General features: G+C 73.4%; 224 protein-coding genes and 2 pseudogenes (1 of these 226 only partly in view). 110 read left to right on the top strand and 116 right to left on the bottom strand.

The features are described from left to right. The 7 genes from ACWEVP_RS27810 to ACWEVP_RS27780 all read left to right on the top strand — a co-directional run. Positions 1-72: the 3' portion of a hypothetical protein gene (locus ACWEVP_RS27810; RefSeq protein WP_452065499.1), read on the top strand. 225 nt of this gene lie to the left of the window's left edge; only the last 72 of its 297 coding nucleotides appear in the window; its start codon lies beyond the left edge, outside the window; the stop codon is at positions 70-72. Positions 73-166: 94 nt separating this feature from the next. Further along, on the top strand, positions 167-538 hold the full coding sequence (locus ACWEVP_RS27805; protein ID WP_452065498.1) for an STAS domain-containing protein: 372 nt from the start codon (positions 167-169) through the stop codon (positions 536-538). 283 nt (positions 539-821) lie between these two features. Then, the gene (locus ACWEVP_RS27800; RefSeq protein ID WP_452065497.1) at positions 822-1,331 is read left to right on the top strand and encodes a hypothetical protein; all 510 of its coding nucleotides are present in this window, start codon (positions 822-824) and stop codon (positions 1,329-1,331) included. A gap of 9 nt (positions 1,332-1,340) precedes the next feature. Beyond that, positions 1,341-2,279 carry a GNAT family N-acetyltransferase gene (locus tag ACWEVP_RS27795; RefSeq protein WP_452065496.1) on the top strand — a complete coding sequence of 313 codons (939 nt, stop codon included), beginning with the start codon at positions 1,341-1,343 and terminating at the stop codon, positions 2,277-2,279. 84 nt (positions 2,280-2,363) lie between these two features. After that, the gene (locus tag ACWEVP_RS27790; protein WP_452065495.1) at positions 2,364-3,803 is read left to right on the top strand and encodes an FAD-dependent oxidoreductase; all 1,440 of its coding nucleotides are present in this window, start codon (positions 2,364-2,366) and stop codon (positions 3,801-3,803) included. Continuing rightward, positions 3,800-4,834, top strand: coding sequence for a hypothetical protein (locus ACWEVP_RS27785; protein ID WP_452065494.1), 1,035 nt, complete (start codon positions 3,800-3,802; stop codon positions 4,832-4,834). The genes ACWEVP_RS27790 and ACWEVP_RS27785 overlap by 4 nt, the downstream gene beginning before the upstream one ends. A gap of 28 nt (positions 4,835-4,862) precedes the next feature. Continuing rightward, on the top strand, positions 4,863-5,462 hold the full coding sequence (locus ACWEVP_RS27780) for a TetR/AcrR family transcriptional regulator (RefSeq protein ID WP_452065493.1): 600 nt from the start codon (positions 4,863-4,865) through the stop codon (positions 5,460-5,462). Between the two features lie 3 nt (positions 5,463-5,465). Here ACWEVP_RS27780 and ACWEVP_RS27775 read toward each other — a convergent pair whose 3' ends face one another. Next, positions 5,466-6,380: an SDR family oxidoreductase gene (locus tag ACWEVP_RS27775; RefSeq protein WP_452065492.1), complete on the bottom strand. Its 915-nt coding sequence runs from the start codon at positions 6,378-6,380 to the stop codon at positions 5,466-5,468. A 96-nt stretch (positions 6,381-6,476) separates the two neighbouring features. Between ACWEVP_RS27775 and ACWEVP_RS27770 the strand changes: the two genes are divergently transcribed. Then, a complete protein-coding gene (locus ACWEVP_RS27770; protein WP_452065491.1) occupies positions 6,477-7,157 on the top strand; it encodes a TetR/AcrR family transcriptional regulator in 681 nt (226 codons plus the stop codon). Between the two features lie 13 nt (positions 7,158-7,170). On the opposite strand, the gene ACWEVP_RS27765 is transcribed toward ACWEVP_RS27770, so the two are convergent. After that, positions 7,171-7,620, bottom strand: a complete 450-nt coding sequence (locus ACWEVP_RS27765; protein ID WP_452065490.1) for a winged helix-turn-helix transcriptional regulator — start codon at positions 7,618-7,620, stop codon at positions 7,171-7,173. A gap of 69 nt (positions 7,621-7,689) precedes the next feature. Between ACWEVP_RS27765 and ACWEVP_RS27760 the strand changes: the two genes are divergently transcribed. Further along, positions 7,690-8,874, top strand: coding sequence for an MFS transporter (locus ACWEVP_RS27760; RefSeq protein ID WP_452065489.1), 1,185 nt, complete (start codon positions 7,690-7,692; stop codon positions 8,872-8,874). On the opposite strand, the gene ACWEVP_RS27755 is transcribed toward ACWEVP_RS27760, so the two are convergent. After that, entirely contained in the window at positions 8,847-9,866 is a 1,020-nt protein-coding gene (locus tag ACWEVP_RS27755) for an NAD(P)-dependent alcohol dehydrogenase (RefSeq protein WP_452065488.1), read from the bottom strand. The two genes, ACWEVP_RS27760 and ACWEVP_RS27755, sit on opposite strands and share 28 nt — an antisense overlap. 93 nt (positions 9,867-9,959) lie before the next feature. Between ACWEVP_RS27755 and ACWEVP_RS27750 the strand changes: the two genes are divergently transcribed. After that, entirely contained in the window at positions 9,960-10,538 is a 579-nt protein-coding gene (locus tag ACWEVP_RS27750; protein WP_452065487.1) for a TetR/AcrR family transcriptional regulator, read from the top strand. 22 nt (positions 10,539-10,560) lie between these two features. Here ACWEVP_RS27750 and ACWEVP_RS27745 read toward each other — a convergent pair whose 3' ends face one another. Next, complete coding sequence (locus ACWEVP_RS27745; RefSeq protein WP_452065486.1) at positions 10,561-11,187, bottom strand: HD domain-containing protein; 627 nt, start codon at positions 11,185-11,187, stop codon at positions 10,561-10,563. 71 nt (positions 11,188-11,258) lie between these two features. Between ACWEVP_RS27745 and ACWEVP_RS27740 the strand changes: the two genes are divergently transcribed. Next, positions 11,259-12,206, top strand: coding sequence for a GlxA family transcriptional regulator (locus ACWEVP_RS27740; protein ID WP_452065485.1), 948 nt, complete (start codon positions 11,259-11,261; stop codon positions 12,204-12,206). Between the two features lie 56 nt (positions 12,207-12,262). Here ACWEVP_RS27740 and ACWEVP_RS27735 read toward each other — a convergent pair whose 3' ends face one another. Further along, positions 12,263-12,424, bottom strand: coding sequence for a hypothetical protein (locus tag ACWEVP_RS27735; protein WP_452065484.1), 162 nt, complete (start codon positions 12,422-12,424; stop codon positions 12,263-12,265). A gap of 133 nt (positions 12,425-12,557) precedes the next feature. Here ACWEVP_RS27735 and ACWEVP_RS27730 point away from each other — a divergent pair, with 133 nt between their 5' ends. Beyond that, positions 12,558-13,136, top strand: a complete 579-nt coding sequence (locus ACWEVP_RS27730; RefSeq protein ID WP_452065483.1) for an ArsR/SmtB family transcription factor — start codon at positions 12,558-12,560, stop codon at positions 13,134-13,136. Between the two features lie 156 nt (positions 13,137-13,292). On the opposite strand, the gene ACWEVP_RS27725 is transcribed toward ACWEVP_RS27730, so the two are convergent. Further along, positions 13,293-14,321 carry an epoxide hydrolase family protein gene (locus ACWEVP_RS27725; protein WP_452065482.1) on the bottom strand — a complete coding sequence of 343 codons (1,029 nt, stop codon included), beginning with the start codon at positions 14,319-14,321 and terminating at the stop codon, positions 13,293-13,295. A 37-nt stretch (positions 14,322-14,358) separates the two neighbouring features. Between ACWEVP_RS27725 and ACWEVP_RS27720 the strand changes: the two genes are divergently transcribed. Both ACWEVP_RS27720 and ACWEVP_RS27715 read left to right on the top strand, forming a co-directional pair. Beyond that, on the top strand, positions 14,359-14,919 hold the full coding sequence (locus tag ACWEVP_RS27720) for a TetR/AcrR family transcriptional regulator (RefSeq protein ID WP_452065481.1): 561 nt from the start codon (positions 14,359-14,361) through the stop codon (positions 14,917-14,919). 34 nt (positions 14,920-14,953) lie between these two features. Further along, positions 14,954-15,124: a hypothetical protein gene (locus tag ACWEVP_RS27715; RefSeq protein WP_452065480.1), complete on the top strand. Its 171-nt coding sequence runs from the start codon at positions 14,954-14,956 to the stop codon at positions 15,122-15,124. A gap of 13 nt (positions 15,125-15,137) precedes the next feature. On the opposite strand, the gene ACWEVP_RS27710 is transcribed toward ACWEVP_RS27715, so the two are convergent. From ACWEVP_RS27710 to ACWEVP_RS27700, 3 genes are all read right to left on the bottom strand, one after another. Beyond that, positions 15,138-15,950 (bottom strand): SigB/SigF/SigG family RNA polymerase sigma factor, encoded by an 813-nt coding sequence (locus ACWEVP_RS27710; RefSeq protein WP_452065479.1) that lies wholly within the window; start codon positions 15,948-15,950, stop codon positions 15,138-15,140. A 76-nt stretch (positions 15,951-16,026) separates the two neighbouring features. Next, positions 16,027-16,998 carry an esterase-like activity of phytase family protein gene (locus ACWEVP_RS27705; protein ID WP_452065478.1) on the bottom strand — a complete coding sequence of 324 codons (972 nt, stop codon included), beginning with the start codon at positions 16,996-16,998 and terminating at the stop codon, positions 16,027-16,029. Between the two features lie 146 nt (positions 16,999-17,144). Next, complete coding sequence (locus tag ACWEVP_RS27700) at positions 17,145-17,930, bottom strand: SDR family oxidoreductase (RefSeq protein WP_452065477.1); 786 nt, start codon at positions 17,928-17,930, stop codon at positions 17,145-17,147. 160 nt (positions 17,931-18,090) lie between these two features. Here ACWEVP_RS27700 and ACWEVP_RS27695 point away from each other — a divergent pair, with 160 nt between their 5' ends. The 5 genes from ACWEVP_RS27695 to ACWEVP_RS27675 all read left to right on the top strand — a co-directional run bounded on the left by ACWEVP_RS27695 (position 18,091) and on the right by ACWEVP_RS27675 (position 26,442). Next, entirely contained in the window at positions 18,091-20,361 is a 2,271-nt protein-coding gene (locus ACWEVP_RS27695; RefSeq protein WP_452065476.1) for a cellulase family glycosylhydrolase, read from the top strand. 28 nt (positions 20,362-20,389) lie between these two features. Beyond that, positions 20,390-22,195 (top strand): rhamnogalacturonan lyase, encoded by a 1,806-nt coding sequence (locus ACWEVP_RS27690; protein ID WP_452065475.1) that lies wholly within the window; start codon positions 20,390-20,392, stop codon positions 22,193-22,195. A 62-nt stretch (positions 22,196-22,257) separates the two neighbouring features. Continuing rightward, positions 22,258-23,469 carry a PucR family transcriptional regulator gene (locus tag ACWEVP_RS27685; RefSeq protein WP_452065474.1) on the top strand — a complete coding sequence of 404 codons (1,212 nt, stop codon included), beginning with the start codon at positions 22,258-22,260 and terminating at the stop codon, positions 23,467-23,469. A gap of 153 nt (positions 23,470-23,622) precedes the next feature. Next, a complete protein-coding gene (locus ACWEVP_RS27680) occupies positions 23,623-25,956 on the top strand; it encodes a molybdopterin cofactor-binding domain-containing protein (protein ID WP_452065473.1) in 2,334 nt (777 codons plus the stop codon). Between the two features lie 9 nt (positions 25,957-25,965). After that, a complete protein-coding gene (locus ACWEVP_RS27675) occupies positions 25,966-26,442 on the top strand; it encodes a (2Fe-2S)-binding protein (protein ID WP_452065472.1) in 477 nt (158 codons plus the stop codon). Between the two features lie 10 nt (positions 26,443-26,452). Here ACWEVP_RS27675 and ACWEVP_RS27670 read toward each other — a convergent pair whose 3' ends face one another. Beyond that, positions 26,453-27,334 carry a LysR family transcriptional regulator gene (locus tag ACWEVP_RS27670; RefSeq protein ID WP_452065471.1) on the bottom strand — a complete coding sequence of 294 codons (882 nt, stop codon included), beginning with the start codon at positions 27,332-27,334 and terminating at the stop codon, positions 26,453-26,455. Between the two features lie 78 nt (positions 27,335-27,412). On the opposite strand from ACWEVP_RS27670, the gene ACWEVP_RS27665 reads away from it, so the two are divergent. Further along, complete coding sequence (locus ACWEVP_RS27665) at positions 27,413-28,321, top strand: EamA family transporter (RefSeq protein ID WP_452065470.1); 909 nt, start codon at positions 27,413-27,415, stop codon at positions 28,319-28,321. Between the two features lie 273 nt (positions 28,322-28,594). Here the strand turns inward: ACWEVP_RS27665 and ACWEVP_RS27660 are convergent, their stop codons facing one another. Beyond that, the gene (locus ACWEVP_RS27660; protein WP_452065469.1) at positions 28,595-29,038 is read right to left on the bottom strand and encodes a hypothetical protein; all 444 of its coding nucleotides are present in this window, start codon (positions 29,036-29,038) and stop codon (positions 28,595-28,597) included. Positions 29,039-29,113: 75 nt separating this feature from the next. After that, positions 29,114-29,689, bottom strand: coding sequence for a dihydrofolate reductase family protein (locus tag ACWEVP_RS27655; RefSeq protein WP_452065468.1), 576 nt, complete (start codon positions 29,687-29,689; stop codon positions 29,114-29,116). Between the two features lie 103 nt (positions 29,690-29,792). On the opposite strand from ACWEVP_RS27655, the gene ACWEVP_RS27650 reads away from it, so the two are divergent. The 7 genes from ACWEVP_RS27650 to ACWEVP_RS27620 all read left to right on the top strand — a co-directional run bounded on the left by ACWEVP_RS27650 (position 29,793) and on the right by ACWEVP_RS27620 (position 34,461). Further along, positions 29,793-30,497 (top strand): RNA polymerase subunit sigma-70, encoded by a 705-nt coding sequence (locus ACWEVP_RS27650; RefSeq protein WP_452065467.1) that lies wholly within the window; start codon positions 29,793-29,795, stop codon positions 30,495-30,497. Then, on the top strand, positions 30,458-30,808 hold the full coding sequence (locus tag ACWEVP_RS27645) for a hypothetical protein (protein WP_452065466.1): 351 nt from the start codon (positions 30,458-30,460) through the stop codon (positions 30,806-30,808). The genes ACWEVP_RS27650 and ACWEVP_RS27645 overlap by 40 nt, the downstream gene beginning before the upstream one ends. A gap of 358 nt (positions 30,809-31,166) precedes the next feature. Further along, complete coding sequence (locus tag ACWEVP_RS27640; protein ID WP_372662148.1) at positions 31,167-31,535, top strand: roadblock/LC7 domain-containing protein; 369 nt, start codon at positions 31,167-31,169, stop codon at positions 31,533-31,535. Positions 31,536-31,573: 38 nt separating this feature from the next. After that, positions 31,574-31,939: a hypothetical protein gene (locus ACWEVP_RS27635; protein ID WP_452065603.1), complete on the top strand. Its 366-nt coding sequence runs from the start codon at positions 31,574-31,576 to the stop codon at positions 31,937-31,939. A 20-nt stretch (positions 31,940-31,959) separates the two neighbouring features. Beyond that, positions 31,960-32,628: a hypothetical protein gene (locus ACWEVP_RS27630; protein WP_452065465.1), complete on the top strand. Its 669-nt coding sequence runs from the start codon at positions 31,960-31,962 to the stop codon at positions 32,626-32,628. 27 nt (positions 32,629-32,655) lie between these two features. Continuing rightward, a complete protein-coding gene (locus ACWEVP_RS27625; RefSeq protein ID WP_452065464.1) occupies positions 32,656-33,111 on the top strand; it encodes a mycothiol transferase in 456 nt (151 codons plus the stop codon). Between the two features lie 387 nt (positions 33,112-33,498). Continuing rightward, positions 33,499-34,461, top strand: a complete 963-nt coding sequence (locus ACWEVP_RS27620) for an anti-sigma factor RsbA family regulatory protein (RefSeq protein WP_452065463.1) — start codon at positions 33,499-33,501, stop codon at positions 34,459-34,461. A gap of 4 nt (positions 34,462-34,465) precedes the next feature. Here the strand turns inward: ACWEVP_RS27620 and ACWEVP_RS27615 are convergent, their stop codons facing one another. The 4 genes from ACWEVP_RS27615 to ACWEVP_RS27600 all read right to left on the bottom strand — a co-directional run bounded on the left by ACWEVP_RS27615 (position 34,466) and on the right by ACWEVP_RS27600 (position 37,907). Beyond that, positions 34,466-35,560 (bottom strand): ANTAR domain-containing protein, encoded by a 1,095-nt coding sequence (locus ACWEVP_RS27615; protein ID WP_452065462.1) that lies wholly within the window; start codon positions 35,558-35,560, stop codon positions 34,466-34,468. A 69-nt stretch (positions 35,561-35,629) separates the two neighbouring features. Then, positions 35,630-36,307 (bottom strand): signal peptidase II, encoded by a 678-nt coding sequence (locus tag ACWEVP_RS27610; RefSeq protein ID WP_452065461.1) that lies wholly within the window; start codon positions 36,305-36,307, stop codon positions 35,630-35,632. Positions 36,308-36,448: 141 nt separating this feature from the next. Further along, positions 36,449-37,396, bottom strand: coding sequence for a GNAT family N-acetyltransferase (locus ACWEVP_RS27605; protein ID WP_452065460.1), 948 nt, complete (start codon positions 37,394-37,396; stop codon positions 36,449-36,451). Between the two features lie 52 nt (positions 37,397-37,448). Continuing rightward, entirely contained in the window at positions 37,449-37,907 is a 459-nt protein-coding gene (locus ACWEVP_RS27600) for a glycogen operon protein GlgX (RefSeq protein ID WP_452065459.1), read from the bottom strand. 88 nt (positions 37,908-37,995) lie between these two features. On the opposite strand from ACWEVP_RS27600, the gene ACWEVP_RS27595 reads away from it, so the two are divergent. Together ACWEVP_RS27595 and ACWEVP_RS27590 are read left to right on the top strand one after the other, a co-directional pair. Beyond that, positions 37,996-38,718 (top strand): TetR family transcriptional regulator, encoded by a 723-nt coding sequence (locus tag ACWEVP_RS27595; RefSeq protein ID WP_452065458.1) that lies wholly within the window; start codon positions 37,996-37,998, stop codon positions 38,716-38,718. A gap of 47 nt (positions 38,719-38,765) precedes the next feature. After that, complete coding sequence (locus ACWEVP_RS27590; RefSeq protein WP_452065457.1) at positions 38,766-39,638, top strand: DUF3616 domain-containing protein; 873 nt, start codon at positions 38,766-38,768, stop codon at positions 39,636-39,638. On the opposite strand, the gene ACWEVP_RS27585 is transcribed toward ACWEVP_RS27590, so the two are convergent. Together ACWEVP_RS27585 and ACWEVP_RS27580 are read right to left on the bottom strand one after the other, a co-directional pair. Continuing rightward, on the bottom strand, positions 39,635-41,275 hold the full coding sequence (locus tag ACWEVP_RS27585) for a CotH kinase family protein (RefSeq protein WP_452065456.1): 1,641 nt from the start codon (positions 41,273-41,275) through the stop codon (positions 39,635-39,637). The two genes, ACWEVP_RS27590 and ACWEVP_RS27585, sit on opposite strands and share 4 nt — an antisense overlap. An 88-nt stretch (positions 41,276-41,363) precedes the next feature. Continuing rightward, positions 41,364-42,047, bottom strand: coding sequence for a TetR/AcrR family transcriptional regulator (locus ACWEVP_RS27580; RefSeq protein WP_452065455.1), 684 nt, complete (start codon positions 42,045-42,047; stop codon positions 41,364-41,366). Positions 42,048-42,113: 66 nt separating this feature from the next. On the opposite strand from ACWEVP_RS27580, the gene ACWEVP_RS27575 reads away from it, so the two are divergent. Beyond that, positions 42,114-43,226 carry an FAD-dependent oxidoreductase gene (locus ACWEVP_RS27575; protein ID WP_452065454.1) on the top strand — a complete coding sequence of 371 codons (1,113 nt, stop codon included), beginning with the start codon at positions 42,114-42,116 and terminating at the stop codon, positions 43,224-43,226. A 295-nt stretch (positions 43,227-43,521) separates the two neighbouring features. Here the strand turns inward: ACWEVP_RS27575 and ACWEVP_RS27570 are convergent, their stop codons facing one another. Next, a complete protein-coding gene (locus ACWEVP_RS27570; RefSeq protein WP_452065453.1) occupies positions 43,522-43,941 on the bottom strand; it encodes a hypothetical protein in 420 nt (139 codons plus the stop codon). 47 nt (positions 43,942-43,988) lie between these two features. Between ACWEVP_RS27570 and ACWEVP_RS27565 the strand changes: the two genes are divergently transcribed. The 3 genes from ACWEVP_RS27565 to ACWEVP_RS27555 all read left to right on the top strand — a co-directional run bounded on the left by ACWEVP_RS27565 (position 43,989) and on the right by ACWEVP_RS27555 (position 46,410). Next, the gene (locus tag ACWEVP_RS27565; protein ID WP_452065452.1) at positions 43,989-44,507 is read left to right on the top strand and encodes a MarR family winged helix-turn-helix transcriptional regulator; all 519 of its coding nucleotides are present in this window, start codon (positions 43,989-43,991) and stop codon (positions 44,505-44,507) included. A gap of 42 nt (positions 44,508-44,549) precedes the next feature. Then, positions 44,550-45,008, top strand: a complete 459-nt coding sequence (locus tag ACWEVP_RS27560; protein ID WP_452065451.1) for a MarR family winged helix-turn-helix transcriptional regulator — start codon at positions 44,550-44,552, stop codon at positions 45,006-45,008. Between the two features lie 94 nt (positions 45,009-45,102). Further along, the gene (locus tag ACWEVP_RS27555) at positions 45,103-46,410 is read left to right on the top strand and encodes an alpha/beta hydrolase (protein WP_452065450.1); all 1,308 of its coding nucleotides are present in this window, start codon (positions 45,103-45,105) and stop codon (positions 46,408-46,410) included. A 2-nt stretch (positions 46,411-46,412) separates the two neighbouring features. On the opposite strand, the gene ACWEVP_RS27550 is transcribed toward ACWEVP_RS27555, so the two are convergent. Then, the gene (locus ACWEVP_RS27550; protein ID WP_452065449.1) at positions 46,413-47,669 is read right to left on the bottom strand and encodes a vanadium-dependent haloperoxidase; all 1,257 of its coding nucleotides are present in this window, start codon (positions 47,667-47,669) and stop codon (positions 46,413-46,415) included. 115 nt (positions 47,670-47,784) lie between these two features. Between ACWEVP_RS27550 and ACWEVP_RS27545 the strand changes: the two genes are divergently transcribed. Together ACWEVP_RS27545 and ACWEVP_RS27540 are read left to right on the top strand one after the other, a co-directional pair. Continuing rightward, positions 47,785-48,366, top strand: coding sequence for an RNA polymerase sigma factor (locus ACWEVP_RS27545; RefSeq protein ID WP_452065448.1), 582 nt, complete (start codon positions 47,785-47,787; stop codon positions 48,364-48,366). Continuing rightward, a complete protein-coding gene (locus ACWEVP_RS27540) occupies positions 48,363-49,025 on the top strand; it encodes a QcrA and Rieske domain-containing protein (RefSeq protein WP_452065447.1) in 663 nt (220 codons plus the stop codon). The genes ACWEVP_RS27545 and ACWEVP_RS27540 overlap by 4 nt, the downstream gene beginning before the upstream one ends. A gap of 1 nt (position 49,026) precedes the next feature. Here ACWEVP_RS27540 and ACWEVP_RS27535 read toward each other — a convergent pair whose 3' ends face one another. The 4 genes from ACWEVP_RS27535 to ACWEVP_RS27520 form a co-directional block, all read right to left on the bottom strand. Continuing rightward, on the bottom strand, positions 49,027-49,785 hold the full coding sequence (locus ACWEVP_RS27535) for an SDR family NAD(P)-dependent oxidoreductase (RefSeq protein ID WP_452065446.1): 759 nt from the start codon (positions 49,783-49,785) through the stop codon (positions 49,027-49,029). Beyond that, positions 49,782-50,525: a cupin domain-containing protein gene (locus ACWEVP_RS27530; protein WP_452065445.1), complete on the bottom strand. Its 744-nt coding sequence runs from the start codon at positions 50,523-50,525 to the stop codon at positions 49,782-49,784. Before ACWEVP_RS27530 ends, ACWEVP_RS27535 begins: the two co-directional genes overlap by 4 nt. Positions 50,526-50,535: 10 nt before the next feature. Beyond that, the gene (locus tag ACWEVP_RS27525) at positions 50,536-51,093 is read right to left on the bottom strand and encodes a TetR/AcrR family transcriptional regulator (protein ID WP_452065444.1); all 558 of its coding nucleotides are present in this window, start codon (positions 51,091-51,093) and stop codon (positions 50,536-50,538) included. A gap of 69 nt (positions 51,094-51,162) precedes the next feature. Then, entirely contained in the window at positions 51,163-51,678 is a 516-nt protein-coding gene (locus tag ACWEVP_RS27520; protein ID WP_452065443.1) for a winged helix-turn-helix transcriptional regulator, read from the bottom strand. A 95-nt stretch (positions 51,679-51,773) separates the two neighbouring features. Here ACWEVP_RS27520 and ACWEVP_RS27515 point away from each other — a divergent pair, with 95 nt between their 5' ends. After that, the gene (locus ACWEVP_RS27515; RefSeq protein ID WP_452065442.1) at positions 51,774-53,138 is read left to right on the top strand and encodes an MFS transporter; all 1,365 of its coding nucleotides are present in this window, start codon (positions 51,774-51,776) and stop codon (positions 53,136-53,138) included. On the opposite strand, the gene ACWEVP_RS27510 is transcribed toward ACWEVP_RS27515, so the two are convergent. Both ACWEVP_RS27510 and ACWEVP_RS27505 read right to left on the bottom strand, forming a co-directional pair. Beyond that, positions 53,119-53,751, bottom strand: a complete 633-nt coding sequence (locus tag ACWEVP_RS27510; RefSeq protein WP_452065441.1) for an NADPH-dependent F420 reductase — start codon at positions 53,749-53,751, stop codon at positions 53,119-53,121. The genes ACWEVP_RS27515 and ACWEVP_RS27510 overlap by 20 nt on opposite strands. Further along, positions 53,748-54,785 (bottom strand): LLM class flavin-dependent oxidoreductase, encoded by a 1,038-nt coding sequence (locus tag ACWEVP_RS27505; RefSeq protein ID WP_452065440.1) that lies wholly within the window; start codon positions 54,783-54,785, stop codon positions 53,748-53,750. Before ACWEVP_RS27505 ends, ACWEVP_RS27510 begins: the two co-directional genes overlap by 4 nt. A 67-nt stretch (positions 54,786-54,852) precedes the next feature. Here ACWEVP_RS27505 and ACWEVP_RS27500 point away from each other — a divergent pair, with 67 nt between their 5' ends. Beyond that, a complete protein-coding gene (locus ACWEVP_RS27500) occupies positions 54,853-55,320 on the top strand; it encodes a MarR family winged helix-turn-helix transcriptional regulator (protein ID WP_452065439.1) in 468 nt (155 codons plus the stop codon). A gap of 11 nt (positions 55,321-55,331) precedes the next feature. Here the strand turns inward: ACWEVP_RS27500 and ACWEVP_RS27495 are convergent, their stop codons facing one another. Both ACWEVP_RS27495 and ACWEVP_RS27490 read right to left on the bottom strand, forming a co-directional pair. After that, on the bottom strand, positions 55,332-55,691 hold the full coding sequence (locus ACWEVP_RS27495) for a bacteriophage spanin2 family protein (protein ID WP_452065438.1): 360 nt from the start codon (positions 55,689-55,691) through the stop codon (positions 55,332-55,334). Next, positions 55,688-56,614 (bottom strand): TerC family protein, encoded by a 927-nt coding sequence (locus ACWEVP_RS27490; RefSeq protein ID WP_452065437.1) that lies wholly within the window; start codon positions 56,612-56,614, stop codon positions 55,688-55,690. Before ACWEVP_RS27490 ends, ACWEVP_RS27495 begins: the two co-directional genes overlap by 4 nt. Before the next feature lie 185 nt (positions 56,615-56,799). Here ACWEVP_RS27490 and ACWEVP_RS27485 point away from each other — a divergent pair, with 185 nt between their 5' ends. After that, the gene (locus tag ACWEVP_RS27485; RefSeq protein WP_452065436.1) at positions 56,800-57,084 is read left to right on the top strand and encodes a helix-turn-helix transcriptional regulator; all 285 of its coding nucleotides are present in this window, start codon (positions 56,800-56,802) and stop codon (positions 57,082-57,084) included. 4 nt (positions 57,085-57,088) lie between these two features. Here ACWEVP_RS27485 and ACWEVP_RS27480 read toward each other — a convergent pair whose 3' ends face one another. From ACWEVP_RS27480 to ACWEVP_RS27455, 6 genes are all read right to left on the bottom strand, one after another. Next, positions 57,089-58,528 carry a sensor histidine kinase gene (locus tag ACWEVP_RS27480; protein ID WP_452065435.1) on the bottom strand — a complete coding sequence of 480 codons (1,440 nt, stop codon included), beginning with the start codon at positions 58,526-58,528 and terminating at the stop codon, positions 57,089-57,091. After that, positions 58,525-59,211, bottom strand: a complete 687-nt coding sequence (locus ACWEVP_RS27475; RefSeq protein ID WP_452065434.1) for a response regulator transcription factor — start codon at positions 59,209-59,211, stop codon at positions 58,525-58,527. The genes ACWEVP_RS27480 and ACWEVP_RS27475 overlap by 4 nt, the downstream gene beginning before the upstream one ends. Continuing rightward, entirely contained in the window at positions 59,199-60,353 is a 1,155-nt protein-coding gene (locus ACWEVP_RS27470) for a streptophobe family protein (protein WP_452065433.1), read from the bottom strand. The genes ACWEVP_RS27475 and ACWEVP_RS27470 overlap by 13 nt, the downstream gene beginning before the upstream one ends. Next, the gene (locus ACWEVP_RS27465) at positions 60,353-61,114 is read right to left on the bottom strand and encodes an ABC transporter permease (protein ID WP_452065432.1); all 762 of its coding nucleotides are present in this window, start codon (positions 61,112-61,114) and stop codon (positions 60,353-60,355) included. The genes ACWEVP_RS27470 and ACWEVP_RS27465 overlap by 1 nt, the downstream gene beginning before the upstream one ends. Continuing rightward, on the bottom strand, positions 61,111-62,016 hold the full coding sequence (locus ACWEVP_RS27460) for an ABC transporter ATP-binding protein (RefSeq protein WP_452065431.1): 906 nt from the start codon (positions 62,014-62,016) through the stop codon (positions 61,111-61,113). Before ACWEVP_RS27460 ends, ACWEVP_RS27465 begins: the two co-directional genes overlap by 4 nt. A 121-nt stretch (positions 62,017-62,137) precedes the next feature. Then, a complete protein-coding gene (locus ACWEVP_RS27455; RefSeq protein WP_452065430.1) occupies positions 62,138-62,722 on the bottom strand; it encodes a helix-turn-helix domain-containing protein in 585 nt (194 codons plus the stop codon). Between the two features lie 65 nt (positions 62,723-62,787). Here ACWEVP_RS27455 and ACWEVP_RS27450 point away from each other — a divergent pair, with 65 nt between their 5' ends. The 4 genes from ACWEVP_RS27450 (at position 62,788) to ACWEVP_RS27435 (ending at position 65,071) form a co-directional block, all read left to right on the top strand. Continuing rightward, entirely contained in the window at positions 62,788-63,393 is a 606-nt protein-coding gene (locus tag ACWEVP_RS27450; protein ID WP_452065429.1) for an SAM-dependent methyltransferase, read from the top strand. Between the two features lie 20 nt (positions 63,394-63,413). After that, positions 63,414-63,890: a DinB family protein gene (locus tag ACWEVP_RS27445; protein ID WP_452065428.1), complete on the top strand. Its 477-nt coding sequence runs from the start codon at positions 63,414-63,416 to the stop codon at positions 63,888-63,890. 36 nt (positions 63,891-63,926) lie between these two features. Beyond that, on the top strand, positions 63,927-64,220 hold the full coding sequence (locus ACWEVP_RS27440; RefSeq protein ID WP_452065427.1) for a hypothetical protein: 294 nt from the start codon (positions 63,927-63,929) through the stop codon (positions 64,218-64,220). Positions 64,221-64,318: 98 nt separating this feature from the next. After that, positions 64,319-65,071 (top strand): ZIP family metal transporter, encoded by a 753-nt coding sequence (locus ACWEVP_RS27435; protein WP_452065426.1) that lies wholly within the window; start codon positions 64,319-64,321, stop codon positions 65,069-65,071. Between the two features lie 36 nt (positions 65,072-65,107). Here the strand turns inward: ACWEVP_RS27435 and ACWEVP_RS27430 are convergent, their stop codons facing one another. The 4 genes from ACWEVP_RS27430 to ACWEVP_RS27415 all read right to left on the bottom strand — a co-directional run bounded on the left by ACWEVP_RS27430 (position 65,108) and on the right by ACWEVP_RS27415 (position 66,993). Beyond that, the gene (locus ACWEVP_RS27430) at positions 65,108-65,611 is read right to left on the bottom strand and encodes a hypothetical protein (RefSeq protein WP_452065425.1); all 504 of its coding nucleotides are present in this window, start codon (positions 65,609-65,611) and stop codon (positions 65,108-65,110) included. Between the two features lie 77 nt (positions 65,612-65,688). Next, positions 65,689-65,850 (bottom strand): hypothetical protein, encoded by a 162-nt coding sequence (locus ACWEVP_RS27425; protein WP_436391344.1) that lies wholly within the window; start codon positions 65,848-65,850, stop codon positions 65,689-65,691. A gap of 48 nt (positions 65,851-65,898) precedes the next feature. Continuing rightward, positions 65,899-66,396, bottom strand: a complete 498-nt coding sequence (locus ACWEVP_RS27420) for a hypothetical protein (RefSeq protein ID WP_452065424.1) — start codon at positions 66,394-66,396, stop codon at positions 65,899-65,901. 48 nt (positions 66,397-66,444) lie between these two features. Next, entirely contained in the window at positions 66,445-66,993 is a 549-nt protein-coding gene (locus tag ACWEVP_RS27415; RefSeq protein ID WP_452065423.1) for a MarR family winged helix-turn-helix transcriptional regulator, read from the bottom strand. Between the two features lie 54 nt (positions 66,994-67,047). Between ACWEVP_RS27415 and ACWEVP_RS27410 the strand changes: the two genes are divergently transcribed. Further along, on the top strand, positions 67,048-67,767 hold the full coding sequence (locus ACWEVP_RS27410; RefSeq protein ID WP_452065422.1) for an SDR family NAD(P)-dependent oxidoreductase: 720 nt from the start codon (positions 67,048-67,050) through the stop codon (positions 67,765-67,767). Between the two features lie 19 nt (positions 67,768-67,786). Here the strand turns inward: ACWEVP_RS27410 and ACWEVP_RS27405 are convergent, their stop codons facing one another. After that, on the bottom strand, positions 67,787-68,545 hold the full coding sequence (locus tag ACWEVP_RS27405) for an IclR family transcriptional regulator (protein WP_452065421.1): 759 nt from the start codon (positions 68,543-68,545) through the stop codon (positions 67,787-67,789). 101 nt (positions 68,546-68,646) lie between these two features. Here ACWEVP_RS27405 and ACWEVP_RS27400 point away from each other — a divergent pair, with 101 nt between their 5' ends. Continuing rightward, complete coding sequence (locus ACWEVP_RS27400; protein ID WP_452065420.1) at positions 68,647-69,756, top strand: mandelate racemase/muconate lactonizing enzyme family protein; 1,110 nt, start codon at positions 68,647-68,649, stop codon at positions 69,754-69,756. Further along, the gene (locus ACWEVP_RS27395) at positions 69,744-70,874 is read left to right on the top strand and encodes an iron-containing alcohol dehydrogenase family protein (RefSeq protein ID WP_452065419.1); all 1,131 of its coding nucleotides are present in this window, start codon (positions 69,744-69,746) and stop codon (positions 70,872-70,874) included. Before ACWEVP_RS27400 ends, ACWEVP_RS27395 begins: the two co-directional genes overlap by 13 nt. Before the next feature lie 4 nt (positions 70,875-70,878). Here the strand turns inward: ACWEVP_RS27395 and ACWEVP_RS27390 are convergent, their stop codons facing one another. The 3 genes from ACWEVP_RS27390 to ACWEVP_RS27380 form a co-directional block, all read right to left on the bottom strand. Continuing rightward, positions 70,879-71,484 carry an SGNH/GDSL hydrolase family protein gene (locus ACWEVP_RS27390; protein WP_452065418.1) on the bottom strand — a complete coding sequence of 202 codons (606 nt, stop codon included), beginning with the start codon at positions 71,482-71,484 and terminating at the stop codon, positions 70,879-70,881. A gap of 178 nt (positions 71,485-71,662) precedes the next feature. Beyond that, positions 71,663-74,383 (bottom strand): helix-turn-helix transcriptional regulator, encoded by a 2,721-nt coding sequence (locus ACWEVP_RS27385; protein ID WP_452065417.1) that lies wholly within the window; start codon positions 74,381-74,383, stop codon positions 71,663-71,665. Between the two features lie 257 nt (positions 74,384-74,640). Then, positions 74,641-75,837: an amidohydrolase family protein gene (locus ACWEVP_RS27380; RefSeq protein ID WP_452065416.1), complete on the bottom strand. Its 1,197-nt coding sequence runs from the start codon at positions 75,835-75,837 to the stop codon at positions 74,641-74,643. Positions 75,838-76,026: 189 nt separating this feature from the next. Here ACWEVP_RS27380 and ACWEVP_RS27375 point away from each other — a divergent pair, with 189 nt between their 5' ends. Then, positions 76,027-77,004 carry a patatin-like phospholipase family protein gene (locus tag ACWEVP_RS27375; RefSeq protein ID WP_452065415.1) on the top strand — a complete coding sequence of 326 codons (978 nt, stop codon included), beginning with the start codon at positions 76,027-76,029 and terminating at the stop codon, positions 77,002-77,004. Between the two features lie 13 nt (positions 77,005-77,017). Next, positions 77,018-77,233: a holin gene (locus tag ACWEVP_RS27370; RefSeq protein ID WP_452065414.1), complete on the top strand. Its 216-nt coding sequence runs from the start codon at positions 77,018-77,020 to the stop codon at positions 77,231-77,233. A 1-nt stretch (position 77,234) separates the two neighbouring features. Here the strand turns inward: ACWEVP_RS27370 and ACWEVP_RS27365 are convergent, their stop codons facing one another. From ACWEVP_RS27365 to ACWEVP_RS27355, 3 genes are read right to left on the bottom strand one after another with little or no spacing between them, the layout of a single operon-like run. After that, positions 77,235-77,684 carry a hypothetical protein gene (locus ACWEVP_RS27365; protein ID WP_452065413.1) on the bottom strand — a complete coding sequence of 150 codons (450 nt, stop codon included), beginning with the start codon at positions 77,682-77,684 and terminating at the stop codon, positions 77,235-77,237. 5 nt (positions 77,685-77,689) lie between these two features. Next, on the bottom strand, positions 77,690-78,259 hold the full coding sequence (locus tag ACWEVP_RS27360) for an RNA polymerase sigma factor (RefSeq protein WP_452065412.1): 570 nt from the start codon (positions 78,257-78,259) through the stop codon (positions 77,690-77,692). Positions 78,260-78,269: 10 nt separating this feature from the next. Continuing rightward, positions 78,270-79,538 (bottom strand): S8 family peptidase, encoded by a 1,269-nt coding sequence (locus tag ACWEVP_RS27355; RefSeq protein ID WP_452065411.1) that lies wholly within the window; start codon positions 79,536-79,538, stop codon positions 78,270-78,272. Between ACWEVP_RS27355 and ACWEVP_RS27350 the strand changes: the two genes are divergently transcribed. The 4 genes from ACWEVP_RS27350 (at position 79,537) to ACWEVP_RS27335 (ending at position 86,050) form a co-directional block, all read left to right on the top strand. Further along, a complete protein-coding gene (locus ACWEVP_RS27350; protein WP_452065410.1) occupies positions 79,537-82,158 on the top strand; it encodes a CHAT domain-containing protein in 2,622 nt (873 codons plus the stop codon). The two genes, ACWEVP_RS27355 and ACWEVP_RS27350, sit on opposite strands and share 2 nt — an antisense overlap. A 176-nt stretch (positions 82,159-82,334) precedes the next feature. Next, on the top strand, positions 82,335-83,789 hold the full coding sequence (locus ACWEVP_RS27345) for a LodA/GoxA family CTQ-dependent oxidase (protein WP_452065409.1): 1,455 nt from the start codon (positions 82,335-82,337) through the stop codon (positions 83,787-83,789). Further along, positions 83,786-84,874, top strand: a complete 1,089-nt coding sequence (locus tag ACWEVP_RS27340) for an NAD(P)/FAD-dependent oxidoreductase (protein WP_452065408.1) — start codon at positions 83,786-83,788, stop codon at positions 84,872-84,874. Before ACWEVP_RS27345 ends, ACWEVP_RS27340 begins: the two co-directional genes overlap by 4 nt. Before the next feature lie 36 nt (positions 84,875-84,910). Beyond that, on the top strand, positions 84,911-86,050 hold the full coding sequence (locus ACWEVP_RS27335; protein ID WP_452065407.1) for a hypothetical protein: 1,140 nt from the start codon (positions 84,911-84,913) through the stop codon (positions 86,048-86,050). A gap of 98 nt (positions 86,051-86,148) precedes the next feature. Here the strand turns inward: ACWEVP_RS27335 and ACWEVP_RS27330 are convergent, their stop codons facing one another. Continuing rightward, positions 86,149-87,810: an alpha/beta fold hydrolase gene (locus ACWEVP_RS27330; protein ID WP_452065406.1), complete on the bottom strand. Its 1,662-nt coding sequence runs from the start codon at positions 87,808-87,810 to the stop codon at positions 86,149-86,151. Between the two features lie 22 nt (positions 87,811-87,832). On the opposite strand from ACWEVP_RS27330, the gene ACWEVP_RS27325 reads away from it, so the two are divergent. After that, a complete protein-coding gene (locus ACWEVP_RS27325) occupies positions 87,833-88,528 on the top strand; it encodes an RDD family protein (protein WP_452065405.1) in 696 nt (231 codons plus the stop codon). On the opposite strand, the gene ACWEVP_RS27320 is transcribed toward ACWEVP_RS27325, so the two are convergent. Then, positions 88,409-89,053, bottom strand: a complete 645-nt coding sequence (locus tag ACWEVP_RS27320; protein WP_452065404.1) for a response regulator — start codon at positions 89,051-89,053, stop codon at positions 88,409-88,411. The genes ACWEVP_RS27325 and ACWEVP_RS27320 overlap by 120 nt on opposite strands. Before the next feature lie 23 nt (positions 89,054-89,076). Then, positions 89,077-90,246, bottom strand: coding sequence for a sensor histidine kinase (locus ACWEVP_RS27315; RefSeq protein WP_452065403.1), 1,170 nt, complete (start codon positions 90,244-90,246; stop codon positions 89,077-89,079). Between the two features lie 134 nt (positions 90,247-90,380). On the opposite strand from ACWEVP_RS27315, the gene ACWEVP_RS27310 reads away from it, so the two are divergent. Beyond that, positions 90,381-90,830, top strand: a complete 450-nt coding sequence (locus ACWEVP_RS27310; RefSeq protein ID WP_452065402.1) for a hypothetical protein — start codon at positions 90,381-90,383, stop codon at positions 90,828-90,830. Here the strand turns inward: ACWEVP_RS27310 and ACWEVP_RS27305 are convergent. Beyond that, complete coding sequence (locus ACWEVP_RS27305; protein ID WP_452065401.1) at positions 90,799-91,815, bottom strand: LacI family DNA-binding transcriptional regulator; 1,017 nt, start codon at positions 91,813-91,815, stop codon at positions 90,799-90,801. The genes ACWEVP_RS27310 and ACWEVP_RS27305 overlap by 32 nt on opposite strands. Before the next feature lie 82 nt (positions 91,816-91,897). Between ACWEVP_RS27305 and ACWEVP_RS27300 the strand changes: the two genes are divergently transcribed. Together ACWEVP_RS27300 and ACWEVP_RS27295 are read left to right on the top strand one after the other, a co-directional pair. Continuing rightward, on the top strand, positions 91,898-92,740 hold the full coding sequence (locus tag ACWEVP_RS27300; RefSeq protein ID WP_452065400.1) for a phytanoyl-CoA dioxygenase family protein: 843 nt from the start codon (positions 91,898-91,900) through the stop codon (positions 92,738-92,740). Between the two features lie 40 nt (positions 92,741-92,780). After that, the gene (locus ACWEVP_RS27295) at positions 92,781-92,921 is read left to right on the top strand and encodes a hypothetical protein (protein WP_364454200.1); all 141 of its coding nucleotides are present in this window, start codon (positions 92,781-92,783) and stop codon (positions 92,919-92,921) included. A 3-nt stretch (positions 92,922-92,924) separates the two neighbouring features. Here ACWEVP_RS27295 and ACWEVP_RS27290 read toward each other — a convergent pair whose 3' ends face one another. From ACWEVP_RS27290 to ACWEVP_RS27270, 5 genes are all read right to left on the bottom strand, one after another. After that, positions 92,925-93,317 (bottom strand): hypothetical protein, encoded by a 393-nt coding sequence (locus tag ACWEVP_RS27290; RefSeq protein ID WP_452065399.1) that lies wholly within the window; start codon positions 93,315-93,317, stop codon positions 92,925-92,927. A 58-nt stretch (positions 93,318-93,375) separates the two neighbouring features. Beyond that, entirely contained in the window at positions 93,376-95,367 is a 1,992-nt protein-coding gene (ligA, locus tag ACWEVP_RS27285) for an NAD-dependent DNA ligase LigA (RefSeq protein WP_452065398.1), read from the bottom strand. A gap of 36 nt (positions 95,368-95,403) precedes the next feature. Beyond that, entirely contained in the window at positions 95,404-96,297 is an 894-nt protein-coding gene (locus ACWEVP_RS27280; RefSeq protein ID WP_452065397.1) for an isocitrate lyase/PEP mutase family protein, read from the bottom strand. A gap of 5 nt (positions 96,298-96,302) precedes the next feature. Continuing rightward, the gene (locus ACWEVP_RS27275) at positions 96,303-97,493 is read right to left on the bottom strand and encodes a sialidase family protein (protein WP_452065396.1); all 1,191 of its coding nucleotides are present in this window, start codon (positions 97,491-97,493) and stop codon (positions 96,303-96,305) included. A 240-nt stretch (positions 97,494-97,733) separates the two neighbouring features. Then, positions 97,734-98,180: a hypothetical protein gene (locus ACWEVP_RS27270; protein ID WP_452065395.1), complete on the bottom strand. Its 447-nt coding sequence runs from the start codon at positions 98,178-98,180 to the stop codon at positions 97,734-97,736. 96 nt (positions 98,181-98,276) lie between these two features. Here ACWEVP_RS27270 and ACWEVP_RS27265 point away from each other — a divergent pair, with 96 nt between their 5' ends. Continuing rightward, on the top strand, positions 98,277-99,059 hold the full coding sequence (locus ACWEVP_RS27265) for an FkbM family methyltransferase (RefSeq protein ID WP_452065602.1): 783 nt from the start codon (positions 98,277-98,279) through the stop codon (positions 99,057-99,059). 175 nt (positions 99,060-99,234) lie between these two features. On the opposite strand, the gene ACWEVP_RS27260 is transcribed toward ACWEVP_RS27265, so the two are convergent. Then, positions 99,235-99,474 (bottom strand): hypothetical protein, encoded by a 240-nt coding sequence (locus ACWEVP_RS27260; protein WP_452065394.1) that lies wholly within the window; start codon positions 99,472-99,474, stop codon positions 99,235-99,237. Positions 99,475-99,693: 219 nt separating this feature from the next. On the opposite strand from ACWEVP_RS27260, the gene ACWEVP_RS27255 reads away from it, so the two are divergent. Further along, positions 99,694-100,074, top strand: coding sequence for an ATP-binding protein (locus ACWEVP_RS27255; RefSeq protein ID WP_452065393.1), 381 nt, complete (start codon positions 99,694-99,696; stop codon positions 100,072-100,074). 9 nt (positions 100,075-100,083) lie between these two features. Here ACWEVP_RS27255 and ACWEVP_RS27250 read toward each other — a convergent pair whose 3' ends face one another. The 6 genes from ACWEVP_RS27250 to ACWEVP_RS27225 all read right to left on the bottom strand — a co-directional run bounded on the left by ACWEVP_RS27250 (position 100,084) and on the right by ACWEVP_RS27225 (position 104,489). After that, positions 100,084-101,268 carry a PP2C family protein-serine/threonine phosphatase gene (locus tag ACWEVP_RS27250; protein WP_452065392.1) on the bottom strand — a complete coding sequence of 395 codons (1,185 nt, stop codon included), beginning with the start codon at positions 101,266-101,268 and terminating at the stop codon, positions 100,084-100,086. Next, positions 101,268-102,257 carry an ATP-binding protein gene (locus tag ACWEVP_RS27245; RefSeq protein ID WP_452065391.1) on the bottom strand — a complete coding sequence of 330 codons (990 nt, stop codon included), beginning with the start codon at positions 102,255-102,257 and terminating at the stop codon, positions 101,268-101,270. Before ACWEVP_RS27245 ends, ACWEVP_RS27250 begins: the two co-directional genes overlap by 1 nt. Further along, entirely contained in the window at positions 102,254-102,679 is a 426-nt protein-coding gene (locus ACWEVP_RS27240) for an ATP-binding protein (protein WP_452065390.1), read from the bottom strand. The genes ACWEVP_RS27245 and ACWEVP_RS27240 overlap by 4 nt, the downstream gene beginning before the upstream one ends. Beyond that, on the bottom strand, positions 102,669-103,061 hold the full coding sequence (locus tag ACWEVP_RS27235; RefSeq protein ID WP_452065389.1) for an STAS domain-containing protein: 393 nt from the start codon (positions 103,059-103,061) through the stop codon (positions 102,669-102,671). Before ACWEVP_RS27235 ends, ACWEVP_RS27240 begins: the two co-directional genes overlap by 11 nt. After that, positions 103,058-103,921, bottom strand: a complete 864-nt coding sequence (locus ACWEVP_RS27230) for an STAS domain-containing protein (protein WP_452065388.1) — start codon at positions 103,919-103,921, stop codon at positions 103,058-103,060. Before ACWEVP_RS27230 ends, ACWEVP_RS27235 begins: the two co-directional genes overlap by 4 nt. Before the next feature lie 94 nt (positions 103,922-104,015). After that, entirely contained in the window at positions 104,016-104,489 is a 474-nt protein-coding gene (locus ACWEVP_RS27225; RefSeq protein WP_452065387.1) for a MarR family transcriptional regulator, read from the bottom strand. 132 nt (positions 104,490-104,621) lie between these two features. Here ACWEVP_RS27225 and ACWEVP_RS27220 point away from each other — a divergent pair, with 132 nt between their 5' ends. Next, positions 104,622-105,824 carry a PP2C family protein-serine/threonine phosphatase gene (locus tag ACWEVP_RS27220; protein ID WP_452065386.1) on the top strand — a complete coding sequence of 401 codons (1,203 nt, stop codon included), beginning with the start codon at positions 104,622-104,624 and terminating at the stop codon, positions 105,822-105,824. 2 nt (positions 105,825-105,826) lie between these two features. On the opposite strand, the gene ACWEVP_RS27215 is transcribed toward ACWEVP_RS27220, so the two are convergent. Further along, positions 105,827-106,147 carry a MerR family transcriptional regulator gene (locus ACWEVP_RS27215; RefSeq protein ID WP_452065385.1) on the bottom strand — a complete coding sequence of 107 codons (321 nt, stop codon included), beginning with the start codon at positions 106,145-106,147 and terminating at the stop codon, positions 105,827-105,829. Positions 106,148-106,262: 115 nt separating this feature from the next. On the opposite strand from ACWEVP_RS27215, the gene ACWEVP_RS27210 reads away from it, so the two are divergent. Continuing rightward, a complete protein-coding gene (locus ACWEVP_RS27210; RefSeq protein WP_452065384.1) occupies positions 106,263-106,523 on the top strand; it encodes a hypothetical protein in 261 nt (86 codons plus the stop codon). A gap of 238 nt (positions 106,524-106,761) precedes the next feature. Here ACWEVP_RS27210 and ACWEVP_RS27205 read toward each other — a convergent pair whose 3' ends face one another. The 4 genes from ACWEVP_RS27205 to ACWEVP_RS27190 form a co-directional block, all read right to left on the bottom strand. Beyond that, positions 106,762-107,640: a S1 family peptidase gene (locus ACWEVP_RS27205; protein ID WP_452065383.1), complete on the bottom strand. Its 879-nt coding sequence runs from the start codon at positions 107,638-107,640 to the stop codon at positions 106,762-106,764. A 45-nt stretch (positions 107,641-107,685) separates the two neighbouring features. Beyond that, positions 107,686-108,291, bottom strand: coding sequence for a TetR/AcrR family transcriptional regulator (locus ACWEVP_RS27200; RefSeq protein WP_452065382.1), 606 nt, complete (start codon positions 108,289-108,291; stop codon positions 107,686-107,688). 63 nt (positions 108,292-108,354) lie between these two features. Continuing rightward, positions 108,355-109,230 (bottom strand): CU044_5270 family protein, encoded by an 876-nt coding sequence (locus tag ACWEVP_RS27195; protein ID WP_452065381.1) that lies wholly within the window; start codon positions 109,228-109,230, stop codon positions 108,355-108,357. Next, on the bottom strand, positions 109,223-109,810 hold the full coding sequence (locus tag ACWEVP_RS27190; protein WP_452065380.1) for an RNA polymerase sigma factor: 588 nt from the start codon (positions 109,808-109,810) through the stop codon (positions 109,223-109,225). The genes ACWEVP_RS27195 and ACWEVP_RS27190 overlap by 8 nt, the downstream gene beginning before the upstream one ends. A 203-nt stretch (positions 109,811-110,013) precedes the next feature. Between ACWEVP_RS27190 and ACWEVP_RS27185 the strand changes: the two genes are divergently transcribed. Both ACWEVP_RS27185 and ACWEVP_RS27180 read left to right on the top strand, forming a co-directional pair. Then, complete coding sequence (locus ACWEVP_RS27185) at positions 110,014-111,303, top strand: NtaA/DmoA family FMN-dependent monooxygenase (protein ID WP_452065379.1); 1,290 nt, start codon at positions 110,014-110,016, stop codon at positions 111,301-111,303. A 75-nt stretch (positions 111,304-111,378) separates the two neighbouring features. Continuing rightward, positions 111,379-112,296 (top strand): ABC transporter substrate-binding protein, encoded by a 918-nt coding sequence (locus tag ACWEVP_RS27180; RefSeq protein WP_452065378.1) that lies wholly within the window; start codon positions 111,379-111,381, stop codon positions 112,294-112,296. A gap of 13 nt (positions 112,297-112,309) precedes the next feature. On the opposite strand, the gene ACWEVP_RS27175 is transcribed toward ACWEVP_RS27180, so the two are convergent. Next, the gene (locus tag ACWEVP_RS27175; protein ID WP_452065377.1) at positions 112,310-113,113 is read right to left on the bottom strand and encodes an SDR family NAD(P)-dependent oxidoreductase; all 804 of its coding nucleotides are present in this window, start codon (positions 113,111-113,113) and stop codon (positions 112,310-112,312) included. A 121-nt stretch (positions 113,114-113,234) separates the two neighbouring features. Here ACWEVP_RS27175 and ACWEVP_RS27170 point away from each other — a divergent pair, with 121 nt between their 5' ends. Next, positions 113,235-113,831 carry a TetR/AcrR family transcriptional regulator gene (locus ACWEVP_RS27170; protein WP_452065376.1) on the top strand — a complete coding sequence of 199 codons (597 nt, stop codon included), beginning with the start codon at positions 113,235-113,237 and terminating at the stop codon, positions 113,829-113,831. A 16-nt stretch (positions 113,832-113,847) separates the two neighbouring features. On the opposite strand, the gene ACWEVP_RS27165 is transcribed toward ACWEVP_RS27170, so the two are convergent. From ACWEVP_RS27165 to ACWEVP_RS27135, 7 genes are all read right to left on the bottom strand, one after another. Further along, the gene (locus tag ACWEVP_RS27165) at positions 113,848-114,627 is read right to left on the bottom strand and encodes an SDR family NAD(P)-dependent oxidoreductase (RefSeq protein ID WP_452065375.1); all 780 of its coding nucleotides are present in this window, start codon (positions 114,625-114,627) and stop codon (positions 113,848-113,850) included. Further along, the gene (locus ACWEVP_RS27160) at positions 114,624-115,469 is read right to left on the bottom strand and encodes a helix-turn-helix domain-containing protein (RefSeq protein ID WP_452065374.1); all 846 of its coding nucleotides are present in this window, start codon (positions 115,467-115,469) and stop codon (positions 114,624-114,626) included. Before ACWEVP_RS27160 ends, ACWEVP_RS27165 begins: the two co-directional genes overlap by 4 nt. 221 nt (positions 115,470-115,690) lie before the next feature. Then, entirely contained in the window at positions 115,691-116,158 is a 468-nt protein-coding gene (locus ACWEVP_RS27155) for a MarR family winged helix-turn-helix transcriptional regulator (RefSeq protein ID WP_452065373.1), read from the bottom strand. 186 nt (positions 116,159-116,344) lie between these two features. Further along, positions 116,345-116,683 carry a hypothetical protein gene (locus ACWEVP_RS27150; protein ID WP_364454109.1) on the bottom strand — a complete coding sequence of 113 codons (339 nt, stop codon included), beginning with the start codon at positions 116,681-116,683 and terminating at the stop codon, positions 116,345-116,347. A gap of 121 nt (positions 116,684-116,804) precedes the next feature. Continuing rightward, positions 116,805-119,936, bottom strand: coding sequence for a family 43 glycosylhydrolase (locus ACWEVP_RS27145; protein ID WP_452065372.1), 3,132 nt, complete (start codon positions 119,934-119,936; stop codon positions 116,805-116,807). A gap of 124 nt (positions 119,937-120,060) precedes the next feature. Beyond that, entirely contained in the window at positions 120,061-120,222 is a 162-nt protein-coding gene (locus ACWEVP_RS27140; RefSeq protein ID WP_452065371.1) for a hypothetical protein, read from the bottom strand. A 375-nt stretch (positions 120,223-120,597) separates the two neighbouring features. Then, complete coding sequence (locus tag ACWEVP_RS27135) at positions 120,598-121,179, bottom strand: TetR/AcrR family transcriptional regulator (protein WP_452065370.1); 582 nt, start codon at positions 121,177-121,179, stop codon at positions 120,598-120,600. Between the two features lie 106 nt (positions 121,180-121,285). Here ACWEVP_RS27135 and ACWEVP_RS27130 point away from each other — a divergent pair, with 106 nt between their 5' ends. Then, the gene (locus ACWEVP_RS27130; RefSeq protein WP_452065369.1) at positions 121,286-122,848 is read left to right on the top strand and encodes a GMC oxidoreductase; all 1,563 of its coding nucleotides are present in this window, start codon (positions 121,286-121,288) and stop codon (positions 122,846-122,848) included. Between the two features lie 13 nt (positions 122,849-122,861). On the opposite strand, the gene ACWEVP_RS27125 is transcribed toward ACWEVP_RS27130, so the two are convergent. Next, complete coding sequence (locus ACWEVP_RS27125; RefSeq protein WP_452065368.1) at positions 122,862-123,785, bottom strand: hypothetical protein; 924 nt, start codon at positions 123,783-123,785, stop codon at positions 122,862-122,864. 13 nt (positions 123,786-123,798) lie between these two features. Further along, positions 123,799-124,872: an alcohol dehydrogenase catalytic domain-containing protein gene (locus ACWEVP_RS27120; RefSeq protein WP_452065367.1), complete on the bottom strand. Its 1,074-nt coding sequence runs from the start codon at positions 124,870-124,872 to the stop codon at positions 123,799-123,801. Between the two features lie 79 nt (positions 124,873-124,951). Here ACWEVP_RS27120 and ACWEVP_RS27115 point away from each other — a divergent pair, with 79 nt between their 5' ends. Further along, positions 124,952-125,731, top strand: coding sequence for a helix-turn-helix transcriptional regulator (locus ACWEVP_RS27115; protein WP_452065366.1), 780 nt, complete (start codon positions 124,952-124,954; stop codon positions 125,729-125,731). Here ACWEVP_RS27115 and ACWEVP_RS27110 read toward each other — a convergent pair. Next, on the bottom strand, positions 125,707-126,285 hold the full coding sequence (locus tag ACWEVP_RS27110; protein ID WP_452065365.1) for a TetR/AcrR family transcriptional regulator: 579 nt from the start codon (positions 126,283-126,285) through the stop codon (positions 125,707-125,709). The genes ACWEVP_RS27115 and ACWEVP_RS27110 overlap by 25 nt on opposite strands. Positions 126,286-126,346: 61 nt before the next feature. On the opposite strand from ACWEVP_RS27110, the gene ACWEVP_RS27105 reads away from it, so the two are divergent. The 7 genes from ACWEVP_RS27105 (at position 126,347) to ACWEVP_RS27075 (ending at position 134,186) form a co-directional block, all read left to right on the top strand. Continuing rightward, a complete protein-coding gene (locus ACWEVP_RS27105; RefSeq protein WP_452065364.1) occupies positions 126,347-127,450 on the top strand; it encodes a hypothetical protein in 1,104 nt (367 codons plus the stop codon). Between the two features lie 103 nt (positions 127,451-127,553). Continuing rightward, on the top strand, positions 127,554-128,333 hold the full coding sequence (locus ACWEVP_RS27100) for a hypothetical protein (protein ID WP_452065363.1): 780 nt from the start codon (positions 127,554-127,556) through the stop codon (positions 128,331-128,333). Positions 128,334-128,369: 36 nt separating this feature from the next. Further along, a complete protein-coding gene (locus tag ACWEVP_RS27095) occupies positions 128,370-129,650 on the top strand; it encodes an alpha/beta hydrolase (protein WP_452065362.1) in 1,281 nt (426 codons plus the stop codon). A gap of 140 nt (positions 129,651-129,790) precedes the next feature. Continuing rightward, positions 129,791-130,927 (top strand): adenosylhomocysteinase, encoded by a 1,137-nt coding sequence (locus tag ACWEVP_RS27090; RefSeq protein ID WP_452065361.1) that lies wholly within the window; start codon positions 129,791-129,793, stop codon positions 130,925-130,927. 92 nt (positions 130,928-131,019) lie between these two features. Beyond that, positions 131,020-131,895, top strand: a complete 876-nt coding sequence (locus tag ACWEVP_RS27085; protein ID WP_452065360.1) for an LLM class F420-dependent oxidoreductase — start codon at positions 131,020-131,022, stop codon at positions 131,893-131,895. Between the two features lie 186 nt (positions 131,896-132,081). Continuing rightward, complete coding sequence (locus tag ACWEVP_RS27080) at positions 132,082-133,383, top strand: hypothetical protein (protein ID WP_452065359.1); 1,302 nt, start codon at positions 132,082-132,084, stop codon at positions 133,381-133,383. A gap of 155 nt (positions 133,384-133,538) precedes the next feature. After that, the gene (locus tag ACWEVP_RS27075; protein WP_452065358.1) at positions 133,539-134,186 is read left to right on the top strand and encodes a GTP pyrophosphokinase; all 648 of its coding nucleotides are present in this window, start codon (positions 133,539-133,541) and stop codon (positions 134,184-134,186) included. A gap of 1 nt (position 134,187) precedes the next feature. Here the strand turns inward: ACWEVP_RS27075 and ACWEVP_RS27070 are convergent, their stop codons facing one another. After that, positions 134,188-134,829, bottom strand: coding sequence for a TetR/AcrR family transcriptional regulator C-terminal domain-containing protein (locus ACWEVP_RS27070; RefSeq protein ID WP_452065357.1), 642 nt, complete (start codon positions 134,827-134,829; stop codon positions 134,188-134,190). Then, entirely contained in the window at positions 134,826-136,145 is a 1,320-nt protein-coding gene (locus ACWEVP_RS27065; protein ID WP_452065356.1) for a cytochrome P450, read from the bottom strand. The genes ACWEVP_RS27070 and ACWEVP_RS27065 overlap by 4 nt, the downstream gene beginning before the upstream one ends. A 60-nt stretch (positions 136,146-136,205) precedes the next feature. Between ACWEVP_RS27065 and ACWEVP_RS27060 the strand changes: the two are divergent. Continuing rightward, a pseudogene (locus ACWEVP_RS27060) lies at positions 136,206-136,571 on the top strand (ester cyclase); the annotation flags it as partial. 49 nt (positions 136,572-136,620) lie between these two features. Here the strand turns inward: ACWEVP_RS27060 and ACWEVP_RS27055 are convergent. Then, positions 136,621-137,580: an EamA family transporter gene (locus tag ACWEVP_RS27055; protein ID WP_452065355.1), complete on the bottom strand. Its 960-nt coding sequence runs from the start codon at positions 137,578-137,580 to the stop codon at positions 136,621-136,623. 69 nt (positions 137,581-137,649) lie between these two features. Between ACWEVP_RS27055 and ACWEVP_RS27050 the strand changes: the two genes are divergently transcribed. Further along, complete coding sequence (locus tag ACWEVP_RS27050; RefSeq protein WP_452065354.1) at positions 137,650-138,507, top strand: LysR family transcriptional regulator; 858 nt, start codon at positions 137,650-137,652, stop codon at positions 138,505-138,507. On the opposite strand, the gene ACWEVP_RS27045 is transcribed toward ACWEVP_RS27050, so the two are convergent. Next, positions 138,495-139,145 (bottom strand): DUF998 domain-containing protein, encoded by a 651-nt coding sequence (locus ACWEVP_RS27045; RefSeq protein ID WP_452065353.1) that lies wholly within the window; start codon positions 139,143-139,145, stop codon positions 138,495-138,497. The genes ACWEVP_RS27050 and ACWEVP_RS27045 overlap by 13 nt on opposite strands. 210 nt (positions 139,146-139,355) lie before the next feature. Here ACWEVP_RS27045 and ACWEVP_RS27040 point away from each other — a divergent pair, with 210 nt between their 5' ends. Continuing rightward, positions 139,356-141,815: a M14 family zinc carboxypeptidase gene (locus ACWEVP_RS27040; protein ID WP_452065352.1), complete on the top strand. Its 2,460-nt coding sequence runs from the start codon at positions 139,356-139,358 to the stop codon at positions 141,813-141,815. A gap of 46 nt (positions 141,816-141,861) precedes the next feature. Here the strand turns inward: ACWEVP_RS27040 and ACWEVP_RS27035 are convergent, their stop codons facing one another. The 6 genes from ACWEVP_RS27035 to ACWEVP_RS27010 all read right to left on the bottom strand — a co-directional run bounded on the left by ACWEVP_RS27035 (position 141,862) and on the right by ACWEVP_RS27010 (position 149,631). Then, positions 141,862-142,872 (bottom strand): LysE family transporter, encoded by a 1,011-nt coding sequence (locus ACWEVP_RS27035; protein ID WP_452065351.1) that lies wholly within the window; start codon positions 142,870-142,872, stop codon positions 141,862-141,864. 31 nt (positions 142,873-142,903) lie between these two features. Further along, positions 142,904-143,998 carry a J domain-containing protein gene (locus ACWEVP_RS27030; RefSeq protein WP_452065350.1) on the bottom strand — a complete coding sequence of 365 codons (1,095 nt, stop codon included), beginning with the start codon at positions 143,996-143,998 and terminating at the stop codon, positions 142,904-142,906. 421 nt (positions 143,999-144,419) lie between these two features. Beyond that, on the bottom strand, positions 144,420-146,012 hold the full coding sequence (locus ACWEVP_RS27025) for an AMP-binding protein (protein ID WP_452065349.1): 1,593 nt from the start codon (positions 146,010-146,012) through the stop codon (positions 144,420-144,422). Between the two features lie 109 nt (positions 146,013-146,121). Continuing rightward, positions 146,122-146,727: a hypothetical protein gene (locus tag ACWEVP_RS27020; protein ID WP_452065348.1), complete on the bottom strand. Its 606-nt coding sequence runs from the start codon at positions 146,725-146,727 to the stop codon at positions 146,122-146,124. Beyond that, on the bottom strand, positions 146,724-147,083 hold the full coding sequence (locus ACWEVP_RS27015; RefSeq protein WP_452065347.1) for a hypothetical protein: 360 nt from the start codon (positions 147,081-147,083) through the stop codon (positions 146,724-146,726). Before ACWEVP_RS27015 ends, ACWEVP_RS27020 begins: the two co-directional genes overlap by 4 nt. A 106-nt stretch (positions 147,084-147,189) precedes the next feature. Next, entirely contained in the window at positions 147,190-149,631 is a 2,442-nt protein-coding gene (locus tag ACWEVP_RS27010) for an ATP-binding protein (protein WP_452065346.1), read from the bottom strand. A gap of 92 nt (positions 149,632-149,723) precedes the next feature. Between ACWEVP_RS27010 and ACWEVP_RS27005 the strand changes: the two genes are divergently transcribed. Beyond that, positions 149,724-150,146: an ester cyclase gene (locus ACWEVP_RS27005; RefSeq protein ID WP_452065345.1), complete on the top strand. Its 423-nt coding sequence runs from the start codon at positions 149,724-149,726 to the stop codon at positions 150,144-150,146. A gap of 17 nt (positions 150,147-150,163) precedes the next feature. Here ACWEVP_RS27005 and ACWEVP_RS27000 read toward each other — a convergent pair whose 3' ends face one another. From ACWEVP_RS27000 to ACWEVP_RS26990, 3 genes are all read right to left on the bottom strand, one after another. Continuing rightward, a complete protein-coding gene (locus tag ACWEVP_RS27000) occupies positions 150,164-150,868 on the bottom strand; it encodes a transporter substrate-binding domain-containing protein (RefSeq protein ID WP_452065344.1) in 705 nt (234 codons plus the stop codon). A 49-nt stretch (positions 150,869-150,917) separates the two neighbouring features. Next, positions 150,918-151,949, bottom strand: a complete 1,032-nt coding sequence (locus ACWEVP_RS26995) for an aldose epimerase family protein (protein WP_452065343.1) — start codon at positions 151,947-151,949, stop codon at positions 150,918-150,920. A gap of 62 nt (positions 151,950-152,011) precedes the next feature. Next, the gene (locus tag ACWEVP_RS26990; RefSeq protein ID WP_452065342.1) at positions 152,012-153,247 is read right to left on the bottom strand and encodes a PucR family transcriptional regulator; all 1,236 of its coding nucleotides are present in this window, start codon (positions 153,245-153,247) and stop codon (positions 152,012-152,014) included. 255 nt (positions 153,248-153,502) lie between these two features. On the opposite strand from ACWEVP_RS26990, the gene ACWEVP_RS26985 reads away from it, so the two are divergent. The 7 genes from ACWEVP_RS26985 (at position 153,503) to ACWEVP_RS26955 (ending at position 168,694) form a co-directional block, all read left to right on the top strand. Continuing rightward, complete coding sequence (locus ACWEVP_RS26985) at positions 153,503-155,500, top strand: MMPL family transporter (RefSeq protein ID WP_452065341.1); 1,998 nt, start codon at positions 153,503-153,505, stop codon at positions 155,498-155,500. After that, a complete protein-coding gene (locus ACWEVP_RS26980; RefSeq protein ID WP_452065340.1) occupies positions 155,497-156,894 on the top strand; it encodes an MFS transporter in 1,398 nt (465 codons plus the stop codon). Before ACWEVP_RS26985 ends, ACWEVP_RS26980 begins: the two co-directional genes overlap by 4 nt. Before the next feature lie 92 nt (positions 156,895-156,986). Further along, complete coding sequence (locus ACWEVP_RS26975) at positions 156,987-158,705, top strand: fatty acyl-AMP ligase (RefSeq protein ID WP_452065339.1); 1,719 nt, start codon at positions 156,987-156,989, stop codon at positions 158,703-158,705. Beyond that, the gene (locus ACWEVP_RS26970; RefSeq protein ID WP_452065338.1) at positions 158,702-164,878 is read left to right on the top strand and encodes a beta-ketoacyl synthase N-terminal-like domain-containing protein; all 6,177 of its coding nucleotides are present in this window, start codon (positions 158,702-158,704) and stop codon (positions 164,876-164,878) included. The genes ACWEVP_RS26975 and ACWEVP_RS26970 overlap by 4 nt, the downstream gene beginning before the upstream one ends. Beyond that, a complete protein-coding gene (locus ACWEVP_RS26965) occupies positions 164,878-166,455 on the top strand; it encodes an acyl-CoA carboxylase subunit beta (protein WP_452065337.1) in 1,578 nt (525 codons plus the stop codon). The genes ACWEVP_RS26970 and ACWEVP_RS26965 overlap by 1 nt, the downstream gene beginning before the upstream one ends. 11 nt (positions 166,456-166,466) lie before the next feature. Continuing rightward, positions 166,467-167,435: an alpha/beta hydrolase gene (locus ACWEVP_RS26960; RefSeq protein WP_452065336.1), complete on the top strand. Its 969-nt coding sequence runs from the start codon at positions 166,467-166,469 to the stop codon at positions 167,433-167,435. 44 nt (positions 167,436-167,479) lie between these two features. Next, positions 167,480-168,694, top strand: coding sequence for a lipase family protein (locus ACWEVP_RS26955; RefSeq protein WP_452065335.1), 1,215 nt, complete (start codon positions 167,480-167,482; stop codon positions 168,692-168,694). Positions 168,695-168,697: 3 nt separating this feature from the next. On the opposite strand, the gene ACWEVP_RS26950 is transcribed toward ACWEVP_RS26955, so the two are convergent. Together ACWEVP_RS26950 and ACWEVP_RS26945 are read right to left on the bottom strand one after the other, a co-directional pair. Further along, complete coding sequence (locus tag ACWEVP_RS26950) at positions 168,698-169,342, bottom strand: cutinase family protein (RefSeq protein ID WP_452065334.1); 645 nt, start codon at positions 169,340-169,342, stop codon at positions 168,698-168,700. 130 nt (positions 169,343-169,472) lie between these two features. Next, positions 169,473-170,129, bottom strand: a complete 657-nt coding sequence (locus tag ACWEVP_RS26945; protein WP_452065333.1) for a TetR/AcrR family transcriptional regulator — start codon at positions 170,127-170,129, stop codon at positions 169,473-169,475. A gap of 69 nt (positions 170,130-170,198) precedes the next feature. Between ACWEVP_RS26945 and ACWEVP_RS26940 the strand changes: the two genes are divergently transcribed. After that, positions 170,199-171,365 (top strand): PucR family transcriptional regulator, encoded by a 1,167-nt coding sequence (locus ACWEVP_RS26940; RefSeq protein WP_452065332.1) that lies wholly within the window; start codon positions 170,199-170,201, stop codon positions 171,363-171,365. A gap of 37 nt (positions 171,366-171,402) precedes the next feature. Here the strand turns inward: ACWEVP_RS26940 and ACWEVP_RS26935 are convergent, their stop codons facing one another. Further along, positions 171,403-172,257 carry an SDR family oxidoreductase gene (locus tag ACWEVP_RS26935; RefSeq protein WP_452065331.1) on the bottom strand — a complete coding sequence of 285 codons (855 nt, stop codon included), beginning with the start codon at positions 172,255-172,257 and terminating at the stop codon, positions 171,403-171,405. A gap of 118 nt (positions 172,258-172,375) precedes the next feature. Here ACWEVP_RS26935 and ACWEVP_RS26930 point away from each other — a divergent pair, with 118 nt between their 5' ends. Next, the gene (locus ACWEVP_RS26930) at positions 172,376-172,780 is read left to right on the top strand and encodes a winged helix-turn-helix transcriptional regulator (RefSeq protein ID WP_452065330.1); all 405 of its coding nucleotides are present in this window, start codon (positions 172,376-172,378) and stop codon (positions 172,778-172,780) included. A gap of 15 nt (positions 172,781-172,795) precedes the next feature. Here ACWEVP_RS26930 and ACWEVP_RS26925 read toward each other — a convergent pair whose 3' ends face one another. Continuing rightward, entirely contained in the window at positions 172,796-173,383 is a 588-nt protein-coding gene (locus ACWEVP_RS26925; protein WP_452065329.1) for a hypothetical protein, read from the bottom strand. A gap of 65 nt (positions 173,384-173,448) precedes the next feature. Here ACWEVP_RS26925 and ACWEVP_RS26920 point away from each other — a divergent pair, with 65 nt between their 5' ends. Genes ACWEVP_RS26920 through fgd form a run of 7 tightly spaced genes read left to right on the top strand, consistent with a single transcriptional unit; the run spans position 173,449 to position 179,475 of the window. Next, positions 173,449-174,216: an SDR family oxidoreductase gene (locus ACWEVP_RS26920; protein ID WP_452065328.1), complete on the top strand. Its 768-nt coding sequence runs from the start codon at positions 173,449-173,451 to the stop codon at positions 174,214-174,216. Continuing rightward, positions 174,213-175,091, top strand: coding sequence for an SDR family oxidoreductase (locus ACWEVP_RS26915; RefSeq protein ID WP_452065327.1), 879 nt, complete (start codon positions 174,213-174,215; stop codon positions 175,089-175,091). Before ACWEVP_RS26920 ends, ACWEVP_RS26915 begins: the two co-directional genes overlap by 4 nt. Further along, on the top strand, positions 175,091-175,831 hold the full coding sequence (locus ACWEVP_RS26910; RefSeq protein WP_452065326.1) for an enoyl-CoA hydratase family protein: 741 nt from the start codon (positions 175,091-175,093) through the stop codon (positions 175,829-175,831). Before ACWEVP_RS26915 ends, ACWEVP_RS26910 begins: the two co-directional genes overlap by 1 nt. Beyond that, on the top strand, positions 175,821-176,684 hold the full coding sequence (locus ACWEVP_RS26905; protein ID WP_452065325.1) for a CoA transferase subunit A: 864 nt from the start codon (positions 175,821-175,823) through the stop codon (positions 176,682-176,684). Before ACWEVP_RS26910 ends, ACWEVP_RS26905 begins: the two co-directional genes overlap by 11 nt. Beyond that, a complete protein-coding gene (locus tag ACWEVP_RS26900; protein ID WP_452065324.1) occupies positions 176,681-177,412 on the top strand; it encodes a CoA-transferase subunit beta in 732 nt (243 codons plus the stop codon). Before ACWEVP_RS26905 ends, ACWEVP_RS26900 begins: the two co-directional genes overlap by 4 nt. Continuing rightward, positions 177,409-178,464, top strand: coding sequence for an NAD(P)H-dependent flavin oxidoreductase (locus ACWEVP_RS26895; protein ID WP_452065323.1), 1,056 nt, complete (start codon positions 177,409-177,411; stop codon positions 178,462-178,464). Before ACWEVP_RS26900 ends, ACWEVP_RS26895 begins: the two co-directional genes overlap by 4 nt. Before the next feature lie 6 nt (positions 178,465-178,470). Further along, a complete protein-coding gene (fgd, locus tag ACWEVP_RS26890) occupies positions 178,471-179,475 on the top strand; it encodes a glucose-6-phosphate dehydrogenase (coenzyme-F420) (RefSeq protein WP_452065601.1) in 1,005 nt (334 codons plus the stop codon). Here the strand turns inward: fgd and ACWEVP_RS26885 are convergent, their stop codons facing one another. Genes ACWEVP_RS26885 through ACWEVP_RS26875 form a run of 3 tightly spaced genes read right to left on the bottom strand, consistent with a single transcriptional unit; the run spans position 179,476 to position 182,548 of the window. Continuing rightward, positions 179,476-180,627: an acetyl-CoA C-acetyltransferase gene (locus ACWEVP_RS26885; protein WP_452065322.1), complete on the bottom strand. Its 1,152-nt coding sequence runs from the start codon at positions 180,625-180,627 to the stop codon at positions 179,476-179,478. 8 nt (positions 180,628-180,635) lie between these two features. Further along, entirely contained in the window at positions 180,636-181,406 is a 771-nt protein-coding gene (locus ACWEVP_RS26880; RefSeq protein ID WP_452065321.1) for an SDR family oxidoreductase, read from the bottom strand. After that, positions 181,403-182,548: an acyl-CoA dehydrogenase family protein gene (locus ACWEVP_RS26875; RefSeq protein WP_452065320.1), complete on the bottom strand. Its 1,146-nt coding sequence runs from the start codon at positions 182,546-182,548 to the stop codon at positions 181,403-181,405. Before ACWEVP_RS26875 ends, ACWEVP_RS26880 begins: the two co-directional genes overlap by 4 nt. An 82-nt stretch (positions 182,549-182,630) precedes the next feature. Here ACWEVP_RS26875 and ACWEVP_RS26870 point away from each other — a divergent pair, with 82 nt between their 5' ends. From ACWEVP_RS26870 to ACWEVP_RS26850, 5 genes are read left to right on the top strand one after another with little or no spacing between them, the layout of a single operon-like run. Further along, entirely contained in the window at positions 182,631-184,163 is a 1,533-nt protein-coding gene (locus tag ACWEVP_RS26870; RefSeq protein WP_452065319.1) for a FadD3 family acyl-CoA ligase, read from the top strand. After that, complete coding sequence (locus tag ACWEVP_RS26865) at positions 184,160-185,005, top strand: enoyl-CoA hydratase (protein ID WP_452065318.1); 846 nt, start codon at positions 184,160-184,162, stop codon at positions 185,003-185,005. Before ACWEVP_RS26870 ends, ACWEVP_RS26865 begins: the two co-directional genes overlap by 4 nt. Continuing rightward, complete coding sequence (locus ACWEVP_RS26860; RefSeq protein ID WP_452065317.1) at positions 185,005-186,135, top strand: acyl-CoA dehydrogenase family protein; 1,131 nt, start codon at positions 185,005-185,007, stop codon at positions 186,133-186,135. Before ACWEVP_RS26865 ends, ACWEVP_RS26860 begins: the two co-directional genes overlap by 1 nt. Continuing rightward, positions 186,132-187,046 carry an acyl-CoA dehydrogenase family protein gene (locus ACWEVP_RS26855; protein WP_452065316.1) on the top strand — a complete coding sequence of 305 codons (915 nt, stop codon included), beginning with the start codon at positions 186,132-186,134 and terminating at the stop codon, positions 187,044-187,046. Before ACWEVP_RS26860 ends, ACWEVP_RS26855 begins: the two co-directional genes overlap by 4 nt. Beyond that, a complete protein-coding gene (locus ACWEVP_RS26850; RefSeq protein WP_452065315.1) occupies positions 187,043-188,068 on the top strand; it encodes an acyl-CoA dehydrogenase family protein in 1,026 nt (341 codons plus the stop codon). Before ACWEVP_RS26855 ends, ACWEVP_RS26850 begins: the two co-directional genes overlap by 4 nt. Here ACWEVP_RS26850 and ACWEVP_RS26845 read toward each other — a convergent pair. After that, positions 188,061-188,855: a MerR family transcriptional regulator gene (locus tag ACWEVP_RS26845; protein ID WP_452065314.1), complete on the bottom strand. Its 795-nt coding sequence runs from the start codon at positions 188,853-188,855 to the stop codon at positions 188,061-188,063. The two genes, ACWEVP_RS26850 and ACWEVP_RS26845, sit on opposite strands and share 8 nt — an antisense overlap. A 78-nt stretch (positions 188,856-188,933) precedes the next feature. On the opposite strand from ACWEVP_RS26845, the gene ACWEVP_RS26840 reads away from it, so the two are divergent. Further along, the gene (locus tag ACWEVP_RS26840; protein ID WP_452065313.1) at positions 188,934-189,284 is read left to right on the top strand and encodes a nuclear transport factor 2 family protein; all 351 of its coding nucleotides are present in this window, start codon (positions 188,934-188,936) and stop codon (positions 189,282-189,284) included. Positions 189,285-189,313: 29 nt separating this feature from the next. Here the strand turns inward: ACWEVP_RS26840 and ACWEVP_RS26835 are convergent, their stop codons facing one another. The 3 genes from ACWEVP_RS26835 to ACWEVP_RS26825 all read right to left on the bottom strand — a co-directional run bounded on the left by ACWEVP_RS26835 (position 189,314) and on the right by ACWEVP_RS26825 (position 193,208). Continuing rightward, a complete protein-coding gene (locus ACWEVP_RS26835; RefSeq protein ID WP_452065312.1) occupies positions 189,314-191,128 on the bottom strand; it encodes a flavin-containing monooxygenase in 1,815 nt (604 codons plus the stop codon). A 90-nt stretch (positions 191,129-191,218) separates the two neighbouring features. Then, a complete protein-coding gene (locus ACWEVP_RS26830) occupies positions 191,219-192,391 on the bottom strand; it encodes a GAF domain-containing protein (protein WP_452065311.1) in 1,173 nt (390 codons plus the stop codon). A 79-nt stretch (positions 192,392-192,470) separates the two neighbouring features. After that, positions 192,471-193,208, bottom strand: coding sequence for a sigma-70 family RNA polymerase sigma factor (locus ACWEVP_RS26825; protein ID WP_452065310.1), 738 nt, complete (start codon positions 193,206-193,208; stop codon positions 192,471-192,473). A 155-nt stretch (positions 193,209-193,363) separates the two neighbouring features. On the opposite strand from ACWEVP_RS26825, the gene ACWEVP_RS26820 reads away from it, so the two are divergent. Beyond that, positions 193,364-194,353 carry a TerC/Alx family metal homeostasis membrane protein gene (locus tag ACWEVP_RS26820; protein WP_452065309.1) on the top strand — a complete coding sequence of 330 codons (990 nt, stop codon included), beginning with the start codon at positions 193,364-193,366 and terminating at the stop codon, positions 194,351-194,353. On the opposite strand, the gene ACWEVP_RS26815 is transcribed toward ACWEVP_RS26820, so the two are convergent. Continuing rightward, positions 194,333-194,749 (bottom strand): VOC family protein, encoded by a 417-nt coding sequence (locus ACWEVP_RS26815; protein ID WP_452065308.1) that lies wholly within the window; start codon positions 194,747-194,749, stop codon positions 194,333-194,335. The two genes, ACWEVP_RS26820 and ACWEVP_RS26815, sit on opposite strands and share 21 nt — an antisense overlap. Positions 194,750-194,771: 22 nt before the next feature. Here ACWEVP_RS26815 and ACWEVP_RS26810 point away from each other — a divergent pair, with 22 nt between their 5' ends. The 3 genes from ACWEVP_RS26810 (at position 194,772) to ACWEVP_RS26800 (ending at position 198,133) form a co-directional block, all read left to right on the top strand. Beyond that, positions 194,772-195,419 carry a GntR family transcriptional regulator gene (locus ACWEVP_RS26810; protein WP_452065307.1) on the top strand — a complete coding sequence of 216 codons (648 nt, stop codon included), beginning with the start codon at positions 194,772-194,774 and terminating at the stop codon, positions 195,417-195,419. A 324-nt stretch (positions 195,420-195,743) separates the two neighbouring features. Then, positions 195,744-197,282, top strand: a complete 1,539-nt coding sequence (locus ACWEVP_RS26805) for an FAD-dependent monooxygenase (protein ID WP_452065306.1) — start codon at positions 195,744-195,746, stop codon at positions 197,280-197,282. 32 nt (positions 197,283-197,314) lie between these two features. Beyond that, complete coding sequence (locus ACWEVP_RS26800; RefSeq protein ID WP_452065305.1) at positions 197,315-198,133, top strand: DUF427 domain-containing protein; 819 nt, start codon at positions 197,315-197,317, stop codon at positions 198,131-198,133. Here the strand turns inward: ACWEVP_RS26800 and ACWEVP_RS26795 are convergent. Continuing rightward, the gene (locus ACWEVP_RS26795; RefSeq protein ID WP_452065304.1) at positions 198,128-200,062 is read right to left on the bottom strand and encodes a DNA/RNA non-specific endonuclease; all 1,935 of its coding nucleotides are present in this window, start codon (positions 200,060-200,062) and stop codon (positions 198,128-198,130) included. The genes ACWEVP_RS26800 and ACWEVP_RS26795 overlap by 6 nt on opposite strands. Positions 200,063-200,304: 242 nt before the next feature. Between ACWEVP_RS26795 and ACWEVP_RS26790 the strand changes: the two genes are divergently transcribed. Beyond that, a complete protein-coding gene (locus ACWEVP_RS26790; protein WP_452065303.1) occupies positions 200,305-201,288 on the top strand; it encodes a zinc-dependent alcohol dehydrogenase in 984 nt (327 codons plus the stop codon). On the opposite strand, the gene ACWEVP_RS26785 is transcribed toward ACWEVP_RS26790, so the two are convergent. Then, complete coding sequence (locus ACWEVP_RS26785) at positions 201,285-202,829, bottom strand: adenylate/guanylate cyclase domain-containing protein (protein ID WP_452065600.1); 1,545 nt, start codon at positions 202,827-202,829, stop codon at positions 201,285-201,287. The genes ACWEVP_RS26790 and ACWEVP_RS26785 overlap by 4 nt on opposite strands. A gap of 115 nt (positions 202,830-202,944) precedes the next feature. On the opposite strand from ACWEVP_RS26785, the gene ACWEVP_RS26780 reads away from it, so the two are divergent. Then, the gene (locus ACWEVP_RS26780) at positions 202,945-203,862 is read left to right on the top strand and encodes an AurF N-oxygenase family protein (RefSeq protein ID WP_452065302.1); all 918 of its coding nucleotides are present in this window, start codon (positions 202,945-202,947) and stop codon (positions 203,860-203,862) included. A 1-nt stretch (position 203,863) separates the two neighbouring features. Further along, a complete protein-coding gene (locus ACWEVP_RS26775; RefSeq protein ID WP_452065301.1) occupies positions 203,864-205,324 on the top strand; it encodes an FAD-dependent oxidoreductase in 1,461 nt (486 codons plus the stop codon). Positions 205,325-205,328: 4 nt separating this feature from the next. Here ACWEVP_RS26775 and ACWEVP_RS26770 read toward each other — a convergent pair whose 3' ends face one another. From ACWEVP_RS26770 to ACWEVP_RS26730, 9 genes are all read right to left on the bottom strand, one after another. Continuing rightward, positions 205,329-205,862 (bottom strand): pyridoxamine 5'-phosphate oxidase family protein, encoded by a 534-nt coding sequence (locus ACWEVP_RS26770; protein ID WP_452065300.1) that lies wholly within the window; start codon positions 205,860-205,862, stop codon positions 205,329-205,331. Positions 205,863-205,884: 22 nt separating this feature from the next. Next, complete coding sequence (locus ACWEVP_RS26765; protein WP_452065299.1) at positions 205,885-207,024, bottom strand: M20 family metallopeptidase; 1,140 nt, start codon at positions 207,022-207,024, stop codon at positions 205,885-205,887. Beyond that, a complete protein-coding gene (locus tag ACWEVP_RS26760; protein WP_452065298.1) occupies positions 207,021-208,007 on the bottom strand; it encodes a ketopantoate reductase family protein in 987 nt (328 codons plus the stop codon). The genes ACWEVP_RS26765 and ACWEVP_RS26760 overlap by 4 nt, the downstream gene beginning before the upstream one ends. Next, positions 208,000-208,776: an SDR family NAD(P)-dependent oxidoreductase gene (locus ACWEVP_RS26755; RefSeq protein ID WP_452065297.1), complete on the bottom strand. Its 777-nt coding sequence runs from the start codon at positions 208,774-208,776 to the stop codon at positions 208,000-208,002. Before ACWEVP_RS26755 ends, ACWEVP_RS26760 begins: the two co-directional genes overlap by 8 nt. Beyond that, positions 208,776-210,059 carry an MFS transporter gene (locus ACWEVP_RS26750; protein ID WP_452065296.1) on the bottom strand — a complete coding sequence of 428 codons (1,284 nt, stop codon included), beginning with the start codon at positions 210,057-210,059 and terminating at the stop codon, positions 208,776-208,778. The genes ACWEVP_RS26755 and ACWEVP_RS26750 overlap by 1 nt, the downstream gene beginning before the upstream one ends. Beyond that, positions 210,056-210,943 (bottom strand): polysaccharide deacetylase family protein, encoded by an 888-nt coding sequence (locus ACWEVP_RS26745; protein ID WP_452065295.1) that lies wholly within the window; start codon positions 210,941-210,943, stop codon positions 210,056-210,058. The genes ACWEVP_RS26750 and ACWEVP_RS26745 overlap by 4 nt, the downstream gene beginning before the upstream one ends. Next, positions 210,940-211,947, bottom strand: a complete 1,008-nt coding sequence (locus ACWEVP_RS26740; protein WP_452065294.1) for an Lrp/AsnC family transcriptional regulator — start codon at positions 211,945-211,947, stop codon at positions 210,940-210,942. Before ACWEVP_RS26740 ends, ACWEVP_RS26745 begins: the two co-directional genes overlap by 4 nt. Before the next feature lie 191 nt (positions 211,948-212,138). After that, complete coding sequence (locus ACWEVP_RS26735) at positions 212,139-213,080, bottom strand: carbohydrate kinase family protein (protein ID WP_452065293.1); 942 nt, start codon at positions 213,078-213,080, stop codon at positions 212,139-212,141. Continuing rightward, a complete protein-coding gene (locus ACWEVP_RS26730) occupies positions 213,077-213,748 on the bottom strand; it encodes a class II aldolase/adducin family protein (RefSeq protein WP_452065292.1) in 672 nt (223 codons plus the stop codon). The genes ACWEVP_RS26735 and ACWEVP_RS26730 overlap by 4 nt, the downstream gene beginning before the upstream one ends. Positions 213,749-213,803: 55 nt before the next feature. Here ACWEVP_RS26730 and ACWEVP_RS26725 point away from each other — a divergent pair, with 55 nt between their 5' ends. The 3 genes from ACWEVP_RS26725 to ACWEVP_RS26715 are packed head-to-tail and all read left to right on the top strand — an operon-like array spanning position 213,804 to position 215,663. Then, positions 213,804-214,400: a TetR/AcrR family transcriptional regulator gene (locus ACWEVP_RS26725; RefSeq protein ID WP_452065291.1), complete on the top strand. Its 597-nt coding sequence runs from the start codon at positions 213,804-213,806 to the stop codon at positions 214,398-214,400. A 10-nt stretch (positions 214,401-214,410) separates the two neighbouring features. Further along, positions 214,411-215,208, top strand: a complete 798-nt coding sequence (locus ACWEVP_RS26720; RefSeq protein ID WP_452065290.1) for a thymidylate synthase — start codon at positions 214,411-214,413, stop codon at positions 215,206-215,208. Next, positions 215,205-215,663 (top strand): dihydrofolate reductase, encoded by a 459-nt coding sequence (locus tag ACWEVP_RS26715; RefSeq protein WP_452065289.1) that lies wholly within the window; start codon positions 215,205-215,207, stop codon positions 215,661-215,663. The genes ACWEVP_RS26720 and ACWEVP_RS26715 overlap by 4 nt, the downstream gene beginning before the upstream one ends. Positions 215,664-215,756: 93 nt before the next feature. On the opposite strand, the gene ACWEVP_RS26710 is transcribed toward ACWEVP_RS26715, so the two are convergent. Both ACWEVP_RS26710 and ACWEVP_RS26705 read right to left on the bottom strand, forming a co-directional pair. Beyond that, positions 215,757-216,815: a DmpA family aminopeptidase gene (locus ACWEVP_RS26710; RefSeq protein WP_452065288.1), complete on the bottom strand. Its 1,059-nt coding sequence runs from the start codon at positions 216,813-216,815 to the stop codon at positions 215,757-215,759. Beyond that, positions 216,812-217,414: a TetR/AcrR family transcriptional regulator gene (locus tag ACWEVP_RS26705; RefSeq protein WP_452065287.1), complete on the bottom strand. Its 603-nt coding sequence runs from the start codon at positions 217,412-217,414 to the stop codon at positions 216,812-216,814. The genes ACWEVP_RS26710 and ACWEVP_RS26705 overlap by 4 nt, the downstream gene beginning before the upstream one ends. 121 nt (positions 217,415-217,535) lie before the next feature. On the opposite strand from ACWEVP_RS26705, the gene ACWEVP_RS26700 reads away from it, so the two are divergent. Both ACWEVP_RS26700 and ACWEVP_RS26695 read left to right on the top strand, forming a co-directional pair. Then, positions 217,536-218,912: an APC family permease gene (locus ACWEVP_RS26700; RefSeq protein WP_452065286.1), complete on the top strand. Its 1,377-nt coding sequence runs from the start codon at positions 217,536-217,538 to the stop codon at positions 218,910-218,912. 130 nt (positions 218,913-219,042) lie between these two features. After that, on the top strand, positions 219,043-220,722 hold the full coding sequence (locus ACWEVP_RS26695) for an SIR2 family protein (protein ID WP_452065285.1): 1,680 nt from the start codon (positions 219,043-219,045) through the stop codon (positions 220,720-220,722). 3 nt (positions 220,723-220,725) lie between these two features. Here ACWEVP_RS26695 and ACWEVP_RS26690 read toward each other — a convergent pair whose 3' ends face one another. After that, positions 220,726-220,887, bottom strand: a complete 162-nt coding sequence (locus ACWEVP_RS26690; protein WP_452065284.1) for a hypothetical protein — start codon at positions 220,885-220,887, stop codon at positions 220,726-220,728. Between the two features lie 353 nt (positions 220,888-221,240). On the opposite strand from ACWEVP_RS26690, the pseudogene ACWEVP_RS26685 reads away from it, so the two are divergent. Further along, positions 221,241-221,334, top strand: a pseudogene (locus ACWEVP_RS26685) (glycoside hydrolase domain-containing protein); the annotation flags it as partial.

The following is a 221,334-nucleotide window of genomic DNA, read 5'->3' as shown; positions in this document are numbered from 1 at the left end:
GCGGTCGCCGGGGCGGCCGTGCGGGTCGTGCCGATGGCGGTGCCGAAGAAGGAAGCGTGCCCCGGCTGCTGACCGGGAGCGGCGTTTGAGCCGGTGCGGGAGTGGGTAGGCGGCTGGGGGACAGTCTCCGGCCCCGCCGCCGGAGGTCGAGCGACCGGAGGTGAAGGTGACCGCTGACGGAGGCCGGGTCCGGCCCCAGGACCTGCTGAACGTGACGGTGCACCGACCCGGCGGCGAGACCGAGGTGCTCGAGGTGGCCGGCGAGGTCGACCTGCTCAGCGTGGAGGTCCTGGACGACGCGCTCGCCGCGGCACTGGCCCGCCGCCCGGCGCTGCTCGTGATCGATTTGACCGCGGTGTCCTTCCTCGCCTCCGTCGGGATGACGGTCCTGCTCAAGGCCCACCGCGACGCCGGCGACGGCACGAAGCTGCGGGTCGTCACCCCTGGACGCAGCACCGTCGGCCGCGCGCTCGAGCTGACCGGCTTGACCGAAGCACTGGCGGTCGCCGCCACCCGCGCGGACGCGCTCTCCGCCTGACGCCGGCCCGCCGCGGCACCGTCACACCGCTTCTGCGGCCGTTTCCCGTCTTCGAGCGTGCGGACCGCGAACGGTTTCTTCCCGGACCAGCCGAGCCGAGTCTTCGCCGCGGGCACCTCGGCGGCGGGTGCGTTGCCGCACGTGTACCACCACGACCGCCGCGGTGGCACCCGTTCGTGGCGCAGGACTGGACCACCCCTTAGAGACCCCCGGGGCACCTCCGGATCCCCGGCGGCCAGAGGTACGATCTGCCGATTCGCACCATCGTTGAAGGGTTCCTCCGTTGACCGAATCACTAGCGCAGCGGGTGAAAACGATCCGCATCGTCAACGGCTTGCGTCACCCGCTGCTGGCCGTCGTGGCGCGGTGCTCGGCGGAGTTCCTGGTGCGCCCCGGCGGCGAGCTCGAAATCCGCGAGACCGCTCCGCGCGGCGGCTACGTGGAGCTCACCCTCGACAACGAGGAACAGACCGGACTGCGCATCGACACCGGCGAGACCGCGAAGATGGAGGTCCTCCTCGACGGGGAGCCCCAGCTGCTGCCGTCCGTCGTCCTGGACGGGCCGCGCGACTGGCCGGACGTCGAGGCCGCCTTCGGCAGCCTGCACGTCTTCGACACCCGGTCGGGGCCCCGGACCGTGCGCGTCGAAGAGAAGAACGGCACCACCACCCTGGTGGGTGCCGGTCGCGAGCCGATCCGGTTCGCCGGTGTCGGGGTGAACGACTGCCCGACCGAGCTGATCATCGAGGCGGACGGCCTGCGCATCCGCGGTTCCCACGGCTCGGCTCGCTAGCCTGGGGGAATGAGCGAACTGCCGGTCACCGCCGGGCGGGTGGTCGTGCGGCGGTTCGCCGCCGCGGACGTGGCCGCGTTCACCGCGTACCGCTCGGATCCCGCCGTGGCCCGGTACCAGGGGTGGGACGCACCGGTGCCGGAGGCCGACGCCCGGCGGCTCGTCGCCGAGTTCGCGGAAGCCGAGGAGGGCGCGCCCGGCTGGTTCCAGTACGCCGTCGAGGTCGACGGCGTACTGGTCGGGGACGTCGGCATCTGCCTGGCCGGCAACCGGATGCAGGCCGAGCTGGGGTTCACCATCGCCCGCGCGCACCAGCGGCGCGGCTACGCCACCGAGGCCGTGCGGTGCGTACTGGACCGCGTGTTCGCCGCGGGCGTGCGCCGCGTGTCGGCGGAGTGCGACGCGCGCAACACCGCGTCGGCGGGCCTGCTGGACCGGCTCGGGTTCGGCCGCGAAGGGTTTCGCCGCCGCCACACGTGGCTCAAGGGCGAGTGGACCGACGACCTCCTCTTCGGCCTGCTGGCCGAGGACTGGGACGGTGCCGCGCCCGGCCCCGCGATCTTCGCCTGCCGGCCCAACCTGCTGGTGGCCGACGTCGGCGTCAGCCTCGGTTTCTACGCGAACGAGCTGGGCTTCGCCGTCGGCTGGCGCTGGTCCGACCGCCAGGCCCGGTTCCTGCACGACGGCGAACCGCACGAACCGGGCACCGCGCTGGTCGGCCGCGACCACGTCCAGCTCATCCTGACCCAGCTCCCGGGTGCGCACACGACCCGCCTGCACCTCGACGTCCACACGGCCGAGCAGGTCGACCGGCTGGTCCGGGAGTGGCGCGAGCGCGGCGTCGACATCGCGGAGCCGCCGTTCGTGCGGCCGTGGGGGATGTACGAAATGCGCCTGCACGACCCGGACGGGAACGTCCTGCGGGTCAGCTCGCCGCCCAGGTCCTGACGAGCCGGGCCCCTTGACACCCGCGCCCACCCATTCATACATTCATCGTCACTTTGTATGATTCGACGTGGGGAGTTGGTCCGCATGCGGCTCGGCAAGACCGCCGTCGTGCTCGGGGGCAGTGCCGCCGGGTTGTGCTCCGCCGGCGCCCTCGCGCCGTACTTCGACCGCGTTCTCGTGCTGGAACGCGACGAGCTCCCCGCCGGGGCCGAGCACCGCCGCGGGGTGCCGCAGAGCAAGCACCCGCACTTCCTGCTGAACTCCGGCCGCCGCGCGATCGGGGCACTGTTCCCCGGCTTCGAAGCCGACCTCGTCGCCGCCGGCGGCCTGCACCTCATGCCGTCCATGGACGCCGCCTACCTCGACGGCGTCGGCTGGTCCGCCCGCAAGCGCAGCGCGATGACCATGGTCTACAGCTCGCGGATCCTCATCGAGCGCGTCCTGCGGGACAAGGTCCGCGAACTGCCGAACGTCGACATCCGCGAAGGCGTCGTGGTCACCGGCCTCACCACGCGCGACGGCGGGATCACCGGCGTCGGCACCGGCGACGGGCCCCTCGACGCCGACTTCGTCGTCGACGCCATGGGCCGCGGCTCTTCGGTCGGTTCCTGGCTCGTGGCGGCGGGCTGGCCCGAACCGGAGACCCGGACGCTCGACGCCAAGGTCACCTACACCTCGCGCTGGTACGACCTCCCCGTGCCGCGGCCGGCGTCCTGGTGGTGGCGGCACCTGGTGATCATGCCGACGCCGGACAAGGGCGAGCACCCCGACGAACACGACTACCTGGTCAACTTCTTCCCCGTCGAGGGCAACCGGGTCATCGCCTGCATGGGGTCGTGGGGCCTGCCGATGCCGCGGACCGCCGACGCGTTCGTCGAGACGGCCCGCCGGGTGCGGACACCGCTGTTCGCGGCCGCGATGGACCGGTGCGAGCCCACCTCGGAAGTCCACCTGACCCGCTCGACCGGCAACAAGTGGCGGCGCTACGACCGCCTGCGCACCCCGCCGAAGGGGCTGGCCTTCGTCGGTGACTCGATCTGCGCGTTCAACCCCTTCTACGCCCAGGGCATCAGCTCCGCCGCCGGTTCGGCGCTGCTGCTGCGCGAGCACCTCGCCCGCGCGGACCGCCTCGACCCGAAGTTCTCCGCGGGCTTCCTTGCCGCGCAACGCAAGCTGCTGAACGTGCCCTGGCGGCTGGCGATGGCCCGCGACCAGGGGTACGAGTGCGCGGAGGGCACCGAGAAGCCGCCGGAGTGGAAGCGCCGGATCCTCGCCGCCGTCTCGGCTCCGGCGTTCAGCCTCATCGTCGGGGCCGCCCGGGAGGACGAAGTCGTCGACGAGCACTTCGCCAAGGTGTTCAACCTCGACGAGTCACTGGGGGACATGCTGCGCAACCCGCGGGTGATCGCGGGAATCCTGCGCTACCGCGTCCGCGCGGCGCTCGGCAGGCACCGGGTGCCGTTCGGGTTCGACGCCCGGGCCGAGCCGCCCGCCACGGACTATTCGACGGCGACCGCGCGATGAGCCCGGCGTGCGGGCCCGACGCCGAAGCCGTCACCCGCGGCCTGGGCTTCGACTGCCACGACGTCTCGCCGGTCGTTTCGGTCCGCTTCCCGTGGGACCTGGCCCACTGGACGATGCCGCTGCTCGAACTGCTCGTCGTCGGCGGTGCGGTCTTCGCGCTGGTGCACGCGCTTCGCCGGTACCGCGCGGGGGATCCGGTCAACCTGGCGCTGTGGTGGGCTTCGCTGGTCTACCTGTTCGTCACCGAGCCGCCGCTGTACTTCCCGGAGTGGTTCGGCCTCGACCGGCTCTACGGCTTCATCTTCGCCCACAACGAGTTCACCGTGCAGTTCATGGCGGACCGGCTGCCGCTCTACATCGTGGCGTTCTACCCGGCCTTCAGCCAGCTCGCCTACGAGCTCGTGCGGGTGCTGGGGGTCTTCCGGACCCGGGGCCCGTTCGCCGGGTCGGTCGCGGTCGCCTTCGTCTGCCAGGTGTTCTACGAGGTCTTCGACCAGCTCGGCCCGCGGCTGGAGTGGTGGGCCTGGAATCCGGGCAACCGGATCGTCGGCCGGCCCGCGCTGGCGTCGGTGCCGATGACCAGCATGCTGCTGTTCGCCTCGGTTTCGTTCGGTGCCCTGACCTACCTGGTGGTGCGGCTGGCCGGCGGTCCGCGGCGCGGGTGGTCGCTGACCTGGCGGACGCTGGTGGCCGGCGTGCTCACCCCGCCGGCGATGGCGGTCGCCGGCCTCCCGTCGAGCCTCTTCGACGGCCACCCCGCCGCGCAGGCCTGGATCCTCGGCGCCGAGCTGGCCCTGGTCTGGATCGCGGGTGCCTGGATCCTCGGCACGAGCCGGGCGGACCGCCCGCCGTCGTCCGCCTTCGCGCGGGTCTACCCCGCTCTTTACCTGGGAGTGCTGGCGGTGTTCTGGCTCGCGGCGGTCGGCGGCGGCCCGGCCGGGAGCGTGCCTTACGCGCTCGCGTGCTTCGCCGCGGCCGGGCTCGTGCTGGTCGCGCTGTACCGGAACGAGCGGGCCCCTGCTCCCGGCTGATGTCGTCCGGTCGGGGAGGATGGGGCGCATGGGGCACCACGGCTGGCGGGGCAACCCACCCGGCACCGAAGACGAGGCACGCCGCCGGATCGTCGACGCGGCGACGGCGTGTATCGACCGCGTCGGCCTGGCCAAGACCAGCCTGTCCGACGTCGCCGCCGAGGCCGGGGTGACGCGGCAGACGGTCTACCGCTACTTCCCGAGCCTCAACGACATCCTGCGCGCGGTCGCCCTGGCCGGCGTCGAGGAGTTCGCCGGGCGGATGGAGCGCCACCTCGCCGCCTTCGCCACCGCCACCGAAGTCGCGGTGGAGTCGGTGGTGTTCGCGGTCCGGGCGCTGCCCGGCGAGCCCCACCTCGGCCTGCTCCTGCGGGCGGGCGAGGCCGACTTCTTCACGGTCGGCGTGATCTCGCCGCCGGCTTTTTCCCACGGCGCCACGATTCTCCGCAACGTCCCGGTCGACTGGCGGGCGGCCGGGGTCGTCACCGACGCGGACTTCGAGGGGCTGGCCGAGGTCCTGATGCGGCTGTTCCTGTCGTACCTGCAGTACCCGTCCACGCCGGCGCTGACCGACGACGGGATCCGGGCGCTGGTCCGGCGGTGGATCGGGCCCGCGCTGCGCGGGTGAAAGTCACGCGTGGGCGGGCAGGGAGACGCCGGTGAGGCGCTCGGACTCGGTCCACAGCCGCTCGGCCACCGCCTTGTCCAGCGCGCGGCGCGGCGGCTTGGCGGTCTTGACCGGGCCGACCAGCCCCCAGCGCGGGCCGTAGTAGCCGCCGGCCACCGCGTCCGGGCTCGTCGCCGCGTACAGCAGGGGTTCCGCGCCCTGCTCGACCCCCTGGGACGGCACGAGCTTGAACGCCAGTGAGCTGAGCGGGCCGGGGCCGCTCCCGTCAAGGCCCGGGCCCGCGGTCTGCAGGTTGGTGCGCGTGTAGCCGGGGTGCGCGCCGGTGGAGAGCAGCGGCCAGCCGCGTTCGGCCGCGATGTCGGCCAGCCGCAGCGTCAGCATCAGGTCGGCCAGCTTCGACTGGGCGTAGGCGCGGCTCGGGCTGTAGGCGCGTTCCCACTGCAGGTCGTCGAAACCGATCCGGCCGCCGTTGGCCATTCCGCTGCTCATCGTCGCCACGCGCGGGGCCGGCGCGGCGAGCAGCAGCGGCAGCAGGCGCAGGGTCAGCGCGAACGGGCCGAGGTAGTTGCTGCCGAACTGCAGCTCGAAGCCGTCGGCGGTGCCGACCCGCCGGGGTGGGGTCATCACGCCCGCGTTGTTGACGAGCAGGTCGAGCGGCCGGCCCTCGGCGAGCAGCCCGTCGGCGAACGCGCCGACCGAGGCCAGGTCGGCCAGGTCGATCCGCCGGACTTCGACCCGGGCGCCGGAGTGCGCGGCGAGGATTTCACGACGGGCCTGCTCGCCCTTTTCGGGAGTGCGGACGGCGAGGACCACGTCGGCGCCGGCCGCGGCCAGGCGCTTCGCCGTCTCCTTGCCGGTGCCGCTGTTGGCGCCGGTCACGACGGCGAGCTTCCCGTGCTGGTCAGGGACCTGGTACATGACACACCTCTCTAAGTACCGCTGGTACGTTACTGGCACCACGGTAACGTACCAGCGGTTCGTTGACAACGTACCGGGGGTACGTAAGATGGGGAGGTGAACTTCAAGCGCGCCCGCACCGACGAGCAGCGAGCCGAGCGGCGGCGCGCGATCCTGGCCACCGCGGACGCGATGCTGACCGAAATGCCGGTCGCCAAGCTGAGCTTCAACGAGCTGAGCCGCCGGGTGTGCCTGGCGAAGGCGAACATCGTGCGGTACGTCGAGTCGCGCGAAGCGGTGCTGCTGGAACTGCTGGACGGGCACGTGCGCGACTGGGTCGCCGAGCTGGCCGGCACGTCCCCGGCGGAGGGCACGGCGCGCGAGCGCGGCGACCGCCTGGCGGCCCTGCTGGCCGAGTCCCTCGCCCGGCGGCCGGTGCTGTGCGACCTGATCAGCTCGCAGGCCACGGTGCTGGAGCACAACGTCTCGGCCGAGGTGGCGCTGGAGCACAAGCGCGCGTTGCTGCGAGCGGTGGAGTCGCTGACAGCGGTGGTTCGCAATCACCTGCCCGAGTTCGACGACCGGGCGGCGTACGAGCTGGTGTCGACGGCGAGCCTGGTCACGGCGGCGGCGTGGCCGCACAGCCGTCCGTCCGAGGCGTTGAAGGCGGCTTACGCGCTCGACCCGGCGGTGGCGGCGACGCGGGTGGAGTTCACGGCGCTGGTGGGGCGGACGCTCGAGGTGACGATTTCGGGCTTGCTCGCCCGCGCGGGGGATCGGCCCGCGGTCGCCGGGTGAGGCCGGGGGAGCGCTACCCGCTCGCCTGAGTCGCCTTGCGCACCACGGTCGTGTCGCACGTCAACGGTGCGCCGTCCGGTGCGGTGGGGACGACGGGCGGGACGACCGCGCCGTGCTCGTCCACCAGGACCGAATGCGGCTCGCCGGCCTCGAAGGCGTGCCGCTCACCCCACTGGCGCAGCGTCACGATCACGGCGAACAGGTCCCGGCCCGGCTCCGTGAGCACGTACTGCCGCCGCTTGCCCGGGGGTGCCTCGACCTGGACGAGCAGCCCGTGCCCGGTCAGCTTGCGCAGCCGGTCGGTGAGGATGTTGCGGGCGATCCCCGTGCGCTGCCGGAAGTCGGTGAACGAGCGGGCGCCGTCCATCGCGTCGCGGATGATCAGCAGGCTCCAGCGGTCGCCGATCACGTCCGCCGCCCGCGCGACCGGGCAGGTCGGGTCCGTCCACATCGCGTCTCCCATGAGTTGCGTAATGAAACCATTCTCGCCTACGCTCCGAAGAGTTGCAAATCGCAACCAACTGGAGGTGTCGTGGGGCGCGGGTCGAGACTGCTCCTGGCCGTGGTGTGCGGGGTGGCGGTCGCCGGGGTGTACGCCGGGCAGCCGGTGCTGGGCCCGATGGGCGACGACCTCGGCGTGCCCCGCGGCTCCGTCGGCTGGTTCGTGGCCGCGGGACAGCTCGGCTACCTCGCCGGGCTGGTGCTGCTGGTGCCGCTCGGCGACCGGCTCGACCGGCGCCGCCTGATCGCCGCCCACCTGGGCCTGCTGGCGGCCGGCCTGGCCGGCACCGCGGCCGCGCCGCTCGCCTGGGTGGCGTTCGGCGGCCTCGCGGTCGCCGGGCTCTTCGCAGTGGTGGTGCAGACGGCGGTCGCCTACGCGGCATCGATCTCGCCGCCCGCCGAGCGCGGGCGCACCCTCGGCGTCGTCACCTCCGGCGTGGTGGCCGGCATCCTCGGCGCCCGGGTGCTCACCGGCGCACTGGCCGACCTCGGCGGCTGGCGCGGCGGCTACCTCGCGCCGGCGGCCCTCGCCGCCGTCCTCGCCCCGCTGTGCCTCGTGGCGTTGCCCGCGGATGCCCGGACCGGCTCCGTGCCCTCGCGGCCGTCGCCGGCCCGCCACCTCGCGCGGCCGCTGTTCCTCAGCCGGGGCTTGATCGCGTTCTTCCTCTTCGCGTCCTTCGGCACGGTGTGGAGCGGCATGGCGCTGCCGCTGGCCGGCGAACCGTGGCACCTGAGCGAAACGCAGATCGGGCTTTTCGGCATCGCCGGGCTCGCGGGGGCGCTGGGCGCGGCCCGGGCCGGCCGCTGGGCCGACGCGGGGCACGCCGGCCGCGTCACCGGGATCGCGCTGGTGCTGCTGCTCGTTTCGTGGCCGGCCATCGGCCTGCTGGAGTGGTCGTTGCCGCTGCTGGGTTTCGGCGTGCTGCTGCTCGACTTCGCCGTCCAGGTCGGGCACGTGGCCAACCAGCACCTGCTGACGAGCGCGTTCCCCGGCCGCACCAGCACGGTGATCGGCGGGTACATGGTGTTCTACTCACTCGGCTCGGCGGCCGGCGCCGCCGCGACGACGGCGGTCTACGCCGTCGCGGGCTGGCCGGGCTCGGCCGTTCTCGGCGCGGTGTTCGCCGGTGGCGCCTTGATCACCTGGGTGGCGGCTCGCGGTCCCGTGGTGCGGGACCGGTCGGCGGTTCACGTGAGCGAGACGACCGCGCGGTAACGCGCCTGTCCGCGGCGAACCACCTCGACCGCGGTGGTGATCTCCGCCACCGGGAACGTCTCCACCTGCGGTCCGATCCCGTGCCGGGCCGCGAAATCCAGCATCAGCCGGGTCTCGCCGGGTGACGCCGGCACGCCGCCGGAGATCGTCTTCTCCGCCGGGAGCAGCCGCATCGGGTGGACGGCGATCGCCTCGGGCGGCACGCCGACCACGCTCAGCCGTCCCTGGGGCACCAGCAGGTCGAGGTAGTCGTCCCACGGCAGGCTCGCGGACACTGTGGACAGGACGAAGTCGAACGATCCGGCCGCGGCCGCCAGCGCTCCTTCCTCACCCGTGGCGAGGAAGGACGTGGCGCCGAAGCGGCGGGCGTCGTCCTCTTTGGACCGGGACGTCGAGATCGCCGTGACGTCGCAGCCCCAGCGGGACAGGAACTGCAGGGCCAGGTGACCCAGCCCGCCGATCCCGACGACGGCCACCCGGTCGACCGGCCGGACGCCGTGGCGGAGCAGAGGCGCGAAGACCGTGACACCGGCGCACATCATCGGCGCCGCCTGCTCCGACGGGATCGCGTCGGGGATGGGGTAGGCGGTGCGCCAGTCCGAGACGCGCAGCAGTTCGGTGAAGGCGCCGCGGTCGCCGCGCATGACGGTGTCGTCGCGCCGCGGGCAGAGGTTGTGCCGGCCGCTCAGGCAGAAGGCGCAGCGGAAGCAGGCGCCGGCGATCGCGCCGACGCCCACCCGCGTGCCGACCGGCAGGAGATCGGTGTCCACGGCGCTGCCGACGGCTTCGACCACGCCGACGGCTTCGTGGCCGGCGACGCAGGGGTAGCGGGTGATGCCGTACTCGTCGTCGATCTGGCCGATGTCGCTGTGGCAGACGCCGCAGTGCGTCACGCGGACGTCGGCTTCCAGCGCGCCGAGGGGGCCGGGCTCGCGCTCGTACGGTTCGAGGCGGCTGCCCGCGGAGTGCGCCGCGTAGGAGGTGACGGTCATGGTGTCCCTTCCTGTCGAGGTCCTCATCGACCGTACAGTACGAAACTGTTTCGTACCGTTTGACGCTGTGAAGTGCACTGATAGGATCGGATCATGAGCCCGCTGGATCCCACCCGTGACGCCCGGATCCTCGACGCGGTGCTGGAGCTGCTCGCCGAGGCCGGCTACGTGTCGATGACGATCGACGCCGTCGCCGCGCGGTCGGGCACGTCGAAGGCGACCATCTACCGGCGGTGGCGCGGCAAACGCGAAATCACGCTCGCGGCCATGGCCCGCTACCACGGGAGCCGGACGTCGTGGTCGGTCGACACCGGGACGTTCCGCGGCGACCTGCTCGCGCACACGCGGCGCTTCGCCGAAGTGCTCGCCGGGTACGACGGCAGCCTGGCGGTCGGGCTGGTGCAGGCCCGGGCGTCCGACCCGGCCCTGATCGACGAGCTGGAGACCCGGTTCTCCAGCGGCGCGCGGCTCCCGGGGGAGGTGGTCGAGCGGGCCGTCGAACGCGGCGAGCTGCCCGGCCCGGTCGACGCCGCGCTGTTCGAGGAAGTCGTCGCGTCGGTGCTGTTCATGCGCTGGCTGTGGCGGCTGCCCTTGGACGCCGGGTTCCTCGACCACGTCGTCGATCGCCTGGCGCTGCCGGTGCTCACGGCCGGGGCTCGACCGCCGGGGTGAAGGTCCGGAACACCCGGCGCGGTCACTCCCAGGGCGTGCCTGCGCGTTCCAGGCCGGTGACCCCGGCTTCCCGCCGCTCGCGCAGGAGTTCACCGGCGATCGAATAGCGCGGTGCCGCCACAGCTTCCGCGCGGGCCGCGTGTTCGACGATCGCGTCGACCAGCGACGGGACCATGGACAGCCGCGGGTGCCGCTCGTGGATCCGCTCGTGCCGGCCGCTGACGACGTGGGCGTTGCGGCCGAAGTCGATGCCCACCCCTTCGCGGGTCAGGTAGGCCAGCAGGCCGCGGCGTTCGGCGATGCCGGGTGAGGTGTGCAGCGCGATCGCCTCCCACACGAGGTCCACCTGCGGCGCGCCGACGCCGTGCTCCGTCAGCAGCTCGGCGGCGAGATCCGCGCCCTCGACCTCGAAGCGGGACCGGCCGGGCGCCCGGGTGCCGAGGCCCAGGTCGTGCAGGACGGTGGCTGCGAACAGCAGCCCGGCGTCGTAGGCCGGGTCGTCCAGGCAGCCCTCGTGCTCGGCGAGCAGGCGGGCGAACAGGAAACTCCGGACGCTGTGGTTGGCCACCCCGGGGCTCTCGGTGTCCCGCGCGGTGGCGAGGATCGTGGCGGCGAGCGGTCCGGCGGGCAGGGCGAGGAAGTCGGTCACGCGCTCGACGCTAGAAGCCGGTGCCGGCCCGCGACAGTGGCCCGCAGGCCCATCACCGCTAGGATCGTGCCATGAAGCGGCACGGCGTCACGGTGCTGGCACTCCCCGGCGTGCTCGCCCTGGACATCGGGATCCCGGTGCAGGTCTTCGGCTCCGACCCGCACTACGAGCTGACGGTGTGCGCGGACCGGTGCCCGGTCCCGGTCGCCGGCGGCGGCCTGACGATCGCCGCGGACGCCGGGCTCGAAGCCCTGCCTGGTGCCGGGACCGTGATCGTCCCGGGCTACGACGACATCGGCACCCCGCCGGCCGCCGGGGTCCTGGCCGCGCTGCGGGCCGCCCACGCCCGCGGCGCGCGGATCGTCTCGATCTGCACCGGGGCCTTCGCGCTCGCCGAGGCCGGCCTGCTCGACGGGCGCCCCGCGACCACGCACTGGCGGTTCACCGCCGACCTGAGCACGCGCTTCCCGCGCGTGCGGGTGCTGCCCAACCGGCTCTACGTCGACGACGGCGACGTCCTGACCTCGGCCGGGGTGACCGCGGGGATCGACCTGTGCCTGCACCTGATCCGCGCCGACGAAGGCGCCGCGGCGGCCAACGCCAAGGCGCGCCAGCTCGTCGCCCCGCCGCAGCGCGCGGGCGGCCAGGCGCAGTACGTCGAGCGCCTGCGCCCGGAGGCGACGGGCGACCGGCTCGGCCCGCTGCGCGAGTGGCTGCTGGCCGACCTCACGCGCCAGGTGGACGTCGACGCGCTCGCCGCCCGCGTCCACCTGTCGCGGCGCACGTTCCTGCGCCGGTTCCGCGAGGAGACCGGGACGTCCCCGATGGCCTGGCTGACCGGCGCGCGCCTGGACCGGGCGCGGGAGCTGCTGGAGACGACGGACCTCCCGGTGGAGCACCTGGGCAGGCACACGGGCCTGGGCGGCACCGCGACCGTCCGGGCGGCGTTCCACCGGCACCTCGGCACGTCACCGCGGGAGTACCGGGCGCTGTTCCGCCACCGCCGCGGCCCGGGCTGAGCCGGCGCGACCCGAGCCGGTGCCCGCCACCGGCGCGCCCGGTGGCGGGCGGCGGGTCAGCTGTCCTCGGGGTGCAGGCTGATGGTGGTCCAGGTGCTGAGCGTGCCGAGGGTGTCCTTGCGGGCGTGGCGGCCCGCCAGCGCCTGGTTGCGGGCGGTGACCGGCGGTGCCTGGCCGAGCATCGGCGGGCCGATCGGGTCTTCGGTCGGGGTCTCCATGGCGGTCCTTTCCGGTGGGTGGTGCGGACGTTCCCTGCACGCCCGGACGCCCCGGCCGGTTGAGGCTCAGCGCGGTTTCGACCAATCGCAGAGGACTCTTTGCAAAGGGCTCTCTGTGGTCTACGGTGATGGCATGACCGAGGAAGAGCCGTCGCGGCCGTTGGACGCGCGGATGCTCCGCGCGCTGGCCCACCCGCTGCGGATGCGCCTGCTCGAACTGCTGCAGGCGGACGGCCCGGCGACCGCGACCGGGCTGGGCAAACGGGTCGGGGAGAGCTCCGGCACCACCAGCTGGCACCTGCGGCAGCTGGCCGAGGCGGGCCTGGTCGAAGAGGACAGCGAACGCGGGAACAAGCGCGAACGGTGGTGGCGGCCGGTCCAGAAGTCGACGCGGATGCGGGTCGTCGACTTCATGGGCGACCCGGATCTCGCCGCGCCGCTGGACACGTACCTGCGCTCGGTGATCGAGCACCGGTACGAGTCCGAGGCGCGGTTCGTCAGCGAGCTGCCGCGGTGGATCGACCGGTGGCACGACAAGGCGGTCTTCAGCGATGTGCGGCTGTCGCTGACACCCGAAGAAGCGGCGGCGATGAGCGCGGAGGTCGACGCCGTGATCCACCGCTACCGCCGGGACGCGCGACCGGGCGACGACGCCGTGATCACGCACTGGTCGGCGTTCCCGCGGCGGGCGCGGCCCGAAGAATCCGACTGAGGGGGAAATGATGGTGCACTTCTTGCTGGCCGAGGACCTGGTCCGCGCGCGGGAATCCGACCTGAGGCGGGCGGCGGTCCGCGTCTCGCGCGAGGGAACGCGACGGGAACGTCTCGGGTGGATCCTCGTGGAGACCGGTCTGCGGCTGGTGAACGCTCAAGCGCCGAGCCCGACCGCCCGGCGGACGTCGCCGGCGTAGGCCTCGGGCTGTTCCCACGCCGCGAAGTGGCCGCCCGCCGGGTGTTCCACGTACTCGCGGACGTTCAGGAACGCCTCGGCGTAGCTGCGCGGCTCGGGTTTGATGTCGCGGGGGAACACCGACAGCACGGTCGGGGTGCCGACCCGGCCGGGGAGGGCGACCGGTTCGGCGTAGGTGGTGAACGACGTGCCGATCGTGCCGGTGACCCAGTACGCGGTGACCCACGTGAGGAGCTCGTCCGCGGTGAAAGCCGAGGCGTCCGACCAGAAGTCGAGCTTCTCGGCGATCCACGCCGCGAGGCCGGCGGGTGAATCGCCGAGGGCGACGGCGAGGGTGTTCGGCCGCGTCGACTGTTCGGCGATGTAGCCGCCCTCGGTGCGGAACCACCGCGCCGCCCGGCCGAGGTAGGCCGCCGCGTCCGGGGCGAGCGCCGCGGGGTCGGCGGTGAGCGCGCGCTGCGGAGCGACGTTCGTCAGGTGCAGCGCCGTCACGCGGTCCGGGTGTTCGGCCGCGAGGAGCTCGGCGACGGTGCCGCCGATGTCGCCGCCGGACACCGTGTAGCGCGGGTAGCCGAGTTCGGCGAGGGCGACGGCGACGAGCCCGGCGATCCGGCCGGCCGACATGCCGGGCTCGGTGAGCGGGGCCGCGAACGGGAAGCCCGGCAGCGCGGGAACCACCACGTGCAGGTCGGTGAGCAGCGGCAGGACGCGTTCGAACCGCAACACTGAGTCGGGCCAGCCGTGCAGCAGCACGACGACGGGAGCGTCGCGGTCGGCCGACCGCTGATGGAGCAGGCGCAGGGTGCCCGCGGTCGTCCACGGGAGCGCGCGGATGCGGCGCTCGTGGACGTCCCAGTCGTAGCCGTTCGCCCAGTGGTCCAGGAGTTCGTCGAGGCGGGCGCGGGTGGTGCCGCGGGCCGGGTCGTCGCTCCACGGGGTGGTGATCCGCCGCGTGCGCCGGAGTCTTTCACGGAGGTCGTCGGTCATGTGTATCACCGTACACATGATGTGTATGCTCGTACACATGACTTCCCGCGACGCGGTGGCCACCCGGCAGCGGATCCTGGCGCACGCGAAACACCTGTTCGCCCGCCACGGCTACCGGGCGATCACGGTCAAGGGCGTGGCCGACGCGGCAGGCGTGTCGCCCAACCTCATCACGCGCTACTTCGGCGGCAAGGACGGGCTGTTCCTCGCGGCGACCCGGGTGGAGATCCCGGTCGCGGACTCGTTCGACGGCGACCGCGCCACGCTGGGGCCGCGTCTGGCGGCGAGCATCGTCCGCCGCTGGTTCGGCGAACCGGGGGAGGACCCCCTGCTGGCGCTGCAGCGCGCGGCCGGCGAACGCCCGGAGGCGGCGGAGGCGCTCGCGGCGTTCCTGGACACGAATTCCCTGGAGCCGTTGCGCCACTACCTGCGCGAGAGCGGTCTGGACGACGCGCGGGCACGCGGCCGGGCCGCGGCGATCGACGCGTTCGTGCTGGGCGTGTCGACCCGGCGCCGCGTCCTGCGCGCCGAACTCGGCGACCCGGCCGAACTCGAGGCGTGGCTGGGCGAGACGATCCAGCGGCTGGCCGACGGGTGAAGCCGCCGAGCGGCCGTACGAAGAACGGATCACGGTGTGGCGCGCGGACTCCCTCCGCGCGGCGATCGCCCGCGCCGAGGCGGAAGCCCGGGAATACGCGGAGAGCACCGGGGTCACCTACCTCGGACTCGCGCAGGGGTACGCGACCGGGCAAGCCGGACTGGCGCAGCAGCGAGGTTTTCTCGCTGCTGCGCGGCAGCGGTGACCGTGCGCGGGCGTCAGCCGGCGACCACGCGGTGGCGCAGCTGTTCCAGTGTCTTCGCCAGCAGCCGGGACACCTGCATCTGCGAGACGCCCACCCGCTCCGCGATCTGGCTCTGGGTCAGTTCCTCCACGAACCGCATCTCGATGATCGCGCGCTCGCGGGGCGGGAGGTCCGCCATCGCCGCCTCGAGGGTCAGGTGGTCGTCGGCCTTCGCGTACGGGGATTCGCGGTCGGCCAGCTGGTCGCCGATCGTGCCGGAGTCGCCGCTGCCGCGGGCCGGGGCGTCCAATGAGGCCGGTTTGTACGCCTCGGCCGCCAGCAGCCCTTCGCGGACCGTCTCGACGTCGATGTCCAGGTGCGCCGCGAGCTCGCTCGGGGTGGGGGAGCGGCCGAGGTCGTGGGCCAGCTCGCCGGTCGCCTTGACCAGGTTCTGCTGCAGCTCCTTCAACGCCCGCGGCACGCGCATCGACCACGCGCTGTCGCGGAAGTGGCGGCGGACCTCACCCATGATCGTCGGCACCGCGAAGGACAGGAAGTCCCGGCCGCGGCCCGGGTCGTAGCGGTCGACGGCGTGGATGAGGCCGGTCCGCGCGACCTGCACGAGGTCGTCGAACGACTCGCCGCGCCCGGCGAAGCGCTTGGCGATGTTCTCGGCCAGGGCGAGGTGCTCGGTGATCAGCCGGGCGCGCAGTTCGGCGTGCCGGGGGTCGCCGGGCGTGAGCTCGCGGCGCTCGTCGAACAGCGGAGCGCAGTGGGCGAACTGGTTGACCCGCCGCGGCGCGGGGGTGAGCGTCGCGGCGGGTCGCTCAGGGGCTCTGACAACCATGGACACCACTTACCCAAAGCAGTCACGATCCACACGAACCAGTGAGCCGTTGGTACATCCGGAGCAACGCACCGGATCAGCAGGTCAGCGTTCCCGCGCGCAGGGCGTGGCCGCCGTCGTTCGCGTCGTCGGACCACACGACCGTCCGGCGCCCCGACGAGCACGTCGGGGCGATGGCGAAGCCTTCGTTGTTGTAGTTCGGCATCTTCGACGGCCGCGCGTAGGTCGCCGACACCGCGAACGCGCCGTCGACGACCTTCAGCGTCGCCGTCTTGCCGTTGCACGTGTCGTCGCAGACCGTCCACAGGCGCCCGGCCGACGGCTCGAACTCCAGCTCCATCACCTTCGGGAACCCGGACGGAAAGGCCGCGACCCGGGTGAAACCACCACCCGACTGGGTGAGGGCGTAGGCGTAGACCATGCCTTCGTCTTCGAGACCGACGAAGTACAGGCCGCTGCCGTGGCCGGCGTAGGCCGCCGGGTCGTAGCGGGTCTTCGTGTGCTCGTCGCGGAAGCCGTTCGCGGTCAGGAACGAGTCCGGGACCCAGGTGATGCCCTCGAACCCGCCGTTGTCGTCGACGGCGGGCAGGTCGCCGGTGAGGTCCCACTCCGCCACCGCGCCGAGCGACCCGGCCGCCGACGCGGTGTCGAACCGCAGCACCTTCAGCAGGCTGCCGTCGCCGTCGTTGTCGCGCTCGGTCGCGGCGAAGACACCGTCGGGCGTGGCCACCACCCCTTCGGCGTCCGGGTCGCCGCTGCCGTCGCGGTAGTGCAGCTTCTTCCCGGACGGCCAGCCGGCCGCCGGGGTCCACTTGCCACCGTCGCGGACGAGCCGGTACAGCGTGCCGGGGCCGTTCTTGACCGCCCACAGCACATCGGGGCCGTCGAAGGCGAGCCCGCTCAGGTTGTCGCCGAAGACGCCGGCGGCATCGGCGACCGCGACGGCGGGATCGCCGGGCCACGCCGTCGCCGCGGCGTGGGCCGTGCCGGCGGGGATGGCGAGCACCGTGGTCAAGAGGGCTGCGGAGAACCGGGAGAGGATGCGCACGTCGTGCTCCTGGGGCCGGGGGGCGGGAGTGGGCAACGCGGCGTGGGTGAGAACGATCTTGACTGTACCGAGGCCGCGGGCCGGGAGCAATGGGCCGCGTTGCGCCATTCCGGCATGATCGCCGCGGCTGACTGTCCACATCGGACCTAAAGCACCCAGCGGCGGAACCCGCCCTCGGCGTTGACGACCTGGCCGGTGATCCACCGGCTCTCGTCGGACGCCAGCCAGCGGACCAGCCGGGCCACCTCGTCCGGGCGGCACCACCGCCCGGTGGGCAGGGCGCGCCCGACGCGCTCGGCGAGGTCCGGATCCGCCCAGCCGGTGTCGACCGGCCCCGGGTTGAGCGCGTTGACCGTGATCCCGCGGTCGGCCAGCGCGTCGGACAGGGTGAGCGTCATCTGGTGGATCGCGCCCTTGCTGATCGCGTACGGCAGCTCCTGGCTCATCGGCGCCAGGTGCTGCCCGGAGGTGAACAGGACGATCCGCCCGCCGGGGCGGGAGTCGTCGTGGGCGGCGGCGAACGCCTGCGCCAGCAGCACGCTCGCGCGGGCGTTGACCGCCCAGGTCAGATCCAGCTCGGCGGCGGTCACCCCGGCGAGGGTGTGGTTCGAGCTCCGGGCGTGGTTGGCGACCACCACGTCGACCGCGCCGAACGCCGCGACCGCGGCGGCCACCACCTTCCCGGGTGCCTGCGGGTCGGCGAAGTCGGCGGCGACGTGCCGCAGCCGGTCGCCCTCGCCGCCCAGCAGCTCCACGATTCCGGTGTCGCCGGCCGGATCGGCGCCCCACGGCTGTTCCGCGTCGTGCGGGGACCACGAATGCACCAGCACCGACGCGCCGGCCGCCAGCAGCTCGGCGGCCACCGCGAAGCCGATCCCGGTCCGGCGGCTGACCCCGGTCACGACGGCGACCCGGCCTTCCAGTGTCGTCATGCCGCCGACGGTAACCGGGGCGGCGCCGCACATCGACGGGGTTTTCGACGACGTGGTCGAATCGGCCGATGCTTTCGCTCCGGCCGGCGAAGCCGTTACACTGCCCGGCTGGGAGCGCTCCCACGTCGACTGTCCCTGTCGGTTACCTCAGGAGGTCGGTATGCCCCGGCGGTTTCTCCGGGCGGTCGTGGTCGGCGTGCTCTTCGCCGCCTGCGCGCTCGCCCCGACGCGAGCCCCAGCCACCGCGGCGCCCGCGGCGGCGCCCACGCGGATCATGGCGCTGGGCGACTCCATCACCGGCTCGCCCGGGTGCTGGCGCGCTTTGCTGTGGAAGCACTTGCAGGACACCGGGCACACCGACGTCGACTTCGTCGGCACGCTGCCCCCGCCAGGCTGCGGGTTCGCCTACGACGGCGAAAACGAAGGCCACGGCGGCTTCCTCGCCACCGGCATCGTGCGCGACAACCAGCTGCCCGGCTGGCTCTCGGCCACCCGGCCGGACGTCGTCCTCATGCACCTGGGCACCAACGACGTCTGGAACGCCGTCGCGGCGAGCGCGATCCTCGACGCCTTCACCACGTTGCTCGGCCAGATGCGGGCGAGCAACCCGGCGACCAAACTGATCGTCGCCAAGATCATCCCGATGAACCCGGCCGGCTGCACCGCCTGCGGGCAGCGGGTGGCCGACCTGAACACCGCCATCCCCGGCTGGGCGCAGGCGCACTCCACCGCGGCGTCGCCGATCACCGTCGTCGACCAGTGGACCGGCTTCGACACCGCCGCCGACACCACCGACGGCGTGCACCCGAACAGCACCACCGGCATCCAGAAGCTGGAAAGCCGCTGGTACCCGGCCGTCGTCGCGGCACTGCCCGGCGCGACGGCGGCGACCGGGCTGCACGTCAGCGGCACGCAGGTCGCCGAAGCGAACGGCGCGGCGTTCGTGATGCGCGGCGTCAACCACCCGTACGCCTGGTACCCGGCCCAGACGCGAGCGTTCGCCGACATCAAGTCCTTCGGCGCCAACACCGTCCGCGTCGTGCTCGGCAGCGGCCAGCGGTGGGGACCGACGTCGGCGGCCGAGGTCACCAGCGTCATCGCGCTGTGCAAGCAGAACCGGCTCATCTGCGTCCTGGAAGCCCACGACACCACCGGCTACGGCGAGGAAAGCGCGGCCGCGAGCCTCGACCAGGCCGCGAGCTACTGGATCAGCGTCGCGAGCGCGCTCGAGGGCCAGGAGAACTACGTCGTCATCAACCTGGGCAACGAGCCGTTCGGCAACAACCAGCAGGTGAGCGCTACCTGGGCGAGCGCGACGAGCGCCGCGATCACCCGGTTGCGCGGCGCGGGCCTGCAGCACCTGCTGATGGCCGACGCGCCGATGTGGGGCCAGGACTGGCAGAACATCATGCGGGACAACGCCGCTTCGGTGCTCGCCGCCGATCCGCAGCACAACACGGTGTTCTCCATCCACATGTACGGCGTCTACGACACCGCCGCCGAAATCACCGGGTACTTCGACGCGTTCCGCACCGCCGGGCTGCCGCTGGTGGTGGGGGAGTTCGGGAACCGGCACACCGACGGCGACCCCGACGAGGACACGATCATGGCCCAGGCGCAGGCCCGCGGCCTCGGCTACCTCGGCTGGTCGTGGAGCGGAAACAGCGGTGACGTCGCCTACCTGGACATGGTCACCTCGTTCGACCCCGCCGGCTTGACGGCTTGGGGAGAGCGCTTTCTCACCGGCGCGAACGGCGTCCGGCAGACCTCGAAGGAGGCCACGATCTACGGCGGGGGCACCACCGACACCCAGGCCCCGACCACACCGGGCACGCCGACCGCGTCGGCGGTGACGGCCACGGGCGCCACCCTGTCCTGGGCGGCCTCGGCCGACAACGTCGGCGTCACCGGCTACGACGTCCTCCGCGCGACCGGCAGCGGCACATTCACCCAGGTCGGCACGACCGGCACGACCACGTTCACCGACACCGGGCTGACGGCGTCGACGACCTACCGCTACCAGGTGCGCGCCCGCGACGCGGCGGGGAACACCTCGGCGAACTCCGCGGCCGTGAGCGTGACGACCGGTGCGGGCGGCGGCACGGGAACGTGCAAGGTCGGCTACTCCGCGCCGCCTTGGGGCGGTGGCAACGGGTTCACCGCCGGGGTGACCATCACCAACACCGGCACGAGCATTGTCACCGGCTGGACGCTCGCCTTCAGCTACCCCGCGGGCCAGCGGGTGATCCCGCCCGGCTGGGGCGCCACGGTCACGCAGACCGGTGCCGACGTCACCGCGACGAACCTGAGCTGGAACGGCACCCTCGCCCCGAACGCTTCGACCAGCATCGGCTTCAACGGAACCTTCACCGGCTCGAACCCCGCGCCGGCGTCGTTCACCCTCAACGGCAGCACGTGCGCGGCCGGCTGAACCGTCCACACCAGACAAGGAGAAGTGCATGCACGCGCTGAGTCGCACGCTGCTCGTGGGCGTCCTGGTGGCCGGGGCGCTGCCGGGCACCGCGGCGGGGGAGACCTCGCCGACGTTCGACAAGCTGAACCGCGGGGTGGTCAGCGTCCACACCCCGCAGGGAAACCGGGTCGGCTGGCGCCTGCTCGCCGACGACCCCGCCGGTGTCACGTTCGCCGTCTACCGCGACGGCACCCGCGTGACGCAGACCCCGGCCGGCGGGCCGACCGGCTTCCTGGACGCCGGTGCGCCCGCGGGAGCCGGGTACACCGTCCGGGCCGTCGTCGGCGGCGTCGAGCGGATGTCCGCCTTCGCCGCCGAGAAGTCGCTGACGCTCGACAGCACGGCCGCGGCGGGCACCCGGGACGTGCCGATCCAGCTCCCGGCCGGAGGCACCACGCCGTCGGGGGAGAGCTACACCTACGCCGCGAACGACGCGAGCGTCGGCGACCTCGACGGTGACGGCCAGTACGAGATCGTGCTGAAGTGGGATCCGAGCAACGCCAAGGACAACTCGCAGTCCGGCTACACCGGGAACGTCTACGTCGACGCCTACCGGCTGGACGGCACCCGGCTGTGGCGGATCGACCTGGGCCGCAACATCCGGGCCGGCGCGCACTACACGCAGTTCCAGGTCTTCGACTACGACGGCGACGGCCGGGCCGAGGTCGCGATGAAGACCGCCGACGGCACGCGCTCCGGCACCGGCCAGGTCATCGGCAGCGCAGGCGCCGACTACCGCAACTCCAGCGGGTACGTCCTGTCCGGCCCGGAGTACCTCACGATGTTCAACGGCCAGACCGGCGCGGCGATGTCGACGGTGAACTACGACCCGCCGCGCGGCACGGTGTCCTCGTGGGGCGACAGCTACGGCAACCGGGTGGACCGGTTCCTCGCCGGGACGGCCTACCTGGACGGCTCGCACCCGAGCCTGATCATGTCCCGCGGCTACTACACTCGCACGGTCATCGCCGCGTGGGACTTCCGCGGCGGCGCGCTGACCGAGCGGTGGAAGTTCGACTCGAACTCGGCCGGCTCGCAGTACACCGGGCAGGGAGACCACCAGCTGGCCATCGCCGACGCCGACGGCGACGGCCGCGACGAGATCGTCTTCGGCGCCATGGCGATCGACGACACCGGTGCTCCACTGTGGAACACCCGGCTCGGCCACGGCGACGCCATGCACGTCGGCGACCTGATCCCGGGCCGGGCCGGGCTGGAAGAGTTCAAAGTGGACGAAGACACGTCGAAGCCGGCCGCCTGGATGGCCGACGCGAAGACCGGGCAGATCATCTGGCAGAACCCGTCCTGCTCCTGCGACAACGGCCGCGGCGTCTCGGACGATGTCTACGCGGGCAGCCCGGGCGCGGAGTCCTGGTCGTCCGCGGTGTCCGGCCTGCTGAACACGAGCGGCCAGAACATCGGGCGCAAGCCGTCCTCGGCGAACTTCGTCGTCTGGTGGGACGGCGACGCCCAGCGCGAGCTGCTCGACGGCACCCACATCGACAAGTACGGCACCAGCGCCGACACCCGCCTGCTCGCCGCCTCCGGTGTGCACGCGAACAACGGCACCAAGAACACGCCGTCGCTGCAGGCGGACCTGTTCGGCGACTGGCGCGAGGAGGTCGTCTGGCCGACGTCGGACAACCGGGCGCTGCGGATCTACTCGACCACGGACGCGACGAGCATCTCGCACGTCTCGCTGATGCAGGACCGGCAGTACCGGGAAGCCGTCGCGTGGCAGAACACCGCCTACAACCAGCCGCCGCACCCGAGCTTCGCGCTCGCGAGGTGAGCGGGAACGGAGGTGGCGACGTAGGCTGACGCGCCGGTGGGAGCGCGACAGTGGTGGTGCGGATGGGCGAGACGCGGGCGGCGGCCCGGGACACCGCGTGGTCACTGGCGGCCCGGGTGCTGGACGAGCTGGACGAGCTCACCGGCGCCCTGGCCGCCGTCATCGTCGAGCAGAACCCGGGCTACCGCGTGGACGACGTCGTGCCCGACGACGACCTCTGGCGGTCCTGCCACGACAACCTCCGCCGGGTCCTGCAGCTGATCGGCCGCCCCGCCGGGACGGGTGAAGACCTCTACGACGCGGCGAAGGCGACCGGACGGCGCCGCGCGGAGCAGCAGCTCCCGCTCGACGACGTGCTGCGCTCGTTCCGCATCGGCGGCCGGCTGGTCTGGCAGGCCCTCACCGAACAGGCCCGCGCGACCGGGTCGGTGAACAACGAGGCCATGCTCGACCTCGCGACCCGCGTGTGGGAGGTCGTCGACGCCACCTCGGCCCAGGTCGCGCTGGCCTACCACGCGGCGGAGCGCAGCTTCGTCCGCGCCGACGAGCAGCGGCGCGCGTCGCTGTGGGAGGGGCTGCTGCAGGGCCGGGCCGCCGACGCGGGTTTCGCCTACGAGGCCGGCCGGGCACTGCGCCTGCCGATCTCGGGGCCCTACGTCGTCGTCGCGGCCGCGGGCCCGGGCGACGCCGCCTTCGCCGAGCCGCTCGGAGCCGCGTTGGAAGACCTCGGCTCGGCGTCGGCCTGGCAGTCGCGCGCGGACGTGCTCGTCGGGCTCGTGTCCCTGCCGGGGCGTGAGGTCACGGCCGCCGTCGGCGCGATCGGGTCCGTGCTCACCGTGCCGGCCGGGGTGTCCCTGGTCGTCGGCGGGCTGGCGGCGGTGCACACGGCCTACCGGCAGGCGGTGCTGGCGATGCGGACGGTCCCGCCGGGCCGCGTCGAGGTCGTCTGCCTGGCCGAGCGGCTGCCCGAAGCGCTGCTGCTCTCCTCGCCCGAACTGACCGAATCGCTGCAGCGCGACTGGCTCGGCGACCTGCTGGACCTGCGGACGGCCGAGCGCGGCCCGCTGCTGGAAACCCTGGCGACGTGGGTGCGGACCGGCGGCTCGGCCACCCGCTCGGCACAGGCGCTGCACTGCCACCGCAACACCGTGCTCAACCGGATCCACCGGATCGAAGAGCTGACCGGCCGGTCGCTGACCGGCGGCGAACTGGCCCTGGAGCTCGCTCTCGTCGTCCGCGCGCTGCCGTTCCTCCCGCCACCGCGCGTGCCCTGACCGGTACCCCCTGTGCACAGTGCACAACGACACTAGGCCAAATGTAGGCACTCAGATCCTTCATTCGGCGGCGTGATGTGTGTAACACTCCGCCCCGGCGGTGCTCCGGCCCGCGCTTCTCCCACACCGTCGTTCGAGAGGTCCCAGCCGCTCATGCCCGAACACGACCCCGCCCTTCCACCACCACCCGGGTCCGAGCCGCGCTCGATGGCCCGCCGCCGGTTCCTCGGTTTCGTGCTGGCCGCGCCCACGCTCGCCGTCGCCGCGCAGATCGGCGGTTCCGAGCTGGCCCCGCGCGAAGCCGACGCGGCGATCCCGTCCCTGCCCCAGCCCGAGGACATCTTCGACCTCGGCGACCTGCAGAACCTCGCCGCCCTGCCGACGTCCGGCCTGATCAGTGTCCAGGTCGGCGCCGACGGCCGGGCCGCGTTCGCCGTGCCGCGCACCGAGGTCGGCCAGGGGATGACCACCGCGGTGGCGATGATGATCGCCGAGGAGCTCGACCTCCCGCTGGACAAGATCGACGTCACGTTGGCCGACGCCCGGCCCGAGCTGCTGATGAACCAGCTGACCGGCGGCTCCAACTCGATGCGCAGCATCTACACGCCGGTCCGAACGGCGTCGGCGATCGCCCGGCAGCGGCTGCTGGCCGCGGCCGCCGCGAAGTGGGGCGTGCCGGTTTCGCAGCTGACGACGTCCGGGGGCGTCGTGCGCGACTCTTCCGGCCGCACGGCGAGCTACGGGTCGCTGGCGAAGGCGGCCGCGTCCGCGACGACGATCAGCGTGACCGCGACGCTCAAGCCGCGGTCGGAGTTCAAGGTCCTCGGCACGGCGCAGAACCGGCTCGACGCGCACGCGGCGGTCACCGGCACCAAGCAGTTCACCCTCGACCTGGACGTGCCGGGCGCGCTGCCGACGATGGTCGCCCGGCCGCCGACGATCAACGGCACCCCGCGCTCGATCCTCAACGCCGCCGAGGTCAAGGCGATGCCGGGAATCACCGACGTCGCCGCTATCTCGCACGGCGTCGCGGTGCGCGGGCGCACGTTCGGCCAGTGCATCGACGCGATCCGCGCCCTGAAGGTGACCTGGGGCCCGGGCACGGTCGACGGCGAGTCCGACGCGACCGTGCTCAAGAAGCTCAAGGCCGCGCAGCTGCCGATGACCGTCCCCGGCCTGCTCGACCAGTACCTCGACGCCGAGTTCACGTTCGCCGCGGCCAGCAACAGCCCGCTCGAAACGGGTGCCGCGATCGCGGACGTCCGCGCCGACCGCGCGGAGATCTGGTCCTGCCTCAAGGTACCGATCGTCGCCCAGGAAGAGATCGCGAAGCTGCTGGGCCTGCCGCAGGACGCGGTCACCGTGCACGTCACCCAGGGCGGCGGGTCGTTCGGCCGGCACCTGTTCCACGACGCGGCGGCCGAAGCGGCGGAGGCGTCGCAGAAGATGGGCAAGCCGGTCAAGCTGATGTGGTCGCGCACCGACGACTTCCGGCAGGGCCGCATCCACCCGATGTGCGTGTCGCGCGTGCGGGCGACCTACCTGCTCGGCAACGTGGTCAGCTTCGAGCAGCGCCACACGAGCGTGCAGACCGAGTTCAGCCACGGGCTGGGCGAGATGATCACCTCGACCGCGGCGAAGCTGCCCATCGCCGGCAACCTCAGCTTCGCCGAGTCGATCTTCCTGCTGAGCCAGTCCTCGCCGTACAACTTCGGCGTCACCACCCAGCTGCTCAACGAGATCCCGCTGAAGTTCAACACCGGCAGCATGCGCAACATCTACTCGCCCAACGTGGTCACGGCCGAGGAGCTCGTGGTCGACCAGCTGGCGAAGAAGTTCGGCAAGGACCCGGTCGCGTTCCGCCGCGAGTTCCTCAAGGACGACCGGCTGCGCGCGGTGCTGGACAAGGCCGTCCAGGTCGGGAACTGGGGCCGTTCGCTGCCGGCCGGGGTGGCGCAGGGCATCGCGCTGCACTCGGAGTACCGGGGCGCGGTCGCGGTGCTGGTCGAGATCGACTGCCGGCCGGAGACGGTCAACCGCCCGATCCGCGAGGGCGTCACCGGCCCGCGCGTGACGAAGGCGCTCGTCGTCGTCGACCCCGGCTTCGCGATCAACCCACGCGGCCTGGAAGCCCAGATGATCGGCGGGCTCAACGACGGCATCGCGATGTGCCTGACCTCCAGCATCCACATCAAGGACGGGCTGCCGCTGGAAGGCAGCTGGGACAACTACTTCTACACGCGCGAGTGGAACACCCCGCCCGAGACGCAGGTCGTCGTCATGCCGAACACGTCGGACAGCCCGAGCGGCGCGGGCGAGCTGGCGGTGGCGCCGTCGTTCGCCGCGGTGGCCTGCGCGTACGCGCGTGCGGTCGGCAAGATGCCGACCTCGTTCCCGATCAACCACGGCACGCTCTCGTTCGAGCCGCTGCCGGTGCAGCCGTCCACGCCGCCGTCGCCGACCGACGGCCTCGACCACGCCTACTAGGAGACCGCAGTGCCGCAACACACCCTGAAGATCAACGGCAAGGTGGTCACGGTCGACGCCGACGACGACCTGCGGCTGCTGTGGGTCCTGCGCGACCTGCTGGGCATCACCGGCCCGAAGTACGGCTGCGGGCTCGACGTCTGCAAGGCGTGCACCAGCCACATCAACGGCAAGGCGTTCAACCCGTGCTCGGTCCGCGTGGCCGACATCCAGGAGTCGGACGAGATCACCACGATCGAGGGCCTGCCGGCGACGGTGGGCCAGGACCTGCACCCGATGCAGGAGGCGTGGCTGGAGTTCGACGTCGCCCAGTGCGGGTACTGCCAGCCGGGCCAGATCATGGCGGCGGTGGCGAAGGTCCGCCAGGCCCGCGCGGCCGGGCACGAGATCACCGACGCGGACCTGGACGAGATCCGCAACATCTGCCGCTGCGGGACGTACGCGCGGATCCGCGAGGCGGTGAAGGCGGGAGCGGAAAAGATGTGACGGCCGGGCGTCAGCCCGCCCCGGTGTCGATGCCCAGCAGCTCCACGAAAGCACTCGCCGCCGGGGTGGGGTTGGCCTCCGCCCAGATCACGTACTCGACCCGGGCCGGGGCGTCGGTGATCTCGATCGTCACCACCCCGCTCAGCTGCGGCGCGTACCCCGACGGCAGCATCGCGACACCGAGCCCGGGGCCGACCAGGCGCGGCACGTAGTCCGCGCTCGTCACCTCGTACGCCACTTCGCGATCCAGGCCCGCCGCCGCGAACGCCTGGTCGGACTGCGCGCGCCCGGCCGTGCCCGGCGGGAGGTCCACGAACACCTCCGCGGCCAGGCGTTTCAGGCTGACCGCCGGTTCGCCGGCGAGCGGGTGGTCCGGGGCCACCACCGCGATCAGGTGGCCGCGGGCCAGTTCGCGGACCGCGACGCCGCGCGGGGTCGCCGTCGTGGGCAGGCCCAGGAACGCCACGTCGAGGCTGCCGTCGCGGACCTGCTCGATCAGGTCGTCGCTCGCCCCCACCCGCAGGCTGATGCGCACCTGCGGGTACCGGTCGTGGAACTCGCGGATCGCGGCCGGGACGTCGGCCGCGGTGACCGTCGGGATCAGGCCGACCGCCAGCCGCCCGCGCACCTCGCCGATCGCCGCCGCGACCTCGGCCGCCGCCCGCTCGGCGGCGGCCAGGCACTGGCGCGCCGACGGCAGGAACGCCTCGCCCGCCGGGGTCAGCCGCACCCGGCGGCTCGTCCGGTCGAACAGCCGCGCGCCGAGCTCGCGCTCGAGCCGCGCGACCTGGTGGCTCAGCGCCGACTGGACGACCAGGCACCGCTCGGCGGCCCGGGTGAAGCTGGTCGTTTCGGCGATCGCGACGACGTACCGCAGCTGCTGGAGTTCCACCCATCCATCTTGAACCACGATCGCTGCGGTGACGAACATGTGTTGGACTCATCGATCGGCGACCGGTGGAATTCGGGTATGACCACTCAGCTGCTGCGCGCGGACCGGCCCCGGGTCGACCTCCCGCGCATCGCGCTCACCGCGGCGGCACCCGCCGTGTGGGGCACCACCTACCTCGTCACGACCGAGTTCCTCCCCGCCGGGCACCCGCTCTTCGCCGGTCTCCTGCGCGCGCTGCCCGCCGGGCTCGTCGCGCTCGCCCTCACCCGGACGCTGCCGCGCGGCGCCTGGTGGGGCAAGGCCGCCGCCCTCGGCGTGCTCAACATCGGCCTCTTCCTGCCGCTGCTGTTCATCGCCGCGCAGCGCCTGCCCGGCGGCGTCGCCGCGACACTGGGTGCCGCGCAACCGCTGGTCGTCGCGGTTCTTTCCGTGCCGCTGCTGCGCGACCGGCTGTCGGGGTGGCGGCTCGGCTGGGGCGTGGCGGGCATGGCGGGCGTCGGCCTGGTCGTGCTGGGCCCGGCGGCGGCGTTCGACGGCGTCGGCATCGCCGCCGGCCTGGGCGGCGCGGCCACGATGGCGCTCGGCGTGACGCTGACCAAACGCTGGGGACGGCCGGAAGGCGTCGGCCCGGCGGCCTTCGCCGGCTGGCAGCTGACCGCGGGCGGGCTGCTCCTGCTGCCGCTCACGGCCGTATTCGAGGGAGCGCCACCGCCGATCGACGGCCGCGCGGCGCTCGGCTACCTCTGGCTGGGCCTGATCGGCGGGCTGGTGACGTACGCACTGTGGTTCCGCGGCGTCACGACGCTGCCGGTCGCGTCCGTGGCCGTGCTGGGGCTGCTGTCCCCGCTGGTCGCGGCGCTGCTCGGCGCGGTCGTGCTGGGGCAGACGCTCGGCCCGGTCCAGCTCGCCGGCTTCGCGCTCGCGTTGGCCGCGCTCGTCGCCGGCCAGCTGCCCGCGCCGTCTCCCCGGAACGGCGGGCTCGGGTGAAGACCGCGGGGTTCACCCTCGTCGGCCGCCGATCCTCCGCGCCGTCCCCGAAAGGGTTCTCATGAAGATCGCCGTCGTCGGCGCCGCTCGACGCCGCCGCGGCTCCGCTGCGCGCCCCCGGAGGGGGACTGGTCCTCGACGACCCGCGGTACGTCCCGCCCGGATATCGGGCCACCGCCGGCGCGAGCGCCGCGCAGCCGGCCGTCTGCCGGGCGCACCCCGACCGCCGACTGGTCGTCGACGAGCTCGAGAACGCCGGTGCCGACCGGCACTTCACCGTCGGCTACCGACCTTGGTCTCGCACCGCACCCGCGGGGCGGCCTCGGTCCCGGACGCGACGCAGTCGACGCCCTTGCCCGGCCCGGGAACCGGGTAGGCGAAGACCGTCGGCGCGTCGCGCTCGCGGCCGGCGGAGAACTTGACGACCGTCGGCTGCCACGATCCGGTGCCGTGCAGGACCTTCGAGTAGTACGCGGTGTGCGGGCCGATGGCCGTGTCCGTGCCTTCGCCGTCGTCGTTCAGCTCGTGCACGGTCAGCACGTAGTCCCCGGCGGTGTACTTGCCCTGGCCTTCGCGCCCGGCTTCGGCCGGGGTCGCGCTGACGACCTCGGGCGCGACGGGATCGGCGGCGGTGGCGATGACGGTGGCCCCGGCCGCCACCACCGCGGCCCCGGCGGCGACCGCGATGCCCCCGATCCTCCTGGCTGTGAAGTCCATGAAGATCAAGCTAGGAGCGCGGCCCGGCCACCACCTCGGCCGAAGGGACAGCGGATCTCGTCCTTTCGGCCGGGGTCAGGGACGGCCGAGCTCGTAGGTCGACAGGACGAGGGCGGTCCCGACCGTGCGCGTGCCGGTCAGCCGGGCCGCCCGGAACCCGCTCGCCTCGAGAAAGAGCCGGGCGCCCGTGCCGACGACGAAGGGGTAGGTCAACAGCCGCAGCTCGTCGGCCAGCTCGTGCTCGATCAGGGTGCGGACCAGCATCCCGCTGCCGTACACCACGATTTCCCCGCTCACCGCCTCCTTCAGCTTCGCGACCTCATCGACGACGTCGCCCTTCAGGACCGTGGTCTCGCCCCAGCCGGCGTCGTCGACCGCGGCGGCGGAGACGACGTACTTCGGCAGGGCGCGCAACCGGTCCGCCCACTCGCCGGTGCGCGCCGCCCAGCCCCGGGCGAGGAAGTACGCGTGGGTCCGCCTGCCCAGCAAGAGGGCCGCGGCGCCCACTGCTTCGGCGTGTTCGACCTCGGCCCACGCCGCGCGGTCTTCGTCGCCGATCCGGGTGAACCAGCGGACGGATCCCCCGTCGCCGGTCGGGTCCTCGACGACCCCGTCGAGCGTGACGTTCTCACTGATGATGATTTTTCCCATGCCGGGGCAGACGCCGGGGCGACCGCGAAGGGGGCGGCCGCCCCCTTCGCGGCCCCGGCGGCGTCCGTACAGGATGGGAGCGCGAGCAGGGAGACGAGGCCGGATGGGAACCGAACTGATCGGGCGGGCGCGGGCCGGGGACGGCGAGGCCTTCCGGGAGCTGACCGAGCCGCACCGCCGCGAGCTGCAGGTGCACTGCTACCGGATGCTCGGCTCGTTCCAGGACGCCGAGGACGCCCTCCAGGACACGCTGCTGTCGGCGTGGCGGGGCCTCGGTGGGTTCGACGGCCGGGCCTCGATCCGCACCTGGCTGTACCGGATCGCCACCAACCGCTGCCTCAGCGCGCTGCGCGCGGCCGGAAGGCGTCCGGCGAAGGCGTGGGACATCCCCGGCGTCGAACCGCCCGAACCGACGCGGCTCGGCGAAGCCGTCTGGCTCGAACCCTTCCCCGACGCGCTCCTCGAAGGCGCGTTCCCGGCGCCGCCAGGTCCGGAGGCGCGCTACGAGCAGCGCGAATCCGTTTCGCTGGCGTTCGTGACCGCGCTGCAGGTCCTGCCGCCGCGCCAGCTGGCGGTGCTGGTGCTGCGTGACGTCCTCGGGTTCCCGGCGGGCGAGGTCGCCGCCATGCTGGACACGACGGTCGACTCGGTGAAGAGCGCCCTCAAGCGGGCCCGGGCCGGCCTGCGGCGCCGGCAACAGCAGCGCGCACCGGCACCCGCGCCGGGCTCGGCCGCCGAGCACGCGATCGTGGCGGGCTTCGTGCGGGCGTGGGAACCGCCGACATCGGCGCGCTGGTGGCCCTGCTGACCGACGACGTGTTCGTGTCGATGCCGCCGTTGCCGCTCGAGTACGAGGGCCGGGACGTGGTGGGCCGGTTCTGCGCGGGCCTGTTCGGCGCGGGCCGCCGGTTCGACCTCGTGCCCACCCGCGCCAACGGCCAGCCGGCCTTCGGCGCGTACCTGCGCGGTTCGTCCGGTATCCGGCACGGGACCGGCCTGTACGTGCTGACCCTGGCCGGGGACCGGATCGCGGCGATGACCCGGTTCGACAACAGCGTGCTCCCGGCGTTCGGCCTGCCGCGGTCCCTGCCGCTGCCCGCCGCTCCGGCGAATGGGTGAAAGAGAACTGCCGACTACTTTCGGACACCTCCCCCGGAAATGGGATAACCGCATTTCAACCACCCTCGCCGAAAATTCCGGACGACCGGTCGCCCGTCGATCGTGATCAATGGACGACCGGCTGCCGGTGAATTAATTTCGGTTACATCAACGGTTCCGCTTCACCCGATCGTGTAAATGCACGGGATGACCGTCCGCCGCGCATAGGCGCGCAGTGATGATGGCGGTAGGGTCCCCGGCGACAGGGCAACTCGAACGGCTGATCGCCTGGCCGCCTACCGATTTGCTCACGACGTCGTCCGGAGTGACCGCTGCCTTCCGGGCGATCGGTCGCTGCCGAAAGAAAGCAAAGAGAGAATTGGACTTCGACGCACTGGCCGCCGAGCTGCGCAATCTCCGGGACAGCGTCGCGGGGGTGACGGGCACGGTGCTCGCCGCGGTCGACGGCATACCCATCATCGCCGACGCGGACGACTACATCGATCCGGCGAAGATCTCCGCGCTCGCCGCCGCCGATCTCGGAATCGCGCGCCAAGCCGCCGAAATGACCGGGAAGGGCACGCTGAGCCAGACCGTGGTGTTCGGCAGCGAGGGCTACATGGCCGTCTACGCCGTCGGCCGGCTGGCGCTGATGGTCGTCCTGGGGGACAAGGGCCTGAACGTCGGGCGCCTGCTCTTCGAGTCCCGGCCGGTCATCGACCGGATCGGCACGATCCTGGCCGCGTAGCGGACAAGCCTGTCCAACGGAAGGAAAGCAGCATGATGATGAACATCGACACCGCGCTGAAGGAAGCCATGTCCATCACCGGCGCCGTCGGCGTCGCGCTCGTCGACTACGACAGCGGGATGTCGCTCGGCACCAGCGGTGGCGGCGAGTGGCTCGACCTGGAGGTCGCCGCCGCCGGCAACACCGAGGTCGTGCGGTCGAAGCTGCGGGTGATGTCCTCGCTCGCGCTCAACGACAGCATCGAGGACATCCTGATCACCTTGCACCGCCAGTACCACCTGATCCGGTTGATGAACTCGTCGCGGAACTCGCTGTTCCTGTACCTGGTGCTGGACCGGGAACGGGCGAACCTGGCGCTGGCCCGCCACTACTTGAAGCGCATCGAAGCCGACCTGCAGGTGTAGCTTGAGGGGAGGAGGAGACGATGACCGGAGGCGGCTCTCGCGCCGCACTCGTCATCGGCTCGGCGTTGATGCACGACCTCGGTTCCCTGTTCCCGGTGGCGATGACCCTCGCCGGCGACGAACTGGCGTTCACCTTCGTGTCGTCCTGCCCCTCGCCCGACGCCGTCGAGGAGTGGGTCCGCTTGCGGTCGGGCGCCGTCGTCGCCGACCGCGTGCTCCGCTTCTACGTCGACGCGGACCGGCGGCGGATCCGCGTCGAACTGGCCGGATCGCCGGTCCGGGCCCTGGTCGTGCTCGCCGACGAGGTCACGGCGGCGTCGGTGAACGCCCCGCGGCTCGGTCGCTGGCAGGACCAGATGCCCTGCACGCTGCAGGTCACGATGGACGAGCTCGCCCGGGTGCTGTCGCGCTGCCACCACCGCGCCGGCGGCGCCGAGCCACTGATCGACCTCGACCTCGCCTACCGGCCGGACCGCGAATACGAGCTCCGGCTGGCGGGGGCGCACGAGCGGGTGCGGCCCTTCATCGCCCCGGTCCGCCCGGTGCTGGCGATGCGCTGGCGCTCGACGACCGCGGCGCAGCGCAAGGCGTTCCTCGACGAACTGCCGGACGGCGCGCCCACCCGCGGCTGGCTCCGCCGGCGGCGCACCGTCCGGGTGATGGGTCTGGAGGTGGAGGTTTCCCCCTGACCACGCCGTCGTGGCAAGGTGAGCCGCATGCGGATCAGCGACGACGACTACGTGTGGTTCGCCGGCCGCGCCCTCGACGGGATGGCGGCGATCGTCACCGAGCTCGGCGACGAGCGGGCCAACCGCCGTCCCCCGCTGCCGGGGGCGAACACGCCCTACGCGATCGTCACGCATTGCCTGGGCGTGCTCGAGTTCTGGGCCGGCGCACCGGTCGCCGGCCGCGCGGTCGAGCGCGACCGGGACGCCGAGTTCACCGCATCGGGCCCGGTGGCCACGCTGGTGTCCCGGATCGCGGCGGCCAAGGAGCAGCTGCGCGCCGATCTCGCGGCGTCCGAGCCGGCGGCACCGCTGCGCGCGCCGGCGCCGCCGAAGTACGCCGGCACCCCGGCGGGCCGGTCGCAAGGCGGGGCGCTGCAGCACGTGTACGAGGAATTGGCCCAGCACCACGGCCAGCTCGAGCTGACTCGCGACATCCTCCGCTGAACCCGCCCGGGGACCGGGCTCCGCCGGGCGGGGTGGCCGTCGGTGTGGTGGCGGCGCGGGTGGTTCGGCCCGGAACGCGGCGGTGCTGGTCGCCGGCAGTGCCGGGGCGCGAGCACGCCCGCCGGGCAGGCACGGCCGGTCGCCGGGCGCCATGGTCGCCCGCGGGCCCGGCGTGGTCGCGGCCGCCCCGTACCCGGCAGGCCGCGGCCTCGTTCGAAGCGGTCCGGAGGACCGGTCCCGGTGAGCCCACCGGTGCCCGGGAGCCGCGGCGTATTGTCGGAGCGTGCAGATGCCGACACAGCGGGGCTCCGGATACCGGCGGCCGGCCGGGTTCGCCGCCCGCGCGGGGCTGCGGTGCGGGGCCGGTGTCCGCGTGGCGGGCGGGCCGTGACCGCCGAACCGGAGACCGCGCCGCGGGGCTACGACCACGCCGCCGTCCACTACCGCTCCGACGCCGAGCTGCTCGCCGTCGCCGTTCCGTTCCTCGAGGGCGGGCTGGCCGCCGGCGAACCGACCATGGTGTCGCTGGAACCGGGCCGGGCCGAACTGGTGCGCCGGGCCCTCCCGGCGTCGGCGGACGTGCGGTACCTGACCACCGGCGAGCTCTACGTCCGCCCGGCCGCCGCGATCCGCTCCTACCGGACGATGATGGCCGCGCTGGTCGACGGCGGCGCCACCGGAATCCGCATCTTCGGCGAGATCCCGCGCACGGCGATCGACACCGCGTGGGACTCGTGGGCGCGCTACGAAGCCGCGGTCAACCACGCCTACGACGAGTTCCCGTTGCGCAGCATGTGCGCCTACGACACCCGGACCACCCCGCGCCACATCCTCGACGACGTCGCCCGCACGCATCCCTTCGTCGCGACCCCCGGCGGGCGCCGGGACAACTCCGGCTACGTCGACCCGCCGGCCTTCCTGGCCGGGGCACGGCCGGTGGCGCCGCTGGAGATCCAGCACGCCGCCCCGCTCGCCGTGCTCACCGACCCGCACCCCGCCGCGGCCCGCCGGGCCGTGCTCGAGTTCGGCGAGACCGGCCTGCCCGCCGCCGAGCTCGACGACCTCGTCCTGGCCGTCAGCGAGATCGTCGACAACGCGCTGCGCCACGGCCGCCCGCCGGTCGAAATGCGGATCTGGGCCGGCCCCGGCCACCTGGTCGTCACGGTGCACGACACCGGGCAAGGCCCGGACGACCCGTTCGCCGGCCTGCTCCCGGCCGCGCGCCGGATCGGCGGCCGCGGCCTGTGGATCGCCCACCAGATCTGCAGCGAAGTCGCCTTGTACCGCGACGAGACGGGCTTCACCGCGCGGCTGACGGCGGGCCACCCCCGGCGTCCACCCGTGGATTGACCTCTCAGTCCTCCCCGGCCGGGGTCAGCGCGCCGCGGTTGTCCACGAGGGCGGCGGCGATCTCGGCCAGCTTGACGTTGAGCTCCTGCGAAGTGCGCCGGAGCAGGGCGAAAGCGGCGTCGGCGCTGAGCCCCTGACGGGCCATCAAGATGCCCTTCGCCTGGCCGATCACGTCGCGGGACTCGATCGCGCGGCGCAGGTGCGCGCGCTCCAGTTCGGCGAGCTCGGCCACGCGGGCGTGCTCGAGGGCGAGCGAGGCGTGCGTGGCCAGCAGCAGGGCCCGGTGGCGGTCGGCCGGCGTGATGCCCTCGCGGTGGGCGTAGATGTTGAGCGCGCCGGTGAAGCCCGCCGGGCGGGACGTCGGCAGCAAGGCCGTGGACAGCACCGCGTCGAGCCCGTGCGCCGTCGCGACGGCGGCGAACTGAGGCCACGCCGGGGACCGCGCGAGGTCCTGGTCGAGCGCGTAGGCGGGCCCGCCGGGGGCGGCGGCGTCGAGGCAGGGCCCGGAGCCGCTGCGGTACTGGACGTCGTCGAGGTCGGCGGCGATGTCCGGGATCTCCACCGGGGTGAAGAAGCGGCCGGCGGCGTCCCGCAGCGTGATGCTGACCAGCCGCGCGTGCGGCACGACCACGGTGGTCGCCGCGACCACGTGGTTCAGGGACTGAGTGACGGTGCCGGCGTCGAGCAGGACCCGGGTGAGCGCCGCCAGCTGCGCGCCGAGCCGTTCTTCGGACGTCTGCCCGTCGCCGTGGCGGTCGATCGCCTCGTCCACGCTGGCGTGCACGGGCAGGGTGTCGCCGGGCAGCCCGCTGCGCAGGACCCGGGCGTTCAGCGTTCCGGGGTCGAGCAGGACCGCCGAGCGGACTCCCGACCGCGCGCGGCGCACGGCGAACTGGCCCAGCGCCCGTACGCCTGCCGCGCCGAGCGTGCCGACCTCCCGCAGGTCGAGGATCACCAGGTGCGGTGGCGGGAGGGTGGCGCTAGCGTCGAGCAGCCTGGCCAGCGCCCCCGGCGCGGTCCCGGCGTCGAGCGTCCCGCTGAGCCGCAGGACGAGGGCCTGCTCCGCGTCCATCGGCAAGACCTCGACGTTTCCGGTCATGTCCCCACCTCCTCGTCCGGTGTCCGAACAAGCCGGTTACCCGTAACGGCGGTTCTCAACCCGCCCGGGTCACCGGGTGGTCGCCGTCCGGGAGAAGCGCGGCGGGTGCGTCGCCCCGCCGTAGTGGGTGGCCCCGAGCGTCACGGCGGCGACGAGCACCGCGGCGCCGGTGGCCGTCACGATGCGCGCCGGCGTGCGCAGCCGCGCGCGGGGACGGGGGGCGTCGACCGCGGCGTCGGACAGCCGCGTGGTCGCCCACCGGTAGCCGTGGGCGAGGGAGAACGCCAGGGTGGCCCCGATGATGAAGAAGTCCGCGACGTTGAAGGTGTACTTGCCGAGGGGGACGAAGTCGATGGCGCCGCGGACGCTGCCCGGCGCCGTGACGTGGTGCAGCCCGAGGCGGTCCAGCAGGTTGCTGGTCCAGCCGCCGATCGCCAGGGCGGCCGGTGCCCGCAGCAGCACCGGGTGCCGCCGGCGCAGGAGGAGCAGGACCGCGGCGGTCAGCAGCGCGGCGCCGGCGAGGTCGAGCACCGCGCCCGTCACCGGACCGGCGTACCAGGCGCCGACGACCGGCCCGACCAGCGGGTTCCCGCCGAAGTTGATGCGGGTCCTCGGCACTTCCCGCCAGGCCCACGCCTTGGTCACCTGGTCCGCGACGATGACCAGGAGCAGGGCGTACGCCGTCCACGGCGGGCGGAGTACCGGTCCTTCGAGCCGGGGCGTCCCGGCGGTGCCGTCAGGGGTCATCGGTGCCTCACAGCCCGGGCCGGGCGACCACGGCCGTCGCCCGGACGGGTGGCGACGGGGCTGCGTGGATTCGCGGGGTCGGTTAATACCCCACCGGCGGCCCGGTCAAACAAAAGTCCTTTGTGGACAGACGGCCGGGGCTCAGCCCGCGGTCTTGACGAGCGGCACGTCCCGGCTCAGCTCCCGGAAGCCGACGCCGTGGTACAGCTCCCGGGCGGCGGGGTGGCCGGGAGCGCCGAGGCAGGCGACGGTCGCGTGCGTGGCTCCGGCGTCCCGCGCGCGCCGCAGCCCGTGCAGGAGCATCGCGCGGGCCAGGCCGAGGCGCCGGTACCCCGGGTGCGTCCCGACGGGTTCGAACTCGGCGGTCTTGTTCGGCTCGTCGAGCCACAGGATCGCCGAGGCCGCCATCGTCCCGTCCGGGGCCTCGACCAGGACGTGCAGGTCATCCCGGTACCCCGGGGCCCGTCGCACGCCTTCGTAGCTCTGCGCCGTGTAGGTGGTGGGTGCCCAGGCGTCGACGTGGGCCCGGACCGCGGCGGCCGGGCCGGCCTCGGCCGCCGTGCGGAACCGGAACCCGCCGGGCAGCACCGGCTCTTCGAGGTCGGTGAGGTCGCGTTCGGTGAGCTGGGTCCACGTTCCCGTGTCGCCCGCCGCGGCCGGGTCGGTCCGGTAGCCGTGCGCGGTCCAGCGGGCGAGCGCGAACTCGTCGGCCGCGCCCGGCAGCACGGTGCGTTCGACGTCGCCCGCCGTGGCGTCGAACCAGGCGATCACCTCGTCGGCCAGTTCGGCGTGCGCGGGGTGGACCTGGTGGGCCAGGTACGCGCCGGTGACGTCCCGCACCGAGCCGTCGGAGCGCCGCACCCGGCGCGGCAGCTGGGCCCAGCCCCACGCCACCAGTGCGCCGCCGGAGAACCACAGCCGGCGCCGCCAGTGCGCGCCGTCGGCGGCGTGGCCGCGGCCCCAGTTCCAGGCCAGCTCGCCGTAGGAGGCGTCGCTGTTGACCAGGTCGGGCCGCAGCGCCGTGACCCGCTGGGCCAGGCCCTGCATCAGCTCGACGTCGGCGGCGGTCAGCACCTCGGCGGTCCCCATGGCCGGTCACTGTGGCAGGGGACCGGGACCGTCGTCGAACCGTTTTCGGGAGCTAGAACCGTTCGGGGATGCCCGCCAGGACCGCGCTCAGGCTCGGCAGCCACCGCTGCCGCGGGTCCGGCGCCGACAGCCACTCCGTCGCCACGTCCACCCGGCGCGGGCCGACCGGCAACGGCAGCAACGTTCCCCACGCCAGCACGTCGACGTTCTTCGGCAGGGCGTCGCGCGGCGGGATCAGCCCGTCGGTCTCCGCGAGGAGGGCCACGCGCGGGCCGTGCTGGGTGGGCAGGTGCATCGCCGGGCCCTGGCAGCCGGTCGCCACCAGCCGCGCCAGGACCGGGCCCGCGCTCAGCTTGGGCAGCGTCACCGCGCAGATCCCGTTCTCCAGTGCCAGGAAGGGATGGACTCCCCGCCACTTGACCGGCCAGCCGAAGAGGCGGCCGTAGAAGGCGTCGACCCGGTCGCCCGCCGGGTCCCGGGGCGCGACAGGCACCTGCTGGTCGAGCGACATCGTCGACGCCTTTCCGCTCGCTGGGTGAGGAAGGGTCAGCCTAACGGCACTCAGTGCCGCTAGCAAGTTCGGCTGCTACCGTCCGGCCATGACCGATTCGCCGCGCCGCGCGCCGGCCACCCGGGTCGGGGCGACCCCCGCGGGCCGGCGGCAGCTCCGCCGCGCCCTCGCCTCGGCGGCCGTGGACCTGTTCGCCGCCAACGGCTACGAGGCCACCACGGTGGACGACATCGCGGCCGCGGCCGGCGTCGGCCGCCGCACGTTCTTCCGGTACTTCGACGCCAAGGACGACGTCCTGTTCGCCAACCACGACGAGATCGTGGCGGAGATGGAGGACGCCTTCGCCGCCGCCGACCCGGCGCGCGACCCGGTCGAGGTGGCCTGCGACGCGGTCGGCCTCGTGCTGGACTCCTACGCCGCCGAGCTCGACGTGTCCCTCAAGCGGTTCGCGCTGACCCGCACGGTGCCTTCGTTGCGGGACAAGGAGGTCGCGACCGTCGACCGCTACCAGCGCGTGCTCGCGCGCTACCTGCAGGCGCGCTACGAACACCAGGGCGACCCGGCGGCGAGCCTGCGGGCGGCCGTCGCCGCCGCGGCGATCGCGGCCGCCAACAACCACGTCCTGCGGCGCTGGCTGCGCGGCGGCGGCGAGGACGACATCAAGGTCCGCGCGGCCGAGGCGTTCGCGCTGGTGCTCGCCGCTTTCCGCGCCCCGCGCGCGGAACCGGCCACGGTCGTCGCCGTGATGACCACCGCGACGCCCCTGCACGAGGTGGTCGCCCAGGTGGGTGCGGTCCTCCGCCCCTCGTAGTGGCACTGAGTGCCAGCTGGGGGAACAAGCCGGTTTACACTCGGTCGGTGGCGAAGCGGAAGAACGTGAAGCCGACGCCGTTCCGCGAACGCAACGGCGACCACCCGTTCAACGCCTCCGGCGTGGTGCGGACGGGCCCGCGGTGCTTCACCTTCGTCGACAACAAAGACCCCACCGCCCTGTTCGAAATGACGTTCGACGCCGACCTGGCGAAGGTCGGCCACATCCGCCGTCGCCGGCTGCTCGGCGCGGACGGCCTGAGCGATCCGGAGGGGCTCGCCAGGGCCGACCGGGACGGCGAGACCTTCCTGATCGTCTGCTCCTCGCTGTCGGTCGAGCGGAACCGGGTCAACGACGGCCTGGTGCGCGTCCGCCACCGCCCCGACGGCGACCTGCCCGCCGAACCGATGGCCGGGTTCCGGGCCTGGCTGCTCGACCGGGTGCCCGCCCTCGCCGCGCCGGGCAGGCGGAAACCGGACGACGACGGCCTGAACGTCGAGGGCCTCGCCTGGGACGCGGACACGAGCGCACTCCTGCTGGGCTTGCGGGGACCGGCGATCCCCGGCCACGTCGCCCTGGTCCGGATCCCCGCCGACCTCGGCGGGCAGTGGACGACGGCGTCGCTCGGCGCGCCCACCGTGCGCTCGGCCCGCCTCCCGCACCCCGCGGCGGCGCAAGGCATCCGCGACCTCTCCGGCGCCGCGCCGGACGGTGATCTGCTCGTCCTGCTCGGCCGGTCGGCCAGCCACGACGACGCGCCGTTCCAGCTCGGCACCTGGCCCCGTGGCGGTGGCGCCATCGAGCTGCTCGACATCACCTTCCACCGCACCGCGAAACCCGAAGGCGTCACGACGTTCCCGGCCGGCGGCGAACGGAAGATCCTCGTCGTCGACGACAACGGCGGGTACGTGGTCCTCTAGGAGAAGTACAGCTTCGACGCCGCCGGGTCCTGCACGACCCGCGGCCGGCCCGACGGCGCCGGATCGGTGGCGAACGCCGCACCCGCCCCGGTCCGGACGCTCGTCAGCGTGAAGTAGCCGCTGTAGGCGAACGGATCGCCGGCGGGGTCCACCGGGGTGACCGCGAACTCTTCGGCGTGGTCGGTGTTGTCGGCCGCGCGCGTGCAGAGCAGCCGGTGGCCCTGGGCCGACGCCGTCGTGCTCGCGTGCAGGAACCGGCCGGAAGCCTTGGTGGCGAGCGACTTCCCGGTGCCGAGGGTGTCGAAGCACCACAGGTCGGCTTCGTCGACGTTGGCCGGGCGCAGCCGGTGGACCACCTCGAAGCTGCCCGGCTCGATGGTTTCGGTGCCGCTGGCGTGCATGCACTCGTTCGTGACGTCTTCGCGGACGTAGGCCCCGTCGGGGCCGGGCAGGCCGCCGCAGAGGTAGCCGGCCGACGCCGCCAGCCGCAGTTGCTTGCGCAGTGCGGTGACCTGCGCGGGCAGGTCGGGCACCCCGAGCCCGGTCAGCACCCCTGCCATCCGGTCGAGCAGCGGCTTGAGCACCGTTTCCTGGGTCTTGTGGCCGAACACGCTCTCGCGGTAGGCGCGGATCCGGTCGATCAGCTGCGCGCGGCGGGCCGGGTCGTCGCGCACGAGCTTGCCGAGCAGCCCGGCGGTGTCGATCCGGAAGTGCCGGGCCGGCTGCAGCGTCTGGTCGAGGCCCCACGGGATCAGCTTGAAGCGGATGTCGCCGACGCCGGGCGCGGCGACGGCTTCCACGTCGTTGTAGACGTAGGTGTTGTTGGTGTTGCGGGAATAGCCGTCCCAGTGCTTGAGGAAGAACTCCATCGCGTAGAGCTTGATGAACTGGTCCAGGTCGAAGACCTCGCTCGCGCCGGCCAGCCCGTGCGCGGCGATGTGGTCGATGGCGAACTTCAGGTCCGCCTTGTCCTCGAACTTCGACAGCGATTCCACGCCGATGAAGCCGAACCGGGCAGCGACGAAGTCGTCCTTGTGCTCCAGTTCGTACAGGTTTCCACCGGTGTGCCGGAAATTGCGCTCGATGTAGCGCGGCATGATCGGCTCGACGTTCACGAAGACGCCGGGGCTGTTGACGCCGGCGACCCCTTGGCCGATCGGTGTGCCGTTGACGAGCACCTTCGCGAAGTTCCCGCGGGAATAGGGGAGGCCGGCGAGTTCGAACAGCCGGTAACCCAGCAGCTGCCGGAGGTAGGAAAGGTCCTGGACCGAGTTGTTGAGCGTCAGGTAGCGCGATCCGATCAGGTCCCGGATCGGTGCCTTGTTGTCATCGGAGAACTTTCCGAAATCGACGTGCAGGCACGGCTTGTCGCTGTTGATCGAACCGCAGAAGGACTTTTTCTTGATTCCCACGTCGGTGAACGTCTTCTTCGCGGGGAACTTCGTCCCGGAGATGGTGACCGACGCCTTCCGCCAGGTGTAACGGCTTCCGCCGGTCCAGTCGAAGTTGCACACGCCGCCGGCCGGCTGCTCGGTGCGCACGGCGTCCCAGTCGGCCTGCGGCAGCGTGATCTCGATCGTCAGCACATTGTCGAGGTCGTAGAGGGAATCGAGGGCTTGCTGCTCCTGGGCGCTCATCCCGTCATGGTACGACCGTTTCCCCGGGTCGGGTCGGCGAAAAAATTCAGCAACGAATTTCGCGTTCGGGCCTTTTCCGGTTGCTGTATCACTCGGCTCGGGGGAGGTGGACGGCGGTGATGCCGGCGAGAACGAGGTCCAGCCCGGCGAGGAACTGCTCGCGGTCGTCGTGCCCGCGCACCTCGGCCGCCACCGCCCGGGTGAACGGGTACTCGGCCGGGTCCAGTTCCTCCCACGCCGCCGACACGGCGTCGAGGAATTCGTCGCGGTCGCCACCCGGCGTGGCTCCCGCGTTGTTCGCGGCGTTCTGGCCCGCGGCGCCGAAGATGTAGCTCACCAGGGCGGAGGTCGTCGTGAACAGGTGGCCCTCCGGCACGCCGAGCGCGCGGACCTGGCGGCCGATGCCTTCGAAGATCCGCGGGGTCACCGACCCCCACGGGCTGCGCGAGAGCTGCAGCGCCAGCTGCGTGGCGAGCCACGGGTGCCGCTCGATGGCGTCGAACAACCCGAGCGCGACCGCGCGGATCTGCTCGCGCGGTGAGCCGGGGGAGCCGACGGCCAGCGCGGCGGCGATCACCCCGTCGGTCGCCGCGTCGAGCAGCTCGCTCTTGTTCGCCACGTGCCAGTAGATCGCGCCGGCGCCGGTGGCGAGGCGCTCGGTGAGCGTCCGGAAGGTCAGCCCGGCCTCGCCGGTCGCGTCGAGGAGTTCGACCGCGGCCTCGACGATGCGTTCGCGGCTGAGGGCGTCGGAGCGGCGGGTGCGGGGCGGCATGCCTCATCTTGACACATCTGGAATGACGTTCCACAATCTTGGAACAACATTCCAGAAGGAGGCACCATGAACGTCACGATCATCGGAGCCGGGCTCGGCGGTCTCGTCCTCGCCCGGGTCCTGCACGTCCACGGCATCGCGGCCACGGTCTACGAAGCCGAGCCGTCCCCGGCCGCCCGCAAGCAGGGCGGGCTGCTCGACATCCACGTCCGCACCGGTCAGGCCGCCCTCGAAGCCGCCGGCCTGACCGACGGGTTCCGCGCGCTCGTCCTCGAAGGTCACGAGGCCACCCGGGTCCTCGACCGCCACGGCGCGGTCCTGCACGACGAGCCCGACGACGGCACCGGAGGACGGCCCGAAGTACCCCGGGGTGAGCTGCGGCGGCTGCTGCTCGACTCGCTCCCGGACGGCACCGTCCGCTGGGGGCACAAGGTCACCGGCGTCCGCGCGCTGGGCGACGGCCGCCACGAGGTGAGCTTCGCGGGCGGCGCGGCCGTCACCACGACCCTGCTGGTCGGGGCGGACGGTGCCTGGTCGAAGGTCCGGCCGCTGCTGTCGCCGGCGACGCCGGAGTACATCGGCCGGTCGTACGTCGAGACTTTCCTGTACGACAGCGACACCCGGCACCCCGCCGCCGCGAAGGCGGTCGGCGACGGGGCCATGCTCGCGCTCGCGCCGGGCAAGGGAATCCAGGCCCACCGCGAAACGGACGGCACCCTGCACACCTACGTCGCGCTGACCCGCCCGGTCGAGTGGTTCGGCGACTTCACCGACGCCGAAGCCGCCACCGCGCGGACCGCGGCGGAGTTCGCGGGCTGGGCCCCCGAACTCACGGCGCTGATCACCGACGGCGACACGGCGCCGGTCCTGCGCCCGCTCCACACGCTGCCGGTCGAGCACCGGTGGAAGCGGGTACCGGGGGTGACGCTCATCGGCGACGCCGCCCACCTCGCGGCCCCGAACGGCGAAGGCGCCAACCTGGCGATGCTCGACGGCGCCGAGTTGGCCCTGGCCCTGGCCGGGAACGACGACGTCGAGACGGCGCTGGCGAAGTTCGAGGCCGTGATGTTCCCCCGCGGCGCCGAGGCCGCCGCCGACGGCAACGAACTCCACGAGCTCCTCTTCGGCGAGGACTCACCCCGCGGCTTGATCACCATGTTCACCCAGGGCGGTCGGTGACCGACCACCGCCACGGTCGTTCCTGGCTGCCGAGCCATCGACTCGGCCAGGTTCTCCGGCACCAGGAACGACGGCGGCGGCCCCTGCGTGTGACGCTCGGGATGGCCTTCGGGCATCGCGGTGGCGCCGCGGCCGACCTCGTCGACCTCCCCGGACGTGGGGTGCAGGAACCTCACCGGCGTTCGGCGCCGAGCGGCTGCCGTACGGCAGCGATTTCTGCCGGCGGGCCCGCCCTGGCGGGAGCTGACCACCGCCAACCGCGTCCGTCTGTTCCCCCGGCTGGGCGGGTAAGCGCTTACCCCGCGTGCGGCGCCGGAGCCGCCGCGGCCGGCACCCGCAGGGTCGGGCGGAGGGCCAGGACGACCGCGCCGGTGACCGCCAGGTGCATCAGCATCAGCCCGGCCACGTTGGCGGCGGTGGCGCCCGCGGTCAGCAGGAGCAGGTCCGGGATCCACGTCAGGACGAGCACGGCCGGGACCACCACCCGCAGCGCCTTCGGGTTGTGGCGGGCGATCAGGCCCCAGCCGGTGGCGCCGGCGACCAGGCCGAGCACTGTCGCGGGCAGGTAGGCCGCGGGGTTGAGGCCCATCCCGATGCCGCCTTCGTCGAGAGCGGACGCCGCGAGCGCGATGACCGTGTTGACGGCGGCCGCCGCCAAGAGCGCGAGCCCCAGGCGGAGGGCCATGACGGACGTCGGGGTGGCGGTGGTCGGCATCGCTCCTCCTTGGGTTGCGTGTTAAACCCAAAGATAGTTTGAGTTGCGTGTTAAAGTCAAGCGTGGGCGAACACGAAGCGGTGGAGCCGTTCGACCGGCTCGGGGACGACGAGCGGCGGGCGTGGGTGAACCTGGCGAAGGTGCTGCTCACGCTGCCGGGAGCACTGGAAAGCCAGCTGCTGCGCGACGCCGACCTGACGTTGCTGGGCTACATGATCCTGGCGCGGCTTTCGGTGGTGCCGGGGGAGAGCCTGCGGATGAGCGAGATCGCGGAGATGGCCAACGGGTCGCTGCCGCGGATCTCCCACGCGGTGGCCCGGCTGGAGGATCGCGGCTGGGTGACCCGGGAGGTGTGCACCGGCCAGGGCCGCCGCTTCACGATGGCGACCCTGACCGACGCGGGGCGGGCGCACCTGGCGGCCGCGTCCCCCGCGCACGTGGCGAACGTCCGGCGCCTGGTGATCGACCCGCTCGGCGCCGACTTCGTGCGGATCGGGGACGCCGTCGAGCGGGTCGTCGACAACCTGGGGCTGCCCACCGAGGTGCTCAAGCGGCCGAAGACCTGACCGGCCCGGGCGCCGGAGCCCGCCGTCGGTCACCATGGGGCGGTGTCCCAGCCCGTTCCCGCACCCGGAGCCGCCGGCCCCGGCCTGCTGTACCTCGTGAAGCAGCTCGAGCTCGCCGTGCGGGCCCGGCTGGACGAGGTGCTCCGCCCGGTCGCGCTCACGCCGTTGCAGTACACCGCGCTCACCGTGCTGGAACGCCGGTCCGGTCTCACCACCGCCGAACTGGCGCGCAACTCCTTCGTCACCGACCAGGCGATGGCGGACATGGTCGTCGCGCTCGAACGCCGGGGCCTCATCGCGCGGGAAGGCGATCCGCGGGACCGGCGGCGGCGGGTGATCGGGCTGACCGGTCCCGGGCAGGAGCTCCTCGACCGGGTCCGCGACGACGTCGCCGCGCTCGAAGAACGGATGGTGTCGCAGCTGAACCCGCGCGAGGCGGCCCGGTTCCGCGCCTACGTCGTCGCGTGCCACGCCGCGCTCTCCGACCGCCCGTCGCACTGAAAAGTACAGGAAACCTGTACATCTCGCGCCTGCCGTGGGACTCTCGGTGCCCACGGCGAGCCGGGCGCGACGGCCCGGGGTGAGGGGCACCACCATGCGCGTCCTGGCGCTGATCGGCGCGATCCTGCTGGCGGCCGGCCTGGTCCCGGCGACCGCGGCCGCGGCCACGAGCGAGCACCACACGGGGCAGCTGCCGGACGGGGCCACCTGGGTGGCGGACGTGCCGGCCGCCTGGAACGGCACGACGATCCTCTACAGCCACGGGTTCGGCCCGCTCACCGCGCAGGACGCGCCGAACGACGAAACCCGGGACGCGTTGCTCGGCGGTGGGTACGCGCTGGTCGGCTCCTCCTACAGCGGCCCGTCGTGGTGGGCGCTCGCCTCCGCCGTCGACGACCAGTTCGGCGCGCTGGCGGCCGCCGGGCAGCTCACCGGCCGCCCGCGCCGCACGATCGCGTGGGGCACCTCGATGGGCGGCCTCGTCAGCGCACTGGAAGCCGAACGCGGCGGGCTCGACGGCGTGCTGAGCACCTGCGGTCTCGTCGCCGGCGGCCTGAACCTGAACAACTACCAGCTGGACGGCGAATACGCGCTGGCGCACCTCCTCGCGCCCGCGCAGGACGTCAAGCTCGTCCGGTTCGCGGACCCGGCCGAGGCGAGCGCGTCGGCCGCCGCGCTGACGAAGATCGCCACCGACGCCCAGGCCACGCCCGCCGGGCGGGCGCGCATCGCGCTCGCCGCCGCCCTGATGAACGAGCCCGGCTGGTTCACCGGCCCGACCCCGCCGGCCGGCCCCGCCGGTCAGGAAGTCCAGCAGCAGCAAGAACTTTCCCAGCTCGTGCTCGGATTCGTCGTGTCCGGCCGGTACCAGATCGAGCTGGCCGCCGGCGGCAACAGCGCGTACACCGCCGGCGTCGACTACCGTGCCCTGCTGGCCGGCAGCGGCCACGCCCGCCAGGTCCGGGCCCTCTACCGCGCGGCCGGCCTCGACGTCGACGCCGACCTCGCGACGCTCACCCGGGACGCCGAGATCCGGCCGGATCCGCAGGCCGTGCGCACCCTCGCGCGGACGTCGGCGGTGACCGGCCGGCTGCGCGTCCCGACGCTGGACATCCACACGGTCGCCGACCAGCTCGTGCCGGTGGAGCAGGAAGACTGGTACGGCACGAAAGTGCGCCGGGCGGGCGCCGGATCCCTGCTGCGCCAGGCCTACGTCGGCGCCACCGGGCACTGCGCGTTCCGGACGGCGGAGACGGTCGCGGCCCTGCACGCGCTCGAGTCGCGGATCGAGACCGGACGGTGGGGCGACGTCGCGGAACCGCGGCGCCTCAACGAAGCCGCCGGCGGCACCGGCCGGTACGTGCGGTTCGACCCGCCGCCGCTGACCGGCGCCCGCCGGTAGGGCTACGACCGGAGGACGAACCCGGCGACGTCGAGGCCGAGCTGCCGCCCGGCTTCGTGGTCGAGCCGGGTGTGGACGCCGGCGACGATCCGGCTCAGCCCGGCCTCGTCGGCGGCGTCCTGGAACGTGGCGAAGCGCCGGACCACCCCGGGCAGCGCTTCGGACGTCACGGCCAAGGGCCACCGCGGCCCGAACTCCTGGCGCAGCACCCCAGCGCCCGCCTGCGAAACGACGCTGTGCGCACCGGGGTACGCCGGGTCGGCCGGGGTGGTGGCGAGGCCCGACCAGTCCGGGACGGCGTCCGTCGCCGGGTTGCCGTCGGCGCCGGCCAGGCGGATCGCCGTGATCGGCCGCCAGATCCGGTAGTGGTACTTCGCTTCGTAGAACGCGATCACGGCGTCGGCGAAGGCCAGGTTCAGCCGCGCGAACACCCGCGCGGCGACGATCAGGCCGCCGCGAGACCCGCCCACGACCGACTGCGCGATCTCGTTCCAGTAGTTCCAGATCGGCGCCGCCCAGAACCGCGCCTGCACGGTCTGGTCCGCGGTGCGGGTGGTGCTGGTGTCCCGTCCGGCCGCGGCCACCTCGTTCAGTGCCTTCGCGTACCGGGCGCCGGTCAGCTCGGGGTAGGGGCCGGGCCGGAACTTCTCGGCGCGGTCGAGCACGAACGGCGTCACCGCGGCCCAGTGGGTGAACGCGGCGGGGGCGAACGCGGGCGGCGTCGGCCGGTACTGCCCCGGCTCGGCGCCCGGGGGAAGCGCCGGCGGGACCGCGGCCGAACCGTCGTTCGCGCGCAACCCCAGCAGCAGCCGGGCGACGAGCCCGCCGGCCCGCACGCCGGCGGCCCGCCCCGCCGGGTGCAGGCGGGCCAGCTGGCCGGCCAGCAGGCTCGCGAACCCGCCCGCGCGGGCGGGGTACAACGCGGCGAGCACGTCGTGCGCGGCCTGCGCCGCGGCCGCTTCCGGGTCCGCCGCGGCCGGGACGTCGACGGTGAACAGGTAGGGCCGTCCGGTCCCGGTCGTCGCGACGACGGCGTCGTGCACCGCCGCGTGCAGCAGGGCGAAGCCGCGGGTCGGGTGCACGGTCGCGGGCTGGAGGCCGGGCGTGCGCACGGTGGCCAGCAGCTCCCGGTTCCAGGCGAGGACGACGTCCGCGCCACCCCGCCGGACCGGGGCCGCGCCGGCGGAGGCGGGCAAGCCGGTGGTGGCGAGCGCGCCACCGGTGACGAGCAGCCGCCGTCGTGACATCGAGGTGGTCATTTCTCTCCCCTGGGTCGATCGGAAGGTCCGAATCCCGATACGGTCACCGGTTACGCGTAACCCCGGCCCGTATCCCTCAGGTGGTGGGAAGAATCGGCAGGGGAGAAGGCGGGCGGTGCCGGTGGCACAGCGGTTCCGGCGCAAGCGCGCCGAACAGGACGAAGCGGGCGAAGCACCGCGGCCGCGGCTGCACGCGGTCGGCGCGGACGTCTACCCGGACTGGGAGGCGGTCTACCGCGACAACGTCGATCGCGTGTACCGGCTGATGTTTTCGAAGGTGGGCAACCGGCCCGACGCGGAGGATCTCACCACGGAGGTGTTCCTGACGGCGTTGCGGCCGCTGCGCGTCTCGGCGAGCGTGGGCGAGGTCCGGGCGTACCTGCTGGCCACCGCGCGGACGGTGCTGGCCGGGCACTGGCGGCGCACGCTCGGCCGGGAGATCACCACGCTCGACGAAGAGCGCGACATCGTGGCGTTCGAGGCCGGTGCGATCGACCCGCGCACGCCGGCCCGCGCCGAAGCGATCCTCGCGCAGCTGCCCGAGCGCTACAGCCGGATCCTGCGGCTGCGCTTCCTGCAGGCGTGCTCGCTCAAGGAGGCTGCGGCCGAGCTGGACATCACCGTCGGCAACGCGAAGGTGCTGCAGCACCGTGCGTTGCGGCAGGCGGCCCAGGTGGCGGAAGGGATGGAGCCGTGACGACTCGAGGTGTCCGCCGGTTCGTCAAGGACCTCCTGCGCCGTCGCCGGCCGCGCCCGTTCGCGGCCGGGCCCGGTGACGAGGCCGAGCTGCGGACCGCCGTGCTGCTGCGCGCCGCCCGGCCGGGTGCCGGGGCGGCGAGCGAGGAGTTCGTCGCCGGGCTGCACCGCCGGCTCGCCCAGGAGCTCGGCGGACCCGCCCCGGCCGGCAATCGCCGCCGGTTCATCCAGGTGTCGTCGGCCGCCGCGGTGGCGGCCGCGGCGGGCGCGGGCGTCGAATACCTGGTGACGTCCGGGGCCCAGCCGGCGGCCGAGGACGTGCTCCGCCCGGAAGACGGCGAGTGGCGGACGGTGGTGGCGGCCCACGACCTGCCGGAGGGCGGGGTGCGGCCGTTCGACTTCGGTGCCGTGGCGGGATTCGTGCGGCGGACCGGCGGTGAGGTGCGCGCGGTTTCGGCGACCTGCACGCACCTCGGCTGCCGGCTGAACCTGGACGCCCCGGCCCGGCGGCTGAACTGCCCCTGCCACCGGACGTCCTTCGCCGTGGACGGCGCGGTGGTCGTGCACCAGCTGCCGGTGACGCCGCCGCCGTTGCCGCACCTGGTGGTGCGCGAAACCGGCGGAGTGGTCGAGGTGCTGGTCCCGCCGGCCGGCGCGTGACTCAGCGCAGGTACGACGCGCCGTTGACGTCGAGGATCGCGCCCGAGCTCCACGCGGCCTCCGGGGACGCGAGGTGGACGATCGCGGCGGCGACGTCCTCGGCCGTGCCCACGCGGCCGAACGGGCTCTGCTCCCGCAGCCGGTCGCCACCGGGGCCGGCCAGCTTGGTCTCCTGGCGTTCGGTCGCGACGAACCCCGGGGCCACCGACGTCACGGAAATCCCGTGCGGCGCCAGGGCGATCGCCATCGACTGGCCGAACGCCTGCAGCGCCGCCTTGCTCGCGCCGTAGGCCGGGTGCTCGGGTTCGCCGCGGAAGGCGCCCCGCGAGCCGACGTTGACGACGCTGCCCGGGCGGCCCTGCTCGATCAGGTGCCGGGCCACCGCCCAGGTGACGTTCGCGGCGCCGAGCAGGTTGACCTCGACCGTGCGCCGCCACACCTCGACCCACTGGTCGTAGCCGACTTCGGCGACCGCGTGCCGGGTCCGTTCGGTCGGGGCCTGCGCGGCGTTGTTGACCAGGACGTCGACCCGGCCGAGTGCCCCGACGGCTTCCTCGGCGAGCCGCCGCGCCGCGACCGGGTCGCCGAGGTCGCCGCTCAGGCACACGTGCCCGGATCCTTCGAGTTCGCGCAGCGTCGTCTCGGCGTCTTCGCGGCGCGTGCCGAAGTGGACGGCGACGCGGTAGCCGCGGGCGGCGAACGCCTTCGCGGTGGCCCGGCCGATCCCGCGGGACCCTCCGGTCACGAGCACGCCCTTCACGCGCCGCCCTCCTCGACCAGGTCGAGCCGCGGGGTTTCGCCGGGGCCCACGGGGAACTGCGCGAGGAACGTGACGCCGTCCTCCTGCGCGTCGAAGCGGGCGATCCGGGTCGCTTCCGGTTCGTAGAACACGTCTCCGGGCCGCAGCAGCGTCTCGGCCTCGCCTTCGATCCGGTAGACGGCGGACCCGGTCTCGATGCTGCCGAACACCGGTCCGTTGTGGACGTGCAGGCCGGCGCCGTGGCCGGGGGCGATGGTGATCCGGCGGACCTCGACGAGGTCGACCAGCCGCGGCGCCGGGAGCCGCTGTTCCAGCACGAGCGTGCGGGTGACGGGTTCGGCCGGGACGGGCTCCGGCTCGCCGCCGGCCACCGCGTCGCCGATCTCGGTCGTGGTGCCGTCGCCGGGGATCTCCTCGATGGCCAGGTGCGTCATCGAGGTCGTGTCGGTGGCGCCGTGCCAGTGCCACTCGCCGGCGGCGACGCGAACCGTGTCGCCGGGCCGGACCAGCTGGGCCGGGCCGCCGCGGCGCTGCACGTACCCGGTGCCGTCGGTGACGACGAGGACCTGGCCGAGCGGGTGCCGGTGCCAGCGGGTGCGGGCGCCGGGCGCGAACTGCACACGATCGACCCGTGTGCGCGACGGGCCTTCCGGGACGGCGAGCGACGTGACCCACGCGCTGCCGCTGATCGCGCCGGCGGGCGCGGGCGAGCTGGTCCGCGGGACGGGACGAACGTGCACGAAGGACTCCTCAGTGGACGGTGAGCAGGGCGAGGACACCGGAAACGGCCTGGTCGAAGGGAACGGGGGAGTTCGCGGCACGGGCGAGCACGTACCCGCCCTGCAGGACGGCGACGACGGTGGCGGCCAGGGCGGCGGGGTCCGGCCCGGCGGGCAGCTCACCCGCGGCCTGGCCTTCGGCCACGACGTCGGCCAGCCGGGCCCGCAGGCGGGTCAGCGTCGCCTCGACCGGGGCGCGCAGCTCCGGATCGGCGACGACCTCGGGGTCCTGCGTGAGCCGGCCGACGGGGCAGCCCCGGAGCACCTCACGCTCGCGGCGCAGGTAGGCGGTGATCCGCTCCACGGCCGTACCGGGCCCGCGCAGCTGCGCGTCGGCGGCGGCCAGCAGCTCGTCCGCGCTGCGCCGCACGGCTTCCAGCGCGAGCTCCCGCTTGCCGGAGAAGTGGTGGTACATGCTGCCCTGGCCGGCGCCGGCGCGCTGCTGGATGGCCTTGGGGCTGGTGCCGACGTACCCGCGTTCCCACAGCAGCTCGCGGGTGCTGTCGACGAGCTGGTCCCTGGTGTCCACGTCCGGGACTGTACATACTAGTAGGTACAGAAGCCAGAGCCGGTGCCCTTCCGGGTTCGCGAGGGCCGCTCAGTGAAGGGGGCGCAGGAGCGGGCGCGGGCGCGAAAGGATCGCGCTGACCTCGCCGTCTTCCGGGGACGGCGTGAGGCCCGGCCCCGGCGTCATCACCGTCTCGGTGAGCGCGACGTCCTCGCCGCAGCGCAGGCACGCGCCCGACTGCGCCACTTCGCCTTCGCAGCCCGCGTGGACGAACACGCGGCGCCGGCCGGAGGGCGCGTAGTGCTCGTCACCCCACGCCGAGAGGGCGCGGACGACCGGCCAGAGCCCCCGGCCCTTCGCGGTCGGCTCGTATTCGCTGCGTTTGCCCGGGCCCGGCACGCGCGCCAGCACGCCTTCGCCGACGAGGAACTCCAGCCGTTCGGTCAGCACCGCGCGCGGGATGCCCAGGTGCTCGACGAAATCGCTGAACCGGCGGACGCCGAACACCGCGTCGCGGACGATCAGCAGCGTCCAGCGCTCGCCGACGATCTCCAGCGCGCGGACCATCGAACAGGCCTGGTTGGTGTACTCGCGGGGCAGCGCCATGCGTCCAGTCTGCCACAGAAGAGTTCGGTCATCGAACCAACCGTGCTAGTCTGCGCGCGAAAGAGTTCGTTCACCGAATCAATGTGGGAGCCCGCATGGTCAGCCGCCCCGGCGCCGTCCTCGTCGCCTCCGGCGGCGCCACGCTGCTCGCGCTCTTCGTCTTCACCGCGCCGCTGTCGATCGTCCCGGCGGTGGCCGGCGGGCTCGGGGCCGGCGCGGTCGCGACCTCCTGGATCCTCAGCTCCATGAGCCTCGGGCTGGCGGTCGCCCTGCTGCCGGCCGGCGCGATCGGCGACGACTTCGGCCGGCGGCGCGTCTTCGTGGCCGGCGCCGTCGTGACGGCCGCCGGGTCGGCGCTGTGCGCGGTCGCGCCCGGGCCGCTGACCTTCATCGTCGGCCGCGTGGTCGAAGGGCTCGGTTCCGCCGCGCTGATCGCGTGCGGGCTCGCGGTCCTCGGCCCGGCGTTCCCGGACGCGGCCGGCCGCGCCCGCGCGACCGGCCTGTGGGGCGCCTGCCTCGGCGCGGGCATCGCGACCGGCCCGCTGGCCGGCGCGGCCCTCGACCACCACTGGCGCGTGCTCTACGGCGTGATCGCCGGGCTGTCGCTCGGCGTCGCCGTGCTCGGGCGGGTCCTGCTGGCGGAGTCGGAGTCGGACCGCGCGCGGACGGTCGACCTGCCGGGCGCGCTGCTGCTCGGCGGCGGCCTCGCGGCGCTGCTGGCCGCGCTGACCGAAGGCAGGCAGGGCTGGACGAGCCCTCTGGAACTGGCCTTGATCGCGGCGGCGGTCGTGCTGCTCACGGCGTTCTTCGCCCACCAGAACCGGTCCGGCGGCGGCATGCTCGACCTGACGCTCTTCCGCCGCCCGGCCCTGGTGTCGGCGACGGCGGGCGCGTTCGTGGCGGGTGCGGGGGTCACCGCGCTGATGGCGTTCCTCTGCACGATGCTCGAGAACGGCCTGGCGCTGAGCCCGCTGACCTCGGCGCTGGTGGTGCTCGCGTGGTCGGCGACGAGCGTGGTCTCGGCGGTGCTGACCCGCAGGCTCCCGCCCGCGTTCTCCGGTGGCGCGCGGCTGAGCGCCGGCCTGGTCGTGGTCGCGGCGGGCCTGGTCCCGCTCGCGTTCGTCACCCCGGCTTCGAGCCCGGTCGTGGTGCTGCCCGGTCTGGTGGTGGCCGGGTTCGGGACGGGCGTGGTGAACGCGTCACTGGGGCGCGAAGCGGTGGCGAGCGTGCCGCCGCACCGGGCGGGGATGGGCAGCGGCATCAACAACACGAGCCGCTACGTCGGCGCGGCGCTCGGCGTCACGGTGGTCAGCGTGCTGGCCGTCCACCCGTCGCCGGCAGGCCTGACCGCGGGGTGGAACACCGCGGTCGTGGTCGGTATCGCGGTGTCGCTCGCGGGCGCGGCGGCGATCGCGGGGCTGACCGCGCGGGCGAAGCGCGTCACGCCGGCGGTCGTGTGAACCGGTCGAGCATGGCGCGCAGTTCGGGCGCGCCGACGTTCGCGCCGAAGGCTTCGGCACCGGGTTCGAGCCGGACGCCTTCGGCCAGTGGGCCGGCGATGACGGGGTCGAAGCCCAGGGCGTCGACCAGTTCGGCGACGCGGGTCACGTCGGCCGCGTCGTCGCCCGCGATCGCGATCGCCTTGCGGCCCGGCGTGCCCGCGGGGCGGGCCTCGTCTTCGAGGTCGTGGTAGCCCATGTGGTTGAACGCCTTCACGACGTGCGCGCCCGCCAGGAAGGCCTGGACCGTCTCGCTGGTCGAGGCCCGCAGGTCGGCGCGGACGCCGTCGACCTCCCACCAGTAGTTCATCGCGTCGACCACGAGCTTGCCGGCGAGCGCGGCCGCCGGGACCGTGCGGTATTTGCCCAGCGGCAGCGCCAGCAGCACGACGTCCGCCTTGGCCGCCGCCTCCGCCGCGGTCACCGCGACCGCGCCGGGGGTGAGGACCTCGACGGTGAGCGCGATCTTCTCCGGCGCCCCGGAGCCGGCCACGAGCACGTCGTGCCCGGCGGCGAGGGCGAGGCGCGCCAGGACCGTGCCGACCTTGCCCGCGCCGAGGATCCCGAGGATCATTCCGCCGCCGCCAGCAGGTCGCGCACCATCGGGATGACCTTGGTGCCGTACAGCTCCACCGCGCGCAGCCGCGCGCTCACCGGCTGGGCACCCGCGGTGTAGATCAGGTCGAACCGGCCGACGTCCAGCGCCGCGACCGCGCGGGCGATCTTGCGGGCGACCGTCTCCGGCGACCCGATGTACAGCGAACCGTGCTCGATCTCGTGGTCGTACTCCTCCCGCCGGATCGGGGCCCAGCCCCGCAGCGCGCCGATCCGGTCGCGGATCACGCGGTAGTGCGGCCAGAACACCTCGCGCGCCTGCTCGTCGGTGTCGGCGACGAAGCCGGGAGAGTGCATGCCGACCGGGTGGGCGGTCGTCCCGAGCTGCGCGGCCGCCTTGCGGTACAGATCGACGTAGGGCGCGAACCGCCCCGGCGCGCCGCCGATGATCGCCAGCATCAGCGGGAGGCCGTGGCGGGCCGTGCGGATCACCGACTGCGGCGAGCCGCCGACGCCGACCCACGTGCTCAGCCGACCGCTTTCGGTCTTCGGGTGGACGTCGGCGTCCGCCAGTGGTGGCCGCAGGGTCCCCTGCCAGGTCACCGGTTTCTCGTCGAGCAGCCGGACGAACAACTCGAGCTTCTCCTCGAACAGCGCTTCGTAGTCGCCGAGGTCGTAGCCGAACAGGGGGAACGACTCGGTGAACGAGCCCCGGCCGAGGATGACCTCGGCGCGTCCGTTCGAGAGGGCGTCGACGGTCGCGAAGCGCTGGAACACGCGGACGGGGTCGTCGGAGCTCAGCACCGTGACGCCGGAGGACAGCCGGATCCGCGACGTGCGGGTGGCGATGCCGGCCAGCACGGTCTCGGGGGTGGAGATCGCGTACTCGGGGCGGTGGTGCTCGCCGAGCGCGAGCACGTCGACGCCGAGCTCGTCGGCGAGCATGGCCTCGTCGACCACTTGCCGGATGGCCGCGGCGGGGGAGAGCGGGCGGCCGGCGTCGTCTTGGGCGACGTCGCCGAAGGTGTCCAGCCCGAATTCCAGGTCAGTCACGATGACTCCTTTGGTTGACACGTCAATCATCCGCTCGATATGATTGACGTGTCAACCAGGAGGTGTGGTGACCCAGCCGACACGACGGCGGCGCGTGCTGCCGTCCACCGACGAGCTGCGCGTCTGGCGCGGGTTCATCGAGACCGCCGAGGCGTTGCGCACCGAGCTCGGCGCGCGCCTGCAGGCGGAGTCAGGGCTGTCGCCGGGGGACTACGCGGTGCTGCTCGCCCTCAGCGAGGCCGAGGGGCGGCGGCTGCGGTCGTCGCAGCTGGCCGACGACGTCGGCTGGGAGCGCAGCCGCCTGTCGCACCACCTCGGCCGCATGGAGAAGCGCGGCCTGATCCGGCGGGAGGAGTGCCGAACGGACAACCGCGGTGCCGAGGTCGTGCTGACCCCGCAAGGCGAGGCGTCGTTCCGCGCGGCGACGGTCCCGCACCTGACGGCGGTGCGCGAACTGTTCGTCGACGCGCTGACCCCACAGCAGCTCACCGCGGCCGGCGAAGTCGCGGCGGCGCTGCGGGCCCGCCTCGGCTAGCGTCGTTCCGCTCAGAGGCCGCAGGCTTTCGTGAGCGCGGTGACCTGGTCGGTCTTCCGCCGCACCCAATCGGCGGGACCGGTCACGAGGTCGTCGACCGTCGTGTGGCGGAGGGTCTCCGCCAGGGAACCGATCGCGTCGCCGATCGTGGTGTTCGCCGCGCGCTCCGCCAGGCCGGCCAGTTCGCCGCCCGCCGCGCGGGCGCGGTCGGCCGCCGCCTGCGGGTCGGTCAGGTCCGGGGTGGCCGTCGCGATCCGCACGGCTTCGGTGCACACGCTGACCGTCGACGCGGCGTCGCCGACGCGGTCCGCCGATTCGGCGGCGGCCGCAGTCAGCCGTTTCGTCGAAAGCAGTGCGGAGATTCCCTTCATCGGGACGAGCGGACGCCGGTGCGAGTCTTGACCAAGCTGGCCACGACAGCCGTCGTGAGGATTGCTCCCACCGTCGCCAACGACAGGCCCGTCGGGATCTTCCAGATCTCCAGCAGCAGCATCTTCGCGCCCACCCAGACCAGTACCAGCGCCAAGCCGAGCTTCAGGTACACGAACCGGTGCATCAGGTCCGCCAGCAGGAAGTACAACGCGCGCAACCCCAGGATCGCGAACGCGTTGGACGTGAACACCAGGAACGGCTCCTGCGTCACCGCGAAGATCGCCGGGATCGAGTCCACCGCGAAGACCACGTCGGTCACCTCGATCAGCACCAGCACCGCCAGCAGCGGTGTCGCCACCCGGCGGCCGGCTTCGCGGACCAGGAACCTGCCGCCGTGGTGGACGTCCGTCGACGGGACGAGGCGGCGGAACACACGCAGGATGACGTTGTTCTCGTAGGCCACCTCTTCCGTGCGGTGCAGCGCCATCCGCACGCCCGTCAGGACCAGGAAAGCGCCGAACACGTAAAGGATCCAGGCGAAGCTCGCGAGCAGCGCCGAGCCGGCCGCGATGAACACCGCCCGGAACACCAGTGCGCCGATGACGCCGTAGAACAGGATCCGGTGCTGGTGTTCGCGCGGTACGGCGAAGTAGCCGAAGATGATCGCGAACACGAAGACGTTGTCGACCGCCAGGGACTTTTCGATCACGTACCCGGCGAAGTACTGGCCCGCGAACTCCGCGCCCCAGACCCACCAGACGACGGCTCCGAACGCGACGCCCAGCGCCACCCACACGCCCGACCACGCCAGCGCCTCGCGGACGCCGACGACGTGGGCCTTGCGGTGGGCGAACAAGTCGACCGCGAGCATGAGCAGGATGACGCCCAGCACGGCGGCCCAGGCCCAGAAGGGGACGGTCACGGCACACTCCTCCGGTTCGGTGCGAACCGGAGGTCTTCCCGGCCACCGCGAGGTGGCGCCGGCACCGGGTCTGCGCCGGGGCAGCCGTATTGACGATGCCGGACCGGGGCGGGTACTCCCCTCCGTCCACTCCAGAATGACGAACTCCGCTTCGTCTGTCAAGTGTGGACGGCTAAGCTGCCCGCATGGCTTCGTGGACGTTCCTGAGCAACCACGCGCACGTCCTGCTGTGCCTGGCCGAGAACCCGGACCACCGGCTGCACGACATCGCCGAGCGGGTCGGCATCACCGAACGCGGCGTGCAGCTGATCCTCGCGGACCTGATCGACGGCGGGTACGTCGAACGTGAGCGCGTGGGCCGCCGCAACCACTACACGATCCACCCGGAAGGCCGCCTGCGGCACCCGCTGGAAGCCCACCACCGCGTGGCCGAGCTGGTGGCGGCGCTGGGGCACCCGGCCCGCCGCTGAGACCTCAGTCCGGCAAGGGCAGCGCCAGGCGGAAACACGCGCCTTCGCCGACCGCCGTCTCCAGCTCGACGTCGCCGCCGTGCGCGCGGGCCAGCGAGCGGGCGATCGACAGTCCCAGGCCCGCGTCCGCGCCGCCGGATCGCGTGCGGGACCGGTCGGCGCGGTAGAAGCGGTCGAACACCCGCCGCGCCTGCCCGGCCGTCATCCCCGGTCCGGCGTCGGCCACCTCCAGGACCGCGCGGCCCGCCGCCGTGCCCACGCCGATGCGGACGCTCGTGCCCGGTGGCGTGTGCGCGGCCGCGTTGCCCACCAGGTTCGTCACCACCTGCCGCAGCCGGGCCTCGTCCGCGTCGACCGGGGCCGGGCCCGGTGGCCCGGCGCCGCCCGGGCCGGTGAGCGTGACCGTGCGGGACGGGTCGAGGGCACGCAGGTCGTGCCGGGCGTCGCCGGCGAGGGTGCGCAGGTCCATCGGGGCCCGGTCGAGCTGCTCCTCGGGAGCCTCGTCGAGCTGGGCGAGCAGCAGCAGGTCTTCGGTGAGCGCGGTGAGACGGGTCGCCTCCCGGTCGATGCGGCGCATCGCTTCGTCCACATCGGACGGTCCGGGCAGGGCGCCCATCCGGTACAGCTGCGTGGATCCCTTGATGCCGAACAGCGGCGTGCGCAGCTCGTGGCTGACGTCCGCGACGAACGCGCGCATCCGCGCCTGCGACGCCGACCGGGCCGCGAAGGCGTCCTCCAGCTGGCCGAGCATGGTGTTGAGCGACGCCGCGAGGTGCCCGATCTCGGTGCCGGGCGGGGCGAGGACGGGGACGCGCCGGGTGAGGTCGCCGCCGGCGATCGCGGCCGCCGTGTGCTCGATCCGGCGCAGCGGCCGCAGGCCCCGGCCGAGGGCGAACCAGCCGGCCGCGGTCAGCACGACGAGCAGCGCCCCGCCGGTGACCAGGCTGCTCACCCGCAGCTGGGCGATCGTGGCGTCGGCGTCGGCGAGCGGCGCGGCCGAGACCACCGTCCCGCCCCAGCCGGCGGCCGGGCGCGCGACCGCCCGCCAGCGTTCCGAGCCGTCGGCGGCCGGCAGGTCGACGCCGCTGCCGTCGGTGGGGACCGTGCGCAGCGCGTCGGGCGCCGGCAGCGTCGGTCCCGGGACCCGCGAGGAGTGCAGGCGGCCCACCACGGCGCCGCCGGCGTCGAGGTAGACGACGTACGGGCTGCCGAACAGGTCGAGCGCGGGATCGAGCAGGTCCGGCCGCACGGCGGGGTTCCCGGCCGGGGGCGGGCCCGCCGCGCGGGAGATGAGCTCGGTCATCGAGCGCAGCTGGCCGTCGAGGCGGTCGAGCTGGAAGCGCTCCAGCCGGCCGGCGACGAGCGCGCTCACCAGCGTCAGGCCGGCCAGCAGGAGACCCGCGGTGAGCAGCAGCAGCCGCGCCCGCAGCGACAGCCGCCTCACCGCCGGGGCTCGCGCAGCACGTAGCCCACGCCGTGCACGGTGTGGATCAGCTTGGGTTCCCCGGTGTCGACCTTGCGCCGCAGGTAGGAGATGTAGGTGTCGACGATGCCGGCGTCGCCGCCGAAGTCCTCGCGCCACACGCGGTCGAGGATCTGCGCCTTGGACACGACCCGGCCGGCGTTCTCCATCAGGTAGCGCAGCAGGCGGAACTCGGTGTCGGACACCCGGACGGGCCGTCCCGCGCGCGTCACCTGCCGGCCGTCGGCGTCGAGGGCCAGGGCGCCCACGGTCAGCACCGCGGCCGGGTGCCCGGCGGTGCGGCGCAGGATCGCCCGGATCCGCGCGATCAGCTCGGCCAGGTCGAAGGGCTTCGTCACGTAGTCGTCGGCGCCGAGGGACAGGCCGGTGACCTTGTCGGCCTGGCCGTCCCGCGCGGTGAGGAACAGGACCGGCACCGTGCGGTGCTGCTCGCGCAGCCGCCGGACCACTTCGAAGCCGTCCAGGTCCGGCAGCATGACGTCCAGCAGCACCAGGTCGGGCGGTTCTCCGGTGGCCGCGGCGACGGCTTCGCGAGCCGTCGCCGCGGAGGTCACCCGGAAGCCGGCGAACCGGAGCGCGGCGGAGAGCAGCTCCCGGACGGTGGGTTCGTCGTCGACCACCAGCAGCCGGCTCATCGCGTCCATGCCCGCGAGGATACGGAGATCGCGCGGGCGAGCAGGCTGCCGGCGAACCCCGCGACGGCCCCGCCCGCGGCTCCGGCGGCCAGGGCGAGCAGCGGGTTCGCCGCCAGGTGCGCGCCGAAGACGGGGACCGAGAAGCCGAACACGGAGACCGAGAGATCGACGGAGAACCGCGAGAGCAGTGCGGTGCCGCCCAGGACGCAGCCCACCACGACGGCGAGTTCCGCGGCTTGCCGCAGGGGCGGGCGGCGCCGGCGGAGGGCGACCGCGGTGCCGCACCCGAGCAGCACCACGGCGGCGACCCAGCGGGTGGCCGGGAAGCTGGTGTCCGGGGCGCAGGAGAGCAGGCCGGTGGTGCCGAGGTGCCACGGGACGCCGAGTCCGGTGAGGACGGCGGCGGGCGGCAGCTGGGGGAGCAGAAGCAGGACGGCCCCGGCCGCGGCGGCGCCACCGAGCACCCCGGCGGCCACCAGGCACACCGCGGCGATCCCGGCCAGTGGCCACCGCAGGGTGCGCAGCGTGGTCGCGGCGGAGGGGAACCGGGTGATGAGCCAGCAGGCTGCGAGGACCGAGATCGCGAAGGCCGACGCGCCGGCGACGGTGGGCCCGACCGCCACGGAGTACGCGGCTTCCAGACCGGCGGGGGAGGGCGGTCCGGCGTGGCCGGGGAAAGCGGTGCCGAGCCGGCCGGCGGGCGCCGGAAACCCGGCGCCGAGCCCACCCGCGGCGCCGGCGCCTGGCAGCCGGGCCGAACCGCAACCCCGCGGTGTACCGGCCTCACCCGGCAACTCCAGCTTTCCCCTTGCCCACCAAGCGATTCCGCCCATCACCCCCGCGAAAGCCACCGCCGCGACCGTGCCCCGCGTGAGCAACCCCTCCCGTCGCCGTAGCAGCAGCCACCCCAAAACCACCGCCCCCGCACCGGAAACCCCGAGCGGAATCCCGCTCAGGCCACCCCGCAAGCCGACCGGCAGCCCACCGGCCGATGCGGCCTGGAGGTCCACCGATCCGCCCACGGCCAACGCGACCACCGCGGCGGTCACCGACCGATCCACCCCGAGCAGCAGCGACCCCACCGCCGCCACGAGCGCCATCGCCAGCAGCGCCGCGGCCGCCGCCAGCAGGCCGCGGCCCACCTCCCGCATCACACGTCCCGGCGCCGGAACACCACGAACGCCACCGCCAGCACCGCGGCCACCCCGGCGCACATCCCGGCCAGGTTCAGCCACGGGTGCGGGAAGTCCGGGTCGGGCACCGTCTTCAGGACCGCCGACGCCCCGAGCGTCGGCCAGTAGAAGAACAGCCCGCGCACCCACGCAGGGAAGAGGCCCGCGAGCGCGGGGACCAGGAAGACGATCCCGACGAGCGTCGCGAGCGCGCCCGCCGTCGCCCGCATCAGCGTGCCGAGCCCGACCGCCAGCAGCGCGATCGCCGCGAGGTAGAGCCCGCCGCCCGTCACGGCCGGCAGCACGCCCGGATCGCCGAGCGACGCGCGCGGCAGGTCCTGCGCGCCCAGCACCGCCTGGCCGAGGGAGAACGCGGCGAACATCAGCACCTGGCCCGCCACCCCGGCGACGGCGACGGCCACCACGACCTTGGCCGCCAGCAGCCGCTCCCGGCGGGGCGTCGCGACCAGGGACGTCGCCACCAGCCCGGTCGCGTGCTCCCCGGTCACGACCAGGATGCCCAGCACCCCGATGATCAGCTGCGCGACGATGTAGGACGTCAGGCTCCGGTTGGTCGGGTCCCAGGCCCGCGGGTCCTCGGCGTACGCCTTGCCGGCGGCGTTCATGGCGAGCGCGGTGATGCCGAGCCCGGCCGCGAACAGGCACGCCAGGGTGTACCAGGTCGAGCGCAGGCTGCGGAGCTTGATCCACTCCGCGTGGACGGACTGCGGGAAGCTCACGCGCTCGCCCCCTCGTACTCGAGGCTGTCGCGGGTCAGCTCCATGAAGGCGTCCTCGAGCGAGACGCGCTGCGGAGTCAGCTCGGCGAGCGCGACGCCGTGGTAGGCGGCGAGTTTGCCGATCTCCCCGCTCGTCAGGCCGGACACCACGAGCGAGGCTTCGGCGCCTTCGCGGACGCAGGCCCCGGCGGTGACGAGCAGCCGGGCGAAGCCGGCGTCGGGCGTGCGGACGAGCACGGTGCCCTCGCCGCGCACGAGCTCGCTCACGGCGGTGTCGGCGACGAGCCGGCCGCGGCCGATCACGACCAGGTGGTCGGCGGTCTGCGCCATCTCGCTCATCAGGTGGCTGGACACCAGCACGGCCCGGCCTTCCCGGGCCAGCGAGCGCATGAAGCCGCGGATCCACCGGATGCCTTCGGGGTCGAGCCCGTTGACCGGCTCGTCGAAGATCAGCACGCGCGGGTCGCCCAGCAACGCCGCCGCGATACCGAGCCGCTGCCGCATGCCGAGCGAGAACCCGCCCGCCCGCTTGCCCGCCACGCCGTCCAGCCCCGTGCGGGCGAGAACCTCGCCGACCCGGCGCCGCGGGAGCCCGTTGCTCACCGCCAGGGCCAGGAGGTGGTCGTACGCCTTGCGGCCACCGTGGACGGCGCCCGCGTCGAGCAGCGCGCCGACCTCGGTCAGCGGCACGGGGAGGTCGCGGTAGCGGCGGCCGCCGACGGTGACGGTTCCCCGCGTCGGCGCCGCGAGGCCGAGGATCAGCTTCATGGTCGTGGACTTGCCGGCGCCGTTCGGCCCGAGGAACCCGGTGACCTGCCCGGGTTCGACGGTGAACGACAGGTCGTCCACGACGGTGTCGGGGCCGTACCGCTTGGTCAGGCCGCGCACTTCGATGGTGGTCATGCGGCGAGCGTGGCCCCGTCGCCTGGCCGGTTCCTGGGAGGTTCTGGGAGAACTCGGGGAGTTCGCGCGGCCGGGAGCGTCTCCGCTCGCCGCTTCCCCGAAAATCGATCCCGGCCGCCGGTCAGCCGCGGGTGGCGCGGGCACGCAGGTGCGCGCGTTCGCCGTGCTGCCCGAAGAGGATGAGCAGCTCGACGGCCTTGCCGTCGGCGCTGCCGAGCCAGTGGGGCAGCGTCGTGTCGAACTCCGCGGCCTCGCCCTCCGGCAGTACCAGGTCGTGCTCGCCGAGGACCAGCCGCAGCCTGCCGTGGAGCACGTAGAGCCACTCGTGGCCGTCGTGGGTCTGGTGCGCCGGCTCCGGCGGGCGGTCGCTGCCCGGGATGAGCATCTTGTACGCCTGCATGCCACCCGGACGGCGGGACAGCGGCACGAACGTCATGCCGTGGCGGTGGATCGGGGCGAGGTGGACGCGCGGGTCGCCGGTGCGGGGCGCGCCGACGAGGTCGTCGAGCGGGACGCGGTAGGCGCGGGCCAGCGGCAGCAGCAGGTCCAGGCCGGCCCGCCGCTGCCCGCTCTCCAGCCGCGACAGCGTGCTCTCCGACACCCCGGTCGTGCCGGCGACCTCGGCCAGCGTCAGCCCGCGGGTGCGGCGCAGGGCCCGCAGCCGGGGGCCGACCGCGTGCAGGACGTCCTCGATGTCGTCGCTCACCCGGCCATCTTGCCGAAACCGCAAGAAAGCGTGCCACTCCGGCACGGCCGGGCCACGGTGGGGCCATGACCGCCACGGAATTCTGGGACACCCACTACGCGACCCCGCGGGCCGCACCCCGCCCGAACGTCCGGCTCACCGAAGCTGTCGCCGGCCTGGCGCCCGGCACGGCGCTCGACCTGGGCAGCGGCGCCGGCGGCGACACGCTGTGGCTCGCCCGCCTCGGCTGGCGCGTGACCGCCGCCGACATCTCCGGCGTCGCGACCGCCCGCCTGGCCGAGCGCGCCCGCGACCTCGGGCTCGGCGACCGCGTCACCGCCGAACGGCACGACCTGGCCGAGACCTTCCCCGAGGGCCGCTTCGACCTCGTCTCGGCGCACTACCTGCACACGTCCTTCGCGGTCCCGCGCGCCCGCGTGCTGCGCCGGGCCGCGCACGCGCTGTTGCCGGGCGGCCGGCTGCTGGTCGTCGACCACGGGTCGGTCGCGCCGTGGTCGTGGGACCAGGACGCCCGGTTCCCCGCGCCACGGGATGTGGCCCGGTCGCTGGACCTCGACGCCGGCGAGTGGACCGTCTCGCGGGCCGAAGCCCGGTCCCGCCGGGCGACCGGACCCGGCGGCCGGGTCGCCGAGGTGGTCGACCACCTGCTGCTGATCCGCCGAGCCCGATGACCGTCCGAGGAGGACAGCCGATGCCCCGCCGACGTGACACCCCGCCCCCGCGGACCGGCCCCGGCGAGAAGGACGTGCTGCGCGGCTTCCTCGACCAGCTGCGCGCCGCGGTGGCGGCCAAGGCCGAGGGCGTCCCCGAACCGCAGGTCCGGACGCCCGGCGTGCCGTCGGGCACGTCCCTGCTCGGGCTGGTCCGGCACCTGACCCACGTCGAGCGCTGCACGTTCCTCGGCGAGCGGACGGCCGACTGGCCTGCCACGTTCCGCCCGCGGCCGGAGGAAACGGCCGCCGCGCTCCTGGCGGGCTACCGCGAGGCGGTCGCCGCGGCCAACGCGGTGATCGACGCGTGCGCCGACCTGACCGAGCCGGTGGCCCGTCCCACCGGGACACCGCCGTCGATGCGCTGGGCCCTGGTCCACATGATCGAGGAGACCGGCCGCCACGCCGGCCACGCCGACATCCTGCGCGAACTGGCCGACGGGTCGACGGGCCGGTGACCGGGTCCGGGCCGCCCGATGTGCGACAGTGGCGGCATGAACGGCCCGAGCCGCCGCCGGCCGGCGTCGGTCGCGGATCTCGCGCGGAGTTCCGCGTGGACGGTGACCGGGTCCCGCGGACGCTGGATCACCGCCGAGCGCGTCCTCGCCCTCGGCGGCCGGCGCTGGGTGGTCGGGCTGACCCCGACGGCGGGCGGCGCGACGGCGCTGATGCTGTGGTGCGACGACGACGTGGTCGCCCACCGGCGCGGTCCGGAGGCGGCGTTGTGCGAGACCGCGCTGCGCTGGGTGGGCAACCTGCTGGCCGGCCGCCCCTGGGACGCGCGCTGAGCCGTCGGCTCGGCGGCGACGACGGCCTTTCGGGTGTCCGCACCGCCGCGACCGGGTAGCCCCCTGCCGGACGTGCTGTCGGACGGAAGGGGGCTCACGTGCCGGAATGGGCGGAGGCGGGGCTGTGGGGCCTGGTCGGCGGGGTCGCGCTCGTGGTGGGGGCCGCCGTCGCGTGGTGGGTGCGCGTGCCGCGGCGCGTCGTCGCCGGGATCATGGCGTTCGGGGCCGGGGTGCTCATCTCCGCGCTGGCCTTCGACCTCGTCGACGAGGCCCAGCGGGCCGGTGGCCTCGGGCCGACCGCGGGCGGCTTCCTCGGCGGCGCCGTCGTGTACGTCGCGATCAACGTCGTCCTCGCGCGGCGCGGAGCCCGGCACCGCAAGCGCTCCGGCGGCCAGCAACCGTCCGAACAGGACAGTGCGGGCAGTGGCGCGGCGATCGCCGTCGGCGCCCTGCTCGACGGCGTCCCGGAGTCGGTCGTGCTGGGCGTGTCCCTGCTCGGCGGTGGGGGAGTGGGGCTCACGGTGCTGGCGGCGGTGTTCATTTCGAACGTCCCGGAAGGACTGTCCAGCGCGGCCGGGATGAAGACGGCTGGCCGCGGAGCCGGGTACGTCTTCGGGGTTTGGAGCGGGATCGCGCTCGTCAGCGGCGTTGCCGCCTTGGCGGGGAACGTCCTCCTGCGCTCGGCTTCGCCGGCGACGATCGCGGCGATCACGGCGGTGGCCGCCGGGGCGATCCTGGCGATGATCGCCGACACGATGATCCCGGAGGCCTTCGAACGCACCGAGCTCTACACGGGCTTGCTCGCCACCCTCGGCTTCCTGACGGCCTTCGTGGTCGAGCACGCCGGCTGAGCCGGGCCCGCCGGTGCGGCGGGCCCGGTACCGGTCCTAGCGGATGGTCTTGTTCGCGGCGAAGTAGGCGTTCGACGGCGCCAGGAACGACAGCACCACGCCAACGATGGCGACGACGACGCTGACGTAGCTGAGCCACGTGCTCTGTCCGGCCAGCACCGAAATCAGCTGCAGGGCGGTGATCACCGTGAGCACGATCCGCGCCCAGTTCCGGCCGGCGCGCAGTTTGAACGCGAACAGCAGGTAGAGCGCGGCGATGATCACGGCGATCACGAGCGCGACGACCATCGTGATCGTGACGGCCTGGTCGATCTGCGCGTCGGTCAGCGAGCCGCCGCTTTGTCTGTTCGAATTCCGCAGCGTGTCGGCGATCGCGTCACGGCTTGCGAAGATCAGGAGGCCGCCGATAAGGCTGATGACAGTCGAAGCGATGAACGCCCAGAAAGCGCCTTCGACCGTGCTGGGCCGCGCCGGCGCGGCGGCGGGCTGCCCCGTCGCCGCGGATTCGGGGTAGTTCGGATAGTTCGGTGATTCGGTCATAGAGATCGAATAGCACGCTCGCGACCCGGCTGCTGAATGAACGGCCGTTTCCGGCGCGAAACCGTGATGTCGGACGGTCAGTGGCGGCGGCCGAGGGCCTCCCGTTTGACGAAACCGATCACCGCGGTCGCGACGAACAGCACCGCGCCGACGATGATCAGCCAGAAGAGGCCCTTGATGACGATGCCGAGGACGGCCAGGACGGCCCAGACCACCAGCAGCCCGATGAGAAGACCCATGTCAGCCCCTTTCGAAGGTGCCGGCGGAGTACCCGCCCGCCTGGAGCGCTACACCCGACAGCGGCGCCGCCAGTACGCCCAGGTGACGGCGGCCAGCAGCGGCGCCCAGAGCAGCAGCGGCAGGTAGCAGGCCACGAGCAGGGCGTGCCAGCCCGGTCCGGCGAAAGTGACGGCCCCGAGCCCGGGGAAGTCCCGGAACGCGTACGCCCAGATCACCGCGAGCGCCAGCGCTCCGGCGGCCGCCGGGACGATCGCCGCGTACGGCGCGACGCGGCGGCCGCCGAGCAGCGGGATCCACCGGGGGACGCGCTCGCCCCACGGCCGGACGAGGCCGAGGGTGAGCAGAGCCAGTGCTTCGGAAACGACGCTCAGCCCGACGATGTACGCGGCTTCGCCGAAACCGATGGCGTAGCGGGGCCGCAGCCCGAGGTCGGCGCCGCCGGCGAGGAAGAGCCGCCAGATCCCGGACGGCAGGGTGACGAGCGGGACGGCGTGCGCGGCGGCGACGGCCCACCGCGGCGGGCGGACAACGGGTGCTGCGGTCATGGTCCCGACTTTGTCCGGTTCGCGGCGCCGGAACCTCCCGCCGGGGTATCAGCCCGCCCCTCCTCCGGGGGAGACGCGCGGGTGCAGGCTCGCCTCCAGCTTGGCGAGCAGGCCGGTGAGCGTCGTGCGCTCGTCGCGCGTCAGCCCGCCGAGCAGGTCGGCTTCGTGCTCGAGCAGCCGGCGCACGGTCGTTTCGACCAGGGCGTGACCGGACTCGGTGAGCTTGACCGCGACCGCGCGGCGCGACGCCGCCGACGGCGCCCGCTCGACCAGGCCGGCCTGTTCGGCGCGGGCGATCCGCTGGGAGATCGCGCCCGCGGTGACCAGGGTGCGGCGGGTGATCTCGCGGGTCGTCAGCTCGTACGGCGGTCCGGCGCGCCGGATCACGCTCAGCAGGTCCAGTGTGGACGGATCGATGCCGAGCCCGGCCAGCGTCCGGCGCCGGTCGTCGGCCAGCAGCTTGGCGATGCGCCAGGCGGGCGTGATGACCTCGATGGACTCGGTCGCCGCGCCGGGCAGCTCGCGCCGCCACGCCGCCGCGATGTCCGCCGCGGGCCAGCGCAGGATCGCTTCCATCGGGTAGCCGTCGTTGGACACCCTCGCCTCCCCGTTGCTACGTTTAGGGCTAAACGTAGCAGAGGAGGAGTGCACGTGAGCCGTATCGTGCTGGTCACCGGCGGCGGGAGCGGGCTCGGCAAGGCGGTCGCCGCCCGCTTCCGCGCGGCCGGGGACACCGTGGTCGTCACCGGGCGGGACGCGAGCCGCCTCGAGCGCGTGGCCGGAGAGCTCGACGTCCGGCCGATCCCGTGCGACGCCACCGATCCCGGACAGGTGAGCCGGCTGGCGGACGAGCTGGGACCGGACCTCGACGTCGTCGTGAACACCGCCGGCGGCAACACCGACTTCGGCGGCGAGCGGGCCCCGGGCCTGGCGGGCGTGCTGGCGGCGTGGCGGGCGAACCTGGACGCCAACCTGCTCAGCGCCGTGCTGACGACGACCGCGGTGCTCGGCAAGCTGCGCCCGGGCGGCACCATCGTCACCGTCGGGTCGATCGGCGCCGAGTACGCGTCGGGCTCCTACGGGGCCGCGAAAGCGGCGCTGGCGGCGTGGACCGCCGGGCTGTCGTCGGAGGTCGGTCCGAAGGGGCTCACCGCCAACCTGATCTCGCCGGGCTACATCGCCGAAACCGGGTTCTTCCGATGCAAGCTGACCGAGCAACGGCGGGAGGCGCTGATCGCCGCGACCCACAACGGCCGTGCCGGTCATCCCCGCGACATCGCGGAGACCACGTTCTTCCTGGCCTCCACGGGGGCCCGGCACATCACCGGCCAGACGCTGCACGTCAACGGCGGCGCGCACACGACCCGCTGACGTCCACTGTGGACCCGGGTCAGGCGGGCTCCCAGCCCAGGTGCGCGGAAACCTTCGCGGCGGCCTGGGTGGTGACGCGGCCGGCGGCGTCGAGGCGCTCGCCGAGCCGTCCGGCGGGCGCGGAGACGTTGAGCGCGGCGACGACCCGGCCGCGGAAGTCCCGCACCGGCGCCGACACGCCGGCCAGGCCCGGCTCGAACTCTTCGCGGACGCGGGCGTACCCGGCCCGGCGGGCCTCGCGGATCTGTGCCCACAACCGCGGCAGACTGTCCACTTCGGACGATTCGGGGAAACGAACGTAGAGGTCGTCGGGGGAGGCGTCGAGCAGCAGCACGCGCCCGGCGGAGGTGAGGCGGGCCGGGACGCCGCGGCCTTCCCAGCCGGGCGTGCGGAAGGAGTGCCCGGACACCGAAAGCACGGTGAGCACCTCCTGGCCGCGCAGGACGCACAGGTGGACGGTCTCTTCGAGATCGGCCGCCAGCTCCCGCATGACCGGTTCGGCGGCGCGGACGAGCCGGTCGTCGACCGTCCGGGCGACGAGCGAGAACAACCGACGGCCCAGCCGGTAGGAGAGCGTGTCCGGATCCCGTTCGACGACGCCTTCCCCGGCGAGTGCCTTGAGCGCCCGCGAGACCTGGCTCTTCTCCCGCCCGGTGAGCCGCGCGAGCCGGACCACACCCAGCCCGCCGGCGCGCTGGGCTTCGGGGGAGGCGAGCGCTTCGAGGAGGTCCAGGTCGCGGCGGAGGCCGTGGCCCGGGCGGCGCGGGTCGTCGGGCATGCCCCGAACGTAGCAAGCCGCGGTTGGCGTGAGCGCAACGCGCGTTGCGATTTCCCGCCGGTCCTTGCCCGGCGTTTCCGGCGGCTCCTACCGTCGGCCGGGTGCGGATCACGGCCATCACCCTCGACCGGCTGCGGCGGGAGCTGGACCCGCCGCTGCACGCGGCCTGGGACCCGGACCCGCGCCGGCACTTCGACGCCACGATCGTGCGCGTGCACACCGACGACGGCGTCACCGGCATCGGCTCCGGCGACACCATGGCCGGCTTCGAAGCCGTCGAGCACCTGTTCGTCGGCCAAGATCCCCTCGACATCGTCCGGCACGTCGAGGCCATCGAGACGGCGAACTTCCACGGCGGCCGCTTCTGGCCGCTCGAAGCCGCCCTCTGGGACGTCCTCGGCCAGGTCGCCGGCCTGCCGGTGGCGACGCTGTTCGGGAACTCCGCGCGCTCGCTGCCCGCGTACGCCTCCTCGGCCGAGCTGAAACCGCCGGCCGAACGCGTCGAAACGGCCCTGGCCGCCCGCGAAGCCGGGTTCCGGGCCGTGAAGATCCGCATCGCCCCCGGCCGCGTGGCCGACGGCGTCGCCGCCGTGGCGGCGGTTCGCGACGCGCTCGGCCCGGAGTTCGGGATCATGGTGGACCTCAACCAGTCCTGGCGGATGGCCGGCGACACGAGCGCCGCGACCGACCTGGCGGGCACCCGGAAACTGGTGCGCGGGCTGGCCGAACTGGACGTCCTCTGGGTCGAAGAACCGCTGCCCTACCACGATCTCGACGGCTTCCGGACACTGCGGGCGGAGAACCCGGGCGTGCGGATCGCGGCGGGGGAGATGCACCACTCGGTGCCGGAGCTGCTGCGGTACCTCGAAGAGGACGTCCTCGACGTCTACCAGACCGACGTCGTGCTGGCGGTCGGCCTGCACCGCGCCCGGACACTGGCCGAGCTCGCGCGGCTCAAGCACCGCGCGTTCACCCCGCACAGCTGGACCAACGGCATCGGCGTGCTGGCCAACCTGCACGTCGCGGCCGGGGTCGGCGGCGGTCCGTACTTCGAGTTCCCGTGGGACCCGCCCGGCTGGACGCCCGAGCGCCGCGACTTCATGCTGGCGGACCCGCTGATGATCACCCCCGGCGGCGACCTGGAGGTGCCCCCGCGGCCCGGGCTGGGCGTCGAACTCGACGAGGAGGCGGTGGACCGGTGGCGGATCTGACGCGGTGGACCGCGGAACCGGGCGGCCGGACCGAATACGGTCCGGGCGTCCTGGCCGAGCTGCCCGCCTTCGTCACTTCCCTGGGGCAGCCGAGGGTGTTCGTGGTCACCGACCGCGGCCTGCGGGCCACCGGGATCGTCGGGCGCGTCGAGAAGATCCTCGCGGCGGCCGGGATCGAGCACGCCGTGCACGAGGACGTCGGCCCGAACCCCTCGACCGCGGAGCTGGACCGCGGCGCCGCTCGGCTGCGCGAGTCCGGCGTCGCGACGGTGCTCGCGCTCGGCGGCGGGTCGGCGCTGGACGCCGCCAAGGGCATCGCGCTGCTGGCCGGGAACCCGGGCGCGGTCGCGGCGGACGCGGACCGGTTGTGGGACGCGCGTGCCGGGTTGCCGCTGATCGCGGTGCCCACCACCGCGGGCACCGGCGCCGAGACCAACGGCTTCGGCGTCGCCGAGGACCGGTGCGCGCGCCGGAAGGTCTACATCGGACACTCGTCGGTGCGGCCGCGGATCGCCGTGCTGGACCCGGAACTGACGCTCGGCCTGCCCGCGGCAGTGACCGCCGCGACCGGGCTGGACGCCCTGGTCCACGGCATCGAGTCACTGGCCTCGCGCGGGTCGACGCCGTTGTCCGCGGCGTACGCGACGCAGGCGGTCGAGCTGGTCGGGCGCTGGCTCCCGCCGGCCTGCCGCGACGGCGGCGACCTGGCGGCGCGGTCCGGGCTGCTGCTCGGCGCGCACCTGGCCGGGCGCGCGCTGACGGTGTCCGGGCTCGGGCTGGTCCACGGGATCGGGCACGCGCTGACCGCGCACACGGGCACCCCGCACGGCGTCGCGCTGGCGGCGGTGCTCGAGGAGGTGATGGCCTTCAGCGCCCCGGCGGCCGCGGAGGCGTACGAGGCGGTAGCCCAGGCGCTGCGCGGACCGGGCGGGGCGATCGAGGCGGTGCGCGGGATCTCCGGCGCGATCGGGATCAAGCGCCCGCTGCGCGAACTCGGCGTCACCCGCGAGGACGTCCCGGCGATCGCGGCGGACGCGGTCGCCGACGCCGTCACGAAGAACGCGCCCCGGCGGCCGTCGGAGGCGGAGGTCGCCGAGCTGCTGTGGAGCGTCTACTGACCCGCTACGCGGCGAGGCCGGCCGCCACCGCGACCAGGTGCGGCGCGAGCGCGTCCGCGATCACCGCGTACCCGGCCGAGGACGGGTGGAACCGGTCGGCCGAGAACAGTGCCGGGTCCGCCGCGAACCGCCCGGTCAGCTGCGGGCCCGCGGTGGCCACGGCACCGCCGGCCCGGATCGCCGCGTCCGCCTGGGCGCGCGCGTAGTGGCCGCTCGCCGCGGAGACCAGCTGCCGGTAGGGTCCCGGCACCCGCGACACGATGCCCAGGTCGGGAGCGGGCACGACGAGCACGCGTGCGCCGGCGCGGACGAGCCGGGTCACGGCGTCGTGCAGCTGCCGGGCACCGGCCGCCGGCGAGACGAACCCGGCCAGGTCGTTCGCGCCGATCACGATCAGCGCCAGGTCCACGCCGGCGCGCAGGGCGGCGCCGGCCTGGCGGTCGAGGTCGGCCGAGCGGGCGCCGGGCACGCCGAAGCCCTGGAGCCGCACGACGTGCCCCTCGGCCCGCAGCCGCCGGGCGAGCCGCTGCCCGAGGGTGTCCTCCGGACGCGAACTGCCGACACCGGCGGCCAGCGAGTCGCCGAGGACGCAGAATCGGAGTGTGGTCATCGTCGGTACAACGCCGGTGCGGCGTGGTTGTTTCCCCGGGCGGTTCGCTTGACCGGGACAGTGGTCGTGCGGGTACTGGTCGGGCTGGTGCTGGTATGGGTCTTCCAGCGCCGTCCGGTCTACCTGCCGGACACCACGCCGGTGGTGAACCTCGCGCGGGCGGGGCGCTGGTGCCCCGTCAGGCGTTGGCGGTGACCCAGGTGGCGATCTGGGCGCGGTTGGTGCAGCCGAGCTTGGTGAGGATGTGCTGGACGTGGCTCTCCGCCGTCCGCTCGGAGATGTGCAGCAGCGCGGCGATCTGCTTGTTCGTCAGCCCGTCGGCCACGTGCGCGGCGACCTCCCGCTCGCGGCGGGTCAGCGGCCCCGGCGTGTCGCCGCGCAGGGCCGCCGCCAGCGTGTCGGCGGCCTGCCGGACCGGGGCCATGCCGAGCCGCGCGGCCGTCGCCGACACCGAGGCCGCCAGGCCGAGTGCTTCGGCCACGTCGCCGGGGCGGCCCCGCCGCGCCAGCGTTCTGGCCAGCTCGAAGCGCGCCAGCGTGGCGTACGGCGGGGTGCCCGCCTCCTCGTTGGCCGCGATCGCGAGCCGGGATTCCCGCACGGCTTCGTCGAGCCGGCCGGCGGCCGCGGCCGCCAGCGCGAGGTAGCGGCGGACCGAGCCGGTGACGAGGATCGAGCCCGCGCCGCCGGTGACGAACAGCCCGGCGTGCGGCCGCAGGATCGCCGCCGCCCGCTCGACCGCCTCCGGCGGCCCGAACTCCGCGCCCACCTCCACCGCGGCCGCGGCGACGGGCAGCGTCGCGGGCACCGGCGCGGGCTCGAAAACCGCGCCGCGGCGGTAGAACGCGGCCGCCTCGGCCCGGTCGCCCATCTGCAGCAGCCACGCCGAGTGCAGCAGGGCGACGAACGGCGGAGCGTGCTCGGTGAAGATGCTCGCCATCGCCGGGGTCACCAGGCTGGTCCGCCCGGTGAGCCCGGCGACGGAGGCCAGCACGGTGATCGGCACGCCCTGCAACGACATGTGCGCCCGGTCCGCGACGAGCGCGAAGCTCTGCCGCAGTGCTTCGACGGCGTCGTCGAACCGCCCGCGCGCGATGGCGAGCGTGGCGGAGCTGCGCAGGTGGTGCCAGCGCGCGAGCGGGCGGCGGAGGCGTTCGGCCGGCAGCCGCAGCGCGTCGAGCTCCTGTTCGGCCTCCCCGAACCGGCCGAGCATCAGCAGCGCGTCGAACCGCCACAGGTGACCCCACAGCAGCGCGTCGGCGTCGTCGCGGTCCTCGCCGAGCGCGATCATGCGCCGGGCGAGGGCCAGCCGTTCGTGCACGCCACCGGGGCCGGACCGCACCATCTGCCGGGCCCGCAGCGCCGAGCAGAGCACGTCCGGGTCGCCGAGCGCCTCGGCGATCGCCAGCGCCTCGGCCGACTCGGCGTCGCCGCCGCCGAGGAACCCGGCTTCACCCGCGTGCAGGGCGAGCAGCCGGGCGCGCAGCGGATCGTCGCCCGGCGGCAGTCCCGCGAGCGCCTCGCGGGCGATCTTGGCCCCGTTGAAGCTGCCCCACGGGTCGGACAGGCCCTCCATGGCCAGCGCGATTTCGCCCAGCAGCACCGGATCGCCGGCTTCCCGGGCCGCGGCGGCGGCTGTCTCCAGGGCCCGGGACCCGCGTTCGATCTCGCCGCCGCGCAGGTGGGCGAGGCCTTCGCGGCGGCCGAGCCGGGCCCGGTCGGCGGCGGAGGCGGGCGCCGCCTCGAGCGCGCGCCGGTAGAGCTCGGCGGCGCGTTCCCACGCGAGCTGGGCCAGCGCCTGGTCGCCGGCGCGCTCGGCCCGGTCCGCGGCCTTCGCCGCGTCGCCGACGGGCAGCGATTCCAGCCAGTGGTGGGCGATTTCCGACGTGCGGGCCGGGTCGCGCCGCTCGAGCCAGTCCGCCAGCCGGGCGTGCGCGGTCAGCCGCGCGGCCGTCGGCAGGTCCGCCGCGGCCGACTCCCGGATCAGGTCGTGCTGGAAGCCGCGCGCGGTGATGATCCCGGCTTCGGCGGCCTCGTCGAGGTCGGTCAGGACGTCGGCGGCGGGCCGGCCGGTGACCTCGGCGAGCGCGGCCGGGTCGACGGCGCGGCCGAGCACCGCGGCGGTCGCGACGAGCAGCCGGCACGATTCGCTCAGCCGGGCCAGCCGCGCCCGGACGGTGTCCACGACGCCGTCCGGCAGCGCGTCGCCGCCCGCGCCGGCCAGCCGGGCCAGCTCGGTCACGAAGAAGGGGTTGCCGCCCGAGCGGCGGCTGACCAGCGTCGCGACCTCGGCGGGGATGCCTTCGTGGCCGAGCTGCTCGACGACCTCGGCTTCGGTCAGGCCGGCCAGCCGGATCCGGGTCAGGACCGGCTCGCGGGCCAGGGCGGCGAGCGCGGCGGTGAGGGCTTCGCGGCCGGTCGTCTCGGTGTCCCGGTAGGTCGCGACGATCAGCACGGGCGCGCGCTCGAGGTCGCGGGCGAGGTGGACGAGCAGGGCGAGCGACGCGGCATCGGCCCACTGCAGGTCGTCGAGCACGGCGAGCAGGCCGTGCGGTGCGGCCGTCTCGCGCAGGCCGTCGGCGAAGGCTTCGAAGGCCTGGAAGCGTGCCTCGGCGGAGCCGTTCGCGTCGCCGGTCGGGAACGGACGGCCGAGCGAGCGGGCCAGCTGCCGGAAGACCCAGTAGGGCGGGCTGCCTTCGTCGTCGCTGGCGCGTCCCCAGCCGACGGGCACGCCGGCGTCTCCGGCGTGCCGGGCCAGCTCCCGGGCGAGACTGGTCTTGCCGATGCCGGGCTCACCGACGACGAGCACCACGCGGCCCCGCCCGGCCCGCGCTTCCGCGAGGCCGGCGCGCAAGAGGGTCAGCTCGCCGGCCCGGCCGACGAAGCCCCGGCCGAGCTCCATGCGCCAGTACGATACGGCGGTCGGGCGGCTTGGGCGTGCTTTGCCCGCACGGTGGGGGATGCGGGTACCGGCGACCGGTCCGCCACGGCTGGTCGTGAGTGGGAAACAGTGGTCCGACCCCGTTTCCCGCTCACGAGCGCCGGGGGCGGGTCAGCGGGGCTCGCCGGGCCAGCGGAACTTCGGGCCCGCCGGCCAGACCGGCGCCGGGAACCACGACGCCCGGGCCAATCCCTTCACCAGCGCCCGCCAGAACGCCTTCACGCCACCCACCTCCCTCGCGCGCAGACCGCGCGGACCCGCAGCAACGCCCGCGGGTCGGCCAGCGGGTCGCCGTCGACGGCCAGCAGGTCGGCGTCGAACCCGGGCGCCACCCGGCCCTTGCGGTGCGCCAGCCCGCACACCCCGGCCGCGACCGACGTGATCGCCCGCAGCGCGTCGGCCGGGGACAGGCCGACCTGGCGCAGCATCAGCGGCGCCCACGGCAGCACCCCGTGCGGCTTCACCGGCGCGATCCCGGCGTCCGTGCCCGCGACCACCCGCGCGCCCAGCTCGTGCAGGCGCCGGTAGTTCGCGATCACGCCCGGCATCCGCCGCGCGATCTCCTCGGGCGGCGCCAGTCCCTCGACCGGCACCATGCCGACCGTCGCCCCGACCGCCACCCCCCGGTCCACGACGGCGCGCAGCAGCTCCTCGGAGTGCTCGACGCCGGTCGCGGTCCAGAACGTCACGTGCTCCATGCCGTCCACGCCCGCCGCGAGGGCGTCGGAGATCGCCGCTGTGCCGTGCGCGTGCGCCGTCACCGGCAGCCCGTGCCGGTGGGCCTCGTCGACCGCGGCGCGCAGGACGTCCCGGTCGAACTGGGCGTCCTCCTGGCGCGTGCCCGGCGTCATCGTCCCGCCGCTGGCCATGATCTTGATGACGTCCGTACCGCGTTCGACGTGCTCGCGCACCGCCGCCCGCACACCGGCCTCGCTCGCCGCCGCGACGCCGCCGAGGAAGTGACAGTGCCCGCCCGGGCTGGTGATCGGCGGCCCGGCGGCGACCAGCGCCGGCTGGTCCGCCCGCCCCCGCAGCCCCAGGGACAGGTAGCCGCGGTCGCCGAGGTCCCGCACGGTGGTCACCCCGGCCCGCAGCGACGCCCGCCCGGCCTCGGCCATCGCGGCGAACGCCTGCTCGTCAGTCCGCCGGGCGAGCCGCGCGACCGGCTCCGTACTGGCGTCGAAGGCGAGGTGGACGTGCGTGTCGATCAGCCCGGGCAGCAGCGTCGCCCCGCCCAGGTCCACGACGTCGGCCCCGTCGGGCGCGGCCCCGCCGGACTCGACGCCGAGGATCGTGGTGCCGTCCAGCACCACCAGCGGGTTGGCCACCAGCGCGGACCCGACGCCGTCGAACAACCGAGCCGCGCGCACCGCCGTGAGCCGGCCCCGCTCGGTAACGAGAAGCTGTTTCGTCATGCGGTCACGATCGCCCGCGAAGGCGCCCGGGCACGTCGGGGCAACTACGGAGACGCGGTACGGAGGTTCCGGGCGGGTCCGCCGGGGACGGCGTGTATCAGCGGCGGGCGAAGCGCCACCGTTTCGGCGTAGCCGTCACGCCGGTGAAGCCGGCGCGACGCCGATTCCGGACCGAACGGAGGTGGATCGATGGACGACACCAGGAAACCGGTGGATCTCGTCCTGGAAGGTGGCGGTGTGAAAGGGGTGGCGCTGCTGGGCGCGGCCCTCGAAATCGTGGACGCGGGGTACCGGTTCGCGCGGATCGCCGGCACCAGCGCCGGCGCGGTCGTCGCGGCCTTGCTCGCGGCCTACGAGCGGGCCGGCCGCGACCTGCACGATCTCGAGCAGGTGATGGTCGATCTCGACTACCAGCGGTTCGCCGATCGCGGCGGCCTGGGCAAGGTGGCGGGACCGGCGGGGGAGGCGTTCGAAGTGCTCGCGCACGGTGGCGGCCACAGTGGCGACTACCTGGCCGAGTGGCTGACTCCGCTGCTGGCGGCGGCCGGCGTCCGGACGTTCGCCGATCTCGAACTGCGCGACCCGGAAGCGGTACCGCTGGACTACCAGCGGTACTCGCTGGTCGTCCACGTCACCGACCTTTCCCGGCGGGCGCTCGTGCGGCTCCCGTGGGACTACTCGCACTACGGCAAGAAGGCCGGCGAGCAGCCGGTCGTCGACGCCGTGCGGGCTTCCATGTCGATTCCGCTCTACTTCCGCCCGGTCCAGGTCGAGACGCCGGCCGGCACCGTGACCTGGGTCGACGGCGGAGTGCTGGCGAACTACCCGATCACGGTCTTCGACCGCACCGACGGTGTCCCACCGCGGTGGCCCACCTGGGGAATCCGGCTCGCGGCCCGGCCCGAAGCCGGTCCCGACACGCCGGTGCGGTCGGCCCCGGCGATCGCGCTGGACTGCGTTGGCACGGTGACCGCGGACTGGAACCGTTATCGGCTCGACGAAGAAGGTGTGAGCCGGCGGACCGTGTACGTCGACACCGGCACGGTGTCCGCCGTCGACTTCGGGATTTCCCGGGAGCGGCGGCAGGAGTTGTTCGAGCGCGGCCGGGAAGCCGCCGCGCGGTTCTTGCGGCAGCAGACGGCCGCACCACGGCAGCAAGTCTCCTGAGAGGGGAACGACCATGTGGACCCACCAGTACTGGAAAGACCTGGCCGAACGCACGGTTCGCACGGTGGCGCAGGCCGCGCTCGCGACCTTGGCGGCAGGCAGGTTCGGGCTGCTCGACGTCGATTGGGCCGCCGTCCTGTCGACGACCGGTTTCGCCGGTCTGCTGGCGGTGCTCACCTCCGTCGCCAGCCAGTTCCCCAAGGCGACCGACACGGGTTCGTTCCGGTGAGCTAGAGGGTGGTCCAGCCGGTGAGGACGACCTGCCCGCCGTCGCTTCGGAAGAAGAGCCGGAAAGCGCCGGCGGGTTTGGGCCGCACCGCGAACCACCCGTCCTGGTCGACCGGCACGGTCGTGGTCGCGCCGTCGCGGGAGCGGATCTCCAGCTCGCCGGCTCGCGGTGGCGCGACCTGGCCGTGCAACGCGTCGGGATCGACCTCGATCCCGATGGTGGTCTCCCGCCCGGAAAACGTCAGCGAGCGGACGGAAAGCGGCTCGGCACGCGCTCCCGCGAGTTCGGGCGTGGCCGCCGAGTCGTGGGTCAGCATCGCCAGTTCCGTGTCGAGGGCGTGCCATTCGAAAGCCGTCTTCGCCGCGTCGAGGAACCAGTCCGGCACGTCCTCGGCTTCCCGCAGCGCCGCGCCCAGATCGGCCAGCAGTTCCTCGTCGTCGTGCTCCGCCATGCCGGTCACCCTTCCGGGGATTCCGCGAACGGCGCCATCGGCGCGCTGCGGCGGAGCGTGTCGAGACACCGCTTCCGGGTGGGGCCGATCCCGCCGATCCGGATGTCCAGCTGGTGCGAGACCTCGGTGTACGAAGAAGGCGGATCTCGGAACAACAAGGCGAGCAGTCGCCGGCACCGTTCGGGCAACCCGGCGAACGCCTGCCGGAGCGCGATGTTCCGCTCCTGCCGCAGCAGTTCCGCGTCGGCCTCCGGACTCCCTTCGTCGGGAAAGCGGTCGTCCGCGCCCACGAGGATCTGCGTCCCGTGGCCCCGCAGCACGCGGAGGCACTCCCGGCCGGCGACCGTGGCCAGCCAGCCGGGCAGTGCCGCCGGATCGCGGAGGTTTCCCAGGCCCTCGACCAAGCGGAGCCAGACGTTCGCGCCGGCCTCTTCGGCGTCCGCGCGGGAAAGCCGGTGCCGCCGGCACACCGACCACACCAGCGGCGCGTACCGCTCGACCAGCGCGTCCCACGCGCGCTGGTCGCCGTCACGCGCCCGCTTCACGAGCGCGACCACCTCCGGATCGTCCCGCATGCCGGTCCCGTCAGGCCGGCCGGTAGGGCGTCGCGTACTTCCCGTGGATCACGTTCTGCAGCGCGACGGCCGGATCGAATCCCTTTCTCAGTTCCTCGGCGACCAGTCCGCTGACCCGGGCCGCCGCGAACGACGTCCCGCTGATGATCGCGTAGCCGCCGAAGTCGAGCGACCCGCGGGACAGCCGGACTTCACCTTGGAGGTAGAGCCCCTGAACGTCGACGCCGTCCGACGTCACGTCGACCCAGTCGCGGTCCATGCTGAAGGAGGCGCCCGTGGCGCCGACCGCCACCACTTCCGTCATCGCGGCGGGCCAGATCGCCAGCGGCGGGCTCGGCCGGTGCCCCCGGTTCCCGGCGGCGGCCACGATCACGAGCTTGTCGAACTTCTTCCGCACCACCTGGATCGCGCGCCGCAGCGCGAGCGGCGGCTGCGCGTCCTCGGTCGTCGTCCCGAACGAAAGGTTGAGCACCCGGATCTCCGGCTCGTCCTCGGCGGTGAAGGCCGCGATCTTCTTCGCGGTCTCCCACACCGTGTTCCGTCCGGTGCCGCCGTCCAGCCCGGCCTTGACGACGATGTGCGCGTCCGGGGCGAACTGGTGGATGATGCCGGTGACGAACGTCGAATGCCCCTGCCAGGCACCGAAGGTGCCGTCCTGGTCGGGGGTGGAAACGGCGTCGGTCTCGACGAGTTCCTCGGTGAAGAACGGATGCATGTACAGCGGGGTGTCGACGACGCCGACGCGGATGTCGCCCTGCACGTGCCCGACCGGTGCCAGTTCCGACGGCGCCGCCATCGGGCGCGGGTCACCGTAGTTCTTGTGCTGGGGGTACCCGATGAAGGTGTCCCGGTTCTTGCCCAGCAACGGAACCACGCCGATCTCGGCGCCGGACCAGGTCCGGAGATCGTAGAGCAGCACGTCCAGATCGGTGAAATCACGGTCGTTGCGCCGCTGGAGCGTTTCGATCTCGTTCCAGTACCTGCGCCGGGTGTCGGCCGCGTAACCCGGCAGATTGTCGAGATTCCGGATCAAAGCCAGCCGGAGTAGATCATCCTTATCGTATGCTGATTCCTTACCCCAGACTCCCAGCTTTTCGAGTTGGGTTTTCACCGTCTCCACGCTGTCGATGTCGACGATCAGTTCGCTCGGTTCCGTCATGATCGGACCTTTCTGCTGCGTAGGTTGCTTACGCCTGACGGAGCAGCCTGCCGCACGTTTGATTCCAGCATCGGAAAAACAGTTCCCGGTACCGCCAAGAAGGGGCATGATTTCAGGCATGGAACCGACGGCCGCGCGGGAACAGGCGCTGGCGGCGTTGCGCCGCGCCGACGCCGATGCCGGGCGTGCGGTGCCGTTCGCCGAGCGTGCCGTTCGCCGTGCGGCCGCCGACCGGGACGACGCCGCGGCGTCGATCGCCGAGCGGGCCTGGGGTCGCGCGGTCCTGCAGTGCGGAGACGTGGAGAGCGCGATCCGGCACCTCAGGCGTTCGATCGTCCTGGCCGACCGGGCCGGGGCCGCCGACCTGGCGGGCGAGACGCGGATCCCGCTGGCCGCGGCGCTGGTGCAGCGGGGCCGGGCCGAGGCGGCGCTGAGCGAGATCGACACCGCGATCCGGCAGCTCGAGGCCGGCGGGCGCGCCCGGGCGCGGGCCCAGCGCGCGGACCTGCTGCACCAGATCGGCCGGCTCGCGGCGGCGGAGGCCGAGTACGACGTGGCGATCCCGTCGCTGCGCCGCTCGGGTGACGACCTCAACCTGCAGCGCGCGCTGGTCAACCGCGGGATCTTCGACACCGAACGGCACGCTTTCGCGGCCGCCGAGGAGAATCTCCGCGAAGCCGACGGCCTGGCCCGGGCACTGGGCCGCGGACTGGCGGTCGGCATCATCGCCGAGAACCTCGGCTTCCTCGAAACCCTGCGCGGCGACGTGCCCGCCGCACTGGCCCACCTCGGCCGGGCCGAGCGCATCATCGGCGAGCTCGGCGGCCAGCTGGGGCCCGTCTACTCGGATCAGGCGGAGTTGCTGCTGTCGGTCGGCGCCCGCGTCGAGGCGGCGGACGCGGCCCGGCAAGCGGTGCTCGCGTTCGAACGCGACCGCCGCCGGCTGCTCGTGCCCGGAGCGCGGCTCCTCCTGGCCCAGGCCGCGTACCTCGGCCAGGACTGGCCGACAGCGCGCGAGCAGGCCCGCCGGGCCTACCGGGAGTTCACCCGGCAGGACCGGCGCGAGTGGGCCGAACTGGCGCGGTTGGCCACCCTCAAGATCCAGCTCGCGTCGGCCGGCCGGGCGCGGGTGCCCGCGCACCGGGTCGCGACCATGGTCGACGTCCTGACGTCGGCCGGCTGGCCGGCCGCGGCGCTGGAAGCCCGCCTCGTGGCCGCCCGGCTCTCGGCGGACCGCGGCGACCGCGTGCGAAGTGACGGGTACTTGCGGGCGGCGGGCGCGGCGACCCGCGCCGGACCGGCGGCACTGCGCGCTCGTGCCTGGTACGCCCGGGCGGTCCGCGCTTGGCGCGCGGGGGACGGTCCCGCGGCCACCCGCGCGGTCCGGGCCGGGCTGGGCATCCTCGACGAGCACGCCACCTCGCTCGGTGCGACCGACCTGCGGGCGCGGTCCGCCGCGCACCGCACCGAACTGAGCGAGCTCGGCCTCCGCGTCGCGCTGCGCTCCGGCCGTCCGGGGCAGGTCTTCGAGTGGGCGGAACGCGGCCGGGCGACCCGGCTCGCCGCGCGGCCCCTGCGGCCGCCCGAAGATCCGGAGCTCGGCGCGCTGCTCGCGGAACTCCGGTCGACTTTGCGGGAGGCCGGTGTTCCCGGCGGCGCGACGCCGAAGACGCGTGCCCGGCAAACCGCGCTCGAACGGCGGATCCGCGATCGGGCCCGGCTCACCCCCGGTGTCGTGGATCGGCACCGCGTCCGCCCGGTCAAGCCCGCGGACCTCGATCCCGGGGACGCCGCGCTGGTGGAATTCGTGCAGCTGAACGGGACGCTGCACGCCGTGACCCTGGTCGGCGGGCGGCTCCGGCTGCGATTCCTCGGCGCGAGCGACCAGGTCGCCGGCCTGGTGGACCGGGTCACGTTCGCGCTGCGCCGGCTGGCCGGCCGGGCCGGCGGCGCCGCGGCCCAGGCGGCCGCGCTCGGCTTGCTGAACCACGCCGGCGACGAACTCGACCGCGTCCTGCTGCGGGCCCTGCCCGAACTCGGCGACCGGCCGCTGATCCTCGTGCCGACCGGCGCGTTGCACAGCGTGCCGTGGTCGGCGCTGCCGTCGTGCTCGGGGCGTCCGGTGACCGTGTCCCCGTCGGCGACGTTGTGGCGGTCGGCAGCCGGGCACCGCGGCGCAGGGCCCGGGGTGGTCGGCGTCGCGGCGGGCCCGGGATTGGCCGGCGCGCGCGAAGAGGCACTCGCGGTGGCGGCCCTGCACGGAACGACGGCGCTGGTCGGTGACGCGGCGACCGTGGACGCGGTCCTGAAGGCGGTCGCTGCTTCCGATCTGCTGCACCTGGCCGCACACGGAAGGCTCGCGGTGGACCAGCCTCTGTTGTCCGACCTGAGGCTCCACGACGGCCCCTTGGTCGTGCACGACCTCGAGCGGCTCGACCGGGCGGCGCGGACGGTGGTCCTGGCGTCCTGCGACAGCGGCCGGTCGGTCGTGTGCACGGGCGACGAACTCCTCGGCCTCAGCGCGACTTTCGTCGCCCTCGGCACGGCTCAGCTCGTCGCTTCGGTGGTGCCGGTGCCCGACGCGGAGACGATGCCGCTGATGACCGCGTTCCACGCTCGCCTGGTGGCCGGCCGGTCACCGGCCGCCGCCCTCGCCGAAGCCCAGGAGTCGGTGCGGGGGAATGGGACCGAATGGCTCGTCGCCACGGCGGGGTTCAGCTGTTTCGGTGCCGGGCATTGATCGAGTGCCACCTGGTCCGTCCGCATGAATTCCGCTGGCCGGTCGAATGGATTTGTAACGTCAGGTGGTGCCGGGCGACTCTCGGCGGGAACGTCCTGGAACGAATTCGTATCCCGGTTGTACCCGACGTTTTCCGGGTGTGGCCGGTGAGCAATTTTCTTCGAGGTGATGCCGGTATGGCAGTGATCGCGGTGCGGATCCACCCGGCGATCGGGATAGCGCGGGTCGGCGACAGCGAAAAGGCGTATTTCATCGGGCCGGAGAGAAGCCGGGACCTGGCCGTTCCCGACGGGGGCCGGTATCGCGACAGTGCCGGCCGGATCAAGCGGCAGGCGGCGCGTTTCCGGGTGTTCGCCCACCACGACGACGGGCGGGTCGTGGAACTGACCTCGGCCGATGCCGACATCGAGTGGACGGTGCACCTCGCCAACCGCAAGGCCGTCGCGTCGAAGCTCGACGGCCGGGGCGGCAAACGGGGGAAGGAACGCAACGCCCACGTCCTGCCTCCGGCCAGGAACGGCCTGATCATCGATTCCGGTCCGCGCGCCGTGTCCGGTCGCGACCGCGCCGACGTCTCGCTCGACGGCACGTTCACCGTGGTCGGCCAACCCGCGGTCGCGGTGCGCCTGGGCGATGCGTCGACCGACCGGGACGGCAGGCTCGTCGTGAAAGGCGGCCGGGGGAAGGCAGGTTCTCCGTCGGACCACCCGCTCGACGACTCGGGCGACGTGGACGAGTGGTACGACGACGTCTCGGACGGGCCCGTCTCGGCGACCGTCCGGATCGGCGGGACGGAGATGCAAGCCGAGCGGGCCTGGGTGATCGTCTGCCCGCCGTCGTTCGCGCCGGCCGTCGGCAACGTGGTCCGCCTTTGGGACGCGCTCTTCGACGCGCTCGCCGGCGACGCCGCGAAGGCCCTCCGCCCTTCGTACGTGCGCGACATCTACCCGATCCTCCAGGCCGCGAACGACATCGGCGCGGTCAACTCGGCCGCCCGCGGCCGGCACCGGTTCCGGCACCCCGTGACCGCCGCCAAGGCACTGGCCGACATCCGGCGGCGGGTCACCACCGGCGGGGCCGGGCACATGCCGAAGCTGACCGACGACGACGGCCGGGGCAACGAGCTGTTCCTGACCGGCACCCAGCTCGAGGTGATCCGGAGGTGGGCGGCGGGAGACTTCACCGATGACTGGCCCACGGGTGCGAGTTCGCCGCCGTTCGTCCCGGACGTCACCCCGGAGGGACTGGACCGGGCCGCGCTCGAGAACTGTGTCGGCGGAGCGCTCGGACCGGGCATCGAGGCCGGCAAGTTCCTGCTGGACAAGAGGAACTTCGTCGGTGACCTGCTCCGCGGTGAGCACCCGTCGTTCCGGCTGGGACCGGACGTCGAGCCGGGCGCGGTGACGGCCGGCCTGTCGGTGCCGTGGCAGGGCGACCTCCACTACTGCCGTGGCTGGTGGGCGGAGGTCCCGGAGCAGGTCATGCCCTTCGACGCGCCACCTGGAGCGGACCCGGTCGAATGGGCGCGGGGTGCGGAGGAGCTGGAGGGCTTCGTCGGCGGGCGATGGGCGGGACTGGGGTTCGTCACCCGGCGAGGCGACCAACTCGTGGAAACCGAACGCGTGCTGTGACCCGGTTCGACGTGGTGGTGCTCGGTGGCGGCCCGGCCGGCACCGCCACGGCGCTGCGGCTGGCGCGAGGCGGTGCGAAAGTCGCGTTGTACGAGCCGTCCCGTTACGTGCGGATGCGCTTGGGCGAGACGCTGGCCTCGTCCGTCGCGCCCTTGCTCCGCGAGCTCGGTGCCTGGGACGCGTTCGTCGCCCTCGGCTCGCTGCCGTCGTTCCGCACTTCCAGTGCGTGGGGTTCCGGCGCCGTGGCGGTCCGGCCGTCGTTGCTCGACGCTTACGGTCACGGGTGGCACGTCGACCGCGTGCGCTTCGACCGGATGCTCGCCGACGCCGCCGCCGAGGCCGGCGTCGCCGTGCTGAACCACGCCGTGGCCGGGGTGGACCGCGTTGCCGGCGGCTTCCGGGTGACGGCGGCCGTGCCCACGCACGCGGCGTCCATCGTGGACGCGACCGGGCGCGCGGCACGGTTCTCCACGCGCTCGGGTGCTCACCGCGACCGGTTCGACCGGCTGGTCTGCGTTGCCCGAGTCGCCGCGCTGACGCCGGGCGCCGACGTCGGGGACACCTTCGTGGAGGCCGTCGAACACGGCTGGTGGTACGCGTCCCCGATGCCGGGCCGCCGCCGCGTCATCGCCTGCTTCACCGAACCGTCGGTCGCCGCCCGGGCCCGGCTCGTGACCCGCCCGGGCTGGGCCGCGGCGCTGGCGGCCACGACGCACCTGCGACGGATCGCCGAAACGCCGTACGCGGGTGACCCCGTGGTGGTGGCCGTCGGCGGTCACGTGCTGAGGCCGTGCGCGGGGCCGGGCTGGCTCGCGGTCGGCGACGCGGCGCTGGCGGTGGATCCGCTTTCCGGGAGCGGGGTGCCGTTCGCCCTGCGCTCGGCGGGACGGGCCGCGGAGGTCCTGCTCGGCGGGGACGCGGCGGACTACCAGCGGTTCGTGAACGGCTTCGCCGTCTCTTACCGCGAGACCTACAACCGGATCTACCGCGCGGAAACGCGGTTTTCGCACGCCCCCTTCTGGCGAGCCCGGCAAAGAGGAGCCGGCCGCGTATCAGGACAGCGGGTTCCCGCACCGGATGGGTGACCAGTTCGGACACCGGAGATCAGTGGAGGAGTGACGATGTCGGTGGAGGAGAAGGAACACACCGAGTCCGCGGAGCCGTCGGCCGGCGCGCGGAACCGGCCGGACGGCTGTTCCGGCTGCGGCGGCGGGTGCGAAGAGCGGACCCCGCGCGAGTGCCGCGGTCCGCGGCCCGTCCCGTGGCTGCCCTACGACCGTGCCCAGTACTTCTACGAGGGGCGCGTGTTCACCCTCGGACGCTTCGACCAGGGAGTGCTGCAGATCAGGGTGACCTACCAGCACAGGCTGAGCCTGGTGGGGCGCCAGCAAGGCCCGTTGCTGTACACGGTCACCCTGCTGCCGGGTGAAACGGTCGAGGTGTACGAGTTCGACCGGTACCGCCGCGTGCGTGCCGCGGAGGAGCGCCTTTCGGTGCACTCGTCGTTCCGGCAGACGATGAGCGCCCTGTCGCAGACCAGCAGGTTCTCCTCGGCGTCGGCCTACACCGACAGCCTCGTGGACATCCGCACGCACGCCGACACTTCGGTGTCCGCGGGCGGCGGCCTCGCCGGGTTCTTCGGCGCCCCCGAGGTGCGCGGCGAATTCGGCGTCGCGACGGAGACGACCGTGGCCAGCGGCGCTTCGGTGGCGACCGCTTCGTCGCAGTTCACCCGGAACGCGATCACCGCGGCGCAGTCGACCGAGGCGGAACGCTCGGTCGTGGTGTCGACGTTCGACGAGGCGGAGACCCAGAACACGACGCGGCGGACACTGCGGAACCTGAACCCGTGCCACGCGGTGACGTACTACGTCCGGCGGGTGATGGAGGTGTATACCGCCTCGACCCGGGTCGAATCGATCGAGTGGCGGATCGGCGACACGCCGTGGCGGTCTGCCGACGACCGGAACGCCGAAGCCGAGCGGGGCATGAAGGAATTCGGTGCCGCGCTGCCGCAGCCGGCCGACGAGGCCACGGATGCCCGGCAGGTGACCTTGCCGACCGACGGCACCCTGTACGAAGCCGAGCTGGCGCACTGTTCGTCGTGCGACCCCGTGCGCGAAGCCCAGCTGCGCGTGGAAACCGAAAAGTTCCGCATCGAGAACCGGCGGAACTGCGTGGAGGTCGAGCTGCTCGGCCACGGCGCGGAGCCGGTCGCCGGCGAAGGCACCACCGCGGACAGCACCGAGGAGCCGGGATAGCCGACGGGAACGGGCCTGCCACCCGAGCGAGGTCGATCGCGGGTGGCAGGCCCGCAAATCCTGTCTCATGCTCCGAGGCCCGAAGCCGGGCCGCGCCCTCAGCGGTTCACCGCGCCGACCTCCTCCTGCACCCGCGTCCGCAGCGTGCTCTCCGCCGACAGTCGCGTTTGGACGGACGCCGCACCCCGGACCGGCCCGGCTACCGGGTACACGCGGTCCTCGCCCGGCAGCGGGACACCCGGGCAGGTCGTGCTGGCGGGGCGGGAGTTCTTGGTGAGGAATACGTTCACCAGCCCGTCGACGCACGGGTTGCCCGCCAGGGCGTACTGCCCGTGGAACGGCGAGTCGTCGACCGACACCAGCGGCACCCGCGCCGCGCGCACCGCCGCGGACGCCTGCTCGTAGCCGGTCTGCGGGTCGAATTCGCCCTGCACCACCAGGATGTTCGACGCCACCGACGCGGGGACGTCCGGGAGTTCGTGCTGCGGCGCGTCCGACCAGAAGCCGCACGTCTCGCCGAGGCCGTACGCCCAGCCGAACAGCGGGTAGCGCGGACCCTGCCGGTCGCTGAGCCGCTGGTACCAGGCCGCCGAGCGGGTGGGCTGGTCGCCGCACGCGACGGCGTAGCGGGTCCCGGGCGCCTGCGTGTAGTCCGGTGCCGCCGCGGCCACCACGGCCGGGGTCACGGCGGCGGCCGGCACGCCGAACGCCTTGCGGGACACGGTGTCCAGCGCGCCGGCCAGCGCCGGCGGAGTGGTCGTGGTGCCGTCGAGCGCGGCCGCGCCGCCGAGGAAGACCGCCGCGCCGAGCAGCCACTGCAGCTCGCTGCCGTTGCCGACGAAGATCCCGTCGTAGGTGTCGGGCGAGACGCCTTGGCTGCCGTAGTACGCCCGGACGCGTTCCCACTTCGCCTTCACCTCGGCGGCCGTCGAGCCGAGCTGCTCCGCGAAGTTCCGCACGAGCCACGGCACGTAGACGTCGTCGAACTGGCGCTGGTCGATCACCGGGAACGCCTCGAAGTCCGCCTGCAGCCTGCCTTCGAAGTTCACGCTGGAGTCGAGCACGGTCTTGCCGGTGTGCTCCGGGAACAGCGACGCGTACTTCGCGCCGAGCCAGGTGCCGTAGGAGTAACCGAGGTAGTTCAGCTTCCCGTCGCCCAGCAGCGCGCGGATCAGGTCCATGTCGTGCGCGGTCTGCCAGGTCGTGACGTACGGCGCGAGCGCGTCGCTCTGGCACGCCTCGGCGGTGGCCCGGGGGCGCTTCCGGTGGTCGGCGACGCTCGCCGCCGACCGGTCGCGGGCGTCGAGCGGGCCCGGTGGCAGCCGCCCGGCCGGGACCTGGCACTGGAAGCCCTTGTCGTCGGTGCCCGCGTGGCCCGTGCCGCGCGGGTCCATGCCGACGAAGTCGTACAGCTGGTGCACCGACGGCTCCAGCGCGGCGAGCGGGCCGGCGAGCGTGCTGCCCTGACCGCCGGGCCCGCCGGGGTTGAGCAGGAGCGCGCCCTGCCGTTCGCCGGTGGCCGCGGCGCGGCTGATCTGCACCGTCAGGTCGGTGCCCGCGGCCGGGTTCGCCCAGTCGCGCGGCACGGTGACCAGCGCGCACTGCGTCGGCGCGTCGCCGGCGCCCGGCTTGAACGGGCAGTCGCCCCACTGGAGCTGCTGGCTCGTGTACGGCGTGAGCGGGTCCGCGGCCGCGGCGGGCACGGCCGCCGCGAAGAGGACGGCCGTCGCGGCCGCCAGTCCGGTCCGGGAGATGCGCACCAGGGAGTCCTTTCGTCGCCGGGTGGTGCGCCCGAGCCTGGCCCGGCGCCCGGCGGCGGTGATCAACCCGGAGGACGAACTCGCCGTCGCCGCCTCGGCCCTGGGTATGAGCCCGGCTCAACGCGCGCCCCGGCGCCGGGGTCGGGATCATGGGTGCATGACCCGTCCGGGAATCGGCGTCGTCGGGCGCCGCCTGGTGCAGTTCCTGCTCGACGAGCTGCTCGTCTTCCTGCCGATGCTGCTGCTCGCGATCGCCGTGGTCTGGTTGTTCCACCCGCACGGCCCGGGCCTGCTGACGTTCCTGAAGGTCGTCCTCTACACGATGCTGGTGCTGGACTTCCTCGGCCTGGTGTTCGTCAACGTGTGGTGGCCCTACCGGCACGGCGGGCAGACCCCGGCGATGCGCTGGCTGCGCCTGCGGATCCGGACCCTCGACGGCGGCCACCCGACGCTGGGCGCGTTCTTCGTCCGCGACCTGCTGATGGTGGTCGACGGGTTCGCGTGGGGGCTGGCCGGCATCGTGGTGATGCTGGTGTCGCGCCGGCGGCAGCGGTTCGGCGACATCGTCGCGCGCACGGTCGTCGAGCGCGTGCCGAAGCTAGCGGACGAGCCCGCTTTCCCACGCCCAGATGGCGATTTCGGTGCGGTTGCGCGCCCCGAGCTTGCGCTTGACGGAGCCGATGTGGGTTTTGACCGTGGGCAGCGAAACCACGAGTGAGCGGCAGATCTCGTCGTTCGTCGCGCCGCGCGCCACGGCTTGGACGACGTCCAGTTCCCGGGGCGTCAGCGGGGTTTCCGGCGAGGGCCGGGACACCCCGCGCGTGAAGTGCGCGAGCAGCCGGGTCGTGATGGCGGGGGAGACGAGCGCCTCGCCGTGGGCCGCCGCGTGCACGGCTTCGATCAGCAGGTTCGGCCCGGCGTCCTTGAGCAGGAACCCGCACGCCCCGGCGCGCAACGCGGCGTGCACGTTCTCGTCGAGCCCGAACGTCGTCACCATCACCACGTGCAGCGGGTCCGGGACGTCCGGGCCCGCCAGCAGTTCCGTCGCGCGCAGCCCGTCCACGCCGGGCATCCGGATGTCCATCAGCGTGACGTCGGGGCGCAGCTCGCGGGCCAGCCGCACGGCCTGGTCGCCGTCGGCGGCCTCGCCGACCACCTCGATGTCCGGCTCGCCTTCGAGGATCAGCCGGAACCCCGCGCGGACCATCGCCTGGTCGTCGGCGATCAGCACTCGCGTCGGCAACCCGCTCTCCCCTCCCGCGGCGGTCAGCCCGGCCGCAGCGGCAGCCGCGCGAGCACGCGCCAGCGCCGGCCTTCCGCCGGTCCCGCGTGCACCGTACCGCCCACCGCCGCGACCCGTTCGGCCATCCCGAGCAGGCCGTAGCCGCCGCGGCGCGCGGGCCGGGCGACGCCGTCGTTGACCACCTCGACGCGCAGCTCGCCGGGGGGTTCGTGGTGGACGAGCACGCGGACCTCCGCGGCGTCGGGTGCGTGCCGCCGGACGTTGGTGAGCGACTCGGTGAGCAGCCGGTGCGCGGTGGTCACGACCTCCGGCTCGACGGCGAGCTCGCCGAGGCCGGGGCTGACGTCGAGGTGGATGCGGTCGTCGTCGGGCACCGCGCGGTCCACGGCGGTGGCGAGGTCGGCGGGCGGCACGAAGAGGTCCTCGTCGCCGGTCCGCAGCGCGCCGACGAGCCGGCGCATCGCGGAAAGCGCCGTGGCGCCCGCGGTTTCCAGCTCGGCGAACGTCGCGGTGTCACCGCCGGTGCGCTCGGCGACCCGGTGCGCGGCCTGGACGCGCACGACGATGCCGGTGATCTGGTGCGCCACCAGGTCGTGCAGCTCCCGGGCCAGCCGGAGCCGTTCGGCGGAGCGAAGTTCGAGGACGTCGACGCGGTGGCGGACGTCGGCGTCGCGCAGCACCAGCCCGCCGGCCAGCGCGCCGCCCCAGACGACCGCGGCGCCGGCGGCGTAGAGCGCGGCGGGGGAGCCGGTGCCGTAGCGCAGGATCGGGGCGAGCGTCGCCGCGCAGCCGCCGAGCACGGCCTGGACGGTGGCCGCCCGCGGGGACAGGCGGTGGCAGGAGGCGCCGACCAGCAACGCGATCGCGAGCGTCTCGGCCGCGCCCGGCTGCGGCGCGAGCCGGGTGCCCGCGACGGCCAGCGCCGCCGCGATCACCGAGCCCAGCAGCGAAAGCCCGGAGACGGCGGTGGCCAGCCCGGCGACGTGATCGGGGAACCGCCGGCGCAGCACGGCCAGCACCGCGACGACCGGGCCGACGCCCGGCGCGAACTCGATCGCGACGGTCGTGAGCCCACCCTGGCCCGGCACGGCCCGGGCCGCGAAGACCATGTCGAGCACCACGAGGACGCCGAGCACGGCCGCCTCGGCCACCAGCGGGCCGCGGCGGCCGGTCCACGGGATCCGGTCGGTCACCTGCCCGATGGTGCCGCACCCGGCGGCCCGGCGCTCCGTTCACGCCCGGAGTTCGTACCTGGGTACGAGACGGCGGCGGAATCTCCTACCGCCGGTTGATCGATTGCCGGCCCGGTCCCGCGAGGCTGGTGAGCATGAACCGATTTCCCACGCGAGAGGACGAGGCGGTGGCCGGGGACCGGCCCGGGAAGATCGAAGGGCTGCCGGGCTGGTACTTCGTGCTCGTCGGGCTGCTGGTGGCGTCCAACGACCTCAGCCTGCAGTTCGGCGACCGGTACCACTGGGTCGTCTTCCTGCCGATCGCGCTCGTCGCGGTGCACCTGACGCTGTGGTTCACGCTGCTTTCGCGGCGCCGCAAGTACCTGCGCGCGGTCTGGCGCAGCAAGCAGGCCCTCGCGCTCGTCGCCGTGCTCTTCGCCCTGCGGCTGGGCCTCCAGTTCGGGCTGTCGAAGCTGACCGACAGCGCCGCGCCGCTGCACAGCTACACGCACCTGATCCTCGGCCTCGTGATGCTCGTGGTCACCACGGCCGGGGCCTGGTTCGACCAGTGGCTCATCCTGCGGGTGGTGAACCGGCGGGCGTGACGCTCGTCCCGCGCACCACGAGCCGGTGCGGGGCGACGATCGAGCGTGGCGGCCCCGGTTCGGCGGCCAGGCGGTCCAGCGCGAGTTCGGCGATCCGGTCCTTGTCCGGGGACACCGTGGTCAGGGCCGGGACGCTGAACCGGCCGTCCTCGATGTCGTCGAACCCCACCAGCGCCAGGTCGTCCGGGACGGCGACCCCGCGGTCGGCGGCCGCGCGCAGCGCGCCCAGGGCGAGCTCGTCGGTGAAGCAGAACACCGCGTCGGGCGGCTCGGCCCGGTCGAGCAGCTCCAGCATCGCGCGGTGGCCGTCGGCGCGGTGCAGCCGCCGGACGGGCACCGCCAGGTCCGCCTCGGCGGGCACGCCGGCGTCGGCGAGCGCCTGGCGGTACCCGGCGAGCCGCTGGCGGGCGGTCGCGTTGAGGGAGCGCGGCTGGATGCCCAGCGCGGCGATCCGCCGCCGGCCGCTCGCCAGCAGGTGCCCGGTGGCCTCGCGGGCGGCGGCGACGTTGTCGATGGCGACGTGGTCGACGCCCGCGGCGCCGTCGTGCTCGCCGAGCAGCACCAGCGGGACGGTGTCGGTGCGGGCGGCCAGTTCCGCGGGCGCCACCGCCCACGGGCTGAACAGCACGCCGTCGACCAGCTGGCTGCGCCGGCCGTGCAGCAGCTGCTTCTCGCGCTCGGCGTCCCCGTCGGTCTGGTCGATGAGGACGGTCAGGCCGCGGCGCTCGGCGATCCGGACGGTCCGCGCGGCCAGCTCGGCGAAGTACGGCGAGTCGATCTCCGGGACGACCAGGGCCACCAGCCCGGTCCGGCCGCGGCGCAGCGTCCGGGCGGCCATGTTCGGCCGGTAGCCCAGCGCGTCGATGCTCGCCTGCACCCGCTCGCGGGTCGCCGGGGCCACGTAGCGGAAGCCGTTGACCACGTTGGACACCGTCCGCACCGACACCCCGGCGTGCTCGGCCACGTCCCGCAGTTTCGGGTTCACGCCCGCAGCCTACCTCTTGCAACGTGGCATGCCACGTTGCAAACTGAAGTCGCCACGCCGTCGTGCCGCCTTGGAGGTCCCCATGACCACGAACCTGACCTCGCCGTTGAGCACCGCCGATGTCGAGTCCCTGACCGGCCGGCTGTACGAAGACGGCATCATCGGCCTGCCCGGGGCCTTCACCCGCGAGTGGGTGGCCCGCCTCGGCGAAGACATCGACGCGGCGTTCGCCGAGGCCCGCGCCCGGCCGGGCGGCGCCGTCGGCCGCGGCCCGAACCGCTTCTACGTCGAGATCCACCCGGAACAGCTGCGCGGCTTCGCCGACCTGGCGGCGCACCCGTGGATCACCGCCGTCGCCGAGTCCGTGCTCGGCCCGGAGTACCGGATCGTCGAGGTCGGCTTCGACGTCCCGCTCGCCGGCGCGGTCGACCAGCCGTGGCACCGCGACTTCCCGATGCCCGGGGAGACGGCCCGCCACCGCAGGCTGAACTCGCTCGCCGTCAACGTGACCGCCGTCGACACCGAGCCGGACATGGGCCCGTTCGAGATCGCGCCCGGCACGCACTGGGACGACGGGGCCGCGTTCGACCACGGCATGTTCCCGCCGCGCGAGGCCTACCCGCGCTACCGCGAGCTGGCCGTCCGCAAGTTCCCGCGGATGGGCGACATTTCGATCCGCTCGGCGTTGACGGTGCACCGCGGCACCGCGAACCACTCGGCGAAGTCACGCCCGGTCCTGGTGCTGGGCCTCGACGCGCCGGGCGCGGGCAACGACGAGCGCCACGACACCGCCGTGACGCGCGAGTTCTGGGCGTCCCTGCCGGACTCCGTGCGCGCGCACCTGGACTGCCCGATCGTCGAGACCCTCACGCCGATCACCCAGAAGCACACGATCGAGGGCCTGGTGATGGGCGAGGATTCCTGAATCGGATGTTTGCCGCCCCCGGCCCGGGGCACCAGAAAGCATGACCGAAGCAGGGATCACCGAAGTGTCGGGCCGGGCCGGGGTCGTCGCGGGGTTGCGCCGCGTGCTGCTGGCGTTCGGGGTCGGGGGCGCGCTCGCGTGTCTCGCCTGGATGGCGCTGTGGCTGGCGATGCACCTGTAGGAGCTAGAACTCGTCGGACTTCGTGAGTTCGTGCTCCAGCGAGTCCGCCCGGGCGACCACCGACTTGAGCGGCCGTTCGAACTCGTGCTCGATGCTGAGGTCCTCCAGCGGCACGGTGTGCTTGAGCAGCGCCACGCCGTCCACGACCGCCGCGCCGCCGACGGCCGAGGTGCCGGCCAGTTCGAGCAGGCGCCGCAGGTCGATCTTGTCGGCCCAGCCGACCGGTGAGGAGATTTCCACCCACGCGCCGCCGTGCAGCTCTTCCACGTGGTGCGCGGTCACCTGCTGCGTGCGGCCGTCCGGGCCCTCCAGGCGGAACCGGAGCCAGCCGTCGGTGTCCTCCAGGACCTCGTACCGCGTCCGGACATAGTTGATCACATCGGTCCAGGTGGTCACCCGCTCCGCCTCTCCCTCGAGCCTGCTGCGCGGTCGCAGCATCTCATGAGCCCCTGCCTCAGATGATCCCGGCTTCGATGAGCTGCGGCCAGATTTCACTCTGGTCGGCGACGGTCACGCCGTGCTTCTCGGCCTTCGTCAATTTCGCGGCGCCGACGTCGGCGCCGGTGATGAGCAGGTCGGTGCTCGCCGAGACCGAGGACGCGATGGTCGCGCCCGCCTTTTCGCACAGCCGCTGGAAGGTCGGCCGGGGAACCTTCTCCCCGGAACGCGGGTCGCTGATCGAGCCGGTGACCACCACCGTCTTGCCCGCCAGGGGAGCGCCGGCCGCGACGACCGGCGGCAGGTCCTCCTCGCGGACGTCCAGCGAGACGCCGCGCTCGCGCAGCCGCTCGAGCTCGGGCCGTAGCCGCGTGAGGTGCTCGATGAGCGAAGCGGCGACCTTCGGCCCGATGTCCTCGACGGCGACCAGCCCGTCCTCCCCGGCGGCGAGGACGTCTTCGAGGGAGCCGAACCCGGCCCGGCACAGGCGGGCGGCGGTCCCTTCGGACGCCATCGGGATGGCGAGCCCGATCAGCGCCCGGCGCAGCCCGACCGACCGGCTGCCGTCGATCGACTCGATCATGCGCGTGGCCGAGACCTCGCCGATGCGGTCGAACTCCAGCAGCCGTTCCTTGGTCAGCCGGTAGAAGTCCGACGGGTGTTCGAGGTCGCCGGATTCGGCCAGCCGCTCGATCCACACGCCGCCGATCGCGTCGATGTCCGCCGCGGCCCGCGACGCCCAGTGGATCAGCCGCCGCACGGTCTGCGCGGGGCAGGCGACGTTGGTGCAGAACAGTTCCCGGCTGTTGCCCTGCTCGGTCAGCGGCTGCCCGCACGACGGGCACGCGCTCGGCGGCACGATCTCCCGCTCGGCGCCGGTGCGCTTCGACGCGTCGAGCACGCCGGCCACGAACGGGATGACGTCCCCGGCCCGGCGCACGAGCACGGTGTCGCCGATCTTGATCCCGCGGGCCTTGATGACCTCCTGGTTGGCCAGCGTCGCGCGGGTGACCGTGGTGCCCCCGACGAACACCGGCTCCAGCCACGCCACCGGCGCGATCTTGCCGGTCTTGCCGACGTCCCAGCGGACGTCGGCCAGCACGGTGGTCTTCTCCTCGGCGGCGAACTTGAAGGCGAGCGCGCCGCGCGGCGAGCTCGAGCGGGTGCCGGCCGCGGCGTAGGCGTCCCGGTCGGCCAGGCGCAGGACCGCGCCGTCGAGGTCGTAGTCGAGGTCGTTGCGCCGCCGCTCGATCTCGCCGATCACCTCCTGCGCGGCGGCCGCGTCGCCGCAGCGGCGCATGTCGGCCGCGGTGAAGCCGAGCGTGTGCAGCGCGCCGCCGAGGTCGGTGTCCGCGCTGTCGGGATCGGTGTAGAGGTCGAAGGCGAAGAACTGCAGCCGCCGCTCGGCGACGGTGGCCGGGTCCTTGGCCCGCAGCGTGCCGGCTGCGGCGTTGCGCGGGTTGATCAGCGGTTTGTCCGGGTGGGCGGTGTTGTAGGCGGCGAAGGTGGAGCGCAGCATGACGGCCTCGCCGCGCACCTCGACCCGGCCGGGGGCGTCGAGCCGCTCCGGGATGCCGTCGGTCAGGGCCCGGACCAGCACGGTGACGTCGTCGCCGGTCGTGCCGTCCCCGCGGGTGACGGCCCGCTGCAGCCGGCCCTCCTCGTAGACGACGGCGAGCGAGAGGCCGTCCAGCTTCGGCATGACGACGACGGGCTGGCCGGGGAAGCGGTCGAAGAAGGCCTCGACCTGCTCGGGTTTGGTGGCCTTCTCCAGCGACAGCATGGGCCGCGAGTGCCGGATGGGGGCGTGCAGCACGGCGGGCGCGCCGACCTGGTCGAGCGGGTTGGGGTCCGGGGCCAGCTCCGCGTTCGCTTCGACGAGCCCCCGCAGCTCGTCTTCGATCGCGTCGTACTCGGCGTCCGCCACGACGGGCGAACCCCGGTAGTAGGCGTCGCGGAGGACCACGATGCGATCGGCGAGTTCCTGGATGCGTTCCCTGGGTTCCACGGACAGGACATTACCGGGCAGCACCGACAAAAACGTTCAGCCGTCGCCGAAGCGGCCGCCGATCTCCTCGATCTCCGGCAGGCCCACCAGGTTCGCGAAGTCCGTCAACCCCGGCAGGTCGCGGACCGCCCCGGCCGGGGTGCCGTCGGCGGCGATGCGGCCGAGGACCGCGCGCATCGCTTCCGTGGCCGCCAGCAGTGTCGAGATCGGACAGATGATCAGCCGGAACCCCAGCTCCCGCAGGCGGTCCCGGCCCAGCGGCGGCGTCTTGCCGCCCTCGGCCCAGTTGAACAGCAGCGGCACGCCGCGGAAGACCTCCGCCACCCTTTCGATCTCCGCTTCGGACTGCAGGGCCTCCACGAACAGCAGGTCCGCGCCGGCGTCGTGGTAGCGGCGGGCGCGGTCGATCGCCGCGTCGAGGCCCTCCACCGCGCGGGCGTCCGTGCGGGCGATCAGCACGAAGTCCGGGTCGTGGCGGGCGGCGACCGCCGCACGGACCCGGTCGGCCATCGTCGCGGCCGGGACCACGCGCTTGCCTTCGAGGTGGCCGCAGCGCTTCGGCGCCACCTGGTCCTCGAGGTGGATCGCCGCGACGCCGGCGGCTTCGTACTCGCGGACCGTGCGGATGACGTTCAGCGCGTTGCCGTAGCCGGTGTCGGCGTCGGCGATCACCGGCACCTCCACGGCCTGCCGGAGCCGGCCCGCCGCCTGCACCATCTCCGTCATGGTCAGCAGGCCGACGTCGGGCCGGCCGAGCAGCGACGCCGTCGTGCCGAAGCCGGTCATGTACACCGCCGGGAACCCCGCCGCCTCGACCAGCCGGGCGCTGAGCGCGTCGAACGCGCCCGGTGCCACGACCGGCTCGGCACCGGCCAGCAGCTCCCGCAGCCGTTTCGGTCCCGGCACCCGCGGATCCAGCAGCCCGGCCACGGCGATCACCTCCTCGCGGGGGCGTACCCGAGCTGCCCGGGGGCCAACCGCACCCGCTCGAACACGATCTTCTCGTACGGGCCCGCCGTGCCCGTCTCGTACAGCACGCCGAGCGTGGCGGGGTCGGCCTGGACCAGGTCGGAGTAGGCGGCGGGCCCGCTGGTGAGCGTGGGGCCCGCGCGCCAGGTGAGCCCGCGGTCGGTGCTCAGCCGCAGCCGCATGACCGCCCGCGTGGCGGGGTCGGCCGGGCCCGAGTAGACGAGCAGCCACGGGACGGTCGTCTGCAGGACGCTGCCCTCGACCTTCGGCCCGGACAGCGCCGGTTGCACCTGGTACGGCCGGACGAGCGTCTTCCCGCCGTCGAGGCTGTAGCCGTCGACGCGGTGTTCGGCGGCGGAGCCCTGGTTGCGGCTGGAGAAGTAGAGGGTGCCGTCGGGCAGTTCGGTCGCCGTCGTCTCGTTCGCGGCGACGACACCGTCGGTGCGGTCGTCGGTGAAGCCGATGTGCCACGTGCGGCCGTCGTCGTCGCTGTAGAGGTCGTGGCCGCCGTAGTACTTCGCCTCGGTGCCGACGTCGGGTGAGCCGGCCGCGGGGGAGCCGGAGTGGTTGGCGGGCACCACTATCCGGCCCGCGTGCGGGCCGTGGCGCAGCAGGGTGGCGTGCCCGGGGCCGGTGGCGTACCACCGCCAGCCGGGCAGCTTCGCGTCGGCGGTGACGTCCCGGGCTTTGCTCCACGTGCGTCCGTCGTCCCGGCTCCGCAGCACGAACACCCGCCGGGTGTCCTGCGCGGACGCCTGCCCGGACATGATCTGCTTCTCCGACACGAGTCCGTTGTGGACGGTCAGCAGGACGAGGTCGCCGTTCCGCGCGAGCACTGGTGTGGGGTTGCCGGCGGTGGCGTCGCCGTTGCTGTCCACGACGGAGAGCGGGCCCCAGGTGCAGCCGCCGTCGCGCGAGGTGCGGGCGACGGTCTGGATCGCGCCGGAGTCCCCGGCCGAGTCCCGCCGCCCTTCGGCGAAGGCGACGAGAGAGCCATCGGCGGCCCGGACGACCGCGGGGATCCGGAACGTGTCGTAGCCCTCGGTGCCGGAGGTGAAGGGCACCGAGGAAGAACAGCCGGGAGCGGCGGTGGCGGCGGGGGTGAAGGGCAGGCCCATCGTGGCGGCGGCCAGCAGGATCGTGCCGAGTCTGCGCATCGGGGACACCGGGGTTCGACCTCCTCGTCGAGGTAGGACATGGGATGTCTGACGTCCTATGTCCGGAGAACCTAGGCAGCCGGTGCGCGATCGTCAAGGGGTGCGCTCGGCGCCTGGACGGCCGCGGCCGCGCGGTGGGGTGCTGCGCCCGGCTCGGCCGGTCGTGGCTGCGGGGTGGGAGCGGCCGGGATGACCGTCGGCGCTCGGGTCGCCGGCAAGGCCCGGCCGATGCCTACGCGGCTATCGCCGCCGCGCGGGGCACGGGCCGAAGTACCGGCACTCGACCAGCGCGCGCACGTCGTGCGCCCGGGCCCGCGGCTCCAGTTCCTCGGCCAACGCCGTGAGCCGCACGAGGTCCACGTGCCCCGTTCCGGTCAGCGGGAACAGCCGCTCCTTCGTGTCGTGCTTCGCGCACCCGCTGCCGCGCAGGTTGCCCGCCGGGAGGACGCCGAACACCACTTCGCCCTCGTCGCCGAAGGTGAAGTAGCACTGCAGGACCATCGGCGTCGTGTCGCCGACGTCGTTGGTCCGCTCGCCCCCGAAGCTGGCCGGGTACGACCAGCCCGCCGTGGCGTCGTCCAGGAACTTCACGTCGGCCGGGCCCGTGTCGCCGTCGAGCCGCCAGCCCCGGGCCAGCAGGTGGTCGTGCACCTCGAGCTGGCGGGCGATGAGCAGCGTCGCGGTCATGTCCCCAGTGTGGCCCACGCCGTCGTCCACGATCGGGTGACCTACCGATGGGGCTGGCCGCGGCGGCCCGGGACTGATAAGCCTCTGCGCGTGACGATGGACCTGCACAGCATCAACCCGTGGGAAGTGTCGTTCCTGCGCGAAGAGGTCGGCGGTTACTTCGCCCACGGCGTCGAGCTCGCGCCCGGCGCAACCGTCCTGGACGTCGGGGCCAACGTCGGCGTCTTCTCCGCGGCCGTCTACGAACGGCTGGACGGCGACGTGCGGATCTACGCCTTCGAACCGCTGCCGCCGCTGTTCGAGAAGCTGGCGCGCAACAGCGAGGACTTCTTCGCGGGCCGCGTGAAAGCGCTGCCCTTCGGGCTCGCGGCCGGCGAGGCCGAGCTCGACTTCAGCTACTTCCCCGGCGCGACGATCTTTTCGTCCTCGTTGCGCGACGAGGGCAACGTCGAGGCCGAGCGGCGCCGGGTCACGGCCAGCGTCGTCGAGATGATCCGCCGGGGCGGCCTGGGCCCGGCCGCCCGCCGCGTGCCGGCGCCCGTGCTGCGCGGGCTCGTCGGCCGCAAGCTGCGGGTGATGCGGGACCTGGAGACGCACCGCGTCCGCGTCCGGCCGCTGTCCCCGGTGCTCGACGAGGAGGGCATCGACCGCGTCGACCTGCTCAAGGTCGACGTCGAAGGCGCCGAGCTGGACGTGCTGCGGGGCATCGAGGACCGGCACTGGCCGCTGGTCCGCCAGGCGGTCGTGGAGGTGGAGCGGTGGACGGCGAACCGCGACCGCGTCCGGGAGGTGTTCACCGCCCGCGGCTTCACGGTCGAGGCCGTGCAGGACCCGGTCCAGGAGGCGGCCGACATCGGGATGGTGTTCGCGCTGCGGTGAGCGCTTGCCCTGACGCGAACGGCAATCCCTGGCGTCACGCGGCGTGGAGTACGGAATCGGCTACAGCACCCCCAACTTCGGCTCTGCCTGCCCGAGCACATCACCCTGTAGCCCGGCACGAAGATCGGGCCGGGGCGGCACGCCCCGGCACCCGGCCCGGCAAACGGTGGCCGGTTCACGCGTCGGTGGGGGAGCGGCTCCACACCAGCGCCGCGTGCCAGGCGGCGATCAGCGCTTCGTCGTCGGCGTAGCTCGGGCACGTCCCGACCGGGATCCACGCCTGCTCCACCGGTGCGCCGTCCTCGACCCGCAGCACCGTCACCCCCGCGTACTCCACGACTTCGCGGCCGTGCCCGGCGGGGACCGAAACCGCACGGGTGCCCAGCCGCAGCCGCACCTGCCGTTCGCCCGTCATCACCCCCGCTTTCCCCGTCATGCTCCACGGTGGTGTCGCGCACCGGCCGGGATCTGTAACAGGCCGGCGGACCCGGCTGCGGTGAACGGCAGGAATCGCCCGCCCAGTGGCGCCCGCACGACGAACGGATGCGTCCGTTCGTGCTAATTCGCGTGTGAGGCCACCGAGGACCGGTTATCTCGGTCTCGGGAGAATCCTTCTGGGGGAGGTGCCGAAGACGTGACGCCCGAGAGTTTCGAGTTCGCCGCCGAGGCGGTGCAGATCAGGCGGGTGCGGTCCTGGGTGCGCGAGCGCCTGGCCGCCGGGAACGTGCCGGCCGGGGTCGCGGCGGACGTCGTGCTGATCACCGGCGAGCTGGCGACCAACGCGGTCCGGCACGCCACCGGGCCCTTGCGCGCGCTGCTGATCTGCGGGGACGCCGCGGTCTGGATCGGGGTGGAGGACGCCGGCGGGTCGGCGTGGTTCGACCCGGTCGCGCCCGACGCCGCGCCGGCGGGGACCGGGCTCACCCTGGTCGCCGCGGCTTCCGGCCGCCGCGGGTTCTTCCACCGCGGCGACGGCGGCAAGACGGTCTGGGCGGAGATCCCGCTCGCGTCCTGAGCCCGCGGGTCAGGTCCGGCGGACGATGATGGCCACCGTGTCGTCGGCGTAGGTGACGACCTCGTGCATCCGCCCCACCAGCTCGCGGGGCAGGACGGCGGCCGGCCGGGCGCGCAGCTCGCGGGCCAGCGGCAGCAGCCGGGCCTGGCCTTCGTCGATGTCCTTGCGGCTTTCCACCAGGCCGTCGGTGTAGAGCAGCAGGGTGTCGCCCGGCGCGAGGCCGGCTTCGACCAGCCGCGGGCTGCCGGGGTCGGGAAAGCCGATCCCGCGCCCGATGACGGGTGCGGGCAGCAGCCGCGCGTCGCCCTCCGCCGTCACCAGCAGCGGCTCCGGGTGGCTGCCGTTGGCCAGCCGCATACGGCCGGTCACCGGGTCGACGCGGGCGAGCAGGACCGTGGCCATCAGCCCGGGCTCGATCGCGGCGAGGGTGTGGGCGGCGTGGGCGATCAGGTCCGGGAACGGGTGCCCTTCCAGGGCGAGCGTCCGGATCGCGTGGGTGACGGTCAGGGCGTGCCGGGTCGAGGTGACGCCGTGGCCGACCGCGTCGACGAGCGTCACGTGCAGGTCGCCGCCGGGCAGGACGAACCAGTCGTAGAGGTCGCCGCCGGTCGGGGAGTCCTGGTCGGTGGGGGAGTAGTGGACGGCCAGTTCCAGACCGGGCACCACCGGTGCCGGCGGGCGCAGGGCGTCCTCCAGCTCGCGGAAGATGCGCGCGTGCGCGTGCCGCAGCTCCTCGTCGCGCTGTTCGAGGTCGATGTACATCGCGAGCACGCCGCTGTTGGTCTCGGCCAGCTCGTGCTTGAGGTCCCGCTGTTCCTGGGCCAGTGTGTCGGCGCGGGCGATCAGCGCGAGCAGCTCGGCGCGGGTCGCCGGTTCTTCCTCGAGGACGGCGGGCCCGGCCGCCGTCCGGCCGCCGGTGAGGTGCCAGGTGAGGGTGCCGTCGGCCCCGGCTTCGGGCAGCAGCGGCAGTTCGTTGCGCCGGCGCTGGCTCACGGCGTGGGCGAGCCGGACGGTGACGGCCAGCCGGTGGCCGTCGGCCGTCGTCGTCACGGCGACGGCTTCGCCCGAGGCCAAGGCGGGTTCGGCGAGCAGCGTCACGGCGAGCACCAGGCGTGCGCGCTCGTCGGCGGGAACGCCGGCTTCGCCGCAGGCGGTGCGCAGCCGCCGCCGGAGCCGGCTGAGGTCCTCGTGCATCAGGCGGGGCGCTCCGGATGCAGGGCGAGCAGGGCCGCGTCGTCGCGCGGGTTCCGGTACCGGTGGGCGACGTCCGCGGCGAACAGCAGCACGTCCGCCGGGCGGCCGGGACCCCGCCAGCCGCTGCCGACGCCGTCGGTGTGCAGCACGACGGCCTCGTCGCCGGCGAGCGCGAGCTGCCGGACCGGGGCCGCCGGCAGCGAAAACCCCACGATGCCGGGGGTGCTGAGCAGCAGCCGCGACGATCCGCCGACCGTCGCGCCGCTGACGTTGCCGACGCCGCAGAACTCGAGCCGGTGCGGTGCGACCCGCACCAGCGCGACCGCGGCGCCGCGGGTCGTGCGCAGCGCGCGGTGCATGTTCGTCAGCTGGTGGGGCAGCGGCCGGTCCGGGTTCTCGGTGAACACGCGCATCGCGGCGTCCGCGGCCTCGGCGGCGTCCGGGCCGTGGCCGAGCCCGTCGGCGACGCACGCGGTGCGGCTGCCGGTCACCTCGGCCAGCGCGATGGCGTCGCCGCAGAACTCCTCGCCTTCGCGCGGCAGCCGGAAGTGCCCGGCGGACCCGGAGAACGCGGGCCCCGCCGGGTCGAGGACGCGCGCCGCGGCGAGCGTCCCGGCCGTGGGCGAGGACGTGATCCGGAACCCGGTCGCCATCCGCTTCACCGCGCCCAGGCCGGTGCCCAGCGTGGCGGTGGTCGTGTTGCCGTCGACCAGCCAGTGGTCGAGGTCGGCCATGCCGGGGCCGTCGTCGGCGGCCAGCACGTCGACGCCGCGCCCGGTGAGCGACCGCTGGACGAACACCGCCCCGCCGCGGGTGTGCTTGTCGATGTTGCCGGCCAGCTCGGCGGCCACGACGGCGGCGCGTTCGGCCAGGACGTCGGGCAGTCCGGCGGCGTGCGCCGTCTCCCGCGCGACCCGGGCGGCGGCGTACGCGGCGCTGGGGTGGTCGACGCGGACGCGGTGGGTCGTCGCGGCGATCGTCGCGGTCACGGTTTCCAGCGCACGACGGTGACCGTGGTGCCGCGGCCGGGCGCGGTGTCGAGGTGGAAGTCGTCGACCAGGCGGCGGGTGCCGCCGAGGCCGTGGCCGAGTCCCGCGCCGGTGCTGAACCCGTCGGTGAGCGCCTGCTCGACGTCGGCGATGCCGGGACCCTCGTCGCGCACCTGCAGCCGCAGCCCGACGCGGCCACCCGCGTCGCGCACGACGCCGACGGTCATGGTGCCGCCACCCCCGTGGATGTAGGCGTTGCGGACGAGCTCGCTGGCCGCGGTGACGATCTTCGTCTGGTCGACGATCGAAAAGCCCGCGGCGACCGCCCCGGCCCGCACGGCGTGGCGGGCGGCGAGCAGGTCTTCTTCCACCCGCACCGGGTGGACCTCGTGCTCCTCGCCGATCCGCTCGTCAGGGCGCATGGGGCGCCTCTTCGGCGGCCTCGGCGGGCCGGCGCCAGCCCAGCAGTTCCATGGCCTGTTCGGCGTTGAGCGCGGTCGTGACACCGGTCAGCTGCAGCCCCAGCTCGGTCAGGGTGAGCGCGACGGCCGGTCGCATGCCCGCCACGACCATCCGCGCGCCGAGCAGTCGTCCGGTGCTCGCCAGCTGGATGAGCACGCGCGCGACGAACGAGTCGACGATCTCGAGCCGGGAGATGTCGATGATGACGCCGCGGATGCCCTCGTTCGCGATCCGCTCGGTCAGCTCGTCGGTGAACGCCAGCGCGGTCTTGTCGTCGAGGTCGCTCAGCAGCCCGCCGAGCAGGATGTCGCCGAGCCGGAGGATCGGCAGGCCGGCGCTCACCCGGTCACCCCGCCCGGGCCGGTGCCCTCGCCGATGAGCCGCATCGCGGCCGCCAGCGCGTCGGCGAGCGAGCCGCGCGTGACGATGTGCGACAGGTCGATGCCCAGCTGCGTGATGGTCTGCGCGATCGACGGCCGGATGCCGCTGATCACGCACTCCGCACCCATCAGCCGGACGGCGCTGACGGTCTGCAGCAGGTGCTGCGCCACCGCGGTGTCGACGGTGGGGACGCCGGTGATGTCGATGATCGCCACCCGCGCCTCGTTCGCCTGGATCGCCTCCAGCAGGCTGTTCATCACGACCTGGGTGCGGGCGCTGTCGAGGGTGCCGATCAGGGGCACCGCGAGGACGTGGCGCCACAGCCGCACGACCGGCGTGGACAGCTCGAGCACCTGGCTGTGCTGCTCGCGGATGATCCGTTCGCGGCCGCTCGCGTACACGGCGAAGGTCAGCACGCCCGCGCTGTCGAGCAGCTCGTTGACCAGCAGCGCCGCCCGGTAGCGCAGCGCGGAGTCCTCGGTGTGGCGCTCGATCGCGCTGAGCATCGTGCGCTTCAGCGCGAGCATCGCCATCGCCGTGGCCGACGGCTCGGCACCCACGCGGGCCCGGCGTTCCGACCACGACGTCAGCGCGTCGCGCACCGCCGGGTCCTGTTCGACGATCCGCGCCACCGGCAGCGAGCCGCCCACGGCGCCGCGCAGGGCTTCCAGCAGGCCGGCCGCCTCGCGCTGCAGCTCGCGGCCGGTCTCCGGGCCGGCGCCCGCCTGCTGCCCGGCCCAGTCGCGCACCAGGGTGGCCTGGTCTTCGGCGAGCATCCGCGCCAGTACGTCCCGGACCTGGCCGTCGTCCGTGCCCAGCACCGAACCCCTCCTCGAAATCCCGGGGCGCGCGCTGCTGTACGCCGGCCGACTGTTGTCATATAACAACAATTACGGGGACTATACAACGACGGGGTCAGGGCCTCCCGGCGGACTCGCCGTCCGCGAGAGCGCGGTACTCCCGCAGCCCCGCGGCCAGCGCCGCCCGGCCGGCGGGGCTCATCTTCGCCAGCAGCGCCTCGACGTTCTCCCGGCGCCGGGCCCGCAGCTCCCGCAGGTAGGCGCGGCCGCGGTCGGACAGCCGCAGGGTCAGCTCCCGCCTGCTGCGCGCGCTGGGCAGCCGTTCGAGGAAGCCCACCGCCTCCAGCCGGTCGCAGAGCCGGCTCACCAGCGGCGGCGTCGAGTCCAGCTGTTCGGCCAGTTGCCGCAGGTTGACGCCGTCGTGGTGGTCCAGCGCGACGACCGCGCGCAGCTGCGACGCCGACAACGGCCGCGGCGACACGTCCCGCCCGCGCTCGAACACCGCCTCGAACAGCTCCGCGAGGCTCACGAGCGGCGCCTCCCCGGCCGGGGCGAGGGCCTGCTCGCGGGATGGATCCACGGCCCCCATCGTGGCATCTCTATGCTGAACCGGCAGCACGGCTCACGCGATTCGCCGTGGACCGGCACGCCGGGACGGCGCAGACTCGTCTGACCGGCCGGCGCCGGCGTGCGCACGGTGATGGCGAGCAGGAGGCGGGCGTTGGACAGATCCCTGGCGGTGGAACGGCTTCTGCGTGACGTCCCACCGCACGACCTGCCGGCCGCGCTGCGCTCGGCGCTGAGCGAGCACTTCGGCGCGCGGGCGGTCGAGCTGCTCATGGCCGACTACGCGCTGACCGAGCTGTGCCGGGTCGGCCGGGAGCCCTACACCACCGAGCCGATCCCGGTGGCGGACACGGCACCGGGGGCCGCGTTCGTCGCGCAGACGGCGACGTTCGACTCCGGCGCCGACGGCGTCACGGGCTACCTGCCGGTCAGCGTCCGCGGCGACCGGCTCGGTGTCCTCGCCGTGACCCTGCCGGCGGAGCCGGAGCCGCCGGTGTGGGCCGAGCTGGAGCGGTTCGCCGAGGCGGTGGCGCACGAGCTGTTCGTCGCCGACCGCGACACCGACCTCTACATCCAGGCCCGGCGGTCGTCCCGGCTGACCCTGGCCGCGGAGATGCAGTGGCAGCTGCTGCCGGGCCGCGCCTGCACCCGCGCCGAGTTCGCGCTCGGCGGCCAGCTCGAACCGGCGTACGCGATCTACGGCGACTGCTTCGACTGGTCGGCGTCCGCGAGCAAGCTCGCCGTCACGCTGATCAACGGCATGGGGGAGGGCAGCGAAGCCGCGCTGCTGACCAACCTGGCGATCAACGCGCTGCGCAACGCCCGCCGCGCCGGGATCCCGCTCGACGCGCAGGCCGAACTGGCCGACCAGGCGGTCTACGCGCACTACCGCGGCGCCGAGCACGTGGCCGCGCTGCTGCTGGAGTTCGACCTCGCCACGGGCGCGGTGGTGGTGGTCGACGCCGGTTCCCCGCGGCTGTGGCGGCTGCGCGACGGCAAGGCCGAGCGGGTGTTCTTCGACGAGCAGCTCCCGCTGGGCACGTTCGACGGCACGATCTACGAATCCGAAGGCTTCCAGGCGGCCGAAGGCGACCGGTACGTGTTCGTGAGCGACGGCGTGTACAACGCGATCGGCCCGCACGGCGAGCACTACGGCGACCGCGAGCTGGCGGAAGCGGTCACGGCGACGGCCGACCTCCCGGCGGCGCACGTCCCGGGCGCGATGCTGCGCGAGCTGACCCGCCGCCGCCACGGCGGCCAGGCCGAGGACGACGCGATGGTGGTGTGCCTCGACTGGTTCGGGCCGGCTCCGCTGCCGGGCACGGCCCCGGCGGTGACAGTGCGCAGCGCGGACTGACGTCAGGCCTCTTCCCGGTGCGCGAGTGCGGCCCGCAGGACGGCGATTTCGGCGTGGGCGGCGGTCAGCTCGTCCTGCAGGCCGATGATCCGCGCGGCCGCGGCGAGGGTGTGGCCGTCGTCGAGCTGCTCGCGGACCCGGGTGACGAGCGTGAGCTGGCGGCGTGTGTAGCGGCGGTGCCCGCCGCCGGAGCGGTGCGGCCGGACCAGCCCGGCGGTGTCGAGGCTGCGCAGGAACGCTTCCTGGACTTCGAGCACGGCCGCGACCTGTCCGGTGGTGTAGGTGGGGTAGTCCTCGTCGTCCAGCTTGCTCACGTCCGCCACGGGCTCAGTTTATGGTGAGCCGGGGGTTGAAACAACTTGCAGTGGGTGCTATAGAAATAGTGAAGCGCAGGACATGACCTGGTGATATCGCGAGACGATCCGGGGAGTGGGAACGATGATCGTTCGTCCGGCAGGGGAGTTCGCCGACCTGGTGCTGGCGGACCCCGCGTGGCTCGAGGCGGAGTTCGACGCCATCGTGGCCGCGAACTTCGGCCCGCCGCCACCGCGGTTCCCCGCACCGCGCGCTTCCGGTTTCCCGCACCTTCCCGTCGGCCGCACCCGGTCGCGGCGGCCTCCGCGCGTCCGGGCGCCGGCCGGGAGGTGCCCGCGGCGGGAGCGGTCGCCGCCCGGAACAGCCGTGAAGTGCCGGTGGTGAACGAGAAAGGGGTGATGTGCTGACGGCTGCCGGGGATGCCCGCGGCACCGCGTGCGCCGCCTGCCCAGATCGCGGCCGGTGAGCGAGGAACGTCCCGGCCCCGCGCCTCCAGGCGCACCACCGCGGCGGCCACGCCCCGCGCCCGGCGCCGTCGAAGGGAGAGCCACCACGGACAACCGGTTCGACACGCAGTTCCTCCGCGCGGGGCACCGCGCCCCGCGCGGAGGACCGGCCCCGGTCAGCCGGTCTGCTCCCGGATCCAGTCCGCCACGACGTCGACCCGGGCGATCGTCTCCGCGCCCGGTCCCGGGCACGGTGGCCCGGTGTTCACGATGGCCACCAGGGTGGCGCTGCGGTCGCCGTCGTCCGAAACGAAGAACGGGCCGCCCGAATCCTCCGGGCAGGGCCCGTTGTCCACCGTGCGCGTGCCGACCGGCAGTGCCTCCAAAGTGGACTCCGCGATGCCGGACACCCGGAACCGGCCGCGTTTGAGGTGGTCGGACGGGCCGAGCACGGTCGCCGAATGCGAGCCCCAGCCCGCGAACTGCAGTTCTTCGCCGACCTTCGGGCGGGCCGAGGCCAGTGTCACCGGCGCGATGCCCGCGACCGGGGCGCTGAGCTTCGCCACCGCGAGGTCGTTGACCGGCGACTGGCGGACGTCGACGACGACGGCCGTGTGCCCGCCGGGGTCGCTGTCCTTGAGCCGCCCGACCGTCACCGTCATCGTGTACCGCGGCCGTCCGCCGATCCGGGCGTCCTTCAGGTCGTGGAAGCAGTGGCCGGCCGTGACGACCCACTGCGGCGCGACCAGCGAGCCGCTGCAGGCGCCGTCGCGCACGCCGCCTCCGGGGACCGGGATGTCGTCCGACGTCAGTTTCGCGTTGAACGGCAGGATCGGTGCGGGCGCCGGCGCCGGGCTCGGGGGAGCGGGCGCCGGGCCGCGGCCCAGCGCGGTGGTGTCCGGCAGGCCGTGCCCGCCGAGGGCCGCGGCGAGCGCGGGTCCGGCGGCCGGTGTGCCGATGGCGGCGTCCGCGAACGCGATACCGGCCCCCACCAGCACCGCGAGGGTCACGGCCCGCGCGCGGAAGCGGCGCCGTCGATCCGAAGTCGTCCTCACACCTTTAATGCACGGATGGGAGCCCGGAATGGTTGTGCGCGAAGCTCAGTTGCCCGCGGCGATCGCGGGCCACAGCACCGAAACGACCGCTTCGGGAATCCCGTCCCGCCCGTCACCGCGGTAGAACGCGGCGAAGTAGCTGCCGAAGCACAGCGTCGCGATGGTGTGCCTGTCGATGTCGTCCCGCACGGCGCCGCCGTCCTGCAACCGCGCCAGCACGTTCTCGACGAGCGTGACCCGAGGTTCGACGGCGTGCTCGCGGAGGATCCCGAGCAGCTCCGGCGTGCGGATGGCCTCGCCGGCGAAGTTGCCCATCAGGACCATGGCGTCCGGGTTGAAGTACGCCGGGTCCAGCCGCCGCACGGCTTCGGTGAACGCCTCGCGCGGGGCCAGGCCGGCCAGGTCGACGGAGTAGCTGTCCCGCTGCTTGCGGAAGCCGTAGTCCAGCGCGTCGACGACGAGGTCGAACTTCGTGCTCCACCGCCGGTACAGCGTCGGGCGGCTGACCTTGGCGTCCGCGGCGATGTCGCCGATGGTCATCAGCGAGTAGCCGTCCCGGACGAGCCGCTCGCGCGTGGCGAGGATGATCGCCTCGTCGAGCGCGGCGTCGCGGGGTCGCCCGCCGGGGCGCGGCGCGTCTGCTGCTGCCATGCCGGATACGTTACAACCTCTGGTCGTTAAGATACGCGCGAGCTGCCCCGGTCGCGTCGCGGGTCAGGGCCGCTGTCCGGCCTTGTCGACGAAGGTCTTCACCGTCACCGCGCTGTCCCGGGTGCCGAGGAACTGGTGGGTGGCGGCGTCGAAGACCAGCACGATCCCCTTGAATCCGGGCGGGTCGGCGGGGTTCGTCCACGTGATGCCCACCCCCGGGCGCCCCGCGCCGTCGGTGACGTGGTCGAGCGCCGTCAGCCCGGGTGCCTTCGCCGCCGCTTGGAAGAGGGCCGCGTAGGACGCGGGGGTGAGGGCCCGCTCGTCGGCGAGGGTCAGCACGTTCTTGCCCATCGAGTTGACGCTGTCCTTGCCGCCGGGGAGGGTGCGCAGGTAGGCCAGCATCGCGTCGGCCGTCGTCGGCAGGTCCGCGCGGTAGGCGGGGGAGGGCCGGCAGTCCTCCAGGGTGCCCTTCTTCTTCGGGTCGTACGGGCCGGAATAGGGGGCCTTGCCGTCGTGGCAGCCGGGCAGCTCGGTGTCCTTGCCCAGCAAGCCGTCGCGGGTGCCGTCGACCGACAGCCAGATCTCGCGGACGTGGTGGTCGGGGTACTCCGTCCGCACGTAGAGGAACTGGTCCGAGCGCGGGGCTTTCGACGGTTCCCGCAGCGCCGCGGCGGCGGCCTCGGTCAGCACCTTGACGGGGTCGGCGTGCGCGACGCCGGCGCCGATGCCCACCCGGTCGGCCGGGGCGAGCGCGACGACCGCGGTGATCGCCGCGGCCAGGCCGATCGTGGCACCGGCGGCCCAGAACCAGCGCCGGGACCGGGGGGCCCGTTCGGCGCGGGCGGCGGCCAGCAGCCGGTCCCGCGCGGGGGCGAGGCGTTCCGGCGGGGCGAAGCCGACGGCCCGCGCGCGCTCGCGGATCAGGTCGAGGTCATCCATGGCTGGCGGTCTCCTTCACGAGGTCCGGGGCGCCGAGTTCGGCGCGGACGCGGCCGCGGGCGCGGTTGAGCCGCGATTTGACGGTGCCGACGGGGATGGCGAGGGCTTCGGCGACCTCCTGGTAGCCCAGCCCTTCCGCGGCGACGAGCAGCAGGACGTCCCGCTCGCGCGGGCGCAGCTTGGCCAGCGCCCGGTCGAGGTCGGCGCCGAGGGCCTGGGCGGTGACCTGCTCGGCGACGCGGTCGGCGTGCCCGTCGTCGACGCCGGGTGGCCCGACGGCCTGGCGGAGCTTCAGCTCGCGCACCTCGGACCGCCACTGCCGCGAGACGAGGTTCGTGGCGATGCCGTAGAGCCACGGCCGGGCGTCCGGCCGGGAGAGGTCGAACTTCGCCCGCTTGCTGAACGCGATGAGGAACGTGTCCGCGAGGACGTCGTCGGCCGCGGTGGACCCGAGCCGCCGGACGAGGTAGCGGTGGATGTGCCCGGAGTGGCGGTCGAAGATGACCGCGAACAGGCTCGGTTCCGTCCGCGACCGCGCGATCACGCTCGCGTCGTCGCCATCGGTGTCTTCCGGGGTCATCGCCCGCCTTTCGCCGCGCCCGAGTGTCATCTGCTGTTCTCACCGGCCGGCGAGCGGGTTCCGGCGACGAAGGGGGAAGTGACACAGGTCACGCGAGGACGAACGCGACCCGATCCGGGAATAGCCCCGGGGTGGCCCGGTTGCACCAGGACGGACCCAGCGCAGCACCGCCCGAGCGGCGGGAACCCCCGAAGGAGCGGCCCGTGCCCGGGAAGTCCCTGCACTTCAACGCCTTCATCTGGCCGAACGGCTACCACGAGTCCGCGTGGCGGGTCGTCGAGGACGACGTCCGCGGCGTGCTCGGGCTGCCGTACTACGCGGACATCGCGCGGACCGCCGAGCGCGGCCTGATGGACTCGATCTTCCTCGCCGACAACATCGCCATCGCCGAGTACCGCGTCACGCACCTGCCGCAGACCCAGTTCGACCCGATCTCCGTGCTGTCGGCGCTGGCCGCGGTCACCGGGAAGATCGGCCTGATCGGCACCGGCTCGACGACCTACAACAAGCCGTGGGAGCTGGCCCGCCGCTTCGCGACGCTGGACCACCTCAGCGGCGGCCGCGCCGGCTGGAACATCGTCACCACCATCACCTCGCTGGCCGCGGCGAACTTCGGCGAGAAGGCCCACCCCGACCACGCCGACCGGTACGAGCGCGCCCACGAATTCGTCGACGTCGTCACCCGGGCCTGGGACAGCTGGGACGACGACGCGATCGTCGGCGACCGCGAAAACGGCGTGTGGGCCGACCGCGCGAAGCTGCACGCACCCCGCTTCCACGGCAGGTTCTACGACGTCGAGGGCGTGCTGCCGTTCCCGCGGTCGCCGCAGGGCCGCCCGGTGCTCGTCCAGGCGGGACAGTCGGCCGCCGGGATCGGGCTGGCCGCCCGGTACGCCGAGCTCGTGTTCTCCGGGCCGCCGTCGCTGGAGGCGGCGGTGAAGTTCCGTGCCGAGCTGGACGCCCAGGTCGTCGCGGCGGGCCGGGACCCCTCACGGGTGCGCGTCCTGCCCGCGCTGATGGTGACCCTGGGCGGCACCGAGGCCGAGGCGAAGGCCCGGGCCGAGCGGCTCGAGGAGCTGGCCAGCCCGGAGTTCCGCTGGCAGAACGCGCTGTACACCGCGGGCCTCGACCCGGACGCGTTCGACCCGGACGCGCCGCTGCCCGCCGAGCTGCGGGCCGAGGGCGGCTCGAGCCGCCTGCAGCAGCTGGCCGCGGCGGCGCGGGAGCGGCCCGAGGCGTCGCTGCGCGAGATCGCGCAGAAGGTGACCGGCGGAGCGGGGCAGGTCCACTTCGTGGGCACGCCCGAGCAGCTCGCCGACCACGTGCTCACCTGGCAGGACGCCGGCGCCGTCGACGGGTTCACCATCATGGGCTCGACGCTGCCCTACGAGCTGGCCGCGTTCGTCGACCACGTGGTGCCGATCCTGCAGGCCAAGGGCCGGTACCGGACCGAGTACACCGGCTCGACGCTGCGTGCGCACCTCGCCGGGTGATTCCCAGGATGTGGTTTCTGTCGGTGGGTCTCGTTAGGGTCCTGACCGTTCGATCGTGATTGAGGAGTGTGGGACGTGGGCTGGACCCGGAACATCCGAGTGGCCGCGCTGGTGGCGGTGGCCGCTCTGGGCCTGACGGCGTGCGGCGGCGGGGACGACAAGCCCGCCGCGGCGGGCAAGGGCGGGGCGCCGATCGTCGTCGCGTCCTTCAACTTCACCGACAGCCAGATCCTGGCGGAGATCTACGCGCAGGCCCTGGAGGCCAAGGGCTACCCGGTGACGCGGAAGCTGAACCTGGGCTCGCGGGAGCTGATCTACCCGTCGCTGAAGTCCGGTGAGCTGCAGTTCATCCCGGAGTACCAGGGCTCGGCCATCGCCGCCGGGTTCGGCAAGGACCCGGTGAAGGACGCGAAGGGCGAGCACGAGCAGCTGGCGAAGCTGCTCGAGCCCAGCGGCGTTTCGCTGCTGGACTACGCGGCGGCGGAAGACAAGAACACCTACATCGTGAAGGCCGACCTCGCGCAGTCGAAGGGCCTCGCGTCGATCGGCGACCTGAAGAAGCTCGACAAGGTCGTCCTGGCCGGTGGCCCGGAGTGCGAGAAGCGGCTCACCTGCTTCAAGGGCTTCACCGACGTCTACAAGCTGACGAACGCGACGTTCCAGACCGTCCAGGAGCTCGGGCCGCGCGTGCAGCAGCTCGACTCCGGTGGCGTCACGGTGATCCCGGTCGACTCGGTGAGCCCGCTGGCCGGCGACAAGAAGTACGTCGCGCTGAAGGACGACCTGTCCATGGTGCCGACCGAGAACGTGGTCCCGGCCGTCACCAAGAAGGTCCTCGACGAACGCGGCGCGGACTTCGCGGCCGCGGTCAACGCCGTGAGCGCGAAGCTCACCACGGAGGGGATGCGCGACCTGAACAAGCGCGTCGACTCCGACGGCGAGAAGGCCGCGGACGTGGCGAAGGACTGGCTGGCGCAGCAGGGCCTGGCCTGAGCCGGGGAGGACCTCAGCCGGGTGCCTGCCGGCTGAGGTCCTCCCACCGCGCGTACTGCTCCGTGCGCATGCGGACCAGCTCCTGGACCATGTCGAACGACGCGCTGCCCACGACCAGCCGCCGCGGCGGGTCGTCCTCGGCGGCGACCCGCAGCACGACCGGTGCGGCCGTCTCCGGTGCGGGCCCGGCGTCGTCGCCCCACATCTCTTCCAGTTCCTTGCGCAGCTCCTGGTAGGCGGGGTCGGGAGTCGTCGCGGTCGTGCCGCTCGTGAACAGCCCGGTCGCGTAGCCGCCCATCTGCAGGTTCGTCACGCGCACGCCGAACCGCTCGACCTCCATCGCGAGCGCGTCGGTCAAGGAGTCCAGCGCTGCCTTGCCGGCCGCGTAGAACCCGACCGACGCCATCCCGCCGCCACTGCCCATCGACGTCACCTGCAGCAGCCGTCCGCCGCCCTTGAGGTGGGGGAGCACGGCTTGGGCGATCCAGAGCGCGCCGAAGAAGTTGACGTCGAAGTGTGCCCGGACCTGCTCTTCGGTGGCTTCTTCGACCATCCCGTAGAGCATCACCCCGGCGTTGTTGACGACGACGTCCAGCCCACCGAAAACGGCGGCCGCCCGCTCCACCGCGTCGAACACGGCGGCGCGGTCGGTGACGTCCAGCGGGAGGTGCACCAGCCGGTCGTGGGTGAGCGTGCCTTCGGTGCGGGACGCGGTGACCACCCGGTGCCCGGCCTCCAGCGCGGCCTCGGCGATGGCCCGGCCCAGGCCGCGCGAGGCTCCGGTGATGAACCAGACCTGACCGTCGGTAGCCGTCATGGCCGTCCCCCTTCTGCTTCCGCGAGACGAGTCGTCTCGTCTTGTGCCGGCGAGTCTGCCTCGCCGGAGACGGCGTGTCAAGACGAAACGGTCCGTCTCGCGATGCGCTAGGATCCCGCCCGTGGCCACCAGAACGCCGGACGCCGCCCGGCGCAGCGAAAAGTCCCGGCGGGCGATCCTCGCGGCGACCCGGGAGCTGATCGTCGAGCTCGGCTACGCGAAGGTGTCGATCGACGCCATCGCCGCGCGCGCGGGCGTCGGCAAGCAGACGATCTACCGGTGGTGGCCGAACAAGGGCGCGGTGGTCTTCGACTCGGTCCTGGAGCTGAGCGCGGACCCCTCCGGCGCGGTCGCCGCGCTGCCCGACACCGGCGACCTCGAAGCCGACCTGCGGCTGGTCCTGCGCGCGACCGTCGCGGAGTTCGCCGACCCAGCGTTCGAGGCCCCGATCCGCGCGCTCAACACGGAAATCGCCCACGATCCGGAGCTGGCCGCGCTCTACCGCGAGCGGCTCGCCGCCCCCGTCGACGAAGCCAAGAAGGACCGGTTGCGCAGCGCCCAGCGGGCGGGCCAGCTCGCCGCCGGCGCCGACCTCGACCTGGTGCTGGAAGTGCTGTACGCGCCGCTGTACCAGCGGTGGCTGCTGCGCACCGGCCCGCTGACCGAAAGCTACGCGGACGCCTTGGTCGCGGCGACGCTGCGGGCGTTCCGCCCGTAGCCTTCGAGTGCCCTGATCAGCCCGCGCGGTACCGGCTCGCGAGTTCCGTGCGCTGGCCGCCGAACGCGGCCAGCTCGGCGTCGAACACCGCCTGCAGCAGGCCGGTGTCCTCGACGCCGGGCGCGCAGACGACCTCGCCCAGCTCCAGGCCGCGCAGCGACGCCGTGACGACGTCGGCCGCGCTCATCCGGGGGATCGCGCTGAGGTCGAGGCCCTGGCGCTCGTGGAACTCCGTCGCGACCACGCCGGGGCACACCACCTGCACCCGGACGCCGGTGCCTTCGAGTTCCGCGCCGAGCGTCTGGGACAGCGTGACCAAGTGGGCGAGCGAACCCGCGTAGACCGCACGCCGGGGCATCTGCGAGTGCGGAGCCGGGCCGCTGAAGGCGATCATGCCCGCGACGTTGACGATGGCGCCGCGGCCACGTTCCACCATGCCGCCCACGGCGGCGCGGGCCAGCATCGTCGGCGCGAGGACCTTCACCTTGACCAGCTCGCGGGCCTTGGCGGCGGGCAGCTCGGCCAGCGGCATGTAGTGCGCGACGCCGGCGTTGTTCACCAGCAGGTCGAGCGGTTCGGCGGCGGCGATCTCCGCGACGGCGTCGATGCCGTCGTCGGTCGAGAGGTCGGCGGCCACGGTCCGGACCTTGACACCGGTGTGGGCCGCGGCGAACTCGTCCAGCCGGTCCTGTCGCCTGCCGACGAGAACCAGGTCGTGGCCGTCGGCGGCGAGGCGGGCGGCGAAGGCCTGCCCGATGCCGGACGTGGCGCCGGTGACGAGGGCGAGCTTGCTCATGCGTGGGTGTCCTGTTCGATCGGGCTGACCAGGGTTGCGGAGGTCAGCAGGGCCAGCTTGTCCGCGGCGTCCGTGCCGGGATCGGGGTGGTAGACGGCGAGCACGAGCCCCGGGGCTTCGCTGACGAGTAACTTCTCCCGGTTCAGCACGAGCCGGCCGACGCGCGGGTGGTCGAAGCGCACGGTGGCACCGCGTCGGTTCGCGACGTCGTGGCGCGCCCACAGCTCCCGGAACCGCGGGCTGGCCAGCGAAAGCTCGCCGACGAGCGCGATGAACCGGGGATCACCGGTCTCGGTGCCGACCGACTGCCGGAACCCGGCGACCAGGTCCCGCGTGGCGAGCTCCCAGTCCGGGAAGAGCGCCTGCTCGGCGGGGTCGAGGAAGACGTCGCGCAGCCGGTTGGCCCCGGCGACGAGGCGTGGCGAGATCGCCGCGGCGAGCGGGTTGGCGGCCAGCACGTCGAGGTAGCGGCCCTCGACGAAGGCGGGCAGCGTCAGCGCCGCGAGGAACTTGACGATGCCCGGCGGAACGGTCTCCTTGCGCCGCCGCCGCGGCCGGCGGAGTTTCGCTCCGGTGAGGCTGACGAGGTAGGCGGTGGTGTCGTCGTCGAGCTGCAGCACCCGGGCCAGGGACTCGAGCACCGCCCGCGACGGGTTGCGGTCGCGACCCTGTTCCAGGCGCAGGTAGTAGTCGGCGCTGATGCCGGCGAGCATCGCGACCTCTTCGCGGCGCAGCCCCGGAACCCGCCGCACACCGGAGACGGGAAGGCCGGCCTCGGCGGGGGAGAGCAGCTCACGACGGGCGCGCAGGTGGTCGCCCAGCAGGTTCGGCTCGTCGGTCATGCTTCGACTGTAGGTCGCGCCGGGGGGCCGCGCCTGGCCCTGTCACTCCCAGGAACGCGGGGGCATCGGTCCACTGTGTACGAACAGCGGCGGGGCGCCGGCCTCGTCGTCGCGCCCAACCCGGCGCGAGCGAGGGCCTCCGCGCGCGGCTCAGCGGCCTACAGGTGAGCACCGCCGTCGCAAGCCGGCCTCCCGTAAGCGGCACCGGGCAAGGCGCTCATTCAGTCGCCATCCCGCTCGTCCACCCGCATCCGACGGTTCACCTCACCGAGCCCGTCGGCCAGCGCCGTCAACTGCTCCGGAGTCAGCACCTCCAGCAGCAACGACCGCACCAGCTCCCGATACCCCGCGGCCGCCCGCTCGAGCCGGGCCGCGCCCGGCTCCGTCAACACCGCCCACACCGCGCGGACGTCGCTCTCGCACGTCCGGCGCGTCACCAAACCCGCCTGCTCCAGCTGACCGACCTGATACGTCAACCCGCTCTTCGAATTCCCCACCGCGCACGCCAGCGAAGCCATCCTCAGCTCCCGCTCCGGCTCCGCGGCCAACCGGGCCAAGATCTCGTACTGCAGGTGGGACAACCCCGCGTCGCGCTTGAGGCGGCTGTCCATGCGCTGGTGCAGCAACACATACGTCGTGCGCAGCGCCGTCCACGCCCGGTTCTCCTCCGCGCTCAGCCCGCGACCCATGGCCCCAACCTACCGAACGTTCAAATTCGAACCCCCAGACCGACGCCAGTCAATAGCGGTCTGGCGCCGCCGGCCGCGCTCAGCGTCGTGACGCGGCGGTTGCCAGCTGCTCGGTGATCTGGTCGAGCAGCTCGGTCGCGGCCTGGTCGAGCGCGGCCAGGTCGGCCAGCGTCGTCTCTTCGGTCTTCACAGGTCTTCCTCGAAGGCTTCGTGGCGGGCGATGACGGCTTCGGCGAACGCGGTGTGCACGCGGAGGTACTCGTCGCGCCCCACCGCCGCGTCCGCCCACTCGTGCCAGCGGATGTGCGCTTCGGCGACGTCGATCTTCGCGGCCGCCGCCACCGTGGCGGGCGCGGTGCCGGCGAGGATCGCGTGGTGCATGAGGGATGGCGAGGACCGCCGGGCGAGCTCGGCCAGCGCGGCGAGGCGGCCGAGTTCGGTGAGCGCGTCGGAGGCGACCGGACGGCGGCGCGGCACGGGAACCGGGCGCGAGCTTTCGAGGCCGTCGGTCAGGACGCTGGTCATCAATCGACTCCTGGGCGGAAGCGGCGAAAAGACCTGAACGGCGGACGTTTACCCCGCTCACGCCGGGGTAAACGCCGCCGCCGGTGATCTCCGTCTCACCGCTTCGAGTGACCCGCTCGGCTCAGCCCGCGCGGACCTTGCCCCGGCACTGCGGGATCCGCTCCGGCCGCACGCTCTCCAGCGTCGGCGTCACCGGCGCGATCGTCCCGTCGTGCCGGAAGGTCAGCTTGTCGATCGTCGTCTCGCGGTGGGTGCCGTCGCCGCCCGGGATGCCGAACCGGTGGTAGGCGAGGTACCAGTCGTCGGTGCCCGGGACCCGCAGCATCGAGCTGTGCCCGGTGCCGAGGACACCGAGGTGCGCGTCCTTGCTCAGGATCAGCCCGTGGTTGGTGAACGGGCCCGTCGGCGACGGCGCCGTCGCGTAGCCGACGCGGTAGTCCTCGCTGCGGGTGTCGTCGATCGACCAGCTCAGGTAGTACGTCCCGTGCCGCTGGGCCATGAACAGGCCTTCGCGGAAGCCGTCGAGGCCGGTGAGCCGGGTGATCTTCGCCGGGTCGAACGAGACCATGTCGTCGTTCAGCGGCACCACGTAGGCGTTCCCGTTGCCCCAGTACAGGTACGGCTGCCCGCTCGCGTCGACGAACACCGCCGGGTCGATCGCCTGGCCGCCGTCGGGGTTGGCCGCGATCAGCGGCTTTCCGGAGTCGGCGAACGGGCCGGTCGGCGAGTCGCTCACCGCCACGCCGATCTTGGCTTCCGCGCAGAAGTAGAAGTAGTATTTGCCGTTCCGCTGGGCGATCGTCGGCGCCCAGGCGTTCTTGTCGGCCCAGGAGACGTCCGGTCCGAGGTCGAGGATCACCCCGTCGTTCGCCCAGTGCACCAGGTCCTTCGACGACCACGCCGAGAACTTCGTGCCGCTCCAGCCGTCGAAGCCGTCGGTCGTCGGGTACAGGTAGTACGTGTCGCCGAACGCGACGATGTTCGGGTCGGCGTTGTAGCCCGGCAGCACCGGGCTGCGCGTCTCGTGCGCCTCGACCGTCCACACGCGACGGTCGCCGCCCGCGCCGGTCACCGTGAACCGCCGGGGCCGGCTCAGGTCCACGGTCGGGGTGTCCGGATCGATCGTGGCGCCCGGGGCCAGCCCGAACTTCGCCGACAGCTTCCGCAGGTCCGTCCCGGGCCGCACCGGCAGCACGACCGTCGACGCGCCGGAGTCGACGACGGCCGGGGTCTTCAGCGACGCCAGCTCCACCGACCGGATCATCGTGCTGGTGGACGGCAGCGCCGAGACCTCGAGCCCCGACAGGGCGCGGTTGTAGAGCCGCACGTCCTTCATCCTGCCGCGGAAGTACTTGTCGGCCGCGTACACCGACCGGCCCAGGTAGTTGGCCGCCGTGACCCCGCCCCCGAGGTCGGCCGGCTTGATCGTGGCGTTCGCGTCGCGCCCCACTTCGACGCCGTCGAGGTAGAGCACCGCCACGCCGTCGCCGATGGTCAGCGTCAGGTTCTTCCAGACCCCGCGCGGCAGCCCGCCGCTCGCCGCCACCTGCTGCTCGGTCGTCCAGTTCCCGGTCGCGATCGCGCCGCGCAGCCCGCCGCCCGCGGTGCCGCCGGTGGTGAACAGGTAGCCGTCGCCGGTGCCGTCCTTCGCGGTGTTGCCCAGACCCCACAGGAAGTACGGCGTCTGCTGGGCCGGGTCGACCAGGACGTCGGCCGACACCGTCGCCGCGGCCGCGCCGGTCAGCAGGTTGTTCGGCAGCTGGACGTGGCCGTTCGTGCCGCCGAAGCCCAGCGAGCCGCCGGCCCAGGAGACGTCCCCGGCGAGGGCGCCGTCGTAGCCGTGGCCGGTCGTGTCGGCCGCGACCTGCCCCGACTTCGCGTCGAGCGGCCAGTGCGCGACCAAGCCGTCGGCGTCCGCGCGGACCGGCGCCGGGGGAGCGCTCAGCCGGTCCATCTCCGCCTGGGTGACCGGCAGGACGGTGCCGTGCCTCGGCGACGCGGGCAGGTGCGCCCCGGCGGACATCGTCCACTTGCCGGAATTCAGGTCGGTGGACTCGAACGGGACGTAGCCCCGGCCGCCGAACTCGTCGATGAACAGGTACCACTTGTCCTCGGTGTTGGACTTGAACCCGGTGGGCCCCTCGCCCGCGGAGAGACCGGGACTCGTCGCGGTCGCCTTGCCGATGCAGTCGGCGACGAAGCCGTAGTGCGGGGCGAGCAGGTCGGTGGACTTCTCCTCGGTGATGAACTTGCTGCACGGCGTCGACGAGGTGGTGGTGCGCTCGTCCTTGGTGAAGCGGTAGTAGGTGCCCTGGTGCTCGATGACGGTCGAGTCGATCACCGAGTAGCCCGGGTCGTTCCACACCTGCGGCGCGGTGAAGGTCACGAAGTCGCGCGTGGTCGCGTACATCATGCGGTTGTAGCTGTCCCCGGTGTGGTCCGGGTCGCTGCCGGCGTAGAGCTTCGAAGCCCAGTAGACGACGTAGGTTCCGCGCCGGGCGTCCCAGAAGGCTTCCGGGGCCCAGGTGTTGCCGGCGGTCGGCGGGGAGACCTGGACGCTGCGCTGGCGCGACCAGTGCGCCAGGTCGGTGGACTCCCAGACCATGATCGACCGGCTGCCGGTGCGCTGGGCGGCGTCCCAGCCGCGGCCGGCGTAGATCCGCAGGTCGGTGGCGAGCAGGTAGAACTTGTCGCCGTCGGGGGAGCGCAGGATGAACGGGTCGCGCACGCCGAGTTCGCCGAGGCTGGACTTCAGCACCGGACGGCCGTGGTTCAGCTCGGTCCAGTTCAGCGGGTCGTTGCCCTTGCTGAGCGCCGAGTAGATCTGCTCGCCGTCGGAGGTGCCTTCCCCGGTGAAGTAGAAGAAGCTGTAGCCCGCCAAGGGTTCCTGCTTCGGCTTCGGGACGACGGTGGCGGTGAACCGCCGCGTCGTGCTCTCGCGGCCGAGGCTCACTTTCGCGGTCAGGACGACGCTCGCGGGCCGGCCGCCGGCCGGCGGCCGGGTGACCTCGCCGGTCGGGGTGATGACGGCGGGCGCGGACGACGTCCACGCGACGCTGGTGCCGTTCGCGCCGCTCGTCGGCAGGGTGAGATTGCCGCGGACGTCGTCGATGCCGGGCACCGACAGGGTGCTCGCGGCGGTGCGGACTCCGCCGGTCGGGGGCGCGGCGCCGGCACCGGCGGTGCCCAGCGGGACGAGTGCGGCCGCGACGGCCAGCACGACGCCGAAACGGCGCGGGGAGAACAACTTCATCGTTGTCGGTTCCTTCGGGGCGCGTCGGGACCAGGCGATGTTAACGTTAACATCGGGCGGGGCACGCTGACCTTAGAGTCCGTCGTGTCCGCTGGTCAAGAGGCCGCCCGAGGACCGGCGCCGGTCAGCCGGGATCCGCGAGCCGTTCCAGCACCGCGAGAAGCTTGTTCGGGCCGAGGGGCGCGCGGGCTTCGCCGGTGAACGCCGGCGGCAGTGCGGTGAGCGGTCCGGGCCGGGTGGCGGTGGCGCCGGAACGACTGATGCCGCGGCGTCCCGGCCGGGGCACCGCGGCATCCTTTGTGGACGGTCGGGTCAGCGGGGCGTGGCGGACGTCCCGGCCGGCGTTCGCGAGGCCTGTCGCGCCCGCTTCCGCTGGATGGCTTCCTGTTCGCGCTGCAGTTTGGCGTGCCAGGCTCCTGAGTCGTTGGTCATGGTGCACTCCGGTGGGCGAAAATGTGCGTGGCTGTGCCGTGCCGCGGGCGGACCCGGTCACGGGCGGAGGGGCGGCCCGGCGGAGGAGGACCTGGGATCCGGTGCCGGTGCCGTGTCCCCGAAGTACCCAGGCTTCGCGCACGTCAACCACGATTTTGTGGTCCGACCTGCGGATCTTCGGTCTGCGACCGGGCTTCACACGTTCGGCGCAACGGGTGCTCCGGCCGGGCTAGGCGTTCTCCGCGCCCGGCTCACGCGCGGCCGCCAGGCCATCGAGGAACACCCGCACCAGGCGCTCGGCCTGCTCCGCGGGCTCCCGCGCGCACAGTCCCGACCCCAGCGCCGCCTCGTGCATCTCGAACAGCAGCGCCAGATCCGCCGGCTCCAGGTCCGCGCGCACGCTGCCCGCGCGCTGCGCCTCCTCGAAAGCCGGGCGCAGCAACGAAACCAGCGTGTGGGCGTACTGGCGCTGGCTGCGCTCCGGCAGCTCGCGGAACAGCCGGACGAGCGGGCGCCGCCGGGCCTGCACGGCCAGTACCGTCCGCAGCAGCTCGCGGAACGGCTCCGGGCCCCGCGCGAGCTTCTTCAGCGCCGCCAGGTGATGGGCCGCGACGGCGAGGGCCAGTGCCGTGCGGTCGGGGAAGTGCCGGTAGACCGTCGCCCGGCCGAGCCCGGCGCGGCGGGCGACCTCGTCCAGCGCGACGTCGGCGTCTTCGCTGAACGCCTCGTCGGCGGCGCGGAGGATCGCCTCGCGGTTGCGGCGGGCGTCGACGCGCCGGGGCACGGCCGCGGACGGTCGCACAGCGCGCATGGGCCCGCACATTACTCGCGAGTAGTGAGACCGGCAATCGGTTCCATCTCTCGGTTCGGGTTCCTAGGGTCACCGACAGTCACCTCCGTCGCCGAAGGAGCCGCCGATGCGCAGCCTGAACCGCCGGACCGTCCTGCGGGGCGCGGCCGCCGTCGCCGGCGTCGCCGCGGTCGGGGCGGGCCGGGTGCCGCTCACCCGGGAGGAGCACCGGGTCGTCGTCATCGGGTCCGGGTTCGGCGGCGGGGTGACCGCGCTGCGGCTCGCGCAGGCCGGCGTGCCGGTGCTCGTGCTCGAACGCGGCCGCCGCTGGCCGACCGGGCCGGACGCCGAGACCTTCCCGCACCCGACGACCGCGCCCGACAAGCGGATCTTCTGGCTCGGCTCCGCCCCGGCGCTGCCGGGCCTGCCGTCGCTGCCGCCGTTCGAGCGCTACACCGGGCTGCTGGAGCAAGTGAGCGGTCGGGGCATGAGCATGATGTGCGCCGCGGGCGTCGGCGGCGGGTCGCTGGTCTACCAGGGCATGACGCTGCAGCCGACGGCCGAGCTGTTCCACGCCTGCTTCCCCGAACAGCTCGACTACCCGCGGCTGGACGCCGAGTACTACCCGCGCGTCGCCCGCATGCTGGGCATCGCGACCGCCCCGGACGCGCTCGTCGAGAGCGAGCCGTACCAGGCGTCACGGGTCTTCGCCCGCAACGCGCGCAACGCCGGCTACCGGGTCGAGAAGATCCCGATGCCGATCGATTGGGACTTCGCCCTGCGCGAACTGGACGGCGAGCTGAAACCGTCCTACACCAACGGTGATTGCGCGCTCGGGGTCAACAACGGCGGCAAGCACTCCGTCGACGTCACCTACCTCGCCGCCGCCGAGGCCACCGGCCGCTGCACGGTGGCGCCCCTCCACAACGTCACCGACGTCGCCTTGGCCCCGGACAGCCGCTGGGAGATCCGCGTCGACCGCATCGACACCGCCGGGACCGTGCTGGAGCAGAAGGTCCTCACGGCGAAGGCGCTCGTCATGGCGGCCGGCACGGCGAACATGACCCGGCTGCTGATGCGCGCGGGCGCGAAGGGCGACATTCCCGACCTGCCCGACGCCCTCGGCGCCGGCTGGGGCAGCAACGGCGACCGCATCTACACCTGGACCGACCTCGCCGGTGACTTCGGGACGCCGCAGGGTGGCCCCGTCGTCTACGGCAGCAAGGAGTGGGCCGACCCGGCGACGGCGAACACCGTCATCCAGGCGTCGCTGCCGCCGCTGCCGGACCTGCGGACCACGATGCTCGTCGGGTACGGGATCAGCACGGGCCGCGGCCGGTTCGTCTACGACGCCGCGAAGGACGACGCCGTCCTGCACTGGCCGCCGGACGGCGACGCCCACCTCGCCGCGCGCATCCACGAACGCCTCTCTCGCATCGCCGGCCCGCTCGGCGTGCTGCTCGACACGACCGCCGTCGCGCCCAGCACGTGGCACCCGCTCGGCGGCGCCGCGCTGGGCTCGGTCTGCGACCTCGACGGCCGCGTGCTCGGCCACCGCGGCCTCTACGTCCTCGACGGCGCCCTGATGCCCGGCACGACCGCCGCCTGCAACCCCTCGATGACCATCGCCGCGCTCGCCGAACGCGCGCTGGACAACCTGATCGCCGAAGACGTCGGCCGCGTCTTCTGACGCACCGGGAACGTCAGTGCGCACCCGGCAAGCCCGCGCGCTCCAGCTGCCGGGCGATTTCCTCCCGCGGGTACGGCGTCTTGCGGCTTTCGGTGTGGAGCGCGAAGTAGAAGTCGTTGACCACCTCGGCGAGCGGGGCGTAGCCGCGAAGATCGGTGTCGTCGAGCTGGTGCCGGACGGCCCAGTTCAGCAAGCGGGTGAGCACGTAGGCCCGGTCGTGCGCGGAGTGGTCGGCGAGGAATTCCGCTTCGGCCGCCGAAAGCGCGAAGTCCGGCAGCACGGCGAGCCCGAAGTCGGTGAGGTAGAGCCGGTTTCCGTCGGTGAGGACGTTCGCGAAGTGGGCGTCGAAGTGCTGGACCCCCTGGTCCGCCAGGAAATCCGTGATGCGGCGGAGGTCCCGGTGGGCCAGGGCCAGGCCGCCGGGGTTGCCGGTGAGCCAGCGTGCGAGGTCCTGCGGCACGTGTTCGAGGAACAGCACGAGATCGGTGGTGGAGCCGGCGAGGGCTTCGAGCCGGCGCCGGACACCCGGGTCGCCGTGCCAGAACGCGACGTCCCGCTCGATGTCCGTGCGGGGGCGCGGCAGGCCGGGCAGGACCCGCCAGTGGTGCAGGAGCGGGAAGTTCTCGCAGGCGCCGGTGCGGACCCAGCCGGTCGCCGCCAGGTGCGCGCGCAGCTCGCGCCAGGCCCCGCCGCCCGCCGAACCGACCCCGTAGTGCGACCACGGCGGCAGCCCGTACAGGTCGGCCGTGGAGCCGTCGTGGCGCAGCTCGACTTCGGTGAGCGCGACGCGCTTCACGAACACCGGCTCGCCCGCCACCTCCAGCAGCCAGGTCGACCCGCCGATCCCGGTGCCGAGCGGGCGGGCGGAGTCCAGCAGCTCGTCGGGTGCTTCGGCGAGGGCCGCGGTGATCTTGGCGTGGCGGTCGAGTCGGGTCATGCTTCGAAGCTACTCAGGGCCGCACCACGGTGAGGGCGAACCGCGTCGTGGTGCCGGCCGCGTGGCCGAGGGCGGCGGCGATGTCACCGAGCCCGAACTCGGTGACGGCGAACAGGTCCAGGTCCAGCAGGCCGGCGCGGGCGAGGGCGATCAGGCTCGCGTTCGCCGTCCGCGGGGCCAGCCACTGGCCGCGGAGGGTGATGTTGTTGCGCATGAGCCACGGGTAGGGCAGGGCGAGATCGTCGCCGCCGAGCATGCCGACACCGCCCATCAGCACCACCCGGCCGTACTCGCGGACGGTCATCGCCGCGGCGCGCACGGGGGCAGTGCCCGCCGACGGCGGCAGCAGGTCGAGAACGACGTCGATCGGACCGGGCGCGGCGTGGCGCAGGCGTCCGGTGTCGTCGTCGCCGGTCAGCCGTACTGTCCGGACGCGCTCGCCGAAGCGCCGCTGCAGGTCGTCGAGTGCCGCTTCGTTGCGGCCCGGCGCGACCACGCACGCCGCGCCCATCGCGAGCGCGACGGCGACGGCCGCGCTCCCGAAGTTCCCGGTGGCACCGCTCACCAGCACGGTTTCGCCCGGCCTCAGCCCGGCCGCGAGCAGGCCGCCGTAGGGCACGAGACAGACGGTGAGCGCGACCCACCGGCCGGCGCCGGCCGGGTCGACCGGCCCGAGCGGGATCGCGTTCTCGGTCGGCACGAGCACCTGCTCGGCGTACGAGCCGTGGCCGAAGTGCCGCTGGAGGAACACGCCGCCGTCACCGCGGGCGCTCAGGCCCTGGAGCGTGATGTCCGGGGTGAGCGCGTCGTCGCGCGAGCGGATGGTGGGGTCGCACAGCACCCAGTCGCCGGGCCGCAGCCGGGTCGCGTCCGGGCCGGTCGCGCGCACCCGCCCGACCGCCCCGGCGCCGGGCACGACCGGCAGCGTCAGCAGGTAGTTCCGCTCGCCGCGGAACACCTCGGCCGCGTAGGGCAGCACGCCCGCCGCGACGACGTCGACCAGCACTTCGCCCGTGCCGAGCACCGGGGCGGGGACCTCGCGCACGGACAGGGGCTTACCGAATTCTTCGAGGACTGCGGCTCTCATGCCGCCATCGTCGGCAAGATCGGGAGCGGCAACCAGACCTGGTATTATCCTGGGACTGTCCAGTGCCACGGAGGTCGCCATGCCGGACGCGGCGCGGGCCGGGCTGGGGGAGTTCCTCCGGTCCCGGCGCGAACGGCTGAGCCCGGCGGCGCTCGGGCTGCCCGACCGCCGCCGGCGCCGGACGCCGGGGCTGCGTCGCGAAGAGGTCGCCGAACTGGCCGGCATCGGTGTCGACTGGTACATCCGGCTCGAACAGGGCCGCACGGTCAGCCCGTCGGCCGCGACGGTCGAAGCCCTCGCGGGTGCCCTGCGGCTGGACGACGCCGAGCGCGCCCACCTGCGTGCGCTCGCCCGGAACCCGGCCCGGACCCCGTTCGCGCGCGAACAGGTGCCCGAAGCCGCCCGCCGGCTCGTCGAAGGCTTGAGCGAGCCGGCGTACGTGACCGGCCGCCGGTGGGACGTGCTGGCGTGGAACCGCGCGGCGGCCGGGCTGTTCGCCGACTTCGGCGCGCTCCCGGAGGCCGACCGGAACGTCCTGGTCTTCCTGCTGCTCGACGAGCGCGGCCGGCGGCTGTTCGGCGCGGGCTGGGCCGCGCAGGCCGAGCACGCGGTCGCGCAGTTCCGGTCGGCGCACGACCTCTGGGCGGGCGACCCGGCGTTCACCGGGCTGGCGGCGCGGCTGCGAGCGGGCTGCCGCGAGTTCGCGAAGTGGTGGGACCGCCACGACGTCGGCCGGAGCGGTCCCGGCCGGAAGACGCTGTACGGCCCGGAGCCCGCCGAGTTCGACTACGCGACCTTCCAGGTCGCCGAGGACCCGGCGCTGCGCTTGACGATCTACGCGCCCACCAGCGGCAAGTAGACTTCGTCGACGATCGCGGCCAGCACGGTTTCGTCCACTGTGGTCAGTCCGCGGGTGAGGAATTCGTTGCGCAGCAGCACGAGTGCCACGGTGGCGACGCGCGGGTTCCGGGCTTCGGGGCGCGCTTCGCCGCGGGCGACGGCCCGGTCGACGATCGTGAGCCACGGCTTCGTCCCGCCCTCGGCGGCCTGGTCGTGCAGCTGCTGCCGCAGCTCGGGTTCGTCGCCGACGCCGGTCAGCAGGCCGCGCAGGATCCGGGCGGCGGGGGAGGACTGGCCGCAGTTGATCGCGCGCAGCAGGGCCAGCGCGTCTTCGCGGAGGCTGCCGGTGTCGGGCGGGGTGAGCCGGTCTTCGGCGACGTGCCGGTAGGCGGCGACGCCGAGCGCGGCGCGGTTGGGCCAGCGGCGGTAGATCGCGTTCTTGTTGGTGCCGGCGCGGTGCGCGACGCGGTCCATGGTCAGGCCGGGATAGCCGGTTTCGGCGAGCTCGTCCGCGGCGGCGCGCAGGATCGCGGCTTCCAGTTCGGCGCCGCGGCGGCGGGTCTTCTCGGCCATGTGCGGCAGTCTACGGCATTAGGGTACGGTACGGACCGTACCCTAAATGTGGAGGAGAACCATGCGAGCCAGGGGCATCGGCTACGACACCGGCTTCGAGCGCGACGGGCGGTTCAACCGCCCGTTCGACGCGGACCTGGTCCGCCGCGAGCTGACGATCATCCGCGACGACCTGCACTGCACGGCGGTGCGGCTGATCGGCACGGACCTGGACCGGATCGAGCACGCCGCCCGGGAGGCGGCCGCGCTCGGGCTGGAAGTGTGGTTCTCGCCGTTCCCCTGGGACCGGCACCCGGACGAGATCCTTCGGCTGCTCGCCGACGGTGCGGCCAGGGCCGAGCGCCTCCGCGCGGCCGGTGCCGAGGTCGTGTTCGTCGCCGGAGGCGAGCTGAGCCTGTTCAACCACGGCTTCCTGCCCGGCGATGACCTTCCCGCCCGCGTGGCCGGGCTGCTGGCGTCGCGGGAGCTCGTCGCCGGGCTTCCGGAGCGGGTCAACGCGTTCCTGGCGCGCGCGGTCGAAGCGGTCCGGGCGCGGTTCGGCGGCCGCGTCACGTACGCGGCGGTGCCGCTGGAGCGGGTGGACTGGACGCCGTTCGACATCGTTTCGGTGGACGCGCACCGGTCGAAGGAGGTCGAGCACGTGTACCGCGAGGGCGTCCGGACGCTGGTGGCCTCGGGCAAACCGGTGGCGATCACGGAGTTCGGCGTGACGCCGTACCGCGGCGCGGCCGACCTCGGCGCGCGCTGCGGCGAAATCGTGGAGTACGAGGACGGCGAGCCGGTCCGGTTGAACGGCTCCTACGTGCGCGACGAAGAGGAGCAGGCGCGGTACTTCCGCGAACTGCTGGAGGTGTTCGAGACCGAAGGCGTCGACGCGGCCTTCGCCTGCACGTTCGTGTGCTACGGGCTGGTGCACCGGGCTGATCCGGAGGTGGATCTGGACATGGCGAGCTGGGGCGTGGTGAAGGTGCTGGAGGAGGGAGCGGGGGAGACGTACGGGGACGTGCCGTGGGAACCGAAGGCGGCGTTCGGTGCCCTGGCGGAGTGCTACCGCCCGGTGGCGCGGCCGGCTGTCCCGGGCGGGAACGGCTCCGGGCTCGAACCATCCGATGAATCGTCGACCAAGAAGGCGAACACCTTGCCAAAGACTGCCGGAAAGCGCTAACTTCGTGACGCCAGACATCGGATGTCCAGCCCGGTCCGCCGGGTCCGTCCGCCGACCGATGTGCACCCCTGCCGACCACCTCGTCAGGAAGGACACACCGACGATGCCCGCATTCCCCCGCAGGACGGCCTTCGCCGTCGCCGCTCTCGCCGTTCCGATCCTGTTCAGCCCCGTCGCGCACGCCGCCCCGCTGTGGCACCCCGACCCGGCCACCGACGGCCTCAAGGCCTTCGAAGGCATCGAAGCCGACCGTGGCAACCACCACCCGGACCGCAAGTACGTGGTCGTCGAAGGCGACCACTACCGCTTCAGCATCTGGAAGGACGACCGCGACACCACCGGTGGCGGCGACCGCCAGCGCACCGAGTCCAAGGGCATGGTGCAGAACGGCACGACGCTCAAGATGCACAACGGCGAGACCTGGACGCTCTCCTACGAGATGTACATCCCGGGAAGCCTGCACGGCACCAGCAAGTTCACCCACATCTTCCAGACCAAGACGCCGTCCACCAACGGCGGCCCGTGGGTGACGCTGGACCTGACCCGCAGCGGCGGCAAGGAAATGCTCAACGCCCGCGCGTACGCCAACTCGGGTTCGCCGAGCATCGCGGCCACCGACCTGTCGCCGCTGCGGAACAAGTGGATCACCATCGAGTGGACGTTCACGCCGGGGTCGAAGGGCAAGGCGGCGTGCGTCATCCGCAACGGCACCGGGCCGGGCGCACCGGTCGCGGCGCAGGGCAGCATGACGAGCGTGAACATCCCGGACCAGGGCGACTACGTGCGGCCGAAGTGGGGGATCTACCGCTCGGTCGAAAGCGCGTCGTCCGACATCCTGGACACCTACCTGCTGTTCCGGAACTACACGGCCGCGCGCAAGTAGGGTGCGCTCGCGGGCGGCCAGGGTGACACTGGCGCCATGAAGGTCGTCGACGGGTACCCCGGCACACGCCGCCCGTCGACGACCGCGCGCGACCCGGCCCCGCCGCCGCTGCGGCGGGGCCCGGTGCTGGTCACGGCCGCTTTCGCCGCCCTCGGCGGTGCCCTGATCCCGGCCGCGTCGGTGCCCGCGCTCTGGCGGGTCTGGCAGTTCTACGCGATGTTGTTCGCCTTGGTCGCCGCCATCGAGGTGCTCGCCTTCCTCGCCGTCTTCGGGTGGCCGACCCGCAAGACCGCGCACGCCGGCGCGTTCGTCGCCGCCGGCGGGCTCGCGCTGTGGGTGGCGAGCCGGCCGCTCGGGCTCCTGACGCGGTTCGACCCCTGGCAGCCCGCGGACACCGTCGTCGGCTTCACCGACTACGTCGCGGCCGCGCTGCAGGTGCTCGCCGTCCTCGGGTTCCTGGTCGTGGCGCGGCGGCGGGCGCACCCTCGGCCCTCGACGCCGCGGCGCGTGCTGGCGTGGATCCTGCTGTTCCCGGTGCTGACGGCGGTGCTCGCGGCGGGTGCCGCGGGCACGGTCGCGGCCGGCGACCGCATCGGCGGGACGGCCGCCTCGGCGCTGCTGGACGGCAGCACGGTCGAGTACTGCCGTCCCGACGGCATCCCGCTCGCGATGGACCTCACCCGCCCGGCCACCGGCGCCGCCGCCCCGGTGGCGCTCTTCCTCCACGGCGGCGGGTTCGTCTCCGGCAACCGGCGCCCGTCCGGCCCGGGCGCGCTGCTGGCCGGTTCGCGGCTGGTTCCCCTGCGCGACGCGCTGACGGCGCGCGGAATCGCCGTGGCCTCGATCGACTACCGCCTCGCGCCCGCCGCGCGGTGGCCGGCACCGCTGGAGGACGCCCGCTGCGCGGTCCGGTTCCTCACGGCCAACGCGACGGCGTTGCACCTCGACCCGGCGCGGATCACGGCCGTGGGCACCGGAACGGGCGGCACGCTGGCGGCGCTGCTGGGCGTGGCCGGCAAGCCGGAGGTCCGCGCGGTGGCGGCGGTCGACGCCCCGGCGGACTTCGACCTGGCCGGCCTGGACCCGGTCACGCGCGCGTCGGTGCTGCTGGCGCTGGGCCGCTCCCCGGCGACACTGCGCGAGGCGAGCCCGCTGAGGTACGCGGGTGCGGGCGCGCCACCGTTCCTGCTGGCCGGCGGCCGGAAATCGGCCGAGTTCGCGGACCACTTGCGCGCGGCGGGCGTCCCGGTGACGACGGGCACCGGTACCCCGGCCGAGGTGGCGCGGTTCCTGGCCACCGGCACGCCGACGTCATGACCGCGCGCGCCACCGTCGTGCGGTAGCTTGAAGGTGTGGACGGACGGGCGATCTTCGGCGATCACTCGTACCGCTGCGACTTCTACGGTTGACCGATCCCCGCGTCCGGATCCCCGTTCTCCTCAACCGTAAGGAAACCCATGTCTTCCGGCACCCGCTGGGCGCTCAAGCACATGCCGATCACCGCCGCCGCCGTCGAAGAGGCCGCGCCCGTGCTGACCGGGCGGCGGCTGGCCATGTGCCTGCACGTGGAGCCCAAGACGGCCGCCCTGGTCACGCTGCTGGCCCGCGCCGGCGTCGAGATCACGCTGACCGGCTCACCCGGCACGACCCACGACGACGTCGCCGCCGCGCTCCGGGAACTCGGGGTGGCCGTGCACACCCGCCGCGCCGACGACGAGGCCGATCACGCCCGCAACGTCGCCGCCGTGCTCGAGTGCGAGCCCGATCTCACGCTCGACAACGGCGCCGACCTGACGCTTTCGCTGCTGCGCTCCGGCGCGCCGTCGGGCTGGCTCGGCGGCACCGAGGAGACGACGACCGGCGGGATCCGGCTGCGTGCGGAGAGCGTCGGCCGCCCGGTGGTCGTGATCAACGACTCGCGGCTGAAGCTGCTGGTGGAGAACGAGTTCGGCGTCGGCCAGAGCGTCGTGCAGGGCTTCCTCAACGCCACCAACCTGATGCTGCCGGGGATGCGCGCGGCGGTGCTCGGCTACGGGCCGTGCGGCAAGGGCGTCGCCGACACCCTGGCACGGCTCGGCGCGCGGGTCGCGGTGTGCGACACCGACCCGATGCGCGCGCTGCAGGCCATTGTGGACGGTCACCGGACCGGCCCGGCCGTCGACGTGCTGTCCGGCGCGCAAGCGGTCTTCACGGCGACGGGCGCTCCCGGCGTCGTCGGCGCGGCCGAGCTCGCGGCCCTGCCCGACGGCGCCCTGCTCGCCGGGGTCGGGCACTTCGCGTGGGAGATCGACGCGGCCGCGCTGCGGGCGGCGACGGTCCGCACGGTCGAGTACGGCGAGCCGGGCCGCCGGGTCGGGCACGTACTGGCCGACGGCCGCGAGATCGTCGTCCTCGACCGCGGCCGGATGCTGAACCTGACCGCGGCCAACGGGAACTCCATCCAGGCCATGGATCTCGGGCTCACCCTGCAGGTCCGCAGCCTGGCGGCGGTGGCCGCGGGCGGGCTCACTGCCGGGGTCCAGCCGGTGCCGGCCCCGATCGAGCACCGGATCGCCACGGACCTGGTGGCCGAGCTGGGCGGGGGAGCCGGCTGAGCCGGCCGGGCGCCCGGGTTCCGCGCTTGACCTGGAGCGCGCTCCAGCCTCTAGCGTGAGGTCACGCCGACCACACGTCAGGAGCACGTTCCATGGAACTCGGTTTCCACCTGCCCATCTTCGACATCGACGGCGGGACCACCGCCATCGCCGGTGAGCTCGCCCGCGTGGGCGCCGCGGCGGAGGAGGCCGGGGCGACCTGGCTGTCCTTCATGGACCACTACTTCCAGATCGAGCCCACCGGCCTGCCCGCCGAGTCGAACATGCTGGAGGGCTACACGACCCTGGGCTTCCTCGCCGCGCACACGTCCCGGATCGAGCTCGGCCTGCTCGTCACCGGTGTCACCTACCGGCACCCCGGCCTGCTCGCGAAGATCGTCACCACCCTCGACGTCCTCTCGGGCGGGCGGGCCGCGCTGGGCATCGGGGCGGCCTGGTTCGAGCGCGAGCACCGGGGGATGGGCGTGCCGTTCCCACCGGTCGCCGAGCGGTTCGAGCGGCTGGAGGAGACGCTGCGGATCTGCGGGCGGATGTGGGACCCGGCCGACAACGGCCCGTTCGACGGCAAGTACTACCAGCTCGCCGAGACGCTCTGCTCGCCCCAGCCGATCAGCCGGCCGAAGGTGCTCATCGGCGGCGGCGGGGAGCGCAAGACGCTGCGGCTCGTCGCCCAGTACGGCGACGCCTGCAACCTGTTCGCTTCGTCGCCTTCGGACGTGGCGCACAAGCTGGACGTGCTGCGCCGCCACTGCGACGACGCCGGCCGCGACTACGACGCGATCCGCAAGACGGTCCTGGCGAACAACCCGCGTCCGACCCCGGAAACCCGCGACGACTTCGTCCGCGCCATGGCGGACTACGCGAAGCTCGGGATCCGGCAGGCGATCATCACGCCGACGACCGGCTCGCCCGCCGCGTGGATCGAGGGCATGGCGCCGGCCGTGCCGCAGCTGGCCGGACTGGGCTGAAGCTTTACCCGCCGATAACCCGGGCTCTGGTAGTCAGGGGACGGACCGGCGGACCGCCGGCTCCGGGCCTCTGCTGCCCACTATGTCCACAGTGGACTCTCTCTGGTCGTTTTCCCCTTGCGGTGAACCGTTCCCGGCGTGGCGCCGTGTGCCGTGGTGAGGTGGCGACCAGAGAGGAGGGGCTCGATGCCCCACGCACGCAGTACCGGACGACACCGCAAACCGGCGACGATCGGGCTGGTCGCGCTGCTGGGAGTCGCGGGGGCGACCGCGACGGCGATCGCGCTCAGCGGCCCGGCGAGCAACGCGGCCACGGAAAGCTGCGGCGGCCTGGACACGGCGCTGCAGAACAACCTGACGTTCATCGCCGGCCAGCAGGCCGCACCGGACGCGCAATCGGCGGCGAGGATCGCGAACCGCCAGGCGGTGGTGGACCAGATCCGGCAACGCCGGGCGGCGGCGGGCTGCGGCGGCGCGGTGGCGGCGAACGCGGTGGCGGCGCAGTGCGCGGCCGTCGCCAAGGAAGGCGAGAAGGCGGCCGAAGCGGGCGCGAAGGGCAAGGCCGGGAAGGGCAAGGCCGCGCAGCAGGGTATGGCCGCCGGGGACGGCGCGGCGGGCGAGAACGGGATGGCCGCCGGGAGCGGTGCGGCGGACGAGAACGGCATGGCCGCCGGGAGTGGCCAGGCCGACGGTATGGCCGAGGGCAACGCCATGGCCGACCAGCAGGAAGCCGCCGACCCGGGATCCGCCGCCGGCGGCGACAAGGCCAAGCAGAAGAACAAGGCCGCCGGGAAGAACGCCAAGGCCGGGCAGGACGCCGCCGCCCAGGATGAAGCGGCCGCCCAGGCCTGTGCGGTGGTCGAGCAGTGCGTGGCCCAGGCCGCGGGAGCCGCCGACGCCAACGGCATGGCCGCCGAGAACGGCATGGCCGACAAGAACGGCATGGCCAAGCAGAATGGCGCGGCCAAGCAGAACGGCATGGCCGACCAGCAGGGCATGGCGAACCAGCAGGGCATGGCGAACCAGCAGGGCATGGCGAACCAGCAGGGCATGGCCGACCAGAACGGCATGGCCGACCAGCAGGGCATGGCCAACGAGAACGGCATGGCCAACGAGAACGGCATGGCGAACCAGAACGGCACGGCCGATCAGAACCAGGCCGCCCAGGAGGCGGCCGCGAACCAGGACTGCGCCGCCATCCTCGACTGCGTCGCCCAGGCCACCGCCGATCCCGCCGCGGCCGCCGACCAGCAAGGCACCGCCACCGCCACCGCCGAGAACGGCGCCGCCCAGAATGGCGCCGCCCAGAACGGCAACGGCCAGCACAAGGCCAAGGGCAAGGGCAAGAACAAGGCGGCCGAGCAGGCAGCCGCCGTCGCGGTCGCCGAGAAGTGCGTCGCGGCCGGCGCCCAGGCCGCGACCGGCACGGCGACCGCCACCGCCGGCGAGTCCGCCACCGCCGGCGAGTCCGCTACCGCCGGCAAGTGAGACCAGGAGGGTGTGCGCCGGTGGCGGGCCGGCGCACACCCTCCGTCGCCCGATCCGGTGACCGGTGGGAACTCCGGCCCACCGCCGTTCGTTGATCGAACGAAGCGCAGTAACCTGGAGCGCGCCCAGACGACCGACGACAGCACGAGGCTTCAGTGACCACCGATCCGGCGGCCGAGGACCTGCGGGAGGCGGCCGACGAGCTCGCCGTCGCCGGGCAGCTCCCGCGCTTCCTGCTGATGTACAAGTTCGCCATCGAAGAGCTGATGACGAAACTGCGGATCCTCAGCGAGGAGTTCGACTTCGTCCACCAGCACGACCCGATCGAGCACATCACCAGCCGGGTGAAGCGACCGGAAGCCATCAAGGAGAAGGTCCGCCGCCGCGGCCTGGGCGACGACTGGATCTCCGCCGCGCACGTCCTCGACGACATCGCCGGCATCCGCGTCGTCTGCCCGTTCGTCTCCGACGTGCACGAGGTCGCCCGGATGCTCACCGCGCAGGACGACGTCGAGCTGTTGCGCACCAAGGACTACATCGCCCGCCCCAAGCCCAACGGCTACCGCAGCCTGCACCTGATCGTCCGGATCCCGGTGTTCCTGTCCGACCGCGTCGAAAAGGTCAAGGTCGAGGTGCAGCTGCGCACCATCGCGATGGACTTCTGGGCGGCCGTCGAGCACAAGCTGTCCTACAAGTACGCCGACCGCGTCCCGGACGACTTCGCGGGCGAGCTCGCGGCCGCGGCCCGCACGGCCGCCGACCTCGACGCCCGGATGGCCGCCCTGCACGAACGCATCCGCTGACTCACGGCGCCAGCGCGTCCAGCAGGATCCCCAGCCCGAACTCGAACTCCGCCTCGTGGTCGCACACCGCCAGGTAAGGCGCCGCCGCCGACACGGCGGGTAGCCCGGACTCCGTCAAAGAAGCGAGCCGGCCCGGGGAGCCGGTCGCGCTGAACGTCGGCGCCGCGTCGACCTCCCGCATCAACGTGCCGATCAGGAACGCCAGCACCGCGCGCAACCCGTGCACCGCGCGCTCCGGCGGGTAGCCCGCCGCGAGCAGCGGCCCGAGCACGGCCTCCACCGGCGCGAGCGCCGTCATCGACGCCAGCTGCCGCGTCAGCACCAGCGGCGCGGCGCGTGGGTGGCCGAGCATCGCGTCCCGGAACCCGTGCGCCAGCGCGGACATCGTCTCCCGCAGCCCGCCACCGGGAACCGGAGCCGGGATCGCCGCCAGCAGCACCTCGGCGATCCCGTCCAGCAGGGCGTCCTTGCCGTCGACGTGGTTGTACAGGCTCATCGGGTCGACCCCGAGCCGCCGCGCGAGCTTCCGCATGCTGACGGCGTCGAGACCTTCTTCGTCGACGAGCGCGAGGGCCTCCCGCAGGATCCGCTCCCGCGACAGGCCGCCGGCCTCCTTGGGCGGCCGCCCGCGCCGGGTCGTCACGGGGTGAGCACCGCGGGCAGCACCTCGTACCCGCGCAGGATCCTGGTGTCGCGGCGCCGGCCCCCGGGCAGCACGCGCAGGCCGGGGAACCGGTCGAAGATCGTGCGCAGCCCGATCTCGCCCTCCATCCGCGCCAGCGACGCACCCAGGCAGTGGTGGCGACCCGAGCCGAACGACACGTGGTCGCGCGCACCGTCGCGGGTGACGTCGAACGTGCCCGGGTCGGTGAACACCAGCGGATCGCGGTTCGCGCCGGCCAGCACGGTGGTCACCAGCGCCCCGCGCGGCAGCGGAACGCCCGCCACCTCGGTGGCCCGCGTCGCCAGCCGCCCGGTCAGCAGGACCGGCGGGTCGTACCGCAGGACCTCTTCGACGGCGTTGCCCCACAGCTCCGGCCGTTCGCGCAGCACGGCGAGCTGCCCGGGATCGTTCGCCAGCAGGGCGATCCCGCTGCCGAGCAGGTTGACCGTCGTCTCGAACCCGGCCGCCAGCACCAGGCCCGCGGTGGACTTGAGCTCGGTCTCGGTGAGGCCGACGCCGCCGTCGCGGGCCGCGACGAGCTTGCTGAACAGGTCCTGGCCCGGGTGCCGGCGCAGGTGGTCGAGGTGCTCGCCGAGCCAGGCGTCGAACTCGGCCAGCGCGGTCTCGACGTCGCGGAAGGTGCGCCAGCCCAGGCCGAGGTCCAGGCTGGGCGCCGCGGCCGCGCCCAGCGACAGCACCTTGCCCAGGTCCGACGGCGGGACGCCGAGGATCTCGCTGATCACCGTCACCGGGAGCAGCCCGCAGTAGGACTCGACGAGGTCGAGCGGGCGGCTCGGGTCGAGCGCGTCGAGCAGGCCGTCGGCGATCTCCTGGACGCGGCCGCGCAGCTGCTCGACCGCGCGCACGGTGAACACGCCGGTGACGAGCTTGCGGTAGCGCGTGTGCTCGGGCGGGTTGACCGCCAGCAGCGACGGCGGCCGCACCGGGTGCAGGTGCTCGCCCGCCGACCATTCGACGAGCCTGCCGAGCGGCGAGCCGTCGGAGCCGATGACGCCGACGCGGAAGTCGTCGCCGGACAGCACTTCGCGGACGGCGGCGTGCGTGGTGGTCATCCAGCCGAAGCGGGTGCGGGCGAGCGGGCCGGCCGCGCGGATCTCCTCGAACAGCCCGGTCAGGTCGCGTCCTTCGGCCGCGGCGACGACCATCCGCCCCTGCAGGTCACCGCGCCGGGCTTCGCGGCGCAGCACGGTGCGGGGGAGCGCGTGGCCGAGACCCCACCTGATCACCGGCTTCGCGCGGGCGAGGGTTCCTTCGAGCACGGCGTCCCCTTCCATCGGCGTCCCTACAGTGTAGGTTATCCGCAATTACCTACACTGTAGATATCGAGGAGCGCGATGAACGAGTTCGACATCCCCGCACCCGAAATCCTGGCCGCGCGGCAGAAGCTGGTGCTCGACCACTTCCGCGACGAGGTCGCCCAGGACTGGGACGCCACGCTCTCGACGTTCCCGCACCCGCACTACGAGGTCGTCGCGACGATGACCGTGCACGACGGCGACGGCGCCGTCCGCGGCTACTACCACGACACGCGCACCGCGTTCCCCGACCAGCACCACGAGCTGATCGCGCTGCGCCACAGCGCGGACGCGGTCGTCGTCGAATTTTGGCTGCTGGGCACGCACCTCGGCCCGTTCGGCGCGATCCCGGCGACCGGATCGCGCTTCCGCGTCCGCATGACCGCCTACTTCGTGTTCGACGCCGAGGAGAACCTCGTCTGCGAGCGCATCTACTTCGACACGCTGTCCATGCTCAAGCAGCTGATCGGCGGGGTGGACAAGAAGAACCCGAAGAACTGGCCGCTGCTGCTGCGGGTGGCCCGGGGCTTCCTGGCGATGTCGGGGGCGAAGCCGGACCCGCGGCTGACGGAGACGACGGAGCCGGTGCTGTCACGGCCAGGACGTTGACCGCGACGATCACCGCGATCGCCGTCCACGACAGCGCGTCGAGGCGCTGGCCGAGCACGACCCAGCCGACGAGCGCGGCCAGCACCGGGTTCACGCTCATCACCGTGCCGAACACCGCGGCCGGGACCCGGCGCAGCGTCAGCAGGTCGGCCAGCATCGGCACCGCCGACGACAGGACGCCGGCGGTGACCGCGGCCAGGACCGCGCCGAGGTCCGGCCGGTGCGCGATCATCGCGAAGACGCCGACCGGCACGTACGCGAGCCCGGAGACGCCCGCGGCGGCCGCCGAGCCCGCGACACCGGGGATGCGCGCGCCGACCGCGCGGTTGAGCAGGATGTAGCTCGCCCAGCACGCGGCCGCGACCAGCGCCAGGCCGATGCCGAGGTAGTCCGTGCTCGGCCGGGGCCGCACCAGCACCACCACGGCGGCCGCCGCGACCAGCGCGCCCAGCAGGTCGCCCCGCCGCCGCGACCCGGCCAGCGCGACGGCGAGGGGACCGAGGAACTCCAGGGTGACGGCCAGGCCGAGGCCGACCCGGTCGACCGCGCTGTAGAGCGAGAGGTTCATCGTCCCGAACACCAGCGCCAGCGCCAGCACGAGCCGCCACTGGGCGGCGGTGAACGCGCGCAGGCGCGGACGCGCGGTCGCGAGCAGGACCACGGCCGCGACCCACTGCCGGACGGCGACGACCCCGGCCGGCCCGAGCTGCGGGAAGGCCAGCGCCGCGACCGACGCCCCGACCTGGTTGGACAGGCCGCTGCCCGTCATCAGCGCCGCCCCGCGCCAGCGTCCTTCACCCGTCATGCCGTCGACTATCGGCGCCGCGGACGCATACGCAAAATGCATCCGACACGTCGGCTATACGCTGGACGCATGGATGCTTCGCTGGAGCTGCGCCACCTGCGGCACTTCGTCGCGGTCGTGGACAGCGGGAGCTTCACCGACGCCGCGCTCGAACTCGGGGTCTCCCAGGCGACGGTGTCGCGGACGCTGCTCGCCTTGGAGGGGATCCTCGGTGTCCGGCTGCTGCACCGCACCAGCCGGAGCGTCGAGCCGACCACGGACGGCGTCACGGTCCTCGCCCGGGCCCGGGTGCTGCTGGCCGACGCCGAGACGCTGGTCCACGAGGTCACGACCGGGCACACGCGGCTGCGGCTCGGGCACGCGTGGTCGGCGCTGGGCAAGCACACCGCGGAGTTCCAGCGGCGCTGGCACGACCGCCACCCGGACGTCGAGCTGCAGCTCGTCCGGACCAACACCGCGACCGGGGGACTGGCCGAGGGGCGCTGCGACCTGGCCGTCGTGCGCACCGCCGTCGACACGCGCCGGTACAGCCACGCGCTCGTCGGCCGCGAACGCCGGTGCGTCGCGCTCGCCTCGGACGACCCGTGGGTGCGGCGCCGCACGATCCGGTTCGCCGAACTGGGGGAGCGCACCCTCGTCGTCGACCGGCGCACCGGCACCACGACGCCGGACCTGTGGCCCGAAGGGGGCCGCCCGGCGGTGGAGTACACCCACGACATCGACGACTGGCTGGCGGCGATCGCGACCGGGCGCTGCGTCGGCGTCACCCCGGAGGCGACCGCGGCGCAGTACCGGCGCGACGGCATCCGCTACCGGCCGCTGCGCGACGCCGACCCCGTGCCGGTCCGGCTGATCTGGCGTCATCACGACGCGCACCCGGCGACGCACCTGGCCGCCGCCCTGCTGACGGAGCTCTACCGCGCTTGAATCCGCGCGGGCGCGAGCAGGACGCCCAGCGCGATCAGCTCGGTCAGCGCCATCCCGCGTTCGACCAGGCCGAGCGGGATGAGCGTCCACCAGCGGCCGCCCTCGACCGCGGCCACCACGACCGCGCCGAGGATCACCGCGAACCAGCCCAGCGACGCGATCGCCAGTACCCGGGCCAGCCACCGGCGGCCGGGGGAGCCCGGGAACGCCGTGCGCGCGGCGACCAGCACCGCGAGCGGGAGCGCGACGAACGCCACCACGCTGGCGATCCGGTGCAGCGTGCCGCCGAAGTCCGCGCGCGACACCGTGGCCCAGTCCGGCTTGGGGAAGGCCACGATGACCAGCAGCCCGACCGTCCACAGTGTCCCGAGCAGGGCCGCGGGCACGGGCAGGCGCCGCTGGCTGCGCAGGACGGCGAGCCCCGCCGCCGAACCCAGCGCCACCAGGACCACCGCGAGGTCGAACACCCACTTGTGGTCGGACAGGCCGTATTCGCTGATCGTGCGGCGGGTCGCGCTGATCTCGTCGGTCGGCGGGATGACCTGCAACAGCAGCACCAGCGCGGCACCGACCACGAGAGCGGCGATACCGCTCAGCGAAACCGCGAGCGAGGTTCGTCGCGCAGGGACCGTGACCATGAACCGACAGTAGCCGAGCGCCGGTTGAACTCCCGGTGAAATGTCCTTTCGGGCGGCCGAAGGTGTGAAAGCGGGGTCAAGGCTGTACGACTTACGGCGGTTACCGTAGCCGGTTTTCGTCCATTACGGTCACTCGCTACCGGTACGTCCGTGCTGTGCCGGCCTCGGTCAAGGAGGTCTTTGCCTGTGGGGAATTCACCAAGAAGACTGGTGCTGGCGGCTTCGGTCGTGGCGCTGGCGGCGGCGTTCGTCGCGTTACCGGCCGGTACCGCCGGCGCGGCCCAGAACATCCTGCGTGCCGACAAATCGGTACCACGCTCGTGCTTCGCGAAAGTGCAGCCCAAGGGCACCGCGGGCGTCGATCGCCGCGAACTAACGTCCACTGTGGACGGTCTGGTGCAGGCCCGGCTGAAGCCGGTCCCGGGCACCGAAGGCGACTGGGACGTCGCCGTGTTCGACAAGGCGACGGGCGCGGTGGTCGCCGCCTCGACGGCGTTGCGCACCCACGAACTCGCCGAAAGCTTCGTGAAGAAGGGCCAAGAGCTCGTCGTCCAGGGCTGCCGCTACGGCGGCCCGGCCGGCCAGGCCCAGCTCGGCGTCGACTTCCTCGCGCTCACGCCGCAGGGCACTCCGACCACCGCGCAGAAGGCGCAGCTGGTCCGCGTCGAGACGCCGACGCGCGCCGACAAGAACAAGCTGACCGCCTCCGGCCTCGACGTCACGGAGAAGGGTGACGCGACCGGGGTCGAGGTCGTCCTCGCCGACGACGCGGACCGCCAGACGCTCAAGAACACCGGCTTCAAGTCGAAGGTGATCGAGGCCGACCTCTCGGCCAAGTCCGTGCAGGACGCCAAGACCGACCGCCAGTACGCCGCGGCGACCGCGGCGTCGGCGCTGCCGTCCGGGCGCACCAGCTACCGGCACCTCTACGACTACAACTACGAAATGAAGGAGCTGGCCCGCAAGAACCCGGGCCTGGTCTCGGCGTTCACCATGCCCGAGTCGACGTGGGAAGGCCGCGACGTCGTCGGGATCGAGATCGCCACCGACGTCAAGAACGTCACCGACGGCAAGCCGGTCAACTTCACCATGGGCGTGCACCACGCGCGGGAGTGGCCGGCCGGCGAGCACGTCATGGAGTGGGCGTACGAGCTGATCAACGGCTACGCCCACGACGCGGCGATCCGGAGCATGGTCGGCAAGACCCGCAACATCGTGGTGCCGATCATCAACCCGGACGGGTTCGAGATCTCCCGCGAAGCCGAGCCCAAGGGTGACTTCACCCGGTTCGACTACGAGATGAAGCGGAAGAACTGCAACGTCAACGACTCGCCGGCGCAGTACTCCACCGGCGTGTGCAAGGCCAACCCGGCCGGCCGCCTGCGCGGCACCGACCCGAACCGCAACTACGGCGGGTTCTGGGGCGGCAACGGCGCCGAGATCGCCTGGAGCGGCGACACGTTCCGCGGGTCCGGGCCGTTCAGCGAGCCCGAGGTGCGCAACGTGCGGTCGATCGTGTCCTCGCGGCAGGTGACCAACCTGCTGACGATGCACACCGTCGCGGCGCTGGTGCTGCGCCCGCCGGGCGTGGCTGACGTCCGCCCGCCGCTGGAGGAGCCGGCCTACAAGGCCCTCGGCGACAAGCTGGCCTCGCGCAACGGCTACGTCAGCGAGCCGAGCTGGGCGCTGTACGACACCACGGGCACCACCGAGGACTGGTCCTACTGGGCCACCGGCGGCTGGGGCTTCACCATCGAGGTCGGCGGCAACGGGTTCCACGGGCCCTACGCCGACAGCGTCGTGGCCGAGTACGAGGGCCTGGCCCCCGCGGCCGGTGCGGGCAAGGGCGGCAACCGGCAGGCGTTCCTGGACATGCTGGGCAACGCGGCCGACCCGCAGCAGCACTCGACGCTGATCGGCTCGGCGCCCAAGGGCTACCAGCTCAAGCTGCACAAGACGTTCCAGACGCCGACGTCACCGGTGATCCAGGCCGACGGCTCCACCAAGCCGCCGATCTACATCACCGACGACCTGAACTCGAAGCTCACCACCACCGGCGGGCGGTTCGCCTGGTCGGTCAACCCGTCGACCCGGCCGTACGTGGCCGGCCGCTACGGGCGTGACCCCCAGGGCCCGGCGCAGCAGGGCTTCGCGGTCACCAACCCGGCCGGGGTGCCGCCGATCAACCAGAACTACCCGGCGGACGCGACCGCGGAGAGCTTCACCTTCCACGTCGACGGCCTGCCGAAGGTGGACAACGGGAAGTTCAGCGTCAACATCAACTGGGCGAACACCGCGACCGACTGGGACCTGTTCGTCTACGACGCGGCGGGCAACCTGGTCAGCTCGTCGGCCAACGGCGGCACGACGTCCGAGCACGCCGTGCTGTTCGACCCGCCGGCCGGCGACTACAAGGCCGTGGTGGTCAACTACGACCAGGCCGACCCGGCCACGGTCGACGACTGGACCGGGGACGTCTCGTTCGCGTCGCCGATCCCGCCGACGTACGGGACCAAGGAGGCCTACCAGCTGACCTGTTCGTCGCCGAACGGCCGGCTCGTGGGTGTCGCGGACGTGTTCGTCGACCGCGGCCAGACGGTCGACGTCGGTGAGGTCTGCACCCGTTCCGCGCACGCGCAGAAGCAGCGCGCTTCGGGTGGGGTCCGGTAGTTCCGCGTTCGTTCGTGAAGGCCTCCTCGCTGCCGCGGGGAGGCCTTCACGGCGTTGCGGCGAGGGTGACGCCGAGGACCACGAGAATCGTGCCCACGACGCGGTTGAGGGCCGGTTCCGCGTGGGCGTACCAGCGCTGGGTGGCGGGGGAAGAGAACAGCAGCGCCACGCTCAGGTGCCAGGCGGCCGAGGCCACGACGACGAGCCCGATCGCGGCCGCTTTGACCGCGGTGGGTTCGGTGGGCGGGAGCGCCGCGGTGAGCACGCTGCCGAAGAACGCCGCGGCTTTGGGGTTGGTCAGGTTGCTGAGCACGCCCCGGCGGAAGTGCGCTGCCGGCCGCCGGGCGCCGGGCCGGACCTCGCGGGCGCCCGGGTGGTCCGGCGGGGTGCCGGTGAGCGGTGCGGGGGTTTCCGGCTCGCCCGGCCGGTCTTCCCGGCCCGACGGCCGCGCCGCGGGATCCGCCTCGACCCGCCGAGATCCCGTGGCGGGCGGCTCACTCGGGTTGGCTGGTTCGCTCGGGTTTGGCGGTCTGCTGGGGTTGGCTGGTTCGTTCGGGTTTGGCGGTCTGCTCGGGTTGGCTGGTTCGCTTGGGTCTGGCGGTCCGCTGGGGCTGGCTGATCCGCCCGGGTCCGCCGATCCGCTGGGGCTGGCTGATCCGCCCGGGTCCGCCGATCCGCTGGGGCTGGCTGATCCGCCCGGGTCCGCCGGCCCGCTCGGGCTCGCCGATCCGCTCGGGTCCGCCCGCCTGCCCGGGCCAGCGTCCGGTGCGCGGGCTCGCAGCCACAGCCGCACGCCGAGCCAGGTGAGGTAGCCGCCGCACACCACCCGCAGCGCCGTCGCCAGCCACGGCGTCCGGGCCAGCACGCCGCCCAGCCCGAACACGGCCACCGCCGCCAGCGCCCCGCCCGCCGCGACCACGCCCAGCGCGACCGCCGCCGCCGACCGGCGCGTCCCGGCCGCGGCCGTGTGCGCGATCAGCACGAAGTTCGGCCCCGGCGAGACCGCCGCCGGGAGGTAGGCCAGCAGCACGGTCCCCAGCGTCGCGGCGGCGTTCACCGCGGACAGCCCGACCCGGCGGCCACCGGCGTCACGCCGCCCGGCCGCCCCCGCCGACCACCTGGTCGCGCATGGTCCGCAGCGCCTGGTGGTCCACTGTGGACGGATCGGCGGCCAGCCATTCGCCGATCTCGTGCAGGAACTCCTCCGGCGTCATCGGCGCCGCGGGCAGGTCGCCGGGGTCGGCCGTGGTCAGGTCGCCGCTGCGGCTCGGGTACACGATCATCGCCCCGCGCAGCGCGACGCCGGGCAGCAGGTCGCGGTAGGCGGCGAGGCTCTCCGCGAGCCGGCTGCCGCCGCCGCGGAACGGGCGGCCGTTGCGCAGCAGCCTGCCGTCCTCGGCCGTTTCGTAGTGCCCGGGCAGCCACAGCTTCGACTCGATGAGGACCAGGCGCTTCCCGCACAGCACGGCGTGGTCGACGTCGGCGAACACCGAGCCGGGCCAGGCGAGCCCGTGGAAGATCCGGGCGCCGGGCAGCCGGGTCAGGTACGTCTCCAGGAGATCCGCGGTGAGCCGCTCGGCCAGCTCGTCGCGTTCGGTGCCCGGTGTGCCGAACACCGTGCGGCCGCCGAACTCCTCGGCGTAGGCCTCGCGGGCCCGGTTCGCCCGCAGGTAGCCGCGGGCGAGGCGCTGGACGAGCAGCGCGGTGCCCGCGGTGAGCAGCAGCCAGACGATGAGCACCGGTGTGCTGAACCCGACCCCGGTGACCAGCGGCAGCAGCACCAGCACCATCCCGCCCACCGCGGCGACCACCGGCGTGTGCCCCGGCCCGCGGCGGCGGCCGTGGCGCATCCGGGTGTCCTGCCCGGCGAAGTGCCACCAGCTCAGGTCCTCGGCGTCGAGTTCGGGCAGGTCGGGGACGAAACCGGGCTCGTCGCCGAAACGCCGCCGGGGCCGCGGCCGGACCGGCACGGGCACGACGGTCGCGCCGCCGGAGTCGTAGCGCGCACGGGCGACGGGGTCGCCCAGGACGTCGTAGGCCTCGCGGAGCAGGCGGAACGTGCCGACGGTGCCGCCGCCGTCCGGGTGCATGGTCTTCGCCAGCCGGCGGTAGGCCGTCTTGACGTCGGCCGCCGTGGCGTCCCGGCGGATGCCGAGCACCTCGTAGTAGTCGACCTCGGGCACGCGGGCGCCTCACCTCCGGATGGCTGCGCGAAGACTTTATGGGACCGGGTTTCCCGGTCTCGCACCGGCTCTTCGGCGCGTCGGGGTGATGGTCCTCCGGCGCAGGTCAGTGCGGTGTCCGAAGTTCTACCGCCGGCGCCCGGCGGGCGGGTGGCCGGTCCGCCCCGTCCGGCGCCGTCGCGTGACGGGCTGCCGGGCGGGCTTCCCGGTGCGTTCGCCGTGGTCCGTGAGTGTCCACTTCGGACTCTGTGTCACCCGGAAGTGTTGTCGCGACGCGAATTCCGCCTATCCTCGTGACTTTTCGTAGCGGGAAATCACTCGAAGAGACGCGAACACATGTTCGATTCTGTGGGTATCGTGGAGGCATGTCCTCCCTCAGACGTGACGGGCCCACCGCCACCCCACCTCGGCAGCGGGCCCGTCACCCCCGTCCGTGCTCGCGCAGCAGGAAGCGCTGGAGCTTCCCGCTCGCGTTGCGCGGCAGCGCGTCGATGAACCGCACCCGGCGCGGGTACTTGTACGGCGCCGCAACGGCTTTGGCGTGCTCCTGCAGGGCGTGCGCGACCTCCGGGCCGGGGGTGACGCCCGCGCGCAGCACGACGAAGGCGGTCACGACCGCGCCCCGGTCCGGGTCGGGGGTGCCGACGACCGCGCACTCCTCGACGTCCGGGTGTCCGAGCAGCACTTCTTCGACCTCCGGAGCGGCGATGTTGTAACCGGAGGAGACGATCATGTCGTCGCTGCGCGCCACGAACCGGAAGTAGCCGTCGGGTTCGCGGACGTAGGTGTCGCCGGTCAGGTTCCACCCGTCCCGGACGTAGTCGGTCTGCCGCGGGTCCTCGAGGTAGCGGCAGCCGGTGGGGCCCCGCACCGCGAGCAGCCCGGGCGTGTCGTCGGGGACCGGCGTGCCGTCGGCGTCCAGGACGGCGGCGCGGAACCCGGGGACGGCGGTGCCGGTCGTGCCCGGGCGGGCGGCCTCGTCGGCGGCGGAGATGAAGACGTGCAGCATCTCCGTGCTGCCGATGCCGTCGATGAGCGGGCGCCCGGCGATGGCGCGGTACTGCTCGGCCACGGCCGCGGGTAGCGCTTCGCCGGCGGAAACGGCGCGGCGCACGCCGGCGAGGAGGGCGCCGTCGCCGGAGCCGAGGATCGCGCGGTAGGCGGTCGGCGCGGTGAAGAGCACGGTCACCGCGTGCTCGGCGACGATCGAGGCGAGTTCCTTCGGTGTGGCGCGCTCCAGCAGGAGCACGGACGCGCCGGCGTGCAACGGGAAGACGAGCAGGCCGCCCAGGCCGAAGGTGAACGCGAGGGGAGGGGTGCCGCAGAAGAGGTCGTCCGCGGTGGGACGCACGACGTGCCGCGAGAACGTGTCGGCGATGGCGAGCAGGTCGCGGTGGAAGTGCATCGTCGCCTTGGGCGTTCCGGTCGTCCCGGAGGTGAAGGCGAGCAGTGCGACGTCGTCGGCGGCGGTCGGCACGTCGGCGAAGGTGGCCGGGTGCCGCGCGCAGCGTTCGGCGAGCTCGCCGCCGTAGGCGACCGCGGGCAAGCCGGGTGGCAGCTCTTCGAGGAGGCGCTCGTCGCACAGGGCCACGGCCGGCCGGGCCCGATCGGCGATCTTGTCGAGCTCGTGGCGCCGCAGCATCGGCATGGTGGCCACGGCGACCGCCCCGGCCTTGAGCACGCCCAGCCAGCACGCCGCCAGCCACGGGGTGTTGGTGCCCCGCAGCAGCACGCGGTTCCCGGGGACGATCCCGAGTTCGGTGGTGAGGACGTGCGCGATCCGGTTGGCGCGGGCCAGAACTTCGCCGTAGGTCCACGTCTCCCGGAGCGACCGCAGGCAGGGGCGGTCGGGTCCGAGGCGGTCGATCGTGCCGTCGAGCAGGGCGGTGGCGGCGTTGAGCCGGTCCGGGTAGTGCAGCTCGGGCAGGTCGAACACGAGCCGCGGCCACTGCTGCGCCGGCGGCAGCCGGTCGCGGCAGAACGAGTCTGTGTGTGCGCTGGGAGAAAGCCTCATCGCAACCCCTCGGGTCGACCTGCACCACGAGGAACGTAGCACTCGTTGCGACCGTCGAGAAGACGCGATGTCGGATCGATGACGGTAGCGACGCACGTGCGATGCGTGCTCAGCCGCGGGCGTCGGCGGGGACGGCCGTCGCGTCGTCGTGCGCCGGGGGCCGGGCGCGGGCGAGGGGGATCGCGCAGCCCAGCGCGAGCGTCGCGATGGAGGCCCAGAACAACGTCGCGACCCAGGCGCCGCGGGCGGTGGCGAGGCTCAGCGACGGTGAGATCGCCGCGCTCGCGAACGCCCACGCCGGCAGAGGCACCAGGGCGAACACCCCGCAGACGATCCGCCGCCACGGCGCGCCCCGGCCGGCGAGCGCGTAGCCGCCCGCCATGCCGAAGAGGGGCAGGGCGAGCGCGCCGCCGCCCAGTCCGTCGCTGAACGGGATCCGGCCGGCCGCGAGCGTCGCGACCGTGTCCGGCGAGACGATCACGGCGATCGGGAACGCCAGCGGCGCGACGACGAGCCACCGGTGGCGGCGCGTGTGCCACGCCCAGCCGAACAGCGCGCCGGTGACGAGACCGGGCAGCAGGATCTGGACGAAGGTGCCGTACCAGTGCACGGCGGACTCCGGCCCGGCGACCTCGACCATCAGGCCGCGCAGCCCCGCGGCCCAGGCCAGGCCCGCCGCCGCACCGGCGGCGAGCGGGCCCGCGGCGCGGCTCATCGGGCCAGCGCGTGCCGGGGCGCGCCGCCGAGGAGCAGCCCGAGCCCGACGACGGTCAGGAGGACCAGCCCGCCGGCGAGAACCCGCGCCCAGGTCGGGGCGTCGAGGAAGAAGGCGGGAAGCGCGAGCAGCCCGGACAGCGCCCGCGAACCGGCGACGGCGAAGTGGCCGGCGCGGTTGCCCCGCCAGGCCGGCACGGCCGCGGCGAGGGTGACGAGCCCGAGGACGCCGCCGAGGAGCACGACGATCGCGGGCGGGGCGTCGTCCATGGCGATGCCGGCGACACCGACGACGTCGGCGAGCCCCAGCACGACGCAGACGACGTAGCCGGACGTGTAAACGGGGGTGCGGGTCATGGTCTCCTCCTGGGGGTGTGAACCGGCTTCCAGCCTGAGCCGCGCGAACCCCGCGAACCACGACGCGCACCCACCGAGCACTCACCGTTCGCCCGCCGGCCCGTGCTCACTGCTCCCGCGCCGGGGCCTGCACCACCGCGAGCACCGCCTCGAAGCCCGGTGGGTTCATCGGCGGCAGGCGCGCGTCGAGCCGGCTCAGCAGGTTCTCCCGTTCCTCGCACAGCCGCGCCGCCCGGGCCTCGTCGCCGTCCGAGAGCGCGATGCCCGCCAGCCCTTCCAGGCACCACGACAGGTACATCGGGTTGCCGATCCGCCCGAACAGCCCGCGGCTCTCCGCGAACAGCTCCCGGGCCCGCTCGATCCGGCCGTCCGCCAGCTCGACGTGGCCCAGCTGGGTCGTCGACATCGCGGTCGCCCACAGGTCCTCGTACCGGCGGGCCGAGGCGAGCGCGACCTCGCTCGTCTCGCGGGCCGCCGCGAGGTCGCCCGTCAGCATCGCCAGGTGGCCCAGGTGCGCGAGCAGCTGGTCGGCCGTGTGGTCGTCGCCGCGGTCGCGGTTGAGGCGCTCGGACTCCCACAGGGCTTCGCCCGCTTCCTCGTAGCGGCCCATCAGCTGGGCGTTCGTGCCCAGCCCGCGCAGTGCCTCCGCCACCCGGCTGCGGTCGCCGATCGACCGGGCGACCGAGACCCCCTCCCGGCCGAGCTCCCGCGCCTGCTCGTGGAGCCCCGCGTGCATCGCCTGCCACGCCAGCAGAGTCAGCGCGTCGGCGAGCTCGCGGTCCGAGCCGGCCGCCCGCGTTTCCGCCAGGCCGCGTTCGGCCAGCTCGATCGCCTCGCCGGTGTGGCCGGTGAAGAACCGCGCGTACGCCGTCCCGATCAGCGCGGCGGCCCGCCCCGCCCCGTCGCCGGCGGCCTCGGCCAGCGCCAGCGCCTCTTCGTGGTCGGCGAGGGCGTCGGCGTAGCGGTCGACCAGCCTCGCGAACACGCCCCGGGTGTTGAGCGCCGTCACCAGCCCGGTCCCGCTTCGCCGGGCGAGGCCGACGAGCTGCTCGCACCACGCCGCCGCCTCCTCGAACGCCGAGATGCCGGTCGCCATCCGCGCCGCGCGGGCCAGCGCCGGGAGCCGGTCCGGTGCGTCGCCGGGCAGGGCGAACACCGCGGTCGCCGCGCGCACGCCTTCGTGCAGCAGGCCGTGGTCGGTCCAGAAACCCGACAGCGCCAGCCACAGGCGGAACGCGGCGGCCGCGTCCCGGCGCGCGACGGCCCGGTCGAGCGCCGCGCGCAGATTGTCCTTTTCGGCCTCGGCCGCCGCGGGCGCCAGGCTCGCGAAGAACTCGATGTGCCGGGTCACGGCGGAGTCTTCCTCACCGCGGTCCCGCAGCCGCTCGAGCCCGTACTCCCGGATCGTCTCGAGCATGCCGAGGCGCCCGTCCGGCCCGGTGGTGACGAGGCTGGCGTCGACGAGCTCGGTGAGCGTGTCCAGGTCGTCGACCGCGGCCAGCGGGCACCCGCCGGCGAACACCGACAGCGTCCGGAACAGCGCCTGCGCCGCCGGCGACAGGAGCTGGTAGCTCCAGCCGATCGCGTCCCGCATGGTGCGCTGCCGGTCGGGCAGGTCGCGCGGCCCGCCGACCAGCATCGGCAGCCGGTGCTCGAGCCGTTCGAGCAGGACGCCCGGCGGCAGCACCCGGGTCCGCGCCGCGGCGAGCTCGATCGCCAGTGGCAGGCCTTCCAGCCGGCGGCAGATCCGCGCCACCGTCTCGTCCGCTTCGAGGGACACGCCCGCGGCGGTGGCGCGCTCGGTGAACAACCGCACGGCCGGGGCGTCCGGCCGGCCCGCCTCCAGCGGGGCGATGCGGTAGTCGCGCTCGGCGCGCACGCGCAGGGGCACCCGGCTGGTGACGAGGACCGTCACCCCCGGGCACGCGCCGAGCAGGGCGACCACGTCGGCGCCGGCGTCGACGAGGTGCTCGAAGTTGTCGAGCAGCAGGATCGCCCGCTTGTCGCGGAACGCGGCGGCCAGGCGCTCGGCGACCGGGAGCGGGCCGCGTTCGTCCAGCCCGGCCTCGTGCGCGATCGCGGGGACGACCTGCCCGGGATCGCGCAGGGGTGAGAGATCGGCGAAGAGTGCGGCGTCCGGGTAGCGCGGGCGAACGGTTTCGAAGACCTCCAGCGCGAGGCGCGTCTTGCCGACGCCGCCGGGACCGGTGAGCGTCAGCAGCCGCGTCTCGCCGCGCTCCAGCAGTTCGACGAGCGCGGCGGCCACCCCGGCGCGGCCGATCAGCGGCGGCAGCAGCCGCGGTGGCCCGGGCGCGGGCGACGGCGGCGGTCCGGCCGGGCGCGCGGCGGCCAGCAGCGCGGCGCGGTCCGCCTCGGCCGGCGCCAGGGCGTCGGCGAGCAGCCGCACGGTGTCGAGGCGCGGGAGCCGGCGGGGATCGCGTTCGAGGTCGCTGACGGCGCGCGGGCTCACCCCGGCGCGCTCGGCGAGCGCCTCCTGGGTCAGGCCGGCGGCCAGGCGCAGCCGCTTGAGCAGGGCGGAAAAGCTCACGGCCTTGAATCGTCGGGGAGACGGCGAATGTGTCAAGCCGACGGTGAGCGAACGTCGTGGTGCCGTCCGCGCGCCGGCGCGAGGCTGGCCGCATGACACCCGACGAGATCCGGGCGCGGGCCCGCAGAATCACCGAAGAGCTGTTCAACCAGGGCGACCTCGCGGTCATCGACGAGCTCGTCGACCCCGCCTGCGTCCAGTACCTGGCGGTCGAGGACCGCACGACCGGCGTCGCCGAGCTGGCGGAGTTCGTCGTGGAGATCCGGCGGGCGTTCCCCGACCTGCGCGCGCACACCGAGCAGCAGGTCGTCGACGGCGACACGCTGGCCCAGCGGCTCACCGTCACCGGCACGCACAGCGGCGCGGCGTTCGCCGGGCTGCCCCCGGCCACCGGGGCCCGGCTGCGGGTGAACGTCGTCGACATCTACCGCGTCGGCCCGGCGGGCCGGTTCACCCAGCGGTGGACGCTCTGGGACGAGCACACCTTCCGCCTCCAGCTGGGGCTGGCGTCGTAACCGCGTCGCGGCGCGATTCAGCCGGCGACCGTGGCGTCCGGCTGGTTCGCGCGGCGCAACGCCTCCGCCACGAACCCGTTCGCCTTCAGCTCTTCGACCAGCTCGCTCAGGAACGCCACCGTCGCCGGAGCGCGGTCCGGCGACGTGCCGACGGCCTGCCGGATCTGCATGAACCGCTCCGGCAGCACCCGCGTCCCGGGGTGCGCGGCGGCGTAGGCGGTCATCGGCTGCCGGATCCCGGCGGCCACCTCGAGGCCCTGCTCCTCGAACACGTCGACGCCGTCCGTACCGCGCACGACCGTCGCGTGCTGGAGAGTGCGGGTCAGGAACAGGTCGTAGGCCGATCCCTGCTTCACGCCGACCCGGACCCCCGGCCGGTCGACGTCCGCGGGCGAAGCGAACGCGGACGCTTCGGGAACGACGTACACGCCTTCGATGACGACGTACGGCGCGGTGAAGGCCACCGAAGCCGCGCGCGCCGGCTCGATCGCCAGGAAACACAGGTCGGCCGCGCCCGAGGTCAGCGCCTCGAACGACTTGCGGGCCGCGTCGAAGCACACGAACTGCACCGGCACGTCCAGCCGCGCGGCCACTTCACGCGCGATGTCGACGGTGACGCCGCCGGGGGAATCGGGCGTGCCGTGCGCGAGCACGGGGTTGCCCAGGTTGACGGCGGCGCGCAGCACCCCGGTGGGCGCGAGATCGGCGGCAAGGTCTCCCATGACCGGCGAGGGTAGCGGCGGGGGCCGCCGGGGGAAGGGCGAATGTTGCTCACGCCACCGGCGGCTCGTCCGCCGTCGTCAGCGCGAAGGCCGTCTCCTGGTGGTAGACCTCGCCCGGCCGGAGCACCGTGCTGGGGAAGTCCGGCCGGTTCGGCGAGTCCGGGAAGTGCTGCGCCTCCAGCGCGAGCCCCGAGAAGGGGTCGCCCAGGTGGCCGCCCGAATAGAACTGCAGGCCGGGCTCGGTCGTCCACATCGTGAGCAGCCGCCCGGACGACGGCTCCCAGACGCGGGCGGCGAACGGCGCACCGTCGTCGAGCACCCAGTTGTGGTCGTAGCCGTGCCCGATCGCCAGCTGGGGGTCGGGCTCGCCGAGGCGGGCGCCGATCGCCGTCGCGCGGCGGAAGTCGAACGGCGTCCCGGCGACCGGCGCCGGGTCGCCCACCGGGACCAGGTCCTCGTCGACCGCGCAGTAGCGGCTCGCGGCGATCTCGACGGCGTGGTCGTGCACCGTTCCGGCGCCGGCCAGGTTCCAGTAGGTGTGGTTGGTCAGGTTGACGACCGTCGGCGCGTCGGTGGTCGCCCGGTAGGTGATGCGCAGCCGGTCGTCGAGGCGGTAGGTCACCTCGGTGCTGAGCCGGCCGGGGTAGCCCTGGTCGCCGTCCGGGCTGACCAGCGTGAGCCGCAGCCCGTCCGGCACCGGGGCGGCGGCCCACACCCGCGTGTCGAACCCGGCGGGGCCGCCGTGCAGGCTGTTCTTCCCGTCGTTCACCGGGACCCGGTGGAGGACCCCGTCGAGGGCGAACGCGCCGCCGGCGATCCGGTTGGCGTAGCGGCCGATCAGCGCGCCCAGGAACACCCGCGGGGCACCCGGCCGGTTGTTCGCGACGTAGCCGTCGAGATCGGGGTGGCCGAGCACGACGTCCGCCGGGCGCCCCGACCGGTCCGGCGCTTCGAGCGACTGGACGACGCCGCCGTAGTCCAGCACGCGGACGGTGATCCCGGCCCGGGAGAGGGTGTACCGGTGGACGTCGGTGCCGCCGGCCCGGCCGAAGAACTCCCGCGTGAGTTCGGTGCGCGTCATCGAGGGCCCTCCCCATTGTTAGCGTTAACAGCATGCGGGAGGAGGTGCCGCACGGTCAAGGGTCACCGCTCGCCCGGCGGCTGCGTGCCCAGCAGCTGGTGCGCTCGCAGCGTCATCTGGATCTCCAGCCGCTGCGCCGGATCCGCCAGCCGGTCGCCGAAGAGGTCGCTCAGCTGGCTCACGCGGTAGCGGACGGTCTGCGGGTGCACGCCCAGCGCCTGCGCGATGTCCGGCGTGTTCCCGTTGTGCTCCAACCAGCTCAGCAGCGTCTCGGCGAGCCGGACCTGCTGCTTCACCGTCAGGCTCGCGAACGGTTCCAGGGTCTTCGCCGACAGCTGGTCGAGCAGGAACCGGTCCGCCAGCAGCCAGTGCGTCGCCAGGTGGTCGGCCGTGTGCGTGACGGCCCGGTCGCCGACCAGGCCGTGGCGCACCAGGTCGAGCGTGCGCCGGGCCCAGAGCGCCGACGTCGCCGCGTCGGCCGGCCGGACCCGGGGGCCCACCGCCGCGCGCCAGCCCGGCAGCCGGCCTTCGAGATCGCGCAGGTCGCGGTCCGGGTTCGGGGTCAGCAGGCAGGGTTCGGTGCCTTCGAGGTCGAGCAGGACGTCGTCGGCGACCTGCGGTGCCGGTGCCAGGTGCTGCTCGTCGCGCGGGTCGAGCGCGACGACGGTGACCCGATCGGGCATGGGCCACTTCGCGGCCTTCGCCATCGTGGACAGGGTGGCCGGTGACGACGGCGGGGTGGCGAGGAGGAGTTCGAGCAGCCGGCGCCTTCGCCGTTCGAGCGTGCCGGTCGCCATCGCCTGCGCCAGGGTGTAACCCTCGACCGAGTACGACGAAATCTCGTCCACGTACGCGAAGATCGCTTCCGCGCCGACGCACAGGACGGCCGCCGGGAAGCGGTGGGCCTGGCCCAGCTCCGCGATGTACCGCCACGCCGCGCGCCCGCCGGCGCGGTAGGCGGCCTGCAGCGAGTTCAGGCTGCCGCCGTCGTGGTGGACGCGTTTCCCGACCTCCCGGAACAACTTCGGCCAATTGTCCTCAGTGGACGCGACGGCGTCGATGCTGTCGATGCAGCTGAGCACGGCCTGCTCGATCGCCAGCACGATCATCTTCCCGAACTCGCCTTCGAGGGGCTTGGCGTACTCGGGGACGGCCCGCTGGATCTCCTCGAGGATCCGCCGGGACAGCGGGTCGGCGTGCGGCCGGAACCGCCGCGCGAGCTCGGTGGGCAGCGAGCACCACAGCTGCCGGGCGCGGCCGGTGCCGCGGGGGTGCGGGACGGTGATCGTCCGGGTCATGGGCACCCCTTTCCGCGTCGGCGCGGACGCCATGTACTCACACGGAAACGCCGGTTGGCAACCGTCTTCCGCGCGTCCGGACCGGGTTCTGTCACGCGGGGACCAAGGGCCGCGAGCGGATTTGTCACCCGTCCGACAAACGGCGGAACACTCACCGGCACCAGGGTTTCCGGAATGGGATTTGTGAGCTCGGGCCGTATCTTCGCGAGCCATTTCGTTGTTAGCGTGATCAACCATGCGCGCGGGGAGAACGGGATGACGACGGTCGTTTCCTGGTGTTTCCGCCACGCCGTCGTGGTCGTCGCGCTGTGGCTGGCGGCGCTGGCCGGGCTCGGGTTCGCGGTGCTGCACGCGGGCGGCGCGGCGTTCCGCGACACGGTCGACCTGCCCGCCGCGGACAGCACCGCGGCGGCGAAGCTGCTGCACCGCACCGGTGCCGAGGAAAGCGTCGTCGTCCGGGCGCCGGACGGCCCGGTCGACCGCGGCGCGGGCCGCGTGGACCTCGAGGCACTCGCCGGCCGCCTGGCGTCGCTGCCGCACGTCGTGGCCGTCAGCCCGCCGCCCGGCCGGGTTTCGCCCGACGGCCGGACCGCGGTGCTGACCGTCCGGTTCGACGCGCCGGCCGCCACCCTCGGGCCGGGCCCGGCCGAGGCGCTCGCCGACGTCGTCCGCGACGCCCGCGGCCTCACCGCCGGCGCGGCGGGGGAGCTCGCCGCGCAGACCGCGGCTCCGCCCGACCTGGGCAACGCCGGGATCGGCCTGCTCGCCGCCGCCCTCGTGCTGTTCGTGACGTTCCGGTCCCTGCCCTGCGTCCTGCTCCCGGTCCTCACCGCTTCGGTGTCGGTCGGCTGCGCGCTCGCCGCCGTCACGCTGCTGTCGCACGTCCTGACCGTGCCGGCGATCAGCACCGAGATCGCCGCGCTGCTGGGCCTCGGTGTCGGCGTGGACTACGCGCTGTTCGTGCTGACCCGCTACCGGCAGGGACGCCAGGACGGCGCGGACCCGGCGGCGGCGCTGGCCGTCGCGGCGGCGACGTCGGGCCGCAGCGTCGTGTTCGCCGGCGTCACCGTCTGCGTCTCGCTGACCGGGATGCTGACCGTCGGCCTGCCGTTCCTCGACGGGATCGCCGTCGCCGCCGCGGTTTCGGTGCTGCTCACCGCCTCGGCCGCGCTGACCCTGCTGCCCGCGTTGCTGCGCCCGGTGGCCCCGCGGATGCGCGTCCCCGTAGCGGGCGGCGGGCGCCGCTGGGCCCGGCTCGCGCGGTCGGTGACCCGGCGGCCGGGTCCGTCCACGCTCGCCGCGCTGCTGGTCGTGGCCGTCCTCGCGCTGCCGGTGACCGGACTGCGGCTCGGCGTCCCGGACGCCGCCCTCGACCCGCCCGGCAGCATCACGCGCACGGCCGCGGAGCTGCTGCACGACGGGTTCGGCCCGGGCGCGGGCGCTCCGCTGCTGGTGGTCGGCACGGGGGACGCTTCGCCCGGCACCCTGCGCGAGGCGCTGCTCGCCCGCACCGAAACCGGGCCGCCCACGCCGCTGCCGGGGGGCGGCTGGCTGCTCACGGCCACACCGCGCACCGCGCCCGACGACCCGGCCACCACCGAGCTGCTGAGCTGGGCACGGGCGATGGCCACCACCGTCGGCGGCCCGGACACGCACGTCGGCGGGCCCGTCGCCGCCAGGGCCGACTTCTCCGCGGCCGTCACCGCGCGGCTGCCGCTGTTCCTCCTCAGCGTCGTCGGCCTCTCGGTCCTGCTGCTGGCCTGGGTGTTCCGCAGCGTGGTGATCCCGCTGACGGCGGCGGTGCTGAACCTGCTGACCGCGGCCGCGACGACCGGGGCGGTCGTGTTCGCCTTCGGCGCGCCGATCGAGCCGTACCTGCCGGTGTTCCTGTTCGCCGGGCTGTTCGGGCTGTCGATGGACTACGAGGTCTTCCTCATCGCGCGCGTGCAGGAAGCGTGGCGGCGCCGGGGCGACACCCGGGCCGCGGTCGTCGACGGCGTCGCGGCCACCGGCCGGACCATCACCGCGGCCGCGCTGATCATGGCGCTGGTGTTCGTGGCGTTCGCCTTCGTGGACGCCCGCGTCGTGCGGGAAGCCGGCGTGGGACTGACGGTCGCGGTGCTCCTCGACGCGGTCGTCGTCCGGTGCGTGCTGGTCCCGGCGGTGATGGCGGGGTTCGGCGAGGCCAACTGGTGGTTCCCGCGCCGCCGGCCGGCTCGCCTCGCGCGCGAGCTGGTGGGGAGCGGGCGATGACGCGGCGGACCCTGGTGCTGATCGCGCTCGGCGCGTTCGTCACGACCTTGGACAACACGATCGTCGCGGCCGGCGCGCCGTCGATCGCCCGTGACCTCGCCCTGGACCTCGGTGAGCTGCAGTGGGTCGCGCTCGGCTACATGCTCCCGTTCGCCGGGCTGCTGCTGGTGGCGGGCACGGCGATCGACCGCTGGGGCCGTCGTCCGGCCCTGCTCGCCGGGCTGCTCGCGTTCGGGACCGGCGCGGCCGCCGGCGGGCTGGCGGCGTCGGCCGGGCTGCTGGTCGCGGCCCGGGTGCTGCAGGGCGCGGCCGCCGCGTTCCTGGTCCCGGGCCTGCTGAGCCTGCTGCGGACCAACCTGGACGCGCGGGGCCGGACGCTCGGCGCCGCCGTCTGGACGGCGTGCCTGGCCGCCGCGCTCGCGCTGGGCCCGGCGCTCGGCGGCCTGCTGAGCGCCTGCCTCGGCTGGGGCTGGATCTTCTTCGTCAACCTCCCGTTCGTGGCGGCGATGCTCGTCCTGGTGCCGGGGACGGTTCCGCGGGGCCGGGACCCGGACGCCCCGAGGCCGGCCGCCGGGGCGCTGACCGTCGTGACGGCGAGCCTGGTGCTGCTCACCGCGGCGCTCGTCGAACTCGGCGAGCACCCGCGGACCGCGATCGCGTTGCTGGCCGCCGGAATCGCGCTGGGTGCGGGGTTCGTGCTTCGCGAACGGCGGACGCCGGCCCGGCTGGTGCCGGCCGAGCTGACCGGCAACCGCGTGTTCGCCGGCTCGCTGGCCGTGCAGGTGCTGTGGGGCCTCGGGATCTCGGGCATCGTCTTCTTCACCCCGTTGCTGCACCAGGACTTCCTCGGCCTCGACCCGGTGCGGGCCGGGCTGCCGCTGGCACTGGTCGCGGTCGCGGTGGTGGCCGCGACCCCGCTGGTCCCGACGGCGCTCGCCCGGCACGGTCCACAGCGGACGGTCGCCGCCGGGCTCGGCGTGGTCGCGGCCGGGCTGCTCGCGCTCGCCGCGGTGAACCACCTCCCGGCGGTGCTCCCGCGGATACCGGGGCTGGTGCTGGTCGGGGCCGGCTCGGCGTTCACGACTCCGCTGACCTCGCACGCGCTGGACGTCGTGGCCGAACGGCAGGCGGGTCTGGCGTCCGGGCTGCTCACGGCGTCCCGCGAGCTTTCGAGCGCGGTGGGGGTCGCGCTGATCGGAGCGGTCTTGACGGTAGTGCGCGCGCTGCGGCTCGGCGCCGGTGCGGCGCCGGGATCGGCGCTGGCCGCGGGCTACACGGCGGGTCTGCTCGCCGCGGCCGGGGCGACGCTCGCCGGCGCAGTGCTGGCCGTGCGCGTGTCCCGGCACCGCCGCGCCGGGACCTCGTCGCCGCGTGACAAACGCGCGGTGCCGTAATCCGCGTGCCGGTGAGTGTCGCAATTCCCTTGATTGACAACCGTCCGGGCGCGGCTATTCACTGCGCCGGTAAACGCTCTCTGCGAGGTGCCATGGAAACCATTTCCCCGCCGGTTCCCGTCACCGGGGCCGAATCGACGGCCTCACTGGCGACCCTGCTCGGCCGGTGGGCGCGGGTGCTCGGCGACGAGGTCGCGCTGACCCACCTGGACCACCGCGGCGGCGCGGACGGCCGGGCGGTCACGCTCACCTGGCGCGAGCTCGACGAGCGCGTCGGCACGGTCGCCGCGCGGCTGAGCGAAATCGCGGCGCCGGGCGACCGGGCGGCGGTGCTGGCGCGGCAGTCGGCCGACTACGTCGTCGCGTTCCTCGGCGCGATCCGGGCCGGGCTGATCGCCGTGCCGCTGTTCGCGCCCGGCCTGCCCGGCCACGCGGGCCGGCTGGCGGCCGCGCTCGCCGACTGCGCTCCGGGTGTCGTGCTCACCACGACCGCCGACCTCGACGAGGTCCACGGCTTCCTCGGCGGGGCGCCGGACGTCGTCGCCGTCGACGCGCTCGCCCCGGCCGGACCGCGGGAGTGGCCGGCACCCGACCCCGACGCGACGGCGTACCTGCAGTACACCTCGGGTTCCACCCGCACGCCCGCCGGTGTCGTGCTGACGCACCGCAACGTGCTCGCCAACTCGCGTCAGGCGTGCACCGCCTACGGCGCGGAAAGCCGGACCACCTCGACGGTCAGCTGGCTCCCGCTCTTCCACGACATGGGCCTGATCCTCGGCATCGGCGCGCCGATGACCGGCGGCCTCGCCTCGGTGCTGATGGACCCGCCGGCGTTCCTCGAACGGCCGTCGCGCTGGCTGCGCGCCCTCTCGGCCAGCCCGGGCGCGATCAGTGCCGCGCCGAACTTCGCCTACGCCTACTGCGCTTCCCGCGTGTCCGAAGCGGAAAAGAGCTACCTGGACCTGAGCCGGGTCGTCTCGCTGATCAACGGCAGCGAACCGGTGCTGCCGGCCACGATCGCGAAGTTCCAGGACGCCTTCGCCGGGTGCGGGCTGCGGCCGGAGGTCCACCGGTCCTCCTACGGCCTGGCCGAGGCCACCGTGCTGGTTTCCGTTACCGACGCCGGAAAACCGGCCCGGCAGGTCACGTTCGACCGCGACCGCCTCGCCGCCGGGTTCGCGGTGCCCGCCGCGGCCGGGTCGACCCTCGTCTCGTGCGGGCGCCCGGCCGGGCAGCGGGTGCGGATCGTCGACCCGCTGACCGGCGAACCGGCCGCGCCGGGTGAGGTCGGCGAGATCCGGGTCAGCGGCCCGAACGTCGGCCGGGGCTACTGGGGGCGGGCCGCGTCGTCGGCGGCCTTCGGCCTGCCGCCGCTGGACCCGGACACCGGCGAGGGCTGGCTGGCGACCGGCGACCTCGGAGTCGTCTTCGAAGGCGAGCTGTACGTCACCGGCCGGCTGAAGGACCTGGTCGTCGTCGACGGGCGCAACCACTACCCGCAGGACATCGAGCAGACGGCCGAGGAGCACGCGGGCGTCCGGCCGCACTCGGCCGCGGCCTTCGCGGTCGGTACCGACCACGGGGAAGCCGCGGTCGTCGTGCTGGAACGCGCCAAGGACGCCACGGTCGACGTCACCGGACTCGCGGCCGCGGTGCGGGCGGCGGTGTCGGCCGGGCACGGGCTGGGCCTGCGTGACGTGGTGGTCCTGCCGCCCGGTACGGTGCCGCGCACCTCCAGCGGCAAGATCAGCCGGGCGCGCTGCCGGAAGTCCTACCTGGACGGTGCGCTGACCGGACGGCGGCTCGGATGACCACGCCCGGCGCGGTGCGCGCGTGGCTGCTCGCCCGGCTCGGTCCGGTGGACCCCGGCCGGCCGCTGCACGAAACGGGACTGTCCTCACGGGACGCGGCGGCCCTCGCGGCCGAGCTCGGCGAGTTCGTCGGGCGCCCGCTCGACGTCACCCTCGTCTGGCGGTACCCGACGGTCGACGCGCTCGCCGGGTATCTGTCCACAGGGGATTCTCCTGAGGTTTCCCGGACTGCGCAGGGGGAAGAGGAACCGATCGCGGTCGTCGGCCTCGGCTGCCGCCTGCCGGGCGGGATCGGCTCGCCGGAGGTGTTCTGGCGGTTCCTCGCCGCCGGTGGTGACGCCGTCGGCGACGTCCCGGAAGGCCGCTGGGAGACGTTCGCGCCGGCCGCTGACCTCGAGGGACTGCCGGTGCGGGGCGGGTTCCTCGACGACGTCGCCGGGTTCGACGCGGAGTTCTTCGGCATCACACCCGGCGAGGCCGAGGCGATGGACCCGCAGCAGCGGCTCCTCCTGGAGGTCGCCTGGGCCGCGCTGGAGCACGCCGGGATCCCGCCGTCGGGGCTGCGCGGCAGCCGGACCGGGGTGTTCGTCGGGTTGTCGGCGACCGAATACGGCTCGCTGACGATGACCGACGTCGCGGGCGTCGACGTCTGGTCGGGCACGGGCGCCGCGGCGAGCATCGCGGCCAACCGGCTGTCGTACCTGCTCGACCTGCGCGGGCCGAGCATGACGCTGGACACGGCGTGCTCGTCGTCGCTGGTCGCGGTGCACCAGGCGATGCAGAGCCTGCGCCGCGGCGAGAGCGAGATCGCGCTGGCGGCCGGGGTGAACGTGCTGCTGGCACCGGGGATCACCGCGGGCTTCCACCGCGCCGGGGTACTGGCCGCGGACGGCCGCTGCAAGCCGTTCGACGCGGCCGCCGACGGCATCGTTCGCGGCGAGGGGTGCGGGGTCGTCGTGCTGAAGCCGCTGCGGGCGGCCCGCGGCGACCGGATCCTGGCGGTGCTGCGCGGCAGCGCGGTCAACTCCGACGGCCGGTCCAACGGCTTGACGGCCCCGAACCCCCTGGCGCAGGCGGACCTGTTGCGCGCGGCCTACGCCTCGGCCGGCGTCGATCCGTCCGCTGTGGACTACGTGGAGGCGCACGGCACGGGCACGCCGCTGGGCGACCCGCTGGAGGCCGGCGCGCTGTCGGCGGTGCTCGGGCGCCCGGCCGATCGCCCGTTGCTGCTGGGATCGGTGAAGGGCAACCTGGGGCACCTGGAAGGGGCCGCGGGCATCGCGGGGCTGCTGAAGGTGGTGCTGGCGATGACCCACCGGCGGTTGCCGCCGAGCCTGGGTTTCCGTGAGCCGAACCCGCACATCGACTTCACCGGCTTGCGGGTGGTGACCTCGCCGGCGGACTGGCCGCGCTACTCGGGCACGGCCCGCGCGGGGGTGTCGGCGTTCGGGTTCGGCGGGACGAACGCGCACGTGGTGGTCGAAGAATGGCCGGCGGCCGCGTTCCCGGTGCGGGTGCCCCCGGAGGCGGCGGGACCGGCGGTGTTCGCGTTGTCGGCCCGGTCGGGCGAGGTGCTGCGAGCGCGGGCGGAGGAGCTGGCGGAGTGGCTTGACGGTGCCCCGGAAGTCCCGTTGGGTGCGGTGGCCTCGACGCTGGCGCACGGCCGGGAACACCTGCCGGTCCGAGGGGCGGTGGTGGGGGAGAGCCGCGCCGAGGTGGTGGCCGGGCTGCGCGAGCTGGCCGCGGGCCGCGGCTTGCTGGGGAAGCCCGCCGCCGGCGCGGGCGATCCCGTCTTCGTCTTCTCCGGCTACGGCTCGCAATGGGACGGCATGGGCCGCGCGTTCCTGCGGACCGAACCCGCCTTCCGCACGGAGGTCGAAGCGCTCGACCCCGCTTTCCTCGCCGAAGCCGGTTCGAGCCTGACCGACCTCCTTGAGCGCGAACCCGGCGACCTCGCCACCACCCAGCTGGTCCTCTTCGGCATGCACCTCGCCCTCGCGGGCCTCTGGCGCGCCCACGGCGTCACACCGGCCGCGGTCGTCGGGCACTCCATGGGTGAGGTCGCCGCCGCCGTCGTCGCCGGGGCGCTCGAGCCCGCCGACGGCCTGCGCGTCATGGCCACCCGCGCGCGCCTGCTCGCCGAACTCGACCGCGGCGGCGCCGGTGCCATGGCGCTGGTCGAGCTTTCCCCGCACGAACTCGCCGAGTTCCCCGACGTCACCGTCGCCGTCTACGCCTCGCCCACCCAGTGCACCGTCAGCGGGGCCGCCGACCAGATCGACGCCCTCGTCGGGTACGCCGAAAACCTGGGCAGGCTCGCCCGGCGGCTGCCCGTCGGCGGGGCCGGGCACTCCGCCGCCGTGGACGCCGTGCTCGGCCGGTTCCGCGCCGGGCTGGGCGAACTCCGGCCGCGCGAGCCCGAAATCCCCTGCTACACCACAGTGTCGCAAGATCCCCGGGAAACTCCGGTGTTCGACGTCGAATACTGGGCCGCGAACCTCCGCCGTCCGGTGCGGTTCAGCCAAGCCCTGACCGCCGCGGCCGAAGACGGCCACACCGTCTTCGTCGAAGTCTCCCCGCACCCCATCGCCCTCGCCGCCGTGGAACAGACCACCGGCGCGCCGGCGCTGCCTTCGGCAAGCCGGAAGATCGGTGAACGGACCGCCTTCCTCACCACCCTCGCCCGGCTGCACGTCGACGGCCGCCCCGGCGCCCTGGCCGCCCGTCCCCGGACGGCGGGCGTCGACCTGCCCGGCCCGGTCTGGCGCCACCGGCGGTTCTGGCCGAAGCGCCGGGCCCGGGCGCACGGCGGCCACCCGCTGCTGGGCGTCCACATCGGACACCCCGGCGGCGACCTGTGGCGCGGGGACGTCGGCACCGAAGCGCTGCCGTGGCTGGCCGACCACACCGTGCGGGGGAAGCCGGTGTTCCCCGCGACCGGGTTCCTCGAACTCGCGCTCGCCGCCGCCCGGGGCGGCCGGGTCCGCGACCTCGAACTCCGCGAAGTCCTCGAACTCGGCGAGCACACCGAGGTGACGACCAGCGTCACCGGTGGCGAGTTCGGCGTCCACGTCGAAACCCCCGGCGGGTGGACCCGCCACGCCACCGCCCGCCTCGAGCCCGGCGGCAGCCCGTCGGCGCCGTTCGGCGAGGTCACCGGCGAGCCACTGGACCTCTACCGCGTCCTGGCCGAGCTGGGCCAGGACTACGGCCCGGCCTTCCGCGGCCTCCGGAACGTCGTGGCCGCCGGCGGGAAAGCCTCCGCCTCGATCACCCCGCCCGGCGCCGATCACCCCGCCTACCGCCTGCACCCCGCGCTCGCCGACGCCTGCCTGCACGCGCTCGCCGCGGCCGTCGGGGACGCCGACGCGCTCTACCTGCCCCTGACGATCGGCGAGGTGGTGCTGGCCGGGGACCCCCGCCGCGGGGTGCGCGTGGACGCCGTCCTCACCTCGCGGGACGCCTCCGGCGACGGGCTGCTCGGCAGCGTCCAGCTCGTCGACGCCGACGACGGCGTCCTCGTGGAGTTCCGGGACGTCTACTGCCGCCGCTTCCGCGACGCGGCGCTGGACCGGCTGCTGTACGAGGCCGCCTGGCAGCAGGTGGACTTGCCCGCCGCGCCGGAGCGGGCGCACCGCTGGATCGAGCTCTCCGAAGACGCCGCCCCGCTCGAGGACCGGCTCGGGACGAACCCGACCGCGGTGCTCGTCCACCTCGGCGGCACGGACCACCCCGATCCCGGGTACGCCGAGGCCGTCGTCGGAAGGCTGTCCGAAATCGTCGCCGAGCTGGCCGGACTGCCGACGCCACCGCGGTTGTGGCTGGTCACATCGGGGGCGCAGAGCGTCGAACCGGGGGAGCGCGGCGACCCCGGCCCGGCCGCCCTGCGCGGGTTCGTCCGCGTCCTCGCCTTCGAGCACCCCGAACTGCGCGTCAGCGCGGTCGACTTCGACGCCGGACCGGATCCGGCCCGGCTGTGGGTCGGGCAGCTGCGCGACGAAGTCCGTGCGGACGGCCCCGACGACGAAGTCGCCTGGCGCGAAGGTGTCCGGTACGTGCGGCGGCTGGTCCGCCCCGAGCCGGGCGACCCGGTGCGCGAACCGGTCCGCGACGGCGCCTACATCATCACCGGCGGGCTCGGCGGCCTCGGCCTGGTCGCGGCGAAGTGGCTGGCCGAGCGCGGCGCGACCCGGGTGGTGCTCAACAGCCGCCGCTCCGGCCCCGCGCCGGACCTGGGGATCGACGTCCGCGTCGTGGCCGGCGACATCGCCGCGCCCGGCACGGCCGAGGCGCTGGTCGCCGCGGCCGTCGACGGCGGCGTGCCGCTGCGCGGGGTGCTGCACGCCGCCGGCGTCCTCGCCGACGGCGCCGCGATCGGCCTGGACCCGGCCGCGCTCGAGGCCGTCTGGCGGCCGAAGGCGCTCGGCGCCTGGCGGCTGCACGAGGCCACCGTCGGGCACGACCTCGACTGGTGGCTCGTGTACTCCTCGGCCGCCGCGCTGTTCGGCTCGCCCGGCCAGGCCGCGTACGCCACCGCCAACGCGTGGGCCGACGCCCTGGTCGCCTGGCGGCGGGCCCAGGGCCTCCCGGCGGCGACGATCGGGTGGGGCGCCTGGGGCGACGTCGGTGCCGCGGCCGGGTCGCGCAACCCGGTGCTCGAACCGCTCGGCACCGGGGAAGCGCTGTCCGCGCTGGACTCCGTTCTCGCGCGCGACCGCCAGGCGACCGGCATCGCCCGCCTCGACGCCGAAACGGTGCTGGACCTGTTCCCGCGCCTGGCCGAGCGGCCGTTCTTCGGGCTGTTCGCGCCGCGCACCGAACCGTCCACTTGGGACGGGCTCGACGCGCTCAGGGAGGCGTCGCCGGAAACCGCCCGGCAGGCGATCGCCGACCACCTGGCCGGGCTCGTCGCGGGTGTCCTGGGCTACCCCGACGTCGAACGGGACGTGCCGCTCACCCGCCTCGGCCTCGACTCGCTGTCGGCGATGCGCGCCCGGGGCGCGGTGGAACGCGACTTCGGCCTGCCGCTGCCGATCCCGCTGCTCCTGCGCGGCGCCAGCCTGGCCGGCCTCGCCGCACACCTCGCCGAGCAGGCCGGCTTCGGACCGGTGAAAGCCGCGCCGGTCACCGCCGGGCCGCGCGATCCCGCCGAGCGGTGGGTCGCCCGCCACTGGCGGGCCGAGCTGGGCGGCCCGGAACCCGGCGTGCACGACGACTTCTTCGTCGTGGGCGGGGATCCCGAACGCGCGCGGCGGCTGCGCGCGGTGTTCGCGGAGCAGCTGGGCGCGGTGCCCCCGGTGGAGCGGCTGTTCGCCACCCCGACCGTCGCCGGCATCGCCGACCTGCTGCGCGCCGAGCTCGAAGGCCACGGCGGCGGCCCGGTGCGGCTGCTGCGCGACGGCGTCGCCGAGCCGCTGTTCCTGTTCCACCCGGCCGGCGGCCCGACCAGCGTGTACCGCGAGCTCGTCCGGTTGCTGCCGGAGGGGCACCCGGTCTACGGGCTGGAACGGATCGACGACGAGGACACCGTCGAGGCCAAGGCCGCCTGCTACGCCGAGCTGATCCGCGAGATCCAGCCGCGGGGCCCGTACCGGCTGGGCGGCTGGTCGTTCGGCGGCTGCCTCGCCTACGAGACGGCGCGGCGGCTGGACGGGCCGGTGGACCTCGTGGTCCTGATCGACTCGATCCTGCCGTTGCCCGCGGCGGGGAATCCGGCGGACCTCCTGCTGGACCGCTTCGACCGGTTCGCCGAGCACGTGTCGCGGACCTACGGCGTCCCGTTCGCGGTCCCGCGCGCCGAACTGGCCACTTTGGACGAAGACGCGCAGATTCGCTGGGTCGTGCAGCGCCTCGCCGAACAGGTGCCGGACCTCGGCGCCGGCGTCTTGCGGCACCAGTACGAGTCCTATGTGGACGCACGGGTGGCCGAACGCTACACGCCGACGCCGTACGACGGCCGGGTCCTGCTGCTGCGCGCCCGGGAGCCCCATCCGCTGACGACCACTCTGGACCCCCGGTACCTGCGCACGGACGACACCCTGGGCTGGGACGAGTACTGCGCGGACCTCGACGTCGTCCGGGTGCCGGGCGACCACGTCTCGATGATCGACCCGCCGCACGTGGCGGCGGTGGCCGCGGCGCTCGCGGCCCGGCTCGGAGCAGGGGTGCGGTGATGGACGAACTCACGCCGACCACGGCGTTCCGGATCGCCGACCTCGCGGCGCGCCAGGACGAAGCCGTCCGGATCGCCGAGAAGCGGGCCGTCGACCGCCAGCACGCCAAGGGCAAGCTCACCGCGCGGGAACGGATCGGGCTGCTGCTCGACCCGGGCTCGTTCGTCGAGCTGGACCAGTTCGCGCGTCACCGGTGCGCGGAGTTCGGCATGGACGCCAACCGGCCCTACGGCGACGGCGTCGTCACCGGGCACGGGACGGTCGACGGCAGGCAGGTCTGCGTCTTCTCCCAGGACTTCACCGTCTTCGGCGGCAGCATGGGCGAGGTCTCCGGCGAGAAGGTCCTCAAGGTGATGGACCTGGCGCTGTCGCTCGGCTGCCCGGTCGTCGGGATCAACGACTCCGGCGGCGCGCGCATCCAGGAAGGCGTCGTTTCGCTGGCCTACTACGCCGAGCTGGGGCGGCGCACCGCCCACGCCTCCGGGGTCGTCCCGCAGATCTCGATGATCATGGGTCCGTGCGCGGGCGGGGCGGTCTACGCGCCGGCGATCACCGACTTCACCGTGATGGTCGACGAAACCTCGCACATGTTCGTCACCGGCCCGGACGTCGTGCACGCCGTGACGGGCGAGCGCGTCACCGCACAGGAGCTGGGCGGCGCGGCGGTGCAGAGCGAGGTCGCCGGCAACGCCCACCACCGGGCCGCCGACGAGCGGGACGCGATCGAGTGGGTGCAGACGCTGCTCGGCTACCTGCCCGCGAACAACCTCGACCCCGCCCCGGAGTACGCCGACGACACCAGCCCCGTCGTCACGCCCGCCGACCTGGAACTCGACCGGCTGGTGCCCGACTCGCCGAACCAGACCTACGACATGGCCGAGCTGATCGCCGCGCTGGTCGACGACGGCGAGTTCTCGGAAGTCCACAGCGCCTTCGCCCCCAACATGATCTGCGCGTTCGCCCGCGTCCAGGGCCGGACGGTCGGCGTCGTCGCCAACCAGCCGCGGCACCAGGCGGGAGTCCTCGACATCGACGCGTCGGAGAAGGCCGCGCGGTTCGTGCGCTTCTGCGACGCCTTCTCGATCCCGCTGCTCACCCTCGCCGACGTGCCCGGCTACCTGCCCGGCAGCGACCAGGAACGCGGCGGCGTCATCCGCCGCGGCGCCAAGCTGATCTACGCCTACTCCGAAGCCACCGTGCCGAAGGTGACGGTCGTGGTCCGCAAGGCCTACGGCGGCGGCTACGCGGTGATGGGCTCCAAGCACCTCGGCGCCGATGTCGCCCTCGCCTGGCCGACCGCGGAAATCGCCGTGATGGGCGCGGAAGGGGCGGTGCAGGTGCTCTACCGCCGCGAGCTGGCCGGGCTCCCGCCGGAACGCCGGGCCGCGGCGCGGAGACGGCTCACCGAGGAGTACCGCAAGCGCCACACCGGCCCGTACCTGGCCGCCGAACGCGGCTACGTCGACCAGGTCGTCACGCCGTCGCAGACCCGGCTGCAGGTCGCGCGTGCCCTGCGGACCCTGCGGACCAAACGGCAGACCCTGCCGGCCAAGAAGCACGGAAACATCCCCCTGTGAAGGAGACTTCGATGAGAGCCACCCTGCTGATGCTGGCCGTCGTGGTCCTGGTCGCGAGCGGCGTCACCGCCGCCCGGGCGAGCACTGCCGTGGCCGACGACGGCGCGAAGGTCGTCCAGGAGACCTGGCTGGACGCCCGGACGGTGGATCTGAAGATCGATTCCCCGGCGCTGGGCACCACCGGGATGGTCCGGCTGATCGTGCCGTCCGGCTGGGCCGCGCAGCCCTCGCGCACCTGGCCGGTGCTGTTCCTGCTGCACGGCTGCTGCGAGCCGGTCGACTACCGGTCGTGGGACCAGTTCACCGACGTCAAGGCGTTCACCGCGACCAAGGACGCCCTCGTCGTGATGCCGAGCGACGGGCCGGCCGGGATGTACACGAAGTGGTGGAACTTCGGGCTGTCGGCCAAACCCGACTGGGACACGTTCCACACCGCCGAAGTCCGCCAGATCGTCGAACGCGGCTACCACGGTGGCACCCGCCGGGCGGTTGCCGGGTTGTCGATCGGCGGCTACGGCGCGATGGCGTACGCCTTCCAGCACAAGGGGATGTTCGCCGCGGCGGCGTCGTACTCCGGCGTGCCGAACACGCTCTACCCGGGCATCCCGGTCTGGATCATCGGCATCCTCGCCCGCGCCGGGATCTTCAACTACCTCAACCTGTGGGGCGACTCCTTCGGGATGCAGCCGATCTGGTCGTCGCACAACCCCTACGACCACGTCCAGGACCTGCGCGGCACGGCGCTCTACGTCTCCTGCGGCAACGGGCAGACCGGGCCGCTCGACCCGCCCGGGCAGTCCGATGTGCTCGAACCGTCGGCGTTGCTGTCGTCGCAGAGCTTCACCGACAAGCTGCGGCAGAACGGCATCCCGGCGACGGTCGACTACTACGGGCCGGGCACGCACAGCTGGCCGTACTGGCAGCGGGCCCTGCACACCTCGTGGCCGGTCCTGGCCGGCGCGCTCGGCCTCCCCGCCTGAGCCTTCCTTTGAACGATAGAGCCCTTTCCCCGATGGAGGTTGTGGTGAAGTCTGTCCCCGTGCGACGAGTGCTGTCCGCGCTCCTGGGCGTCTCCCTGGCGGCGCTGGGGGTCGTGGCCGCGAGCCCGCCCGCCGGTGCCGTCGCGGCGCCGATCCTGCCCGGCCCGTTCGACGACTCGTTCTACACCCCGCCGTCGCCGCTGCCGGCCGGCAAACCCGGTGACGTCCTGCGCTGGCGCCCGACGGTGCCGCTGCTGAACGCCGCCAACGCCGACGCCTGGCAGGTCATGTACCTCTCGACCAACGCCCGCGGCCTGCCGGACGCGGTCACCGGGACGATCCTGGTGCCGAAGGGCAAGGACCCGGCGCGGGCGCCGATCGTCGGCTACGCGGTCGGCACGCAGGGCCCGGCGTTCAAGTGCACCGCGTCCAAGGCGATGGAGCGCGGCACGCTGTACGACCAGCCGGCCATCAACGACTCGCTCTCGAGCGGGTTCGCCGTCGCGGTGACCGACTACGAGGGCTATTCGCCGACGACCACGCCGACCTACATCACCGGCCAGTCCGAGGGACCCGCCGTGATCGACTCGGTGCGGGCGGCGCAGAACCTGCCGGCCGCCAAGCTGGCCAAGACCGCGAAGGTGATCTTCCAGGGGTACTCCCAAGGCGGCGGCGGATCGATGTGGGCGGGGGAGAAGACGCCCGCCTACGCGCCGGAGCTGAACGTCGTCGGCGTCGTCGCGGGCGGCGTGCCGGCCGACCTGACCGAGGTCGCGAAAGGACTCGACGGGTACATCGGCTTCGGGTTCCTCGCGTTCGCCGCGGTCGGGCTCGACGCCGCGTACCCCGAGCTGAAGCTCGATTCCTTCCTCAACGACACCGGGCGGCAGCAGCTCAACGACGCCAAGAAGAACGCGTGCGTCGCGGAACTGCTGCTGAACTATTCGTTCAAGAAGATCAGCGACTACACGACCTCGAACCCGCTGGGCACGCCGCAGTGGCAGGCGCGGCTGGCGCAGAACAAGCTGGGTGCGAACCCGCCGCGGGTGCCGGTGTTCCAGTACCACGCGAGCACCGACGAGATCGTCAACACCCCGCAGGCCGACGCTCTGCACCGGGCGTACTGCGCGGCCGGGGTCCGGGAACAGTGGCAGACCTACCTCTCCGACCACGCCACCGGAATCCTGGCCGGGAACGGGGACGCCCACCAGTGGATCGTCAAGCGGTTCGCCGGTGAGCAGGCCCCGTCCAACTGCTGAGCGTCAGAGCTCGCCCGCGGCGAAGGCGGCGGCGTCGGAGGCGTCGCCGCCATAGCTCAGGTGGGCCAGGAAGTTCGCGCCGCCGGGCCGGCAGATCGGGTCGCCGTCGGCGCAGTAGTCCTTGGTACGGCTCTGGTACGTCCCGGTCACCTGACGGCCGATCGCGCGGATCGGGTTGCCGAACAGCAGCACGGCCGCGACCCGCGGGGCCAGCTCCGCCGGGATGGTCGCGACGATCGGGCCGCCGACGACCGCGCCGTCGCTGCTGACGCCGAGGGAGTTGTCGACGACGTTGGCGCCCTGGGAGTAGCCGACCAGGACGAACCGCTGCCGCGGGCAGGCCGCGGCCTGTGCCTCGACGTGGTTCACCAGGTCGGTGTTGCCCTTCTGCACCGACGCGGGTTCGCCGAGGTCGGCCGGGTAGTCGACCCGGTAACCGCTCACCGACCGCGGCCGCAGCCGGTCCTGCACGGCCTGGTAGACGGGGTCGCCGACGATGAAGCCGAGCGTGCCGGGTTCGAACGTGCCGCGGGCGACGGGCACGTCGACGTCGGTGCACGGCGCGGCCGACGCCGCGGGCGCGGCGGCGACGGCGATCCCGGCGGCGGCGAAGCCGATCGTGACGGCGGAGGAAAGCGAACGAATCATGGCTGATCCCACTTCTGCTGGGAAACTGAATGTTCGTAAACGCTTTCTCGAAATGCGCGCGAAAGCAAGGGAAGCTTCGATCGGCCGGGTGGAATTGTTCGGCCGGTGACAATCAATCCGATGTGGACACTCAGCTGACGGTGTCGACGTGGTCCACCAGCGCGGGGTCGAGGCCGCGCAGGGCGGCCATCACGAACCCGGTGGCCAGCTCGCCCGCCGCGATCGGGTCGACGCCGGGGGAGTGGGAGACGTGCATCGCGGCCCGGCCGACCAGGCCGACCATCATCGCGGCCAGCAGGTCCGCGCCGGCGCCGGGGGTGCGGCCGTGGGCCAGCAGGTGCTCCCGGACGCGGTCGACGACGTGCGTGGTGACGGTGTCGGCCAGCGCGCGGCGCTCGTTCGACATCTCGTCGACGGCGGAGTCGAACAGCATCCGGAAGCTGTCCGGGTGGGCGCCGGCGTAGCGGAACATGGCCATCACCGCGAGCCGGACGCGGTCTTCGAGAGGAGCCGCGCTCGCGGTTTCGTAGGCGGTGAGGACCCAGTTCCGCAGCGCGGCGACCTCGCGGCTCACGGTGGCGCGGAAAAGCGCGGCCTTGTCCCCGAAATGCGCGTAGAGCGTCGGTTTGGTGGAGTCGGCGCGAGCGGCGATCAGGTCCATGGTGGCCTGGGTGTAGCCGCGTTCGGCGAACACCGCGCGGGCGGCGTCGAGCAGCTGGTCGTCGGTGGGCCGGGCGGCCGGGCTCCGGCGCGTGCTGGATCGATCAGGGGACCGCGGCCTGCTCATGGAGGTGTACTGTACGGTCTCGCTGCTTTACCGCTCGGTAAAGCTCACCCGCCCCGCGAAGGGAGCCCGGTGTCCGGCGACCAAGCTCGGCGGCAAGTCCCGGTGGCGCACGAGGTGTCCGGACGCGCGGAGCTGGCCGCGCTCATGCGTCCGGCGATCCCGGCGCTGGTGGACTGGATCGTCCGGGAGGTGTGGCAGGCCGTCCCGGTCTACGCCCGGCACGGCCGCGTGACCCGGCACGGTGTCGAGCGCGCGGTGGTGCTGTTCGTCGACCTGGTCGAGGACCCGCTCGCACCGAGGGGCCGGCTGTACGAGACGTGCCGCCGGCTCGGCGCGGGCGAGGCGTACGAGGGCCGGACGCTCGACGACCTCCAGACGGCCTACCGCATCGGCACCCGCGCGGGCTGGCGGTGGATCATGCGCCTGGGCCGCCGGCAACGGCTGTCTTCGGCGGTGATGGCGAGCTTGGCGGAGATGCTGTTCGGTTACGCGGACGACCTGGCGCGGATGTCGATCCGCGGGCACCGCGAGGTGGAGGCGGAGCTCGGCGGCACGCGGGCGAGCCTGCGCCGCCGGCTGCTGCGCCTGGTCACCGGCCCGGTGCCGCCGGCGGACGCGGTGGTGGCCGAACTCGCGGCGGCGGCCGGCTGGCCGGTGCCCGGCGAGGTGGCCGCCGTCGTCCTCGAGTCGCCGGTGGAGCCGTGCTGGGGACCCGAGGTGCTGGCCGACCTCGAGCCGCCGCGGCCCTGGCTGGTGGTGCCGGCTCCGGTGGACGAGCGGTGGCTCGCCGGCCTCGGGGTCCGGGCCGCCGTGGGACCGCCGGTGCCGCCGCCGGCGTCGGCGCAGTCCCTGCGCTGGGCGCGGATGACGCTGCGGCTGGTGGGCGAAGGCGCGTTGCCGGACGCTCCGGTGACGTGGTGCGCGGACCACCTGACGACGCTGTGGCTGCTGTGCGACCCGGCCCTGGCGGAGCAGGTGGCCCGCCGGGAACTGGCCCCGCTGGACCGGTTCCCGGACCGCACGCGCCACCGCTTGAGCGAGACCTTGCTGTCGTGGCTGGAAAACGGCGGCAACTCGGAGAAGATCGCGGTCGACCTGTCGGTCCACCCGCAGACGGTCCGCTACCGCGTGCGGCAGCTGAAGGAGGCCTTCGGCGAGCGGCTGGAGGACGCCGAGGCGCGGTTCGCGATGCAGGCGGCGTTGCGGCTGTCGGCCCTGCGTCCCGGCGGCCCGTGACGGTCTCTCCCGCGAGCGGGGGAGACCGTCACCGACCTCAGTTCTTCACGAGGGCCGTGACCGCTTCCGCCAGCGGCGTCGTCGGGCGGCCGATCAGGCGGCTCAGGTCGCCGGAATCCGACGTCAGCTCGCCCTCGGCGATGCCGCGGTCGGCGTCGGCCAGCATGGCCGCGACCGGCTCGGGCAGCCCGGCGCCGACGAGCACCTTCCGGTACTGCTCGCCGGGCAGGTCCTGGTAGGTGACCGGCTTGCCCGCCGCGGCCGTCACGGCGGCGGCCAGGTCGGCGTAGCTCCACGGCTCGTCGCCGGCCAGTTCGTACACCTTGCCTTCGTGGCCCTCACCGGTCAGGACTTCGACGGCCGCCTCGGCGAAGTCGATCCGCGGGACGCCACCCAGCTTGCCGTCGCCGGCGCTGCCCACGAACGACCCGACGGTGAGCGCCCGGCCGATCGTCTGCGCGTAGTTCTCGGTGTACCAGCCGTTGCGCAGGAAGGTGAACGGCACACCCGACGCGCGGATGGCCTCCTCGGTGGCCTTGTGGTCCGGCGCGACGAACAGCTTCGTCGTGTCGGCGGCCAGGACGCTCGTGTAGGCGAGGTGGCCGACCCCGGCCTCGCGCGCGGCCGCGACGACGGCTTCGTGCTGGGCCAGCCGCTGCCCGGGCGTGCTGCTCGAAATGAGCAGCACCTTGTCCGCGCCGGCGAACGCCGCGGCGAGGCTCGCCGGGTCGTCGTAGTCGGCCCGCCGCACCTGCACGCCGCGCGCGGCGAACTCGGCGGCCTTCGCCGGGTCACGCACGGCGGCGACGACCTCGGCGGGCGCGACCTTCTTCAGCAGGCCTTCCACGACCAGGCGGCCGAGCTGGCCGGTGGCACCGGTGACCACGATCATCTGCTGCTCCTCGCTCTCGCTCTGCTTACCGTCAGAGTGTACTAACTTTTCGAAAGTGCAAACTATTGGTGAGCATCCTCACCTGGGCTTCCGGCGCGGGAGAGGTACCGTTGAGGTCATGAGCGAGGCGCCGGAGTGGCTGGACGAGCACGGGCAGGTGCTGTTCGACGTGTTCGCGCAGGCGTGCACGTCCCGGGCGACGCTCGAGCACATCACCGGCCGGTGGGGGATCCTGGCGATGGCCGCCCTCCACGACGGCACGCTCCGGTTCAACGCCCTGCGCCGGCGGGTGTCCGGGGTCAGCGAGAAGATGCTCGCCCAGACGCTGCAGGCCCTCGAGCGCGACGGCTTCGTCCACCGCGAGGCCCAGCCGACGATCCCGCCGAAGGTGGAGTACAGCCTGACCCCGCGCGGCCGCCGGACGGCGGCGCTGCTGCTGGCGCTGATCGAGGACGTCGAGGGGCAGATGCCCGAGGTGATGGCGGCCAACGCGGAGTACGACGCCGCGAAGCGCTGGTCGTAACGCGTTCTAGTTCTTTCAACGGAGCCGGACCGCTTCGAGTTCGCGGTCGCTCGGCAGCGCCTCGATCAGGGCGGGCGGGCCGGTGACCTTGGTGCCCCACAGGTCGTAGTCGGTGCCCAGGCACCACGAATGGTCCGCGGCCCAGAGGTTCGAGGGGCTGAAGTCGACTTCGGGGTTGTCGTACTGAGTGCCGGCGTCACCGAGGTGGTCGGCGCGCACCACGAGGTCGAGGCTTCCCTCGGTGGGCGGGGTGATGCCGACCGGCCAGCCACCTTCCTTCTTGGCCGAGGGGAAACACCGGAACCCGGGCAGCAGCCCGTCGGGAACGACGGCGTCGCCGGTGCGTTCGGCCGGTTCCGCCCAGCGCAGCCGTCGCCAGCCGGGGCCGAGGTGTTCGGCGCGGCCCAGCCCGCCGCCCGTGGTCACTGTCGTGGCTTCGAGGTCGATGCCTCCGACGACGAGTGGCTCGGCGCTTCCTGCGGCAAGTCGCGCCTGGCTGCGCTCGTGGTAGGTGGTGTCGGTCGGCCCGTTCTCGTGCTCGTGCATCGCGTTGAGCACCCAGGCCGCTGTACCCGATGGTGCGGGCGGCCACCGTTCGTCCATGCGTTCATGATCCCGGACGGGATCGGCGCCTTGCCCAAAGTTGGAACGTGTTCTAGTTTTGGGGAGTGAAGACCGATCTGGGCCTGTCCGGCGCCGTCGTCCTGGTGACCGGCGGTGTCCGCGGGGTGGGCCGGGGCATCACCGACGTGTTCCTCGCCCACGGCGCCCACGTGGTCACCTGCGCACGGCGCGAGACCGCCACCGAGGCCGAGTTCGTCCCGTGCGACGTCCGGGACGAAACCCAGGTCAAAACCCTCGTCGACGGCATCGTGGAGAACCACGGCCGCCTCGACGTCGTCGTCAACAACGCCGGCGGCGCCCCCTACGCGCCGGCCGCGACCGCCTCGCCGCGGCTGCACGACAAGGTCGTCCAGCTCAACCTGCTCGCTCCGCTCCTGGTCTCCCAGCACGCCAACGCCGTCATGCAACGGCAGGACACCGGCGGCTCGATCGTGATGGTCTCCAGCGTCAGCGGCACGCGCGCGTCGCCCGGGACCGCCGCCTACGGCGCCGCCAAGGCCGGGCTCGACAGCCTCACCGCCAGTCTCGCCGTCGAGTGGGCCCCCAAGGTGCGGGTCAACGCGCTCGACGTCGGCATGGTGCGCACCGAACAGGCGCACCTGCACTACGGCAGCGAAGCCGCCGTCGAAGCGGTCGGCAAGACCGTGCCGCTGGGGCGGCTGGCCGAGCCGGCGGAAGTGGGCGCCTGCGCCGCTTTCCTCGCCTCCGGCCTCGCTTCCTACGTCTCCGGCGCGACCCTGCTCGTGCACGGCGGGGGAGAGGTCCCGGCGTTCCTCGCCGCGGCCGACGTCAACCAACGGGAGGATTCGTGAGCGGGTTGTGCCAGGACCGGGTGGTCGTGGTGACCGGCGCCGGGCGCGGCATCGGGCGGGCCCACGCGCTCGCCTTCGCCGCCGAGGGCGCGCCGGTGGTGGTCAACGACGTGGACGGGGACGCGACCGCCGCGGTCGTCGCCGAGGTCGAGGCCCGGGGCGGGAAAGCCCTGGGCGACACCTCCGACGTCGCCGACTGGGCCGGTGCCAAGACCCTCGTCGACACCGCCCTGGGGCACTTCGGCCGCCTCGACGTGCTGGTCAACAACGCGGGGTTCGTCCGGGACCGGATGCTGGTCAACCTCGCCGAGGACGAATGGGACGCCGTCGTCCGCGTGCACCTCAAAGGTCACTTCGCGCCACTGAGGCACGCCGCCGAGCACTGGCGGGCCGAAGCGAAGGCCGGGCGCACGCCGAGCGCGCGCGTCATCAACACCAGCTCCGGCGCCGGGCTGCTGGGCAGCGTCGGCCAGGGCAACTACTCGGCGGCGAAGGCGGGCATCGCCGGGCTGACCGTCGTGGCGGCGGCCGAACTGGCGCGTTACGGGGTGACCGTGAACGCGATCGCGCCGGCCGCGCGGACCCGGATGACCGAGGCGGTCTTCGCGACGATGGCGCGCCCCGAGAGCGGCTTCGACGCGATGGCGCCGGAGAACGTCTCGCCCCTGGTCGTCTGGCTGGGCAGCGAGGAGTCCTCGCACGTCACCGGCCGCGTCTTCGAAGTCGAGGGCGGGAAGGTGTCCCTCGCCCAGGCGTGGCGGCACGGCCCGGTCGTGGACAAGGGAGAGCGCTGGGACCCGGCGGAACTGGGTCCGGTGGTCAAGGACCTGCTCGAGCGCGCGCCCGAGCCCGAGCCCGTCTACGGAGCGAGCTGATGGCGATCCTGACCAAGCGCGACGGGCACGTCGAGGTCGTCACGGTCGACTTCCCGCCGGTCAACGCGCTGCCCGTGCAGGGCTGGTTCGACCTCGCCGACGCGCTGAAGAAAGCCGGGGCGGACCCGGACGTCCACGTCGTGATCCTGCGCGCGGAGGGCCGCGGATTCAACGCCGGGGTCGACATCAAGGAGATCCAGCGCAGCGCGGGCTACGACGCGCTCGTCGGCGCGAACCGGGGCTGTTACGCCGCTTTCGGCGCGGTCTACGACTGCGCGGTCCCGGTCGTCGCGGCCGTGCACGGCTTCTGCCTCGGCGGCGGGATCGGGCTGGTCGGCAACGCCGACGTCATCCTCGCGTCCGACGACGCCACCTTCGGCGTCCCGGAAGTCGAGCGCGGCGCGCTCGGCGCCGCGACCCACCTGGCCCGGCTCGTGCCGCAGCACCTCATGCGCACCCTCTACTTCACCGCCCGCACCATCACCGCCGCCGAGCTGCACGCGCACGGCTCGGTCTACCGGGTCGTCCCGCGTGCGGAGCTGGACGACGCGGCGCTGGCCGTGGCCCGGGACATCGCGAAGAAGGACCCGCGGGTGATCCGGGCGGCCAAGGAGGCGCTGAACGGCATCGACACTCAGCAGGTGCACCGCAGCTACCGGTTCGAGCAGGGCTTCACCTTCGAGCTCAACCTGCTCGGCGCCTCCGACGAAGCCCGCGAGGAGTTCTTGAATGGCCGATAAGCGCACGACCGCCGACGAGGTGGCGGCCGAGCTGGAGGACGGCATGACGATCGGGATCGGCGGCTGGGGCTCGCGGCGCAAGCCGATGGCCCTGGTCCGCGCGATCCTCCGCACGCCCGTCAAGGACCTCACCGTCGTCTCCTACGGCGGCCCGGACGTGGGGTTGCTGTGCGCGGCGGGCAAGGTCGAGCGCGTGGTCTTCGGGTTCGTCACGCTGGATTCGATCCCGTACGACCCGTGGTTCGGCCGCGCCCGCGAGACCGGGGCGATCGAGGTGACCGAGTACGACGAAGGCATGTTCGGCACGGCGTTGTCGGCGGCGGCGCAGCGGCTTCCGTTCCTGCCGACGCGGGCCGGGCTCGGCTCGGAGGTGATGCGCGCCAACCCCGGCCTCCGCACGGTGCGTTCGCCGTACGAGGACGGCGAGGAGCTGGTCGCGGTCCCGGCGCAGCACCTGGACGTGGCGCTGGTGCACCTCAACCGCGCGGACGCCCGCGGCAACGCCCAGTACCTCGGCCCGGACCCGTACTTCGACGAGCTGTTCGGCCTGGCCGCCGCCCGGTGCTTCGTGTCGGTGGAAAAAGTCGTCGGCACGGCCGAGCTGACGGCGGCCGGGCCGGTGCAGTCCCTGCTGTTCAACCGGGGCAGCGTCGAGGGGGTCGTCGAGGCGCCGCGGGGCGCCCACTTCACGACGGCGGTGCCCGACTACGGCCGCGACGAGCGGTTCCAGCGGCACTACGCCGCCTGCGCCAAGGACCTCGACGCGTGGCCGGGGTTCGCCGACCGGTTCCTGTCGGGGGACGAGCGCAGTTATCTGTCCGAAGTGGACAAGTTCGAGGCGGAGGCGGCATGAGCGCGACCCGGGCCGAGATCGTCGTCGTGGCGATGGCCGAGGTGTTCCGCGGCGACGGGGAGATCGTGGCCAGCCCGATGGGATTCATCCCGCAGCTGGGCGCGAAGCTCGCGCGGCTGACCTTCGAGCCGGATCTCCTGATGTCCGACGGCGAGGCGTACCTGGTCACCGCCGACGGCGTGGTCGAGGGCTGGCAGCCGTTCCGCAAGATGCTCGACACGATCGTCCCGCACGGCCGCCGGCACGTCGTGATGGGCGCCAACCAGCTCGACCGGTACGGCAACCAGAACATCTCCGCCATCGGCGAGCACGCCCGCCCGAAGAAGCAGCTGCTCGGCGTGCGCGGCGCGCCGGGCAACAGCGTCAACCACCGCACGAGCTACTGGGTGCCCCGGCACTCCACGCGGGTCTTCGTGGACAGTGTCGACGTCGTTTCCGGGGTGGGGTACGACAACGCGGCGAAGGCGGGCCCCTCGGCGCAGAAGTACCACGACGTCCACCGGGTCGTGTCGAACCTCGGGGTGTTCGGCTTCGGCGGCGCGGACCACGCGATGCGGGCGGTGTCGCTGCACCCCGGCGTCACCCGCGAGGACGTCGACGCGGCGACGGCGTTCGAGATCGACTTCACCGGGACCGGGACCAGCCGGGAGCCGACGGCGGAGGAGCTGCGGCTGATCCGGGAGGTCCTCGACCCGAAGGGCCTGCGGGACAAGGAAATCCCGGCGTGAAGACGGCGCTGACCGAGCTCGCCGGCGTCGAGCACCCGGTCGTGCAGACCGGGATGGGCTGGGTCGCCGGGCCGCGGCTGGTCTCGGCGACGGCCGAGGCGGGCGCGCTCGGCATCCTCGCTTCGGCCACGATGACCTTCGCCGAGCTCGAGGCCGCGGTCACCGAAGTCAAGAAGCGCACGGAAAAGCCGTTCGGCGTCAACCTGCGCGCCGACGCTGCCGACGCGGGTGACCGTGTCGACCTGCTGATCCGCGAGGGCGTGAAGGTGGCGTCGTTCGCGCTCGCGCCGCGCAAGGAGATGATCGCGAAGCTGCGGGACCACGGGGTCGTCGTGATCCCGTCGGTCGGCGCGGCGCGGCACGCCGAGAAGGTCGCCGCCTGGGGCGCCGACGCCGTCATCGTCCAGGGCGGCGAAGGCGGCGGGCACACCGGGGGAGTGGCGACCACGCTGCTGCTGCCGTCGGTGCTCGACGCCGTCGACATCCCCGTCGTCGCGGCCGGCGGCTTCTTCGACGGGCGTGGTCTCGCCGCCGCGCTCGCCTACGGGGCCGCGGGGGTCGCGATGGGCACCCGGTTCCTGCTGAGCAAGGAGAGCACGGTCCCCGACGAGGTCAAGCGCGTCTACCTCGAGCAGGGTCTCACCGGGACGGTCGTCACCCGGCGCGTCGACGGCCTGCCGCACCGCGTGCTGCGCACCGACCTCGTCGAGAAGCTCGAACGCACCGGGCGCCTGCGCGGGCTGGCGCAGGCTGCGCGCAACGCGCTGCGCTTCCGGAATATCACCGGACTGTCCCCGGTTGCGATGGTCAAAGAAGGCTTCGCGATGAAGCACGGCAACGATCTGACCTGGAGTCAGCTGGTCATGGCGGCCAACACCCCGATGCTGTTGCGGGCGGGGCTGGTCGAGGGCCGGACGGACGCGGGAGTGCTAGCGTCGGGACAGGTGGTGGGCATGATCCACGACTTGCCCACGGTGGCCGGGATCGTCGAGGGCACAGTGGCCGAGGCGGGTGAGATACTCCGCCGTCTTGGCCGGCAAACGGGAGGATGAGTGAGCGTGGCGCTCAAGGTCGGTTACAAGGCGTCGGCGGAGCAGTTCGGACCGCGGGATCTGGTCGAGTACGCGGTGCGTGCCGAAGAGGTCGGCCTCGACTCGGTCTGGGTGTCGGACCACTTCCTGCCGTGGCGGCACGAGGGCGGCCACGCGCCGTGGGCGCTGGCGTGGATGCCGGCGGTGGCCGAGCGGACGAAGCGGGTGCAGATCGGCACCAGCGTGCTGACCCCGACGTTCCGGTACAACCCGGCGGTGATCGCCCAGGCGTTCGCGACGATGTCGCTGCTGTCGGGCGGCCGCGTGATCCTGGGCGTGGGCACCGGTGAGGCGCTGAACGAGATCGCCGTCTCCGGCCGCGAGTGGCCGGAGTTCAAGGAGCGCTTCGCCCGGCTGCGCGAGTCGATCAAGCTGATCCGCGAGCTGTGGACCAGCGACAACGTGAACTTCAAGGGCGACTACTACGAGCTGGTCGACGCGAAGATCTACGACCGGCCGGAGCAGCCGGTCCCGGTCTACGTCGCCGCGGGCGGCCCGGTGGTGGCCAAGTACGCGGGCCGCGCGGGCGACGGGTTCATCTGCACCTCGGGCAAGGGCATGGACCTCTACACCGAGAAGCTGATGCCGGCGGTCAAGGAAGGCGCCGAGGCGGCCGAGAAGACCGTCGAAGACGTCGACCGCACCATCGAGATCAAGATGTCCTACGACCGCGACCACGAGAAGGCGCTGGAGAACACCCGGTTCTGGGCGCCGCTGTCGCTGTCGGCGGAGCAGAAGCACACGGTCTCCTCGGCCGAGGAGATGGAGCGGCTGGCCGACGAGCTGCCGATCGAGCAGGTCGCCAAGCGGTGGATCGTGGCGTCGGACCCGGACGAGGCGGTGGCGCAGATCAAGCCGTACCTGGACGCGGGCCTGAACCACCTGGTCTTCCACGGCCCGGGCCACGACCAGGAGCGGTTCCTGACCCAGTTCTCCGAGGACGTGCTCCCGAAGCTGCGCGCCCTCGGCTGATCACAGCCGTTCGATGACGGTCACGTTGGCGGTGCCGCCGCCTTCGCACATCGTCTGCAGGCCGTAACGTCCCTCGCGACGCTCCAGCTCGTGCAGGAGCGTCGCGAGGAGCTTCGTCCCGGTGGCGCCGATCGGGTGGCCGAGGGCGATGCCGCCGCCGTTGACGTTGACGCGGGCGGGGTCCGCGCCCGTTTCGTCCAGCCACGCCAGCACCACGCTGGCGAACGCCTCGTTGACCTCGAACAGGTCGATGTCCTCGATCGTGAGCCCGGTTTTCCGCAGCGCGTGGGACGTCGCCGGGATCGGGCCGGTCAGCATCCACACCGGGTCCGCCGCGCGGACCGACAGGTGGTGGATGCGGGCCCGCGGCCGCAAACCGTGCTCCTCGACGAACGACGGAGACGCCAGCAGCGCCGCGCTCGCGCCGTCGGAGATCTGGCTGGCCACCGCGGCTGTCAGGCGCGACTCCGGCGAAAGCGGCTTCAGGCCGCGCATCCGCTCCAAGGACGTGTCCCGGCGCGGCCCTTCGTCCTGCGCGAAGCCGTCGACCGGCGCGATCTCCGCGTCGAACCGCCCGGAATCGATGGCGGCCAGGGCCCGCTGGTGGCTGCGGAACGCGTACTCCTCCATGGCTTCGCGGCTGATGTCCCAGTGCTCGGCGATCATGTCGGCGCTGCGGAACTGCGACACCTCGACGCTGCCGTAGCGCTCCTGCCAGCCCTTCGAGCCGGAGAACGGGTCGTCGAAACCGTACTCGCGCCCGGCCAGCATCGCCGCGCTGATCGGGATGCGGCTCATGTTCTGCACTCCGCCGGCCAGCACGAGGTCCTGCGTGCCGGACATGACGGCCTGCGCCGCGAAGTGCACCGCCTGCTGGCTCGACCCGCACTGCCGGTCGACCGTCACCCCGGGCACGTGGTCGGGGTAGCCGGCCGCGAGCCACGCGGTGCGAGCGAGGTTGCCCGACTGCGGGCCGAGTGTGTCGGTGCAGCCGAGGATGACGTCGTCGACGAGGTCCGGGTCGACCCCGGCGCGCTCGACGACCGCCCGGATGACGTGCGCGCCGAGGTCGGCGGAGTGCCACCCGGACAGCGCGCCGCCGCGCCGGCCGACCGGGGTGCGGACGGCGTCGAGGAGGAAGGCTTCGGGCACGGGTGCTCCTAGGGGTGCTGGCTGGAGACGGAGACGACTTCGCCGGTGAGGTAGCTCGCGTAGTCGCTGGCGAGGAAGACCATGACGTTGGCGACCTCCCAGGGTTCGGCCGCGCGGCCGAACGCTTCCCGCTTGGTCAGGTCGGCCAGGAGCTCGTCGCTGGTCACCTTGGCCAGGAACGGGTGCATGGCCAGGCTGGGGGCGACGGCGTTGACGCGGACGTGGTGCTCGGCGGCGTCGAGGGCCGAGCACCGCGTCAGCGCCATGACCCCGGCTTTCGCGGCGGCGTAGTGGGCTTGGCCGGCTTGGGCGCGCCAGCCGATCACCGAGGCGTTGTTGACGATCGCGCCGCCGCCCCCCTGTGCCACGAACTGCTTCAAGGCCGCCCGGGTGCACCGGAAGGTTCCGGTGAGCGTGATGTCGAGGACCTTCGACCACTCGTCGTCGGTCATGTCCAGCACGGACTTCGTGCCGCCGAGCCCGGCGTTGTTGACCATGACGTCCAAGCGCCCGAAGTGGCCGACGGCACCGTCGATCAGCGCCTGGACCTGGTCGTCCTTCGTGACGTCGCACGGGATGGCGTGCACCTTGCCCAGTTCGGCCAGTTCGGCGGCCTTCTCGCCGAGGCGCCGTTCGTGCCAGTCGCTGACGACGACGCTCGCGCCTTCTTCGAGGCAGCGCCTGGCGACGGCGGAGCCGATGCCGGTGCCGGCCGCGGCGGTCACCACGACGACCTTGCCGGACAGCAGGTCGTGGCCGGGCGGGTACTGGGGGATCACGGTCGCGCCTCCCGGGGCAGGCCGAGCACGCGCTCGGCGATGATGTTCCGCTCGATTTCGTCCGACCCGCCGTAGATGGTGTCGGCGCGGGTGAACAGGTAGAGCCGCTGGAAGTCGTCCAGTTCGCCGGCGACGCCGACCAGGGACCGCGCCCCGCGGGCGCGCATGGCGAGTTCGCCGAGCCCGCGGTGCCACTGGGCCCACAGGAGCTTGCCGACGGCGACCTCCGGTCCGGCGGCCCGGCCGAGGGTGCGCAGGGCGTGCGCGCGCAGGACGCGCAGGCCGAGGCGGGCGCGGGTGAGGTCGGCGCGCAGGAGCGGGTCGTCGTAGGTGCCGAGCCGCTTGGCCTCGGCGGTGATGTCGTCGAGTTCGCGGCGGAAGCCGATCTGCTGGCCGAGGGTGGAGACGCCGCGTTCGAAGCCGAGGGTGGCCATGGCGATCTTCCAGCCCTCGCCCGGTGCGCCGACGACCAGGTCGGCGGGCGTGCGGGCGTCGTCGAAGAAGACTTCGTTGAACTCCGAGGTCCCGGTGAGCTGCTGGATCGGCCGCACGGTCACACCGTCCTGGCGCAGCGGCACGAGGAGGTAGGAGAGGCCGTGGTGGCGCCGGGAGCCCGGTTCGGTACGGGCGACGACGAAGCACCAGTCGGCCACGTGGGCCAGGGACGTCCAGATCTTCTGGCCGTTCACTATCCATTCGCCGTCGCGCCGGACCGCGCTGGTGGAGACGGCGGCGAGGTCGGAGCCGGCACCCGGCTCGGAGTAGCCCTGGCACCACAGCTCCTCGACGGAGACGATCTTCGGCAGGAACCGGGCTTGCTGCTCGGGCGTGCCGAAGGCGATGAGCGTCGGGCCGAGCAGCTGTTCGCCGATGTGGTTGACGCGGGCGGGCGCCCCGGAAGCCGCGTATTCCTCGTGGAAGGCGACCTGGTCGTCGAGGGAGAGGCCGCGGCCGCCGTGGTCGACCGGCCAGCCGACGCACGTCCAGCCCGCGGCGGCGAGGTGGCGTTCCCAGGCCAGCCGCAGGTCGAACGCCTCGTGCTCGCGCCCGGGACCCCCGAGGCCGCGCAGCCCGGCGAACTCGCCGGTCAGGTTGTCGGCGAGCCAGCCCGCGACCTCGCGGCGGAATCGCGTCGGTTCCACGCACGCCTCCTTGCTGCCGGGCCGGTCCGGCACCTAGGGTAATGAGAACACGTTCTAGTTTGTCGGTCCAGAGGAGGGTGTGGTGGGACAGACCACGATCCCGGCCGTCGTCCGCGATGCCGCCGCGAAGTTCGGTGCCGAGGAGGCACTGGTCGACGGCGCGGTCCGGCTCGGCTTCGACGCTCTTCTGGAACGTGTTCAATCGGTCGCGCGGGCGTTCGCCGCCCGGGGGGTCCGGCCCGGTGACCGGGTCGCCGTCACCCTCCCGAACACCCGCCACTGGGTGCTCACGGCGCTGGGCGCGCTCTACGCGGGCGCGTCGCTGGTGCCGGTCAACACGCGGTTCACCGCCGCCGAGACCGTGGACCTGCTGGTCCGCAGCCGGGCGAAAGCCCTGGTCGTGGCTGCGGACTTCCTCGGCGCGGACCGCCACGCCGCGATCGTGGCGACCGGCGCCGCCCTGCCGGACCTCGGCACGGTCGTCCGGGTGCCCCTCGAACGGCCCCACCGGCCGGTGCCGGGCACCTTGGGCTGGGACGAGTTCCTCGGCCTCGCGGAGCAGGTGCCCCTCGCCGAGATCGAAACCCGCGCGGACGCCGTCCAGCCCGACGACGTGAGCGACATCCTGTTCACCTCGGGCACGACCGGCCGCTCGAAGGGCGTGCTGTCGGCGCACCGCCAGGTGGTCGGCGTCGCCGCGGCCTGGGCGGAGTGCGGCGAGGTCACCGCCGACGACCGGTACCTGGTGATCAACCCGTTCTTCCACAGCTTCGGCTACAAGGCCGGGATCGTGGTCTGCCTGCTGACCGGCGCGACGATCGTGCCGCAGGCGGTCTTCGACGTGCGGGCCGCCTTGAACCTGATCGAGCGCGAACGCGTCTCGGTGCTCCCGGGCGCTCCGACGATCTTCCGGTCGCTGCTGAACGAGCCCGGGCGCGGCGACCTCTCGTCGTTGCGGCTGGCGGTGACCGGCGCGGCCGACGTGCCGGCGTCGCTCGTCCGGCGCATGCGCTCCGAGCTGGGCTTCGACATCGTCTTGACCGCGTACGGCCTCACCGAAGCGGTCGTGGTGACGATGTGCCGGCCGGGCGACGACGCCGAGCTGGTCGCCCGCACGTCCGGCCGGGCGACGGCGGGCTTCGAGGTGGCGATCCAGGGCTCGCCCGGGGAGGTCGTGGTCCGCGGGCCGAACGTGATGCTCGGCTACCTCGACGACCCGGACGCCACCGCGAAGGCCGTCGACGAGCGGGGGTGGCTGCACACCGGCGACGTCGGCGAACTCGACGCCGAGGGCAACCTCACGCTCACCGGCCGGCTCAAGGACATGTACATCTGTGGCGGTTTCAACGTCTACCCCGCCGAGGTCGAGCACGCGCTGACCGAGCTGGACGGCGTCCGCGACGTCGCCGTCGTCGGCGTCCCGGACGAACGGCTCGGCGAGGTCGGCAAGGCGTTCGTCGTCGGCGCCGGGCTGACCGAGCGGGAAGTCCTGGCGTTCTGCCGCGAGCGGCTGGCCAACTACAAGACCCCGCGGTTCGTCGCGTTCCTGGACGAGCTGCCCCGCAACGCTTCCGGCAAGGTGCTGAAGCGGCTGCTGACCGAGGAGAACGCATGAGTGAACCGGTGGTCCGCTCCGAGCGGCGCGGGCCGGTCGCGGTGGTCACGATGAACCGGCCGGACTACCGCAACGCCCAGAACTCGGCCATGACCTACGCGCTCGACGACGCCTTCACCGAAGCCGTGAACGACCCCGAGGTGAAGGTGATCGTGCTGGCCGGGGCGGGCAAGCACTTCTCCGCCGGGCACGACATCGGCAGCCCGGGCCGCGACGCGGACCAGACCTTCGACCGCCGCGCGGTGCTGTGGTGGGACCACACCGACCGGGCCGGCGGCGACCAGCGCTTCGCCCGCGAGTCCGAGGTCTACCTCGGGATGTGCCGCCGGTGGCGGGAGATCCCGAAGCCGATGATCGCGAGCGTCCAGGGCGCCTGCATCGCGGGCGGGCTGATGCTGGCGTGGGTGTGCGACCTGATCGTCGCCGCCGACGACGCGTTCTTCGCCGATCCCGTGGTGCGGATGGGAATTCCTGGCGTCGAGTACTTCGCGCACCCGTGGGTGCTCGGTCCCCGCGCGGCGAAGGAAGTGCTGTTCACCGGCGAGCGGTTCACCGTCCAGCAGGCCAGGGAATGGGGCATGGTCACCCGGATCGTGCCGCGCGCCGAACTGGAAGAGCGCACGCTCGAACTGGCGGAGAAGATCAGCGGGATGCCGCAGTTCGGGCTGGCGCTGGCGAAGAAGGCCGTGAACCAGGCCGAGGACCTGATGGGGCTGCGGTCCGGAATGGACTCCGTGTTCGGGCTCCATCATCTGGCGCACGCGCACAACGCGGAAACCTCGGAAGACTCGCTGGGCGGGCAGTCGGCGCGGTCGATGCGCGACGCGAACAAGGGGGCGTGATGGACCTCGACGTCGACGAGGCGTCCGCGGCCTTCCGCGACGAGGCCAGGGAATGGCTGTCCTCGCACGTGCGGACGTTGCCGTCGATGGACACCGCCGAGGGGTTCGCGGCGCACCGCGAGTGGGAGGCCGAGCTGGCCGAGGCGCGGTGGTCGGTCGTGTCGTGGCCGCGCGAGTACCACGGCCGGGACGCCTCGATGCTGCAGTGGCTGCTGTTCGAGGAGGAGTACTACGCCTCGGGCGCGCCGGGGCGGGTGAGCCAGAACGGGATCTTCATGCTCGGGCCGACGTTGTTCGCGCACGGCACGCAAGAGCAGCGCGACCGGATCCTGCCCGCGATGGCTACGGGGGAGCAGGTGTGGGCGCAGGCGTGGTCCGAGCCCGAGGCGGGCAGCGACATCGCCGCGTTGCGCAGCACGGCGGTGCGCACCGACGGCGGCTGGCTGCTGTCCGGGCAGAAGACGTGGAGTTCCCGGGCGGCGTTCGCCGACCGCGCGTTCGGGTTGTTCCGCACCGACCCGGAAGCCCGGCGCCACCACGGCTTGACCTACTTCATGGCGGACCTGCGCGCGGACGGGGTGACGGTCCGGCCGATCCCGCAGCTGGACGGCGAGCCGGGGTTCGCGGAGATCTTCTTCGACGACGTGTTCGTCCCCGACGAGGACGTCATCGGGGAGGTGGGGCAGGGCTGGCGGGTCGCGATGACGACGGCGAACAACGAACGCGGCCTGTCGCTGCGCAGCCCGGGCCGGTTCCTCGCGGCGGCCTCGCGGCTAGTCGGCCTCTGGCGCGCGGAGGGCGCGCCGGAGTCCACAAAGGACCGGGTGGCGGACGCGTGGATCGGGGCCCGTGCCTACCAGCTCTACACGTTCGGCACGGTCAGCAGGCTGGCCGAGGGCGGCGAGCTGGGCCCGGAGTCGAGCGTCAACAAGCTCTTCTGGTCCCAGCTGGACGTCGAGCTGCACGAGACGGCGCTGGATGTGCTCGGCCCGGCCGCGGAAACCGACGAGGCGTGGGTGAACGGCTACCTGTTCTCCCTCGCCGGCCCGATCTACGGCGGCACCGACCAGATCCAGCGGAACACGATCGCCGAACGGCTGCTGAAGCTGCCCAGGGAGGCCCGCCGATGAGGTTCCAGCTCTCCCCGGAGCACCGGCAGTTCGCCGCGACGCTGCACGACCTGCTGGGCGGGGCGGACACCGCGGCGACCGCCCGCGCCTGGGCGGCGGGGGAGCACGACCGCGGCCTCAAGCTCTGGCGCGCGCTCGCCGACGTCGGCGTCTTCGGGTTGCTGGTGCCCGAGGACCACGGCGGCCTCGGCGCCGGCCCGGTCGACCTGGTGGTCGCGTTCGAAGCGCTCGGCTACCACGCGGTCCCGGGCCCGCTCGCCGAGTCGGCGGCGGTCGCCCCGGCACTGCTGACCGGCGACCGGCTCGCCGCCCTCGCCGCAGGCGACCTCCTGGCCACCGTCGCCGCCCCACCGGAAGTCCCCCTGGCACTGGACGCCGACGTCGCGGGCGTGGTGCTGGACCTCGCCGGCGCGCAGCGGGAACCGGAGACCGGGCTCGTCCGCTCGGTCGACCCGGCCCGGCGGCTGTTCCGGGTCCCCGCCACCCCCGCGGGCGAGACGGCCGCGTTCGACCGGGGCGTGCTGGCGGTCTCCGCCCAGCTGCTCGGCGCGGGCCAGTGGCTGCTCGACACCTCGGTGGCCTACGCGAAGCAGCGCCGCCAGTACGGCCGCGCCATCGGCGAGTACCAGGCGGTCAAGCACCTGCTGGCCGACGTCGCGACCCGGCTCGAGCTCGCCCGCCCGCTGCTGCACGGCGCGGCCGTCGCGCGCGAGACCTTCGCCCGTGACGTGTCGGCCGCGAAGGTGATGGCGGGCGACGCCGCCCACCTCGCCGCGCGGACCGCCCTACAGGTGCACGGCGCCATCGGCTACACCGCCGAGCACGACCTCGGCCTGCGGCTGACCAAGGTGCGCGCGCTCGCCGGCGCCTGGGGAACCGGGTCGTTCCACCGGACGCGGGTGCTGCGATGACCGACCCGCTGGAGACCGAAGAAGCCCGGGCCCTGCGGGACGCGGTCCGGGCGTTGCTGACCCGCCGCTCGGGTCCCGGGGCCGTCCGGGCGGCGCTGGAGTCCCCGCTCGGCCACGACGACAAGCTCTGGTCGACGCTGTGCGAACAGATCGGCGTCGCCGCGCTCGCGATCCCCGAGCACTACGGTGGCGCGGGCGCCGGCCTGGCCGAGCTCTGCGTCGTCCAGCAGGAGCTCGGCCGGACCCTGACCCCGTCCCCGATGCTCGGTTCCGCCGTGCTGTGCGCGGAAGCGTTGCTGCGCACGGGAAACGACGAGGCCTGCGAACGGCTGCTGCCGGGCGTCGCCGCGGGCACCACCCTCGCCGCGCTGGCCTGGGCCGGCGAAGACTGGGCACCGGCGCTCACCGCGTCGGACACCGGGCTCGACGGGCGCGCCCACTACGTCCTCGACGGCGACCTCGCGGACGTCCTGCTGGCCGTGGCCCGCACGGCGGACGGCCTCGGCCTGTTCGAGGTGCCCCTCGACGGTGTGCGCCGCGAGCGCGTCACCACCCTCGACCCGACGCGGCGGCTGGCCGTGGTGGACTTCGCGTCGAGCCCGGCCCGGCGCCTCGACGCCGACGGTTTCCGGCTCGAGAAGCTGCGCGACACGGCGGTGATCGCGGTGGCGGCGGAACAGGTCGGCGCGGCGGCGCGAGCCCTGGAACTGACGGTGGAGTACACGAAGCAACGCCGCCAGTTCGGCCGCCCGATCGGCTCGTTCCAGGCGCTGAAGCACCGGATGGCCGACGTGCACGTCCACGTCGAAGCGGCCCGGTCGGCGTTATATGCGGCCATGGTGGACGGTGACGCCGAAGCGGTCGCGACGGCGAAAGTGGTGTGCGGCGAAGCGTTTTCCCACGCGGCGGCGGAGATGGTCCAGCTCCACGGCGGCATCGCGATCACGTGGGAGCACGACGCCCACCTGTACTTCAAGCGCGCGCACGGAACCGCCCTGCTGTTCGGCGACCTCCTCAGGTGACGCGGAAGACCGGCCAGCCGATCTCGGTGCGCCATGCCGCGGGATCGCTGGTGTCGCGGGGGCCGGTGACGTAGACCTCCCGCACCGGCCCGGCCACCGACATCGCGTTCTCCACCACCCAGGTCCCGAGTTGGCCGTAGGTGACCTCGACGCCGTCGTGCTCGCCGACGTGGGTGGTGACGGCCAGCTCCGCGGCCGGCAGGACCACGGGGTGCACGCGCCCGGTGCGCGGTGGCGCGGCGGTCGGCAGGTAGACGAGCGCGTGCCCGCGTTCCTGTTCGAACAGGGCGTTGTCGTAGCAGCCGCCCGGCGGTCCGGTCACGGCGGCGCCGACGGCCGCCTCCAGTTCGGCCATGGCGCCGGCGAACCAGGCCGCGACATCGCCGTTCCCGACCACGGCCTCCACCGCCGCGACCGTCCGGGCGGGTTCCGCGCGCAGCTCGACGCCGATCGGCGCGGGGTCGGGCCGGAGCAGGCGCCGCAGTGACACGACCGCGGCCCGGGTGCGGTCGAGCACGTCCTCGAGGCGTTGCAGGTGGTCGGCGACCAGGGCCGCGCGGACGTCGGGGTCGGGGGTCCGCAGGATTTGCTGCACGTCGCTCAGGGGGACGTCGAGTTCGCGGAGCCGGTGGATGACCTGCGCGGCCGGGATCTGGTCGACGCCGTAGTAGCGGTAACCGGTGGTCTCGTCGACCACGGCGGGTTCCAGCAGGGTGGCCTCGTGGTACCGGCGCAGGGTCCGCACGCTCAAGTGGGTCAGCCGCGAGAACTCCCCGATGCTCAGCACCGTTCCATTCTGGACTCTCTCCCCGGGGGAGAGTCCACGGCTTGACCCTCCCACGTCGTGAGGTCACACGATGGGCTCATGACACAGCACACCGATCTTCTCCCGACCACCGTGCGCAAGTTCTTCGCCGCCCACGTCGTTCGCGATGCCGACACGGCCTCGTCGTTCCTCACCGAGGACGCGGTGGTCGTCGACCAGGACGAGACCTTCCGCGGCCGCGAAGAGGTCCACGCGTTCCTGCGGGACGCCGGGTCCGAGTTCGAGTACACGACCGAGCGGATCGGCGTCCACCGCGTCGACGGCGCCCACTGGGTGGTGACCGTGCGGCTCGAGGGCACCTTCCCGGGTGGCGTCGCCGAACTCGACTACCGGTTCACCTTGCGGGACGACCTCATCGCCGAACTCGTGATCGCCAACCACGCGGCCTGACCCGCGTCGATTCCGTTGCCGTCGCGCTGCTAGGCCAGGTGGTGCACCTCCTGCAGCCCGTAGACCGGCGTCGGGACGCCTTCGGCGCGGGCCTTCAGCTGCAGGGCCAGGTACAGCGAATAGTGCCGCGACTGGTGCAGGTTCCCGCCGTGGAACCACAAGCCTTCCTGCTGGGTGGGCTTCCACATGTTCCGCTGCTCGCCCTCCCAGGGGCCGGGGTCCTTGGTCGTGTCCGAGCCGAGGCCCCAGACCTTGCCGACCTTGTCCGCGACCTCCTGGCTGATCAGGTCCGCCGCCCAGCCGTTCATCGAGCCGTAGCCGGTCGCGTACACGACCAGGTCGGCCTCCAGTTCGGTGCCGTCGTCGAGCTTCACCGACGTCTCGGTGAGCTCGACGACCTGGCCGTGCGCGAGCTTGACGTCGCCGTCGGCCACCAGGTCCGCCGCGCCCACGTCGATGTAGTAGCCCGAGCCGCGGCGCAGGTACTTCATGAACAGGCCGGAGTCGTCGTCGCCCCAGTCGTGGCGGAAGCCCGCGGCTTCGAGGCGGTCGTAGAACTCCTGGTCGCGCTCCTTGATCGCCGCGTACACCGGCTGCTGGAACGTGTGCATGATCCGGTACGGGAGCGAGGCGAACGTCAGGTCCGCCTTCTGCGTCGTCATCCCGGCTTCCAGGGCGCGCTCCGAATAAAGGTCGCCGAGGCCGAGGTCCATCAGCGAGTCCGACTTCACGATGTGGGTGGAGCTGCGCTGGACCATCGTGACGTCGGCGCCGGCCTCCCACAGCGCGCCGCAGATGTCGAACGCCGAGTTGTTCGACCCGACGACCACGGCCTTCTTGCCGCGGTAGGCGTCCGGGCCGGGGTGCCGCGAGCTGTGGTGCTGCTCGCCGCGGAAGCGGTCCTGGCCGGGCAGCACCGGGACGTTCGGCTTGCCCGACATGCCGGTCGCGAGCACCAGCTGCTTCGGCTTGAGCACGACCTCCTCGCCGTCGCGGTCGAGGACGACGGTCCACTCCTTCGCCTCTTCGTCGTAGGAGGCGCTCTTGCAGGTCGTCGACGACCAGTAGTTCACCTCCATCACCTTCGTGTACATCTCGAGCCAGTCGGCGATCTTGTCCTTCGGCGCGAACACCGGCCAGTTCCGCGGGAAGTCCAGGTAGGGCAGGTGGTCGTACCAGACCGGGTCGTGCAGGCACAGCGACTTGTACCGGCCGCGCCACTGGTCGCCCGGGCGCGCGTACCGGTCGACGACCACGTGCGGCACGCCAAGCTGCCGCAGCCGGGCGCCCAACGCGATCCCGCCCTGCCCGCCGCCGATGACGACGACGTACGGCTGCCGCGTCGTGCCCAGCTCGGCCGCTTCCGCCTGCCGCGCCTCGGCCCAGGTGACGCGCTCGGGGTTGATGCCGTGTTCCGCGCCCTTCGGGCGGGTCGTGCCGAGCGGCTCCTCGTGACCCTTCAGCTCGTACAGCGTCGTGAGGAACGTGAACGCGCCTTCGTCGTTCAGCCGCAGGTGGCCGCGGCCGCGCCCGGCGGCGGTCTCGAACCCGATCCACGCTTCGACGATGCCGCCGGATTCGGTCGGCTCCTCCGTGGTGTGGAAGCCGGTCGCGTCGGTGCCGTCCATGGTGGCCAGCAGCAGATCCTTGACGCCGTCGCGGTTTTCGACCGTCTTGAGGTTCCAGGTGAACGCGATCAGGTCGCGCCAGAACGACGTCGTCGCGAAGAGGGCGGCCGCCCGGTCGGCGTCGCGGGCCGCGAGCGCGGCCTCGAAGCCGGCGAGCCAGCCGTCGACGCGCTGCCGGGCCTCGAGGGCCGCGGCCGGTTCGAGGGTCTGGGTCATGAGCGGACCTCCCCGCGTCGGGCACCGTCGTCGTCGGCGGCGCGTTGAACGCAGCCAACCCCGGCGGGCGGGGTGGGCGTAAGGGTTGCCCTAAGGTTGCATCAGCACGACGTCGACGCCCGGCGCGAAGCGGTACGGGCGGGCGAGCAGCAGGCCGCCGATCAGCTTGCGCAGCCGGGACAGCTCGGCGCGCACGGTCACCAGGTGGGTGCGGTCGCCGTAGAGCGTCTCCGACAGCTGCGCCGCCGAAACCCCGGCCGGGCCCGCGGTCGCGATCAGCCGCAGCAGGTCCGCCTGCCGCCTGCCGAGCGGGTGCGTCCACCGCGCGGAGCCTTCGACGATCGCGCGCGGCGGGTCGAGCTCGAGGGTGAACCGCAGGGTTTCGCGCCGGCTGGGCCGCAGGAGCCAGCCGCCGGGGACCGGTTCGGGCTCGCACGCGCCGAGGCCGCGGACCGCGACCGGGACGCCGTGGCGGGGCGCGGCGACCCGGTCGATCCCGGGGACGCCGCTCTGCGCCGCGACCCAGCCGTGGTCGTCGACGACGAGCCCGGCCGTGCTCAGCAGGTGGCCGGACAGCCGGCGCAGCGCCTCCAGCCGGGCCTCGTGCCGCTGGTGCAGGACGGCTTCGGCCAGCCGCACGGACGTCCCGACCAGGGCGACGGTCATCGGGTGGACGGTCTCGGCCGGCCCGCTGACGTCGACGATCCCGAGCAGCTCGCCGGTGCGCGGGTCGTGCACGGGGGAGGCGGTGCAGGTCCAGGTGTGGTGCGAGCGCACGAAGTGCTCGGCGGCGAACATCTGCACGGGCGCCGCCTCGGCCAGCGCCGTGCCGATCGCGTTGCTGCCGATGGCGGGCTCGGACCAGATCGCGCCCTCGGTGAAGCCGAGCGAGTCGGCGCGGTGGCGCACCCGCCGGGCGCCTTCGCGCCAGAGGACGACCCCGTCGGCGTCGGTGACGACCATGAGGTGGTGCGCGTCTTCGGCGACCGACGTCAGCGCGCCGCGCAGCTCGGGCAGGACCTCGTGCAGCCGGCAGACCGTCCTTCGTCGTTCGACCTCGGCGGCCCCGACGGGATCGGGCGCGGGCGGCCGGTCGGGATCGACGCCCTGGGCGGAGACCCGGCGCCAGGACCGTTCGACGAGCCGGCGCGGCGCGGTCGCCGGCGCGCGTCCGGCGAGGACGGCGTCGTGGATGCCGGCGAGCAGCCGGGCGTGCCCGGCGACGTCGGTGCCGGGCCGGACCGCGCAGACTTCGTCGTCCACCGCCACCTCCTGGGCCGGGCTTCACGGTAACCCGGGAGCGTGGGGTCGGGGCAACCCTCGCGCAACCCCCGGCGAGGGGTCAGCCGGTGCGGCGCGCGCCCGGCAGCTCCCGGTTCGCCTCGTCCAGCCCGCTCGCCACCGAACGGCACGCGCCGCAGCCCGCGAGGTGGTCGGTGACCACGCTCGCCCGGCGCGGGGACAGCGCGCCCCGGACCCACGCGCCCATGCGGCGGCGGGGCTCGCGGCAGACCGGCTCCTCCGCGTCGGGCACCTGGACCTGCAGGTACGCCTGGCGCAGCCCCTCCCGCGCCCGCCTCGCCAGCGCCGAGACGCTGGTGGGCGACAGGCCCAGCAAGGGCGCCGCTTCCGTCGGCGTGTCGCCCTCCGCCTCGGTCCGCCAGAGCACCGTCCGCCACCGGCCGGGCAGCGTGCGGTAGGCCGACCACGCGAGCCGCTCGTTCGACCGGTGCAGGGCCAGTTCCTCGGCGCCGCTCGAACTCGTCTCGGGGACGGTCTCGCACAGCTCGACCCGGCTGCCCTGCCTGCCCCAGCGGAACACCAGGTTCCGCAGCGTCACCACGAGGTAGGGCCGCAGGTCGCCGTCCGGGCCACCGCCCGCGCGCACCACGGCCAGCACCCGGGCGAAGGTCTCGGCCACGAGGTCGTCACGCTCCGGGGGCTGCTTCGCCCACGCCGCCGCGGTCCTGCGCAACGGTTCGGCGTGCCGGCGGAAGAGAGCGTCACCGGCGTCGACGTCGCCCGCGCGGAAGGCGGTGAGCAGCACGGCGTCCGGCGGCTCGTCGGCGGCGTTCCCCATCGGCACTCTCCGTGGCCGGGTGGCACTGGAAGCAGGAGGTACGGCAGTGTACGGCACCACGGCCCCGCCGGCACGCGCTGTCCACAATGGACTCCTGGTGCGCGGCCGCCGCCCCGCCCTTACGATCGCGGCACACAAGGGGAGCGGGGGAGTGGATGGGCGTCGGCACCTGGCTGGTCACCATCGGCGTCGTCGTGGTGCTGCTCGCGGTCGACCTCGTGCTCGCCGCGGTCCGGCCGCACCGGGTCGGGTTCGGCGAGGCGGTCGCGTGGTCGGTGGGCTACATCCTCGTCGCCGTGGCGTTCGGCGTCTGGCTGGCGCTGGCCCACGGCGGTGAATTCGGCGCCGAGTACTTCGCGGGCTACATCGTCGAAAAGAGCCTGTCGGTCGACAACCTGTTCGTCTTCGTGATCATCATGACGACGTTCGCCGTCCCGGAGGAGCACCAGCACAAGGTGCTCACCTTCGGCATCGTCCTCGCGCTGGTGATGCGGGCGATCTTCATCGCGCTCGGCGCGACGCTCCTTTCGCTCTTCTCGGTGATGTTCCTGCTCTTCGGGCTGCTGCTGATCTACACCGGCGTGCAGCTGTTCCGGCACCGCGACGCCGACCCCGACATCGAGCACAACGTGGTGGTCCGGACGGCCCGCCGGCTCCTGCCGGTCTCCGACGCCTACGACGGCGGACGGCTGTTCACCCGCGAAGCCGGCCGCCGGCTGGTGACGCCGCTGGTTGTCGTGCTCGTCGCGATCGGCGGCGTCGACCTGCTGTTCGCCCTCGACTCGATCCCGGCGGTCTTCGGCGTCACCGACGAGCCCTACATCGTCTTCGCCGCGAACGCCTTCGCGCTGCTCGGCCTGCGCGCCCTGTACTTCCTGGTGAAGGGCCTGCTCGACCGGCTCGTCTACCTCTCGGCCGGGCTCGCGGTGATCCTCGCGTTCATCGGCGTGAAGCTGATCCTGCACTGGGCGCACGTCGACATCGACGAGCGCGTCCCCGAGATCGCGACCCCGGTGAGCCTCGCGGTGATCATCGGGGTGCTGGCCGTCGTGACGGTCGCCAGCCTGGTCAAGACGCGGCGCGATCCCGGGGCGAAGGCGCACCCGGGGTCGCTGCGGGGGTCGTCAGACCGCGAAGACCTGTGAGTCGTCGGCGAAGGCCTTGAACTCCAGTGCGTTCCCGGCGGGGTCGAGCAGGAACATCGTCCACTGCTCGCCGGGCTGCCCCTCGAAGCGGACGTAGGGCTCGATCACGAACTCGGTCCCGGCGGCGCGCAGCCGCTCGGCGAGCGCCCGGAACTCGGGGACCGTGAGGATCAGGCCGAAGTGGGGGACCGGCACGTCGTGGCCGTCGACGGGGTTGTGGATCCGCTCCGGCCCCTTCGGCGCCAGGTGGGTGACGAACTGGTGGCCGTGCAGGTTCCAGTCGACCCAGGTCTCGGCGCTGCGGCCCTGGTCGAGGCCGAGGACTTCGCCGTAGAAGCGGCGGGCGGCGGCCAGGTCGTCGACGGGCATGGCGAGGTGGAAGCGCGGGATCGTCATGTCTGAATGTTAACATCAGGACATGAGTGCTCAGGTGGCTCCGGCCCGCCGGCGCGGGCTTGCCGACGAGGTCGCCGACCGCATCCGGGACGCGATCTTCGACGGCACCTACCCGCCGGGTGGTTCGCTGCGCGAAGTGGAGCTGGCGGACGCGCTGGGGGTCAGCCGGGGCCCGGTGCGGGAGGCGCTGCTCAAGCTCGAGCGCGAGGGGCTCGTCCGCGGTGAGTGGCACCGGGGGACGACGGTGACCGCGCTGACCGCGGAGGACGTCGCCGAGCTGGACAGCCTGCGGGCGGCGCTGGAGCAGCTCGCCGTCGCGCTGGTGGTCGACCGCGGGCCCGATCTGGCGGCGGTCGACGCCGCGGTCGCGCGCATGGACCGGGCGGCCGACGAGCACGAGATGGTCCGCTGCGACCTCGGCTTCCACGACGCGGTCTACGCCGCCGCCGGCCACCGCCGCCTGCGCGAAGCGTGGGAAGCGATCCGCTCACAGGTCCACCTGTTCCTGCTGACGCGGATCGGCGTGGAGCCGGCGGGCTACCTCGCCGGCATCCCCGCCGAGCACCGGCAGCTCGCCGAGGCGCTGCGGGCCGGCGACCGCGACGCGGCCCTCGCCCGCTTCGCCGCCCACCGCCGCCACGCGTTCGACGTCCTCGACAGGCGGTCCTGAGCGCGCGTGCGGTAGCCCGGCCTCGGCCCGCGAGCACGATCGCGAACCACCGGTGTCGCGGGCAGGCCTCCCGCAGCGCGCGGGCGATCGTGCGCGGCTCCGCGGGCCGGCCGGCAGACAGCGCGGTGCCGCGCAGCCCTCCCCGCACCGAGCTCGGCCGCGACGCGCCGCGAAGACGCGGCGTCGGCGATCCGGACGGCGGCCACCGCGCCGGCAGCGCGGGCTTCGGCCGCGTGCCCCGCTCCGGACGCAGCCAGAGCGGCGGCCCAGTTCGCTAGCGTGGTTCTCAGTGAGCACACAGTTCCGGGTTCTGGGGGCGCGGAGATGGACTTCGACGTGGTGGTGGCCGGCGGCGGACCGGTCGGGCTGATGCTGGCGGGCGAACTGAAGCTGGGCGGAGCCCGCGTGCTGGTGCTGGAGCGCGAGGCCGAAACGCCGGAGGCGCGCTTCGGGTCGATGGGCGCGCGGGCGCTGAACACCCCTTCGGTGCACGCGCTGCACCTGCGTGGCCTGCTGCCCGCCGTCGAACGGGCGGCCGCGATGTGGGCCGGCCCGCGGACGCTGCCGCCGGCCGGGGCGCCGGCGGGAGACTCCTTCGTCGGGCACTTCGCCGGGATCGGCATCCGCGCCGACCGGCTGCGCCCGCCCGGTCCGGGTGCGGAGTTCCTCGGCGCGGGGGTGATCAGCCAGGCCGGCCTGGAACAGATCCTGCGCGCGTGGGCGGGTGCCGAAGAGCGGCGAGGTGTCGCGCTGACGGGGTTCGACACCGGCGACGACGGCGTGACCGTCCACACGGGACAGGGAGCGCTCCGGGCCGGCTGGCTGGTGGGCGCGGACGGCGGCCGCAGCACCGTGCGCCGGCTCGCCGGGTTCGACTTCCCGGGCGTGGACCCCGTCTTCACCGGCCGGCAGGCGCTGGTGGACCTCGACGCGCCGGAAAAGCTCGTCGCGGGCGAGTGGCAGCACGGGGACAACGGCTCGTACGTCGTCGGCGGCTGGGGCGGGGGCGGCGAACCGCCGCGGGTGCACACCGTCGAGTACGACGTGACCGCCGAGCGGGACGCCCCGGTGACCGCGGCGGAGATGCAGGCCAGCCTGCGGCGGGTCAGCGGCACCGACGTCGAGGTCACGCGGGTGCACGTCGGCACCCGGTACACGGACACGACCCGGCACGCCACGACGTACCGGCGGGGCCGCGTGCTGCTCTGCGGCGACGCCGCGCACGTGCACTCGCCCGCCGGCGGGCAGGGCCTCAACCTGGGCCTCGGCGACGCGGTCAACCTGGGCTGGAAGCTCGCCCTGGTCGCGCGCGGGCGCGCCCCGGAGTCCCTGCTCGACACCTACACCCCCGAGCGGCACCCGATCGGGGCGTGGGTGCAGCGCTGGAGCCTGGCGCAGACGGCGCTGAGCGCGCCGCGCGGACCGCGGGCGGAGGCGTTGCGCGAAGTGGTGGCCGACCTGCTCGACACCCCGGACGGCGCGACCCACGTGGTCTCGAGCATCGGCGGCGGCTGGCAGCACTACGACCTCCCCGGCGAGTTCCCGCTGATCGGCCACCGCGTGCCGGACCTGGCCCTGGACGACGGAACGACGCTGGCGGACCGGTTCCGCGACGGCCGGGCGGTGCTCGTGGACACGGGAACGGGCGCGGCGCGGGTGGCGGCGGAATGGGGGAGCGGGCTGAGGGTGGTGACGGCGCGGCCGCTGGCGTTCGCGGACCAGCGGCTGGCGGCCTTCGTGCGCCCGGACGGGTACCTGGCGTGGGCGTCGGTCGGCGACTTGGCCGAGGAGGACCTGCGTTCGGCGCTGACGAGGTGGCTCGGCCCGGCCGTGGGAACTGACGGCGCGGCCGCCGGGTGTTGACGGCGGCGCGGTGCGGCGCGGATCGTGGACCCATGGCGACACGCATGGGCGCGCGGTTCACCGGGGACCTGGCCGCGCTGCGGTACGAACCGGTGGCCAAGCGGGTGCGGGCCGTCGCGAATGGACGGACCTTCGCCGGCTCGCGGCGGGCCGTGCTGGTCTGGGAACCGAAACGGGTGGTGCCGTCCTACGCGTTCCCCCTCGCCGACCTGCGCGCGACCCTGAGCCCGGCGGGCGACGCGGCCGCGCCGGAACACCCGGTGCGGCTGGCCGAGGGCGGGCCGCCGGTCCTGGACCCGCGGACCGCCTTCGCCGTGCACACCTGCCCCGGCGAGCCGCTGACCCTGGCCGCCGACGGCACCACCTTGCCGGGCGCGGGTTTCCGGCCCGCCGACCCCGACCTCGCCGGGCACGTCGTCCTCGACTTCGCCGCCTTCGACGAGTGGCTCGAGGAGGCCGAACCCATCGTCGGGCACCCGCGGGACCCGTTCGCCCGCATCGACGTCCGGCGCGGCGACAGCCGGGTGGAGATCGAAGTGGACGGCGTCGTCGTGGCCGACTCGGCCGCACCCCGCATGCTCTTCGAAACCGGCATCACCACCCGGTACTACCTGCCGCGCGAAGACGTCCGGATGGAGCTGCTCACGCCGTCGGACACGCGCACCACCTGTGCCTACAAAGGACACGCCACCTACTGGTCGGTGGGCGGGCACCGCGACCTGGCGTGGACCTACGAAGAACCGCTGTCCGACGCACGGGACATCGCCGGGCTGATCGCCTTCCTGACCGAGCGCGTCGACGTCGTCCTGGACGGCGAACGGCTGCCCCGGCCGGTCACGCCCTGGTCATAGCACGAGGTCGGCCGGGCTCGCGATCTCCTTGACCTCACCGGTGGATTCCAGGCGCTCCAACGGGTCGGCGTCGGGGAGGGCGCCGAACGACAGCCCGGTCAGCTCGGCGACGCGCCGCACCGGCACCTGGAACGTGCGGTAGGCGCCGTAGCTGAACTCGCCCGCGACCTCCAGGCCGCGGATCAGCTCCTCCTGGCTCAGCAGGTACGCCGTCGCCGACAGCGTCTCGTCGGCCTTCACCATCGCGACGACCTTCCAGAACTGGCGCGGCAGCCGGACCCCGCGGTAGCGGTCGTCGTCTTCGGCGAGCACCGGGCCGGTCACCACGCTGACCTTCAGCGCGTGGTTCTCCGCGTTGGTCAGCACGTAGTCCTCGAGCCCGGCCCACGTCGTCTTGTTCTGGTTGAAGTCCTTGTGCTGCGGCGAACAGTTGGTGAAGTGGAACGTGTCGTCGTTGCCGAGCTGCGCGAGCGCGGCCGTCGCGCCCCACGCGGGGTCGAGGCGGCGGACCAGGTGCCCGCGGTCGAGCGGGTTGGCCGTGTAGATCTCCTCGCCGGCCTGCTCGGCGACGTCCACCCGCGGGTCCAGCGACCAGTGGTCGGCTTCGCGGCGCAGCGCCTGGCTCGTCCGGCCGTCGATGTTGACGGCCGTGAAGAAGGCCAGGCGCCGCGCCTTGTTCATGACGACGCTGAAGTGGTGGTAGGGCAGGACGTACCGCGGCTCGCCGGTCGCCTGGCGGTTCTCCGCCGCCAGCGGGACGAGGGCCTCGGGCAGGGTGGGCAGCGGCACGGTGTGGCCGGGCAGGAACTCCGGGTCGTAGCCTTCGCGGTTCGAGTAGTCGGGGTCGATCCGCCCGGCCGCGGCCGTCTCGGCGGGTTCGGCGCGCAGCCGGATGTCGACCGGCGTCGTCAGGGTGAGCACCCGAGGACCGCCGTCGGCGACCGGCCGGGCGCGCTCGGGCCGGGTGGCCAGCCGGTCCAGCAGCGCCTGACGATCGGGCGAAAACCGTTGCCCGCGCAGGAATTCCAGCAGCCGGCTGACCCGGATCCCCTCGTTCAGGAAGCCGCCGTACTCAGCGTGCCCCTCCGCCGGGACGCTGGCGTGGTGCAGGGCCACGACCTCCCACTGGTCGTTGAACACCGGCGAGCCCGACGACCCGGGCTCGGTGTCGGTTTCGTAGTGCAGGAACTTCTCGAGGACGTCGACGATCCGGTTCTCCCGCAGCGCGACCTGCTTCTTGCCGCCGCGCGGGTGCTGGATGATGGTCACGAAGTCGCCGACGATCGCCTTGCCCTCGCTGCCGATCAGCCGGTTGAACCCGAACGGGCGCAGGTCGCCGGCGGCCGCCTCGACCGCGACGAGCGCGAAGTCGAGGTCTTCGTCGGCGACGAAGAAGCGGTCCGGGTCGAGCCCGAACGCCCGCACCGGCCGGGGCAGGCCGTCGGCACCGTCCTGGTAGTCGAATTCGACGACGCTCGGGCCGGCTGTTGCCGTGTCGGGCAGCACGTGGTGGTTGGTGAGCAGGAGTTCCGGCGACACCAGCGAGCCGGTGCCGTAGCCGGTCAGCCGGCCGCGGTCGTCGCGGATGTTCACCCGGCCGACGGCGCTCGAAGCCGTGACGCCGCCTTCGAGGTAGCCCACGCCGAGGAGGTCGTCGGTGAGCACGATCCGTTCGAGGATCGCGCCCGCGGCGGTCATCGCCGCCGGGTCGCCCGCCGCGATCGCGGCCGGGTTCACCGGCCGCACGTCGGGGTAGTAGCGGCCGAGCCGGTCGATCCGGGTGGCGACCCGGCTGGGCTCGTCGGCTTCGGCGATCCCGCCGGGCTTGCGCAGCAGGGCGATCTTCGCCCGCCGCTGCGCGGTCCGTTCCGCGGCGCGCGTGGCGGCGGCGCGTTCCTGTTCGGACTGCTGGTCCGTGCGGACGTCCACGGTGCCTCCCCGGCGGATCGGAAACACCGCGTTAGTCGCCTGGCCACGGAATGCGTTACAGAAACGCGGGCGGACTGCCGGAAAGTTCTTTTTCACGTCATTTCGTGTCGCTTTCGCCGCGTGCGGGGAAATGGGGAAAATAACGCGCCCGCGCTCGGTTCCGTACCGGCAGCACGATCGCCGTCGGCTGCGCCGGACGTGCGGCTCGCCGGTGCCGCGGCGAGGGATGCGACGATGCAGCCATGTCTTCGACCATGCGGGCCTTCGTGCTCACCGGCCCGCGCGCCGGGGCCGTCCAGGAGGTGCCCGTCCCGGAGGCCGTCCCCGGCGAGGTCGTCATCGACGTCGAACGGGCCGGCGTCTGCGGCACCGATGTCGAGTTCTTCACCGGCGAAATGGCCTACCTGCACCAGGGCCACGCCGCCTACCCGATGCGGCTCGGGCACGAATGGGCCGGCACCGTCTCCGCGGTGGGGGCCGGGGTCGACCCCGGGTGGCTCGGGCGGCGGGTCATGGGTGACACGATGCTCGGCGACCGGACGTGCCGCCGCTGCCGGAAGGGGCACCAGCACACCTGCGAGCACCGCCAGGAGGTCGGGATCCGCGGCGGCCGGGCGGGCGCGCTCGCCGAAAAGCTCGCGGTCCCCGCGTGGTCGCTGCACGCCTTGCCCGACGAGGTCGACGCCGTCCTGGGTGCCCTGGTCGAACCCGGGGGCAACGCCCTGCGGGCCGCGCGGGCCGCCGGGGCGGGGCCCGGTGACCGCGCCCTGGTGCTCGGCCCCGGGACGATCGGCCTGCTCACCGCGATGTTCCTGCGCGCCGCCGGTGCCGAGGTCCACGTCCTGGGCCTGGTCGAAAGCGAGCACGTCCGGACCCGCGAGACGCTCCCGGACCTGCCCTTCGACGCGGTCGTCGACGCCACCGGCGCGCCCTCCTCGCCCGCGCTGGCCCTCGACCTGGTGGAGCCGGGCGGCCGGGTCGTCTACATCGGACTGGCCGGCCGGCCCAGCACCCTCGACAGCCGCGCGCTGGTGCTGAAGGACGTCACGGCGGTCGGTGTCCTGTCCGCGTCACCGGGGCTGGCCGACACGATCGCCGCCTACGCCGCCGGGACGGTCGACCCGCGCCCGCTGGTCGGGGCGACCGTCGGGCTGGACCGGGTCGCCGCGGTGCTCGGCGGCGAGCGGTTCGCCGCGCCGAAGGTCCACGTCGACCCGCGGCGCTAGCGCGGCGACGCCAGCGTCGTCGGGCGGCTGCGCCCGCGCAGGGTGACGTCCTCGGTGGCCGTCCACCGCCGGGCTTCCTCGACGGCCGCCGCCTCGACCGCCGTCCACGCCGCGAGGAGGCGGCCCGGCGCGTTCTTCGCCAGCTCGGTCAGCCGGGCGGCCTCGTTGACCGGGTCGCCGATCACCGTGTATTCGAACCGGCGCGGGTCGCCGACGTTGCCGGCCACCGCGTCGCCGGTCGCCACGCCGATGCCGGCCGGCGCGTCCGGCACCTCGTCGGCGAGCCGCCGGGCGATCGCGCGCCCGGCGGCCAGCGCGCACGTCGCGTGGTCGTCGAGTTCGGCGGGGGCCCCGAAGACGGCCAGCACCGCGTCGCCGACGAACTTGTTGACCAGCCCGTGGTGCCGGTCGACCTCGTCGACCACCACGGCGAAGAACCGGTTGAGCAGGCCGACGACCTCCTCGGGCGGGCGGCTCGCGGCCAGCGCCGTCGACCCGACCAGGTCGACGAAGAGCACCGACACCGTGCGGACCGAGCCGCCGAGCTCCGTGGCGGTGCGCATCGCCTCGACGGCGACCTCGTGGCCGACGTGCCTGCCGAACAGGTCGCGCATCCGTTCCCGCTCGGCCAGCCCGGCCGCCATGTCGTTGAACCCGGCCTGCAGCAGGCCCAGCTCGGTGCCGTCGTAGACGGCGATCCGGGCGGCGAAGTCCCCGGCCCGGACGCGGCCCAGCGCGTGGCGGACCGAGGCGATCGGGTTGACGACCGCGCGGGCGGTGAACACGGTGACCAGCAGGCCGAAGCAGAGCACGACCAGGCCGAGCGCGATCACCGACACGGCGAGCTTCGTGGTCGAGACGTCGCCGCGCACCCAGGCCAGCACCGCCGTGACGACGAGCCCGGCCACCGGCACGCCGGTGCCCAGGCACCAGAACAGCAGCATCCGCAGGTTGACGCCGCCGCTGAGCGGCCGCGCCGGCGCGGTCCCGGCCAGCGCCAGCGCGGCGTAGGGCCGCAGGGCGAACTCGCCGAAGAGGTACGCGATCGCGCACACCACGACGCTCGCGAAGGCGACGACGAGGAACACCGTCAGCGCGACCGCGGGCTGCATGAGCACGGCCTGCACCGTGAACACCACGGTCGCGACGCCCCACAGGACGGCCTGCATGAGCGTGAGCCGCAACGGGACGCGCAGGCTGGCGACGCGTTCGGCGTCAGTGGGCCGCCGGCCCTCGGGCGCCCAGTGCAGCGTCTTGAGCGCGCCGCGCGTGCCCCAGAGCGTCCCGACGACGACGGCGGCCACGACGTACGCCGGAACCGCGAAGGCGGTGGCCCGCACGAGGTCGCCGGACATACCGGGGGACGGCATGAGCAGCGCGGCGAGCCCGACGACGACGAGCGCGCCGATGACGTTCGTGGCGATCAGGGTGGCGGTCAGCAGGCGCTGGACGCGCCGGCGCAATACGGTGACGTCCTGGTCGAGGGGCCCGAGCAGCCCGGAGCCGAACGGTCCCGCGGATGAGTCGCCGAGTGGGCGCACCGGGTTCACACTTTGAGTGTACGGTTGTTCACTGAGCTGGCCGGAGACGGGTCGCCGAGTATGTGTTACGGTTGGTAACAGTGAACTCGGGTAACACCTGACAAGGAGGTCGGCGATGACCAGCATCAGCGAACGCGAAGCGGAAGCTGTGGCGCCTTCGGACCGCGAGACGACCGCGCGCCGGCTGCTGGACTCGTCGGAGCAGCTGTCCTACGACCCCGTCAAGGAGGTCGACTGGGAGACGCCGCTGGACACGGACTACCACGGCGCGAGCCCCGAGTGGAGCACGCTCTACGGCACGTCCTACTGGGCCGACATGACCCCGGAGCAGCAGCGCGAGCTGACCCGCCAGGAAGCGGCGTCGGTCGCCAGCACCGGAATCTGGTTCGAGATGATCCTGCAGCAGATGATCCTGCGCGACTTCTACGCCAAGGACCCGACCGACCCCGCCTTCCAGTGGGCACTGACCGAGATCGCCGACGAGTGCCGGCACTCGATCATGTTCGCCCGCGGTGCGGCGAAGCTGCGCGCGCCCGCGTATCGGCCACGCCGATTCGTCGTCGAGGCAGGCCGGATCTTCAAGGCGACCGCGACCGGCGAAGCGGCGTACGCGGCGATCCTCGTCGCCGAAGAGGTCCTCGACGTCATGCAGCGCGACTGGATGCGCGACGAGCGCGTCGTCCCGTTCGTCCGGACCATCAACAACATTCACGTCGTCGAAGAATCGCGTCACATGAAGTTCGCGCGCGAGGAGACCCGCCAGCGGCTCGAGGGCGCCGGCTGGGTGCGGCGGCAGGTCAACGCGCTGGTCGTCGCGATCGCGTCCTACGTGATCGTCGGCAGCATGTGGAACGCCAAGGTCTACGAGAACGCCGGGCTCGACGGCAAGCGCGCGCGGCGCGAGGCCAAGGCCAACGAGCACCACAAGTCGATGCTGCGCTCGAGCTGCTCCGGGCTGATGGAGTTCCTGCACTCCGCCGGCCTGCTCACCAAGCCGTCGCTGTGGTTCTACAAGCGCGCCAACCTGATCTGACATGGCCTTCGCGATCACGCAGACCTGCTGCGCCGACGCCTCCTGCGTGTCGGTCTGCCCGGTCAACTGCATCCACCCGACGCCGGACGAGCCGGACTTCGGGACGACCGACATGCTCTACGTCGACCCGGCGACCTGCATCGACTGCGGCGCCTGCGCCGACGCCTGCCCGGTCGACGCGATCTTCCCGGCCGGCGACCTCACCGGGCCGCTGAAGGTGTACGAGGAGATCAACGCGGAGTTCTACGCGGGCCGGGACGTCCTCGCCGACGCGACCGTCGCCCCGAACTTCCACCGCTGGTCCCCGCCGTCGTTCGGCCGCGTGCTCCCGAGCGATTTCGCGCCCTTGGACGTCGCGGTCGTCGGGACCGGGCCGGCGGGCATGTACGCCGTCGAAGACCTGTTGCTGCACACCAATTCCCGCGTCACCCTGATCGACCGGCTCGCCACGGCCGGCGGCCTGATCCGCTACGGCGTCGCACCCGACCACCCCTCGACGAAGAAGATCGGCGAGACGTTCGCCCGCTTCCACGATCACCCGCGGCTGCGGCTGCGGCTCGGCACCGAAGCCGGTCCCGAGCTGGCCGGACGGCACGACGCGGTGATCTACGCGGTCGGGGCGACGCGGGCCCGCCCCCTCGGCATCCCCGGGGAGGACCTGCCCGGCAGCCTCCCCGCCGCCACCGTGGTCGGCTGGTACAACGGCCACCCGGACGTCGCGCCGGACGCCGTCGACCTCTCGGCCGAGCGGGTGGTCGTGGTGGGCACCGGCAACGTCGCCCTCGACATCGCCCGGATCCTCACGGCCGATCCGGAGTTCCTGGCCGGCACGTCCCTCGCGCCCGCGGCGCTGGCCCGGCTCCGGTCGAGCAAGGTGCGCGAAGTCGTGCTGCTGGCCCGGCGCGGCCCGGCGGACGCCGCGTACACGCGGCCGGAACTGCTGGCGCTCGCGGCCCGCGGCGACCTCGTCGTGGACGCCCACGACCCGCGCGTCGCCGAGGCGATCGACCGCGGCGACGGCAAGGCGGCCTGGCTGCAGGGGGTCCCGCGCGAAGAGGCGGACTGGTCGTCACCGCCCCCGGACGGCGGGCGGCGGGTCGTCCTGCGCTTCCGTTCGGCCCCGCGGGAGTTCACCGGGGACACGGAGGTGCGCGGGGTCCGCGTGACCGGCGGCGTCGAGATCACCGCCGGCCGGGTCGTGCGGGCGGCCGGCTTCCGGGGTGCCCCGGTACCGGGCCTGCCCTTCGACGAGGTCTCCGGGACGGTCCCGAACGAGTCGGGCCGGATCACGCCCGGGACCTACGTGGCCGGGTGGATCAAGCGCGGCCCGTCGGGCGGCATCGGCGCGAACAAGGCGTGCGCCCGCGAGACGGTCGGCGCCCTGCTGGCCGACGCGGTCGCCGGGCGGCTGCCGGGCCGTACCCCGCGGCGCGGGCCGGCGAAGCTCCGGGGCCGCGTCTGACCCGTCACGGCCGATGGCTGGTGTGCGTGAACTCCACTGTGGACAGCATCGACGTTGCCGAGGGGCTCGTCCGCTTCCGGCCGAAGGCCAGCACCTTCGCCGGTTCGACCGCGAACACCGCCACGTCGTCGTGGCCGCCCTGCCGGAAGCCGGTGCCGGTCACCTCGTAGACCCAGCTGCCGTCCCACTTGGCCAGCCAGGCGGCGGCGAGCCGTTCCAGCGTCGGACGGTCCGTGACGCGGCGTGCCACGCCCTCGACCACGACGTCGAGGGCGTCGTCCCAGGCGTTGCGGCCCGTGGTCAGCACGACGTGCGGGTTCGCGGTGAGGTTGAGGTACTTCTGCTCGGTCTCGCCGGTGCCGAAGTGGACGGCGCCGTCGAGCCACACCGCGACCAGCGGGGTCACGTGGGGCCGGCCGTCGGCGCGGACCGTCGTGAGCCAGCTGATCTGGGCGTCCTCCAGGGCCTGGACGGTTTCGGCCCAGCCGGTGGCCTCCGTGCCGGGGTCGCTGAACCGTTCGTCGAGCCGGGTCCGCATGGTCGCTCCGTTCGGTCGGTCGCTAGCCGGCCAGCCGGTGCAGGACGGCGGCCGCCAGCGCGGTGCGTTCCATCATCCCCGAAACGCTGATGTGCTCGTGGCGCGCGTGGGCGCCGTCGCCGACCGCGCCGAAGCCGTCCAGGACCGGGTGGCCCAGCGCGGCCACGAAGTTGCCGTCGCTCGCGCCGCCGACCGAACACTCCCGCAGCGTGACGCCCAGTTCCGCGGCCTCGTCCCTGGCCAGCTCGTACAGCCGCGCGATGGCGTCCGAGCGTTCCATCACCGGCCGGTTCCAGCCGCCGGTCACCTCGACCGCCGCGCGGGGGTCGTGCGCCTTCAACGCCGCCAGACCCGCGTCGATGCGGGCCGCCTCGGCCGCGCTGGACACGCGGACGTCGATCTCGCCGGACGCCACGCCGGCGATCACGTTCTGCCGGGTGCCGCCGGCGACCACGCCGACGTTGACCGTGGTCCCGGCGTCCACATCGGACAGTCCGTGCAGCGCGAGCACCGCACGGGCCAGCTCGTCGATCGCGCTCGCGCCTTTCGCCGGGTCGAGCCCGGCGTGCGCCTCGACACCCGTCGTGCGCACCCGGAACAGGCCGACGCCCTTGCGCGCGGTCTTCACCGCGCCGCCGGCGCTCGCCTCGAACACCAGCGTCGCCCGGGTACCCGCGGCGGCCTCCTCGATCACCGGACGGGACGCCGGGCTGCCGATCTCCTCGTCGCCGGTGAGGACCAGCCGCACGGCCGGCCGCGGCAGCCCGGCCGCGTCGAGCGCGCGCAGCGCCCACACCGCGTGCACCAGCCCCGACTTCATGTCGAAGATCCCCGGGCCGGTCGCGCGGTCACCGTCCACGGTGAACGGCCAGTTCGCCAGCGTCCCGAGCGGCCACACCGTGTCGTAGTGGCACAGCAGGAGCACCGGCTCGCCCGCGCCGGGGAAGTCGTAGACCTTGAGGTCGCCGTACCGCCCGCCGTCGACTTCCTGGACGCTGCCGGGGGCGCCGAGCCGGTCGCGCAGCCAGCCGTCCACCCAGGACAGTCCCGCGGTCAGCGCGGCCTTGTCGTCGCTCGGCGTCTCGATGCCGACGTAGGCGGCGACGTCGGCGAGGAGGTCGTCCTGGTGCGCACGCACCCATTCGTGCAGGTCCCGGATCACAGCGCTCGCTCCAGTTCGACGAGGTGGTCTTCGGACATCGCGGCGGCGCCGGTCTCGACGGCGCGCAGCCGCGTCAGCATCGCGCGCAGCAGCGGCACCTCCGCCGCGGCGAGCACCGGCGCGTAGTGGTGGTGGACTTCGACCGGGCGGTGCCGGACGGCGATGTCGCGCCAGATGCCGCTGCGGTCCTTCGGCTGGGTCCGCAGCCACGCGACCAGCCGGTCGGTCGCCGCCTCGCGGCCGGCCGCGCCCGGCAGGTAGGCGGCCGGGTCGAACTGGTCGAACGGCTCCAGGACGCGCTCGCCCGCCGCTTCGAGGACTTCGGCGGTGAGGGCGTGCATGAGCGGGCGGTGCCGGTCGATGAGGTCGGCCATCGGCGCGTCGGCCAGCGCCGTCGTGGTGAGCATCGCGCCGAAGCCGAGCTTCGCCCACAGGTAGCCTTCGACGTTGGCGGTGGCCTTCGCCGGACCCCAGGCCCGCAGGTCGGCGACGACCTCCTCGACCCGGTCGCTGATCCGGCCGTCCGGCTCGCCGACCACCAGCGCGCCGAGCCCGCCGTCCCGGACGATCCCGGGCTCGACGACGTCGGCGAAGAGGTTGACGAACGCGCCGACCGTCCGTTCCGGACCGACGTGCGCCGCGATCACCCCTTCGTTGAGCCCGTTCTGCAGGGACACGACGAACCCGTCGTCCGCCAGACGCGGGGTCAGCCACGGCAGCACGGTTTCGGTGGCCTGCGCCTTGACGGCGAGGAGCACCCGGCCGAGCACCGGCGGGGCGTCCTCGGGCAGGAACGCCGGCAGCGCCACGGTTTCGTCGCCGCCGGGGCGGCGCAGGGTGAGGCCGCGGTTCCCGATCGCGGCCACGTGGGCCGGGTCGGCGTCCACGACGGACACCGGGTGGCCCGCGCGGGCGAGGTGGAACGCGAGCGTCCCGCCGATCGCGCCGCCGCCGACCACGGTGTAGGAACGCCGGTCAGCCATGCGCTTCCTTCCCTCGCTGGACCGCGGTTTCCCCGGCCCAGTGCAGGGGGAGGCCCGCCGCGCCCGCGGTCGAACCGCCGTCGACGCGCAGGACGGCGCCGGTGATCCAGGCGGCTTCCGGGCCGGCGAGCCAGAACGCGGCGCCGGCGATCTCGCGCGGCTCGCCGCGTCGCCCGAGCGGGTTGACCGACACCGCGGCCGCGTACGCCTCGGTGACCGGGTTGGCGTCGCTGCCGACGGTGACGAAACCCGGGCTGACCGCGTTCACGCGGATGCCGTGCGGGCCCAGCTCGACCGCGCAGGCCTTGGTGGCCATCTCCAGCGCGGCCTTCGACGTCGCGTAGTGCGCGGCGCCCGGACGGGCCCGGGTGGCGGCGCCGGAGGAGATGTTGACGACGGTGCCGCTCGTTCCGGCTTCGACGTGGGCGCGTCCGAAGGCGACGGTCGTGAGCAACGCGGCGCGGACGTTGACGTCCTGGACCCGGTCCCACACCGCGGCGGTCATGTCCAGCAGGGGCGTGGCGGGGTAGATCCCGGCGGCGTTGACGAGGACGTCGACCGGACCGGCCCGCTCGATGAGTCCTTCGGCGTACTCCGCGTCCGCGAGATCGCCCGGCAGCTCGACGGCGTCGTCCAGCTTCGCGGCCACTGTGGACAGTGCGTCCGCGCGGACGTCGGCCAGGACGAGCCGGTCGCCCGCTTCGGCGAACCGCCGCGCGATGGCGGCGCCGATGCCGCCGCCGGCCCCGGTGACGAGCACGGTCCGCACTACAGCTCCTTCCCCTTGGTTTCCGGCATGGTGAGGTAGACCGCGACGCCGATGAGCGCGGCGACCGCGACGTAGACCCACACCAGGTTTCCGAGGTGGCTCGCGTTGAGCCACGTCGTCACGTACGGCGCGGTCCCGCCGAAGAGCGCCACGGCCAGGGCGTACGGCAGGCCGATGCCGGTGGTGCGCACCTCCGGCGGGAACTGCTCGGCCATGATCACCGCGCAGTTCGCCGAGTACCCGACGATCAGGACCAGGCCGATCAGCTCGATGACGAAGACGCTCCAGAAGCTGTCGCCCAGGAAGTGGAACGCGGGCCAGGCGAACACCACGAACCCGCCGGCGAACGCCGTCATCGTCGCCTTGCGCCCGATCCGGTCCGACAGCAGGCCGCCGAAGGGCAGCAGCGCGATGAACACGACCATGGCCAGGGTGTTGGCCAGCAACGCCGTCTTGAGCGGGATGCCGGTCGCCAGGTGGGCATACGCCGGCATGTAGGAGACCCACACGTAGTAGATCAGCGTCCCGGCGATCGTCACACCGGCGACGCGCAGCGCGGCCTTCGGGTGATCCCGCAGCATCGCGACCAGCGGGTTGCGCCGCGGCTTCGCGCCGATCTCGCGGAACGCTTCGGTCTCGTGCACCGACACCCGCAGCCAGAGGCCGACCAGGCCGAGCAGCCCGGCGAGGCCGAAGGCCAGCCGCCAGCCCCAGCCGCGCAGATCGGCGTCGGAGAGCGTCGAGTCGAGGATCGTGCCCATCAGCGCGGCCAGCAGCGAGCCCAGGCCGACCGACACCTGCTGCCACGAGCCGGCGAACGCGCGGCGGCCCGGTGCGGCCGACTCGATGAGGAACGCCGACGAGGACCCGAACTCGCCGCCCGCGGAGAAGCCCTGCACGAGCCGGGCCAGCAGCAGCACGATCGGGGCCAGCACGCCGATCTGCGCGTAGGTCGGGGTCAGCGCGATGACGATCGACGCCCCGGCCATCAGCGAGATGGTCAGCGTCAGGCCCTTCTTGCGGCCCCGGCGGTCGGCGTACGCGCCGAGCACCGCACCGCCGATGGGCCGCATGACGAACCCGACGGCGAACACGGCCAAAGTGGACAGCAGAGCCGTGGTTTCGCTGCCGCCGGCGAAGAACTGGCCGGCGAAGACCGGGGCGAACGTCGCGTAGACGGCCCAGTCGACCCATTCGACGGTGTTGCCGACGGCACCGGCGACGATCGCCTTGCGTTGCGACGCCGTCAAGCGGTGGCCGAGGGCGGTGTCCACAGTGGTCATGGCTGCTCCTGGCGGACGTGGTCGACGATCTGCGCGTGCGTGGCGAACCAGACGCCGTCGTGGCCGGCGATGTGGTCGAGGAGCTCGGCCAGGACCGCGAGGCGCGAGCGGTGACCGATGATGTGCGGGTGCATGGTGAGCTGGAAGAGGCCGCCGTCGGCGTAGGCGGCGTCGAACTCGTCGCGCCAGATCGACAGCACGCCGCGCGGCGGGGTGTAGGGCCGCAGCGAGGCGAACCGGTCCATCATGAAGTACGGCGCGTCGTCGCGGATCCACTCGACCGGCAGCTCGACGATCCCGGTGGGCTCGCCGTTTTCGAGGAGTTCGTAGCAGTCGTCGTCGGCCATCAGCGAGGAGTCGTAGCTCAGGCCCAGTTCCCGGGTGAGGGCGAGGGTGTGGGCGGAGAAGTCCCAGGACGGCGTCCGGATCCCGACCGGCCGGGTGCCCGCGAGGCGCTCCAGGACATCGGCCGCGCGGAAGGCGAGGTCGCGCTCTTCGGCCTCGGTGAGCGCGGTGTTGCGCTCGTGGATCCAGCCGTGCAGCGCCACTTCGTGTCCGGCGTCCACATAGGACTTCACCTCGCCTTCGTGGAGCAGAGCCGACACGGCGGGCACGAAGAACGACGCGGGTGCGTCGAACTCGCGCAGCAGCTCGAGGATGCGCGGCACGCCGACGCGGGCGCCGTACTCGCCCTGCGCCAGCTTGCCGGGCAGGACGTCGCCGTCGCGCAGGGCGGGCGTCTCGTGGTCGGAGTCGAAGGACAGCGCGACGGCGACCTTCGCGCCACCGGGCCACGCGGCCGGCCGAAGCGGGCGCCCGGCGCGGACGTGCTCGACGTGTCCACGCCACGTCGTTTCGGCCCACTGCCACGGTTGTTCGGTCATGCGTCCTCCAAGCTGGCGGCGGGTGTCGGGGCCCAGGCGCGCTTGAGCGTCGAAACCTGCAGGGTCACGTCGGCCTCCCGGAGCCCGGGCAGCGCGCCGACGACGTCGGTGGTGTGGCGGTAGAGCTCGCCGTAGTGGCGCAGCACGATCTGGCCGACGAGGTTGAACCGCCCGGTGGTGGCGGAGAGGTACTTCGTGCCGGGGTGGGCGGCGAGCTGCTGCCCGGCGCGGTCGAGCTCGCCGGGGACGACGGAGAGCCAGAGCATGAACTCGAGGGCGTAGCCGAACATGGCGGGCTCGGCGAGCGTCCGGAAGCGCAGGCAGCCGCGTTTGACGAGCGAATCGACCCGGCGGGCCACTGTGGACTCGCTGGTCCCGACCAGTTTGGACACTTCCTTGAACGGCAGCCTGCCGTCTTCGCCGAGGGCGGCGCAGAGGGCGAGGTCGAGCTCGTCGAGCTGCTCGGGCGGGCGCTCCCAGTGCTGTTCCTCGAACGGCCGGACGTCACCGCCGCGCAGGTCTTTCGCGGCGTCGGGGCTCAGCTCGCCGGAGTCCCAGTCGTGGTTGGAGGTGAAGGTCCGCATGACGGCGAAGGTCTCGGCGTCCCGGATGGCCTGGGCGGCGGGGAAGCCGTTCTCCTGCAGGCCGGCGATGTCGGCGTAGGAGGGGAGGACGAACTCGGCGGAGCAGTCGGCGCTGCCGGCGAGCACGCTGGCGTACCGCACATCGGGCCGGGCGGCGAGGGCCTCGGCGACGGTGCCGGCGGCACCGGGCCGGCACTTCAGCCGGGCGATGACGGGTACACCGAGGCCGCAGCGCAGGACGTCGACGACCCCGATGACCCGCAGCCGGCCGCTTTCGGTGAGCTTTTCGGCCCGCCGGAGCACGGTGGACTCACTGGCCCCGACGTGCCGGGCGACGGCACCCCAGGAGGCCCGCCCGTTGAGCTGCAGGGCCGCGACGATGCGGCGGTCCAGCTCGGAGGTCTTGGCTTCAGTCTGCACAGGAGGCATCCTGAATGCAGGAAAACGTCAAGTCAAGGGGTGGCGATGCAGGAAAGCTGCACGGCGCTGGGGGTCCGTGGGTCCGTGCCCGGTGGTGCGGGGCTGTGTCCGCCGCCGGAGAGTCCCGCTCCGGCCGCCGGGGAGGTCGCGGGCGCCGGCCCTGGTCGAGGCTCGCCGTTCGAGAGTGCCGCTCAGCCGACCGGGAGCACCGGGGTCGTCGCCGCGAAGGCGTCCGCCGCCGCCAGGTCGAACTCGCCGTGGTCGCTGCCCAGCCCCCGGGCCACCAGCCCCGCCGCCGCGCAGCCCAGTACCGCCGACTCGCGCAACGACCGGCCGAGGCCCACGCCGCGCAGGAATCCCGCCGAGAACGCGTCGCCGCAGCCCGTCGTGTCCACCACTTCGACCGCGAACGCCGGCACCGCCAGCGTCGACTCCGGCGTCACCACCAACGCCCCGCGCGCTCCGCGCGTGACCGCCACGCACCCGGCTCCGCGCTCCAGCAACGCGTGCGCGCCTTCCTCCAGCGACACCGCGCTCGTCAGGCCGAGGACCTGCTCTTCGTTGGGCAGCAGGTAGTCCACGGAGGACAATGCCGGGTCGATCCAGGCGAGCACCCCCGGATCACCGGGGGCCAGCAGGTCGGCCGAAGTCACCACGCCGGCGGACCGGGCCGGCGCCAGCAGGGAGGCGGCCGCGGTGCCGCCCATCAGCTCCGGGCCGCCCAGGTGCAGGTGCGTCGCGGAAGCGATCGCCGCTGACGGAACCTCCGAAGGCTCGAAACCCAGGTTCGCGCCCGGCACGTGGAACGCCGGCCGGCTGCCGTCCGGGCGGATCGGGAGCACCGACGCCGACGTCTGCACCCCCGTCCGCCGCAGCACCAGCGACGTGTCGACGCCGTGCTTCGCCAGCATCGTCAGCAGCAGGTCGCCGATCGGGTCGTCGCCCACCGCGCCCGCCGTCCGGACGCCGGCGCCGAGCTTCGCCAGCGTCACCGCCGTGCCCGCCGCCGTTCCCGCCGGGCCGAAGCGGATCTGCTCCACCAGCGCCGCGCCCTGGCCCGCCGGGATCTCCGACACCGGCCGGACCTGCACGTCGAACACGTGCGCCCCGAGCGTCACGACCGTCTGCGTCACCGCTCCTCCAGCCGGTGAGTGCGGCCGTAGCCGCGCTGGACCGCCGCGGTCACGACAGCCTCCTGCTGCACGTCGTCCAGCACCCGCGGCACGCCGAGCGTCGCCGCCCGGACGTACAGGCCGCACGCCCACTCCAGCAGCAGCGCGTGGTCCATCGCCGCCTCCAGTGTCGGGCCGTGGACGATCGCGCCGTGGTTGGCCAGCAGCGCCGCCGCCTTGCCCTCGAGCGCCGCCAGGGTGTTCGCGGCCAGTTCCGCCGACCCGAACACGGCGAACGGCGCGACCCGGACCGAGCCACCCAGCGCGAGCTGCTGGTAGTGCACGCAGGGCAGTTCGTCGAGCACCAGGGACACCGCGGTGGCCTGCGGGGAGTGCGTGTGCACCACCGCGCCCGCGCCGTAGCGCCGGTAGATCCCGAGGTGCAGCTCCAGTTCCGAGGTCGGCGCCAGCTCGCCGTCGACGACCGTGCCGTCGAGGTCGACCACCGTGACGTCCGCCGGCCCGGCCGCGCCCAGCACGACGCCCGTCGCGGTCACCGCCACGTGCTCGCCGGCCCGGACGCTCACGTTGCCCGCCGTGCCGATCAGCAGGCCTTCCGCGGCGAGGCCGTTGCTCGCCCTGGCCACCGCCCGCCGGGCGTCGTCGAGCACCGAACTTCCCGCTGTCATGGCCCGAGGCTACGATAAACCCGAATCAAAGTCACGTTCAGGTTTGGGGAAGCGCATGCCGGGCCGAGTGCCGCGCCAGGCCCGGGCCCGCGAAAAGCTGGCCCGGGTGCTCGAGGCCGCGGACCGGCTGCTCGCCGAGGAGGGCGTCGAGGCGCTGACGACCACCCGGGTCGCCGCCGCGGCCGGCGTGTCCGTCGGGACGCTCTACCAGTACCTGCCCGACCGCGACGCCATCACCGAGGCGCTCGCCGACGGCTACCTCGCCCGCCTCGAAGACCTCATGACCGCCTTCACCGACCAGGCCGCGCGGGAGACCTGGGACGACCCCGTCGGCCTGCTGGTCGACGCCTTCGCCGCGCTCTACCGCGCCGAACCCGGCTTCCGCGCCCTCTGGCTGGGCCGCGGGCTCACCGAGGCGACGCGCGAAGCCGACGTCGCCCACAAGCGCGTGATGGCCGCCGGCGTGCACCGCGTGCTCGTCGCCCAAGGTCTGCTCCGCGACGACGAAGCCGCCGCGACGGCGTGCCGGACCGCGTTCCTGGCCGCCGACGCCGTCATCCAGGAGGCGTTCCGCGCCGACCCAGGCGGCGCCGCCGCGCTGCTCGACCAGCTGAAGGCGATGCTCCGGGCCTATCTGGAGCGGCTCGTCTAGGCTCGCAGGCATGCCCGACACGCAGTACGAAGACCTGCTCCGCCACGTTCTCGACACCGGCGCCCGCAAGGCGGACCGCACCGGCACCGGCACGCGGTCGATCTTCGGGCACCAGCTGCGCTACCGCCTCGCCGACGGCTTCCCGCTGATCACGACGAAGAAGGTCCACTTCCGCTCGGTCGCTTTCGAGCTGCTGTGGTTCCTGCGTGGCGACAGCAACGTCCGGTGGCTTCAAGACAACGGCGTCACGATCTGGGACGAGTGGGCCTCCCCGGAGGGTGACCTCGGGCCGGTCTACGGCGTCCAGTGGCGGTCGTGGCCGACCCCGGACGGCGGCCACGTCGACCAGATCGCCGAGGTCCTGCGCACGCTGCGGGAGAACCCGGATTCGCGGCGGATCATCGTGTCCGCGTGGAACGTCGGCGAGATCCCGCAGATGGCGCTGCCGCCGTGCCACGCGTTCTTCCAGTTCTACGTCGCCGACGGCGAGCTTTCGTGCCAGCTGTACCAGCGCAGCGCCGACCTGTTCCTCGGCGTGCCGTTCAACATCGCCAGCTACGCGCTGCTGACGCACATGATCGCCGCGCAGGTGGGCCTGCGCCCCGGCGACTTCATCTGGACCGGCGGCGACTGCCACATCTACGACAACCACGAGGAGCAGGTCCGCAAGCAGCTCGGCCGCGAAGCGCGGCCGTTCCCGACGCTGAGCCTGAAGGAAGCCGGCAGCCTCTTCGACTACACCTACGACGACTTCGCGCTCGACGGCTACGACCCGCACCCGGGCATCAAGGCCCCGGTGGCGGTGTGATCGGACTGGTCTGGGCGCAGTCGGCCAACGGCGTCATCGGCCGCGACGGCGCCCTGCCGTGGCACCTTCCGGAAGACCTGAAGCACTTCCGCACGCTGACGGCGGGCGCGACCGTCCTCATGGGACGCCGCACGTGGGAGTCGCTGCCACCGCGGTTCCGGCCGTTGCCGGGCCGGCGCAACCTGGTGCTTTCGGCCACTCCGCAGGAGGGCGTCGAAACGTTCCCGGACCTGCCGGGAGCGGTGGACGCGGTGTCCGGCGACTGCTGGGTGATCGGCGGCGCGGCCGTGTACCGGGCGGCACTGCCGTTCGCGGACCGGATCGTGGTGACCGAGATCCGGGAGATCTTCGAGGGCGACACGCGGGCGCCGGACGTGGGGCGGGCGCCGGACGCCACGGGGGAGTGGCAGGAGTCGTCGGCCGGGCTGCATTACCGTTTCCTGACCTGGGGTTGACGTGCCCTCGGCGCCCCTGGCCGGGGTGCCGCGGGAGCGGTCCGCGGCGGCCTCACGTGCTTGAGCACCCTGCTCGCGCCGGAGTTCGTCGTGTCACCCGAGCCAGTGCGAGAGCGGCAGCCCGGGCACGCGGCGGCCCCGGTGGCCGGTCGTTTCGCGGCCGGCCACCAGCGCGTTGAGCACGGCTTCTTCGACGGCCTGCACGACCGCTTCGAAGAACGGGTCGATCCGGCCCCACGGCACGAACCGCAGTGTCTCGTAGCCGGCTTCCGTGGTGAACGTGCTGGTCAGCGCGCCCGGGTTCGCGGTGCTGAACGCGAGGAACAGGTCGCCGGAGAAGTGCGAGCCCGTCGTGCCCGTGCGGGCCAGGCCGAGCGGGACGCGGCGGGCGAGCGCGGTGCACTGGCCCGGCAGCAGGGGCGCGTCGGTCCCGACGACGACGATCACCGATCCCGCACCGGCCGGCGCGGCCGCCCGCTCTTCCATCGGGTTGTCCGCCCGCAGTGCGAGCCCCGCCGGCGAACCGGCGACGGTGAGCTCGCGCCGGCTCCCGAAGTTGGCCTGCACCAGCACGCCCACCGTGTACTCGTCCGCGCCGTGGGTGACGATCCGGGACGCGGTGCCGGTGCCGCCTTTGAAGCCGTAGCAGGTCATCCCCGTGCCGCCGCCGACCGAGCCCTCCGCGATCGCGCCCGGGCGGGCCGCGTCGATCGCCGCGACCGCGTGTCCACTGTGGATGGTCGGCGCGTTGATGTCGTTGAGGTAGCCGTCCCACGTTTCGGCCACCACCGGCAGGAGCCATTCCGCCGCGACGTCGGGGCGCTCGCGCACCACCCAGTCGACCACGCCGCGGTGGCACGGCCCGACGGCGTGGGTGTTGGTGATCAGCACCGGCAGGGTGAGCGACCCGGTCTCGGCGAGCCACGCGGTGCCGGTCATCTCGCCGTTGCCGTTGAGGCAGGACGTCCCGGCCGCGCACGGCACGGCGAAGCCCGCGCGGCCGCGGGGGAGCACCGCGGTGACGCCGGTGCGCACCGATTCGCCCTCGACCAGTGTCGTGTAGCCGACTTCGACGCCGGGGACGTCGGTGAGCGCGTTGTGCGGGCCGGGCCGGCCGGGCAGGGCGAGGCCCAGGTCGCGGGCGCGGATCACGGGAGGTCCTCCAGGGCGCAGGCCGTGCGGGCGTAGGACAGCAGCATCGCTTCGGCGGTGTCCCGGTCCAGGGGCGGCACGGCCTGGGTGAGGTGCAGCCCGTAGCCGTCTTCGAGGGCGACGAGGTTCCGCGCGATCGCGACCGCGTCGGTGGTCAGGGTGAACTCGCCGGTCGCGGCGCCGGCTTCGAGGATCCCGGTGTAGATCCGCACCTGCCGCTCGTACAGCGTGATGTGCCGGGCGGCGTAGGCGGGATCGCGGCGGGCGATCGTGCCGAGTTCGTAGAGCAGCAGGCACAGTTCGTCGTCCGGCCCGCTCGGCAGCCCGCCGCGGATCGTGGCGAGCAGCCGTTCCCGGGGCGTCCCGCGCCGGGCGGTCTCCTCCCGCTGGGTGCAGAAGCGTTCGACGGCTTCGTGCTGCACCTGCTGCAGGAGCTCGGTGAGGGTGGGGAAGTAGTAGAGCACCGAGCCCGAGGAGAGGCCGGCGCCGTCGGCGATGTCCCGCAGCTTCAGGTTGAGGACCCCGCGTTCGACGACGGCGCGCCGCGCCACCGCGATCAGCTCGGCCCGCCGCTCGGGGGCCCTGCTCGGTCGTGCCATGCCCGCCATTCTTCGAAGGATCTTCGAAAAAAGCAAGCTCTTGACTTGTTCCTGGTGAGCGCCTTTGATGCGTGGTCACCCTGGTTGTTCGAAGGAGCTTCAAAGAACTGGAGGCCCGCTCGTGACCACCCCCGCCCTCCGCCGCGGCCTGCGCACGCTCGGCACCCTGCTCATCACGCTCTCGGCGATCAGCCCCGCGTCGTCGGTGTTCATCATCGCGCCGGGCGTGCTCGCCGGCGCCGGCACCGGCGCGTTCCTCAGCTTCGTGGCCGCGGCGGTCGTCGGTGTGTTCATGGCGTTCGTCTACGCGGAGCTGGCGTCGGCGTTCCCGCTGGCCGGCGGGGAATACGCGATCGTCGCGCGCACGCTCGGCCGGCTGCCGGGGTTCGCCGTGCTCGGCCTGATGATCGTCACGCAGGTGCTCATCGTCGCGGTGATCGCGCTCGGCGTCGGCACCTACCTCGGCGTGCTGTGGCCGGGCCTGCCCGGACCCGCGGCCGCCGCGGTCACGTGCGTGCTGGCCGCCGTGGTCGGCGTGTTCGACATCAAGCTGAACGCGTGGGTGACCGGTGTCTTCCTGACCATCGAGATCCTCGCGCTGGCCGTGGTGAGCGCGCTCGGGCTCCTGCACCCGGCCCGGCCGGTCACCGACCTGCTCGCCCACCCGGCGGCCGCCGACGGCGGCCCGGCGAGCGTCGGCGCCATCGCGATCGCGGTGGCCGTGGCGATGTTCGCCTACAACGGCTACGGCTCGGCGGTCTACTTCGGCGAGGAGACCCAGGACGCACCGCGCGGCATCGCCCGCGCGATCCTGCTGGCGCTGGCGATCACGGTGGTCGCCGAGCTCGTCCCGGTGACCGCGGTCCTGCTAGGCGCGCCCGATCTCGGGCAGTTGTTCGGGGCGGAGAACATGCTTTCGGCGTTCATCACCGCCCGCGGCGGCGGCACGCTCGACACGGTGCTCAGCCTCGCGGTCGCGCTGGCGATCGTGAACGCGGTGCTGGCGATCGTGCTGATCAGCTCCCGGCTGGTGTTCAGCAGCGGCCGCGACCGGGCCTGGCCGGGCGCGGTCAACCGCGCACTGGCGACGGTCCACCCGCGCTTCGGCACCCCGTGGGTGGCCACGGCCGGCACCGGCCTCGTGGCGGCGGCCTTGTGCTTCGTGGACCCGAAACTGCTGCTGGTGGTGACGAGCACGTCGATCGTGGTGGTGTACGCGGCGCTCTGCCTCGGCGCGATCAACGGCCGCCGCACCGGCGCGACGGCGCACGCGCGCTACCGGATGCCGTGGTTCCCGGTCGCGCCGGTGCTGGCGCTGGCGGTGCTGGTGTTCGTGGTGTACCAGAACCTGCTGGACCCGGCGGTGGGCCGGCCGAGCCTGGTGGTCACCGCCGGGATGGTGGTGCTGGCGGCGGTGTACTACGGCGTGGTGCTGCGCCGCCGCGGCGGCTGGCGGCTCGCGGAGGACGTCGTGCCCGAGGACTCGGCGCGAACCTGAGGCGCCCGCTTCGCAGCTGGACAAAAGGGTGACAATTGCCGCCGCTGCCTTGTGTCCCCGTTGTCCGGCCACCGATCGTGAGAGGAAACACCGGCCGGTGTAACGGGTAGCCGGCGTTGCGAGGGCGAGCATGCACGGGAGTTTCCGCTCGAAAATCGTCGATCCCGGCGTGTTCGAGAAGGGCGACACGTTTTCTTTCCGCGCCCAGCCCTACCTCAGGGAGCTGTTCGAAACCGTTCGCGACCGGAAGCTGCCGCTGACCGTCGTCGTCGGCGCGGGTGTCTCGATGAACTCGAGCCTGCCGTCCTGGCGCGCGCTGATCGACAAGATGACCGCGACGATAGCCGACCCCGAAGTCCGCAAGATCGCGAGCCGGGACGGCTCGGACCTCATGCGGAAAGCCGAGATCATCCTCCAGCTCATCAAGGACGAAAACCGGAACATCCAGGACCACGAGATCATCCGGGACGCGCTCTACCAGCGCGATCTGCAGGTCATCCCGGGCGAGCTGGCGAAATCGATCGCCCGGCTGGCCTTCGCGACGCGGGCGGACACCCGGCTGCTGACGACGAACTTCGACATCATCCTCGAAGAATCCTTGCACGCCTACTTCGACGAGAACGACGTCAAGTCCTTCTCGATGCGCCCCGGCGGGAGCGAGGAGTGGGCGCGGTGGAACGAGCACGCCGACCACATGGGCGTGCTCCACCTGCACGGCCTGGTCCGGCAGGCCCGGAACCCGGAAGAGCCGATCATCCTGACCGAGTCGCAGTTCCTGAAGCACGGCGCCGAGGTCCGGGAGATCATTTCCGCTTCCCTCGAAAACGCCTGCACGCTCTTCATCGGGCTGAGCATGTCCGACCCGAACCTCGTCGGGCCGCTGTACGAAAGCGCGCCGGCGACCTCACCCCGGTTTTCGCTCGTGGTGCCGCCCGCGGTGGACGACGTGTCGCCGACGCAGGCCGCCCGCTACGCCATCAGTTCCGCGCGGTACCTCGAAAAGATGCTCGGGCTCAAACCGATCTTCCTGAAGTCGCACTCGCAGCTGAACCAGGCGATCGCCGACCTCGCGCTCGCGGTGGTCGAGCCCGAGCGCTACCGCCCCGACGAGGACGCGGCGGATTCCCTCGTCTACAGCCACCGGCTCACCCGGGCGCTGGACGACTGCTACACCGCGATCGGCTGCGCGCCCCACGCGGAAATCCCCGCCGGTGACGCCGCCGAGGAGCTCACGACGCGGTTGCACGACGCGCTCGAAATCCGCGGCGGGCCGCTCGACGTCCTGCGCGAGCTCGCGCAGGACTACGACGAGCACGTCCTCGGGGGCAACGCCGGCGAGAACTTCGGCCTGTTCCTGTGGCTGCGGACCCGCGGCCAGGAGAACGGGAGACGGCGCTACACCATCAACCTGGTCGGCACGTCCGTCTACACGCACCGCGAGGAATGGTCCCTGCGCCACCACGTGACCGTCGACCGCGGCTCGGACTTCGCCGCCGCCCAAGCCGTCTTCACGGGGGCTCCGCAGGCGGCGAACCTGACGCCGTCGCCCATCGCCCAGATCTGGCGGGGCATCCTCGCCGCCCCGATCCTGATGTCGGGGACCGGGAGCGAGCGCGTCATCGGCGGGGACCCGGCCGACGTCCTGACGGTCGGGGCGATCACGCTCAATTCGACGTTCGTCATCAACCCGAACGGGGACGACGTCGCGCCGGGGGACCTCTCGCTGATCAGCAAACTGGATTCGGAACGCACCAACCAGCTGCTGGTCGGCCTCCAGCGGGCCGCGGACTACGCGATCAACCTCGGGTGACGCCTATTTCCGGGGCGTCCTGGCCTTGATCTTCGGAACCGGGCCGGGCACCGACACGTAGACCGAATTGCCGACCTTGCGGCGGGGCGACTGGTCGATGATCGATTCCCCGGGGCGATCCGGGGAAGGGGCTTCCCGCTCGGGAGCGGCCGCGTCGGTGGTCATGGCGTCAGCACCTTTCCCATCGCGTGCAGAAAACCTCTGCAGGGACGGTCTCACAACGGCCTGGAAGAACGATCGAACGACACTGTGCGCTGTTCAGCCTACGCCGATCGGGGCTTGAATTCGCGATTCGCTCGGTCGAGGCCCTCATGCGATCACCCTCCGCATCGGATCTGTCGAGCGGGTCGTCCGGGAATGCCTCCGCGCAAGCAAAACAAACGGTAGCAGTCCGCTTCTTCCGTGTTACTACCGGTAGCACGATCGTGATAGCGGGCCGATACCCCGGAAGTCGCGTGGCTCGCGGTGCTCGTTACGCCGGCCGACGCCGTCGTGGCCCCGGGGCACGTGCCCCGGGGTTCAACGCCACCCCGGACGGCGAGCCGGGCAACGACGACCTCGGCGCGCAGTCGTCGTGGTACGTCTGGGCCGCGCTCGGCATCTACCCGGCCA

Source organism: Amycolatopsis sp. NPDC003865, from assembly GCF_053605345.1.
The sequence above is the reverse complement of the archived record's forward strand: the minus strand, read 5'-3'. Positions and strand labels throughout refer to the sequence as shown.

Coding starts and splice junctions, on each gene's coding strand:
- ACWEVP_RS27795 (WP_452065496.1), top strand. CDS start 1,341: ATGAGCGAACTGCCGGTCACCGCCGGGCGGGTGGTCGTGCGGCGGTTC.
- ACWEVP_RS27790 (WP_452065495.1), top strand. CDS start 2,364: ATGCGGCTCGGCAAGACCGCCGTCGTGCTCGGGGGCAGTGCCGCCGGG.
- ACWEVP_RS27785 (WP_452065494.1), top strand. CDS start 3,800: ATGAGCCCGGCGTGCGGGCCCGACGCCGAAGCCGTCACCCGCGGCCTG.
- ACWEVP_RS27780 (WP_452065493.1), top strand. CDS start 4,863: ATGGGGCACCACGGCTGGCGGGGCAACCCACCCGGCACCGAAGACGAG.
- ACWEVP_RS27775 (WP_452065492.1), bottom strand. CDS start 6,380: ATGTACCAGGTCCCTGACCAGCACGGGAAGCTCGCCGTCGTGACCGGC.
- ACWEVP_RS27765 (WP_452065490.1), bottom strand. CDS start 7,620: ATGGGAGACGCGATGTGGACGGACCCGACCTGCCCGGTCGCGCGGGCG.
- ACWEVP_RS27755 (WP_452065488.1), bottom strand. CDS start 9,866: ATGACCGTCACCTCCTACGCGGCGCACTCCGCGGGCAGCCGCCTCGAA.
- ACWEVP_RS27750 (WP_452065487.1), top strand. CDS start 9,960: ATGAGCCCGCTGGATCCCACCCGTGACGCCCGGATCCTCGACGCGGTG.
- ACWEVP_RS27740 (WP_452065485.1), top strand. CDS start 11,259: ATGAAGCGGCACGGCGTCACGGTGCTGGCACTCCCCGGCGTGCTCGCC.
- ACWEVP_RS27735 (WP_452065484.1), bottom strand. CDS start 12,424: ATGGAGACCCCGACCGAAGACCCGATCGGCCCGCCGATGCTCGGCCAG.
- ACWEVP_RS27730 (WP_452065483.1), top strand. CDS start 12,558: ATGACCGAGGAAGAGCCGTCGCGGCCGTTGGACGCGCGGATGCTCCGC.
- ACWEVP_RS27725 (WP_452065482.1), bottom strand. CDS start 14,321: ATGACCGACGACCTCCGTGAAAGACTCCGGCGCACGCGGCGGATCACC.
- ACWEVP_RS27720 (WP_452065481.1), top strand. CDS start 14,359: ATGACTTCCCGCGACGCGGTGGCCACCCGGCAGCGGATCCTGGCGCAC.
- ACWEVP_RS27710 (WP_452065479.1), bottom strand. CDS start 15,950: ATGGTTGTCAGAGCCCCTGAGCGACCCGCCGCGACGCTCACCCCCGCG.
- ACWEVP_RS27700 (WP_452065477.1), bottom strand. CDS start 17,930: ATGACGACACTGGAAGGCCGGGTCGCCGTCGTGACCGGGGTCAGCCGC.
- ACWEVP_RS27695 (WP_452065476.1), top strand. CDS start 18,091: ATGCCCCGGCGGTTTCTCCGGGCGGTCGTGGTCGGCGTGCTCTTCGCC.
- ACWEVP_RS27690 (WP_452065475.1), top strand. CDS start 20,390: ATGCACGCGCTGAGTCGCACGCTGCTCGTGGGCGTCCTGGTGGCCGGG.
- ACWEVP_RS27685 (WP_452065474.1), top strand. CDS start 22,258: ATGGGCGAGACGCGGGCGGCGGCCCGGGACACCGCGTGGTCACTGGCG.
- ACWEVP_RS27680 (WP_452065473.1), top strand. CDS start 23,623: ATGCCCGAACACGACCCCGCCCTTCCACCACCACCCGGGTCCGAGCCG.
- ACWEVP_RS27665 (WP_452065470.1), top strand. CDS start 27,413: ATGACCACTCAGCTGCTGCGCGCGGACCGGCCCCGGGTCGACCTCCCG.
- ACWEVP_RS27660 (WP_452065469.1), bottom strand. CDS start 29,038: ATGGACTTCACAGCCAGGAGGATCGGGGGCATCGCGGTCGCCGCCGGG.
- ACWEVP_RS27655 (WP_452065468.1), bottom strand. CDS start 29,689: ATGGGAAAAATCATCATCAGTGAGAACGTCACGCTCGACGGGGTCGTC.
- ACWEVP_RS27650 (WP_452065467.1), top strand. CDS start 29,793: ATGGGAACCGAACTGATCGGGCGGGCGCGGGCCGGGGACGGCGAGGCC.
- ACWEVP_RS27635 (WP_452065603.1), top strand. CDS start 31,574: ATGAACATCGACACCGCGCTGAAGGAAGCCATGTCCATCACCGGCGCC.
- ACWEVP_RS27630 (WP_452065465.1), top strand. CDS start 31,960: ATGACCGGAGGCGGCTCTCGCGCCGCACTCGTCATCGGCTCGGCGTTG.
- ACWEVP_RS27625 (WP_452065464.1), top strand. CDS start 32,656: ATGCGGATCAGCGACGACGACTACGTGTGGTTCGCCGGCCGCGCCCTC.
- ACWEVP_RS27615 (WP_452065462.1), bottom strand. CDS start 35,560: ATGACCGGAAACGTCGAGGTCTTGCCGATGGACGCGGAGCAGGCCCTC.
- ACWEVP_RS27610 (WP_452065461.1), bottom strand. CDS start 36,307: ATGACCCCTGACGGCACCGCCGGGACGCCCCGGCTCGAAGGACCGGTA.
- ACWEVP_RS27605 (WP_452065460.1), bottom strand. CDS start 37,396: ATGGGGACCGCCGAGGTGCTGACCGCCGCCGACGTCGAGCTGATGCAG.
- ACWEVP_RS27600 (WP_452065459.1), bottom strand. CDS start 37,907: ATGTCGCTCGACCAGCAGGTGCCTGTCGCGCCCCGGGACCCGGCGGGC.
- ACWEVP_RS27595 (WP_452065458.1), top strand. CDS start 37,996: ATGACCGATTCGCCGCGCCGCGCGCCGGCCACCCGGGTCGGGGCGACC.
- ACWEVP_RS27585 (WP_452065456.1), bottom strand. CDS start 41,275: ATGAGCGCCCAGGAGCAGCAAGCCCTCGATTCCCTCTACGACCTCGAC.
- ACWEVP_RS27580 (WP_452065455.1), bottom strand. CDS start 42,047: ATGCCGCCCCGCACCCGCCGCTCCGACGCCCTCAGCCGCGAACGCATC.
- ACWEVP_RS27575 (WP_452065454.1), top strand. CDS start 42,114: ATGAACGTCACGATCATCGGAGCCGGGCTCGGCGGTCTCGTCCTCGCC.
- ACWEVP_RS27570 (WP_452065453.1), bottom strand. CDS start 43,941: ATGCCGACCACCGCCACCCCGACGTCCGTCATGGCCCTCCGCCTGGGG.
- ACWEVP_RS27555 (WP_452065450.1), top strand. CDS start 45,103: ATGCGCGTCCTGGCGCTGATCGGCGCGATCCTGCTGGCGGCCGGCCTG.
- ACWEVP_RS27550 (WP_452065449.1), bottom strand. CDS start 47,669: ATGACCACCTCGATGTCACGACGGCGGCTGCTCGTCACCGGTGGCGCG.
- ACWEVP_RS27520 (WP_452065443.1), bottom strand. CDS start 51,678: ATGGCGCTGCCCCGCGAGTACACCAACCAGGCCTGTTCGATGGTCCGC.
- ACWEVP_RS27515 (WP_452065442.1), top strand. CDS start 51,774: ATGGTCAGCCGCCCCGGCGCCGTCCTCGTCGCCTCCGGCGGCGCCACG.
- ACWEVP_RS27510 (WP_452065441.1), bottom strand. CDS start 53,751: ATGATCCTCGGGATCCTCGGCGCGGGCAAGGTCGGCACGGTCCTGGCG.
- ACWEVP_RS27495 (WP_452065438.1), bottom strand. CDS start 55,691: ATGAAGGGAATCTCCGCACTGCTTTCGACGAAACGGCTGACTGCGGCC.
- ACWEVP_RS27485 (WP_452065436.1), top strand. CDS start 56,800: ATGGCTTCGTGGACGTTCCTGAGCAACCACGCGCACGTCCTGCTGTGC.
- ACWEVP_RS27475 (WP_452065434.1), bottom strand. CDS start 59,211: ATGGACGCGATGAGCCGGCTGCTGGTGGTCGACGACGAACCCACCGTC.
- ACWEVP_RS27470 (WP_452065433.1), bottom strand. CDS start 60,353: ATGCGGGAGGTGGGCCGCGGCCTGCTGGCGGCGGCCGCGGCGCTGCTG.
- ACWEVP_RS27460 (WP_452065431.1), bottom strand. CDS start 62,016: ATGACCACCATCGAAGTGCGCGGCCTGACCAAGCGGTACGGCCCCGAC.
- ACWEVP_RS27450 (WP_452065429.1), top strand. CDS start 62,788: ATGACCGCCACGGAATTCTGGGACACCCACTACGCGACCCCGCGGGCC.
- ACWEVP_RS27445 (WP_452065428.1), top strand. CDS start 63,414: ATGCCCCGCCGACGTGACACCCCGCCCCCGCGGACCGGCCCCGGCGAG.
- ACWEVP_RS27440 (WP_452065427.1), top strand. CDS start 63,927: ATGAACGGCCCGAGCCGCCGCCGGCCGGCGTCGGTCGCGGATCTCGCG.
- ACWEVP_RS27430 (WP_452065425.1), bottom strand. CDS start 65,611: ATGACCGAATCACCGAACTATCCGAACTACCCCGAATCCGCGGCGACG.
- ACWEVP_RS27425 (WP_436391344.1), bottom strand. CDS start 65,850: ATGGGTCTTCTCATCGGGCTGCTGGTGGTCTGGGCCGTCCTGGCCGTC.
- ACWEVP_RS27420 (WP_452065424.1), bottom strand. CDS start 66,396: ATGACCGCAGCACCCGTTGTCCGCCCGCCGCGGTGGGCCGTCGCCGCC.
- ACWEVP_RS27405 (WP_452065421.1), bottom strand. CDS start 68,545: ATGCCCGACGACCCGCGCCGCCCGGGCCACGGCCTCCGCCGCGACCTG.
- ACWEVP_RS27390 (WP_452065418.1), bottom strand. CDS start 71,484: ATGACCACACTCCGATTCTGCGTCCTCGGCGACTCGCTGGCCGCCGGT.
- ACWEVP_RS27385 (WP_452065417.1), bottom strand. CDS start 74,383: ATGGAGCTCGGCCGGGGCTTCGTCGGCCGGGCCGGCGAGCTGACCCTC.
- ACWEVP_RS27380 (WP_452065416.1), bottom strand. CDS start 75,837: ATGACGAAACAGCTTCTCGTTACCGAGCGGGGCCGGCTCACGGCGGTG.
- ACWEVP_RS27375 (WP_452065415.1), top strand. CDS start 76,027: ATGGACGACACCAGGAAACCGGTGGATCTCGTCCTGGAAGGTGGCGGT.
- ACWEVP_RS27370 (WP_452065414.1), top strand. CDS start 77,018: ATGTGGACCCACCAGTACTGGAAAGACCTGGCCGAACGCACGGTTCGC.
- ACWEVP_RS27365 (WP_452065413.1), bottom strand. CDS start 77,684: ATGGCGGAGCACGACGACGAGGAACTGCTGGCCGATCTGGGCGCGGCG.
- ACWEVP_RS27360 (WP_452065412.1), bottom strand. CDS start 78,259: ATGCGGGACGATCCGGAGGTGGTCGCGCTCGTGAAGCGGGCGCGTGAC.
- ACWEVP_RS27350 (WP_452065410.1), top strand. CDS start 79,537: ATGGAACCGACGGCCGCGCGGGAACAGGCGCTGGCGGCGTTGCGCCGC.
- ACWEVP_RS27355 (WP_452065411.1), bottom strand. CDS start 79,538: ATGCCTGAAATCATGCCCCTTCTTGGCGGTACCGGGAACTGTTTTTCC.
- ACWEVP_RS27345 (WP_452065409.1), top strand. CDS start 82,335: ATGGCAGTGATCGCGGTGCGGATCCACCCGGCGATCGGGATAGCGCGG.
- ACWEVP_RS27335 (WP_452065407.1), top strand. CDS start 84,911: ATGTCGGTGGAGGAGAAGGAACACACCGAGTCCGCGGAGCCGTCGGCC.
- ACWEVP_RS27310 (WP_452065402.1), top strand. CDS start 90,381: ATGAACCGATTTCCCACGCGAGAGGACGAGGCGGTGGCCGGGGACCGG.
- ACWEVP_RS27300 (WP_452065400.1), top strand. CDS start 91,898: ATGACCACGAACCTGACCTCGCCGTTGAGCACCGCCGATGTCGAGTCC.
- ACWEVP_RS27295 (WP_364454200.1), top strand. CDS start 92,781: ATGACCGAAGCAGGGATCACCGAAGTGTCGGGCCGGGCCGGGGTCGTC.
- ACWEVP_RS27275 (WP_452065396.1), bottom strand. CDS start 97,493: ATGCGCAGACTCGGCACGATCCTGCTGGCCGCCGCCACGATGGGCCTG.
- ACWEVP_RS27270 (WP_452065395.1), bottom strand. CDS start 98,180: ATGACCGCGACGCTGCTCATCGCCCGCCAGCTCGAGGTGCACGACCAC.
- ACWEVP_RS27265 (WP_452065602.1), top strand. CDS start 98,277: ATGGACCTGCACAGCATCAACCCGTGGGAAGTGTCGTTCCTGCGCGAA.
- ACWEVP_RS27260 (WP_452065394.1), bottom strand. CDS start 99,474: ATGACGGGCGAACGGCAGGTGCGGCTGCGGCTGGGCACCCGTGCGGTT.
- ACWEVP_RS27250 (WP_452065392.1), bottom strand. CDS start 101,268: ATGCACGAGGACCTCAGCCGGCTCCGGCGGCGGCTGCGCACCGCCTGC.
- ACWEVP_RS27240 (WP_452065390.1), bottom strand. CDS start 102,679: ATGCGCCCTGACGAGCGGATCGGCGAGGAGCACGAGGTCCACCCGGTG.
- ACWEVP_RS27225 (WP_452065387.1), bottom strand. CDS start 104,489: ATGGGGGCCGTGGATCCATCCCGCGAGCAGGCCCTCGCCCCGGCCGGG.
- ACWEVP_RS27210 (WP_452065384.1), top strand. CDS start 106,263: ATGATCGTTCGTCCGGCAGGGGAGTTCGCCGACCTGGTGCTGGCGGAC.
- ACWEVP_RS27200 (WP_452065382.1), bottom strand. CDS start 108,291: ATGGCAGCAGCAGACGCGCCGCGCCCCGGCGGGCGACCCCGCGACGCC.
- ACWEVP_RS27195 (WP_452065381.1), bottom strand. CDS start 109,230: ATGGATGACCTCGACCTGATCCGCGAGCGCGCGCGGGCCGTCGGCTTC.
- ACWEVP_RS27190 (WP_452065380.1), bottom strand. CDS start 109,810: ATGACCCCGGAAGACACCGATGGCGACGACGCGAGCGTGATCGCGCGG.
- ACWEVP_RS27175 (WP_452065377.1), bottom strand. CDS start 113,113: ATGACGGCTACCGACGGTCAGGTCTGGTTCATCACCGGAGCCTCGCGC.
- ACWEVP_RS27165 (WP_452065375.1), bottom strand. CDS start 114,627: ATGAGCAAGCTCGCCCTCGTCACCGGCGCCACGTCCGGCATCGGGCAG.
- ACWEVP_RS27160 (WP_452065374.1), bottom strand. CDS start 115,469: ATGACCGACGAGCCGAACCTGCTGGGCGACCACCTGCGCGCCCGTCGT.
- ACWEVP_RS27155 (WP_452065373.1), bottom strand. CDS start 116,158: ATGGGTCGCGGGCTGAGCGCGGAGGAGAACCGGGCGTGGACGGCGCTG.
- ACWEVP_RS27150 (WP_364454109.1), bottom strand. CDS start 116,683: ATGACCAGCGTCCTGACCGACGGCCTCGAAAGCTCGCGCCCGGTTCCC.
- ACWEVP_RS27145 (WP_452065372.1), bottom strand. CDS start 119,936: ATGAAGTTGTTCTCCCCGCGCCGTTTCGGCGTCGTGCTGGCCGTCGCG.
- ACWEVP_RS27135 (WP_452065370.1), bottom strand. CDS start 121,179: ATGCGCGCTGTGCGACCGTCCGCGGCCGTGCCCCGGCGCGTCGACGCC.
- ACWEVP_RS27130 (WP_452065369.1), top strand. CDS start 121,286: ATGCGCAGCCTGAACCGCCGGACCGTCCTGCGGGGCGCGGCCGCCGTC.
- ACWEVP_RS27125 (WP_452065368.1), bottom strand. CDS start 123,785: ATGACCCGACTCGACCGCCACGCCAAGATCACCGCGGCCCTCGCCGAA.
- ACWEVP_RS27120 (WP_452065367.1), bottom strand. CDS start 124,872: ATGAGAGCCGCAGTCCTCGAAGAATTCGGTAAGCCCCTGTCCGTGCGC.
- ACWEVP_RS27115 (WP_452065366.1), top strand. CDS start 124,952: ATGCCGGACGCGGCGCGGGCCGGGCTGGGGGAGTTCCTCCGGTCCCGG.
- ACWEVP_RS27110 (WP_452065365.1), bottom strand. CDS start 126,285: ATGGCCGAGAAGACCCGCCGCCGCGGCGCCGAACTGGAAGCCGCGATC.
- ACWEVP_RS27105 (WP_452065364.1), top strand. CDS start 126,347: ATGCGAGCCAGGGGCATCGGCTACGACACCGGCTTCGAGCGCGACGGG.
- ACWEVP_RS27100 (WP_452065363.1), top strand. CDS start 127,554: ATGCCCGCATTCCCCCGCAGGACGGCCTTCGCCGTCGCCGCTCTCGCC.
- ACWEVP_RS27095 (WP_452065362.1), top strand. CDS start 128,370: ATGAAGGTCGTCGACGGGTACCCCGGCACACGCCGCCCGTCGACGACC.
- ACWEVP_RS27090 (WP_452065361.1), top strand. CDS start 129,791: ATGTCTTCCGGCACCCGCTGGGCGCTCAAGCACATGCCGATCACCGCC.
- ACWEVP_RS27085 (WP_452065360.1), top strand. CDS start 131,020: ATGGAACTCGGTTTCCACCTGCCCATCTTCGACATCGACGGCGGGACC.
- ACWEVP_RS27080 (WP_452065359.1), top strand. CDS start 132,082: ATGCCCCACGCACGCAGTACCGGACGACACCGCAAACCGGCGACGATC.
- ACWEVP_RS27065 (WP_452065356.1), bottom strand. CDS start 136,145: ATGGAAGGGGACGCCGTGCTCGAAGGAACCCTCGCCCGCGCGAAGCCG.
- ACWEVP_RS27055 (WP_452065355.1), bottom strand. CDS start 137,580: ATGACGGGTGAAGGACGCTGGCGCGGGGCGGCGCTGATGACGGGCAGC.
- ACWEVP_RS27050 (WP_452065354.1), top strand. CDS start 137,650: ATGGATGCTTCGCTGGAGCTGCGCCACCTGCGGCACTTCGTCGCGGTC.
- ACWEVP_RS27045 (WP_452065353.1), bottom strand. CDS start 139,145: ATGGTCACGGTCCCTGCGCGACGAACCTCGCTCGCGGTTTCGCTGAGC.
- ACWEVP_RS27025 (WP_452065349.1), bottom strand. CDS start 146,012: ATGAGGCTTTCTCCCAGCGCACACACAGACTCGTTCTGCCGCGACCGG.
- ACWEVP_RS27020 (WP_452065348.1), bottom strand. CDS start 146,727: ATGAGCCGCGCCGCGGGCCCGCTCGCCGCCGGTGCGGCGGCGGGCCTG.
- ACWEVP_RS27015 (WP_452065347.1), bottom strand. CDS start 147,083: ATGACCCGCACCCCCGTTTACACGTCCGGCTACGTCGTCTGCGTCGTG.
- ACWEVP_RS27005 (WP_452065345.1), top strand. CDS start 149,724: ATGACACCCGACGAGATCCGGGCGCGGGCCCGCAGAATCACCGAAGAG.
- ACWEVP_RS27000 (WP_452065344.1), bottom strand. CDS start 150,868: ATGGGAGACCTTGCCGCCGATCTCGCGCCCACCGGGGTGCTGCGCGCC.
- ACWEVP_RS26995 (WP_452065343.1), bottom strand. CDS start 151,949: ATGACGCGCACCGAACTCACGCGGGAGTTCTTCGGCCGGGCCGGCGGC.
- ACWEVP_RS26990 (WP_452065342.1), bottom strand. CDS start 153,247: ATGACCCGGACGATCACCGTCCCGCACCCCCGCGGCACCGGCCGCGCC.
- ACWEVP_RS26985 (WP_452065341.1), top strand. CDS start 153,503: ATGACGACGGTCGTTTCCTGGTGTTTCCGCCACGCCGTCGTGGTCGTC.
- ACWEVP_RS26980 (WP_452065340.1), top strand. CDS start 155,497: ATGACGCGGCGGACCCTGGTGCTGATCGCGCTCGGCGCGTTCGTCACG.
- ACWEVP_RS26975 (WP_452065339.1), top strand. CDS start 156,987: ATGGAAACCATTTCCCCGCCGGTTCCCGTCACCGGGGCCGAATCGACG.
- ACWEVP_RS26970 (WP_452065338.1), top strand. CDS start 158,702: ATGACCACGCCCGGCGCGGTGCGCGCGTGGCTGCTCGCCCGGCTCGGT.
- ACWEVP_RS26965 (WP_452065337.1), top strand. CDS start 164,878: ATGGACGAACTCACGCCGACCACGGCGTTCCGGATCGCCGACCTCGCG.
- ACWEVP_RS26960 (WP_452065336.1), top strand. CDS start 166,467: ATGAGAGCCACCCTGCTGATGCTGGCCGTCGTGGTCCTGGTCGCGAGC.
- ACWEVP_RS26950 (WP_452065334.1), bottom strand. CDS start 169,342: ATGATTCGTTCGCTTTCCTCCGCCGTCACGATCGGCTTCGCCGCCGCC.
- ACWEVP_RS26945 (WP_452065333.1), bottom strand. CDS start 170,129: ATGAGCAGGCCGCGGTCCCCTGATCGATCCAGCACGCGCCGGAGCCCG.
- ACWEVP_RS26935 (WP_452065331.1), bottom strand. CDS start 172,257: ATGATCGTGGTCACCGGTGCCACCGGCCAGCTCGGCCGCCTGGTCGTG.
- ACWEVP_RS26930 (WP_452065330.1), top strand. CDS start 172,376: ATGAGCGAGGCGCCGGAGTGGCTGGACGAGCACGGGCAGGTGCTGTTC.
- ACWEVP_RS26925 (WP_452065329.1), bottom strand. CDS start 173,383: ATGGACGAACGGTGGCCGCCCGCACCATCGGGTACAGCGGCCTGGGTG.
- ACWEVP_RS26910 (WP_452065326.1), top strand. CDS start 175,091: ATGGCGATCCTGACCAAGCGCGACGGGCACGTCGAGGTCGTCACGGTC.
- ACWEVP_RS26905 (WP_452065325.1), top strand. CDS start 175,821: ATGGCCGATAAGCGCACGACCGCCGACGAGGTGGCGGCCGAGCTGGAG.
- ACWEVP_RS26900 (WP_452065324.1), top strand. CDS start 176,681: ATGAGCGCGACCCGGGCCGAGATCGTCGTCGTGGCGATGGCCGAGGTG.
- ACWEVP_RS26865 (WP_452065318.1), top strand. CDS start 184,160: ATGAGTGAACCGGTGGTCCGCTCCGAGCGGCGCGGGCCGGTCGCGGTG.
- ACWEVP_RS26860 (WP_452065317.1), top strand. CDS start 185,005: ATGGACCTCGACGTCGACGAGGCGTCCGCGGCCTTCCGCGACGAGGCC.
- ACWEVP_RS26855 (WP_452065316.1), top strand. CDS start 186,132: ATGAGGTTCCAGCTCTCCCCGGAGCACCGGCAGTTCGCCGCGACGCTG.
- ACWEVP_RS26850 (WP_452065315.1), top strand. CDS start 187,043: ATGACCGACCCGCTGGAGACCGAAGAAGCCCGGGCCCTGCGGGACGCG.
- ACWEVP_RS26840 (WP_452065313.1), top strand. CDS start 188,934: ATGACACAGCACACCGATCTTCTCCCGACCACCGTGCGCAAGTTCTTC.
- ACWEVP_RS26835 (WP_452065312.1), bottom strand. CDS start 191,128: ATGACCCAGACCCTCGAACCGGCCGCGGCCCTCGAGGCCCGGCAGCGC.
- ACWEVP_RS26825 (WP_452065310.1), bottom strand. CDS start 193,208: ATGGGGAACGCCGCCGACGAGCCGCCGGACGCCGTGCTGCTCACCGCC.
- ACWEVP_RS26820 (WP_452065309.1), top strand. CDS start 193,364: ATGGGCGTCGGCACCTGGCTGGTCACCATCGGCGTCGTCGTGGTGCTG.
- ACWEVP_RS26815 (WP_452065308.1), bottom strand. CDS start 194,749: ATGACGATCCCGCGCTTCCACCTCGCCATGCCCGTCGACGACCTGGCC.
- ACWEVP_RS26810 (WP_452065307.1), top strand. CDS start 194,772: ATGAGTGCTCAGGTGGCTCCGGCCCGCCGGCGCGGGCTTGCCGACGAG.
- ACWEVP_RS26805 (WP_452065306.1), top strand. CDS start 195,744: ATGGACTTCGACGTGGTGGTGGCCGGCGGCGGACCGGTCGGGCTGATG.
- ACWEVP_RS26800 (WP_452065305.1), top strand. CDS start 197,315: ATGGCGACACGCATGGGCGCGCGGTTCACCGGGGACCTGGCCGCGCTG.
- ACWEVP_RS26790 (WP_452065303.1), top strand. CDS start 200,305: ATGTCTTCGACCATGCGGGCCTTCGTGCTCACCGGCCCGCGCGCCGGG.
- ACWEVP_RS26780 (WP_452065302.1), top strand. CDS start 202,945: ATGACCAGCATCAGCGAACGCGAAGCGGAAGCTGTGGCGCCTTCGGAC.
- ACWEVP_RS26775 (WP_452065301.1), top strand. CDS start 203,864: ATGGCCTTCGCGATCACGCAGACCTGCTGCGCCGACGCCTCCTGCGTG.
- ACWEVP_RS26770 (WP_452065300.1), bottom strand. CDS start 205,862: ATGCGGACCCGGCTCGACGAACGGTTCAGCGACCCCGGCACGGAGGCC.
- ACWEVP_RS26760 (WP_452065298.1), bottom strand. CDS start 208,007: ATGGCTGACCGGCGTTCCTACACCGTGGTCGGCGGCGGCGCGATCGGC.
- ACWEVP_RS26750 (WP_452065296.1), bottom strand. CDS start 210,059: ATGACCACTGTGGACACCGCCCTCGGCCACCGCTTGACGGCGTCGCAA.
- ACWEVP_RS26745 (WP_452065295.1), bottom strand. CDS start 210,943: ATGACCGAACAACCGTGGCAGTGGGCCGAAACGACGTGGCGTGGACAC.
- ACWEVP_RS26730 (WP_452065292.1), bottom strand. CDS start 213,748: ATGACAGCGGGAAGTTCGGTGCTCGACGACGCCCGGCGGGCGGTGGCC.
- ACWEVP_RS26725 (WP_452065291.1), top strand. CDS start 213,804: ATGCCGGGCCGAGTGCCGCGCCAGGCCCGGGCCCGCGAAAAGCTGGCC.
- ACWEVP_RS26720 (WP_452065290.1), top strand. CDS start 214,411: ATGCCCGACACGCAGTACGAAGACCTGCTCCGCCACGTTCTCGACACC.
- ACWEVP_RS26705 (WP_452065287.1), bottom strand. CDS start 217,414: ATGGCACGACCGAGCAGGGCCCCCGAGCGGCGGGCCGAGCTGATCGCG.
- ACWEVP_RS26695 (WP_452065285.1), top strand. CDS start 219,043: ATGCACGGGAGTTTCCGCTCGAAAATCGTCGATCCCGGCGTGTTCGAG.
- ACWEVP_RS26690 (WP_452065284.1), bottom strand. CDS start 220,887: ATGACCACCGACGCGGCCGCTCCCGAGCGGGAAGCCCCTTCCCCGGAT.